Origin of the sequence: Micromonospora luteifusca (assembly GCF_016907275.1) — a bacterium.
Lineage (GTDB): Bacteria > Actinomycetota > Actinomycetes > Mycobacteriales > Micromonosporaceae > Micromonospora > Micromonospora luteifusca.
Genome location: NZ_JAFBBP010000001.1, coordinates 2,017,964 through 2,248,649 on the forward strand (window position 1 = coordinate 2,017,964; position 230,686 = coordinate 2,248,649).

The following is a 230,686-nucleotide window of genomic DNA, read 5'->3' on the forward strand; positions in this document are numbered from 1 at the left end:
GCGGCGGCCACGTCGTACCGCTCCCCCACCGCGCGGTCGAAGGTTCCCTCGCTGGTGCCGCGCAGGCTGCTGGTGCCCCGGGTGTTGAACCGCAGCACGGCCAGGTCGGCCAGCGCGGGCAGCCGCCAGGCCGCCTTACGGAAGACGTGGCTGTCCATCATTCCGCCGTGGGTGGGCAGCGGGTGCAGGCAGACCAGGGTGGCCACCGGCGGCCGGTCGGCCGGCAGGGCCAGCTCACCGACCAGCCGCAGACCATCGGCGGTGTGCAGCTCGATGTCCTCTCGGCGGCCGGGGAGGATCGACGACGCGCGGATCGCTGTGCTCACCGGACAAGTCTGTCGCGAAGTCACCGCCGCCGCCCGCCCAGGCACGAACAGGGTGACCCAGGTCGCTAAGCCATGGCACAAGGCAGGCTGCTCGGGAGGCTCAGTAGCGCGGGGTGCCGCGACCGCGCTGGACCGCCGGGCCACGCCGGTCGCGGGCCCGCCAGCAGCCGCTGTGCCAGTGCCGCCGGTCGGTCAGGTCACCCAGGCCGTCCGCCGGCCAGGCCACCAGGTGCGCCACCCCGGGGCGGATCTCCTGGTCACAGCCGGGGCAGCGGTACGTCTTGACCGACGCGCCCGCGCCGATCCCGCGTACCTGCCAGGCGCCGTCGGTCCACTGCTGCACCGAGGCGACGCCCTGCCGGACCCGGTCGGCGTCCAGGTTGGCGTTCTCGTCCCGGCGAGGGCGATTGCGACGGGGGCTCACAGTCACCAAGCGTACGGTCCGTCAGACGGGACAGCCTCGCGGCCAGCCCGCCCGACGACTGAGATCACTCCCAGCTCTCCGGCCGCGTCGGGTCCTCGACGACCCGCGCCCCCGCCAGAACGGTCGTCGCATCCGCCTCGGTGAAGCCGCTGGACGCGCCCGGCTCGACGCCGATCGGCCGTCTGCCTTCCCACTGCCATTCGAAGTTGGCACTCACCATCGTCTTGGGAATGCCGAGCAGATCCAGGGTCGTTTCGTCCGGTGAGAGGTACGCGGGCCGGCCAGCGACAGTCCGATTCCCTGCGGTACGGGTACCAGCCCCGCTCGCGTAGCGGTAGTTCACGAACATGACCTGGGTCGCCGCCCGCCCAATGGTGAAGTCCGAGGTGACCAGTCTCGGGTAGGAGCTGAGATCAACCGAGCAGCCGGTGAGCGACGCGCCTTCGGGCAGGGCGTCGAGCCGCAGCGGCACGGCGCAAGAGCGAGCCTCGTTCCAGCGCAGTGCCTCGACCGCCCGCTCCAGCCCGGCACGGTCCCCTCCCAGGATGACGGCACGGGCGTACAGACCTGGCGCGGGGTGCCACGACTTGACCATTGCACTTACGCCGCCGCTCGCCGGGTGGATCGTGCCGTCGAAGATCTGGGGCCCCGGTGCGGCCGCGTCAACCTCGACGCCGCCGAATGAGACGGTAATCGACAACTCCGGCGTACTGCTTACCTCGACATATACCGGTTGGTCATCCCGCACGCTGAGCCGTACCGATTCGGTGTGGCCCCGGACAACCGACCAGCCCAGATACCGGGCCCTGGCCGGGTCGAGGCCGAAGTGCAGCACGTTCGGATCGCTGCCGACCAACGCCGGGTCGGCGGCGGAACCAGGCACCCCGTCGACGCGGGGCGGCCCTGGTGTGGCCCCGGTCGACGTGGTGGCGGTCCAGGGCAAGCGGTCGGACAACCCGTCGAGGCCCGTCCCGGTCACTCCCACGACGCCGAGCGCCCCGATCAGAGACAACGCGGTCCCAGCGGCGACCCGGCGGTGGAGTTGGCGGCGGCGGCCGCGGGCGCGTGAAGCCCGCAACAGCCGGCCGGCGTCCACGGCACCCTCGGCACGGTCCCGCAGGGTTTGAACGATCTGGTCGTCGAAGTCGATCACGGCCGGCTCCCGTTCGTGGCCGGGGCACCGTAGCGCTCCCGCAGGTTGGCGAACGCCCGCATCGCGTGGGTGCGGACGGTGACCGGCGAGCAGTCCAGGATCTGGGCGATCGTCGCGTCGTCGAGATCCTCGTAGTAGCGCAGCACCAGCACTGCCCGCTGGCGGTCGGGCAGGCCGAGGATCAGCCGCCAGATCTCGTCCCGGTCGGCCACCTCGCCGCCGAGGTCGCCGCGCTGCGGCCGGTCGACGACGGTCTCGACGGCCAGCTCACGGCTTGACCGGCGGCGCCACCAGGAGTTGTTGGCGTTGACCAGCATCCGGCGCACGTACACGTCGGGTCGGTCGGCCCGGGAGATCCGGCGCCAGTGCACGTACGCCCGGGACAGCGTGTCCTGGGTGAGGTCCTCGGCCCGGTGCTCGTCGCCGGTCAGCAGCCGGGCGAGCCGGACCAGCGCCGGCCCCCGGCTGCTGACGTACTCCTCGAAGGTCACACCCTGCAGACGCCGTGGGCGCCCTCCGGCGTTGACCTGATCAGCGGTGCGAGTGGTCGCGGAAGCCGCGGCGGGTCTTGCGGCCCAGGTAGCCGGCGGTGACCAGGTGCTCCAGCAGCGGCGCGGGCGCGAACCCCGGCTCGCGCAACTCCAGGTACAGCTCGCGTTGAATCGCCAGCGCGACGTCCAACCCGACCACGTCGAGCAGCTCGAAGGGGCCCATCGGGTAGCCGCAGCCCAGCTTCATCGCGTGGTCGATGTCGTCGGCCGTCGAGTAGCTGGCTTCCAGCATCTTCACCGCGTCGTTCAGGTAGGGGAACAGCAACGCGTTGACGATGAACCCGGACCGGTCGCCGCAGACCACGGCGGTCTTGCCGAGCGCGGCGCAGACCGCGCGGGCGGTGGCGGTGGTCTCCGGGGAGGTGCGGATGGTGCGGACGACCTCGACCAGCGGCATGACCGGCGCCGGGTTGAAGAAGTGCAGCCCCACCACGTCGGCGGGCCGGTGGGTGGCCATCGCGACGTCGATCACCGGCAGCGAGGAGGTCGTGGTGGCCAGCACAACGCCGGGCTTGCAGATCTCGTCGAGGCTCGCGAAGAGCGCCTTCTTCACGCTCAGCTCCTCGACCACGGCCTCGACCACCAGGTCGACGTCGGCGAGATGGTCGAGCGTGGCCGACCAGGTGATCCGGCCGAGCGCGGCGTCCCGGTCGGTCTCGGCGAGCTTGCCGCGCACCACGCCCTTGTTCAGCGAGGTCTTCACCGCCTCGCAGACCGTCGCGGACTTCTCCATGCCCCGGGTCACCGAGACGACCTCGTAGCCGGCCTTCGCGAAGACCTCGATGATCCCGGTGGCCATCGTCCCGGAGCCGACCACGCCGACCTTCGCGATGGCGAGAGCCCCGTCGGCGAGCGCGGCCTCCGTGGCCGGCGGCGTCGCCTCATCCGGTACGACCACTGGCGAACCGGGCCGCTCGTAGGTGTAGAAGCCCCGTCCGGACTTCCGGCCGAGCAGCCCCGCGGTCACCATCTGCTTGAGCAGCGGCACCGGGGCGTGCCGGCGGTCCCGCCCGCCGCGCCGGTACATGGTGTCCAGGATCTCGTACGCGGTGTCCAGGCCGATCAGGTCCATCAACGCCAGTGGGCCCATCGGCAGGCCGCAGCCGAGCTTCATCGCGGCGTCGATGTCCTCCCGGGTCGCGTAGTGCGACTCGAACATGCCGACCGCGTGGTTGAGGTAGCCGAAGAGCAACGCGTTGGCGATGAAGCCGGCCCGGTCGTTGATGGTGACGTCGACCTTGCCGAGCCGGGCGCAGAGCGCCTCGACGTCGGCGACGACCTCGGGTGAGGTGACGACCGTGCGGACCACCTCGACCAGCTTCATCACGGGAGCCGGGTTGAAGAAGTGGATGCCGATCACCTGGTTGGGCCGGGTGGTGGCCACCGAGATCTCGGTGACGCTCAGCGACGAGGTGTTGGTGGCGAGGATGGTCTCCGGCCGGCAGACCCGGTCCAGCTCGGCGAAGATCCGCTGCTTGAGGTCCAGGTGCTCGGGCACCGCCTCGATGACCAGGTCGACGGAGTGCAGCGCGTCCAGCCCGGCGGCGAAGTGCACCCGCTCGTGCAGGGCGTCGCGGTCCGCGGCGGCGAGCTTGCCCTTGGCGACCGCCCGGTCGGTGGAGCGGGTGAGGGTGGCCCGACCGCGCTCCAGCGCCGGCTCGGAGATCTCGACCGCCACCACGTCGATGCCGTTGCGGGCGAAGACCTCGACGATGCCGGCACCCATGGTGCCCAGCCCCACCACACCCACGGTGCTGAACTCGCGCGCCACGACCGGCCTCCCCAGACACTCCGCCCGGCCCCTGAACGGCCGATAAGGTTATGCGCGCGAGTCTGCCACGTGACGTTCGGTTGTCGAGACGCCGTGGCTAATTTCACCCACGGCGCGCAGGGCCTCTAGGGGACGGGCACGGTGGTCAGTGCCAGCAACTCCGCGACGAACTCCGCCGGGCGCTCCAGGTGTGGGCTGTGACCGCAGCCAGGCAGCACGACCTCGTGGTACGCGCCGCCGGCCGCCGCGTACCGCTCCAGCACCGCGCGGGTCTGGCCGATCATCGGCTGCGGCGGGCAGGACTCCGCGCCTGGCCAGCCGGGCACGAGACCCAGGGAACCCAGGTACGCCAGGTCGAACAGCGAGGTGTCCGAGACGATGACGTCGGCGTCGCCGCGTACCCAGGCGACCGGGGGTTTGCCGGCGACGGCGACCAGCTCGTCGGCGAGCCGGAAGTGGGTCGGCGCAAGCGCGTTGAGCACCCCGCGCTCTCCCGGCGCGGTGCCCGGCCAGTTCTCCGAGGGCACCGCCGTGCCCGGGTAGTTGTCGTCCCCGGTGGCGGTGGAGAGCACGGTGTCCAGCAGCAGATCCTCGTCCGTGCCCAGCGAGGCGGGATCGGCCACATAGGTCGCTCGCAGGACGGCGCGTGGGCTGGCCGGGGTGTCCGCGCTCCGATCGCCGGCCGCGAGCCGGGCGACGAAGTCCGGGTTCGCCGTGCCGGCGCCGGTTCCGGCGAAGTCGGGGGTGGTCGGCGTGCCGGTCAGGTCGTGGGTGCCACCGAAGCCGTACGGGGAGACCGGCGCCGCGAGCAGCAACGCGTTGACCCGGTGCGGATGGTCGACCAGCAGTTGCATCGCCACTCCGCCGCCGAGGGAGTGCCCGACCACCACTGGGCGGACGTTGCTGGCGCCGAAGAGCGTCGGGTCGTCCAGCAGGGCGGCCACATCGTCGGCGAAGTCCCGCAAACCCCGGGTGGCGTTCACCGGAGCCGTCGCGGAGTCGCCGTACCCCCGCAGATCGGGGGCGACCACCCGCAGCGTCGGCGGCAGGCGCCGGACCAGCGGCTCCCAGAACAGCGCGGACGAGCAGTTGCCGTGGATCAGCAGCACCGGGGTGCCGTCCGGCGGGCCGGCCACCCGGACCGCCTGGGTGATGCCGTTCGCCGTCACGGTCCGCTGCTCGGTTTCCATCCGCGGCATGCTGCCACGGCCGCCTCCGCCGGTCCAGGTGCCGGACAGCCATCCCGGGCGCGGCTCAGGTGTGGGCCACGCCCGGGTCGGCGTGCGGTCGTGCAGAAGCGCCCTTGTTGTCGCAGGGCGACGACAAGGGCCCTTTCCACATTCAGCGGCGGACGCCGGGAGGCGCGGCCAACGGCAGCGGAAGTGTCGGTCGGACGTCCCGCCGGGACGGGCCGAAGCTGAGCCCCACCGGATCGGTGTGCGCCACCCCCGGGTCGAACAGGCGCAGTTCGGTACGGCCGAGGCGGATCACGTCTCCGTCGGAGAGACGTTCCAACTCGATGATTCGGCGATCGTTGAGCCAGGTGCCGTTGGTCGAGCCGAGGTCCCGCAGTGACGGGCCCTCCGGGGCCAGCCACACCTCCGCGTGGCGGCGGCTCAGATGCGGGTCACCGATGACAACATGGCCGGTCGGTGCCCGGCCGATCACTTGCGGTTCGACCCGAAGTCGAAAACTCGCCCCGCGCATCGGCCCGCCCGCGACCGTCAACAACGGTAAAAGCTCCGGATGTTCCTCCATGGACAGTCAGCCCTCCACCCCACACCATTACTCCGCGCGTCAGCCTGCCATCAGACGGTAATCACCAGAACCGACCGGCCGGTCAGCTCCTCGTGACCTCCCGACCATCCGCGGTTCGACGGTTCGGACGGGCCGTTCTGTCGTCGATGCCCTGAGCTGCACTGATCAACGATCGAGCGAGGCTGCGCGACTCCGGTTCCGCCGCCCGGGATCGGAGACCTACCGGCGAGTAATCCTCGGGTCTAGACTTCCGCCATGACGGCTGTGCATGTCCCGGGTCTCCCGGTCATCGAGGCGGATCAGCTGATCTCCACGAGCCCGGCCACCGGCGCTGAGGCCGGCCGCTTTCCGGTTGCCACCGAGGCCGACGTGCGGCGGGCCGTCGACCGCGCCCGCGCCGCCAGCGAGTGGTGGGCCGGGCTCGGCTTCACCGGCCGCCGCGAACGGATGCTGCGCTGGCGCGCCCTGCTGGCCAAGCGGATCGAGCAGTTGGCCGAGGTGGTGCACGTCGAGGGCGGCAAGCCGATCGCCGACGCCATCGTCGAGATCGTCACCGCGATCGAGCACATCGACTGGGCCGCCCGCAACGCCAGCCGCGTGCTCGGCCCGCGCCGGGTGCGGTCCCGGCTCATCCTCGCCGAGTTCTCCGGGCATCTGGAATACCAGCCGCACGGCGTGGTCGGCGTGATCGGGCCATGGAACTATCCGGTCTTCACGCCGATCGGTTCGGCCGCGTACGCGCTGGCCGCCGGTAACGGCGTGGTGCTCAAGCCGAGCGAGTACACGCCCACCGCCGGGCAGTGGCTGGTGGACAGCTTCGCCGAGGTGGTGCCCGAGCAGCCGGTGTTCACCGCCGTGCACGGGCTGGGCGAGGTGGGTGCGGCACTGTGCCGCTCCGGGGTCGACAAGGTGGCCTTCACCGGCTCGACCGCCACGGCCAGGAAGGTGATGGCCGCCTGCGCCGAGACACTGACCCCGGTGCTGATCGAGGGCGGCGGCAAGGACGCGATGATCGTCGACAGCGACGCCGACCTGGACGCCGCCGCCGAGGCGTGCGTCTGGGGCGGCATGACCAACGCGGGCCAGACCTGCATCGGCATCGAGCGGGTGTACGCCGTCGACTCGATCTTCGACGCCTTCGTCGACAAGGTAGTGGCCCGCGCCGGTCAGCTGACCGTCGGGGCGGAGGGCAGCGACATCGGCCCGATCACCATGCCCCGGCAGCTCGACGTGATCCGCGGGCACATCGACGCCGCTATCGCCTCCGGCGGGCGTGCGGTGCTGGGCGGCCCGAGTGCGGTGCGGCCGCCGTACGTCCATCCGACCGTGCTCGTGGACGTCGGAGAGGAGTCGGCCGCCGTCCGGGAGGAAACCTTCGGCCCGACGCTGACCATCAACCGGGTCCGCGACGCCGACGAGGCCGTTACCCGCGCCAACGCCCTGCCGTACGGCCTGGGCGGTTCGGTCTTCGGCCGACGACGCGCGGTGTCCATCGCGCGTCAGCTGCGCTCCGGCATGGCCTCGATCAACTCCACCCTGACCTTCGCCGGCATGTCCACCCTGCCGTTCGGCGGGGTCGGCGACTCCGGCTTCGGGCGGATCCACGGCGAGGACGGGCTGCGCGAGTTCGGCCGCGCGAAGGCGATCACCCGCCGTCGGGCCCGTTCGCTGCTGCCGTCGATGACCTTCGAACGGACCCCGACCGACGTGGCCCGGCTCGTCAAGGCCATCAAGGTGATGTACGGGAGGTAGGTGAACTCTTCGTCCACGGCGGCCGGGCGGCGAGCCGATCAGAAGAGCGTCAGCTCGTCCTTCTCGATGCCCCGCAGCCTGTCGTAGTTCACGACCACACACCGGATGCCCCGGTCGGTGGCGAGCACCCGGGCCTGCGGCTTGATCTCCTGGGCGGCGAAGACCCCGGCAACCGGGCTGAGTAGCGGGTCGCGGTTCATCAACTCGAGATAGCGGGTCAACTGCTCCACCCCGTCGATGTCGCCACGCCGCTTGATCTCGACGGCGACCGCACCGGAGTTGGCGTCCCGGCAGAGCAGGTCGACCGGGCCGATCGCCGTCATGTATTCACGGCGGACCAGCGTGAACCCCTCACCCAACACACCGGGGTTGGCGGCCAACAACTCCTGCAGGTGCGCCTCCACCCCGTCCTTGCGTAGGCCCGGATCCACACCCAACTCGTACGAGGTGTCCTGGAAGATCTCCTCCAGGGTGATCCGCAGCTCCTCGCCAGCCTTGTTGACCACCCGCCACACACCGGGGGCCTCCTCCAGCCGACACGGCGGGCTCATCCAGTTCAACGGCTTATACGCCCGGTCGTCGGCGTGAATCGACACCGACCCGTCCGCCTTCACCATCAGCAACCGGGTGGCCAGCGGCAGGTGAGCCGAGAGCCGTCCGACATAGTCCACCGAGCACTTCGCAATGACCAACCGCACCCGACGAGGGTAGCCGAGCACCCACCGGTCGCCAGCGAGCGGCACTGGCGCGTCGATGCGATGCTGAGATCGTGTTCGAAGTCCTCACCGGCACCGGTCTCGCCGCCTCAGCGGGGCTGAACGCCTACATACCCCTGCTCATCCTCGGTCTTCTCGGCCGCTACTCCGACCTGGTCGACCTCCCCAGCGGTTGGACCTGGCTCGGCAACGGCTGGGTGATCGTCATCCTGGCCGTGCTGCTCGCGGTGGAGGTGGTGGCCGACAAGGTGCCCGTGGTCGACCACGTCAACGATGTGGTGCAGACCGTCGTCCGGCCCACCGCGGGCGGCCTGGCCTTCGGCGCCGGGTCCTCGTCGGAGACGGTGACGGTCAGTGACCCGGGGAGCTTCTTCTCCTCGCACCAGTGGGTGCCGGTCGTCACCGGCGTGCTGCTGGCGCTGGGCGTGCACCTGCTCAAGTCGGCGGCACGCCCCGTCATCAACGCGACCACCGCCGGGTTCGGCGCCCCGGTCGCCAGCACCGCCGAGGACGCCACGAGCGTGGTGGTCTCCGTGGTGGCGATCATCCTGCCGGTGCTGGTGCTCGTCTTCCTGCTCGGTCTGGTGGCGTTCATCTACTGGTTCATCCGCCGACGCTCGGAACGCCGCCGGGAACGGGAAGCGGCGCGCGCCGCGGGCTTCCGCGTCTGAACCTCACGCCAGGACCTGCCCGCCGCCCGTGGGATCAGGGCAGGTCGTTGGCGTTGCGGATGACGGTCACCAGGTCGTCGATGATGCCGGTGAGGGCGAAGTCCCTCGGGGTGAAGACCCGGGCCACTCCGGCCGCCCGGAGCGTGTCCGCGTCACCGGCCGGGATGATGCCGCCCACGACCACCGGTAGGTCCGCCCGGCCGGCGGCACGCAGCCCGTCGAGCACCGCGGGCACGGCGGCCAGATGCGAACCGGAGAGCACCGACAGCCCGACCAGGTCGACGTCCTCCTCGACGGCGGCGGCGACGATCTGCCCCGCCGTCAGCCGGATGCCCTGGTAGACGACCTCGAATCCGGCGTCGCGGGCGCGTACCGCGATCTGCTCCGCGCCGTTGGAATGCCCGTCCAGGCCGGGTTTGCCGACCAGCAGACGCAGCCGGCCGCTGCCCAGCTCGCGGGCGGTGGCGGCGACCCGTTCGCGGACGGCGGCGAGGCCCGGGTCGCCGCCGCTGCCGGTGGCGCCGGCCAGGCCGGTCGGTGCCCGGTACTCGCCGAAGACCTGGCGCAGCGCGCCGGCCCACTCGCCGGTGGTCACCCGGGCCCGCACGCACGCCAGGGTGGCCGGCATCAGGTTGGTGGTGGTCGCGGCGTCCGCGCGCAGCCGGGCCAGTGCCGCGTCGACCACGGCCGCGTCCCGGTCGGCGCGCCACCGGCGTACGCCGTCCGCGGCGGCGGCCTCGACCGTGGGATCTACCTGTTCGACGGCTTCCGCACCGGCGGCGGTCAGCGGGGAGGGCTCGGTTTCGGTGTACCGGTTGACCCCGACCACCACGTCGGCGCCGGACTCCATCCGACGGCGGCGCTCGGCCAGCGAGCCGACGAGCGCGCTCTTGAGGTACCCGCTCTCCACGGCGGCGACCACACCGCCCAACTCCAGCACCTTGTCCAGCTCGACCCGGGCACCGGTGACGATCTCGTCGACCAGCGCGGTCATCACGTGCGAGCCTGCGAAGAGGTCGGGATATTCGAGCAGATCCGACTCGTACGCCAGGACCTGCTGCATCCGCAGCGACCATTGCTGATCCCAGGGGCGGGGCAGGCCGAGCGCCTCGTTCCAGGCCGGCAGCTGCACCGCGCGGGCCCGGGCATCGCGGGACATCGTCACCCCGAGCATCTCCAGCACGATGCGCTGGATGTTGTTCTCCGGCTGCGCCTCGGTGAGGCCGAGCGAGTTGACCTGTACGCCGTAGCGGAACCGTCGTTGCCGGGCCTCGGTGACCGCGTACCGGTCCCGGGTGATCTCGTCCCAGAGCACGCCGAACGCGCGCATCTTGGCGATCTCCTCGACGAAGCGCACGCCCGCGTTGACGAAGAACGAGATCCGCTGCACCACGTCACCCATCCGCTCGGCCGGCACCTGGCCGGAGTCGCGGACCGCGTCGAGCACCGCGACGGCGGTGGCCAGTGCGAAGCCGACCTCCTGCACAGGGGTGGCACCGGCCTCCTGGAGGTGGTACGAGCAGATGTTGACCGGGTTCCACCGGGGCATCGTCTTCAGCGTGTGGGCGATGACGTCGGCGGTGAGCCGCAGCGACGCGGCCGGCGGAAAGATGTACGTCCCCCGGGACAGGTACTCCTTGATGATGTCGTTCTGGGTGGTCCCGGAGAGCATGTCGACGGTCCAGCCCTGCTCCATGGCGACCGTGCCGTAGAGGGAGAGCAGCCACATCGCCGGGGCGTTGATCGTCATAGAGGTGTTCATCTCGGCGAGCGGGAGGCCGTCGAACAGCGCCCGCATGTCGCCGAGGTGGGCCACCGGCACGCCGACCCGGCCGACCTCACCGGCGGCCAACTCGTGGTCCGGGTCGTACCCGGTCTGGGTGGGCAGGTCGAAGGCGACCGAGAGGCCGGTCTGCCCCTTTGCCAGGTTGCGCCGGAAGAGGGCGTTGGTCGCGGTGGCCGACGAGTGGCCGGCGTAGGTGCGCATCACCCACGGGCGGTCCCGCTCGGGCAGACGCCCCGAAGATGCCGTCTCATCCATGGCTGGAGCTTAAGTTACCGTTCAGTAAAACGGGCTGTGGAAAACCACACAGGTCCATGTCGGGGACGCCCGGGCGCGAAGTGCCCGCAATGTTGCACACCGCCATGCCCCGGGGCACCAGGCGGCCTGGTCGGGGCGCACACTGGACGGCATGGATGACGAGCTGGCCATCTCCGTTCGAGGGCTGCGCAAGGCGTACGGCGACAACGTCGCGGTGGCGGGCGTGGATCTCGACGTCCACCGCGGTGAGGTGTTCGCCCTGCTCGGCCCGAACGGCGCCGGCAAGACCACCACCGTGGAGATCCTGGAGGGTTACCGGCGCCGGGACGCCGGCGAGGTCAGTGTGCTCGGCAGAGACCCGGCCCAGCCGGACAACGACTGGCGCTCCCGGGTCGGCATCGTGCTCCAGGGCACCGGCGAGTTCGACGAGCTGACCGTGGCCGAGGTGATCCGGCACTTCTCCGGCTTCTACCCCAACGCCGACGATCCGGACAAGGTGATCGAGCGGGTCGGGCTGGCCGGCAAGGCGAAGGCCCGGGCGCACACCCTCTCCGGCGGGCAGAAACGCCGCCTGGACGTGGCACTGGGCATCGTCGGTCGCCCCGAACTGCTCTTCCTCGACGAGCCGACCACCGGCTTCGACCCGGAGGCCCGCCGCGAGTTCTGGGAACTGATCCGCGACCTCGCCGCAGCCGGCACCACCATCGTGTTGACCACCCACTACCTGGACGAGGCCGAGGCACTCGCCGACCGGGTCGGTGTGATCGCCGGTGGCCGGCTGGTGGAGGTGGCCGCCCCGAACCGGCTGGGCAATCGGCAGGAGGCGCTCGCGACGGTTTCCTGGCGTACCCCGGACGGGACGCTGGAAAGTGCGCAGAGCGCGACGCCGACGGCCCTGGTGGCCGACCTGGCCGCGCGCTACGGCGGCGAGGTCCCCGGGCTCACCGTGACCCGGCCGACCCTGGAGGACGTCTACCTCACCATGATCGGACACGCACGATGACGACCACGACGAAGCCGGCGACGCCGGTCGCCGCGAGCCGCGGCCGCAGGCCGGCGGCAGGCGCACTCGCCCTGCGCCAGGGCCGGCTGGAGATCACCCAGTTCCTGCGCAGCCGGGAGTCCGTGGTCTTCACGATGGGTTTCCCCATCATCATGATCCTGATCTTCGCGTCGATCTTCGGCGGCACGATCGGTGGCGGGGTCAAGTTCACCCAATACTTCATCACCGGCATGATCGCGACCGGTCTGATGACGGTGAGCTTCCAGAACCTCGGCATCTGGATCCCGATCGAACGGGACCGGGGCGTGCTCAAACGCTACCGAGGCACGCCGATGCCGAAGTGGGTCTGGTTCGCCGGCAAGGTGATCATGGTGGTGGCGATCGGTATCGCCGAGACCGCGCTGCTGCTCGCCGTCGCGGTGGCGCTGTTCGACCTCGACCTGCCGGGTACGGCCGGGAAGTGGCTCACCTTCGGCTGGGTCGCCGTGCTCGGGGTGACCGCGTGCACGCTGTGCGGCATCGCGATCTCGTCATTGGCCCGCACCGCCCGCAGCGGCTCGGCGGTGGTCACCCCGGTCGCTCTGGTGCTCCAGTTCATCTCCGGGGTGTTCTTCGTCTTCACCGACCTGCCCACCTGGATGCAGCAGGTGGCGGCGTTGTTCCCGCTCAAGTGGATGTGCCAGGGGCTGCGGTCGGTGTTCCTGCCCGAGAGCTTCGGCGCTCAGGAGCCGGGCGGCTCGTTCGAGCTGGGCCGGGTCGCGCTGGTGCTGGGCCTGTGGTGCGTGATCGGTGTGGTGCTCTGCCTGACCACCTTCCGGTGGACCACCAAGCGCGACGGCTGAGCGGTCGACCGGGGCGGGCACCCACCCCGGTCGCCGTGACTCAGTACGTGTAGAAGCCCTTGCCGGTCTTGCGGCCCAGGTCGCCAGCGGTGACCATCCGCTGGAGCAGCTCCGGCGGGAAGAACTTCTCGTCGGCCGTGTCGGTGTAGATGTTCTTCGAGGCGTGCAGCAGCACGTCCACGCCGGTCAGGTCGGTGGTGGCCAGCGGCCCCATCGCGTGCCCGAAGCCCAGGCGGCAGGCCGTGTCCAGGTCCTCCGCAGACACCACGCCGGACTCCACCAGCTTGACCGCCTCCATCACCAGGGCGGAGATCAACCGGGTCGTGACGAAGCCGGCGATGTCCCGGTTGACCACCACCACCGTCTTGCCGATCTCCTCGGCGAAGGCCCGCGCGGTGTCCAGCGTGGCGTCGCTGGTCTTGTAACCACGAACCAGCTCGCAGAGCTGCATCATCGGCACCGGGGAGAAGAAGTGGGTGCCGACGACCGCCTCGGGCCGCTCGGTCACTGCGGCGATCTGGGTGACCGGGATGGCCGAGGTGTTGGTGGCGAGCACCGCGTCGGCCTTGCAGATCTTGTCCAGGGCGCGGAACACCTCGTGCTTGATCTCCAGCCGCTCGAAGACCGCCTCGACCACGATGTCCGCGTCCGCCGCCGCCTCCAGATCGGTGGTCGGGGTGATCCGGGCGAGGGTCGCCTCGACCTCCGACGCCTCGATCTTGCCCTTCTCGGCGAACTTCTCCAGTGACTTCCGGATGCCGCCGAGCCCTCGGGTGGTGGCCGCGTCGTCCAGGTCGCGCAGCGTCACCTGCCAGCCCGCCTGCGCCGCCACCTGGGCGATGCCGGAGCCCATCAACCCAGCCCCGACGACCGCGAGTCGACCCGCCATCTGCTTCTCCCTCGCTGCGATTGAGTGCCTCACTGCACCCTAGTCGGCGAGCCTGAACGATGACTAAGCGCTCCACACGAAAGGATGCTGGGCGCTTTCGGTGCACCTGGGAGGGGTGGGCAACCGGTGACAAATTCACGACTCCGCGCAGCGAACAAACTCCCTCGCGGGCGCATCGAACCCTACGACAACAACCCAGCGGAACTAGCCAGGAGTTCATGATGCGTGCCACGTCCTTGGTCGGAACCCTCACCTGCCTTCTGCTCGTCGCCGCGTGTTCGTCACCCGCGCACCAGAGCGGCGACGCCGCGCCGGCCGGCTCACCAGACCCCACGACCAGCGCGGCCACCACCGGGACGCCCACCTCGTCCACGCCGTCCGCGTCATCCACGCCGTCCGCGTCGTCTTCGCCGTCCGCGCGGCCGTCGAGCAAACCCGCCACCGATTCGCTCGTCCTGGGCCCGAACGGCATCGGCTCGCTGAAGCTCGGGATGACCCGTCAGCAGGCCACCGCGACAGGAATGCTGCGGCCGTTCGACACCACGGACCGCTGCGGCCACTCATTCCTGCGCGCCGCCCCGACCGAGGAGGGGCCCGTCACCCTCTCACCAACCCTGGGAATTGCCGCCATCAGCGCGTGGTCCGACATCAGGACGCCCGAAGGTCTGCGCATCGGCATGTCAAGCACCGAGATGCTTCGGATCTACCCGACGTGGAAGGCGGCCGACGGGGACGCGACCAACGGTCGCGGCTCCGCAAAGACCCCCGGCAACGACAAGGCAATCTACCGCATCGTGGCGAGGAACGGCAAGGTCATTGCACTGGACCTGCAGTTCAGGAACCAGGACTGCTACGAGTGAACGGAGCCGACCCGGCCGGCCTGCGGCGCCAGCGAGCTGGACATCCGCAGGCCGGCCAGGATCTCGTCGGTCAGGTCGGCGTCGCCCACCTGCTTGATCTGCAGGTAGACGCCATAGCTGCGCTGCGGCACGGTGAGCACCACCTCGCTGAACGAGACCGAGGCGCCACACGATGTCCACCGCCGTACCCGCGCCGGGTTGCCGCCCACGTCCACCGTCCGGTCGGGCTGCTGGACGCAGGAGTTGTGGCTGGGTAAGGCGGGCGCCGGGCCGCCGGCGAGCAGAGCCTTGCTCGCACCGACGAAAACACCGGATATCCGGCTCGCCGGATCCGGCCAGGCAGCAAGGTCCGGGGCGACCACGAGACCCGGCGCATGGCCAGCGGGAAGTCGCAGCACCGAAGGATCCCAACCGGCGTCCTTCACCTCGCCGGCCCAACTCGACGGCACGGCGATCGACAGAGCACCAGAGGCATCGGCTACGCGTACCCAGCCGGACCGTGCCTGCGGCGGGGAACTGGAACCCGCCGTCGCCAGCAGCGCGATCAGTGCGACCCCGACGCCGACGACCCGTGCCAACCGCCGCACGACCCGGCCACGGCCCGTGTCCCGTTCCATCGACGCGATGACCCGGTGCAGCTCGTCGAGCATGACCGCGGCGGACGCCCAGCGTTGCCGAGGGTCGTGATGCAGCGCACGTCGCACCAAATCGTCCACCGTGGACGGCACGCCGGGCCGCACCTGAGACGGCCTGGGCAACGACCGCCCGCCCCTGCCTGCGCGGCTGACCTGGTCGGGAGGGCTCCCGGTCAGCATGTGGTACAGGGTCGCGCCGATCGCGTACACATCGGCGCGGATGTCCAGGCCTCCGCCGGGGGTGGCCTGCTCGGGCGGCATGTAGCCGGGTGTGCCGGCGGCGATGGTGAAGCCGGACGCGTTCGCGAGCGCCTTGGCCAGGCCGAGGTCGGCGACGAGCACCCGATCCCGATCCGCGGCCGGCTGAAACAACACATTGGACGGCTTGAGGTCACGGTGCAGCACACCGGCCTCGTGCAGCACCGTGACGGCGCTGGCGATATCGGCCGCGACGAGCAGGGCCTCCCGTACCGGCATCGGCCCCGAGACGAGCCGATCCGCGAGGGTGCCACCGGCCGCGTACGGCATCACCAGATACGGCCGCCCGTCAGGCAGCTCACCTACGTCGAGCACACGCACGAGCAGGCTGGAATCCGCCCGCCGCATGATCCGTGCTTCCTGCTCGAAGCGCTCCCGCAGATCGGCGTGGTACGACCAGTTGTCTGCCAGCACCTTGATCGCGACGAACGCATCCAGCGCATCATCGGCGCCGAGCCACACCGTGGCGAACGCTCCGGAACCGATACGCCGCAGAACGCGATATCGGCCGATCTTGTCGGGTACTGACACGCCCGTATTATGGCCCGCAAGACGCTGAGGAACGGGGCCTGAGCATGTCAGACGATCTTGAAATCGAGGAGCTCGCCGGCCGCGCCGCCACGGGCGACGCTGCCGCTCTCGACGCGTTGCTGAGCAGGATCGGCCCGCGGGTTCTGCGCCAGTGTCTGCGCCTACTCCCGTGCAGGCAGGACGCCGAAGAGGCGTGCCAGGATGCCCTTCTGCAGGTCGCCCGCAAGATAGACAGCTTCGCGGGCCGGTCGAAGTTCTCCACCTGGCTGTACGTCGTCACGGCCAACTGCGCCCGGCAGACGTACCGAAGCCTCAAGCGCCGGGCCGACGAGCAAACCACGCCGTTGCTCCCACTCGATGCCCCCGACCCCCGCACCACGAGCGTGATCGCGGGTTCCCGCCTCGACCTGCTGGACGCGCTGGAACGACTGGAGGCTCACCGACCCGAACTGGTCGCCCCACTGGTAATGCGTGACCTGTGCCAGTTGACCTACGACGAGATCGCCGACCACCTCGCCATACCGATCGGCACCCTGAAGTCACGCATCCACGACGCGCGGCGGCACGTACGTGCCTCGTTGCAGGCCGCCTGACCTCCCGGGAGCCGCGAGCTGGCCTCAGATCTCCAGCGACGGCTCCTCCGGCGTGGTGCCACGCTCGACCGCCACCCCGAGTGCGCGCAGATCCGCCACGAAATCCGGGTAACCCCGGTCGACGTGATGCACGTGGGAGACCTCGGTGACCCCCTGAGCGCAGAGCCCGGCGATGATCAGCCCGGCACCGGCACGGATGTCGGTCGCCTGGACCGGGGCGCCGGACAGTCGATCCCGCCCACGGACCACCGCGTGGTGCCCGTCGGTCTTGATGTCCGCGCCGAGCCGCATCATCTCGTTGGCGAACATGAACCGGCCGTCGAAGATGTTCTCGGTGATCAGGGAAGCACCGTCACTGACCGCGGCCAGACCGATCGCCATCGGCAGCAGGTCGGTGGCGAAGCCGGGGTACGGCAACGTCACCACGTCCACCGCCCGCGGCCGGTCGTCCATCCGTACGCGAAAGCCGTCCCCCCGGGTCTCCACCAGGCCGCCGGCCGCCACCACCTTGTCCAGCGCCACCTCCAGGAACGCCGGATCCAACCCCGTCACCGTCACGTCGCCCCGGGTCATCGCCGCGCCGAACGCCCAGGTGCCGGCGACGATCCGGTCCCCCACCGTGGCGTGCCGCACCGGACGCAGACCGGGCACCCCGGTGATCCGCAGCGTGGACGTGCCCGCGCCGGAAATCCGTGCGCCCATCTGGTTGAGCATCGTGCAGATGTCGACGATCTCCGGCTCCCGGGCCGCGTTGTCGATCGTCGTGACACCCCGGGCCAGCACCGCCGCCATCACCAGGTTCTCGGTCGCGCCGACGCTGGGGAAGTCCAACACGATGTCCGCGCCGTGCAGCCCGTGCGGGGCAGAGGCGATGACGAAACCATGCTCACCGGAGATCTCCGCGCCCATCCGGGTCAGCCCGGAGACGTGCATGTCCAACCCACGTGACCCGATGGCGTCACCGCCCGGGTGCGCCACCCGCACGTACCCCCGGCGGGCCAACAGCGGGCCGAGCACACAGATCGAGGCACGCAACCGCCGGACCAGGTCGTAGTCGGCGTCCGCGCCGGGCTGCTCGGGCACGTCGATCGTCACCGAACGGGACCGGGCCACACCACCGCGGGCAACCATCGGGTCGACCGGGTCGTCCGCGTCGAACCGGACGTCGCAGCCCAGCCGGCGCAGCACCTCCCCCATGATCGCGATGTCGGTGATCCGCGGAACGTTCGTGATCACACTGCGGCCCGGTGCGAGCAGCGCCGCGGCCATCAGCTTCAACGCCGAGTTCTTGGCGCCGACCACGTGCACGGTGCCCGCCAGCCGGGCATCACCGTGGACCCGGATGACGTCGACATCGTTGACCGCCGGATCGCCGGCGTCGCCGGGGCCCACCACCACCGGCCAACTTGGGGTGCTGTCCGGGCGCGCCGGGATCGTCAGGTCGGGAATCCGTAGGCTGTGCGTCATGGCCGTCCACCTCACGCGCATCTACACCAAGGCCGGCGATGCCGGCATGACCAGGCTGAGCAACAACGAACAGGTACCGAAGACCGATCCACGAATCGCCGCGTACGCGGATGTCGACGAGTGCAATGCGGCGATCGGCGTCGCGCTCGCCCTGGGCGGGCTCGACGAGGAACTGCGGGGCGTGCTGGGGTCGGTGCAGAACGATCTGTTCGACGTCGGGGCCGACCTGTCCACTCCCGTCGAGCCCGAGCCGAAATACCCGCCGCTTCGGGTGACCGAGGAGTACGTCGAGCGCCTGGAGGGCTGGTGCGACGAGTACAACGCACGCCTGACCAAGCTCGACTCCTTCATCCTCCCCGGCGGCACCGCGGGCGCGGCACTGCTGCACGTGGCAAGGACCACTGCCCGGCGTGCGGAACGAGCGGCGTGGGCGCTGGTCAGCCACGATCCGGAACGAACCAGCCCGCTCCCGGCAAAGTATCTCAACCGGCTCTCCGATCTGCTCTTTATCCTGTCAAGAACGGCAAATCCGGCGGGAGATGTGCTATGGGTGCCGGGCGGCAACCGCTGACCGATCGGTGCTCTCCACCACGTCAAGGTGTGCGTTCCCGATCTGGCCGTAACCACGCGCAACAAGGTGCAGCCTCCTAGCCGGCAGGCGACGTGAGGCCGGCTACGTCCGGCCCCCGTGCGGGTCCGGTCCGGCGGCTCCGGCCCCCGTGCGGCCGGTCCAACCCAGCGCTTCCCCGGCGCGGTGCAACCCGGTCCGACGCGGCGCAACACGGTCCGGACCCGGTGCGACCCGGGCCAACGCGGTGCGCCCGGACCGACGCGGCGCCGCCCGGACCGAGGCGGCGCGACCCGGACCGACGCGGCGCGGTGCGGCGCGACCCGGTCCGGCGCGGTACGGCCGGTCCGGCGTGGTACGGCCGGTCCGGCGTGGCGCAGTGCAGTGCGGTCGGCGCGGTGCGGCCGGTCCGGCCCAGCGCTTCCCGGCGCGGTACGACCCGGTCCAACGCATGATCGACTTCATATCGCCGACATTGCGGTGTCCGGCCGCTCGGATACCGCAATGTCGCGGGAGTCGATCAGACTCGCTTGATGGGCGCGGGCCACACGCTCCACTTGAATGCGCTGGGGCCGCACGGTCCACGAGCCGGGCTGAACAACCCGGCCGGGCCGACCAGCCCCGTGAGCCACTCCAGGTCGGCGATGTTGGGGTATCCAACCCAGCGGAAACCCCAACATCGCCAACCCTGTGTCGATCAAGCCCGCCCACTCACCCGGCGAGGCAAACCAGCCCCACAAAGGCAAAACCGGCCCCACGGAAAGGCAAACCGGCCCGGAGAGGCAAACCGGCCTCGATCGAGGCACCAGCGACTGCGGAGAGGCAGAACCGACCGCAGGGCCACGACCGACCGCTGGAAGGCAGAACCGGCCGCAGAGGCAGAACCGACCGCGGAGAGGCACAACCGACCGCGGAGAGGCACAACCGAACCGCGAAGAGGCACAACCGAACCGCGGAAAGGCACAACCGACCGCGCAGAGGCACAACCCGCCAAACCCCGGTAACGGCAGCTGAGAATCCCCTCCCGCCGGACGGACGCAGAGTGCCCAACGAGGGTTTCCGGGGAGCCCGCCCGGCGCAGGGATCAAGCCTGACCGCCCGGAGCCGGGCGGGCTCCCCGGAAACCCAGACAGCGACCACGGACAGCTAGACAGGGACCACCGACACCTCAGACAGCGAACCAGAGACGACGACAGCTCAGGCGGCCGGCCAGTCCTGGGAGGCCATACGCGGCGAGACCGCCCCCGGAGGGGCGGCCTCGAGCCACGAGAGGAAACCGGTCACGGTCGACCGCGCCATGGCGATCTCCACCGGTGCATGGTGACTGGTACAGCGGAGGATCACCCAGTCGGCGGGCATGGAGAGCCGTTCCTGGCCCTCCGGCAACCGGCGACGTTCGACCGCGAGCCCCTTGCGGGAGAGCACCCGCTTGGGCCGGATTGCGAAGCTGAACATCCGGTACCAGCGCAGTTCGTCACCGGCGAACCGGCCGAAGCCGGGCGACCAGCCACGGCCGTCGAGCATGGTGGTGACTCGGACGCTGAGCCGGATGATGCCACCGCTGCGGGTGACGAGAGCTCGCCGGACGAAGAGGGTGAGGAGCGCGCCGAGGATGACGACGACGCCGATTCCGACTCCTTCGACGATCTCCATCCCCGGTGTGGCTCAGCGACTCTGCGCGGTGACCGGGGTCGCGCTCTCGGCCAGCACGATGACGCCGTCTGCGCTCACCGAGAGGAAGCCGCCGGCGACCTCGTAGGAGATCTGCTCTCCGCCGGCGAGCTTGATGCGGACCTGGCCGGGCTCTGCGAGCTGGCCGAGTAGCGGCGCGTGCCCCGGCAGGACACCAAGCTCGCCTTCGGTCGTCCGCGCGACGACCATTTCGGCGTCACCGGACCAGACCTTCTCCTCGACGGCGACGAGCTCGACGTGAAGCTGCTGTGCCACGCTGTCTCCTTGCTGCGGCGATGGATTGCCGAAAGTCTAGCCTGACGCGCACGCGCTCCCAACGCGGGTGGGGAGAACCGCGTCACGACTACTTCGTCTTGTTCACAAATTCCGGATGCTCGAGCAGGAACGCGTCGAGCTGCTCGTTGTGCAGGGCGGCGAAGAAGTCCGGGACCCCCACCTGGAACTGCTCTCCCAGGTATTTCTTGCCGTCGAAGACGCCACCACCGGGGAGCTTGATCATCTGGATGGTGTTCGGGCGGATGTCCTTCAGGGCGAGCCCGAAGTCGACCACGCTGCTGCCCCGACCGTTGAAGATCAGTGACTGCCCGGCGGCGCGGAGCACCTTGTCCAGCTTGAGCGGGTTGGCCACCACGTCGGCGCTGAACGCCTGGCCGACCATAGCCTTGACGAACTGCTGCTGGTGGCGCTGCCGGCCGTAGTCGGAGTCCGGAACACCGTTCTTCGGGTACCGCTGCCGGACGTAGTCCAGTGCCTGCCACCCGCTGAGGTGTTGGTTGCCCTTCTTGTAGATCGCCTGCGGGCCGACGTAGCCCTCACCGTAGGTCTTGCCGGGACGGGGCGTGCCGTCCGGCTGCTTGTGCTCCGACTTCACCTCCCGCTCGACGTACATGTCGACGCCACCCATAGCGTCGACGATCTTCTGGAAGCCGGTGAAGTTGATGATCGCGCCAGCGTCGAACCGCTTGATGCCGGTCACATTCTGCACGGTGGTCGCGAGCAACTCGAACCCGCGCGCCGCATCGGGGTTCTTGCCCGGCACCTGACTGCCTACAGACATGGCGGCGTTGATCTTCGCCTTCTCGCCGCTGAAGTTGGCCTTCCTGAACTCCGGGATGTCGACGTAGAGGTCGCGGGGCACCGAGAAGAGGTAGGCCCGGTCCATCGAGGCCGGTACGTGCAGCACCATGATCGAGTCGGCCAGCGGCGCCGCGGTCGGCGTACGCGGGTCGATGCCGACCAGCAGGATGTTGAGTGGGCCCTTGATGTCGCTCTTCTTCGGCTGGGCGCCCGCCGCCTGGTCGCCGAACAGGTCAGCCTTGCCGACCGCACCCTCGTAGCGGGCCATGAGTACCTCGGTGCCGACCAGCACCGCTCCGCTGAGCACGGTCAGCACGGTGCCGAACACCGTGCAGATCCTCGCCCAGCGCGGCACGCCCCGCCAGATGGAGGACTTGCGGCCACGCTTGCCGGCCTTACCCACGAGCAGCTCCGTTCGTTACGCCCACAGGGAGGAAGACGGGCGCACGTCGTCGAAAGGTTGCAAAGATCAACGCTCGTTCAGGTGAGCGCGCGAAACGACCGTATCTCGGGTGGCTCGGCACTGACGACCACGAGTAACGGACCGCGACGATGATAGGACGCGAAGATGAACAAAAGACTGCCCCGGCATTGCCGGGGCAGTCTCTTTGTTTCGGATCGAGTCAGTCCGTCAGGCCTTCATCAGCTCCTCGGCCTTGGCCTCCAGGTCCTCGAGACCGCCGCACATGAAGAACGCCTGCTCGGGGAAGTGATCGTACTCACCCTCGCTGATCTTGCGGAACGCCTCGATGGTCTCCTTGATCGGGACCGTCGAGCCCGCCACGCCGGTGAACTGCTCCGCCGCGTAGGTGTTCTGCGAGAGGAAGCGCTCGATCCGCCGGGCCCGGGCCACGGTGATCTTGTCTTCCTCGGAGAGCTCCTCGATACCAAGGATGGCGATGATGTCCTGCAGGTCCTTGTAGCGCTGCAGGATCCGCTTCACCTCGGTGGCGACCTGGAAGTGCTCCTGGCCGACGAACTCCGGGGCGAGGATCCGGGACGAGGACGCCAGCGGGTCCACGGCCGGGTAGATGCCCTTGTCGGAGATCGACCGCTCCAGGTTGGTGGTCGCGTCCAGGTGGGCGAACGTGGTGGCCGGGGCGGGGTCGGTGTAGTCGTCCGCCGGCACGTAGATCGCCTGCATCGACGTGATGGCCTGGCCCCGGACGGAGGTGATCCGCTCCTGGAGCTCGCCCATCTCGTCGGCCAGGGTCGGCTGGTAACCCACGGCGCTCGGCATACGGCCGAGCAGGGTGGACACCTCCGAACCGGCCTGCGTGAAGCGGAAGATGTTGTCGATGAAGAGCAGCACCTCCTGCTTCTTCACGTCCCGGAAGTACTCCGCCATGGTCAGCGCGGAGAGCGCCACCCGCAGCCGGGTGCCCGGTGGCTCGTCCATCTGGCCGTAGACCAGCGCGGTCTTGTCGATGACGCCGGACTCGGTCATCTCGGCGATGAGGTCGTTGCCCTCACGGGTGCGCTCACCCACGCCGGCGAACACCGAGGTACCACCGAAGTTACGGGCCACCCGGGTGATCATCTCCTGGATGAGCACCGTCTTGCCCACGCCCGCGCCGCCGAACAGGCCGATCTTGCCGCCCTTGACGTACGGGGCGAGCAGGTCGATGACCTTGATGCCGGTCTCCAGCATCTCGGTCTTCGGCTCCAGGTCCGCGAAGGCCGGGGCCTTGCGGTGGATGCCCCAGTGGTCGTCCGGGGTCAGGGTCTCGCCCTCTTTGAGGTTGAGCACCTCGCCGATCGCGTTGAACACGTGGCCCTTGACCGCGTCGCCCACCGGCACGGTGATCGGCTCGCCGCGGTCACGCACCTCCGCGCCGCGAACCAGGCCGTCCGTCGGCTGCATCGAGATGGCGCGGATCAGGTTGTCACCCAGGTGCTGGGCGACCTCCAGGGTCAGCGTCTTCTCACCGCCGGACAGGTTCACGTTGACGTTGAGCGCGTTGAACAGGGCCGGCATGGCGTCGCGCGGGAACTCGGCGTCGACGACCGGGCCGATGACCCGGACCACGCGACCCGTGGCCGTCTTGGTCTCTACTGGTGCAGTCATCACACTTCACTTCCCGACGCGGCCAGCGCGTTGGCGCCGCCGACGATCTCGCTGATCTCCTGGGTGATCCCGGCCTGCCGGGCCGAGTTCATCTCACGCGTGTACTTCTCGATCATCTCTTCGGCGTTGTCGGTGGCGCTCTTCATCGCCCGCCGACGTGCCGCCGACTCACTCGCCGCCGACTCGATCAACGCCGCGTAGATCCGCGTGTTGATGTACCTCGGCAGGAGCGCGTCGAGCAGCGCCTCCGCCTCCGGCTCGAACTCGTACGCCGGCAGCAGCCCCTCGGAGCGCGGCCGGTCCTCTACCTGCATCGGACCGATCACCTTGGTGACCGGGTTCTGCGTCATCAGCGAGTGGAACTCGGTGTAGACGATGTGCAACTCGTCGACGCCGAGCACCCCGTCGGCTCCGGCGCCGCCGTCCGCGTCGTCCGCACCGGCCGTGAACGCCTTGATCAGCGTCTCACCGACGGCACGGGCGTCCTCGAACGACGGCTGCTCGCTGAAGCCGGTCCAGTTCGCCTCGATCGGCCGATTGCGGAACCGGTAGAACCCGACGCCCTTACGCCCGATCACGTAGAGCACCGGCTCCTTGCCGTCCGCGTTGAGCCGCGCGATCAGCGACTCCGCCATCTTGATCGCGCTGGAGCTGTAGCCGCCGGCCAGACCACGGTCACTGGTCACCAACAGGACGCCCGCCCGCCGCACCCGCTCGCGCGGGGTGAGCAGCGGGTGGTCGATCCGCGCGTTGGACGCCAGCGCCGTGAGCACACCGGTGATGGCCTGGGCGTACGGCAGGGACGCCTGCACCCGGGCCTGAGCCTTGGCGATCCGGCTCGTCGCCACGAGCTCCATCGCCTTGGTGATCTTCTTCATCGACTTCGCCGAGCGGATCCGTTGACGAAGAACGCGTACCTGGGCGGCCATGGGATCAGCTCTCGGCCGGGCGGTCGGTCGCGCTGTCGCGGAAGCGGGTCACCGTCTCGCGGTTCTCGTCACCCTCCAGCGGCTCGGCCGGGGCGTCGTTGACCTGACGCTCGTCGGCCTTGCCGAGGAAGACCTGCTTGAACTCGGCGATCGCGGCGTCCAGGGAGCCGACGATGTCGTCGCCCCACTGGTTGTCGGCGATCCCGGCCAGCACGCCCTGGTGCTTGTGCCGCAGGTACTGGAGGAACTCCGCCTCGAAGCGACGAACGTCGCCCACCGGGATGTCGTCCAGCTTGCCCTCGACACCGGCCCAGACCGACACGACTTCCTGCTCTACCGGGAACGGCGAGTAGTTCGGCTGCTTGAGCAGCTCGACCAGGCGCACACCGCGGTCGAGCTGGGCCCGGGAGGCCCGGTCCAGGTCGGAGGCGAAGGCGGCGAACGCCTCCAGCTCGCGGTACTGCGCGAGGTTGAGCCGCAGCGAACCGGCGACCTTCCGCATCGGCTTCACCTGCGCGGCGCCACCGACCCGGGAGACCGAGGTGCCGACGTTGATCGCCGGACGGACGCCCTGGTTGAACAGGTCCGTCTCCAGGAAGATCTGGCCGTCGGTGATCGAGATGACGTTGGTCGGGATGAAGGCCGAGATGTCGTTGGCCTTCGTCTCGATGATCGGCAGACCGGTCATCGAGCCGCCACCCAGCTCGTCGGAGAGCTTCGCGCAACGCTCCAGCAGGCGGGAGTGCAGGTAGAAGACGTCACCCGGGTACGCCTCACGGCCCGGCGGGCGACGCAGCAGCAGCGACACGGCGCGGTACGCCTCGGCCTGCTTGCTCAGGTCGTCGAAGACGATCAGGACGTGCTTGCCGCCGTACATCCAGTGCTGCCCGATGGACGAGCCGGTGTACGGGGCCAGGTACTTGAAGCCGGCCGGGTCGGACGCCGGGGAGGCCACGATGGTCGTGTACTCCATCGCGCCGGCCTCTTCCAGCTGCCCCTTGATCGAGGCGATCGTGGAGGCCTTCTGGCCGATGGCGACGTAGATGCAGCGAACCTGCTTCTTCGGGTCGCCGGTGCGCCAGTTGTCCCGCTGGTTGAGGATCGCGTCCAGGGCGACAGTGGTCTTACCGGTCTTGCGGTCGCCGATGATCAGCTGCCGCTGGCCCCGACCGATCGGGGTCATCGCGTCGATGGCCTTGATGCCGGTCTGCAGCGGCTCGAACACCGACTGGCGGGACATCACGTTCGGAGCCTGCAGCTCCAGCTCGCGGAAGCCCTCGTTGGCGATGTCACCGAGCCCGTCGATCGGCTGGCCGAGCGCGTCGACCACGCGGCCGAGGAAGGCATCGCCGACCGGAACGGAGAGAACCCGCTCGGTGCGCTTGACGCGCTGCCCCTCCTCCAGCTTGGCGGAGTCACCGAGAACGACGACACCGATCTCCCGGACGTCGAGGTTCAACGCCACGCCGAGCGTGCCGTCCTCGAACTCCAGGAGCTCGTTGGTCATGGTCGAGGGCAGGCCCTCGACGTGGGCGATACCGTCACCGGTGTCGGCGACGGTGCCGACCTCCTCGCGGGAGACGTCGGACGAGTAGGAAGAGACGTAGCGCTCCAGGGCGCCGCGGATCTCCTCCGTCGAGATGGTCAGCTCGGCCATCCTCTGCTTCCTTAAAATTCAGGGGCCCGGGATACCTAGTACCGACCGGTCCGAATGGCGTCTGTCAATCCGGGCGCTGTGCGGCAGGGCCGCCCCGAGACTGGGCGGCGGAGCCGCTCAGCCGCTGGGCGGCGAAGCCGTTCAGCGCTTCGCGAGCGCGTTGCGGGTCTCGTTGAGGCGGCGCAGGATGGTGCCGTCGTACAGGTCGGAACCGACCCGCACGCTCACGCCACCCAGGACGTGGGGGTCCACCGTCTGCTTGACGGAGACCTCTCGACCGTATATCGCAGCGAGGCTCGCACCCAGCCGGCGCTCCTCCTCGTCACTCAACGGGGCCGCCACGGTGACGTACGCCACCTGACGGTCCCGCCGTTCGGCGGCGAGTTCCACGAGCCGGGTGAGCGATCCGCTGAAGGAACGCCCCCCGAAGCCGGACAGCGCCACCTCGATGAGGCGAACGGTGGCCAGGCGGGTCTTGCCGGCCAGCAGCTGGCCGACCAGGACCCCGCGCTGGTCCACCGGTGCCGCGGGGTTGGACAGCACCGCCGAAAGCTCGGGCTCGTTGGCGACGACCTGCCCGAAGCGGAACAGCTCGTCCTCGACCTCGCCCAGGTCACCGGCGGCCTCGGTGCTGGCCAGCACCGCTTCCACGCCGAGTCGCTCGACGGCGTCGAGCAACTCCGACGGCGCCGACCAACGGCCGGACACCAGCGCGGCGAGCAGCTCGAGCGCACCCTCGCCAACCTTGCCGCGCAGCATCCCGCCGAGCAGGTCGGCGCGGTCCGCGCCGGATCGGGCCGGGTCCGAGAGCGCTCGGCGCAGCCGCGGCTCCCGTCGCAGCAGCCCGCCGACGGCGAGCAGGTCGTTCGCGGTGTGTGCCACCGCGACCGCGTCATTGCCGCGGACGTACGCGTCGAGGTGCTCGGCCCCGACCTTGTACGACTCCCGGCTGGCGGCCTGCATCAGCGGGCCCCCGTGCTCTCGAGACCACTCAGGAACCGGTCGACGGTGCCCTTGCGTCGTGCCTCGTCGGCCAGCGACTCGCCAACGATCTTGCTGGCGAGGTCCACCGCGATCGTGCCGACCTCGGCGCGCAGCTCGCGCACGATGGTGGCCCGCTCGGCGGCGAGTGCGTCCTTGCCGGCCTGGATGACCCGGTCGGACTCTTCCCGTGCCTTGGCGAGGATGTCCTGTCGGATTCCCTCGGCGTCGGCCCGCGCGTCGTCACGGATCTTGGCGGCGTCGGTCCGGGCCTCAGCGAGCTGGGCACGGTACTGCTCGAGCAGCTGGTTCGCCTCGGCCTGGGCGGCCTCGGCGCGCTTGATGCCGCCCTCGATCGCGTCGACCCGAGCCTGGAACGTCTGCTCCATGCGCGGGAAGACGAACTTCATCAGCACGAAGCAGAGCACGATGAAGGCGACCGAACCAACCACGACCTCCTGCCAGAGCGGGATGATCGGGTTGTGCGCCTCACCACCCTCAGCGGCAAGGATGAACATGGTGACCTCCCGGTCGACGAGCGGGATCAGGAAAGCGTGCCCTGCCAGATGAAGCCGAAGGCGATGCCCAGCAGCGCCAGCGCCTCGATGACGGCGAAGCCGATCCAGACGTACGGCAGGGTCATCCGCGACGACTCCGGCTGACGGGCGGTCGACTGGATGTAGGCGGCGAAGACCAGGCCAACGCCGATGCCCGGGCCGATGGCCGCGAGGCCGTAGCCGATGGCGGCGGTGCTGCCAACGACACCTTCTGCGGCGGCGAGAACGCTAGCGTCCATTGGTGTGGTTCCTCCTGGGTATCACGCGTGTCTCTCACGCGGGACGACAACGGATGGTGCGGTGGATCAGTGCTCTTCGGCGAGCGCGCCCTGCACGTAACTGGCGGTGAGGACGGTGAAGACGTAGGCCTGCAGGACGATCACCAGGAACTCCAGGAAGGTGAGCGCGATGGTCATCACCCAGGAGAGCACCGAGACCGGCGCCAGCCAGGCAGTGGAGCTCAGCATCGCGAAGCCGCCGAGCGTGAAGACCAGCAGGAGCATGTGCCCCGCGAACATGTTCGCGAAGAGACGGACGGCCAGCGAGAACGGCCGGACGATGAAGGTCGAGAAGAGCTCGATCGGGATCAGCAGCGGCAGGATGAACCAGGGTGCCGGCGGAACCAGAGAGTTCTTGAAGTATTTGACGAAGCCGTGCTTCTTGATGCCGATGTAGTTGAACAGCACGTAGCTGATGATCGCGAGGAACGCCGGGAAGGCGATGTGCGAGTTCGGCGAGATCTGGAAGAACGGGATGATCGCGAACAGGTTCGTCAGCAGCACGAAGCAGAACAGCGTCGTGAAGTACGGAGCGAACCGCACCCCCGCGTGACCGATCATGTCGACCGCGATGTTGTTCCGCACGAAGCCGTAGATCGACTCGGCGAGCCACTGCTTCTTGGTCGGCACCAACTGCGGCTTCCGGTAGGTCGCCAGGAAGAAAATGATCAGGACGCCGACCGCGATCCAGACCATTGCCGTGATCTTGGTGAACCAGTACGAGTCGTGCGCACCCCAGGGCAGGATGCTGGGCAGGTAGAAGTCCTCCACACTGGGTGGGAATGCCGCCTGGCCCGCTGCCAGAACGTTCGCCTGTCCGAACACCGCGTCCCTTCCTAAGTAGGCGTGCCGAGTCGGCGGATGACCAGGATGATTCCCCCGGCCATACCGAGCACGACGCCGATCCCGGTGGCGACGCCGCCGGTGTCGAGCCACTGGTCAACAAGCCAGCCGATGAAACCCCACACGAGCATCCCTCCGATGAGGTAGCTGAGCGCGGTCCAGCCCTGACCGGCGCCGGACGGATAATCGTCCGGTTCACCGGCGGGACGGGGGGTTTGGTCACCAGCCATGACGGGGCGAACGATATCAGCCGGGAAGACGAGGCTGTGCCTCACCCCCCGCACAACCGTCGTTGTGTGGGCATCTCGTGGGCGCCGTCGTCTGTGGGCACGCTACTCCCCTTCCGCCCGTCGGAAAATGACCGGAGGCCGACACATTGCCGCGCGTCCGATAGTTGGGACGACCGGCCGATCGGCAGGTCAGCTGCGCGACCGACGAGCGTGCACCGTGGTCAGCCACCAGATGTGCACCGCAGTCCACACTGCCACCCCGGCGACGATGCCGAGGCAGAGCGGGATCAACCCGGGCCAGCCGGTCGACGCCACCGCCACCATCACCACCCCCAGCAGGGTGAACTTCAGCGTGTACAGACCCAGGCCCAGCGGCAGCAGCAGCTGGGGGTTGATCTGGTCGGCCCAGGCCAGCACCACCGTGGTCAGGGTGTAGCTGAGCACCGTGACGCCCACGCCGGCCGCCGCGCCGAACGCGGCCGTCGCGCCGCCGGTCGCCGCACCCACCACCGCGGCGACCGCGGCCAGCGCCACCGACGCCGCCAGCAACACCGGCAGGTGTCGCAACCGCCAACGCCGGTCGGCGCCGGGCTCGACCACCCCGGGCTCAGCCACGGGGGTACGCCGGAAACGCCGCGACCAGCTCAGCCACCTCGGCACCGATCCGGGTCAGCTCGTCGGCGCCGCCCGGTGCCCCGGGATCGGTGCGCACCGCGCGGGCGATCAGGGTGGCCACCTGCCGCAGCTCCCCCTCCCGCATGCCCTGGGTGGTGACGCTCGGGGTGCCCACCCGCAGACCGGAGGCCACCATCGGCGGCTGTGGGTCGTACGGGATGGCGTTCTTGTTCAGGGTGATCGACGCGGCGTCGCAGCGTCGTTCCGCCTCGGCACCGGTCACCCCCACCTCCCGCAGGTCGATCAGGGCAAGGTGGGTGTCGGTGCCACCGGACACTGGGCGCATCCCCTCGTCGGCCAGCCCGGCGGCGAGCGCCTGGGCGTTGCTGACCACCTGCCTGGCGTACGTCTGGAACTCGGGCTGGGCGGCCTCGCGCAGCGCGACCGCCTTGGCCGCGACCGCGTGCATGAGCGGGCCGCCCTGAGTGAACGGGAAGACCGCCTTGTCGATCCGCTGGGCCAACGACTCGCGGCAGAGGATCATGCCGCCGCGTGGGCCGCGCAGCACCTTGTGGGTGGTGGCGCAGACGACGTCGGCGTATGGCACCGGGGACGGGATCGCCCGGCCGGCGACCAGGCCGATGAAGTGCGCCGCGTCCACCATCAGGTACGCCCCGACCTCGTCGGCGATCTCCCGGAACCGGGCGAAGTCGATCAGACGGGGGTACGCGGTGGCGCCACAAATGATCAACTTGGGGCGGTGCGCCCGAGCCAGATCCCGTACCTCGTCGTAGTCGATCAGCTCGTTGTCCGGGCGGACCGGGTAGCCGACCGGGTGGAACCACTTGCCGGAGAAGTTCACCCGGCTGCCGTGGGTGAGGTGCCCACCGTGCGGCAGGTCCATCGCCAGCACCGTGTCCCCCGGCTGCACCAGCGCCGCGTACGCGGCCAGGTTGGCGCTCGCCCCGGAGTGTGGCTGAAGGTTGGCGTGCTCGGCCCCGAAGAGCTCCTTGGCCCGGGCGATGCCGATCTCCTCGGCCCGGTCCACCTCGGCACAGCCGCCGTAGTAACGCCGGCCCGGGTAGCCCTCGGCGTACTTGTTGGTCAGCGTCGAACCGAGCGCGGCCAGCACCGCGGGCGAGGTCAGGTTTTCGCTGGCGATGAGCTGCAGGCCGCCTCGCAACCGGTCCAGCTCGCCGAGGACCACCCCGGCGATTTCCGGGTCGGTGGCCCTGAGCTGCGCGAAATCCGGCCCCCAGAAGGTGCTCGTCTCGGTCTCCACAGCGAACGAGTCTAGGGGGCCGCAGACTGGGACCTGTGAGATGCCTCGTCACCGGAGCCACCGGTTACATCGGCGGGCGGCTGACTCCGCTGCTGCTCGCCGATGGTCACACCGTTCGCTGCCTGGCCCGCAAGGCGGTGCGACTGCGCGACGTGCCCTGGGCGTCGGCGGCCGAGATCGTCGAGGGGGACCTGAGCCGGCCGGAGACGCTGCCCGCCGCGTTCGCCGACGTGGACGTCGCGTACTTCCTGGTGCACTCGCTGGGCCGGCCCGACTTCGAGGCGGCCGACCGGACGGCGGCGACCAACTTCGCGGCGGCGGCCCGCGCCGCCGGGGTCCGTCGGATCGTCTATTTGGGCGGGCCGGAGCCGGCGTCCGACGAGGAGGTCCCGTCCGCGCACCTGCGGTCCCGAGCCGAGGTGGGACGGATCCTGCTGGGCAGCGGGGTGCCGACGGCGGTGCTCCGCGCGGCGGTGATCATCGGCTCCGGCTCGGCGTCGTTCGAGATGCTGCGCTATCTGACCGAGCGCCTGCCCGCCATGGTCACACCCCGCTGGGTCGGCAACCGGATCCAACCGATCGCGGTCCGCGACGTGCTTCGCTACCTGGCCGGCTGCGGCGAACTGCCGGCGGACGTCAACCGGGGCTTCGACATCGGCGGGCCAGACGTGCTCACCTTCCGCGACATGATGCAGCGCTACGCCCGGGTGGCGGGGCTGCGCCGACGGATCATCGTGCCGGTCCGCCCGCTCACCCCGTCGCTCTCCTCGCACTGGGTCGGTCTGGTCACCCCGGTGCCCAACGCCATCGCCCGCCCGCTGGTGGAGAGCCTGATCCACGAGGCCGTGGCCCACGAACACGACATCGCCCGGTACGTCCCCGACCCACCCGGCGGGCTGACCGGCTTCGACGACGCGGTGGCGCTGGCGCTCGCCAAGGTGCGCGACGCCCAGGTGGAGACCCGCTGGTCGACCGCGAGCGGCCCGGACAGCCCCGCGGAACCGCTGCCCAGCGACCCGGCCTGGTCCGGCGGTACCGCCTACACCGACGTTCGGGAGCGGGACGTGGACGCGTCACCCGCAGCGCTCTGGCGGGTCGTCGAGGGTGTCGGCGGCGAACACGGCTGGTACTCGTTCCCCCTCGCCTGGTCGGTCCGCGGCTGGCTGGACCGGCTGGTCGGTGGGGTCGGGCTGCGTCGGGGCCGACGCGACCCGCACCGCCTACAGGTCGGTGAGGCACTGGACTTCTGGCGGGTCGAGGAAATCATCCCGGGCGAGTTGCTGCGCCTGCGTGCCGAGATGCGGCTACCCGGCCGAGCCTGGCTGGAGATGCGGGTATTGCCGGGCAACGGCGGCCGCAGCCGCTACCAGCAACGCGCGGTCTTCCTGCCACGAGGGCTGAGCGGGCACGCCTACTGGGGGTCGGTGGCGCCCTTCCACGCGGTGGTCTTCGGCGGAATGGCCCGCAACATCGCCCGCAACGCAGAACAAACCCGCTGACCCACGCCCCGGCTCAGTTGCCGGTGCGGGCTCCGGTTTGCTGGAAGGCGGTTCGTTCGCTGGGCGGGACGAAGTCGCGTACCGGTTGGTCGCGCAGGGCGACGGCGAGCACCTCCCCGACCGCGTCCACCATCCGGGCCTGCACCGCCTGGCCGACCGCGTCCCGTGGATCGTCGGGGTTCGCCGCCATCGAGGCGACCGCGAGCTGCGGCGTGAACGCCACCACAGTCTCCGTCTCGTACCGTTCCGAACTGCCGGTCTTGCCCGCCACCGGACGGCCGAGCTTCGCCCGCAGCCCGGGTGCGGTGGCACCGTCACACCGCCCGTACATCGACTGGTCGCCGACCGGGCAGCGGGCGGCGTCGGTGGCTGCCCGCGCCACGTCGGCGTCGAGCACCTGTCGGCAGTCCGGCTTGGCGGCGTCGACCGGCCGGCCGCCCGCGTCGGTGATCGAGACCACCGGCAGTGGCGCGCACCAGGTCCCCTCGGCCGCCACCGTGGCGTACGCGGTGGCCAGGTCGAGCGGCGTGGTCGCGGCCACGCCCAGGGTGAACGGACCCCAGTTCTTCGCGCCGTAGCGGGCCAGCCGGGCGTCGGATTCGGCCCGCAGCACGATGCCGAGCCGCTCGGCGATCTCCACCACCCGGTCGGCGCCGACCTTCTCCGTGAGCCAGGCGAAGTACGTGTTCACCGACCGGCCGAACGCGCTCCACATGGTGCGGGGGCCATCCATCGACGACGGGCTGGCGTTCGCCGGACACCAGCGACCATCGCAGCTCGCCTCCCCGGTCACCGGGAAGCGGGTGAGCAACCGGGTGGGGGCCACGAAGTCGGTCGACAGCGGCAGGCCGGCCTCCAGCGCGGCCAGCATGGTGAAGAGCTTGAACGTCGAACCGCCCTGGTACCCCTCGATCGCACCGCCGCCGGCGATCAACTGGTTGACCGTGTTCGGGCGGTTCTTCTGCCCGACCGGGTTGTCCTGCACGCTGTAGTTGCGATTGACCGACATCGCCAGCACCCGCCCGGTGCCCGGTTGCACCACCGCGGTCGGCACCGCCTCGGCTTTCGTCGGCTGATAGATCTTCAGGACCTGCTCGGTGGTGGCCCGCTGCACCCCGGGGTCCAGCGACGACACGATGGAGAACCCGCCCCGGCGCAGCGTGCGCTGCCGCTCGTCGGCGGACGCACCGAACGCGGCCTGGTTGCTCCACCAACGGGTGAACCAGTCGCAGAAGAAGCCCCAGTCGTTGTGCGTTTCGGGCACCGCCGTGCAGTCGTTCGGGGTCTCGCTGGGCAGTAGCTGCAATGGTTCGGCCCGCGCAGCCGCCGCCGCGTCCGCCGGCACCTGCCCCGACTCCACCAGGCGCTCCAACACGTACGACCGCCGCAGCAGCGCGCTGTCGGCGTCGCCGTTGATCGGGTCGTCGCTGTCCGGTGACCGGACCAGGCCGGCCAGCAGCGCCGCCTGGGCCAGGGTCAGCTCGGCCGGTGCCCGGGAGAAGTAGCGCTTGCTGGCCGCCGCGATGCCGTACGCCCCGGCGCCGAAGTAGGCGATGTTGAGGTAGCGGGTGAGGATCTCCTCCTTGTCGAGCTCACGCTCCAACGCGAGCGCGTACCGCATCTCCTGGAGTTTGCGGGCGGTGCTGATCTCGGTGGCGGCCACGCGCTGCGCCTCGGTCAGCCGGGGGTCGCTGCTCAGCACGTTGCGGACGTACTGCATGGTCAGCGTGGAGGCGCCCTGCCGGGTCTGGCCGTCGCGCTTGTTGACGGTGAACGCGCGCACCACGCCCCGCAGGTCCACCCCACTGTGCTGGTAGAACCGGACGTCCTCGGCGGCCACGATCGCCTGGCGCATCACCGGGGCCACCTCGTGCAGCGGCACGTCCACCCGGTCCTCCTGGTAGAAGGAGGTGATCAGGGTGGTGCCGTCGTTGGCGTAGAGGTTGGAGCGCTGGGCGGTCGGCGGCGTGCGGAGTGTGTTCGGCAGCTCCGAGTACGGCGTGGACAGGGCGCTGAAGCCGATCCCGAAGACCAGGGCCACCGGCAGGGCGGCTGCGGCCAGCATCAGCCCGGCCAGCACTCCGGCGATCACCACGGTCAGCAGTTTGTCGAGATGGGCCCGCTTCATCAGCTCTCCCCGCAGGAGCCGGTCACGCTAGGACCCGTTCAGAATGACCCGGAACGCCCCTTTCGCCCCGGGTTTTCCCCAAACCCGGAGGAAACTCGCACCGCGCTCAGGGCAGCAGCGCGCCGGCCAGCGGGTGGACCGTCTCCTCGATCTCGTCAGCGACCCGGCCGAAGCACTGGTCACCGCGACCCCACGGGTCGTCCAGATCGTCGGTGGGCAGCGCCGAGGCGCCCAACCGGGCATCGTGAGCCGCCGCCACCAGAGCCACGCCCCGGGCGTACACGGCCTCCGGGGTGGCGTCGCCCGGCGGCAACGCGGCGGCGTCCACCGCGGCCAGCAGCCGGCCGAACTCACCCAGCACGAACGTGCGCGCCGCCGCGTCCGGCCGCAGGGCCACCACGTACTCCTGCTGATCGGCGGTGGCGGTCAGGACCAGGTCGGCGGCGTCGATGTGGTCCGAGCGCAGCTTGCGCGCGGCGAACCCCTCGACGTCCCCACCACGGCCGACAACCTGCCGCGCAGCCGGCGGGTTCATCTCCTCACCCGCGTGCCAACCACCCGTGCCGGCACTGTGGCTGTGCACCAACTCGTCGGCTCCGGCCGGGTCCTGCGCACGCCGCGTCAACCGCTCCCGCACCGCGAGGGCCAGCAACCGCTCCGCCATCGGCGAGCGGCAGATGTTGCCCATGCAGACGTGCAGGACCGTGAACGGGGGCACTCAGACTCCCCGACCGTCGACGAGATCCGGCACGACGTCACGCAGTTTCTCCAACGGGATCGCCCCGGCCCGCAGCAGCTGCGGCACCTCACCGGTCAGATCCACGATCGTGCTGGGCACCGGGTCCGGACAGGGCCCCGCCTCCAGGTAGGCCCGCACCGAGTAGCTGAGCTGGTCACGCGCCTCCTCGGCGGTCACCGCGGCAGGCTGGCCGGTCTTGTTGGCCGACGAGACCGCCATCGGGCCGGTCTCGCGCAGCACCTCCAGCGCCACCGGGTGCAGCGGCATCCGCACCGCCACCGTCCCCGTCTTGTCGCCCAGGTCCCACTGCAGGCTCGGCGAGTGCTCGACCACGATCGTCAGCGCACCCGGCCAGAACGCCTCCACCAGGTCCCGTGCGGCCGTGGGCAACGAGAAGACGAGGCCATCCAGCGTGTGTCGCGAACCGATCAACACCGGCGGCGGCATCTGCCGGCCCCGGCCCTTCGCATCCAGCAGCGCCTTGACCGCGTACGGGGTGAACGCGTCCGCGCCAATCCCATACACGGTGTCCGTCGGGAGGACGACCAGCTCGCCGTTCTTGACCGCCTCGATCGCCGCAGCGATGCCGCGGTCCCGATCGGCGGGCGACCGGCAGTCGTAGAGCATCACGAGGAGTCAGTCTGCCACGCCACCCCGATCGGGGCGTGCTGGCCGTCCGCCCGTCGGGACGCGGTGGCATAGCGGGGGCGTCCGGTGAGGTCCAGATGCTCCGTGACGGCGACGAACCCACCGTCCTCGGCGAGCAGCCCGGGCACCGCCGCACCGTGGGTGTCGTCGTGCTCGACCCCGAAGACGCCACCCGGGCGCAGCAGCACCGCCGCCCGGGTGACGACCGGCCGGATCACCGCCAGGCCGTCCGCGCCGCCGAAGACCGCCTCCGCCGGGTCGTGCCCCGCCACCTCCGGGGGGACCACCACATCGTCCGGCACGTACGGCGGGTTGCAGAGCAGCACGTCCACCGACCCCACCAGCTCCGCCAGCAGGTCCGGCGCGGTCACGTCGGCCTCGACCACCTCGATGGGCCGGTCCCCCGCCCCGGCCCGCTCCGCCGCGTTGCGCCGCAACCAGGCCAGCGCCTCCGGGGACCGCTCCACCGCGATCACCCGCGCTCCCGGCAGCTCCTGAGCCACCGCGAGCGCGATCGCGCCGGAGCCGCTGCAGAGGTCGACCACCACCGGGTCGGGTCGGCCCCGGGCCTGCTCGACGCCCCAGCCGGCCAGCAGTTCGGTCTCCGGCCGGGGCACGAAGACACCCGGGCCGACCGACAGCTCGAGGTACCGGAACCCGGCCCGACCGGTCAGATGCTGCAACGGCTCACGCGCGGCACGACGGCGGGTCAGGCCGTCGAGCCGCGCCAACTGCTCGTCGGTGAGGTCGTCGGCGAGCGCCAGCCGGCCCCGCGGCACCTCCAGCACGTACGCGGCCAACAACTCGGCCTCCACGCGGGCCGAACCGACCCCGGCGGCGGCGAGCACACGGGCCGCTCGGGCCACCGCGGCGGACGGGCGAGTGGGGCCTGTCCCTTCGGGGGGGTGTTGCGGCAGAGTGGTCACGCGATAATCATGATGCGTCGCGGGCTACGCGACTAACGGGTGCGCCGCGGCGCACACGACAGGAGGTTGGCGGGTGGGCTGGCTCGACCGGGTCGGTGACCAGGTTGATGCCCTGACGCACGCCCGTGCGTTGCAGGAGGCCAGTCGGTCAGCGGAGTCGTACGTCCTGCTGGAGCGTGTGATCCGCACCACCACCGACCCGGCGGCCCGAGCCGACGCGCTGGTGCAACGCCTCTCCGCGCTGATCAATCTCGGTCGGACCGCGGAGTTCACCCGGGCCATCGAGGAAGCGTCGGCGGCGGTCCGCGACCTCGCCGAGCCCTACCTGCACGGGCACCTCAACGCACTCGCCGCGCTCGCCGCCCACCACCAGGGCGCACTGGACCGCTGTGTCATGCATCTCGTCCGAGCCGCCCGGGCGCTGGGCGCCGTCGCCGATCCGGACCGGGACACCGCCTGGGGCTGGCACGACCTGGCCATGGCCTACAGCTACCTCAGCTTCCACGGGTACGCGCTGGGCGCCATCGAGCGTGCCCGGCAGCTCGGGCTCACCGCCGGCATCCCGGAGGAGACGTTCGCCGCGCCGGGCATCCGACTGCGCAACGCCGTGGCGCTGGACCACAACGGCGACAGCGACGGCTGCCTGCGGGTGCTCCGGGACGTGGCTGCCGACCTGGCCCGCTTCAAACGCACCGGGCGGGCCAGTCAGCTGCGCCCGAGCAGCCTCGCCGCGTACGGCTACGCGGCGGCCCGACAGGCCGCGCTCGGCGACCAGGTGGAAACCGACGGGGACACCGAACCGGGCCGCCTGATCAGCCACGGTGGGGACAGCGCCCGGGCCCGCGACCTGCGTCAGCTCGGGCAGGTGTGTCTCGCCGTCGCCGCCGGGCGGCCGATCGAGGCGGTCACCCGGTTGGACACCATCCACGTGTCCACCGAGACGCTCGGGGCGGCCGAGCCGGCCCGGCTGCGCAGCATCGCGCTGGCCCGTGCCGGTGACCACCCGGCCGCGCACCGGGCCGACCGGCTGGCGTTCCGGCTCGCGGCCCAGCGCAACGACCGGCTGCGTGACGTCTACATCGACGGCATCGCCGCCCGGATCGACCATGAGGAGATGCGCCGGGAGGCGGCGCGGTTCGAGGGTGAGGCGTTGACCGACCCGCTCACCGGGCTGCCCAACCGGCGTCGGCTGGAGCGCTACATCACCGCCGTGGTCACCCGAGGCGAGCGGGTGGTGATCGGCGTCTGCGACCTGGACGGCTTCAAGGCGGTCAACACCCGGCACGGGCACCACTCCGGCGACCTGGTGCTCCAGCGCATCGCCGGGGTGATCAACCGGGTGATGCGCCGGGGTGACTTCGTGGCCCGCTACGGCGGTGACGAGTTCGTGGTGGTGCTGCCGGACACCGGCATGTCCGAGGCCGCCGAGGTGGCCCGCCGGATCGAGGCCGCCGTCCGACTGGAGGACTGGGAGTCGCTGGTGCCGGGGACCCCGGTCGGGGTGAGCATCGGCTTCGCGGAGGTCTCCGGTGGCAGCGGACTGCGCGACGCGCTCAGCGTCGCCTTCGAACAGGCCGACCGGGAGATGCTCCGCGCCAAGTCCCGCCCCCGCGCGAGCTGATCGCCCCCGCGGCGTCGCGTCCGGCTGAAGGGCCGCGTCCCGGCGTCAGCGGCGGGTGAGCTCGGTGTCGCCAGCGAGCCGGGCGGCGCGGTCGGCCTCGGCGAGGGCGTCCAGCACCCCGTCCAGCTCACCGGCGAGCGCCAGGTCCAGGTTGTACGCGGTGTAACCGATCCGGTGGTCGGTGATCCGGTTCTGCGGGAAGTTGTAGGTGCGGATCCGTTCCGAGCGGTCCACCGTGCGCACCTGCGCCTTCCGGGCGTCCGAGGCGGCCGCGTCGGCCTGCTCCTGGGCGGCGGCGAGCAGCCGGGCCCGCAGGATCCGCATCGCCTGCTCCCGGTTCTGCAACTGGGACTTCTCGTTCTGGCAGGAGACGACGATGCCGGTTGGCAGGTGGGTGATCCGCACCGCCGAGTCGGTGGTGTTCACCGACTGGCCACCCGGGCCGGACGAGCGGAACACGTCGATGCGCAGGTCGTTCTGGTCGATGGTGACGTCGACGTCCTCGGCCTCGGGCAGCACCAGCACCCCCGCGGCGCTGGTGTGGATCCGGCCCTGCGACTCGGTGACCGGGACGCGCTGCACCCGGTGCACGCCGCCCTCCCACTTGAGTCGGGACCAGACGCCGTTGCCGCCTTCCGGCACACCCTTGGTCTTGATCGACAGCGAGACGTCCTTGACCCCGCCGAGGTCCGAATCCTGTGCGTCGATCACCTCGGTGACCCAGCCGTGCCGCTCGGCGTACCGGCTGTACATCCGCAGCAGGTCGCCCGCGAAGAGCGCGGACTCCTCGCCACCCTCGCCGGCCTTGATCTCGACGATCACGTCCTTCGCGTCGTGCGGGTCGCGCGGAATGAGCAGCTCCGCGAGGCGCTCCTCCAGCACCGGCACGGACACGGCGATGGACTCCGCCTCGCTCGCGAACGACGGGTCCTCGGCCGCCAGCTCCCGAGCCGCGGCCAGGTCGGCGCGGGCCTGCTCCAGCTCGTCGGCTGCCTTGTGCAGCGGCACCAGCTCGGCGTAGCGACGACCGACCCTGCGCGCGGTGGCCTGGTCGGCGTGGATGGCCGGATCGGCCAGCCGCTTCTCCAGCTCCGCGTACTCGTCGAGGAGCCCGGCCAGACGCTCGCTGCTCATGCTGCGGATGCTCCTTCGACGGTGCGGCACCGGCCGACCTCAGAACAGGCCGCCGGACGAAAACAGGGCGAAACGCGGACGGCGCCCGCGTCCGGTAAAAACCGGACGCGGGCGCCGAACAAGGAGTTACTTGGCCTTCTTGGCCTGAACCTTGGCGTACTTCTGCTGGAACTTCGCGACCCGGCCGGCGGTGTCGAGAACGCGCTGCTTACCGGTGTAGAACGGGTGGCAGGCGCTGCAGGTCTCGGCGTGGATCGCCCCGCCCTTGGCGGTGCTGCGGGTCGTGAACGTGTTGCCACAGGAGCAGCTGACCTCGGTGGTCACGTACTCCGGGTGGATGTTTGCCTTCATCTCGCCTCGGTCCTCTCGTTGGTGGTCGCCGGGTCGCCGTCATCGCTCGTCGCGCCGTACGCGACGGGCTCGGGCGTGAACCGGAACCGGTGGCCGATTGACCAGTGTGCCATGGGCCTGAGCCGACCCGGTAATCGGGCCGCACACCTCGTCCGGCATCGTCAACACGTGTCTCCCCGTCCGCATTCCCGCCGCCCAGCGGGGCATTCGCCCTTCCGCCGGCCCGTCACCGGGTGGCCCACCGGTGAGTGGCCCACCGGTGGTACGCCCGTCGAGCGAGAGGTGCGCCGATGACCCGCCTGATCGCCACCCGAGGACTGCCCGCCTCGGGTAAGACGACCTTCGCCCGCACCCTCCAGCCGTCCGTCGCCCGGGTCAACCGGGACGACCTGCGCCGGATGCTGCACGGCGAGCGGCTCTTCACCCAGTGGGCCGAGGCGCAGGTGACCGCCGTGCAACGGGCCCAGGTCGAGGCGTTGCTGAAGGCGAGGGCGGACGTCTGCGTGGACGACACCAACCTGCGCGCGCGGACACTGCGGGACTGGGCCGACCTGGCCGTCCGCCACGGCGCGGAGTTCGTGGTGCACGACTTCACCGATGTACCGCTGGCCGAGTGCCTGCGTCGCGACGCCGCTCGCCCGGCCGTCGACCAGGTCGGCGCGGACGCGATCCGCCGGCTGCACGAGCGGTACCTGGAGGGGCGGACACTGCCGTTGCCCGTGCCGCAGGCCCGCACCGGACGCCCCGCCGTCGTGCACCCGGCGTCGAGCGAGCCACCGGAGATCGTCCTGGTGGACATCGACGGCACCGTCGCGCTGGCCGTCTCCCGCAGCCCGTACGACATGACCCGGGTGGGCACGGACCAGCCGAACGCGCCGGTGATCGCGGCGGTCCGGGCGATGCACGCGGCCGGTTACGGGGTGGTCTTCTGCTCCGGGCGGGACGCCTCCGCCCGCACGGCCACCGAGGTGTGGTTGGCCCAGCACGTCGCGGTCCCCTACCTGGGCCTGCATCTACGCGCTGTCGGCGACACTCGTAAGGACTCGGTCGTCAAGCGGGAGATCTACGACCGGGAGATCCGGGACCGTTACCGGGTGGCCGGCGTCTTCGACGACCGCGTCCAGGTGGTCCAGATGTGGCGAGCCCTCGGCCTCACCGTCTTCCAGGTGGCCGACGGCGACTTCTGAGCCGTCAGGAAAGGGGCCCCGGTGGCCCGAGGCCCCTTCCTGACACTCAGCGGGTGAGGGTGATGGTGGCCTCGGCGCGGATGTTGTTGACGGTGACGGTGAGGCGTACGGGGGCACCGGGGCGTAGCGCGGTCAGCGTGCCGGTGGCCGGGTCGAAGCGGGCGGTATGCCACGGGCGCACCCCGGCTGCCGAGCCGATGTGCACGCCCGGCGAGGCGGACCAGTCGGCGCTCACCGGTGCGGCCACCGGGACCGTACGCCCGCCGGGCTGGGTCAGCGTGGCGGTCACCGACGCCGGGGTGCCGACCGCGACGCTGGCCGGCGCGGTCAGCGCGAGCCGGTCGGTGTGCGCGTGGAACTCCGCGTTCACCCAGTGTGGCCCCTCGGCGAGCGGGTCACGCCGAGCCCGATCGGCCTCCGCCGGCGTGACCGGGTCCACCCCGAACTCCGTCCAGCCGGTGAAGCCGCCCTGGTCGGCCGGGGTGGACGGCGTCTTGCCGGAGTTGCCGTTGATCACGTATGGCACCCCGTCCACCCGATCGGCGTTGAAGGTCCCGACGTGCCCGCCCACGAACAGCGCGCCCTTGCCGGTGCGGTGCTGGAAGTCGGCCAGCCACTGCTCCAGCAGCGCCGCCTCCTTGCGGTCACCGAGCTGGCTGGCCTGCGCCGGGCTGGGGTCGCGCGCCGGGTGGTGGTGCAGGACGACGACCGAGCCGACGCGGGGGTCGGTGGCCGCGGCATCCAGCGTCTCGCGCAGCATCCGCACCTGGTCGAAGCCGCCGCCGCGTAGCGTCCCGGTGGACGAGTTCAGGGTGACGAACCGGGTGCCCTCGTGGTCGAAGACCCGGGACGTGGCGCCGAAGGCGGTCGCGAAGTTGCTGATCGGGGCACCCATGATCTCGTGGTTGCCGGGGACGTAGTACCAGGGCAGCGCGTCGCCCAGCTCCTCGTCGAGGATCCGCCGGGCCAGCGCGAAGTCGGCCGGGTAGGCGGTGTCCACGAAGTCGCCGTTGATCAGGAGGAAGTCCGGGCGGGCCGCCTTCACCTCGCGCAGCGTCCGCCGGGCCTGGGCGACCAGGTCGCTGTCCGGGTCGGCGGCGACGAACTGGGCGTCGGAGAGCACCGCGAACCGCCAGGGCGTGCCGTCGACCGTGCCGTCGCGGACCACCACCCGATCGGTACGCGGGGCCACCGCCGGCACGTCCACCGTCGGCGGCACCATCGCCACCAGGTCATCGATGATCACCTCGCTGCTGTACTGCGCGGTGGCGTTCGTCTCGGCCACGTAGAACCGGCGCACCCGCACCGGGTACTGCACCCCGGCGGGCACCGCGAACTCCACGTACCGCCAGCCGGTCCAGGTGATCAGCGGGCCGCGCAGCACGTGCTGGGTGTCCTGGGCGTCGTGCAGGTGCAGGCTGGGCCACTCGCCGGTGCCGTTGCCGTGGATCCACATGCCGAACGCCTGCGGCTGGCCGGGCACCTCGATCCAGGCAGGCGGGTCGGCGTACGCGGCCCGCGTACCGGTGGACTGGCTGAAGTCGTACGACATTCGCAGGCCGGTGCCGGTGTGCCCCGGCGCCGACGCGACCGACCCGCTGGCCCGGGCCTGGCTGAACCGCCAGGACTGGGCGTCCTCGAAGCCGGCCACCGGCACGTCGGTCAGTCCGACGGTGACCGGGATGACGGTGCTGGTGCGTCCGACGCGGACCGACACCAGGCCGGAGCCGGTGTCGCGCAACGCGGTGACGGCGAGGTTGCCGTCCCCGGTCGGGGTGATCCGCAGCAGGTTCCGGTCGTAGTCGAGGGTCAGGTCGGCCGGTTCGATCGGCGCGGTGTTGCCTTCGGCGTCGTACCCGACCACGCCGACCAGGGCGTTGCCGTCCAGGCCGGTCAGCCCGACCCGCGGCACGGTGGGACCGATCCGGTCCAGCGGACCGAGCACGGTGAGATTCAGCGAGCCGGTGGCCCGGCCACGTGACGCGGTGACCGTGCTGGCCCCCGAAGTGCCGGCGTGGAACACCCCGTCGCGGTCGACGCGGCCACGTACCGCCGGGGTCGCCCGCCACGTGGGAACCCCGGAGGCCGGGCCGAACGTCTCGTCGTAGCCGGCGGCGGTGAGGGCGCGGGTCAGCCCGGGGAAGACGCGGTCGGGCCGGCCACCGCGGATCGGTGCGACACCGGGAGCGGCGGTGGGGTCGCTGGTCGTCTCGAGCCAGTAGCCGGTGAGCCGACCGCTGCCCTTCGGCGCGTAGATGGCCAGGCCGTTGGGCACGGCCCGTTCGCTGCCGTCGGAGGGGCCGTTCTCCACCTGCACGGCCGGCGCGCCCGGTTCCCGGGCCAGCAGCGTGGACGAGCCACCACCGTCCAGGTTGAGCGCGTGGTGGGCACCCAACTCGGCCATCATCCGACCCATCTCGGTCTGTGTCACGCCGCGGCTGTCGACCTGACGGCCGTCCACGGTCAGCATGATCATTTTGCGACCGTCGGCGCTGAAGCCGACCGCGGTGCGCGGAGCCAGCGTCGGGTCGGCGATGCTCTGGACGACACCGTCGCGGACCAGCACGTTGCCGCCCCCGACCGCCGCGCGCAGGGCGCTGCCGTCGGAAGGCTTCGGCCGCCAGGCCACCGTCACCGGATCACCGGCGTGCAGCCCCGCCAACGCGTCCGCGCCGGCGTCCCGGCCGAGCAGTACGGTGCTGCCGGCGACGATCGGACCGCTGCCGGCCACGTCCGTCACCGCGGCCACCCGACCGCCGGTCACGGTGACCTCGACCACCCGGGCCGCGCCCTCCACCGCCCGCTGCCGGGAGTACGACCCCCAGAGCTCGGTGAACGCGCCGATGCCGTCGACCTGCACCAGGTTGTTGAACTGGGTCAGCGCCACCGGCCCGGTGGGCAGGGTGGCGCTGCCGTCGAAGTTCACCTCGATCACCCGACCGAGACCGTTCGCGGTGACCGCCACCGCGTTGGAGTGACCGGCGACAGCGGACTGGATCAGCTCGCCGTCGCGGATGCCGACGCCCTGGGCGGCACCGGAGCTGTTGATGTCGAAGAAGTCGCCGTTGACTGCGGCGACCGCCCGCGAGGCGTCCACCGCGTCGCGCAGCGGCTCCGCCCGGCTCACCGCCCCCGAGTTGACGTAGTCGACGGTCGACCCACCGGCGAGGTCGGTGGTGAGCGCGTCGGCCCGCAACCAGCCATCGGCGTCGTACCGGTCGAAGGAGGTGAGCTGCACGCCCGGCGCGACCGGCCGCGTGGCCTTCGTGGTCTCCAGGCCGCCGGCCGGCTCCAGACCGCCGGCGGCGGCCGGGGCGGTCGCGGCGGCCGGGTCGGCAGCCAGACTGACCGAGCCGGCAGGCCGCGACGACGCAGCCGGCGCATCCTCGGCGACGGTGGGCGAGCCCGTGGACGGCGGGGCCACGGAGGACGGACCGCCGGTGAGCGGGGCCGGAGGCGCGGCGGTGGCCGGCAGTGGCGCGGCCAGGGCGAGCAGCGGTGTCAGCAGCAGGACGCCGGTGCGACGGACGGATCGTCTGCGGGTACGCATGGACGACAGTCAAGCCGATAGTGAATAGAACTTTCAAGACCGACCGACCAAACTGAAGAAAAACTCCACTTTCACCGGTGCTTGTCGCCGGTGCCTGTCGGCCTTGTCGCCGGTGCTTGAGGGGAGACATGACGGAGGGGCACGGCCACAGCGGCCGTGCCCCTCCGTCGTCGATCACCAGGGGTCGGTTACTCCCCCGGCGTCGACTTCGCGATCTGCATCAGGAACTCGATGTTGGTGCGGGACTGCTTGAGCCGGTCCAGCAGGAGATCCATTGCCGCCTGCGAGTCCAGCGAGTGCAGCACCTTCCGGAGCTTGTGGATGATGGCCAGCTCTTCGGGTGCGAGCAGGACCTCTTCCTTACGAGTACCGGACGGGTTGATGTCGATGGCCGGGAAGGTCCGCTTGTCGGCGATCTTCCGGTCCAGCTTCAGCTCCGCGTTACCGGTGCCCTTGAACTCCTCGAAGATGACCGTGTCCGCCATGGACCCGGTCTCCACCAGCGCGGTGGCGATGATGGTCAACGACCCGCCGTTCTCGATGTTGCGGGCCGCGCCGAGGAAGCGCTTCGGCGGGTAGAGCGCCGTGGAGTCGATACCACCCGACATGATCCGGCCACTGGCCGGTGCCGCCAGGTTGTACGACCGACCGAGCCGGGTCACCGAGTCGAGCAGCACGACCACGTCGTGTCCAAGCTCGACCAGACGCTTGGCCCGCTCGATGGCCAGCTCGGCCACCGTGGTGTGGTCCTGCGGCGGACGGTCGAACGTGGCCGCGATGACCTCGCCCTTGATCGACCGCTGCATGTCGGTGACCTCTTCGGGCCGCTCGTCCACCAGCACCACCATGAGGTGGCACTCCGGGTTGTTGCGGGTGATCGCGTTCGCGATCGCCTGCAGCACCATCGTCTTACCCGCCTTCGGCGGCGACTGGATGAGTGCCCGCTGGCCCTTGCCGATCGGCATGACCAGGTCGATGACCCGGGTGGTCAGGATGTGCGGCTCGGTCTCCAGCCGCAGGCGCTCCTGCGGGTAGAGCGGAGTGAGCTTGTAGAACTCCGGCCGGCGCCGCGCCTCCTCCGGCTCCATCCCGTTGATCGTGTCCAGCCGCATCAGCGGGTTGTACTTGTCGCGCCGCTGGTCGCCGCTGTTGCCACCCTCGCGGGCCGCCCGCACCGCACCGGTGATCGCGTCACCGCGCCGCAGGCCGTACTTCTTGATCTGGGACATCGAGACGTACACGTCGTTCGGGCCGGCCAGGTAACCGGTCGTCCGCACGAAGGCGTAGTTGTCGAGCACGTCGATGATGCCGGCCACCGGGACGAGAACGTCGTCCTCGCTGACCTGCGGCTCCCGCCCACCGGTTTCGGCACCGGTCTCGGTGCGCTCGCCGCGCCCGCGGCGACGGTCCCGGAAGCGGCTGCGCCGGCCGCGCCGGCCGCCGCCCTCGCCGTCATCGTCGTCGTTGTCCCGCTCCACACGCTCGGCACGCTGACCACGGTCGTTGCGGTCGTTGCGGTCGTTGCGCTCGGCCCGCTCGGTCCGCTCGCCTCGGTCGGCGCGCTCCGTGCGGTCGCCACGGTCGGCCCGCTCGCCACGGTCGGCCCGCTCGCCACGGTCGTTGCGCTCGGCACGCTCGCCCCGCTCGGCACGCTCGCCCCGGTCGTTGCGCTCGGCACGCTCGGGACGCTCGCCCCGCTCGGCACGGTCGCCCCGCTCGGCACGGTCGCCCCGCTCGGCACGGTCGCCCCGGTCGTTGCGCTCGGCACGCTCGGCGCGCTCCGGACGCTCGGCCCGGTCGCGGCGGTTCTCGCCACGGTCGGGACGCTCGCCGGCTTCGACCTCGTCGGTACGCGTCTCAGCGGCACGCGCCGTCTCAGCGGCACGCGGCGTCTCAGCGCCACGTGCTGTCTCGGCGGCACGCGGCGTCTCAGCGGCACGCGCCGTCTCAGCGGCACGCGGCGCCTCAGCGGCACGCGTCTCCGCCGCTGCGGTCCGGCTCCGCCGGGTGCGACCACGGCTCTCGGTCTCGGCGGCCGGCTCGGCCGGGGCCTGCTCGGCGCTGCGCCCTTCGGCTGCGGGCCGGTCGGCGGTCTCCCGCACCTCGGCACGCACCCCCTCACGGGTCGAGGCGGCCGCGGCCGCGACCTCGGCCCGCGGTCGAGGGGTCCCGGCGGCGTTGCCGCCCTGCCGCTCGGAGATCGCGGCGATCAGCTCGCCCTTGCGCATGCGAGCCGTGCCGGAGATGCCGAGCGACGCAGCCAGGCTCTGCAGCTCTGGCAGCAGCATCGCCGACAGACCGGTGCCGCTACGCCGCCGACGGGCGGGAGCGGCGGCGGTGGCATCGCCAGCGACGTTGGAAACATCCGACGTCACGTCGGTGGTGTCGCTCAATGGATTCCTTCCCTCGATAAAGGCCGGGACTGCCCGGAGTCGGAACTCAGGTGGCCGGGCGGCCTCGGTGCACCCGCCTCGCAAGGACGCGTCGCGGGAGTCTGTGACACAGCAGCCGGTCGGTATCCCGACTCACCAACGTCGGTGAGCAGGTCTCGCCGTCTGCGGCGACCTGTGGAATCTGCGGTGCGGCGTGGGCCTTTGGCAGGGGTGTGACGGGCTAACCGCCGAGAGCTTCGGGGGTGCGCCGCCCCGCAGGAGATCGCGTGCTTCGCGGCTGTGCTAGGTCTAGAGCGTAATCAACTCTTCCGACCTGCGGCAACAGGGTCCCGCTCGGCGTGTCCAAGTCTACCCCGAGCAACCCGCGCACCGCTGACGTCTATCGGTAACTGCCAGATCTGCCAGTCTGTTCCCACTGGAAAGCCCGCCGGAGGCTCGTCGAACGCCAGCACGGTCGGGCCCGCCCCACTGACCACAGCTGCCACACCCGCCAATCGCAACCCGCTGACCAGGGAAGACGTGCCCGGCATCCCGGCTGCCCGGTAATCCTGGTGGAGCCGGTCGGCGGTGGCCGGCAGCAGCAGCGTCGGGTCGGCCGTGAGCGCGTGCACCAGCAGTGCCGCCCTCCCTGCGGTGAACGCAGCGTCGCCGTGCGGCACGGTCGCCGGCAACGCGGCCCGTGCCGTCGCGGTAAAACCGCGCTCCGCCGGGACGAAAACTGTGGGCCGCACCCCCTCGGCGACCGGTAGGGACACCGCCTGAGCCCCGGTCGACTCGGACCAGGCCAACGTGAAACCGCCGAGCAGGCACGGCGCGACGTTGTCGGGGTGGCCCTCGATCTCGGCGGCCAGCCGGAGCGCGTCCGAGTCGTCCAACCGCTGCTCCCCGTCGGTGACCAGCGCGCGGGCCAGCAGCACCCCGGCGACGATCGCGGCGGACGAGGAGCCCAGCCCCCGCGCCTGAGGGATCCGGTTGACGCACTCCACGCTCAGCCCCGCGGGGTGGGCCCCGAGCACGTCGAACGCGGCCCGCATGGCCCGCACCACCAGGTGCCGGTCGTCGTCGGGCAACTCGCCGGCCCCCTGCCCGGTCACCGTGACCCGGACCCCGCCCGACGAGACCTCGGCGGCCACATCGTCGTAGAGCCCGAGGGCGAGACCCAGCGCGTCGAAGCCCGGACCCAGATTGGCGCTGGTCGCGGGGACCCGGACACGGACCGGCCCGGCGGTGAAATTCGTCGGCACGCGCCCATGCTAGGGCTCGGCACCGACGATCCGGTCCGGTGCCCGCAGCCTGGGATCGCCAGATTCAGGCGGCCGGGTCCGGAACCGGCTCCGCGACCGGGTCGGTGAGCGAGAGCCTGCGGGTGGCGATCCGCCAGCCGACCGCGTACACGAGGGTGATCAACCCGCAGCCGGCGAGCACCACCCGTTCGTCCACCGCGTCCACCACCAGGGCCACCGCCAACTGGCTCACCGAGATCGCCAGCGTCGCGAGCATCATGTCGGTGGCGAAGACACGCCCCCGCAGCCGGTCCGGGACCTCGCCCTGCAGGGCGAAGTTCGACATCACCCAGTTACTGCCCCCGGCGAAGTGCGCCACGAAGACCAGCAGCAGCACCAACGGAAACCACCGTACGACCGATGCGCCCAGGTAGGACAGGCCGTACAGCGACATCGACAGCGCGAGCCCGGGCAACAGCCACGCCCGGTTGGTGAGCACCCGACGCATCAGGATCGGCCCCACCAACGCCCCGGCGCCGCGCACCGCGAAGAGCAGGCCGGCACCGAGCGGGCCGACGCCGTACACGCCGGCCAACAGCGGGAACACGGTCAGCACGCCGTTGCCCAGGCCGACCGCCGACTTCACCGTGACCAGCGCGAGCACCCGGGGACGGTGACCGATGTAGCCGAGCGCCTCGCTCACGGCGGCCCAGGTCCGCTGGGGCGGTTGGTCGGTGTCCCGCGGTGCCTGCAACGGCCGGCGGATCCGCGTGGCGAGGCCCGCGGCCAACGCCAGGCCCACCGCCGCCACCCAGAAGCAGGCGTACGGGCCGGCAGCGGTGCTGAGTACACCGCCGAGCGAGGCGCCCACCACGGTCATGGTGCCCCAGGCCGAGCCGGCCACGGCGTTACCGGCGGCCAGTTCGTGGGGTTCTAGCACGTTGGGCAGCGCGGCCTGGGCGGCGGGCGAGTAGAACGCCTTGGCCACCGCGACCACTCCGATCGCGACCAGCGCCAGCCACGCCGTTCCGGCATCCCTTACGCCGAGCAGCAACAACACGCCGGCCAGTGCGGCCACGTTCGCGACGACCATGATCTTCCGACGGTCGAAGCGGTCGGCGATCGTGCCGGTGTACGGCAGCAGCAGCGCCACGATGCCGGTGTCCACCGCCAACACCAACGCGCCCCAGACCCCGCTGCCGGTCAGGTGCGGCAGCAGCACCAACAGCGGCACCATGACGAACCAGTCGGCGCCGAAGACCACCAGTTCGGCGAGGAAGAGATTGCGAAAACTCCGATTGCCGGTAAGGACCGAGAGGGTGGACGCCACGGACCGGGACCCTACCCGGTCGGTGTCGGGGTCACGCCTGCTCCCAGCAGCGCGGAGACGGTGACGAATGTGAAGCCACGGGCTGGGATGCCCATCGCGGTCCACTGTGGTGCGGGACCGTCGTCGAAGGTGAGCGCCAGCAGCCGTTGCCCGGTCGGCACCGACCAGACGACCGCCAGTGCCCCGGGTGTGCGGCTCCGCTGCTGGTTGGCGAGTGGAAGCCGGAACGCCCCCGGCGGAAGATGCCAGGGGCGTTCCGGGTGTCAGTCCGACCTACTCGGTCGGCTCCGACGGGGGCAGTGGCGAGGTACGGCTACGGGGCAACCGCAGCACCTCGAACTGGTCCGTGCCCTCCACCAGTGCGCCCGACGGGGCGGGTCGGTCGGCCGGCTGTGCGCTCCCGGCGGTCGCCGGGGCAGCTGCAGCGCTCGGTACTGCGACCTGGTTCGGCCGCGTCACCTCGTCGGTCTTCGCTGGCTCGCCGGAGCGTCGCCGGCTGCGCCGGTCCCGCAGCGATCCCTTGGTGTGCTCCACCATCGTGTACAGCGTCGGCACCAGGATCAGCGTGAGCAGCGTCGAGCTCAGCAGACCACCGATCACCACGACCGCCAGCGGCTGCGAGATGAAACCGCCCTCACCGGTCAACCCGAGCGCCATCGGCAGCAGCGCGAAGATGGTCGCCACCGCGGTCATCAGGATGGGGCGCAACCTGCGCCGTCCGCCCTCGACCACCGCCTGCTGGACGTCCATGCCCTGCGCCCGGTACTGGTTGATCAGGTCGAGCAACACGATCGCGTTCGTCACCACGATGCCGACCAGCATCAGCACACCGATCAACGCCGGTACGCCGAGCGGTGTGCCGGTGACCAGCAGCAGGCCGATCGCACCGGTCGAGGCGAACGGAATGGAGATCAGCAGGATCAGCGCCTGGGTCAGGCTGCGGAACGTGGCCACCATGATCAGGAAGACGATCGCGATCGCCACCAACACCGCCAGGCCCAGGTCACCGAAGGCATCCGCCTGATCCGCGCTGACGCCACCGATCGTGAAGCTCGCACCCGGCACATTGAGGGCGTCCAGCCGCTTCTGCAGCTCCTTGCTGGTCGCGCCCAGGTTCGAGCCGGTCGCCGCACCGGTCACCGACACGCTGCGCTCACCGTCGATGCGGGTGACCTGCTGCGGCCCCTCGCCCTGGGTGACGTCCGCGATGTCGTCCAGCTTGACCGGACCCACCGGTAGCGCCCGCAGCTCGTCCACCGTCATCGGTGGCTTCGAGCCCAACCGCAGCACCACGTGCTGCTGCTGACCGTCGAGCGCGACCTGACCCAGCGGTGCTCCCCGGAACGCCTGCGACACGAGCTGCCCCACGGCGGCCTCGGTGAGCCCGGCCCGGCCGGCGGCGACCCGGTCGACCGTCACGTCGACCCTCGGCACCCGGTCGGCCAGGCTGGTGGAGACGTCCTCGACGTCCGGGACACCAGCCATCGCGGCGCGGGCTTCCTCGGCGGCCCGGGTCAGCACCTCCGGCTCACTGGCCTGGACGATCACCTCGAGCTGGCTGGTCGACGCCTCCTGCCCACCACCGAAGCTGATCTCACCCACGCCGGCGCCGAGCTTGTCGAACTCCTTGCGCAGCACCTCACGCATCTGCTTCGCGTCGGTGTCACCATCGAGCGCCAGCGACCAGCTGGCGACGTTGTTGCCGCCGCCGCCCGCCCACGGGCCATCCCCACTACCCGCGGTCACCTGGTACGTCTCGACGCCCTTGGTGCCCGCCAGCACCGACTCGACCTGCTTGGCCGCGGCGTCGGTGGCCGCCAGGCCACTGCCGGCCGGCAGCTCCTGCCTCATGTTGAGGGTGTCCTGGCCGGAGTCGTCCAGGAAGTTGGTCTCCAACTTCTGGGACAGGCCGAAGGTGCCGAAGAGCACCAGCAGGCCGAGCCCCACGGTGATCCACCGGGTCGACCGCTTACGGGTGGCGAACCCGATCACCGGCAGGTAGGCCCGCTGCAACGGGCTGCGCAGCTCCTTCTCCTCCGCACCGCGCCGCACCGCCTCGTCGTCCGCGGTGCCGCCGCGCGGCTTGAGGAACCAGTACGCCAGCACCGGGATCACGGTCAGCGACACCAGCAGCGAGGCGAGCAGGGCCACCGTCACGGTGATCGCGAACGGCGCGAAGAGCTGACCCACGAACCCGCCGACCAGCGCGATCGGCGCGAACACCGCCACGGTGGTGAGGGTCGACGCGGTCACCGCACCGGCCACCTCGCGGACGGCGGTGACGATGGCGTGCCGCTTCTCCTCGCCGTACTCGAGATGTCGTTTGATGTTCTCCAACACCACGATCGAGTCGTCGACCACCCGGCCGACCGCGATGGTCAACGCGCCGAGGGTCAGCAGGTTGAGCGAGTAGTCGCCGATCCACAGGGCGATCAGCGCCACGAGCACCGAGAGTGGGATGGAGACCGCGGTCACCACCGTCGAGCGCACCGACAGCAGGAAGACCAGGATGACGATGACCGCCATCACCAGGCCCAGCAGGCCCTCGGTGGTCAACGACGCGATCGACTTCTCGACGAACGGAGCCTGGTCGAAGACCACGGTCAGCTCCGCGCCGGAGGCGTCCTTCAGGTCGGCGAGCCGGTCGCGGATCTCGTGCGAGATCTGCACGGCATTGCCGTCCGGCGCGGCGGTGACTGCGATGCCGAGGCTGTCCTTGCCGTTGGTCCGGGTGATCGCGGTGGCCGGAGCGCTCTGTTGCTCGACCGTCGCCACGTCACCGAGGCGGACGGGTGCCGCGCCCGGGGCGACCACGATGCCGCGCAGGTCCTCCAGGGTGGCGATCGGCGTACCGACCTGCACCGGGAGGGCCAGCGCGCCGTCGGTCACCGCGCCGGCCGGAACCGCCACGCCGTTCGTCTTCAGCGCCGCGCCGATCGCCGTCGGCTGGAGCTGCGCCGCAGCCAGCTTCGCCGGGTCCGGGGTGACCACCACGACGTCGTCGCGGGTGCCGGTCACCTCGACCGTGCGCACCCCCTCGATGCCCTCCAGCTCCGGCACCACCGTCGCGCGCAGCTTCTCAGCGACCGCCCGCTCGTCCGCCGTGCCGGCCGCGGCCAGCACCACCGCCGGCAGGTCGTCCGTGCTTCCCGCGATGACCTGGGGGTCGACGTTCTCCGGTAGCTGAGCGTTGATCCGGCTCAGCGCGGTCTGCATCTTGTTGACCACGTCGTCCAGGTCGGTACCGAACTCGTACGTCACCTGGACGGTGGTCGAACCCTCGCGGGTCGTGGAGGTGACCTTGTCCAAGCCCGGGATGCCCTGCAGGGCGTTCTCGATCGGCTCGGTCACCTGGGACTCGACGATCTCGGGGCCGGCACCGGGGTAGGCGGCCACGATGAACGCGGCCGGGAACTCGAGCGACGGCAGCAGTTGCTGCTTCAGCGACGGCACGGCGAACGCTCCGAACACCGTGGTCACCACCGCGATGAGGGCAATCAGCCCTCGGTTGGCGAGGCTGAATCTGGCGAGCAGCGACATCGGCCTGGTTCACTCCTGAACGAGAATGCGGGCGGGGATACCCGAAAGTGTGCCGGACTCGATCACCGGAACCCCCGCCGCCCCCACGCCGTCCCGCCGACCGCGTGCCCGCCGACCGGTCACCACCGGTCACCGCCGATGTCGGGCGTCGTGCCGCCCGGCCGCACGAATGGCGGTGACGTGCTCAGGCCAGGTCGAGGGCGCGGGCGGCGGCCATCGGGTCGTTGGCGATGGTCAATGGCGCCGGCGCGGTGGAGATCGCCCATTCCGGGTCTTTCAGCCCGTGACCGGTCACCGTGCACACCACCGTCGAACCGGGTGGTACCGCACCCGCTGCGGCCTGCTGAAGCAGACCAGCCACGCTGGCCGCGCTGCCCAACTCGACGAAGACCCCCACCTCGCGGGCGAGCAGCCGGTACGCGGAGAGGATCTCCCGGTCGGTCACCGCGGCGATGAGGCCACCGGAGGTGTCCCGAGCGTCCAACGCCTTGGTCCAGCTCGCCGGGTTGCCGATCCGGATCGCGGTGGCGATGGTCGACGGCTCCGGCACCACCTGCCCGGTCACGATCGGTGCCGCCCCGGCAGCCTGGAAGCCGTACATCTTCGGGGCCCGGGTCGTGGCGCCCGCGGCCTGCTCCTCCGCGTATCCCATCCAGTAGGCGGCGATGTTGCCGGCATTGCCGACCGGCAGGCAGTGGATGTCGGGCGCGTCACCGAGCGCCTCGACGATCTCGAAGGCGGCGGTCTTCTGGCCGTGCAACCGGTCGATGTTGACCGAGTTGACCAACGCGACCGGGTGATCCTGGGCCAGCTTCGCGGCGAGCGCCAGGCAGTCGTCGAAGTTGCCGTTGACCTGGAGCAGCTTCGCGCCGTGCACCAGCGCCTGGGCCAGCTTGCCCAACGCGATCTTGCCTTGCGGCACCAGCACCGCGCAGGTCAACCCGGCCCGAGCCGCGTACGCCGCGGCGGAGGCGCTGGTGTTGCCGGTGGAGGCGCAGATGATGGCCTTGTTGCCCGCCTCGACCGCCTTGGACACCGCGAGGGTCATCCCCCGGTCCTTGAACGAGCCGGTCGGGTTGGCGCCCTCCACCTTGAGGTGCACGTCGCAACCGAGCCGGGCGGACAGCACCGGCGCGGGCAGCAGCGGAGTGTTCCCCTCGTGCAGCGTGATGACCGGCGTGGCCGCGGTGACCGGCAGCCGATCCCGGTACGCCTCGATCAGACCCCGCCACATGTCGTTCTCCTCGCCTCTACCGCCGCGCCGACCCGAGCATCAGACCACCTTGAACCAGCCTGCGGCAGCGGTCGATGGCACACCCCGGCTTACCCACCTGGCGGGACGCGCGAGCCGTCCCACCGATGGTTCAACGACTCACGCGCCGCCCTCGACCCGCAGCACACTGGTCACCGACCGGACAATGTCCAGACCGCGCAGCTCGCCAACGGTCGCGGCGAGCGCGGCGTCCGGTGCCACGTGGGTGACGATGACCAGCTCGGCGTCGCCGTCACGACCGGGCGACCCACCCGCTGAGCCCTGCCGCACGGTCGCGATCGAGACGTCGTGCCGGGCGAACACGCTCGCCACCGAGGCCAGCACACCTGGACGGTCGGCCACGTCGAGGCTGACGTGGTAGCGGGTCAACGCCTCGCCCATCGGCCGGACCGCCAGGTCCGCGTACGCGCTCTCGCTGGCGGCGCGGACCCCGGCGAGCCGGTTGCGCGACACCGCGACCACGTCACCGAGCACGGCGCTGGCGGTCGGCGCACCCCCGGCGCCCCGACCGTAGAACATCAGCTGCCCGGCCGCGTCCGCCTCCACGAAGACCGCGTTGAACGCGTCGCCGACGCTGGCCAGCGGGTGGCTGCGCGGGATCATCGCCGGGTGCACCCGGACGCTGACCGTCTCCCGGCCGGTGGGGTCGACGCCGCGGGCCGCGATGCAGAGCAGCTTGATGGTGCAGCCCATCGCCTGGGCGCTGGCGACATCCGCGGCGGTCACCTCGGTGATGCCCTCACGGTGCACGTCGGCGGCGCCGACCCGGGTGTGGAACGCCAGCGAGGCGAGGATCGCCGCCTTGGCCGCCGCGTCGAAGCCCTCGACGTCGGCGGTCGGGTCGGCCTCCGCGTAACCCAGGGCGGTGGCCTCTTCGAGGGCCTCGGCGAAACCGGCGCCGGTCGCGTCCATCGCGGAGAGGATGAAGTTGGTGGTGCCGTTGACGATGCCGGTGACCCGGTTGATCCGGTCCCCGTGCAGCGACTCGCGCAGCGGGCGCAGCAGCGGGATGGCCCCGGCCACGGACGCCTCGTAGTAGAGGTCGCCGCCGCCCTCGGCCGCCGCCTCGTGCAGGGCCACGCCGTCCTCGGCGAGCAGCGCCTTGTTGGCGGTGACCACGCTCTTGCCGGCGCGCAACGCCTCGACCAGCCAGCCTCGGGCCGGCTCGATGCCGCCGACCACCTCGATCACGACGTCCACGTCGTCGGACTTGATCAGGCCGAGCGCGTCGGTGGTGAACAGGTCCGGATCGACCGGCAGGTCACCCCGGTCGCGGCCGAGCCGACGGACGGCGATGCCGGCGATCTCCAGCGGAGCGCCGATCCGCGCGGCCAGGTCGGCCGACTGCTCGTGCAGCAGTCGAACCACCTCCTGGCCGACCGTGCCACAGCCGAGCAGCGCCAAGCGCACAGGTGACGTCATCCAACATCCAATGCGAGCAGGTCCTCTTCGGTCTCCCGCCGGACGATCAGGCGCGCCTGGCCGTCGCGCACCGCGATCACCGGTGGCCGGGGCACATGGTTGTAGTTGCTGGCCATGCTCCGGCAGTACGCACCGGTGCCGGGCACGGCGACAAGATCTCCGGGCTGCACGTCGGCGGGCAGGAATTCATCCTTCACCACGATGTCCCCGGACTCACAGTGCTTTCCCACCACGCGGGCGAGCAACGGCTGCGCGTCCGAGGCCCGGGAGGCCAGCGTCGCCGAGTAGGAGGCGTCGTAGAGGGCCGTGCGGATGTTGTCGCTCATCCCGCCGTCGACACTGACGTACGTCCGGATGCCGTCGAGGTCCTTGACCGTGCCGACCTCGTAGAGGGTGAACACGGACGGGCCGACGATGGCCCGCCCCGGCTCGATCGACAGGTGCGGCACGGCCAGGTTCTCCGCCGCGCACTCCGAGTCGACGATCTTGCGCAGTCGCTTGGCCAGGTCCTGCGGTGTGGCCGGGTCGTCCTGGGTCGTGTACGCGATGCCGAAGCCGCCGCCCAGGTCCAGCTCGGGCAACTCCACCCCGCGCGCGTCGCGGATCTGCGACTGCAGGGCGAGCACCCGACGGGCCGAGACCTCGAAGCCGCTGGCGTCGAAGATCTGCGAGCCGATGTGCGAGTGCAGACCGCGCAGCTCCAGCACACCCTCGTCGAGGATCTTGAACGCGGCGTTCGCGGCCGCACCACCGGCCAGCGAGAAGCCGAACTTCTGGTCCTCGTGGGCGGTGGCGATGAACTCGTGGGTGTGCGCCTCGACGCCGACGGTGACCCGGACCAGCACGCGGGGCCGAACCCCCCGCTCGCGGGCCAGCGCGGTGAGCCGGTCGATCTCGGTGAACGAGTCGACGATGATCCGTCCCACCCCGGCGTCCAGCGCGCGGCCCAGCTCGGCGACCGACTTGTTGTTGCCGTGGAAGCCGATCCGCTCCGGCGGCATCCCGGCCGAGAGCGCGGTGGCCAGCTCACCTCCGGTGCAGACGTCCAGGTGCAGCCCCTCCTCGGCGATCATCCGGACCACCGCGCGGCAGAGGAACGCCTTGCCCGCGTAGTAGACGTCCTCGGTCGGGAAGGCCGCCCGGAAGTCGCGGCAGCGCGAGCGCAGGTCGGCCTCGTCGAGGACGTACACCGGGGTGCCGAACTCGGCCGCGATGTCGCGGACGCTGAGGCCCGCGACGGCGACCGCGCCGTCCGCGCCGCGCGTCACCGACCGCGGCCACAGCGCCGGCACGAGGGCGTTGACGTCCTGCGGGGTACGCAGCCAGGCCGGCCCCCGGTCGCTGATGTCCGCGTGCAGCGCACCAGCCTCATGAGCCCTCATGTCACATCCTCTCTGGGGCGGAGACGCCGAGCAGGCGCAGACCGTTCGCGATCACCGTGCGGGTGGCGTTGTTGAGCCAGAGCCGGGCGCGGTGCAGGTCGGTGACCTCCTCGTCACCCAACGGCAGAACCCGGCAGTTGTCGTAGAACCGGTGGTAGGAGGCCGCGACGCTCTCCTCCAGGTAGCGGGCCACCCGGTGCGGCTCACGCAGCTCGGCGGCGGTCGCCACCACCGCCGGGAACTCGGCGAGTGCCTTGAGCAGCTCGTTCTCCTTGTCGTGGTCGAGCAGCTCGGGTCGGAACGCGTCGGCGCCACCCGGGACCAGCCCCACCTCGGCGGCGTTGCGGGCGACACCCGCCGTCCGTGCGGCGACGTACTGCACGTAGTAGACCGGATTGTCGCGGGTTGCCCGGGTCCACAGCTCGATGTCGATGTCGATCGGGGAGTCGCTGGAGTAGCGGGCCAACGCGTACCGGGAGGCGTCCACGCCGATCGCCTCGACCAGGTCCTCCAACGTGATCACGGTGCCGGCCCGCTTGCTCATCCGCATCGGGGCACCGTCGCGCAGCAGGTTGACCAGCTGCCCGATGAGGATCTCCAGGTTGCGCTCCGGGTCGTCGCCGAAGCAGGCGGCCATCGCCTTCATCCGGCCGATGTAGCCGTGGTGGTCGGCGCCCAGCATGATCACGACCCGCTCGAAGCCGCGCTCCCGCTTGTCCAGGTAGTAGGCGCAGTCCGCGGCGAAGTACGTCCACTCGCCGTTGGACTTGCGCAGCACCCGGTCCTTGTCGTCACCGAAGTCGGTGGTGCGCAGCCAGGTCGCGCCCTCGGACTCGTAGAGGTGCCCCTGCTGACGCAGCCGGTTCAACGCCAGGTCCAACTCACCCCGGTCGTGCAGGTCCTTCTCGTTGAAGTAGGTGTCGAACTCCACCCCGAAGTCGCGCAGCGAGGAGCGGATCTCGTCGAACATCAGCGCGACGCCCTCGACCCGGAAGACCTCCTGGGCGGCGCCGTCGTCGAGCGAGCGCACCTCCGGCCGGCGGGACTGCACCTCGGCGGCGATCTCGGCGATGTACGCCCCGCCGTAGCCGTCCTCCGGCGCCGGCTCACCCTTGGCGGCGGCGAGCAGCGAACGGGCGAAACGGTCGATCTGCGAACCGGCGTCGTTGAAGTAGTACTCCGTGCCGACCTCGGCACCGGTGGCCCGCAGCAGGCGGCTCAACGCGTCGCCGACGGCCGCCCAGCGAACCCCGCCGATGTGCACGGGGCCGGTCGGGTTGGCCGAGACGAACTCCAGGTTGATCTTCTCGCCGGCGAGGCGGTCGCTGCGGCCGTACTCCGCGCCGGCCTCGACGATCACCCGGGCGAGCTGGCCGGCGGCGGCCGCGTCGAGCCGGATGTTCAGGAAGCCCGGCCCGGCGATTTCCACCGATTTGATGCCGGGTGCCCGACCCAGCTCGTCCGACAGGGCGGCGGCCAACTCCCGGGGCGGCACGCCTACCTTCTTGCTCAACTGCAGGGCGAGCGTGGAGGCGTAGTCGCCGTGCTCGGGGTTGCGCGGTCGCTCCACCACCGTGTGCTCCGGCAAGGCAGCGCGGTCCAGGCCACGCTCGGTGAAGACGGCGTGGGCGGCGGCAAGGACGACCGAGGCGAGTTCTGCAGGAGTCACCCAGCCATGTTATCGGGGGTAGACTCGGGCATTCGGCGGCTACCCTGCGCGTCATCCGGCCCGCCACTCCCCTGACCGACCGACTTGACGAGGCACGATGAGCATCAGCACCCCCGGTGGCCCTGAGCGCCGCCCGACCGTGGTCAGCACCGGCAAGAAGCCGGCCGCGGGCCGGCCGGCGTCCGGCGCCAAGGCCGGTTCCGGCAAGCCGGCAGGCTCCCCGCGGGCAGGTGGCAAGGGCCCGCGCAAGCCGGTCACCCCGGTCAAGGTGAGCCAGGGCCGCGCCTGGGGCCCGATCGCGCTCTTCGTCGCGGTGGGCATGCTCGCCGCCGGCATCATCGGGTACGGGGCGTGGGCCTCGTTCCAGGGCGCGAAGCCGTGGGACAAGCGGGCCAACGCCATCGACGGCATCGCCAACATCCGCAAGTCCGACCCGGACAGCCTGAAGTACGAGTCGCACAAGTCGGGCCCGCTGACCTGGAACTACTCGCCGCCGGTGGGTGGCGTGCACAACGCCGCCTGGCAGAACTGCATGGGCGACGTCTACGACGCCCCGATCGCCAACGAGCACGCGGTGCACAGCCTGGAGCACGGCGCGGTGTGGATCACCTACCGCCCGGACCTGCCGAAGGACCAGGTCGACAAGCTCGCCAGCAAGGTGCGCGGCGTCGAGAAGACGCTGATGAGCCCGTACGAGGGCCTGGACAAGCCGATCTCGCTCCAGGCGTGGGGCTACCAGCTCAAGCTCGACAACGCCGATGACTCGCGGATCGACGAGTTCATCAAGGACCTGCGGGTGAACGCCTCCGTCGAGGGCCCGACGGCGCTGTGCAACACGGGTATCACCGCCACCGGCACCACGCCGCGTGAGCTCCAGCAGCAGCCGCCCACTCAGTAAGGAACGCGATGACTGCCCCCACCACCACCGACAGCGATTACGACGAGGTCCAGGCCGCCCCGGACGAGGGCGGCCGGGCCCCGGCGCGACGCTACGGCGTGCTGGCGCTCGCCATCATGGTGGTGGTGGGCCTGCTCCTCGGTTACGCCAGCGGCCTGCTGACCCCGCGGCTCACCCGACCCGGTGACGCGTCGGTCGAGGCGGGCTTCGCGCGGGACATGACGACCCACCACGCCCAAGCGGTGGAGATGAGTCTGATCGCGTACCGGTCCGCGACGCTTCCCGAGGTGCGGCAGATCGCCGTCGACATCGCCACCGGGCAGCAGGGCGAGATCGGGGCCATGCAGACCTGGCTGCGCGAATGGGAGCTGAGCCCGACCGGGTCGAAGCCGCCGATGTCGTGGATGTCCGACGGTGCCAAGGTCAAGGACGGGCTGATGCCCGGGATGGCCACGCCGCAGCAGATGACCGCCCTGCGCGACGCTCAGGGCATCGAGGTCGACCGGCAGTTCCTGACCTTGATGTACAACCACCACCTGGGCGGCATCCACATGATCGACGCGGCTCTCGACGAGACCGACAACGCCGAGGTGGTGCGGGTGGCACAGGTCATGAAGTCCACCCAGCAGACCGAGCTGAACAATCTCCGGCACCTCCAGGATCAGGCAGCCAAGGGCTGATCGGCCGGACGGGCGTACCGGGCCCGCGTCACCGCCGTACACCGGCGGGACGCGGGCCCGCCTCATGTCACCCAGGCCCACCCAACGACACGGCCGTGCTCCACTCCAGGCCGGCGCGGTGATCGACTCCGGGTCGCCGATGTGGGGGCATCCGCACGCCGGGACACCGCCACATCGGCGAAACGGAGTGGATCACGGGCGTTGAGCGCCGTTTCCAGGGCAGGACGCGTGATCCACTGGGCCTCTGCGAGGACTTCTCGTGCGCTATTGTCCGCTGATGCCCGCTTGCGGGTGATTCGAGCGGTCCAACCGATTACGTTGCTTAGAGAGTTTTCTCCGCACATATCGTGACCAGTTGCGATTCGTGCTCGTTGCGCAAGACGTGGGGGTTGCACTCAGAGACGCACGGCGTTCGGTCACCAGTTGGTGCCGACGCCACACCATCGGCGGTGACGGGGCGGTGGCAGCCGTCCGTCGCGGACAGCGGCAGGGCGAGCCGGGAATGCTCAGCCGCGAACAGGAACTCGAACTGATCGACGCATTGCGGGGCGTCCACCCCGACGAGTTCGGCCTGGACGAGGAGCTGTGGACGCGGCAGAGCCTCACCACGCTCATCCAGCGCAGATTCGATCTGCCGTTGGATGCTGGCGCGGTCGGGGCGTACCTCCGGGCCTGGGGGTTGGGTCCGCGCGAGCCGCGCGAGCGGGCCTGCGGGCTGTGCGTCAGCGCGGTCGAGCGGTGGGTCCGCAGTGAGTACCCGGCGATCACACGGGCCGCCCAGGAGCACCTCGCGGAGGTCTACTGGATCGGCCGGGTCCGGCTGCGCGGCACCATGCCCGCCGCCGATGTGATCTCCGCGGTCTCGTCGCGCGGCCGGGTGCGCTTCATGATCACCACGCCGACGGTGGACCCGCCGCTCCCCCGCGACTTCGTGCTGCGGCTCAGCGGTGAGGAGCAGCGCACCGTGCACCTGATCGTGGACGGCTCCTGGCCGCGCAACGAGTGGCCCCGCCGGCTTCCCCGGCGAATCGTTCTGCACCCGCTACCGAGCTGCGGGCGGGCGGTCGCGGCCTGAGCACCGGGTGGGCCGGTTGTCGACACGATCGGCTCGCCCGATACCGATTCGGCGTACGGGGGGCGGGTTTGCTAGTCTTCTCCAGTCGCTGAGCCCCCGTAGCTCAGGGGATAGAGCACCGCCCTCCGGAGGCGGGGGCGCAGGTTCGAATCCTGCCGGGGGCACACTTGCTAGGAAAGATCCGACCAGCACGAAAAGGCCCCTGACCAGGAAAATTCCGGTCGGGGGCCTTAATCGTGCGTCCGGCCGTCTGGGCCATAGCCGAACAGCTCGACATGAGCGAGAGGCCGCCTGGCGCAGCACCAGCGGGACTGCCAGGTCGAGCAGTGCTCGTGCCGGTCGGCGCCGTGGTCGGGGCCGCAGCCGTTGACGAGCCCGCCTACGATGACGGTGGTCGATATATTGGCCGTCGGGCCCAGCTTTCAGGTCGGATGCCGCAGGGCCACCCTGGCGCGTCCCTCCGCTGTTTCGAAGGAGAAGCCTTGAGCAGCAGAATCCCCCGATCCCTCACTGTCGCCGCAGCGGCGCTCGCACTCGTCGCCGCAGGCGCGATCGCCGCCCCGTCACCCGCCTCGGCCCACTGGAGTTGTGGACGAGCGGCTCCGCCGGATATCGACACCACCGGTGGCCATCACACCGAAGTCGTCGTCAACCTGCGCGTCGGGTCCAGCCTCCGCTGTCTCGACGTCGGTGACGTGTCCCCCTCCGAGTCACTCGACTACCACTGCTACGCGCTGGACATCAACGGGCTCGACACGTGGACCTACGTGGTCAGCGTGCAGACGAAGGCCGGAGGCTGGATTCGCGACGATGGGCTGAACGACAACGGCTCCCGAAAGTGGTGTCCCAACCAGACCCAGGTCTGAGGCTGACGGCGACAAGCTCCGACTGATAACGGGACAACAGCGCGGGCCCGTCGGGCACCGACTCGATCGTCGGTGCCCGGCGGCCGATGCGCCTGCGGTGTCCGGCCCACGGTGCAACTACCCCGCGAAGGTCTGGCCCCGCACGAGATCAAGAATGTCGCCATGCTGTTTCTCGTGTTGCTCCTCGCCGCACTCGCCGGGGCCGCCACCGCGACGGTCCTCACCGTCCGCGGCATCAGAGCGGCGTTCCGGAGAGGCGAACGCGACCGGCCGGGTTGGCTGCGGACGGTAGCGCTCCTCGCCGGTGCCGGCACCGTCGCCATGTACGCGTGGGGTCTGCTCCACCTCGGCTACGCGGTGCTGCGGGCGGAGGACGGCGGAGCCGGCTCCTTCCCGATCGAACCCTGCCGAGAGGCCGGGCCGCAGCGGGCAAGCCAGGTCGACGGGTACGAGGTCAGCTACCTACCGATCCGCTTCGAGTGCCGCGTCAGCGGCGGTGGCACGTATGTCACCTCATCCGTGCCCGGGTACGTCAACCCGAGCGCGACCGCCCTCGGGCTGCTCACCGCCACGTGCGGCATCCTCGCCACCACGACGACACAGCGCGAGCCGTCGCCGCCGGTCGCCTAGACGTTCGACCGGCGGCGACGGTCGGTCAGGTGCCGACGTACGCCGCCAAATGCTCGCCGGTGAGAGTGGAGCGGGCGGCGACGAGGTCGGCGGGTGTGCCCTCGAAGACGATCCGACCACCGTCGTGGCCGGCGCCGGGGCCGAGGTCGATGATCCAGTCGGCGTGCGCCATGACCGCCTGGTGATGCTCGATGACGATCACCGACTTGCCGGCGTCCACGAGGCGGTCGAGCAGGCCGAGCAGCTGCTCGACGTCGGCCAGGTGCAGGCCGGTGGTCGGCTCGTCGAGGACGTAGGTGCCGCCCTTCTCGGCCATGTGGGTGGCCAGCTTGAGTCGCTGCCGCTCCCCTCCCGACAGGGTCGTGAGCGGTTGACCCAGGCTGAGGTAGCCGAGCCCGACGTCGGCGAGCCGGTCGAGGATGGCGTGTGCGGCCGGCGTACGCGCCTCGCCCGCGCCGAAGAACTTCTCGGCCTCCGTCACCGACATCGCGAGCACCTCGCTGATGTCGCGACCGCCGAAACGGTATTCCAGCACCGACGCCTGGAACCGCTTCCCCTCGCAGTCCTCGCAGGGTGCGGCGACACCGGCCATCATCCCCAGGTCGGTATAGATGACACCGGCGCCGTTGCAGCTCGGGCAGGCGCCCTCGGAGTTGGCGCTGAACAGCGCCGGCTTCACACCGTTGGCCTTCGCGAACGCCTTGCGGATCGGGTCGAGCAACCCGGTGTACGTGGCCGGGTTGCTCCGCCGCGAGCCACGGATCGCGCCCTGGTCGATCGAGACCACACCCGCGCCCGCGGGGATCGAGGAGCGCACGAGCGAACTCTTGCCGGAGCCCGCGACACCGGTCACGACGACGAGCACCCCGAGCGGTACGTCGACGTCGACGTCGTGCAGGTTGTTGGCCGTCGCGCCACGGATCTCCAGTTTGCCGGTGGGCGTACGCACCGTCTCCTTGAGAGCCGCCCGGTCGTCGAGGTGTCGACCGGTGATGGTGCCGCTGGCCCGCAGGCCCTCCAGGGTGCCCTCGTAGCAGACGGCACCGCCCTCCGTACCGGCTCCGGGCCCGAGATCGACGACGTGGTCGGCGATGGCGATGGCCTCCGGCTTGTGCTCCACGACCAGCACGGTGTTGCCCTTGTCGCGTAGCTGCAGCAGCAGCTCGTTCATCCGTTGGATGTCGTGCGGGTGCAGCCCGATCGTCGGCTCGTCGAAGACGTAGGTGACGTCGGTGAGCGAGGAGCCGAGGTGGCGGATCATCTTGGTGCGCTGCGCCTCGCCGCCCGAGAGGGTGCCCGACGGCCGGTCGAGCGAGAGGTAGCCCAACCCGATCTTCTCGAACGAGTCGAGGAGGTGTTGCAACCCCGCCAGCAGCGGGGTCACCGAGGGCTCCTCGATTTCCCGTACCCAGCCGGCGAGGTCGCTGATCTGCATCGCGCAGGCGTCGGCGATGTTCTTCCCCTTGATCTTCGACGACCGCGCTTCCTTGCTGAGCCGGGTGCCGTCGCAGTCGGGGCAGGTCGTGAAGGTCACCGCCCGCTCCACGAAGGCACGGATGTGCGGCTGCAGCGCGTCGATGTCCTTGGCGAGGAAGGACTTCTGGATCGACGGGATCAGGCCCGCGTACGTCAGGTTGATCCCGTCGACCTTGATCTTGGTTGGTTCCCGGTGGAGCAGATCGTCCAGCTCACGCTTGGTGTACTTGCTGATCGGCTTGTCCGGGTCGAAGTAGCCGCAGCCACGGAAGATCCGGCCGTACCAGCCCTCCATGCTGTAACCCGGGATCGTGATCGCGCCCTCGTTGAGCGACAGGCTGTCGTCGTAAAGCGCCGACAGGTCGATGTCGGTGACCGCGCCCATGCCCTCGCAACGCGGACACATACCGCCGAGACGGGTGAAGGTCGCCTTCTCGGTCTTCGTCCTGCCGGCACCACGCTCGACGGTGATCGCGCCGGTGGCCTTCACCGAGGGGACATTGAAGGAGTACGCGTTGGGCGAGCCGATGTGCGGCTGCCCGAGCCGGCTGAACAGGATGCGCAGCATCGCGTTGGCGTCGGTGGCCGTGCCGACGGTGGATCGCGAGTTCGCGCCCATCCGCTCCTGGTCCACGATGATCGCCGTCGTCAGACCATCCAGCAGGTCGACCTCGGGCCGCGCCAGCGTCGGCATGAAGCCCTGCACGAAGGCGCTGTAGGTCTCGTTGATCATCCGCTGCGACTCGGCGGCGATGGTGCCGAACACCAAGGAACTCTTGCCGGAGCCGGAGACGCCCGTGAACACCGTCAGCCGGCGCTTCGGGATCTCGACGCTGACGTCCTTGAGGTTGTTCACGCGCGCGCCCTGGACCCGGATCAGATCGTGGCTGTCGGCAACGTGCGGCGCGGACGGCTGGGTGGCCGTGCTCATCGTGTCTCCATCTGTCGTGCCAGGTGGTCAGCGCACTTCCTGGATGCGGACCATATTGCCCGCCGGGTCCCGGAAGGCACAGTCGCGTACGCCGTACGGCTGCTCGGTCGGCTCCTGGACGACCTCGGCGTCGCTGGCCTCCAGCTTGGCGAAGGTGGCGTCGAGGTCGGCGGTGGCCAGGTTGACGCCGAAGTAGCTGCCCTTGGCCACCAGTTCGAGGATGGTCTGGCGCTCGTCGTCGGTGATGCCGGGAGAGGCGGCCGGCGGGTGCAGGACGATCGACGTCGTGGGCTGGCCTGCGGGCCCGACCGTGATCCAGCGCATCCCGCCGTAGCCGACGTCGTTGCGAACCTCGAAACCGAGGGTGTCGCGGTAGAAGGCCAGGGAGGCATCGGGGTCGGTGTGCGGAAGGAAACTCGAGTGAATGGTGATGTCCATGGCCGTCACGCTAGTTGCGACTCCGTGACCTGCGCTTCTCGATTCCTGATCGGTCGGGTCACCTGCTTGGCCAGGCAGGACGGCATCCCCGCCGTGGCCTGCGCTGCCTGGCGGCGGTAGACGCTGGGCGGCACGCCGACCAGCTCGGTGAAGCGGGTGCTGAAGGTGCCCAACGACGAACAACCGACCGCGAAACAGACCTCGGTGACGCTCAGGTCGCCACGACGCAACAACGCCATCGCCCGCTCGATCCGGCGCGTCATGAGGTAGCTGTACGGAGATTCGCCATAGGCGAGCCGGAACTCGCGGCTGAGGTGCCCGGACGACATGTGCGCGCCCCGGGCGAGCGCCTCGACGTCCAGCGGTTGCGCGTACTCCCGGTCGATCCGGTCGCGGACCCGGCGCAGCCGCGCGAGGTCGCTGAGTCGCTGGGTCGCGTCGGGTTTGCTGGTCACCTGGAAAATCGTGCCACAACCCTCCGTCAATCGGCCTGCCGCCGGGCGCGGGCCCGGCGCTTCCCCTCGTGCATGGCCTGCACCCGGGCCACCGGGATGGTCCGACCCTCGGCCACCAGGTCGGCGGGGAGCGGCTGCGGCGCCGGCATCAGCGCGGCCCACGGATCACCGTCACCGAGCAGCGCCGGCGCGGTCCGGATGGTGAAGTCGGCGGGAGCCACCTCGGTCAGGTCGGCCCAGTCGACCGGAAAGGAGACCGGCGTCCCGGGTCGCAGCCGAGGGCTGTACGCGGCCGCCACGGTCGCCCCGCCGGCCCGGGTCGCGTCCACGAAGACCCGGCCACCCCGGTCCTCCTTGATGTACGCCGTGGTGGCCAGCGCCGGGTCGAGCCGCTCGGCGCGGACGGCGAGCGCCCGGGTGGCGGCGGCCAACTCCTCCGCCGTGGGATCGTCGGCCACCGGGACGAAGACGTGCACGCCCTTGGCGCCGCTGGTCTTGACCGCGCCGGCCAGGCCGGCATCGGCGAGTGCCTGACGGACCAGCAGGGCGGCGGCGACGGCCGCCCGGAAGCCGTCGCCCTCCGGTGGGTCCAGGTCGAGCACCAGATGGGTCGGGCGGTGCGGCTCCGCCGCGGTGGCCAGTGTCGGGTGGTACTCCACCGCCCGCTGGTTGGCGAACCAGAGCAGGGTGCGCCGGTCGTCGCAGAGGGCGTACGAGATTTCCCGGTGCGACGCCTCCGCCCAGACCGGCACCCGGCGGACCCAGTCCGGGGTGTAGCGGGGCAGGTTCTTCTGCATGAACGGCGGCTGGCCGGGGCGGACCCGGATCACCGACAGCGGCCGGCCCCGCAACTGCGGGAGGATCCGCTCACTGACCGCGTCGAGGTAGTCCACCAGGTCACGTTTGGTCGCGTCGTCGCGGTCGGACAGCGGCTGGTCCAGGTTGGTCAGGGCCACGCCGTCCCGGGTTTCGTCAGCCGCACTCATCCGACCACCCTCCCGGCCCCGGTGTCGTCGGTCAACCTGACGTGCCGATCGGTCCCGGCGGACCGGGCGCGAGGCAGCGTGCTCAGCGCCACCAGCAACGCGGCGACCACCAGGGCAGCGGCCACGGTGAACGCCGTCCCGTAGCCACCGGCCAGCGCGGCCGTCTCGGCCCAGCCGCCAGCCCGCAAGCCCGCACTGCGGGCGGCGGCCAGGGTGGCCAGCACGGCCAGGCCGACCGCACCACCGATCTGCTGGGTGGTGTTGGCCAGGCCGGAGGCGAGCCCGGCGTCCGCGTCGGTCGCGCCGGCCATGGCCAGGGTGGTGACGGCCGGCAGGGTCAGACCGCCGGCCACCCCGAAGACCAACATCGCGGGGAGTACGTCGGCGACGTAGGTGCCGTCGGCGGGCAGCCGGGCGATCAGCAGGAACCCGATGACTGCGAGGCCGAGCCCGGCCAGCAGCACGGTTCGGGCCCCCCATTGGGTGATCAGCCGACCGGCCAGGCCGAGCGAGACGACCGCGATCACGACCGGGGTGGGCAGAAAGGCCCAGCCGGTCGCCGCCGCGTCCAACCCGAGTACAAGTTGCAGCTCCACGGCGAGCAGGAACTGGAAACCGAAGTACGCGGAGACCATGAGGAGCTGCACGGCGTTCGCCGCCACCAGACCCGGGACGCGCAGCACTCGCGCCGGCAGCAGCGGGGTCGCCGCGACCCGTTGGCGTAGCGCGAACCCGCCGAGCAGCAGCGCCGCGAGGGCCATCGCGCCGAGGGTCCGGGGGCTGGTCCAACCGTGCTCGCCCGTTCCGACGATGCCGAGCACGGCGGCCATCAGCCCGGCGGTGGCGAGCAACGCGCCGGGCAGGTCCAGGCCGGCCCGCAGGCCGAGCCCCTGTTCGGTGGGGAGCCTGCGAACGGCCGCGAGCAGGATGGCCGCCCCGATCGGCAGGTTGACGAGGAAGATCGCCCGCCAGCCGGCCACCTCGGTGAGCACCCCGCCGGCGACGGTGCCGACCGACGCACCGGCCGCTCCGGTGAAGCTGAAGACGGCGATGGCGCGGGCACGCTCGGCCGGTTCGGGATAGAGCCGGACGATCATGCCGAGGCTGACCGCCATGGCCAGTGCCCCGCCGACGCCCTGGGCAAACCGCGCGCCCACCAGCAGGGCCGGCCCGGTGGCGACCGCGCAGGCCAGCGAGGCCAGAGTGAACAGCGTGACGCCAGCCAGGAAGACCCCCCGCCGGCCGAGCAGGTCGCCGAGTCGGCCGGCGAGCAGCAGCAGCCCGCCGAACGCGACCAGGTAGGCGTTGACCACCCACGCCAGGCCAGCGGCGGTGAAGCCCAGATCGCGTTGCACGGCGGGCAGCGCCACCGCCACGACGGTGCCGTCCAGGATGATCATCAGGCTGCCGGCACAGAGCACCAGCAGCGCCGGCCAGCGGGACGGAACGACGCGGTCCATGAAACCCCTCCTTGGTGCACGCTTTGTTACCGAGGTCATCGTCTGTGACCATGAAGCGGAGCGGAAGGAGGCACTTTGATGTCCCAGAGGAACAGCGATGTGCCCGCGCTGGTCGAAACCGAGCTGGCCTGCGCGGCCGAGAACGTGCCGTTCACCCCGGGTCAGGCTCGGGCGTGCACCGTCCGCGAGGTGCTCGACCGGGTCGGCGGCAAGTGGAGCATCGGCGTCCTGGTGGCCGCCTCCCACGGGCCGGTGCGCTTCACCGAGTTGGAGCGGCACATCGAGGGGATCAGCCGCCGAATGCTCACGTTGACGCTGCGCAACCTGGAACGGGACGGCCTGTTGCACCGCACGGTCTACCCGACCGTGCCGCCCAAGGTCGAGTACACCGCCACCCCCATGGCGCTGGAGCTGTACGAGTCACTGGTGGCGCTGACCACCTGGGCCGAACGCCACCGCCAGGCCATCGCCGAGGCGCGGACCAGGTACGACGCCGAGCACACCGGCTAGACCCGCCCCGGGTGTGGTGAACGCCACCGCTTCGGTCTGACCGATCGGTCAGGGTCTGACCGATCGGTCAGGCATGCTGGTCTGCGGGGGTGGACCGATGATGGCGAGAGCGGTGTCCGAAACGCACGGCGAGATCCTCGCCGCGGCGGCGCGACGATTCGCGGTGACCGGCTACCGGGGCACCTCCCTGCAGGACATCGCCCGCGAGGTCGGTTGCTCCAAGGCCACCGTGCTCTACCACTTCGCCAACAAGGAAGCCCTGCTCGCCGAGCTGATGGCACCGGCCATCGCCGTGCTGCAGGACCTCGACGACCAACTCACCGACCTGACCGGGGCGGCCGCCCAGGACGTCGCCGCAACCGGCTTCGTCGACCTCGCGGTCCGGTTCCGGCGGGAGATCGCGGTGCTGCGCGGCGAGTTCCCGGAGCTGCTGTGCCAGCCACCCTTCGCGCACATCCAGCAGATCTCCGAGCGGCTGCGGGACGCGTTGGCCGGGCACTCCGACCGGCCGGGAGCCCGGATCGCCGCGCTGGTGCTGCTCGCCGGCATCTCCGAGGCGTGCGCCGAGTTCGTCGACATCCCCGACGACGAGTTGCGCCCCGCCCTGCTCACCCTCGTCCGACGGGCCGTCGAACCCGTCGACGCACCCCTGCCCCAACCACCCACGACCGAGGACAAGGACTCCTGATGGCCACCCTGCTCTACCGGCTCGGCCGGGGCGCGTTGCGCCGGCGCCGGCTCGTCGTCGCGCTCTGGCTCGTCGTACTCGTCGTCGCCGGCCTGGCCGCGGCGACCCTGCGCGGCCCGACGGCGAGCAACTTCACCATGCCCGGCACCGAGAGCCAGCGCGCGCTCGACCTGCTGGCCGAGCAGTTCCCCGCGGCCAGCGGTGCCACCGGCACCATCACGGTCAAGGCACCGGCGGACGGCCAACTGGCCACCCCGCAGGGCCAAGCCGTGGTGCAGGAGCTCGTCCAGCAGGCCTCGACACTGCCCGGCGTGGTCGGCGCGGTCAATCCGTTCCAGGTCGGCGCAGTCACGCCCAACGGCCGGTACGCGCTGGTCCAGGTCCAGTTCGCGACTGGCGGGGACGACGTGACCGACGCGCAGCGCACCGCGTACGAGCAGGTTGGCGCCTCGGCCAAGGCACAGGGTTGGCAGGTCGCCCCGGGTGGCGAGGTGCTGGGCGGCGAACCGGAGATCGGCTCCACCGAGGCCCTCGGCGTACTCGTCGCCGCGATCGTCCTGATCATCACGTTCGGTTCACTCGTCGCCGCCGGAATGACCATGCTCAACGCGCTGATCGGCGTGGGCGCCGGGATGGCCGGGTTGTTCGCGCTGAGCGGCGCCGTCCAGCTCACCAGCACCGCCCCGATCCTGGCGCTGATGCTCGGCCTCGCGGTCGGCATCGACTACTCGCTGTTCATCACCTCCCGGCACCGGCAGAACCTGCTCGACGGACTGTCCCCGGAGGAGGCGGTCGGCCGGGCCGTGGGCACCGCCGGCTCCGCGGTGGTCTTCGCGGGCGCCACCGTGGTCATCGCACTGGCCGGGCTTGCCGTGGTGGACATTCCGTTCCTCACCGTGATGGGTCTCGCCGCCGCCGGCACCGTCACCGTCGCGGTACTCGTCGCGATCACCCTCCAGCCGGCACTGCTCGGCTTCGCCGGTCGCCGGGTACTCCCCCGCCGGCTGCGCGCGGTCGCCACCGACGACACGGTTGCCGCAGCCGGCCACCACACGAACGCCACCGACCGGCCCGTCGCCGAGACCGCCACGACCGAGGACCAGTCCCGTTTCGGGTTCCGCTGGGCGCGGCTGGTCACCCGGTTCCGCGTACCGGTAATCCTGGTCGGCCTGCTCGGCCTGGGCCTGCTCGCGCTGCCCACGCCGGACATGCGGCTGGCCCTGCCGGGCGCCGCGACGGCCGCCGTCGGCTCACCCGCCCGGGTGGCGAACGACCTGACCACCGAGGGTTTCGGAGCGGGCTTCACCGGCCGGCTCGCGGTGGTGGTCGCCGGTGACTCGCCACAGGCCACCTCGGCCGCCGTACCGCAGGTCACCGCGCTGCTGCAACGCACCGAGAACGTCCTCGCGGTGGCACCGGCCCAGCTCAGCCCGGACGGCCGGACCGCGCTGCTCGGCGTGATCCCGAAGACCGGCCCGACCGACGAGGCCACCGAAACCCTGGTCCACGACATCCGCGGCTCGATGGGTGGGATCCGCGACGCGGACGTACTGCTCACCGGTGTCACCGCCATCGGCATCGACGTCTCCGAGAAGCTCTCCGACGCGCTACCGATCTACCTGCTGCTGGTGGTCGGGCTGTCGGTGCTGCTGCTGATGCTGGTGTTCCGCTCGCTGCTGGTGCCGGTCAAGGCCGCGCTGGGCTTCCTGCTCACCGTCGCCGCCACGTTCGGCATCACGGTGGCGGTCTTCCAGCAGGGGCACCTCGCCGACCTGGTCGGTCTGGACACGCCCGGCCCGCTGATCAGCTTCCTGCCGATCCTGCTGATCGGCATCCTGTTCGGGCTCGCGATGGACTACGAGGTGTTCCTGGTGTCCCGGATGCGGGAGGATTTCGTACACGGCAAGTCCGCCCGGCAGGCCACCATCAGCGGCATGGGACACGGCGCGCGGGTGGTCACGGCAGCCGCGCTGATCATGATCTCGGTCTTCGGGGGCTTCGTCTTCCTGGAGGACCCGGTGATCAAGTCGATGGGCTTCGCGCTCGCCATCGGCGTCGCCATCGACGCGTTCGTGGTCCGGATGACCATCGTCCCGGCGGTGATGTCACTGCTCGGCGACCGCGCCTGGTGGCTGCCGAGCTGGCTCAACCGCGCTCTCCCGAACGTCGACATCGAAGGCGAAGGCCTCCGCACCCACCTGGAAGACCGCACCCCGACCCACGTCTGACCCACTCGACAGTGGAGGTGTGGTGCCCGAGGGTGCCACACCTCCACTGCGTCAGACGCCAGCCGGATACGTTTCCATCTCGCCGGGGGCCGCCGGGACGGGCAGCGGGTGCAGAGCGGTGGTCTCGTCGCACCAGATGAAGGCGTCGTACCGTTCGCCGAGCCGCGTCGGCACGTAGTTGCCCCAGGACTCGAAGGACGGGTCGTAGACGACCCCGATCGCCCGGTGGTCCGCGGTGTCGGTCACCCAGCCCGGCTGGTCACCGCCGAAAATCAGCACCGCTCGCTCCGGCATCAGCTCGTGCAGCCGCCGTTCGACCGATCCCTCCCGGGCCGGTGGCACCACCATCGACTCGGGAGGCGACCCCCACCGCGGAGCCGCGATCACCGTGCCCCGGTAGCTGCCGAAGCCGATCAGCGCCACCGCGTCGTCGCCGTGCCGCTCCCGGGCCAACTGACCAATGTTGACCATCCCGTCCGCGGCCATGTCGGTGGCACGGGCATCCCCGACGTGCGTGTTGTGCGCCCAGACGATGCCCCTCGCGTCCGGGCCGTATCGATCCAGCAGCCGATCCAGCGTGTCCTGCATGTGGGTGTCGCGGATGTTCCACGAGTCCGGCCCGCCGGCCACCATCGCCCGGTAGTACCGCTCCGCGCCGGCCACCACCTCGGCGTTCTGCCAGGCCGAGAAGCGATCTGGACCGTCGGAGAGGGCGTGTTCGCGGGTCCGGGCGAGCAGCCGGACGACCTCCTCCTCGCAACGGGCGGAGACGAACCGGCTGGCCGCGCCGTACTCCTCGACCCTCTTGCCGTACGGCTCGAAGCAGCGGTACGCGTCCTGCGCCGCCTCCAGCGACGTCGGGTCCTCCTCCCCCAGGTAGTCGAAGATCGCCTGCATCGACTCCCAGAGGCTGTACACGTCGAGGCCGTGGAACCCGGCTCGCTGATCCTCCGGACGCTCCACATTCCAGACCCGCAGCCAACTGGCGAACCGGGCCACCTCGGCGTTGGCCCACATCCAGGTCGGCCACCGCTCGAACTGTCCGAGCGCGAGCTGCGGCTCGAGTGCACCGCCGGGCGCGGCAGTCACCGAACGGTGCACCCGGTCACAGTCCGGCCAGTCGCCCTCAACGGCGACGAAAGAGAAGCCGCACTCCGCGATCAATCGGCGGGTGAGCTGCTCGCGCAGCCGGTAGTAGTCGTAACTGCCGTGGGTGGACTCGCCGATCATCACCACCCGGGAGTCCCGAACGCGCTCCAGCAACGGGTCGAAGTCGCTCGGCGCGCCGAGCCGCTGAACCAGCATGCCAGCGGCTACCCGACCGCCGCTGCGGCAAACCGTGGGTGCGTCGCGGCCCGACACGCCGGGCGCCGGGCCGTCGTGCGAGCCGACCGGGACGGTGTACGCCCACCGCGAGCGGGTAGCCGGCCGACATGACCGTCACCGGGGTTCAGTTGCAGGAGTACCTGGCCGGGCTCGACTACCCGGTCTCCCGGGAGGACCTGATCCGCTGGGGGCAGGAGAACGGGGCAAGCACGGCGATGTTGCAGATGTTGCAGGCGTTGCCGGTGGAGCACTTCGAGTCGCCGGACGAGCTGAACGCCGCGCTGACCACCCTCTCCTGACCTGGGCAGGGTCGTCTGCGGCGGGCACGTGGTCGCGCTCGACCCGACGATGCTGCTGCAGGAGCCGGGCCACTTCGGCGGGGCCCTGCTGGACTGGCTGGAGAAGGACCTGCGCTGGGTCCGGAAGAACACGCCCATCGTGATCTTCCAGCACCACCCGGTCGGGGACGCCTGGTACGGCCGCAAGCACTGGCGCGCCGCGATCGGCGGGTTCGCCGCCGGCCGTCTCCAGGAGCGCGGCGCGACGCTCCTCGTCGACGCGGTGAGCGGGGCGACCCGCTGGCAGGCCCAGCTGGGCTTTCCGGTCTTCAACTCCGGTGCGGTCGTCGACGGCGACGCCGCCTGGGGGCTGGGTGTCAACAGCCAGTTCGGCGCGTTGGACCTGAACACCGGCCGGCTGGACCGGCTGGTGAAGCTCGGCACCGGCTACAGCTTCTCCACGCCGGTGCTGGTCGGCGGTCAACTGGTGGCCGCCGACCAGAACGGCCGGGTACGCGGCGTCGACCTCGCCTGAGTGGCAGGGCGGGGCCCCGCGGAAAAAAGGGGCCCCGCCCTGTCGCCGTCAGGCAGGGAAGTTGACGGTGCGGGATTCGGTGCGGGCGGTTTCGGCGGCGGCGAGGATGCCGACGACCTCGCGGCCGAAGCGGACGTCGCAGCGGTGGTCCCGGGTACCGGCCCGCACCTGCTCGACGAGCTGGTCGATCGCGACGCCGAACGCGGTGGCTGCGTCGTTCTCGCCGAACGGGACGGTTTCGATGCCGTTCTCGCCGTAGAACACGAACTCCCGGGCCATCGACTCGGTCGGGGCGTCCAGGGAGAGCGAGGCGCTGCTGGTGGCGCCCCCCTCGTGGGTGAGCAGCAGGTGCACCATCCCGTTCGGCCCGTCCATCGCCGCCACCTGGGTCACCCGGCCCAGCACCGGCAGGAGGATGGAGAGCGCGTGCGGAGCGATGTCCCAGAGCGCGCCGTGCTCCCGGCGCCACAGCGAGCCGCCGTACGGGCTGCCGTCCTGGAAGATCGAGGCGAACGCGGTGGTCCGTCCGTGCTGCCAACCCCCGACGGCAGCGGTGGCGGCGAGGAAGGCGGTCACGTTCGGCTGGAACCGCTGGGTGAAGAAGACGACCGAGGCGACGCCGGACTCCTCGGCGGCGGCGACGACCCGGTCGGCGTCGGCCACGCTGAGCGCCAGCGGCTTGTCCAGCAGCAGGTGCCGGCCGGCGGCGGCCGCCCGGACCGCGATGTCGGCCTGGATGTCCGGAGGCAGGGCGACGGCGACCGCCTCGCACTGCTCGATCAGCGCGTCGACGTCGGCGAAGGCCGGTACCCCGTACAACTCGGCCAGCGCGGAGGCCCGCTCCGGGTTGCGCCCCCACACCCCGACCAACTCCGCGTCCGGATGTGCGTGCAACGCCTTTCCGTGCGTCTCGATCGCCCAGTGACCGGTGCCGAACAAGCCGAACCGCAGCACGTGTACCTCCACCTTTTCCCCCCGCCGCGGCAACGCCACGGACGTGATCCACGCTAGTCGCCGCACCAGGGGCACCGGCGGCGGGTCGACCAACCGGAGCAGCTCGCGTCCCGTGCCGCTCGGGCGCGACATGGTACGGCCAGTGCCTGTAGAGCTGCCCCAGATTTGGGGCACCACGCACGGTCCCCGACCCACCCCACTCACGGGAGGCCACGCACGATCCCCGAACCACCCCACTCAGAGAACGCCACGCGCGATCGCCGACCCACCCCACCCACAAAACGTCAAGCGCGCGGCCGCCGGCTCGCCCCACGCACGATCGTCGACCCGCCCCACCCACCGACCGGGCCTCACGCACGGTCCCCGACCCGCCCCACTCGTGGGGCAGCTCTACAGCGAGCGGCGGGGGCATGCGGCGGGAGGCGCGGCGGTGGCACGCGGCGCGGGTGCGAGGCGGTGGCACGCGGCGCGGGTGCGAGGCGGGGGCACGCGGCGCGGGTGCGAGGCGGGGGCAGTTGTTTACTACGACGGTTAGTAGGCTGTGCCGGTGACCGACGTGACGACCAGGTGGGGCCGATGACCAGCGCGGCGGCGGCCAACTCGCCGGTGGACGGGGCCCTGGCGACGGCATCGATCGTGCTGTCGCTGCTCGTCGCGGTGTGGGCGCTGGTGGCAGCGTTGCGTCAACGGCCGCCGGACCGGATGCAGTTCATCGGCCTGGGCATCCTCGAATTGGCGCTGCTCGTGTTGAGCGTGCTGGCCCTCGTCGCCGTCGGCGGTGGGGACCGGCCCGGTGAGCCCGGCGCCTTCTTCGGCTACCTGGTCACGCTGGTGTGCCTGCCGCCACTGGCCTGGGTGCTGGCCCGGATGGAGCCGACCCGCTGGGGTTCCGCGATCGTCTGTGCGGTCTGCCTGGTGGTCCCGGTGGTGGTGCTCCGGTTGCAGCAGACCTGGGAGGTGCTCGGTGGTTGAGACACGACCGGCGGGACGCGCCACGAACGCCGGCCCGGGCCGGTTGCTGATCGCGGTCTACCTGCTCTTCGCCATCGCGGCGACCAGCCGGGCTGGTCTGCAGATCGCCACCAAGTTGGGCGAGGCGCCGGTGGCGTACCTGCTCTCCGGGCTGGCCGCACTCATCTACATCGTGGCGGCGGTGGGGTTGGCCCGCGCCGGGCACACCGGCCGCCGGGTCGCGCTGGCCTGCTGCTCGGTGGAACTGGTCGGGGTGGTCGTGGTCGGCATCCTGAGCGTCGTCGACAAGGAACTCTTTCCGGACGAGACGGTGTGGTCGCAGTTCGGCAGCGGGTACGGCTATATCCCGCTGGTGCTGCCGGTGCTCGGCCTGATCTGGCTCTGGCGCACCCGCCGCTCCCCCGCCTGACCCGACGACGAGGGCGTTCCCCTGCACGAAGGAGCGCCCCCGTCGGTGTCCGGGTCAGTCCCGTGGGCCGCCGGCGACGTAGATGACCTGCCCGGAGACGAAACCGGCACCCTCGCTCGTCAGGAACGAGATGGTGTGCCCGACGTCCTCCGGCCGCCCCGGGCGACGGACCGGGATCTCGGCTGCGGCGTGCTTCTGGAAGTCGTCGAAGTCGACCTTCATCCGGGCTGCGGTGGCCGCCGTCATGTCGGTGACGATGAAGCCGGGCGCGACCGCGTTGACGGTCACCCCGAACGGCCCCAACTCGATGGCGAGCGTCTTGGTGAAGCCCTGCAGACCGGCCTTGGCGGCGGCGTAGTTCGCCTGACCGCGGTTGCCCAGGGCGGAGGTGCTGGAAAGGTTGACGATCCGCCCCCACTTACGGTCCACCATGTGCTTCTGAGCGGCCTGGCTGAACAGGAACGCGCCGCGCAGGTGCACCCCCATCACCGTGTCCCAGTCGGCGTTGGTCATCTTGAACAGCAGATTGTCGCGGAGCACACCTGCGTTGTTGACCAGCACGGTCGGCGCGCCCAGTTCGGCGGCGACACGGGCCACCGCCGCCTCGACCTGGTCCCGGTCGGAGACGTCGGCGCCCACACCGAGCGCCCGGCCGCCGGCGCCGGCGATGGCGTCCACCGTCTCCTTGGTCGCCGCCTCCTCGATGTCGACCACGGCGACGGCCATTCCGTCGGCGGCCAGCCGCCGGGCGGTGGCCGCACCGATACCGCGTGCGGCTCCGGTGACGATGGCGACGCGGGGCTCCTCCGACATGATTACCTCCCGGTAACTTGGGGTCGATCGAAGGAGCTTAACCTCCGTCGGCCGTCGGCGGCGATGGCCTGGTTTACACAATGGATCTATACGAGATGATCTTCCGGGCGTAGCGTCGCGAATCGCTGTCACCCCCGGCAGCGAACAGACGACGAGGCAAGGAACGACAACACGTGACGTTCTCGCGTACCCGTGGAGCCTGGCTCGCCGCCGTGGTCTCCACGGCCCTCGCGGCGACCGGTGGATCACCCGCCCTGGCCGCCGCCCCCGGAGCCCCGGCCGATCCCGGCGCCACCCCCGCCCCCGCGACAAGTCTCCCCACCCCACCCGGCACCCACTCGGTCACCCTGATCACCGGCGACACGGTCACCACCCGCCAGAGCGCCAACGGCGGCACCCTCGACGTACGGCGCCCAGACGGCGCCTCGACACCGGTGCGGGTGGTCGAGGCCGGTGACGACCTGTACGTCTACCCCCAGTCGGTACTGCCCTACGTGGCCGCGAACACCCTGGACAAGCGGCTGTTCAACGTCACTCGGTTGATCGCCGACGGGTACGACGACGAGCGGGTGGACCACCTTCCCCTGATCGTCTCGTACGACGCCGGGGCGGCCGGCCTGCGAGCCACCGCACCCGCCGGCGCGACCCGCACCCGTACGTTGAGCAGCATCTCGGGTGCCGCGCTCAGCGAGGACCGCGACAGGGCCGACGAGTTCTGGGCCGCGATCACGGCTGCCCCCACCGCGAAGGCGACCGCCGCGACCGACGACACGGGACGCTTCTCCGGTGGAATCGCCAAGATCTGGCTGGACGGGCGGGTACGCGCCGACCTCGCCGACACCACCGCGCAGATCGGCGCTCCCGCGGTCTGGGCCGGCGGCGACACCGGCACAGGCGTGCGGGTCGCCGTCCTGGACACCGGCATCGACGCGGCACACCCGGATCTGACCGACCGGATCAGCGCGTCCGCCGTGTTCGTGCCGGGCGAGGAGATCACCGACCGGGTCGGGCACGGCACGCACGTCGCCTCCACCATCGCCGGCACCGGCGCCGCCTCCGGTGGCCAGGAGAAGGGCGTTGCACCGGATGCCCGGCTCGCCATCGGCAAGGTGCTCAGCGACGACGGCCACGGGATGGACTCCTGGATCCTCGCCGGCATGGAGTGGGCGGCCCGGGAGGCCGACGCCAGTGTCATCAACATGAGCCTGGGCTCCAACCAGCCCAGCGACGGAACCGACCCGATGAGCCAGGCGGTCAACACGCTCAGTGCCGAGACCGGTGCCCTGTTCGTCATCTCCGCCGGCAACGCCGGCCTGCCCGGCAGCGTGGCCGCCCCGGGCGCGGCCGACGCGGCGTTGACCGTCGGCGCGGTCGACGGTGACGACCAGCTCGCCTACTTCTCCAGCCAAGGCCCGCGGATCAGCGACGAGGCCATCAAGCCGGAGCTGACCGCGCCCGGCGTCGGGGTGCTCGCGGCCCGCTCCCAGTACGCGCCCGGCGAGGGCTCGTACCAGACCATGGACGGCACCTCGATGGCCGCGCCGCACGTGGCCGGAGCCGCCGCCCTGCTCGCCGCGAAGCACCCGGACTGGACGGGTCAGCAGCTCAAGGACGCCCTGGTCAGCACGACCAAGGCCACCGCGCAGTACGACGCCTACCAGGCCGGCACCGGTCGGGTCGACGTCGCCGCCGCGGTCCGCGCCCCGGTCGTCGCCACCGGCACCGTCTCCACCAGCGTGGGTTCCGACACCGCGAAGGCGGGCGGCAGCACGCACCCGGTGACGTACACGAACACCACCGGCCAGCCCATCACCCTGGGCCTCTCGGTGGACGCGCCGAGCGCGCCGGCCGGGCTGTTCAGCCTGTCCGCGACGCAGGTGACCGTGCCCGCGAACGGCACCGCCACGGTCACGTTGACCACGGATACCTCCCGGGCCGGCACCGGCAGGCGGTACACCGGTCAGGTCGTCGCCGCTGGGCCGGACCGGGCCGCGCTGGCCCGCACCGCCATCGCGGTCGGCACGTTCACCCCGTACCACCACCTTCGGTTGGAGATGACCGACCGGGCCGGCAAGCCGGCCCGCGGGATCATCGAGCTGGGGCAGCCGGGCAGCTACGACATCAGCTTCGTCGAGACCGACCCGGATGGCACAGCCGAGCTCTACCTGCCCGAAGGCGTCTACTCGGCGATGAGCTTCCTGAACGTCACCGGCAGCCACGGCCCTAACTCGCTCGGCCTGGCGCTGCTCGGCAACCCCGACATCGACCTACGCACGGACACCACGGTTCGGCTGGACGGAAAGGCGGCCCGCCGGGTCGAATCGTCGGTGCCGCAGCAGACCGCCGACACCTTCACCCGGCTGGACTACCACCGGTCCCAGGGCGAGGGCCGGTGGCGCTCGTTCATCGCGGGCGGCGTGTTCTTCGACAGCTTCTGGGCGCAACCCACCAGCAGGGACGTGCGACACGGCGACTTCTACGTCGGTGCCCGCTGGCGCAAGGAACAGCCGGTGCTGACCGTGGGCACCACGACTGTGAACTTCGACGACGTGGTGCGCCAGCAGGGCACCACCCAATTGCCGAAGGGCAGCGGGACGCTGCCGACGGTCTTCGCCGGCAACGGCGCGGCGAGCGACTACGCCGGGCTGAACGCCCGGGGCGCGGTGGCCGTGGTCCGGCGCAACTGGGAGGTCAGCGACTCCGAGCAGGCCGCCGCGGCGACCGCCGCCGGGGCGAAGATGATGCTGGTGGTCAACGACTTCCCGTGGCGCGAGGTGCGCGACTACTCGGTCGACTTCTTCACACCCACCCCAATCGAGGTGGCGATGCTCAGCACCGACGAGGGCGAGGCGTTGATCCAGCAGATCCAGCGCGGGTCCACGAAGGTCGAGGTCGTCTCGCAGCCGGTCGCCGACTACGTGTACGACCTGGTCCAGGCGTACCACAACCAGATCCCGCGCGACCTGAGTCGGGCCGAGACCCCGAAGACGCTGGCCCGGATCGACGTCGGCTTCAACGTCCCGACGCCGCAGACCCGGGGTGGCGAGTTCCGGTACGACTGGCCGTCGTACAACAACTGGGGCATCGGCCAGACCAGCAACCGCCCGCTCGCCACGGTCCGTACCGACTGGGTGTCCACGGGCGACCTGTACACGTGGGGGCAGGAGGCGTACCTCGACTCCTCGACGTACCAGATCGACCCCCGGACCAGCTTCCGCTCCGGCAGCAGGAGCACCGAGCAGTTCTTCGAGCCGATCGAACGACCACACCTGAACAACAACTTCAAACTGCCGACCCGCTCCGGCGACGCTCTCAACCTCGACGTGCCCGGTTGGGGCGGTGCCGACCACGTCGGCATGGCGATGAGCGCCGCAGGGCAGACCAACAAGCTCTACCAGGACGGGACGCTGCTCGGCGAGAGCACCAGCACGTGGATCAGCGGCACGGCGCCGAGCGCGGCTGACCGGCCGTACCGACTGGTGGTGGGGACCACCCAGGATCCGACCGTCGGCCGGTACTCCACCAGCACCACGACCGAGTGGACGTTCCGGTCGAAGGCGCCGGCCGCCGGGGTGGAGTCGAGCGTGCTGCCGCTGCTCCAGCTCGACTACGGCGTCGACACCGACGCCGCCGGCACCGCGAAGGGCCGGACCGACCTGACCGTCTCCGCCGCGCATCTGCCCGGCGCCACCGGTTGCGGCAGCATCCGGCCGGTCAGCCTGGAGATCTCGTACGACGATGGCGCGCACTGGCAGAAGCAGTCGCTGAACCGTGCGAAGGACGGCTCCTGGACGGCGAAGCTGCGGGCACCGAAGGGCGCGACCTACGTGTCCCTGCGGGCCGGTGCCACCGACAGCTCCGGCAACTCGGTCAAGCAGACCGTGCTCCGCGCCTTCGGCGTGCGCTGATCGGCACACCGCGATGGGGGCGTGACTTCGTCCGGTGAGCACGCAGAGGGGGGACCGCGCCGATCGGCGCGGTCCCCCGGTCAGCTCAGAACCCGCGACCCCGGCAGAGCCGGATCCAGCGGTAGCCGTGGCCGGAAACCTTCACCGCGCCGAGCTTGCCCAGCTCTCCGTAGCCACGGTCGGCGAGCACGTCGATCGGCAGGTCGGCTTCCGGCTCGAGGGTGCTGAGGTCCACCTCGACGTCGTCGGTGCCCAGGTTGTGCAGGAAGACCATGGTGCCGGTCGGCCCGTCCGCCCGGTGTGCGAGCACGCCGGCCGGCATCGCCACGTCGATGTGGGTGGTCGAGCCGGAGCCGATCTCCGGGGCCTCGCGCAGCGTGCGGATCATGCGCTCGAACCAGGCGAGCAGCGACTTCGGGTCGCCGCGCTGGGCGGTGACGTTGACGGTCTGGTAGCCGAACTCACCCTTGTCGATCACCGGACGGACGAGCTTCTCCTCCTCCGCTGTGGAGAAGCCGGCATTCGGCTTGTACGACCATTGCATCGGGGTACGGATCGCCTCCCGGCCAGGCAGCGACAGGTCCTCACCCATCCCGATCTCCTCGCCGTAGCGCAGCACCGGCGTGCCGCGCATCGAGAACTGCAGGGCGTACGCCAGCTCGATGCGCCGCCGGTCGTTGCCGAGCATCGGGGCGAGCCTGCGCCGGATGCCCCGGTCGTAGATGCGCATGGTCTCGTCCGGGCCGAACTGCGCGTACACATCGTTGCGTTGTTCGGTGGTCAGCCGGGACAGGTCGATCTCGTCGTGGTTTCGCAGGAAGGTGGCCCACTGCCCGCCGACGGGCAGCTTCGGGGTGTCGCGCAACGCCTCGATCAACGACTCCGGGTCCTGCCGGGCCAGCGCGAGCATGAGCCGACCGTTGAGCATGAAGTCGAAGAGCATGTGGATCCGGTTGCCGGAGCCGCTGGCGTCGCCGAAGAACGTCGGTAGCTGGGCCGGCTCGACGTTCGCCTCGGCCAACAGGACCGCATCGCCGCGCCGCCACTGCACGTGCTGGCGCATCTCGGTGAGGAACTCGAAGTCCTTCGGTGAGTTCGGGTTGCCCGGCTCGGTCAACTCGATGATGAACGGCACCGCGTCCATCCGGAAGCCGGAGACGCCGAGCTGAAGCCAGAACGACATGACCTTCTTGATCTCCGCCCGGACCTGCGGGTTGGCGAAGTTGAGATCCGGCTGGAACTTGTAGAACCGGTGGTAGAACCACGCCTTGGCGGTTCGGTCATAGCTCCAGGTCTCGTTCTGCTCACCGGGGAAGACCATGCCCTGATGCCGGTCGTCCGGTTCGGAGTCGGACCAGACGTACCAGTCGCGGTACGGAGAGTCCGGCGAGGATCGGGCGGACTGGAACCACGGGTGCTCGTCGGAGGTGTGGTTGACCACCAGGTCGATGATCACGCGGATGCCCCGGTTCTCCGCCTGGTGCAGGAGCTCGGCGAAGTCGCCCAGGGTGCCGAAGCGCGGGTCCACGTTGTAGAAGTCGGTGGCGTCGTAACCGTCGTCACGGTTGGGCGACGGGTGGATCGGGTGCAGCCACAGGCAGGTCACCCCGAGCCGGGCGAGGTAGTCCAACCTCCCGATCAACCCACGGATGTCACCGACCCCGTCGCCGTCCGAGTCGGCGTACGTGTCGATGTCGAGGCAGTAGACGACGGCTTCGGAATACCAACGGTCACCCATGCGAAGGAAACTTCTCCGAACGATCACTACGGCAAACCCGTCCGGCGGCCGGCGACCTCGGTTGGTTACCGTGCCCGTCATGGAGACCGATCTCGTACCGCCGAGCGCACCGTTGGACTGGTCCGTGGGCAGTTGGCTGCACCCGCCAGTACGCGTCGAGGAGGGCCCGGCCGGTGAGCTGGTCGTCGAACCGGCAGCGGAGAGCGACTTCTGGCGGCAGACCAGCTACGGCTTCGTCCACGACAACGGCCCCGCTCTGCTGGCACCGCTGCCGCTCGGCACCGCCATGGAGGTGAGTTTCCGGCTCGACTTCTCGGCACAGTTCGACCAGGCCGGCGCGCTCGTCCGCGTCGACGAACGGACCTGGACCAAGGCCGGCGTCGAGATGAGCGACGGTGAGTCGCAGCTCGGCGCGGTGGTGACCCGGGAGTTCTCGGACTGGTCGGTGGCACCGGTGCCGCAGTGGGCGGGTCGGGAGGTGACCGTCCGGGTCAGCCGGGCCGGCGACGCGCTGACCGTCCGCGCCCGGGCCGACGACGAGCCCTGGCGACTGGTCCGGCTCACCCCGCTGGACCCGGCGGCCGTGGCGCTGGCCGGCCCGTTCTGCTGCGCGCCGTCTCGGGCCGGCCTGAGCGTGGTGTTCACCGGCTGGCGGCAGGGGCCGGCGGACACCGCACTGCACCCGGAGCACTGAACGGCAGGTGTGGGCGGGAAGCCAGTGGGTATGACCATCCGATCCCCGACAGCCGATCCGATGCGGAAGGACGACCATGGCGTACGCCCAGACTGGCGACCCGTCCGAGTTCACCGGGTTGACCGGTTGGGTGGCCTCGGTGATCGAGGTGATGGGCCCGGCCGGCGTGGCGCTGCTGGTGGCGCTGGAGAGCATCGTCCCGCCGATCCCCAGCGAGATCGTGCTGGCGCTCGCCGGCTTCCTGGCTCATGAGGGCCAGTTCAACGTGGTGGTCGTGGTGCTGGCCGCGACGGCCGGCTCGCTGGTCGGCGCGTTGGTGCTCTACTGGCTCGGTGCGGCGCTCGGCGAGGAACGGCTCAAGCGTTGGCTGGATCGCATCCCGTTGGTCGACAGCGACGACCTGGAGAAGGCCGACCGCTGGTTCGAGCGGCATGGCCGGTGGGCGGTGCTGATCGGCCGGGTGGTGCCGGTGGTCCGCAGTCTGGTCTCCGTCCCGGCCGGCGCCAACCGGATGCCGCTGGGTGAGTTCATCCTGCTCACCACCATCGGCAGCGGGGTGTGGAACGGTCTCATCGTCGGTGCCGGCTACGCGCTCGGCAACCAGTGGCAGGACGTGGCCCGCTACAGCGACTGGTTCAACTACGCGATCGTCGCGGTCTTCGTCGTCATGGCGGCCAGTTGGGTGATCCGTAAGATCCGCCGGCGCCGGGAGCGCGACGACCGGCGGTCGGTGACCGCCGGTCGCTGATCCGCTACCGGTCAGCCGGCGACGGAACCGCCTGCGGTCGCCGGAGGACCGCCTGCTCGATCGCCGACCACGTGCTCGTGGTCACCAGGTAGATCACAGCGGCGAGAGGCAGCACCAGCGCCACCAGCACCGTCGTGAACGGCAGCAGGGGCAGCAGCCGGCCGAGCACGGCCGCGCCCGGCCCTTCGGTGGGCGTACCGGCCACCGTGCCGACGGCCGCAGAAGCCCGGCGGGCCCGCCGCGACGACCACCAGGCCACCGCCAGCAGCACGGCCAGCAGCACGGCGAAGAGCGGACCGGCCGCCCCCGCCAACCCGTCGCTGAAGTGGTGGCCCAGCGGGACCCCGGCAAGCCGCTCGTCCAGCAGCCCGGTGCCGCCCTCACTCGTGCTGAACAGCCGGTACAGGACCAGCAGGAACGGCGCTTGGATCAGCAACGGCAGGCAGCCGGCGATCGGGTTGGCGCCAGCGGTCCGGTACAACGCGAACACCTCGCGCTGAAGCGTCGCCGGGTCGTCGGCGTACCGCTGCTGGAGGTCACGCACCTCTGGGGCGAGCGCCGCGCGGCGTCGCTCGCCGCGGACCTGCGCGACGGTGAGCGGCGAGATCAGCAGCCGGACGGCGATGGTGAAGAGCACGATGGCGGCGGCGGTCGCCATGCCGCCGGCCAATGGTTCGAGCAGGTCGGTGAGCCAGGACAGTGCGGTGCCGGCAGCGCCGACAGCGCCGTGCAGTGGTGCGAAGGCAAGCATGGAAAACCCCTCGGTCCGATTCCGGTGGGGTCCTCCCCCGGGCGACGTCCGCTCGACAGGGGGGACCGGTGACGGCGGGATCGGCCGCGTGGCGGCGTGGCGCTACGCGGCCGAGGGGTGCCCTGGGGCGCGGGGACGAGGTCGACCTGCGGCGTCCGGGTCGATCTGCCGGGGCATTCGCCGACCACGCGATCGGGCCCGCAACCCGGCCCAGCGCGGCCCGGCTCCGGGCCCACCCGAGCGGCTGAGCACCCGCGCCGCCAGCACCACGGCGAGCAGCACCAGGGCGGTCAGCGCAGCGCCCGCGAGTAGGTCGACCGGCCGGCCCGCGAGCAGGGTGAACTGGGCGAACGCGTAGATCCACGCGACCCCGAGAAAGCCCAGCGGCACCGGCACGGGCTCAGCATATGGCCCGGTGTCACGCCGCCCGGCCGAATCGACCGGCCCTACCTGGTCGGCACGCCGAGACGACGTGCCGCCACGTTTCCCGGCATCGCCACGTTGGGTAACCAGGCAGTGGACCGACGCGGACGGACCGCGAACGGCAGGAACGGACGGTGGTGTCATGACCGGCCAGGTGGCGGAGGCGCCCAGCGAGATGGCTGCGGCGACCGGTTTGCTCACCGTGGGTGTCGAGGAGGAGTTCCTGCTCGTCGACCCGCACACCGGGGCCGCGGTCCCGGCCGTCGACCTGGTCCTGGAGCAGGTGCCGGCCGAGTTGCGCGGGCAGGTGGAGCGGGAGTTCCAGACCAGCCAGATCGAGATCGGCAGCCCGCCCGGCCTGGAGCTCTCGTCGATCCGGCACTCCCTCGGCGTGCTTCGTCAGGCGCTCGCCGACGCCGCCGAGCGGGCCGGCGTACGCCTGCTCGCCATCGGCACCGGCCCGGTGGACGGCCCGGTGCCGCCGGTGGTGGACAAGCCACGCTTCGACCGGATGATCGAGCGGTTCCGGCTGCTCGTCCCCGGGCCCGGCAACAACGGCATGCACGTGCACGTGGGCATCCCCGATCCGGAGATCGGCGTGCAGGTGCTCAACCACGTACGGCCCTGGCTGCCGCTGCTGCACGCGGTGACGACCAATTCCCCGTTCGCCCGAGGTGAGGACACCGGCTATGCCAGTTGGCGCTCGGTGGAGTGGGAGCGCTGGCCCTCGGTGGCGCCGACGCCGTGGCTGGAGTCGCACGAGCACTACCAGCGGCTGATCCGTCAGTTGATCTCCAGCGGGGTGATGCTCGACGAGGGGATGCTCTACTGGTACGCCCGCCTGTCGGCGAAGTACCCGACGGTGGAGCTGCGCATCGGCGACGTCTGCCCCTCGGTGGACGACGCGGTGCTGGTCGCCGCGCTGGTCCGGGCCCTGGTGGCCACCGCCATGGCCGATGTCGAGGCCGGCCGGCCGGCGTTGCAGACCGACCACCACCTGCTGGTCGGCGCGCACTGGAGGGCCGCGCACGACGGCCTGGAAGGCGAAGCCGTCGACGTCACCACCGGCGAGCTGCGCCCGGCCTGGGAGCTGCTGGACCAGTTCGTGGATCGGCTGCGACCCGCGCTGGAGCAGCACGGCGACTGGGCCGAGGTGGCCGACCTGCTGGGCGGGTTGCGCCGGCACGGCAGTGGTGCGGCCCGGCAGCGCGCGGTGTACGCCCGCACCGGGCGGCTCACCGACGTGGTGCAGGACGTCGCGCGGCAGACCCGCGGCTGATCGCCCCGTGACAGGATGAACCCGTGGCGCAACGGCTGATCGTCATCGGCGGGGACGCCGCCGGCATGTCTACGGCGTCCCAGGCTCGACGCCGCCGCGACCGTGCCGACCTGGAAATCGTGGTCTTCGAGCGAGGTCACTTCACCTCCTACTCGGCGTGCGGCATCCCGTACTGGATCAGCGGTCTGGTGTCCGGTCCGGACGATCTGATCGCCCGGGATCCGGAGACGTTCCGCACGAAGCACGCGATGGACGTGCGGATGCGACACGAGGTCACGGCCATCGACCTGGACCGCCGCGAGGTGGTCGCCCGGGACCTGGACCGCGGCGGAGAGGTCCGCGAGCGGTTCGACGACCTGATGTACGCGGCTGGCGCGGTGCCGGTGAAGCCTTCCTGGGCGGACACGGACGCGAACGGCGTGTTCGGCATGCAGACCCTGGACGACGGGGCGGCGTTGCGCGACTGGCTGGAGACTGAGCCGCGGCCGCGCCGGGCGGTGGTGGTCGGTGGTGGGTACATCGGCGTCGAGATCGCCGAGGCACTGATCCAACGCGATCTCTCCGTGACCCTGGTCGAGGCGGGTAGCCAGCCCATGGCGACGGTGGACGGCGACATGGCCGAGCTGGTCGCCGACGCGATGCGCGGCCTGGGCATCAAGATCCGTACCGACCTGCCGGTGACCGGCTTGGAGCAGCGGGACAGCCGGGTGTCCGCGGTGGTCACGGCCGAGGGGCCGATTCCGACCGACGTCGTGGTCCTGGGTCTGGGAGTACGCCCGAACACCGCGCTCGCCGAGGCTGCCGGGTTCCCGATCGGGCCGACCGGCGGGATCCGGGTGGACCGCCGGATGCGGGTGGCCGAACTGCCCGGCGTCTGGGCGGCCGGCGACTGCGTGGAGACGCTGCACCGGGTCAGCGGGTTGCCGGTGCACGTGCCGCTCGGCACGCACGCCAACAAGCAGGGCCGCGCGGCTGGGATCAACATCGGCGGCGGCTACGCCACCTTCACCGGCGTGATCGGCACGGCCGTGACCAAGGTCTGTGACCTGGAGGTGGGTCGGACGGGCCTGCGGGAGCGGGAGGCCACCCGGGCCGGGTTCGACTTCATCTCGGTGGTCGCCCAGTCGACAAACCGGGCCGGCTACTACCCGGGTGCCCGGCCGATGACCGTCAAGTTGATCGCCGAGCGGCCCAGCGGCCGGTTGCTTGGTGCGCAGATCGTCGGTTGGTCCGAGGCGGCCAAACGCATCGACGCGCTTGCCGTGGCACTCTGGAACGGCATGACGGTGGACGATATGACGTCACTCGACCTGGGCTACGCTCCGCCGTACGCGCCGGTGTGGGACCCGGTGCTCGTCGCCGCCCGAAAAGCGGTCGACGCGCTCGCCGCCCTCGACCGCTGACCGGCGCCCGCCCTGGAGGACCACCCTGTGACGCAGACCCCGACCCGGCCGACGGTGCGTCGGCGCCCCACGATGGTCGACGTGGCCCGGCACGCCGGGGTCAGCTTGAAGACGGTTTCAAGGGTGGTCAACGACGAGCCGGTGGGGCAGGAGTTGGTCAGCCGGGTGCTGGCCGCCATCGCCGAGTTGGGCTTCCGGCGCAACGACATCGCCCGCAATCTGCGATCCCGGCAGCTCAATGCCACGGTCGGGCTGCTCATCGAGGAGATCGCCAACCCGTTCTACGCGACCATCGCGAGCGTCGCCGCCGAGATCGCGGCCGCCCACGGCACCATGCTGATCACCGCTTCGTCGGAGGAGGACCCGGAGCGGGAACGCGCCGTGCTCCAGGATTTCACCCAGCGCCGGGTCGACGGGCTGCTGGTGGTGCCGGCGGGCCTCGACCACTCGTTCCTGCGCCGCGAGGTCGAGCTGGGGATGCCGGTGGTGTTCCTGGACCGGCCGCCGCAGGGGCTGCTGGCCGACGCCGTGCTCTTGGACAACCGGGGTGGCAGCCATGCCGGGGTCAGCGCGCTGCTCGACCAGGGGCACCGACGGGTGGGTCTGCTGCTCGGCGCGCCGAGCGTGCCCACCATCCGCGAACGGCTGGCCGGGGCGCGGGCGGCACTGGCCGCGGCCGGGGTCGAGCCGGACGAATCGCTGGTGCGCGACCGGCTCATCGCCCCCGAGGAGGCCGGGCGGGCGGTCGCCGCGCTGCTCGACCTGCCCGACCCGCCCACCGCCTTCTTCTGCGCCAACAACCGGCTCACCGTCGGCGCGCTCCAGGAGTTGCACCGACGAGGCAGTGACGCCGCGCTTGTCGGTTTCGACGACTTCGAACTGGCCCACCTGATGCCCCGGCCGCTGACCGTCGTCGCCTACGACACCCGGGAGCTGGCGAGGGTCGCCACCGAGCGGCTGTTCCAGCGAATCGCCGGCGACGACGACTCCCCACCGTCAACCATCGTGCTCCCCACCAGCCTGCGCCCCCGAGGCCTGACCCCGCCCCCAACGCGCTAACCCCACGCCGCGCCCGCGCCCGCGCCCGCGCCCGCGATCTTGCACTTTGGGTTGCCAACTTGGCGTGAATTGCAACCTTTGCCGCAGCAGAAAGTGCAAGATCGCGTGGTGAGTTGGGTTGTGCGCGCTGGCCCGGCCCGGGACGGGTCGGGCCAGCGGGTCGGGGTTCAGCTTGCGGCGTTGAGCAGGGCGTCCAGTTCGGCACGGTGGGGCGGGTCGGCGCCCCGGCGGCCGCAGGTCAGCGCGGCCACCGTGGCGGCCTGCCGCAGCACCGCACGCCACTGCGGTTCGGTCACCGCGGCGAGCCGGGCGTCCGGCCGGTCACCGAGCGCGTCGAGGTCGGCCAGCGCGGCCAACAGGCCACCGGTGAACGAGTCACCGGCGCCGACGGTGTCGACCACCGTGGTGCGTACCGCCGGTTCCTCGTGCAGCGACCCGTCCGGGGCGAGCAGCCACGCGCCGTCCCCACCGCGGGTCACCACGGCGCAGGACACCCCGACCTCGTGCCATTCCGCCATCACCTCGGCCACCGACCGCTGCGGGTAGAGCCAGGCCAGATCCTCGTCGCTGGCCTTGACCAGGTGCGCGAGGGGCACTTGGCGGCGCACCCGCGCCTGCTCCGCCGCCCGGTCCGTGACGATGCTCGGACGCAGGTTGAGGTCGATCGAGATGGTGAGGCCGTCGCGGCGGCGTTCGCGGTCGAGCAGGTCCTCCAGCACCTGCGCGCCGGGGGCCAGCGCGAGCGCGAGGGACCCGGTGTGCAGGGCGGTCGCCGCAGTCCCGGCCAGCTCGGGCAGTTCAGGCGGCGTCCACTGCCAGTCCGCCGTGCCGGCGAGCCGGAACTCGTAGCTGGCCTGCCCGCTGGCGTTCAACGTGGCCACCGCCACCGAGGTCGGCTCCTCGGCGCGGACCGCCCACTCCAGGTCCACCCGGTTGGCGCTCAGGTACTCGGCGAGTTGCCGACCGTACTCGTCGGTGCCCAGCCGGGCCAGCAGCCGTACCGGCTGGTCGAGCCGGGCCAGGGTGACCGCCACGTTCGCCGGGGAGCCTCCCGGCACGGCCCGCTGCCCACCGGCCGTGACCACCAGGTCGATCAGCGCTTCACCCGCGACCACGATCATGCGGTCACCGTGCCCGGCGCGAGCGGGCCCGGGCCACCGAGCCCGTCGGCTGAACGGGACACCAGCACCGCCTGGTACGCGTGATAGACGTCCGGCCGGCCGTGCCAGACCGTGTCGGCGGGCAGGTTCCGCACGTCCAGCTCGTGCCGCCATCCGGTGGAGTCGATCAGGTAGCGGCGGGCGTACGCCCAGAAGACCCGGTACCAGTCGGCGTAGACCGCGTCCCCCGTGCGGCGGTGCAGGGTGACCGCCGCCCCGATGGCCTCGGCGAGCACCCAGTGCATCCGGGCGCGCACCACCGGCCGGTCGTCCCAGTCGATCGTGTAGACGAAGCCGTCGGCGCCGTCGACCGCCCAGCCGCGTCGCACGGCGGCGGCGAACAGGGAACGGGCGTCGGCGAGCAGCCAGCGTGGTGGCTGCGGCAGGACCGCCTCCAGTTCCAGCAGCAGCCGGGCCCACTCCAACCAGTGACCCATCGTCGAGCCGTACGGCCGGAACGGGTCCGCGGGCTGGTCCCGGTTGTAGTCGAGCAGTGGTATCCAGTCGGCCGTGTAGTGCTCGGGCAGCCGCCAGTCGTGCCGGGCCGCCTCGGTGTGCACGAGGTGGGTGGCGATCTGCAGGGCCCGGTCGGCCCAGCTCGCATCGCCCGTGGCGGCGCCAGCGGCGAGGAACGCCTCGACCATGTGCATGCTGCTGTTCGCGCCGCGGTAGTCCTCGGTGACCGTCCAGTCCCGGTTCCACGATTCGCGGACCGCGCCGACTTCGGCGTCCCAGAACCGCTCCCGCACCACGGCCTGCACATCGGCGAGCAACTGGTCCGCGCCGGGCCGCCCGGCTCGGGCAGCGCTGGACGCGGCAAGCAGCACGAACGCGTGGTCGTAGCCGGCCTTGCGGTCGTCGACGGGCGCGCCCTGCTGGTCCACGGCGCTGAACCAGCCGCCGTACCGGTCGTCGCGCAGCAGTGTGCTGAGCGCGGCGATTCCGTGGTCGACCAGGGCGGCGGCGTCCGGATCGCCGTTGCGGTGGGCGAGGGCGGCCACGTGGGTCATCCGGCAGGTGATCCAGGTGTGCACCGCCTCGCCCCGGTCCGGGGTGCGGTCGTCGGTCAGCCACCAGAAGCCGCCCTCGGGTCGGACCGAGCGGCGGGCCGTGTCGAGCAGTGTGTGGGTCTGGTCGGCGAGAAACTCGTTCAGATCGGGGAGATCGGGCGACCCAGCCGGGGCAGGGGTCGTTTCAGCGTCGGATCGGGGCACGTCGGTCATCTCAGCTGGTCACCGTTGGGTAGGGAAGGGACATACGGCCAGGATCGGTGCACGGAGCAGGTTCGCGCCGGAAAACCCGCCAACGGTACGCCGCGCGCCGACTGGCCGGGTCGGGTGTGCGACGGAGAGGATCATGGTTACGTTTCCTCCCTTTTGCCCGTTGACATCGTTGTCACTTCTCAACCCTGCTCTGGCAGCCGGTCAACTGTCAATTGCGGTTGCGTCACACCGGAGGCCCTGGACGGACGAGGCCGCTGCGAGGCCGGGCGGTGCCGCCCCCACGACAGCGCGGCGGATGCTCCAGGATGGACAGGTGGAACTGCCCGAGGGACTCGACTGGGTACGCGGGTCACCGGCCGGCCAGGGTTGGCTGGCCACACTCCCGACGTGGCTGGCCGAATGCACCGAGCGGTGGTCGCTGCGGCTCGGCCCGCCCTTCCGGTACGCGTACGCCTCGCTGGCGCTCCCCGCGGACCTGCCCGACGGTAGGGCCGCGGTGCTCAAGCTCCAGTACCCGGACGGGGAGAGCCAGCACGAGGCCGACGCGCTGGCCCACTGGGACGGCGTCGGGGCGATCCGGCTGCTCGCACACGACCCGCAACGGCGCGCCCTGCTGGTGGAGCGCTGCCAACCGGGCACTCCGTTGCACGAGATTCCGATGGACCGGGCGCTGGACGCGGTGATCGACCTGCTGCCCCGACTGTGGCGACCGGCCGGCGCGCCGTTCACCCCGTTGGCCGAGGAGGCCGCCGGCTGGATCGACCGGATGCCCCGCAAGTGGGAACGGGCCGGCCGGCCGTACGAGCGGCGGCTGCTCGACGAGGCGCTCGCCCTGCTCGACGGTCTGGCGTCGAGCCAGGGCGAGCAGGTGCTGGTCAACCAGGACCTGCACGCCGGCAACGTGCTCGCCGCCGACCGGGAACCGTGGCTGGCGATCGACCCGAAGCCGCTGACCGGTGAGCGGGAGTTCTCCGTCGTGCCGATGGTGCGCGGTCGGGAGCTGGGCCACTCGCCGGCCGCCGTCCGGCACCGGCTGGACCGGCTCAGCACCGAGCTGGGGTTGGACCGGGAGCGGGTCCGGGGCTGGACGATCGGGCACACGTTGGCCTGGAGCATCGCCGACGAGGTCGTCTTTCCGCACCAGATCGAGGTGGTCCACTGGTTGCTCGACGAGGGCTGACGCCCCCACTCGCTTGACGAGAGCTGACGCCCCAGTCGACGGAATCAGCCGACCTGGCAGGTACGGCACCAGTAGAGGTTGCGTCCGGCCAGCTCGCCGCGGCTGATCTCGGTGCCGCAGACGTGGCAGGGCACGCCGGGGCGGCGGTAGACGTACACCTCGCCACCGTGCCGGTCCACCCGCGCCGGCCGACCCATCGCCTCCGGCAGGTGCGCGTCGCGGACCGTGTCGATCCGTCCGTGCTCGACCGCGAGCCGCATCAGCCCGACCAGGTCGGCCCAGAGTGCGTCCCAGCCGGCCCGGGTCAGCCCTCGGCCCGGCATGGTCGGCGGCAGCCCGGCCCGGAACAGCGCCTCGGTCACGAAGATCAGCCCGCTGCCGGCCACCACCGACTGGTCCAGCAGCAGCGCGGCCAGGGGTGTGGGGCTGCGCGAAATCTTGCGGTACGCCCGCTCGGGGTCCGCGTCGGCGCGAAGCGGGTCCGGCCCGAGGCGATCCCGCAGCGCGGCCACCTCGGGTGGGGTGAGCAGCTCGCAGGCGGTGGGCCCGCGCAGGTCCAGCCAGTGCCGGTCGCTGGCCAGTCGCAGCCGCACCTGACCGACCGGCTCCGGCGGCTCCCCCGACCCGTCGGTGAACTTGCCGTAGAGCCCGAGGTGCACATGCAGCGTCAGTTCACCGGCGTAGTGGTGCAGCAGGTGCTTGCCGTACGCCTCGGTGCCGTCCAGCACGGTGCCGGAGAGCCTGGCGGCGCCCTCGGCGAAGCGGCCCTGCGGGCTGGCGGCGTGCACCTTCTCCCCGGCGAACAGTTCGGCGTGCCGGGCCGCCAGGCGGTGGATCGAATGTCCCTCTGGCACGGGTGCCAAGGATAGCCATCAGCGTCCGCAGGGCCGAGTTCCCTGCTGATCAGCGGCCGTCGCAAGGGGCCGAAGACGGCCGTACCCGGAATTGGTGTCAGGAAACGCCCAGCGGGGTACTTCAGGGCGGTACCGCGTGGGTGCCACCCGAACTGTCGGCCACCACGCATTAATCAGGAGGTGTGTAGTGGTCAAGATTCCTTCGCTGTCCCGTCGGTCCGAGCCGGCACCGACGCGGGACGAGAACCTCGACGGTCGCATTGACGGCCGCGACACCCCGGTAAGCGACCGGGAGAACACGATGGTGCTCGGAGGCCGGTCAAACGACGGCGAGCGCGACCGCCCGGTGGTCACCGACCGGGACACCGACCAGGCGACGTACCGCAACGCCGCCGCGCCCGCCGAGCAGACCGGCGGGACCGAGCGGAGCGGCGAGGCCGAGCGGCGGGCCGCCGAGCGGGCCGCCGTGGCCCGCGCCGCCACCGCCCGCCCGGTGGACAGCGAGGCCCGCGCCTCCGGCCCGGTGGAGACCGAGGCCCGGCCCGGCACCGACCCGACCACGGGGCGCATCGCCGAGCGGGACACAAACCTCGGCGGCACCACCCGACGGACCGACCCGACGGACCGGGTCGCGACCAGCCGCCCGACCGACCCGACACCCGACCACACCGAGCCGGAGCCGGCAGTGGTGCGCGGCCCCAAGCCGCGGGCCAGCCTGCTCGCCACCCTCGGTCTGATCGTGTCCGTCGCCGGTGCGCTGTTCGTGCTGACGGGCACCCTGGCCGGCTACGGCATCGGGCTCGGCGCGGCCGGCGCGGTGCTCGCGGTGCTCGGTCTGATGGCCACCCGCCGCCGGCACGTCGCCGGCAAGACCGACGCGCTGTTCGGAGTGCTGATCGGTCTGGCCGCCGTGGTGATCGGGGTGCTGGCGATGAGCGGCCAGTTCGACTGGCCCACCACCGACGGCGACTGGGTGCAGCGCTTCCGCGAGTGGCTTGACTCACAGTTTGTCGATCGTTTCTAGCGGGCACTGTTCCGCTCGCCGGTGGTGCACCGGCGAAAGCCGGCGGTTCGCCGGCAGCCCGAACTCTCCGGTGGTTCACCGGCCGGGCGACACCCTTTCAGGGGCGGCGGTTCGCCGCCCCTGAAGTGTTTCCGGGGTACGTCGAGCGCTGACGCAACGAATCGCGCCCCGCAGCCGCTCAGACGCAATGAATGTTCGGTCTGTGCAACTCTCATTGGTGGATCCTGCCGCTGAGGCCGCATAACGTTGAGCAACGGCGCCAGCCCGTGGGCCACGGTGGCCGGGCGCGCCCGACCCCTGGGAGCAGGACAATGACGATGGACGCCACCAGCCAGCGCCTGTTGATGTGCCGGCCGACGTACTTCGCCGTCGACTACGCGATCAACCCCTGGATGGACCCGAGCGCACCGGTCGACACCGCGCTGGCCGTCCGGCAGTGGGAGCAGTTGCGCCAGACGTACCGCGACCTGGGCCACACCGTCGAGGAGATCACTCCGGTGCCCGGCCTGCCCGACATGGTCTTCGCCGCCAACGGTGGCACCGTCATCGACGGCAAGGCGATGGCCGTGCAGTTCCGCGACCCGCAGCGGGCCGACGAGGCACCGGCCTACCGCGCCTGGTTCGAGGACGCCGGCTTCGAGATGTACGACCCGAAGCACGTCAACGAGGGCGAGGGCGACGTCCTGCTGGCCGGCGATTACCTGCTGGCCGGCACCGGCTTCCGCACGGCGCACTCGTCGCACGCCCAACTGCAGGAGGTCTTCGGTTACCCGGTGATCACCATGCAGTTGGTCGACCCGCGCTTCTACCACCTGGACACCGCGCTGACCGTGCTCGACGAGCGGACCGTGGCGTACCTGCCCGAGGCGTTCTCCCTCGGCAGCCAGGCCGTGCTGCGCCGGCTCTTCCCCGACGCGGTGCACGCCACCATGGCCGACGCCGAGGTGCTGGGGCTGAACGCGGTCAGCGACGGGCGGCACGTGGTGCTGCCCGCGCAGGCCACCGACCTGGCCGCCAAGCTGCGCGACCGGGGCTACGAAACCATCGGGGTCGACCTGTCCGAGCTACGTAAGGCCGGCGGCGGACCGAAGTGCTGCACGCTGCGACTCCGTCAGGGAAAGGCAAGCAAGTGATCGTGGATGACAAGCTGCGTACGCCGGGAGCGGTCCGGGACGCCGAGCGCTGGACTGCGCACAACTACCACCCGCTGCCGGTGGTGATCTCGTCCGCGGAGGGCGCCTGGCTCACCGACGTGGACGGCCGCCGCTACCTGGACTGCCTGGCCGGCTACTCCGCGCTGAACTTCGGTCACCGGCATCCGCAGTTGATCGCCGCCGCACACGCACAGTTGGATCGGCTCACGCTGACCAGCCGGGCGTTCATCCACGACCAGTTCGCCGACTTCTGTCGGGAGCTGGCCGAGCTGTGCGGCAAGGACCTGGTGCTGCCGATGAACACCGGCGCCGAGGCGGTGGAGACCGGGATCAAGGTAGCCCGCAAGTGGGGCTACCAGGTCAAGGGCGTGCCCGCCGGCCAGGCCAACATCGTGGTCGCCGAGGGTAACTTCCACGGCCGGACCACCACCATCGTGAGCTTCTCCACCGACGAGGACGCCCGCGCCGACTTCGGGCCGTACACCCCGGGGTTCACGGTCGTGCCGTACGGCGATCTGGACGCGCTGACCGCCGCGATCGACGAGAACACCGTTGCCGTGCTGCTGGAGCCGATCCAGGGCGAGCAGGGTGTGGTGGTGCCACCGGAGGGCTACCTGCCGGGCGTACGACAGGTCTGCACCGAACGCGACGTGCTCTTCATCGCCGACGAGATCCAGTCCGGCCTGGGGCGTACCGGCGCGACCTTCGCCTGTGACCACGAGGGCGTCGTGCCGGACATGTACCTGCTCGGCAAGGCGCTCGGCGGCGGCATCGTGCCGGTCTCCGCCGTGGCCGCGAACTCCGACGTGCTGGGCGTGCTCAAGCCCGGCCAGCACGGCTCCACCTTCGGCGGCAACCCGCTCGCCTGCGCGGTCGCGATCGAGGTGGTGCGGCTGCTGGCCACCGGCGAGTTCCAGCGCCGCTCGGCCGAGCTGGGTGAACGGCTGCGGGCCGGCCTGGAAGGGCTGCTCGGCAAGGGCCTGGTGGCGGTGCGCGTGCGCGGCCTGTGGGCCGGTCTGGACATCGACCCGGCGCTGATGAGCGGGCGGGAGGCGTGTGAACGGCTCGCCGACCGGGGCGTGCTCGCCAAGGACACCCACGGATCCACCATCCGGCTCGCCCCACCGCTGGTGATCACCGAGGAGGAGATCGACCTGGCGGTGGCCAAGCTCGCCGAGGTGCTGGCCAGCTGACGGACCTCGCGGGCCAAGATCTGCGCAACTACCGGGAAAGTGCTGCCTCGACACCATCCGAGGCAGCACTTTCCCTGTTCCTGTGCGGGTCCTCACCGGCTGCGGCGGCAGCGCGGCGGCAGCGCGGGGCGGGTCAGGGACGGGGTAGGCGCATGGCCATCGTCGGGGCTTCAGCCATCACCGAGGTCGGGGTGAACGGGGCACCGGCGGGCAGTTCCTCGGCCCGACCGATCTGCACGCCCGGGTAGAGCTCCACCATGTCGTTCTCACCCAACACCCGGGACTGCTGCGGTGCCAGGGGGATCCGCTCCGACTCGGTCATCGAACCGGCCGGACGGATGCCGGAGCCGTTGGTGCTGACGTCGGTCACGATGACCTCGCCAACCCGCAGCTCGAAGCGGACGTGGCCACGACTGATCCACCGCCGGGCCTCGTCGTTGAGCCACTGCCCGAGCATGATGCCGCCGTCCTGCTCGGGGGCCCGACCGGCCACCACCGGCTGCTCCTCGCTGAGCACGAACCGCCGCCGGACCAGGCCGCCGACGCGCACCGCGAGCACCTCCGTACGCGGCCGCGGGCCCCCGTCACCGAGCCGTGCGCCGTGCCGGGGGCAGGTCGGTACGCCATTGCGCAGCGCGGGCGGCGGCTGCGCGGCGGGGCTGCGGTCGGCACCCCCGGCCAGGTCGGCGAACGCGCCGCCCCCACCACCGCTGCCGAACAACGCGCAGCCCGATTCCGGGCAGCGCCACTGGCGGGCCAGCAACTTGGCCCCGGTCGGCGACCGCTTGCCGGTGACCGGCGCGTGTCCGCCACCGACGTGCGCGATGAACGCCGGCCCACCGGCTCCCGGCACCGGGGCGAGCACCCGACCGGGCTGCTCGACCAGCCACGGGAACCGTCCGCGCAGCCCGTCGAAGCGGACCCGACTGAGCACCGGCAGTCCGAGCAGGTCGGCGACCTCCAACATCCGGTCGCCCGGGTTGTCGAGCACCTCGACGAGCCCGTCGTCGGCCCAGCGGCGGACCACCATCCGCTCGTTGGAGGTCAGGTCGGCGTCGGAGAGCAGCGCCCGGTGCACCACCGCGTAGACCTGGACGCTGTCCTCCTCCAGCTCGCGGGAGAGCGCGTCGATGACCATGCCGAGCCGGAGCAGGCTGGCTGGCCGGCCACCGTCGATGTCCTGGTAGCGGATCACCTCGGCCAGGTCGAGCACTGCCCGGGCCAGCGACGGGTCCGTGCAGACCCGCCCCTCGATGGCGTCCAGAACCTTGCTGATCTCGAATCTCATGCCGCACTCCGGACGATGTCGTCGATCCGCCCGGCCAGCTCGATGTCCCGGTGGGTGACCCCACCGGCCGAGTGCGTGACACAGCGGAAGGTCAGGGTCCGCCATCGAATGTCGATGTCGGGATGGTGGTCGAGCTCCTCGGCGACGGCCGCCACCCGGTCGACCACGGCGATGACGTCGGGGAAACTGCCGAGCTGGACCGTGCGACCGATGCCGGTCGGGTCGCCCGACCAGTCGGTCAACCCGCCCAGCTCTTCTCGCACCGCGTCCGCGGTGAGCAGGTCTGCCATGACCAGACCCTACCGGTGGAGCATCGGGCGGGCCGGACACGCCACCACGCGACGGCTCAGCGGCCGGGCACGCCAGCCGGTCCGTCGACGCGGCAGCCGTTCGAGTCAGCCGCGCAGCGGCCGGCCCACGTCGTGCAGGTGACCGAGTGCCTGCCGGTACGACTCGATCAGCCCGGTCTCGGCGTACGGGATGCCCTGCTCGACGCAGTAGGCGCGCACGATCGGCTGGGCCCGGCGCAGGTTGGCGCGGGGCATGTTCGGGAAGAGGTGGTGTTCGATCTGGTAGTTGAGCCCGCCCAGCGTGGTGTCCACAAGTCGGCTGCCCCGTACGTTGCGCGAGGTCAGCACCTGCTTGCGCAGGAAGTCCAGCTCGTCTTCCGCGGTCGGCATCGGCATGCCCTTGTGGTTCGGTGCGAACGCGCAGCCCATGTAGAGGCCCCACAGCGCCTGGTGCACGACGGCGAAGAGCAGCGCCTTGACCGGCGACATGACCGCCAACAGCAGCGCCACGTAGCCGACGGTGTGCACGACGAGCAGCGCGGCCTCGACCGCCCGGTGCCGCATCGGGGTGGTGTACCGGCCGTCCGGCTCACGCCCGAGGATCGCCCGGATGCTCGCCACGTGCAGGCTCAGACCCTCCAGCAGGAGCATCGGAAAGAAGAGGTACGCCTGCCGCTTGGCCAGCCAACGGTTGATTCCCCGGGTCTCCAGCGCCTGCTCGGGCGTCCACACCAGGGCACCCGCGCCGACGTCCGGGTCCTCGTCCTCGTGGTTCGGGTTGGCGTGGTGCCGGTTGTGCTTGTCGACCCACCAGCCGTAGCTGATCCCCACCGCCACATTGCCGGCGAGCAGCCCCACCAGCTCGCTGGGGCCACGCCGTCGGAACATCTGACGGTGCCCGGCGTCGTGGCCGAGGAACGCGACCTGTGTGGTGGCCACCGCCATCAGGGCCGCGAGCGGCAGCTGCCACCAGGAGTCGCCGAGCAGGAACACGGCGACCCAGCCGGCCACGAAAGCGCCGAGGGTAAGCGCGATACGGGTGACGTACCAGCCGGGACGCCGCTCCAGCAGGCCCGCCTGGCTGATCCGTCGGGACAACTGTGCGTAATCACTGCCTCGCCGTCGTACCGGCGGTTCCGCCACCGCTCCGAGCGCCATTGCTGCTCCCGATCCGCTTGCGCCTGAACCGGGGTGGTTCGGGCTTAATGTCAAGTCTCCTGATCGCCGTAGCGCTGAGTAACCCCGACAACCCCCGGATGGGAGGTAGGGCAGGCCCTACCCCTACTGGTCCGGCTCAGCCCAGCCGGGCGACCGTTGCCCGCAACCGAGCCAGGTCACGCCGCCTCCGCTCGTAGGTGGCGGCGAGCCCGACCAGCGCCAACCCACCGGCACCCAGGTAGATCCACCGGGGCAGCAGGTCCCAACCTCGGGCCAGCTCGTGCAGGGCCAACAGCGCCAGCACCCAACCGCCGAGCAGCACCGGCGCCTGCCAACGGCGGGACGCGCCGGCCAGCACCGCGCCCAGCGCCGCCGCGCCGAGGAGCAGTCGCCGCCACGGCTGCGGGTCACTCCCGGCCAGCACCGACACGAGGCTCGGGAGCAACGCCGCGACCAGCCCCGGGCCGAGGGCCGGCCAGCTGGTCAGTCCAGGCCGGGTGCGCAGCGCCAGCAGACCCGCGCCGAGGGCGAGCGCCGAGGCCGGAACGGTGTACGCCTCCAGCACGGTCACGCCACCCGCGGCCAGCAGCACCCACGCCCCGAGCAGTTCGCTGCCGGCGGCGATCCCGGCGAACGCCCACCGTCGGCCGGCCCGCTCACCCCTGCGCAGCAGCCGCAGCGCGACGGCCGCGCCCCAGAGCACGCAGACGGTGGCGAGGTGCCGCGCGGCCTCGACGGCGAGCACCGCCGCCACCAACGCCACCGCCTGGGCGGCAGCGTCCAGCACCCGCCCGACCTGTGCCCGGGCCGGCGTCGCCGGGACCGACTGCGGCAGGGTGATCGCAGCGGCGACGGTCAACACCAGCGCCGCCACCGCCAGCAGCGGGTACGCCGCCGCCCGCAACGGCAGCCCACCGGCGAGCGGAGCGGTCACCGCCAGTGCGGTCGCCGCACCGACCGCAGCCAGGCAACCGGTGACACGCACCTCGACCATGCGGGCGCCGACGGCGACGGCAACCGCCACCACCAGCAGCACCCCCTCGGCGGCGAGCGTGCCGGCTCGGGTGGCCAGCAGACCCACCACACCGGATGCGACAAGCACTACGCCCACCGGTACGGCGATCGGCGCGAGCGCCGCGCGGGGCGCGACCAGAGCGGCGAGCAGCAGCGCGGCCGACCCGGCGAGCAGGACGGTTGCCGGGAGCACCGGCCACGGCGCACCGACCGCGATGAGCAGCACCGGCAGGGCCGCCGCGACGAACGGTAGTGCGGGCAGCACCGGAGGACGGATCCGCCGGCCGGCCAGCACGGCGGCCACCGCCAGCACGGCCAGCGCCAACCCGGCGGGAAGCGCCGTCGGATCGGCGACGACCGGGGGAACCCCCGCCCATACCCGCCCCGGACTGCCGTACGGCGACACGAGGGCGGTCAGCACCGCAGGCAGGGCCGCCAGGACAGCGACCGCCCCCAGCGCGCCGCCCGCCGCCAGCAGGCCCGGCCGGGTCGATTCGTGGTCGCCGGCCGCCGACCGGTCCCACCTCGCGACGAGCGCGACGCCCAGCGCTGCCAGCGCGGCGTACAGCGCAAGGGGTTCATTCCCCGCCGCGACCAGCGGCGCGAGTCCGGGCACGGTCACCGCGACCACGGCGCCAGTCACCGCGTACCCGGTCAGCTCCACCCGGTGACGACGCGCCGCGAGCACCGCGACCAGCGGCAGCCCGGCGGCGACCAGCGCGAGCCGCGCCTGCCACCAGGGCGGCGCGCCCCCCGCGAACAGCGCCACCGCCGCCACCCCGGGCAGCGCGAGCTGCGCGACCAGCAGACCCACGCCGGCCACCTGCCGGTACGGCCCGACGCCCCGACGTACGGCCAGCGCCAGCCCGACCACGGCGATGGTGCCGAGCGCCACCAGGACACCGGTCGCAGTGGCCAGCGCGACCAGCAGCCCGTGCCCGAGCAGGACGGCCGCACCGAGCGCGCGGGTACGCAGGGAGGCCGGGCGGACCGCCGGGCGGGCCAGCACGGCGAGCAGCAGCACCACTCCGCCGACCAGGTCGACGGCCACCACCTGAGGCCAGGAAGCCGTCCAGCTGGCGGGCAGCGCGAGCAGCACCGCCACCGCGCCGGCCGTGGCGAGCACCGCCCGCGCTGCCCGGGGCATCAGCAGCACCGTCGCGCCGAGCGCCAACGCCAACGCGGGCGCCAGCTGCCAGCCCCAGCCCAGGTCCGGTCCCGTCCCGGCCCCACGCCACGGCGGCATCGACCGGCCGACGGCGGCGACCGCGAGCGCTGCGGCGATCAACGCGGCCACCTGCGCCGTGCCAGCCGCGACCAGCAGCGCACCGGCGCGCGCGCCGGCGCGCGCGCCGGTCCGCCAACCGCCGGCACCGGCCAGCCCCGACCCAACCACCGCCGGCGCAACCGGCCCGGTCGCGTCCGGCAGCAGTCGCACCGCCGCAGCCAGCACGAGGGCCACCGTCGCCGCCGCGATCAGCAGCAGTGACGGCCGCTGCTCGGCCACCGGGCGCAGCAGGGCGGCGGCGAGCACCGACACCAGCAATCCCGCAGCCACCGCCCGCAGCGCCCGTCCGCCGACCAGCCAGGCCGCACCGAACCCGGCCAGCGCGACCAGCAACAGCGGCAACCCGGCCAGCAGTGGCGAACCCGCCGCCCGCCCGAGGAGCAGCGGCACCAGGGCACAGCTTGCGGCACCAACGAGCGCGGCGACGTGACCGATGCCCGCCAGCACCCGGCCGACGAGCTGCGCCACGCCTCCCCGGCCGCGCAGCCCGACCAGCACGGCCAGGTTCAGCAGCGCCACCGCCAGCAGGACCACCGCCCAACCGGCCGCACCGGTCTCGGCCTCGACGGCGAGCAGCGGCAACACCGGCTGAGCGGCCAGCAGGGCGGCGAACCAGGGCCCGGTCAACCTGCTCCACCGGCCGTACACCACGGCGACCGCCGCGCTGGCCCCCCCGACCAGCGCGGCGTACCGGCTGCCTGGCCAGCCGGCCACACCGGCCAGGTCCACCGACCAGGCCGCGTAACCGTCCAGCACCACCGACAGCAACCCGACCGCGGCGAACGTCTCCGCCGTGCCCCGCAGCCCCCGGCGGACCAGCAGCAAAGGTACGGCCAGCGCGAGCGCGGTGAACGCGGCCAGGATCAAGGCCCGCCCGCCGACCCCCACCGCCGCCCAGGCGACCGCGGTGAACACCACCGCCGCGGTACCCAGCAGGAGTCCACCAAGGACGAACAGCAGACCCTGGACGGTCCGGGTCGAGGTCTCCGCCGCACCCGGCACCGAATCGGCCGTGACACCCGCAGCAGTGGGCGGCACCGGCCCGACGAGAACCGCGGGACGCGCCACCACGGAGGCGGCCACCCCCGCGCGGACGACCGCCGCCAACTCGGCCCGCCGCCGCGACATGGCCGACAGACGTCCAGCCAACTCGGTGTACGTGCGACGAGCCCGCTCCACCTCCGGCTCGAGCTGGGCGACCTCCCGGCCCAGCCGGCACACCTCAGCGGCGATCGGGTCGGGTGCGCGCCGGCAGCCGGTGCAACCAGTGCTCAGGTCGGCCGGCGCACCACAGGCCGGGCAGGGATAGCGGGTGTCATCCACCCGGTCATCATCGAGAGCCGACCCGACCGCGGCCCAGAGTGCGCGTACTCAGAGGCGGGTGTGCTCGTGCACCCAGACGGCGTAGGCGGGATCGCCGCACTCCACCCTCGACACCAGGATCTCCGGCACCTCGTAGGGGTGGCTGAGCCGGATCTGGTCCACCAACGCGGACAACCGGTCCGGTGCGGTCTTGAACTGCACCGACCATTCGGTGCTGGTCTCCACTCCAGACCGCCACCAGTACGTGCTGTCGACCTGACCACCTACTTGTGCGCAGGCGGCGAGCCGGCCGGCAACGGCTGCGGCCGCCAGCACGTCGGCGACCGAACGCGCATCCACCACCGTCGTCACCACGCAGATCTGCTCCACGCTCGCACCCTACGCGGCACCATCACGATTAGCCGCCTTTCGCTCGCGACTGCGGGGCTCCGCTGCGCTGCACTCCTCGCGCTCACCGCGCCGAATTTCGCTCGCGACTGCGGGGCTCCGCTGCGCTGCACTCCTCGCGCTCACCGGTTAGCCGCGATCCAGGTGTCGATCTGCGCCCACCAGTCGAACAACCAGTCGATGCGTTGCTGCCGTCCGGCCGGTACCTCCTCCGGCGGCACCGACCAGAACCGCATCACGATCCGCTTGTCCATCGGTAGTTCCCGCCACACGTCGGCGACGGTGAGCATCCGGTCCAGCCCGGTGTGGGCGACGAAGATGACCCCGGCGTCCGGGGCGGCGTCCAGCGCGGCGAGCACCCCGCCGGGCTGCGGGGCGAGCACGTGGCGCATCCGCTCGGCGCGCAGGGCCATCCGTTCCAGACCGAGGGACCGTAGCCGGGCGATGGCGCGCAGCCGCCGTTTGGGGGTGAAGTTGCCGCCCTCGGGGAAGATGACGAACGCGTCGTTGTCGTCCAGATCGCTGGCCAGGTGCCCGACCGAACGGACCGTCTCCTCGGCGCGCTCCGGTGTCGGAGCGATGAACCGGTTGGGTAACCGGTTGAGCAGCACGTCGATCGCCGGGTCCCACTGGAGGCTGTCCTTGAGGACGATCCGTGGCTCCCGGTTGAACCAGTTGACCAGGCCGTGGATCAGGATGAACGAGTCGCCCGGCCCGGCGTGCCGGCAGAGCACCAACTCGGGCCGACCCGGCAGCGCAGTGTCCGGGTCGGTGCCCACCACGTCGATGTGCAAGCGCAGTGTCCATCGGGCCTGCCAGAACAGCACCCGCAGGAACCAGCCGGCCAGCACGTAGTGTGCGCGCTGGAAAACCGGGGACCGGGCCCGCCAGCCGAAGCCGGAGGCGACCCACAGCACGAAGAGCGCGAGCAGCGCGGCGGCGTCCCAGACCAGGTAGACGCAGCCGATCCAGAGCAGCCGCAGCGGGCGCAACCGGCCCGGGACCAGCGGGGAGGCGGCCGCGGCGAGTAGCGCCCAGACCGGCAACGTGGTGACCACGACGAACGCGAGCACCACCACGGCGGGGGCGATCAGCAGCCGACGCAGCCACCTGGGGGGCAGCGGCATCACTGTTCCAGGTGGGTGGCGAGGTAGCGCCGGGAAGCGGTGTAAGCCCGGCTGATCCGCCGCCCCACCGCCGCCATGTCCCGGTACGCCCACGGGGTGTCGTCGCGCGGGTTCAACCCTCCGGTCGGCAGGACGTACACCTCCACCCCCTCGGGCAGCGCCGCCATCTCCCGGAAGAAGCGGTGCCGGCGGGAAATCTCGAAGGCGACCTGCGCGATCTCCCACGGCCGTCGGGGCGGGGTCAGGTCCCGTTCGATCCGACCTACCTGGAGGACGTAGATCCGGCGGGCGCCGACGGCCACCGCCTCGCCGATCGGGATGGAGTTGACGATGCCGCCGTCCACGTAGTGCGCGCCGTCGATCTCCATGGGCGGGAGCAGGCCCGGCACCGAGGCCGACGCCAGCACCGCCGGCACCACCGGGCCGCTGTCGAACCAGTGCTCGGCGGCCCGCTCGATGTGCGCGGCGCAGCAGCGGAACGGCACCCGCAGCTCGGCGAAGGTGGTGTCCACCCCCAGCTCGGTCTCGAGCAGGCGGCGCAGCGGCCGAGGTGAGTGCAGATGGGTGCGGGCAGCGAAGCGGCGCAGCTGCCGGGCGACCGAGTCGCCGTACACCTCGCTCGCCTCCGGCGAGGCCCAGAGCCGGACCAGCCGATCGGTCACCGCCTCCGACGGGTCGGCGGCGACCAGCGCGCCGTTCACCGCGCCGATCGAGGTGCCGATCACCATGTCGGGTTGGATGCCGGCGCGGAACAGCGCTCGCAACATGCCGACCTCGACCGCGCCGAGCACTCCCCCGCCGCCGAGCACGAACGCCACCGGTCCCCCCGCCATGCCCCTCATCCTGGCACGGGCCCGCAGCCGTCCGGCCGGCCACCGTCGCCGGGCGGTCGGCGCACGCCAGGCACCGCCCGCCGACAGGCTGCGGCGACGGCGTTGACAGCCAGGACACATTCGCGCAACCTGATACCGCTCCCACCCCTGAGGCAGGTGCGATCGGTGAAGGCAGCACTGCATCCGGGCCGATTGCTGGCCCGCAGATACCGACTTCTCGACCAGATCGGCGCCGGCGGCATGTCCGTGATCTGGCGTGCCCGGGATGAGGTGCTGGACCGGGTCGTCGCGCTCAAGGTGCTCGCACCGTCGCTGGCCGCCGACGCGCGATTCCGGGGCATGGTGCGCGAGGAGGCCCGGGCCGCCGCCCAGTTGGTGCATCCGCATGTGACCTCGGTGCACGACTACGGCGAGACGGTCGCCCCGGACGGCTCGATCACCTCGTTCGTGGTGATGGAGCTGCTCAGCGGCGAGGAGCTGGAGCTGCGACTCACCGAAGGGCCGTTGCCGTGGGCCGAGGCGGTCCAGGTGGGCGCGCAGGTCGCGGACGCGCTGGCCGCCGCGCACCGACTCGGCATCGTGCACCGGGACATCACCCCCGCCAACGTGATGATGACCCGGACGGGGGTCAAGGTGCTCGACTTCGGCATCGCCACCCGGATCGGCGCCCCCGACGAGGACGAGGACGGGGAGACCTTCGGAACCCCGGCGTACGTCGCCCCGGAACGGCTCGACGGTGCGCCGGCCCAACCGTCCACCGACGTGTACTCACTCGGCGTCCTGCTGCACGAGGCGCTCACCGGCCGGGTCCCGTACCCGGCGGACACCTGGGAGGAGCTCAGCGCCGCGCTGGCCTCCGGCCCGTCGCCGACGCTGGCCGAGCTTCCGGAGCTGCCCCCGCCGGTGGCACGGATCTGCCTGCGCAGCCTCGCCCGGGACCCGGCCGACCGGCCGACCGCCCGGCAGGTCGCCACCGTGCTACTCGATCAGTTGTTGCCGGCCGACCCCGCACCCGCACCCGCGACCGTCCGGGCGCCCACCCGGCCCCTGCCGCCGGAGCCACTCACCGTCCCGGCGGCGGACGAACGGACGGCTACCGAGTCGGGCTGGTCGCGACGGCGGCTGGCGCTGCTGCTGGTCCCGGTGATCCTGGCGGTCGGGGCGGCGCTGGCCGGTGTGGCCCTGCTGCCCGATCAGCAGCCGGCACGTCAGGCGCAGCCCACGGTTGGTCCGGAGCCGACCCCGTCGACCGACCCGCCGGTCTCCGCGCCGTCCGAGCCGACCGCGGCACCGTCGGTGCAGCCGAGCACCGGCTCGCCGACCTCGGATCCGGGCACGCTGATCGAGGCCGCCAGCCGGGTCGACAAGCTGATCGGCGCCGGGCTGAGCGCCGGGGAGATTCGCAGCGACGTGGGCCTCGACCTGCGCAACGAGCTGCGCAACCTGACCACCGCGGTCAGCTCCGGCCGCAACGAGCTGGCACCACCGGTGGCCCGGCTGCGCCAGAAGGTCGCGGTCCGCCTCGGCGAGGGTGGCATCAGCCCGGCGTACGCGGAGCAACTCGACGCCGCCATCGCCAACCTGGGCGCGGCGAGGGTCTGACCGCACGGCAGCACCGGGGCGGGCGGGGTCAGCGGGCCGACACCCGGGCCGATTCCAGGAGGTCGCGGCGGTTGGCAGCGAAGCGCCGGTAGACCTCCGCATAGCCGTACGCCATCCGTTCGACCGAGAAGTTCTCCGCGACGTGCGCCACGCAGTCGTCCGGGTCGAGTCGCTCGGCTGCGAGCAACGCCGCGGGTAGCTCCTCCGGGCCCGCGCAGACCAGCCCGGTCATCCCGGGCCGGACCAACTCCGGCACCGCACCCCGGTTGAGCGCGACCACCGGCGTCCCGGTCGCCATCGCCTCCAGCATGACCATGCCGAACGGCTCGTCCCACTGAATCGGCATGATCAGACAGCGGGCGTCGACGAGCATCCGCAGCGTCTCCGCGCGGTCGGCGTTGAGCACGACTGTCACATTCTCGTCGACCAGCGGCACGACGACCTGCTCGTAATAACGGCGCTCGGCCGGCTCGTTGCACTTACCGGCCAGCAGGAGGGGCAACCCGGCCTCCCGGCACGCCTGGATGGCGACGTCCGGGCCCTTGTCCGGGCTGAACCGCGCCAGCCACAGCACCGGGCCCCGGCCCGGTTCGGTCTTGCGCGGAAGGCCGCGGATGTCCAGCGCGTTGTGCACCGTCCCGGCCCAGGGCAGGCTGGGGTTCAGCAGGCGCTGGGCGTGTGAGATCGCCACCAGGGCGACATCCGAGTCGATCTCGCTGAGCACATCGCCGTACTCCCCCACGGGGTTGCCGTGCACGGTCGCGACCGTCGGTACGGCCCGGCGGCCGGCGAGCAGCGGCCCGATCGTGGTGTGGTCGTGGATCACGTCGAATTCGGCGGCCGTGATCAGCCGATTCACCCGGGCCAAATGGGCCAGCTCGGGCAGCGACTCACCGAGCCGCTCGTACTGGACCTCGGGGACGGTGGAGACGAAGCCTTCGGCGTCGGTGCCGTGGTGGTTGCCGGCGCCGAACAGGGTCACCACGTGCCCATGCCTGGTCAACGCGTCCACCAGGGCCGCGACGACCTGCTCAAGGCCGCCGTAGCCGGGCGGCGGCACGGACAACCATGGTGGAACCACCATCGCGATGCGCAACGACCGCTCTGGAGGGCGGCCCGCAGGCGGATGGTTCACGGCCACGAGTCCTCCCCCGTTGGTTCCCGGTGCGGCGTCACCGCCGGCACGGGCGTGGTCGGCGGCGGGTTCCCTGTGACGCCCCGGGTAAACCGGACAAGGCGGACGCTCACCCGCCGACGAGGAGCTGGTCGTGCACCACCCGCACCCCCGGCGCGCACCAGGCGACCCGCTCGACCTGGTCGCGTTCCCACCAGGACCGGACCACCCCGGCGAGGACCAGCGTGTCGCCGTCCACCTCGACGGTCACCCGCTCGGCACCCATCGTGCGTACCAGCGCCCGCTGGACGTCCCGACGCAGCCGATCGGCGACCGGTGGGGCCGACGGTCGTACCTCGATCAGGTTGGTGATCCCCCGGAGTCCGTCGAGCCGGCGCAACTCCCCCTCGGCAGCGCGGCGCTGCCATCCGAACTCGACCTCGCCGCGCAGCATCAACCAGCCGTTGGCGACGGTCACGTCCAGCCGTTCGGCGGGGACGAAGCTGTCCCACTCCAGCGCGCGGGACGCGGCGAGGGCGATCTCGGCGTCGGTACGCCCCGGTGTGCCGGGCAGCCGCACCTCGATCTCGTCGGCCACCGCCCGTACGCCCCGCACCCGCTGTGCACACCGGGTCGCGGCCCACCTGCGAGCGGCACCGTCCACGAATCCGGTCAGGGTGACCACGCCCTGGTCGACGGTCACGCCGATCTCATTCGGTCGCAGCCGGGCGTCCCAGGCCAACTCCGCCAGGACGTCGCGTTGGATCCGCTGGTCGTCGCGGACATCCACCACCTCGGTCATGGCCCCCACCCCCGGTTCGATTGCCGAGACTCGCCCACCGAACCTGCCGGTCACACGGGTGACGGCGGTTCACCCGATCCGGGTGAACCGCCGTCCGGGCGGAAAAGAGCGGCGGGTGACGGAGCCGACCCCCTCGGCCCCGCCACCCGCCGCCGGAGGGAGGAGGCAGGTTCAGATATCGGTTAGGACGTCTCGGCGAGCGTCACGGTTGCCGACTTCTCGACACCGTTCCGCTTGAACTGCACCTCGACCCGGTCGCCGACCTTGCCGGCCTGCACCGCGCCGACCAGGTCATCCGAATCGTTGACCAGCTTGTCGCCGAATCGGGTGACGACGTCGCCACGCTGGAGGCCGGCCTTCTCGGCCGGGCTGCCCTGGGTGACCGACGCGACGAGTGCCCCACCGCCCTCGGCCTGGTTGACGCCCACCCCGAGCGACGGGTGGCTGACCTTCTCGCCGCGCTGAAGCTTGCCCGCGACGTCCTTGGCCTTGTTGCTGGGGATGGCGAACCCGACGCCGATGTTGCCGGTGCTCTGCCCGGAGGTCGCGATGGCGGTGTTGACGCCGATCACCTCACCCCGGGTGTTGACCAGCGCGCCGCCGGAGTTGCCCGGGTTGATCGGTGCGTCGGTCTGGAGCAGACCGGAGATCGAGCTGACGGGCTGGCTCTGCTGGGTCGGGTCCTGCTGCTGCCCCTCGCCGGCCCGGATGGTGCGGTCCCGGGCGCTGAGGATGCCCGAGGTCACCGAGCCCTGCAGGCCGAGCGGGCTGCCCAGGGCGAGCACCTGGTCGCCGACCTGCATGGCGTCGCTGTCGCCGAACTTGGCCGGCTTGAGGTCGGTGACCCCGTTGGCCTTGACCACGGCCAGGTCGGTCTTCGGGTCGGTGCCGATGATCTTCGCCTGCGCGGTCTTGCCGTCGGCGAAGACCACCTGGACGGTGTCACCGCTGGCGGAGGCGACCACGTGGTTGTTGGTGAGCACGTAGCCGTCGGCGGTGAGCACCACCCCGGAACCCTCGCCGCTGTCGGTGGCGATGGAGACGACGCTGTCCTGCACGGACGCGGCGATCTTCGGCAGGTCGGCGCTGTTGAGCACCGGTGCCGCGGAGTACGTGCGGGTGACGCCGCCGCTGTCGCCGTCCAGGGCGAGGGCGAGTGCCCCACCGGCCACGCCGGAGCCGAGCATCAGGGCGAACACCGCGACGCCGGCACCGGCGAACTTGGCGATCCGGCCCGGCCGGGGGCCGCTGCCGGGCGGCGCGACCTGCGGGCCCCACGGCGGGACCGGCTGACCCGGGTGCTGCGGCTGACCGGGGTGCTGGGCGTGCTGCCCTGGGTGCTGGGCGTGCTGACCCGGGTGCTGGGCGTGCTGCTGGTGCGGCGGGTACGCCATGCCCGGCTGCCCCCCGCCGGCCCAGCCGGACTGCTGGCTCGCGTACCAGGGTGCACCGGGGTACTGGCCGGCCGTCGGCTGCGGGTAGCCGGGCTGGCCAGGTGCCGAGTGCCCGGAGACCGGGTACGGCGGCGCGGACGGGGTGCTGGTCGGCGCCTCGTATCCGGTCGGCTGCGCGGGCGCAGACGGCTCGTACCCGGTTGGCTGCGCGACGGTCGGCGGCTCGTACCCCGTTGGCTGGCCCGGGTGTGCGGCCGTCGCGTCGGTCGCGGCGGGCGTGACGACGGTGGCCTCGGTGTCACCGGCGGTCGAAGCGACCGGGGAGTCACCGGCGGTCGAGACGACCGCGACGGGAGTGGTCGGGGAGTCGGACTGCGCGCGCTCGTCGCGCGGCAGCTCGGCGGTGGGATGCGACGGCTCGGCGTCGGTGGGGGCCGGCCGGCGCTGCGGGTCGGACTCGAACTCGGTCATGCCACTACCTTCTCCCTGGGCACTGCAATCAAGCTGGAACCGTCCTGGAAGTTGGCTGAAAGTCACTCGCCCGCTTCCTCGCCCTGTGGCAGCAGCGGCAGCCGGACCCGGAAGGTGGCTCCACCGCCGGGTGTCTCGGCCACCTCGACCGAGCCGTGGTGCGCGGCGACAAGCGCCGCCACGATGGCCAGGCCGAGGCCGGTGCCGGTGTTGCCGTCGGCCCGCCGCGTACGCGCCGCGTCGGCCCGGTAGAACCGCTCGAAGACCCGCTCCGCCTGCTCCGCCGAGAGACCGGGGCCGGTGTCGGCCACCTCCACGACGGCGAGGTCCCCCGCTTCGGCACGCAACCGCACGCGGATCTCGGCGTCCGGCGGGGTGTGGGTCAGCGCGTTGGTGACCAGGTTGCCGATCACCTGACGCAGTCGTGCGTCGTCGGCGGAGACGACGAGCGGACCCGATCCGGGCTCGATCTCCAACTCGATCCGACGATCCGGGGCCATCACCCGGGCGGCCTGCACCGCGTCGGAGGCGAGCACCGGCAACTCCACCGGGGTCAGCGAGAGCGGCCGTTCCCGGTCCAGCCGGGCGAGCAGCAGCAGGTCCTCCACCAGCAGCCCCATCCGGGACGCCTCGTCCTCGATGCGGCGCAGCAGACCCGCGGTCTGCTCCGGCTCCCGGGCTGCGCCCTGCCGGTACAGCTCGGCGAAGCCGCGAATGGTGGTCAGCGGGGTCCGCAGCTCGTGCGAGGCGTCCGCGACGAACTGCCGCATCCGCTCTTCCGAGCGAATGGCCCGCGACTCGGACGCCTGGGCGGCGACGGCCGCATCCCGTGCGGCGCTCTCCGCCCAGCGCGCCGCGGTCTCCGAGGCGGCTCTGGCGGTGAATGCCGCCTCGATCTGCGTGAGCATCGCGTTCAGCGCACGGGACAGCCGGCCCAGTTCCGAGGTCGGATGCTCCTGCCCCTGCTCCGGGTCGGGCACCCGCTGGGTCAGGTCACCACCGGCGATGGCGGCGGCGGTGCGTTCGATCTCCACCAGGGGTTTGAGGCTGGTCCGGACGATCGCCGCGCCGACCGAGGCCAACATGATCAGCACTGCGCCGCCGACCAGGAGGTCTATCCAGACGAGCTGCTTCACCGCCCGGTCCACGTCGGTCAGCGGCTGACCCACTGCCAGCACCGAGCCGTCCGGCTGGGCCGCGTAGTAGAGCCGCCACCGGGTGAGGCCGTCCTGCGAAATTACCGTCCGCGGCTCCCCCTCCAGATCCTCGAAGCCGTCGCGGCTCGTCGCGAAGGTGGGCAGCTGCTCGGGATCGAGACTGACTTTGTCGTAGACCGGCTTGTAGACCTGCTGCTCGTCGGCCAGGCGCAGGACATAGTCACTGGGCAGCATCGCGTTGACCTCACCGCTGCGCAGCTTCGGGAGCAGCTGGCCGAGACCCTGGGCGGTCGACCTGATCTGCCCGTCGACCTGGCCCTCCAGGTAGTTGCGGAGGAGGTAGGCGGTCAATGAGCTGATCACCAGTAGCGCGACGGCGACCAGCGCCAGCACCGAGGTGACCAGCTTGACCCGCAGCGGGATGCCCCGCACCCGCCCCTTCGCCTGCTGGACCGCCTTCACGCCGCCGGCTTGCGCAGCACGTACCCGACGCCACGAAGCGTGTGGATCAGTCGGGGCTGGGTGGTGTCGACCTTGCGCCGCAGGTAGGAGATGTAGGACTCGACGATGTTGTCGTCACCGCGGAAGTCGTAGTTCCAGACGTGGTCGAGGATCTGCGCCTTGGACAGCACCCGGTTGGCGTTGAGCATCAGGTAGCGCAGCAGCTTGAACTCGGTCGGCGAGAGCTGCACGCGCTGGCCGGCCCGGTGCACCTCGTGGGTCTCCTCGTCCAACTCCAGATCGGCGAAGGTGAGCCGGGACGGGGTCTGCTCGCCGGTCGTGGTGCGGCGCAGCACGGCGCGGATCCGGGCGGTCAACTCCTCCAGGCTGAACGGCTTGGTGACGTAGTCGTCACCGCCCAGGGTCAGCCCACGGATCTTGTCATCGGTGGCGTCCCGAGCGGTCAGGAAGACCACCGGGGTACGGGTGCCGCCCTCGCGCAGCATCCGGATGACCTCGAAGCCGTCCAGGTCCGGCAGCATCACGTCGAGCACCACCAGGTCGGGCCGGTGGTCCTTGGCGGCGTTGAGCGCCGCGCTCCCACTGGTCGCGGTGGCCACGTCGAAGCCCGCGAACCGCAGGCTCGCGGAGAGCAGTTCGAGGATGTTGGGGTCGTCCTCGACGACGAGCAGTCGCGCCTCGGTCTGGGTAGCGGGCATGGGCCCATCATCGGTGACGTCACTGCGGCGGCGCTGGACGGTTGCTGCAAAAAAGCTGTGAGTCGGCGGCCGCGCCCCGGGTCGGCGACGGCGTCGGTCAGCGCAGCAGGCGGCGCAGCCCGTCCAGCGCGCCGTCGAGCAGCCGGATCGCGGTGCGCAACTGGGTGTCGCTGAACTGCCGGGCGCGCACCAGCCGACCCACCTCGGTGGTGAACGCGGCCAGCCGCTTGTCGAACTCGTCGAGCAGTACGTCGTGCGGCCCGCCGGCCGGCGTCGGCCGAGGCGGCGGCGCCTGAGTCTCCCACCGGGTACGTCGGGTCTGCCGGGTGGCTTCGCTCAGCTCCCGCTTGAGGTCGCGAACCGAGCCGCGTACCTCGCTGCGGATCTCGCCGGCCAGGGTGGAGAGGTCGGCCACCGAGGCCGCGATGTCCGCCTCCAGCGCGGTCAACTCGCCGGCCCGTTGGCGCAGCTCGGCACGGCCGGCGTCGGTGATGTCGTAGGTCTTGCGACCGCCGGCGGCGGTGTGGCTGACCAGACCCTCGGCCTCCAACCGTTGCAGCCGGGGGTAGATGGTGCCGGCGCTGGGCGCGTAGAGCCCGAGGAACCGGTCCTCCAGCAGGCGGATCAGCTCGTAGCCGTGCTTCGGGCCGTCGTCGAGCAGCTTGAGCAGGTAGAGCCGGAGCCGCCCGTGGCTGAACACGGCGGTCACGGCAGCTCCTCCCCCTCGTCGTCGACCGCTCGGGCGAGCAGGGCGATGCTCCCCGAGGTCGCGGAAGCCCAGAGCTTACCTTCGCCGGCACCGAGCACTCCCGCGCTGCTGGGCAGGGGGAACGTCGAGGTGCGGATCTGCGGGAAGCCACTGGTGATCCGGCCCGAGGCGGTGTGCAGTTGGACGGCGAGGTCGCTGTCCGCACGGACCCGGACGGTGATGCTGCCCGAGATGGTGCTCAGCCGGATCTCGCTGCGCCGAGGACCGTCCAGATCACAGGTGATCGCGCCCGAGACGGTCTGCGCCCGCACCCGCTCGGCGGCGCTGTCGGCGATGATCACCTCCCCGGAGACTGTCTCCAGAGTGAGTTCGCCGCGTACACCGAGCGCTTCGACCGGGCCGGAGGTGATCTTCGCGGAGGTGTTGCCGCGCAGGCCCATCAGGGTGATCTGACCGGCGGTGACGTGGACCGTCGTCTGCCGGCGCAACCCGGAGGCGACCACCGAGCCGGCGACCAGGCCCAGGTCGGCGAGGACATCGGCGGGCACGGCGACGGAGACGTCCACCCGCGGATAGCGGTGGATCATCCGGAACCAGCGCAGGACGTCCGACCAGCCCCGGCCGCGTTCCTGGCGGATGCTGAGCCGGCCGTCGGAGTGCTCGATCAGGACCGGCCGGCGACCGACCTGGGTGACGTCGACCCGGGTCGGGCCATCGGTCGCGACCACGTTGAGCCGTCCGCTGACCAGGCGGACGTCCAGCCGGGTGACCGGGCCGTCCATGGTGAGCCGCTGCGGGCTCTCGACCGTCCATCCGGTCATGGCTGTCCTCCTCTCGACGACGCGCCGAAGCGCGTCTGACGAGAGGAGAGTAACGCGATACATCGCGATACTACAAGAGCGGTCGGCCGCCCCTCCCCGATCGTCGGGCCGGTCAGGCCGCGAGGTCCAGTTCGCTGCCGGTGGCGGCCGGCGTCCGCACCGTAACGGCGGCCAGGGGCGCCGTGGGCACCGAACGCTGCCGGGCTCGCGCCACGGCACCCGCCGTGGGCAGCAGACGTACGGCCGACTCGGCGGCCCGGGCCAGCATCCGCCGGTCGGCGTCACGGGCCGGGTGCAGCGCGGCGGCGATCGTCACCGACACCACCAGATCCCGCGCCGTGACCACCCGGGCCACCGACCGCAGCAGGGTGTCCGCACCGAGGAAGGCGGCAGCTGTGGTGGTCGTTCCCGTGGACGCACTGCGGTAGGTGAGTCGTAGCGGCACCACCGGGCTGCCCGCGTCGATGGCCGCCTGGAAGATCGCGGGCCGGAAACCACCGCCGGGGCGACAGTCGGCGGCACCGACACCGGCACACCACGTCGTTCCCTCCGGAAAGACCGCCACCGACCGTCCGGCGCGTAGCGTGTCCGCGACCCGGCCGACGGTGGTCGGCAGCGCCCGCGGCCGGGACCGGTCCACGAAGACCGTGCCCGCCGCCGCGGCCAGTAGGCCGACCAGCGGCCAGGAACGGATCTCCCGCTTCGCGACCATCCGGGTGGGCGCGACCGCCAGCACCGCGAGGATGTCCAGCCACGAGACGTGGTTGGCGACCAGCAGCGCCCGCCGCCGGGGCAGCCGACCCCGGATCACCAGCCGTACGCCGAGGGCTCGGGCGGTGGCCCGGGCCCAGCCGCGCACCGCCGCCTGCCGCTCCCGGGTCGGGAGCACGGGCAGCAGCACCACGAGGCCGACCCCGGCCAGCAGCATGCCGGTCACCGCGACCAGCCGGAGCACCCGGCGGGCCACCGGCACCGTGGGCACCTCGCCGGCCGCCGGCAGACAGTCGTCGTCGCAACCCGACAGGGGCCGCCACAGGTCGTGCGGCACGGCGGTCACCGCTGCGCCTCCGCACCCAGGAAGTGCCGCAGGTAGCGCGGGTTCATCCGGTCCAGGGAGAAGAGCACGTAGAAGTCCGCGCACCCAAAGTCGGGGTCGTACGACGGCTCACCGCAGATCCACGCGCCGAGCCGGAGGTAACCGCGCAGCAGCGGCGGCACCGCGGCGCGCCCGGCCGCGTCGGCTGCCAACGGGGCAGCGGCGGTGAGAGCGGCGGTCGGGTCGGCGAACCAGGGCCGCAGCGGGCGGACCCGCAGTGGCGGCGGCGACAGGTGCCGGGTCAGGGCCTGGTTCCACACCTCGGCGACCGTCCGCCCGCCGTCGGCCACCGGCACCGAGGCGCAGCCGCCGAGCCAGCGGGAGCCACGCAGATGCAGGTACCGGATGATGCCGGCCCACATCAGGTTGATCACCGCGCCGGTGCGGTGGTCCGGGTGCACACAGGATCGGCCCGCCTCGACCAGGTCGTCGCGGAGCGGGTCGAGCGCGGTGAGGTCGAACTCGTCCTCGGCGTACCGCCGGTGGGTGCGGCCAGGCGGCAGCAGCCGGTACGTGCCGACCACCTCGCCGGTGCTGTCCTCGCGGACGATCAGGTGGTCGCAGTACGCGTCGAAGGGGTCCACGTCCAACCCGGCCGCACCGGGGAGGAGAGTGGCGCCGAGCTCAATGGCGAACACCTCGTGACGCAGGCGTTGCGCGGCCGCGACCTGGGTGGGGTCGTCGGCGATCAGCAGGGTGTATCCGCTGGTCGTCAGGGGTGCGCCAGCGGCATGCAGAACGGCCATGGGATCTGTCTAGGTGCCCGGGTTGCCATCCATGGGGACCACTGGTGTCGATCGGATGAACGCCGGCAGGCGAGACCGCGAGCCGCACCCGGCGGTGGGCGTGCGAGGCTGCCGGGGCGGACCGGCGAACGCGCCGGCGCGCCCCCACCGGAGGTCGACGATGCGCATCGAGTCCCGCTACAACGGGCCCGCCGGATCCGGCAACGGCGGCTGGAGCGCGGGAGTGTTCGCCGCCGCGGCTGGCGGCACCGGCCCGGTCGAGGTGACGTTGCGCCGGCCACCGCCGTTGGAGACCGAGCTGAGCCTGGTCGACGGCGAGGTCCGTGACCCGTCCGGCGACCTGGTGGCCGAGGTGCGCCCGGCCGGGACGGTCGACGCCGTCGTACCCCCGGTCGACCTGGACACCGCGGTGGCCGCGGCGGCCCGCTACCCCGGCCTCGTCGAGCATCCGTTCCCCAGCTGTTATGTCTGTGGGCCGCAGCGGACCGACGGGCTGCGGATCTTCCCCGGTCCGCTGCCGGATGGCCGGACCGCCGCGCCGTTCCGGGCCCCCGAACAGGTCAGCGCGGCCACGGTCTGGGCGGCGCTGGACTGCCCCGGCGGTTGGGCTGTGCTCGCGCCGGGCCGCCCGTACCTGCTGGGTCGGATCGCCGCCGTGGTCGCGGCGCTGCCGGGGCCGGGCGACGAATGCGTGGTGACCGGGGCGTTGCTCGGCGTCGATGGGCGCAAGGCGCTCGTGCACACCAGCCTGTACGGCCCGGACGGCGCGCTGCTCGGCGCCGCCCGGGCGACCTGGATCGCCCGCTGAGCCCGGCCGTAGTCCCCAGGGAGGAGTCACCTCCACCCTGCGGCGGACCAGAAGGTACGGACCGAGCCTGATTGACCTCGTTGCCCCGGGCCGTCACGCTGTGCCACGGCGTACCTCGACGCCACACACGGGAGGAGAACGATGACTGACGGGCAGCGAAGCCCCACCAGCGACGGTCAGATCGTGGTGTCCGGTCTGACGAAGCAGTACAAGAACGTGCGGGCGGTGAACAACCTGTCCTTCACCGTGGCGCCGGGGCGGGTGACCGGCTTCCTCGGCCCGAACGGCGCAGGCAAGACCACCACGTTGCGCATGCTGCTGAACCTGGTCACCCCGACTGCCGGCACGGCCAGCATCAGCGGCCATCGGTACACCGACCTCACGAACCCGCTGCGGCACGTCGGCGCGGTGCTGGAGGCATCCAGCGCGCACAAGGGCCGCACCGGCATCAACCACCTGCGGGTCATCTGCGCGGCGGCCGGGCTGCCCAAGGAGCGGGCCGACGAGGCGCTGGCCCTGGTCGGGCTGACCCCGGCGGCGAAGCGCAAGTTCAAGGGTTACTCGCTGGGCATGAAGCAGCGGCTCGGCATCGCCGCCGCGATGCTCGGCGACCCCCGGGTGCTGATCCTCGATGAGCCGGCCAACGGGCTCGACCCGGAGGGCATCCGGTGGATGCGTGGGTTCCTCAAGAACCTCGCCCACGAGGGCCGGACCGTGCTGGTCTCCAGCCACCTGCTGTCGGAGATGCAGCTGCTCGCCGACGACGTGGTGATCATCGCGGCCGGGCAGCTGGTCCGGCAGGGGCCGGTCGACCAGGTTCTCGGCTCGATGGCGCAGAGCGCCCGGGTCCGGGTCCGCACTCCGCAGGCCGAGGCGCTGATCGCCGCCCTGAAGGCGCAGTCGGCGACCGTCGACACCGACGAGCACGGCACCCTGCTGGTTGCCGGGGTGGACGCCCCGACGATCGGCCGGACCGCCCTGGCCACCGGCGTCGAGCTGCACGAACTGACCACCGAACGGCCCGACCTGGAACGGGTCTTCCTGGAGCTGACGGCCGGAAAGGCGGGCATCCGATGAACCTGGTCCGAGCCGAACTGCTCAAGATCCGCACGACCAGCACCTGGTGGTGGCTGGCTCTCGGCGCGTTCGTGTCGATCGTCCTGGCCTTCGCGTTCAACGCCTGGTATGCCGTCACCGTCCTCGGCGGCGACGGCGGAGAATTCGGTGCCAGCCCAGAGCAGTCGACCCCGGCGGCGCAGGCAGCGAACATCTACACCTCGGGCCAGTATCTCGGGCTGATGTTCGTGATGCTCATCGGCATCCTGATGGTCACCAACGAGTTCTTCCACCAGACGGCGACCACGACGTTCCTGACCACGCCGCGGCGCACCTCGGTCATCGTCGGCAAGCTCGTCGCCGCCAGCCTGCTCGGCTTCCTCTTCTGGCTGGCGACCACGCTGATCGACCTGGCCGCCGGCTCGATCTTCCTGTCCCTCAACGACTACGGCGCTCAGCTCGGCGAGTGGCCGGTGCAGCGGGCGCTGCTGTTCAACCTGCTCGCGTACGCCATCTGGACGATCCTCGGCGTGGGTATCGGCACGCTGATCACCAACCAACTCGGTGCGGTGATCACGGCTGCGGTGCTCTACCTGGTCGGTACCCAGGTGGTGGGTCTGCTGTTCCTGCTCCTGTCGAACCTCCTCGACAGCGAGGCGGTGCTCAAGTGGCAGGTGGTCTGGCCCGCGGTCGCCTCCCAGGTCATGATCACCGAAGGCCAGTCCGAGTTCGTGCCGGCCTGGTGGGTCGGTGCCCTGGTGCTGATCGGCTACGCGGTGGTCAGCGGGGTCGTCGGAGTCCTGCTCACTCGGCGGCGCGACATCGCCTGACGGCGGTCTTCCGACCCCGGGGCGGCGGCGACAAGCTGGCCGCCCCGGGGTCGTCGTCGTTGCCGCAGGGTCGGGACGGGGCGGATTCCGGCGTGTTACCAGCCCTCGACCATCGGCGCAGCGGTTGCCGAACTTCTGGCATCTTCTGTGAAACCGGCCACGGGACCGAGGCGGAAATGCCTGCGCGATCGGTACGGCGTAGCCTGGGACCCGTCCGTCCCGTGCTCCTAATCGGGCGCGAGGGACACACCGCGTGCCACACAAACCCGCGTGAAAGAGGCGATTACCGGCCGTGTCGACCCAGCAGACTTCGCAGGAGAACCCACTGGCGGGTTTCGGCCCGAATGAGTGGATCGTCGAGGAGATGTACCAGCGGTACCTCGCCGACCCAACGAGCGTCGATTCGGCCTGGCACGACTTCTTCGCCGACTACCGGCCGGCACCCGGAGCGGCCACGCCGCGCGGGGCCGAGTCGTCGTCGGAGAAGCCGGCCACCGCCCCCGAGCCGGACGGCCAGCCGGAGGCAGCCGCCACGGTCACCCAGCCGAGCGCCGCCGCGCGGCCGGCGACCGCCCCGAAGCCGACCGCCGCGCAGTCGGCACCGACCAAGCCCGCCCCCGCTCCGGCCACCCCCAAGGCCGCACCGGAGAAGGCCGCACCGGCGAAGCCGGCCGCCAAGGCCGCCGCGCCGACCGCCGACGGCCCGCAGACCACGCCACTGCGTGGCGTCGCCGCGAAGATCGTCCAGAACATGGACGCCTCGCTCAGCGTGCCCACCGCGACCAGCGTGCGCGCGGTCCCGGCCAAGCTGCTGGTCGACAACCGCATCGTGATCAACAACCACCTCGCCCGCGGGCGCGGTGGCAAGGTCAGCTTCACCCACCTGGTCGGCTACGCGCTGGTCCGGGCGCTGGTCCAGCACCCCGAGATGAACAACTCCTTCGCCGAGGCCAACGGCAAGCCTGCGGTGGTCCGCCCGCAGCACGTCAACCTCGGCATCGCGATCGACCTGGCCAAGCCGGACGGCAGCCGCAACCTGGTGGTCCCCTCCATCAAGGGCTGCGAGCAGATGGACTTCCGGCAGTTCTGGCAGGCGTACGAGGACGTGGTCCGGCGGGCGCGGCGCAATGAGCTGACCATGGAGGACTACTCCGGCACCACGATCTCGCTGACCAACCCGGGCGGCATCGGCACCGTGCACTCGATGCCGCGGCTGATGCAGGGGCAGAGCGCCATCATCGGCGTCGGCGCGATGGAGTACCCGGCCCCCTACCAGGGCATGTCCGAGACCACCCTGGCCGAGCTGGCCGTCAGCAAGATCATCACGCTGACCAGCACGTACGACCACCGGATCATCCAGGGCGCGCAGTCCGGCGAGTTCCTCAAGGTGATGCACGAGCTGATCCTGGGCGAGCACGGCTTCTACGACCAGATCTTCACCTCGCTGCGCATCCCGTACGAGCCGGTGCGCTGGATGCGCGACGTGGCGGTCAACTCCGAGGGTCAGATCAACAAGACCGCCCGGGTGCACGAGCTGATCCACGCGTACCGGGTGCGCGGTCACCTGATGGCCGACACCGACCCACTGGAATTCAAGATCCGCAAGCACCCCGACCTGGACGTCCTCCAGCACGGGCTCACCCTGTGGGACCTGGACCGCGAGTTCCCGGTCAACGGCTTCGCCGGCCGGCAGCGGATGAAGCTGCGCGAGATCCTCGGCGTGCTGCGCGACTCGTACTGCCGCCGGGTCGGCATCGAGTACATGCACATCCAGGACCCGGAGGAGCGCCGCTGGGTCCAGGAACGGATCGAGCGCAAGTACGAGAAGCCGCCCGCCGACGAGCAGAAGCACGTCCTCAACCGGCTCAACGCCGCCGAGGCGTTCGAAACCTTCCTGCAGACCAAGTACGTCGGCCAGAAGCGCTTCTCGCTGGAGGGCGGCGAGTCGCTGATTCCGCTGCTCGGTGAGGTGCTGGAGTCCTCCGCCGAAAACGGGCTGGACGAGGTCGTCATCGGCATGGCCCACCGGGGTCGCCTCAACGTGCTGGCCAACATCGTCGGCAAGCCGTACGAGAAGATCTTCTCGGAGTTCGAGGGCCACCTGGACCCGCGCTCGACGCAGGGTTCCGGCGACGTGAAATACCACCTGGGCCAGAACGGCAAGTTCACCACTCCCGGTGGCGAGCACTCCGTCAAGGTGTCGGTGGTGGCCAACCCGTCGCACCTGGAGGCCGTCGACCCGGTGCTGGAAGGCATCGTCCGGGCCAAGCAGGACCGGATCGACCTCAAGCTCGAGGGTTACACCGTGCTGCCGCTCGCGGTGCACGGTGACGCGGCGTTCGCCGGGCAGGGTGTGGTCGCCGAGACGCTCAACCTGTCGCAGCTGCGTGGCTACCGCACCGGCGGCACCGTGCACGTGGTGGTCAACAACCAGGTCGGCTTCACCACCGCCCCGGAGTACAGCCGGTCCAGCCTCTACAGCACCGACGTGGCCCGGATGATCCAGGCGCCGATCTTCCACGTCAACGGGGACGACCCGGAGGCCGTGGTCCGAGTGGCGCGGCTGGCCTTCGAATACCGGCAGACGTTCAACAAGGACGTCGTGATCGACATGGTCTGCTACCGCCGGCGCGGGCACAACGAGGGCGACGACCCGTCGATGTCCAACCCGCAGATGTACAAGATCATTGATTCGAAGCGCTCGGTCCGCAAGCTGTACACCGAGGAGCTGATCGGTCGCGGCGACATCACCGTGGAGGACGCGGAAGAGCTGCTGCGGGACTACCAGGCGCAGTTGGAGAAGGTCTTCAAGGCCACTCGGGACGCCGCCTCGGCCCCGCGCCAGCTCAACCGGCCGCGCCGCGAGGTCGAGCCGGAGCCGCAGGTCGACACCGCCACCGACGCGTCCGTGGTGAAGGCGATCGGCGAGGCGCACATCAACCTCCCGGAGGGCTTCACCCCGCACAAGCGGATCCAGCAACTGCTGGACCGGCGGGCCAAGATGTCCGTCGAGGGCAACATCGACTGGGGCTTCGGCGAGATCATCGCGCTCGGGGCGTTGCTGCACGACGGGGTCACCGTCCGGCTGGCCGGGCAGGATTCGCGTCGCGGCACGTTCGTCCAGCGGCACGCCTCGGTGGTCGACTCCCGCACCGGCGACGACTACCTGCCGCTGAAGTCGCTCACCGGCGACGGTGAACGCTCCCGGTTCTTCGTGCACGACTCGCTGCTCAGCGAGTACGCGGCGATGGGCTTCGAGTACGGCTACTCGGTGGAGAACATCAACGCGCTGGTCGCCTGGGAGGCCCAGTTCGGTGACTTCGTCAACGGCGCCCAGTCGGTGATCGACGAGTTCATCTCGTCCGGCGAGGTGAAGTGGGGCCAGCGCTCCGCCGTCACCCTGCTGCTGCCGCACGGCCACGAGGGCCAGGGCCCGGACCACACCTCCGGCCGGCCGGAGCGGTTCCTGCAGATGTGCGCCGAGGACAACATGCGGGTGTCCATCCCGACCACCCCGGCGAACTACTTCCACCTGCTGCGCCGCCAGGCCCTGTCGCCCAAGCGCAAGCCGCTGGTGGTGTTCACGCCGAAGTCGCTGCTGCGGCACAAGCTCTGCGTCTCCTCGGTGGAGGACTTCACCACCGGCACCTTCCAGCCGGTGCTGCGCGACACGGCAGCCCCGGCACCGGAGGCGGTGAAGCGGGTCCTGCTCTGCTCGGGCAAGGTCTACTACGACCTGTTCCAGGCCCGTCAGGAGCGCGGCGTCACCGACACCGCGATCCTCCGGATCGAGCAGCTGTACCCGCTGCCGGTGGAGGAGATCCGGGCGGCCCTCGCGCAGTACCCGAACGCGGAGGACTTCGCCTGGGTGCAGGAGGAGCCGGCCAACCAGGGCGCCTGGTCGTTCGTCGCGCTCAACCTGCTGGAGCACCTCGCGGACGTTCGGCTTCGGCGGATCTCCCGCCCGGCCGCGGCCGCCCCGGCGGTCGGCTCGGCCAAGACCCACGAGGTCGAGCAGACCGCGCTGATCGAGGCGGCTCTCCCCCGCCCGTGACCTGACCGCACCACGAGAGCCGGGGCAGGGCCGTTCACCACGGTCCTGCCCCGGCTCCGTCGGTCCATCCGCAAACCCACCCGGCCCGCGCCGGGCCGAGCATGAGGACGTACGCATGTACTTCACGGACCGTGGCATCGAGGAACTGGTCGAACGCCGAGGCGACGAGCAGGTGACCCTGGAGTGGCTCGGCGAGCGCCTGCGCGACTTCGTCGACCTCAACCCCGACTTCGAAACCCCCATCGAACGCCTGGCAACCTACCTGGCCCGCCTAGACGACCCCGACGACAACGACGCCTAACAGCCCCCCACCCCCACCCCTGGCCCACCCCCACCCCTGGCCCACCGCCCACCGCCCACCGCCGTTGGCCCACACCGGTGATCATGAAGTTATGCGCGCGTGTCGTCGGCGTGTCGACCCATAGCCTCATGATCACCGGGGACAGGGCGGGGGCCGGGCGGGGGCCGGGGGCCGGGCGGGGGCCGGGGACAGGGCGGGGGCCGGGAGGGTGCCGGGAGGGCAGCGCGCGGGGGTGGGGCGGGTGGAGGGGTTGGGTGGGGGTCTTGCGATCTAGGGTGGGGTTGTGGCTCGCAGTGTGTATCTGACCAGCGTCGGTTCGGGCGGGGGCAAGTCGACCATCGCCCTCGGGCTGGCGGAGTTGCTGTCCCGTCAGGTCGGGCGGATCGGCGTGTTCCGGCCACTGGTCGCCGACACCGGTCCGGACCCGATCCTCGCCCTGCTCAGTGAGCGTTACCGGGTCGAATTGCCGCTGGCCGAGCTGGCCGGGGCGACCTACGCGGAGGCTACCGCCCTGGTAGCCGACGGCCGACGCGCGGAGCTGATCTCCGCCGTCGTCGAGCGGTACCGGGCGGTGGAGCGGCAGTGCCCGGCGGTGGTCGTGGTGGGCAGCGACTTCGACGAACCAGGCGACCCGGCCCATCCCCGCGAGTTGGCTTTCAATGCCCGGCTCGCCACCGAGTTCGGCAGCGTGGTGGTGCCGGTGGTGGATGGCTTCGAGCAGGAGCCGGAGGCCATCGCGGCGGCGGTTCGCGGGGCGTACCACGATTTGGCCGACCTGGGCGCGACGGTGCTCGCGGTGATCGCCAACCGCGTGCCCGGGCCGATGACGCTGCCCGACCTGCCGGTCCCCGCGTACGCCATCCCGGAGGTGCCGAGCGTGTCGGCGCCGACGGTGGCCGAGGTGGCAGCGGCGCTCGGCGCCACCCTGCTGGCCGGGGACGACGCCGCGCTCGGGCGGGACGTGTTGGATTTCGTGGTCGGCGCGGCGCATGTGCCGACCCTGCTCAGCCACCTCACCGAGGGCGCCTTGGTGATCACTCCTGGGGACCGGGCCGACCTGCTCGTCGCCGCGAGCGCCGCGCACGTGGCCGGGCAGGTGTCGGTGGCCGGGCTGGTGCTCACCCTGGGCGTTCAGCCCGACCCGAGGGTCATGCGGCTGGTGGAGGGGCTGAACACGGGGCTGGCGGTGCTGTCCGTGCGCAGCGACAGCTACGACACGGTGGCCGCGTCCAGTCGCATCGAGGGTCGGCCCAGTGCGGCGAATCCCCGCAAGGTGGAGGCCGCGCTCGGCGCGTTCGAGCGGTGCGTGGACACTGACGACCTGGCCCGCCGGTTGCGGGTCAGCCGGTCGACGCGGGTCACCCCGCTGATGTTCGAGAACGAGCTGATCGACCGGGCCCGCTCGCGGCCCCGGCACCTGGTGCTGCCGGAGGGCAGTGAGGAGCGGATCCTGCGTGCGTCGGAGATCCTGCTGCGTCGTGGGGTGGCCGAGCTGACGCTGCTCGGCCGACCGGACGACATCGCGCGGCGGACCCGCGAGCTGGGCATCGACCTCGGTGACGCGAACGTGGTCGACCCGGTCAGCAGCGAATGGCGGGACGATTTCGCGGCCGAGTACGCCCGGCTACGCGCCCACCGGGGCGTCACCGCTGAGTTGGCGCACGACATCGTGGCCCAGCCCAACTACTTCGGCACGCTGATGGTGGCGACCGGACGAGCCGACGGCATGGTCTCGGGTGCCACGCACACCACCGCCGCGACCATCCGACCGGCGTTCGAGATCATCCGTACCGTGCCGGACGTGTCGGTTGCCTCCAGCGTCTTCTTCATGCTGCTCGCCGACCGGGTGCTGGTCTACGGGGACTGCGCGGTCAACCGCGACCCGGATGCCGCCCAACTCGCCGACATCGCGATCTCGTCGGCCGACACCGCCGCCCGGTTCGGCATCGAACCCCGGGTGGCCATGCTGTCGTACTCCACCGGCAGCTCCGGTGCCGGCGCGGACGTGGAGAAGGTCGCCTCGGCCACCGCGCTGGTCCGGGAACGCCGGCCCGACCTGCTGGTCGAGGGGCCGATCCAGTACGACGCGGCGATCGACCCGGCGGTGGCGGCGACGAAGTTGCCGGGCAGCCCGGTCGCCGGCCAGGCCACGGTCTTCATCTTTCCGGACCTGAACACCGGCAACAACACGTACAAGGCGGTGCAGCGCTCCGCCGGGGCGGTCGCGGTCGGCCCGGTGATGCAGGGCCTACGCCGGCCGGTGAACGACCTGTCCCGTGGCGCTACCGTGCCGGACATCGTCAACACGGTGGCGATCACCGCCATCCAGGCGGCCACCGAGGAGGCCTCGTGAGTCGGGTACTGGTGCTCAACTGCGGGTCGTCGTCGGTGAAGTGGCGCCACTACGACGGTGACCGGACGCTCGACCACGGCACCGTCGAGCGGGTCGGTGAGCCCGGCGGCGGCCCGGCGGACCACGCCGGTGCGGTCCGCCAGATCCTGGACGGGCTGGACCTGACCGGGCTGGCGGCGGTGGGGCACCGAGTGGTGCACGGCGGCCGGAAATTCAGCACGCCGGTCCTGGTCGACGACGCGGTGCTGGCCGCGATCAAGGATCTGGTGCCGCTCGCCCCGCTGCACAACCCGGCGAACCTGGCCGGCATCGAGGTGGCCCGCGCGGCGCTGCCGGACGTTCCGCAGGTCGCCGTCTTCGACACCGCGTTCCACCACACCCTGCCGGAGGCCGCCGCGACCTACGCGATCGACCGGGACACCGCCGAGCGGTACGACATCCGCCGGTACGGCTTCCACGGCACCTCGCACGCGTACGTGTCCCGCCGTACCGCCGAACTGCTGGGCCGCCCGTACGAGCAGCTCAACACGATCACCCTGCATCTGGGCAACGGGGCCAGCGCCTGCGCGGTGGCGAACGGTCGCAGCGTCGCCACCTCGATGGGCATGTCCCCGTTGGAGGGGCTGGTGATGGGCACTCGCAGCGGCGACCTGGACCCGGCGGTGATCTTCCACCTGCGCCGGGAGGGTGGGCTGTCGGTGGACGACATCGACGACCTGCTCAACCACCGCAGCGGCCTGCTCGGGCTGAGCGGCGCCAACGACATGCGCGAGGTGCTGCAGCGCCGGGCGGCCGGGGACAGTGCGGCGGAGTTGGCGTTCGACGTCTACTGCCGGCGGATCACCGGCTACGTCGGGGCGTACTACGCGCTGCTCGGTCGCGTCGATGCCATCGCCTTCACCGCCGGGGTCGGCGAGAACGCCGCGCCCGTCCGGGCTGCCGCGCTGACTGGCCTGGACCGGCTCGGCATCGCCGTGGACGATGCCCGTAACGACGGCGACGGCGACCGGGTGATCTCGCCCGGCGGCGCGGAGGTGAGCGTCTGCGTCATCCGCACCGACGAGGAACGGGAGATCGCCCGGCAGGCCCGGGACGTGGTCGCGGGCCGCTGAGGAAGCTCCGGTCAGCGCAACGCGAGCCAGGCGACGACAGCCACCACCAGCACCACGACCACCGCACCGACGATCAGGGGGATGCGGGACGGGGTCGGCGTCGGCGCTGCCGCTTCCGGCGTCTCGCTGAAGGCGCGGAAGGCCGCGGTGTTGCCGCTGGGGTCGGTGTAGTTCTCAGGCATGCCGGTGACCCTAGCGAAACGGGTCACGCGGCACCGCCCCCGGCCCACGTCGTCCCAGGTTGGACCCGGCCGGAGGAAACGACCCGACCGGGTGGCGGGTGCAGGCGGGCCGGACGGCGGGGCCGTTACGCCCACCCGGGCACCTACCGTGGAACGATGGGGGCGGGACGACTGATCGCTGTGCTGATGACAACACTGCTGGTTGGTTGCGCGCCGACCACGGCCGGCACCGACGGGTCGCCGTCGGCGCGTCGGGCGCCCGAGGGGTCGTACGCCGTCGGCGTGCGTACGCTCACCCTCGATCCGCGCTCGTCGCGCCCCCTGCCGGTGACGATCTGGTTTCCGGCCGCGGCCGACGGGGTGGCCGACGGGCGGTTCCCGGTGGTGATCTACAGCCACGGGCTGCACAGCCGGCCCGACCTGCACGCTGGCCTGACGACCCGCTGGGTGGCGGCCGGTTTCGTGGTGGCCGCTCCCGCGTTCCCGCACACCCGGCAGGGTGCCGCCCAGTTCAACCGGGACGACGTACGCAACCAGCCCGCCGATGGTTGGCGGCTGATCCGACACCTGAGCCGCCTCGACCGAAACCGTGCGGATCCCCTCGCCGGCCACCTGGATCTGTCGTCGATTGCCGCCGCCGGACACTCGGCGGGCGGCTTCACCACGTCCGGCATGTTCAGTCAAGGGCACTCGGCCCGGCTGCGCTCCGGGATCGTGATCGCCGGCGGTGGGTTGCCCGGCAGCTTCGCCGGGCCGGCCGCACCGGTGCTCTTCGTGCACGGCACGGCCGACGCGGTGGTGCCGGTGACGGTCGGCCGGGCGGCGTACCGGCGTACTCCCGGGCCGGCCTCGTTCCTCAGCGTGTTGGGGCAGGACCACGGCGCATACCTCACGCCCGGCAACCCGGGGTTCGCCCCGGTTCTCGCCACCACCACCGATTTCCTCCGCTGGACCCTCTACGGCGACCAGTCGGCCGGCACCCGCCTCGCCGCCGACGCCCACACGCCGATGACCAGCTACGAGTCCCGACCGGCCAGCTGATCGGGCCGCGCCGCTACGGTGGTCCGGTGGACGAGCACGCGCGCCGCCAGTTGGCGAGCATCGCCGAGGTGCTCACGGTGGCCGGGGCAGACGGCATCCCGGTATGGCTGCGCGGCGGCTGGGCGATGGACTTCCACCTCGGCGCGGTGACCCGCCCCCACGTCGACGTCGACTGGTACTGCTGGTCGGAGGACGCGGACCTGCTCGCCACGGTGCTGCTGGCCCGAGGTTGGCGTCCCGACCCTCGGATGCCGGCGGAGTTGCAACTCGACGTGTTCGCGGGCGACGTCGAGGTCAGCTTCGCGTACCTGGGTCGGGACGACGCCGGCCGGCCGACGGTGGGTGCCGGGCCATGGGCCGGGACTCCGCTGCCGGCCGGGATGCTGGACGCGCCACCCGGGCGGATCGGCGCGCTCAGCGCGCCGATCATCTCCGTGCCGGCGCAGATCGAGTTCAAGCAGATGTACCCGGTGTGGATGCCGGAGCGTCCGCGCCGGCCGAAGGACGCCGACGACCTGATCCGGCTGCGTGCCAGCCCTGGCCCGGGACGAACCGGTACAACCCCAACGCCGCCTTCCCGCCGCGCTCCCTGACCGACCCTGCACGACGGCGGCGCCAACTCGCCGAACGCGCCGCGGCCGGACACCAGGTGTGCAGGGGCGGACACCGTGCGCCGAACTTCGCCGGTCGTGCCGACCAGACAGGGCACAATCGGATTCATGTCGCGTCGCGTCACCCCCGCCCTGCTGGCCAGCGCCGTACTCCTGGCCGGGCTCGCCGGCTGCTCGGCGGACACCCCACCGGGCGAGCGCTGGCACGCGCCGGTCGAGCCACCGACGGCCGCCGCCACGCCGACGCCGCAGGTCCCGGCCGGGACCGCCCCCAAGCGCGCCTTCGCAGTCGGCGTACGCCAACTGAAGCTGGACCGGGACGGCCGTGCGCTGCCGGTGACGCTCTGGTATCCGGCGGCCGGGGAGGCCGGCGGCGCGGCGAAGCAGTTGGCGTCGGCCGCGAACGGCCGCTTTCCCGTGGTGATGTTCAGCCACGGCCTGGGCGGGCGGCCGGACGACTACGCCACCCTGCTGACCCGGTGGGCGGCGGCGGGTTTCGTGGTGGCCGCGCCGGCCTTCCCGCACACCTCCCGAGGCGGCGACGGCAACGTTCTCGACGTGCTCAACCAGCCGGCCGACGTGTCGTACGCGCTGACCCAGGTGCTCGCGCTGAACGCCAAGCCCGACGAGGAGTTGCACGGCCGGTTGGACGCCGAGCGAGTGGCCGCGGCCGGGCACTCGGCTGGCGGGGTGACCACGATCGGCCTCTTCACCGCCAGCCGGGACGAGCGGCTGGACGCGGGCGTGGTCTTCGCCGGCACGGCGCTCGGCGTGGGCACCGCGTTCGCCGGCGCGTCCGCGCCGCAACTGTTCGTGCACGGAGAACTGGACGAGGTGGTCGACTACGCGGCGGGCAAGGCCGCCTACGACAAGGTGCCCTGGCCAAAGGCGATGCTGAGCCTGCCGAAGGGCGACCACGGGCGGGCGCTGCTCAGTGACGGCGCGACACTGCGAGTGGTCTCGGACACGTCCGTCGAGTTCCTCCGCTGGTCACTCTACGGCGACGCGGCGGCCAGGAAGCGCATCCCCACCGATGCGACGCGCGGCGACATCGCCACCTTCGACGATCATCTCTGAGTCCCGCGCGTCGGCCGCCTCCAGATCCGCACAACATCCAGGAAACAGTGGTATCCCGCGACGCTGAGGCCACTGTTTCCATGATGTTGTGCGGATCTTGCGGGCGGGGCGTCGGGCGCGGCGTCAGGGCGGGGCGGCGGGGCAGGGCGTCGGGGCGCCCCGCAGATCAGGCCGTGTGGTCGATGACGACCTTGCCGAAGGCGTCGCCGGAGTGCAGGCGGGCGAAGGCGTCCTCGACACGGCTGAACGGAACGACGGAGTCCACCACCGGGCGCACCTCGTTGTCGGAGCAGAACGCCAGCAACTCGTACAGCTCGCCGGGGGTGCCCATCGAGGTACCCAGGATCTCCAACTGCATCGCGAAGACCCGGCGCAGGTTGATCGCCGGCTCGTGCCCGGCGGTCGCGCCGGAGACCACGATCCGGGCCATCGGCGCGGCCGACTTCAGCGAGTGGTCGAAGGTGGCCGCGCCAACCGTCTCGATCACCACGTCGACCCGTTCCGGCAGCCGGGCACCGGGTTCCACGGCGGTAGCGCCGAGGGCCGAGATCCGCTCCCGCTTGCCGGCGTCACGGCTGGTGGCGTACACCCGCTTGCCCATCGCGACGGCGAGCGCGACGGCCGCGGTCGCGACGCCACCGCCCGCGCCCTGGACCAGCACGCTGTCGGCGTCCGCGACACGGCCCTTGGTGGTCAGCATCCGCCACGCGGTCAGCCAGGCCGTGGGCAGGCACGCCGCGTCGGTCGCCGTCATGCCGTCGGGCAGCGGGATCAGGTTCGATCGGGGTACGGCGACCCGCTCGGCGAGGGTCCCCGCGAAGTGCTCGGAGAGGATGGAGACCCCGCGTGGGTCACCCCGAGTGACCACCACCGGGTACACGACCACCGGGTGACCCTCCGGGTCGGCACCGACCGCGTCGCAGCCGAGGATCATCGGCAGTTGGGCCTCGGTGAGCCCCACCCCGCGCAATGACCAGAGGTCATGGTGGTTGAGCGAGGTGGCCCGCAACTGCACGGTCACCCAGTCGTCGGCCGGGTGGGTCGGCTCGGGCCGCTCACCGACGGTGAGGGCGGCGAGCGGATCGGCGTCGTCGAAGCTGGAGGCGAAGGCGGCACGCATGATCGGCACGGTAACAAGCTGAGCGCCCGTTAAGAAGGTGCCCGTCCGTGTGGGCCTTGTGTCGGGCGCTAGCGGCGGGCGACGCCGTCGCGTCGGGCGGCTTCGGCGACCGCCTCGGCGACGGCCGGCGCGACGCGCGGGTCGAGCGGCGAGGGGACGATCGCGTCGACGGTCAACGACTCGGCGACCACCCCGGCGATGGCGTCCGCGGCGGCGACCTTCATCGCCTCGGTGATCCGGGTGGCGCCGGCATCCAACGCACCACGGAACACCCCCGGGAACGCCAGCACGTTGTTGATCTGGTTGGGGTAGTCGCTGCGACCGGTGGCGACCACCGCGACGTGCCGCGCGGCGACCTCAGGGTGCACCTCCGGCGTCGGGTTGGCCAGCGCGAACACGATCCCGCCGGGTGCCATTCCGGCCACCGCGGTCTCGGGGATCTGCCCGCCGGAGACCCCGATTAGGACGTCCGCGTCACGCAGCGCCTCGGTGATGTCGCCGCGGCGGCCGTCCGCGTTGGTGAGCTCCGCCAGCTCGGCCTTGGTGCCGGTCAACTCGGTCCGGTGCCGGCCGATGATGCCCTTGGAATCGCAGACCACCACCTGGTCGGGATTGACACCCCCGGCGATCAGCATCTTCGTCACCGCCACCCCGGCTGCGCCCGCTCCGCTCACCGCCACCCTCAGGTCACCGAGCTTGCGGTTGAGCAGGGTCGCGGCGTTGCGCAGCGCGGCGAGCACCACGATCGCGGTGCCGTGCTGGTCGTCGTGGAAGACCGGAATGTCCAGCGCCTCGTCGAGCCGTCTCTCCACCTCGAAGCAGCGCGGCGCGCTGATGTCCTCCAGGTTGATCCCGCCGAACGAGGGGGCCAGCGCCCGCACCACGGCGACGATCTCGTCGACGTCCTGGGTGTCCAGGCAGACCGGCACAGCGTCCACCCCGGCGAACTGCTTGAACAGCACCGCCTTGCCCTCCATCACCGGCAGCGCGGCGCGTGGGCCGATGTTGCCGAGCCCGAGCACCGCCGAGCCGTCGGTGACCACCGCGACCGTGTGCGACACCCAGGTGTATTCGTCCACCAGGGCGGGATCGGCGGCGATCGCCTCGCACACCCGAGCCACCCCCGGCGTGTACGCCAGGGAGAGATCTTCCCGGCTGGTGAGCGGCACGGTCGAGGCGACGGCCATCTTGCCGCCCCGGTGCAGCAGGAAGACGGGATCGGCGGGGTCCACGGTGGACGAAGACATGGTGGTGACTCCAGGATCTGTCGAGCAGACGGGGCGGCCGGCCCTACCGCGGAGTGGGCGGCGAGCGGTGGCACGCGGTGCAGGGGGTCACCCGGGCACTTCCGAGCATAGTGTCGACACTGCCACTCGGATGTGAGCGGGGTCATAACAGTCGACGACGAACCCGGCCGGGGCGCGGCCAGTAGCGGGCCACGACCCTTGCCCGCACGTCGGCCACCCCGTACGCCCGGGAGTCATCGGTGATCAGGTCGTTGTCCCCGCGCAGCCACCAGCCGCCGTCCTGTTGCCGGACCGCCCGCTTCACCACCAGCAATTCGGGGCGGGTGCGGAAGACCGCGACCACCACGTCCCCGGGTCGAATCGGGCGGCCATTAGGACGCACCAGCACCGCGTCACCGTGCCGCAGCGTCGGCGCCATGGACGGACCGGTCACCAGAACCGCGGTCAGCGGCCTCCGCAACCGCGGCACCTCAGCCGGGTGATCGGTTCCCACTGGTTTCACCTCCACCCGGCCTGGGGAGCATTCCCAGGAGTAATGTCGCCTTTGATCATCGCAAACTTCCCATGGAGGATCCTGATGCGATTTCCGCGCATCCTTGCGCCCCGCGTCATCGCGAGCGCTCACTGCGACCTGCCGTGCGGTGTCTACGACCCGGCTCAGGCCCGGATCGAGGCCGAATCGGTCAAAATGATCTGCGAGAAGTACCAGGCAAACACCGACCCGGAGTTCCGCACCCGCGCCGTCATCATCAAGGAACAGCGCGCCGAGCTGGTCAAGCACCACCTGTGGGTGCTCTGGACCGACTACTTCAAGGCCACGCACTTCGAGAAGTACCCGCAGCTGCACCAGCTGTTCAACGAGGCCACCAAGCTCGCCGGCGCCGGTGGCGTCAAGGGCAGCCTCGACCCGGCCACCGCCGACAAGCTGCTCGCGAAGATCGACGAGATCTCGAAGATCTTCTGGGAGACCAAGAAGGCGTGACCTCACCGGTCATACCGACGATCCGGCCGGCGCGTCCCGAGGACGTGCCGGCCATCGTCGCCATGGTGCACGAGCTGGCGGAGTACGAACGCGCCTCCGACCAGTGCCATCTGACCGCCGAGCAGTTGACCTCGGCCCTGTTTCCCACTGTCCCAGGTCGCGGCGCGGCGGCGGACGCGCCGAGCCCTACGGCCGCTCCGGCGCTCTTCGGTCACGTCGCGGTCGACGAGCACGACGAGCCGATCGGCTTCGCGCTGTGGTTCCTCAACTTCTCCACCTGGGCCGGCGTACACGGCATCTACCTGGAGGACCTCTACGTCTCCCCGGCCGCCCGCGGCACCGGGGCGGGTCGGCTGCTGCTCGCCACCCTGGCCGACATCTGCGTACGACGCGGCTACCGGCGGCTGGAGTGGTGGATGATCAACTGGAACCCGGCCGCCGGGTTCTACGCCTCGATCGGCGCGGAGCAGATGAGCGAGTGGATCCCCTATCGGCTCAGCGGCGACGCGCTGCGCCAACTGGCCAATCAGGCCACCGCCGCCGGCACGCGTACCGACGACCGACCGGGTAGAGTCCCCGACCGGGGGGATGAGGCGTGACTCAACTGACTGGCCAGCCAGTGACCGACGACGTGGTGCACCTCACGGTGCCTGCCGACGGCGGTTATCTTGGCGTGCTCCGTACCGCCACCGCAGGTCTCGCGGCCCGGTTGCAGTTCGCGCTCGACGAGATCGAGGATCTGCGGATCGCGGTCGACGAGGCGTGCGCCATGCTGCTCGCCATCGCCACCCGTGACGCCGAGTTGGAGTGCCGTTTCGCGGTCACCGAGGACGCGTTGACCGTCGAGGTGACCGTGCCGACCGTGCGTGGTGCCACGCTGCCCGCCGAGTCGTCCTTCGCCTGGAAGGTGCTCACCGCGCTGACCACCTCGGCATCCGCCACGGCCGCCGACGGTCGGGCCACGATCGCGCTGCTCACCCGACGCTCCGGCGGCTACTGACCGGCCCAGCACACGCCGGCAGGGTCACTCGAAGCCGAGGGCCCGGGTCGTCGGTGGGCTGACCAACAGCCAGCTGACGCCCAGGCCGAGGGCCATCAACGGCACACCCAGCCAGCCGAGCCCAGCCTGGATCATGAACCACCCGATCGGCAGCAGCATCAGCTGAAGCACGATCGCGGGGGCCCGTGCGCCCGCCTTGCGGCGCAGCAGCGCACGGCCCAGCGCCCAGAGCACGACCGCGGCCCCGGCGGCGAAGGCGGTCACCAGCAACGCCGACGTCAGGTCGGTGGTGGTGGCCGTGAGGTCGGCCCAGACCAGCCAGGCCGCGAGCAGCCCGACGACGGCCGCTTCCGCCCACAGCAGCCGGACCGCCCAGCGGAGCGTGACGGGAAACGGGGCCGAGTCGATGGTCACGCGCGCCACGATACCCGGGCTACCGGAAGGTACAGTGCCGCCCATGCGGGCCGTCCTGGTGGTCAATCCAAAGGCCACCACCACCAGCGAACGCAGCCGGGACGTGCTCGTCCGGGCGCTGCGCAGCGAAGTCGACCTCAGCGTGCGCTACACCCGTCGGCGCGGGCACGCCATGGCGTTGGCCCGGGAGGCCGCTGCGGAGGGCGTCGACCTGGTCGTCACCCTGGGTGGCGACGGCACCGTGAACGAGGTGGTGAACGGTCTGATGACGGCCGAACCCCCGCTGGGCGCCGACGATGCAACGATGGCCGAGCGGCTGCCCGCGCTGGCGACCGTGCCGGGCGGGTCGACCAACGTGTTCGCCCGTGCGTTGGGCCTGCCCCGGGAGTGGCCGGAGGCGACCAGCATGATCCTCGAAGGGTTGCGCCTGGGCCGGAGCCGAACGGTTGGGCTGGGCCGCGCGGACGACCGCTACTTCACCTTCTGCGCGGGGTTCGGCCTGGACGCGGCCGTGATCCACCGGGTGGAGCAGGCCCGGCGGAAGGGTCGGGTGTCCACGCCGTCGCTCTATCTGCGCTCGATCATGAACCAGTACTTCTTCGCCTCGGACCGACGGCATCCGGCGATCGTCCTGGAGCGTCCGGGCGAGCCGGCGGAGGCTGAGCTCGCCACCGTCATCATCCAGAACACGGCGCCGTGGACGTACCTGGGCGACCGGGAGGTCAACCCGAACCCGGCGGCGTCGTTCGACCTCGGGCTGGATGTGCTGGCGTTGCGTCAGCTCCGGGTGGCTAGCACAACACGGACAGTGACGCAGTTCCTGTCCCGGCAACCCGATCCGCGCGGTCGGCAGGTGTTACGACTCCATGACTCGGCGGAGTTCACGCTGCTCTCCAGCCGTCCACAGGCGTTCCAGCTGGACGGCGACTATCTCGGCGAGCGGGAGAAAGTCAGATTCACCTCCGTTCCCGCCGCACTGAGAGTAATCTGCTAGGTCTCGGGTACTGCCCTTGGTCGACACGGTGACCGCGACCGCATCGGCCGGCCACCGCCACACCGAGGGGCAGGTGCCGGAAATGTCAGCAATGTCACGCGGACTGTACTATATTGATCCTCGGCTGTGGCACGGCGGGTAACCAGGAAAGCACTGGAACCCGGACAAATGGGTTGTGGGCTTGCTCACCGCCCGGAGTTTTTCCGAGCGTCACCCTTGACATCGCGACTGTTCGTGAAAGTATTCACAAGCGAACTTGAGTTACCGGGACATTGCCTGGATATGCTCGTCAGGTTGAGCTGTTCCAGCAGGTCCCCGGGCGCTAACCGCCTGCTCACGCACTGCCGAATGGACGAGCGCTAACTGTCACCGTCGGCACTGCGGATGCATATAGGAAAAGCACGACCAAGCAATTGTTGCCACCCATCCAGAATGAGGAGTGTTGCCGCCATGGACTGGCGTCACCATGCTGTCTGCCGCGACGAGGACCCGGAACTGTTCTTCCCGATTGGGACGTCCGGACCGGCTCTCCTGCAGGTCGAGCAGGCCAAGGCCGTCTGCAGGCGCTGCTCCGTGACCGACCAGTGCCTGCAGTGGGCACTCGAGTCGGGTCAGGACGCCGGCGTCTGGGGCGGAATGAGCGAGGAGGAGCGGCGCGCTGTCAAGCGGCGCGGCGGCCTCCGGGTGCTGCGCGCTCACTCCGCCTGATCCCCAACGACACAGCTGCACGCCCCGGTGGGTTCGCCCGCCGGGGCGTTCCGCTGCCCGGCACAAGAACTTTCGCGCCGTCACCCTGACGGTGTCACTCCGCGCCCGTCGGGCTGGTCATCGACCCGGCGCAGCACCAACCCGACCAACTCCGGTGCGTCGGTCAACGGCGCGGCGACCGCCACCGCGCCGGCCCTGCGGGCAGCCTCGGTCACCGCATCGTGGAACAGACCCGGCGCCAGGAAGTACGCGGACACCGCGACCCGGCGTGCGCCGGCCGCCCGCAGCCGGGACACCGCCACGCCGGCCGCCGGTGGAGCCGCCGAGGCGTACGCCACCCGGCAGGGCACCCCGAACTCCTCGCCGAGAGCATCCGCAACCCGGCCCACCGAACGGCGCGCCCGCGCGTCCCTGGTGCCCGCAGCGGCCAACACCAGTGCGTCGAACCGGCCCGGCTGCGCCTCACCGAGTCGACGGCGCAGCCCGGCCAGCAGCCCAGGGTCGACCGTCCCGTCCGCCGGGCCGAGCACGTCGGTCACCCGTACCGCCAGCGGTGGCCCGGCCTGCGCCGCCGCGGCGACCGCCGCCGGAATGTCCACCCGATGGTGGTACGCGGCGGTCAGCAGCAGCGGCACCAGCACCGCCCGGCGGTGGCCGGCCACCGCCAGGTCGCGCAGCACCTCGGTCGGCCCCGGCTCGGTGTGGTCCAGCCAGCTCGCCCACACCGGGGTGCCCGGCCGGGCGGCCGACACGGCCTGGGCCAGCGCCCGGGTGGCGTCGGCCGCTCGTGGATCACGGCTGCCGTGCGCGACCAGCACCACCGGGTCGGCCCCGCCGACCGCCGAGGGGCCGGTGGGGGTCGTCGCCGGGGAGGTCAGACGTGCAGCCCGCACTCGGTCTTCTCGAACATGGCCCAACGGCCGGCCCGCGCGTCCTCGCCCGCCTTGGTCCGGCGCGTGCACGGCCAGCAGCCGATCGACCCGTAGCCCTGCTTGAACAGCTCGTTGACCGGCACGTTGAAGCGGGCGATGTAGGCGTCCACGTCCCCCTGGGACCACGCCGCGATCGGGTTGACCTTGACCTTGGCGCGCCGCGCGTCGAAGGTCACCACCGGTGTGTTGGCCCGGGTCGGCGACTCGTCCCGACGCAGGCCCGCGGCCCAGGCGTCGTACCCGGTCAGTGCCCGCTCCAGCGGCTCCACCTTGCGCAACTGACAGCAGTCGTCCGGTGACTTGTTGAACAGCCGGGGGCCGTACTGGCCGTCCTGCTGGCCGACGGTGAGCCGGGGCCGGATCGACCGGACGTTCACCGGGAGCGTGCGGGCGACCTCGTCGCGCACCCGTAGCGTCTCGGGGAAGTGCAGGCCGGTGTCGAGGAAGACCACGTCCACCCCCGGGGCCACCCGGGACACCAGGTGGGCCAGCACGGCATCGGCCATCGAACTGGTGACGCAGAACCTGTCCCCGAAGGTCTGCGCCGCCCAGCGGGCGATCTCCAGCGCCGGGGCGCCCTCCAGGTCCCGAGCCGCCTGCTCGGCCAGCGACCGCAGCTCGTCCGGATTGCGCCGGGCCGGATCGGCCGGCGTCGGACCACCCGGACCGACCAGGCGCAGGCCGGTGGCGGAGACGAGGCTCATCGGGTCACCGCCCGCGAGAGCAGCCCGGTGAACTTCACCGAGAAGACCCGGGTGCAGGCGTGGCACTCCCAGGCGCCGTGCCCCGCCTCGTGCGGCCGCAGGTCTTCCTCGCCGCAGTACGGGCAGTACAGAGGTGCCGCTCGGTTCTCGCTGCTCACCGCAGTTCCTCCTCGTCGACTCTGATCACCCAGTTGGCGAAAGTCTCGCCCTCGCTCCGGCCGGCCAGGTAACGGCGGGCCAGCCGTTCCACGTACTCCGGAAGCTCCTCGGCGGTGGTCTTCAGGCCGCGTAGCTTGCGGCCGAAGCCGGCGGTCTGCCCCTGGGCCATGCCCAGCCCGCCGCCCAGGTGCACCTGGAAACCCTCCACCTGCCGACCGTCCGGGCCGACCACCAACTGGCCCTTGAGCCCGATGTCGGCCACCTGGGTACGCGCGCACGCGTTCGGGCAGCCGTTGATGTGGATGGAGATGTCGGCGTCGAAGTCGCGCAGCCGCTGCTCCAGCCGGGCCACCAACTCCTCACCGCGGGCCTTCGTCTCGACGATGGCCAACTTGCAGTACTCGATGCCGGTGCAGGCCATCGTGCCGCGCCGCCACGCCGACGGCCGGGCCTCCAAGCCGATGCCGCGCAGCGCGTCGACCAGCGACTCCGTCCGATCCGTCGGCACGTCGAGCACCAGCAGCTTCTGGTACGGGGTGAGTCGTACCCGGTCGCTGCCGTGCGCCTCGACCACGTCGGCCAGTTGGGCGAGCTGCTTGCCGGAGACCCGCCCGACGACCGGGGCGGCGCCCACGTAGTGCCGCCCGTCGGCCTGCTCGTGCACGCCCACGTGGTCGACCGGCTTCGACGGCAGGGTCGGTGCCGGGCCGTCGAGCAACGTCCGGCCGAGGTAGTCCTTCTCCAGGACCTCGCGGAAGCGCTCCACACCCCAGTCGGCCACCAGGAACTTCAGCCGGGCCCGGTTGCGCAGCCGGCGGTAGCCGTAGTCGCGGAAGATCCCGACCACCCCGGCCCATACGTCGGGTACCTCGGCCAGCGGCACCCAGACGCCGAGCCGCTGGGCGAGCATCGGGTTGGTGGAGAGACCCCCGCCGACCCAGACGTCGAAGCCGGGACCGTGCTCGGGGTGGTCGACGCCCAGGAAGGCGATGTCGTTCGACTCGTACGGGGTGTCCACCAGCCAGGAGATCGACGTCTTGAACTTGCGGGGGAGGTTGGAGAACTGCTTGTCCCCGACGTACCGGGCGACGATCTCGTCGACCGCCGGGGTCGGGTCGAGCATCTCGTCGCGGGCCACCCCGGCGACCGGGCTGCCCAGCACGATCCGCGGGCAGTCGCCACACGCCTCGGTGGTTTGCAGGCCGACCGACTCCAGCCGGCGCCAGATCTCCGGCATGTCCTCGACCCGGATCCAGTGGAACTGGATGTTCTGCCGGTCGGTGATGTCGGCGGTGTCCCGCGCGAACTGCCGGGAGATGTCCGCGATCACCCGCAACTGGGCCAGGCTGAGTTGGCCGCCGTCGATGCGGACCCGGAGCATGAAGAACTCGTCCTCCAGCTCGTGCGGCTCCAGCACGGCCGTGCGCCCGCCGTCGATGCCCGCTTTGCGCTGGGTGTAGAGGCCCCACCAGCGGAACCGGCCGCGCAGGTCCTGCGGGTCGATGGAGGCGAAGCCGCGGTGGGCGTAGATGGTCTCGATTCGGGCCCGGACGTTCAGCGGGTCGTCGTCCTTCTTGATCCGCTCGTTGGGGTTGAGCGGCTCGCGGTGGCCGAGCGCCCACTGACCCTCACCCCGTGGGCGGCGCGGGGCCCGCGCCGGGCGGGCCGTCGGGCCCTCGGGACGGGCCGGGGTGCTGCTGACCGCCATCGCGGCGTCCTCCGTTGTCTGCTGTGCCTCGGGCGTGCGCGGGGCGCGGCGGCCGGCCCGGCGAAGCGGGCGGGACAACGGTGTCTTCAGACAGCCGGCGCGGAGCGCGCCCGAGACGGATTGGTCGGGCGTCGTCAGTCGGCCGGACAGATCGCGCTGAACACGCGGCCGTAATCGACGTGGCGACGGGCCACGAAGCGGCGGACGACAGCGGCGGTCATGGGGCCATGCTGCCACACCGCATGGGGGCCGGCCAATGTCCACGTGCCAGATCCCACATCACGGGCCGGGGGCTAGCCGACCAGCTGGTCACCGAGGACAGTTCGGGCATAGCGGACCACCCGTCCCTGCCGTACGCCGGCGATCAGGCCGTTGTCCCGCAGCGTGGTGAGGTGGTGCGACGCGGTCGCCGGCGCGAGGCTCAACATCGCGGCCAGCTCGCCGGTGCTCAGCGGAGCGTCGAGTACGGACAGCGCCGCCGCCCGCGTACTGCCGAGCAGCGCGCCCAGCGCGGCGCTGGGCGGCGGCGACGTCCACAGCCCGCCCAGCCCTCCGGGTGGATAGCAGAGCGCCGGCCCGGCGTCACCCTCCATGATCGCGTGCACCGTCGGCCCGGCGAAGGAGGTGGGCAGCAGCGTCCACGGGCGCCCGTTCTGATCGGCCGGCCGGGTCGTGCCGACGGCGACCTGCAGCGCCGCGCCGTCCCAGCGGATCAACGGGTGCAGCTCGCGGAGCAGCGTCCGCCCGCCCTGCTCGGCGGCGAGCAGAGTCCGCCGCCGGATGTCCGCCAGCGCGAGCGCTCGCAGCCGGGGCCAGTCCGGCGCGATCAGCAGCGTGAAGTAGCGACGGAGCTGCGCGACCAGCTCGTCCGGGGCCAGCCGGGGTGCACCGGCCCGGTCCAGTTGCCGCCGCACCTGGGTCGGGCCGGTGCTGGCGACCGCCCGCAGCTCGGCCGCCAGATTCGGCGCCACCCCGATCGGGGTGAGGAAGTCCGGCACGTATCCGTTGGACGACTTGAGCACCGCCAACAGCGGCTCCAGGCCGGCACCCGGCAGCAGCCGCTCGGCACGCTCCCGCCACGGACGGTGCATCCAGTACTTCGCCGGCTTCCGCAAGGCCCAGGTGCTGGCCACCAGCTCAGCCAGCGGCGAGTGCACGAACCGGACCCGACTCAGGTCGTCGGGCGTGAAGTGGACCTCGATCACCGACAGATTCGACCACGTTCGAACGGTTCGGCGACAGCGCGCGACCGCTGGACGATCCTCGGATGGAATACAGGCAACTGGGCCGGTCGGGCCTGCGCGTGAGCGCGGTCGCGTACGGCAACTGGGTCACCCACGGCAGCCAGCTCGACGACAGGGCGGCGGCTGCCTGCGTGGCCGTCGCCCTGGACGCGGGCATCACCACCTTCGACACTGCGGACCGGTACGCCCAGGGACGGGCCGAGGAGGCGCTGGGCAAGGCGTTGAGCGGCGTCCGACGCAGCTCGATCGAGCTGTGCACGAAGGTCTACCTTCCGGTCGGCCCAGGGCCGAACGACGCCGGCCTGTCCCGCAAGCACATCATCGAGGGCTGCCACGCCTCGCTGCGCCGGCTGGGCACCGACTACGTCGACCTCTACCAGGCACACCGGTACGACGACACCGTGCCGCTGGAGGAGACGATGACCGCCTTCGCCGATCTGGTCCGCCAGGGCAAGGTGCTCTACATCGGCGCCTCCGAGTGGACCGCCGCGCAACTGCGTGCGGGCCTGCGGCTCGCCGCCGACCTGAACGTCCCGTTCATCGCCAACCAGCCGCAGTACTCGATGCTGTGGCGGGTGGTGGAGGCCGAGGTGGTGCCCGCCAGCGCCGAGCTCGGCCTGGGTCAGCTCGCCTGGTCGCCGCTCGCGATGGGCGTGCTGACCGGCAAGTACGAGCCCGGCCATCGTCCGCCCGCCGGCTCCCGGGCCACCGACGGCTTCGGCGGGTCGTTCATCGCCCGCTACTCCTCGGATCTGCTGCTCTCCCGGGTACGCCAGCTCCGGTCGATCGCCGAGGCCGCCGACTGCACGATGGCCCAGTTGGCGGTGGCGTGGGTGTTACGCCGTCCAACGGTGGCCAGTGCGATCGTCGGCGCGTCGCGACCCGACCAGCTCGCCGAAACGGCCGCGGCCACCACGGTCCGACTGGACGACGAGCTGATGGCACGGATCGACGCCGTGCTCGGCGATCTCGTCGAGCGTGATCCGGCGAAGACCGCCCGACCGAACGACGTGATGCCCGCCTGGCGTCCACCGCCTGCCGCCAGCTGATACCCGCGACCGGGATGGCCGTGGCAGGCTCGGACCGTGGGCACATTGTCCGAGAAGTCGACCGGCGCGGCGTGGGGCGACCTGCGCCGCGTGCCGGTCTGGCTTGCCCCGGCGCTGCTGACCCTGGCGGTGACCCTGACCGGGCTGGGCTCCGCCCAGCTCTGGCGCGACGAGTTGGCGACCTGGAGCGCGGCCACCCGGTCGCCGCACGACCTGGCCCGGCTGGCCGGCACCATCGACGCCGCGACCGGGCCGTACTACCTGCTGATGCACGGCTGGACCGCGATCGTCGGCGACTCCACGATCGCCCTACGCGTACCGGCCGTGCTGGCGATGACCGTGGCCGCCGGGTTGCTGGCGGTGCTCGGCGCGCGGCTCGTCGATCGACGAACCGGCCTCTTCGCCGGGCTGCTGTTCGCGGTGCTCCCCGGCACGTCGCGCTATGGGCAGGAGGCTCGCCCGTACGCGTTGGCCACCATGCTCGCGGTGCTCGCCACACTGCTGCTGGTGAGCGCTCTACGCCGGCCGAGCTGGGCCCGTTGGGCCGGGTACGCGGCCGCCGTCGCCGCTCTCGGACTCATCCACCTGATCGCACTCACCCTGCTCGCCGCGCACGCGCTGGTCGTCCTGCTCGCCTGGTGGCGCGGCCCGGTCGCGGCCGGCATCGCCGCCCCGGGCGACCGCAGCGCTGAGCGGGACCGGCGGGTGTGGCGGTGGGTGGTCGCCGTGGTGCCGGTCGTGCTGCTGGTCAGCCCACTGTTGCTCAAGGCGCGGACCCAGCGGTCTCGGCAGCTGAACTGGGTCGACCTGGCTCGACTGGACGACCTCACCGCCCTGCCCGGCGGCGTGACCCAGAGCAGCGTGGTGGGCGGCCTGCTGGTCGGGGTCGCCGCACTGGGCGCGGCCCGGCTCGGGCGGCGCGCCCTGCTGCCGGTGAGCGCGGTTCTGCTGCCCGTGCTGCTGCTCTTCGCCGCCGGCACGGTCGTGGCGCTGTGGGTACCCCGGTATCTGGTCTTCGTGGTGCCCTTCGTCTGCCTGCTGGCGGGCGCGGCGCTGGCCGCGGTGGCCGCGCCGGCCGCGCTCGTCGTGGTGGTCCTGGCCGGGCTGCTCGGCCTGCCCGACCAGACCGCGCTGCGGCGGACCCACGAATGGCCGCGCAACGCGCCGGTGGACTACGCGGGCGCGGCGCGGGTGATCGCAGACGGTCAGCGGCCGGGTGACGCGGTGGTCTACTCACCCCGGCAGAGCTGGCTCTTCCTCGACCTCGGCGTCGAGTACCACCTCGACGATCCACCGAGGGACGTGCTGGTCACCGAGGACGAGGTGCGCCGGGGTGACCTGTGGGCCGCCGAGTGCCCCCAACCGGCGCAGTGCCTGGCTGGTACGACACGGGTGTGGCTGGTCATCTCCGGCCGGCACGCCGAGCCGTTGGCCGCCGTGACCGGGACCAAGGGCGACGCGTTACGCGCGGACTTCACCGTCGCCCAGACCTGGCAGTTCCCTGGCCTGACCGTCGCGCTGCTGACCAGCCGCCCCGACCGCTGACCGACCGTGCCCCGGTCTGCCGCCCCGGTCGAACCCCGTGCCCTGCCGGCCGCGGGCCTCAGGCCTGCGAGCGGCCCTCGTGGGTGCTGCGGGCCAGCGGGACGACCAGCATCGCCTCGGTGCCACCGTTGGCGCCGGCCCGCAGCTCGATGGTGCCGCGCAGCTCCCCGGTGACCAGTGCGCGGACAATCTGCAGGCCGAGGCGGCTGCCGCGTTCGGCGTCGAATTCGGGCGGCAACCCACGTCCGTTGTCCGTCACCGAGACATGCAGCATCTTGCGGAACCGGTGCGCCGACACCACCACCTCCGGTCGGACCGACGGATCGGCCTCCGGAACGACGGCCGGTACGAAATCAGGGCCGGCCACGGCGGGGGCGTGTTCGTCGTCGGCCTCGTCGGCCGGCGGGAAGCCGTGCTCGACGGCGTTGAGCAGCAACTCGTTGAGGACCATCACCAGCGAGGTCGCGATCTCCGCCGGCAGCACACCGAAGCTGCCCCGCCGGCGCATGCCGACGCTCACCTCGGTCGCGGCCACCTCGGTCGCGGCGCTGGCCACCCTGTCGACGATGCCGTCGAACTCGACCGCCTCGTCGCTGGACATGGAGAGCGTCTCGTGCACCAGTGCGATCGAAGCGACCCGGCGGACCGATTCCTCCAGGGCGACCCTGGCCTCCGGCATGGCCACCCGGCGGGCCTGCAACCGCAGCAACGCGGCCACGGTCTGGAGGTTGTTCTTCACCCGGTGGTGGATCTCCCGGATCGTGGCGTCCTTGGTGATCAGTGCCCGGTCGCGGCGGCGGACCTCGGTGATGTCCCGCACCAGCACGAGCGCGCCGATCGGCACCCCGGCGGGCATCAGTGGCAGCGCCCGGGTGAGCATCGTCGCGCCACGTGCGTCGATCTCCCGTCGGGGCGGCGCCTCACCGCGCAGCGCGGCCAGGATGCCGTTCGCCGCTTCGGTGCCGTCCAGCGGGTCGCCGGCGAGCCGGCGGTGCAGCGCGGCCAGGTCTTCGCCCACCAGGTGGGAGGCGTAACCCAACCGCCGGTACGCCGACTGCGCGTTCGGGCTCGCGTAGGTGACCTTGCCCCCGGCGTCCAGCCGCACCAGGCCGTCACCGACCCGGGGCGCGGAGGTGGTCTCACCCGGGTGCCGGGGTGGCGGGAAGGTGCCGTCCGCGATCATCTGGGCCAGGTCGTCGGCCGTGGTCAGGTAGTTGAGTTCCAGCTGGCTGGGGGTACGCGCGGTGGAGAGGTTGGTGTCCCGGCCCACCACGGCGATGACCTCACCGGCCTCACCCTCGGCGGTGCGCAGACGGACCGGAATCGCCTCGTGCCGGGCGGGTACGTCGCCGTACCAGACCGGGTCGCCCTCTCGCCAGATCCGGCCCTGCGAGTACGCCACTCCCAGGTGAGCCACCTCCGGCCCCCCGACGATCCGCCCCACCTGGTCGTCCTGGTAGGCGGTGGGTGCGGTGGTCGGGCGGACCTGGGCGACGCAGAGAAACGTGCCGTCGGCGTCGACCGGCACCCAGAGCAGCAGGTCAGCGAAGGACAGATCGGAGAGCAACTGCCAGTCGCCGGCGATCCGGTGCAGGTGGTCGATGTCGGCCGGACGGAGATGGGTGTGCTCCTCGGCGAGGTCGCGCAGCGTGGACACGGTGACCAGGGTGCCACGCCGGGCCTCACATCGTCGCGGTGACCTTCTTCAACCCGCGCGGCGCGTCCGGGTCCTCACCTCGGGTGAGCGCCAGGGCCAGCGCCAACCGCTGCAACGGCAGGATGTCCAGCAGCGGGGCGTACCGCTCGTCGACCTCCGGAACGGCCAGCCGGGTGGCGCCCGGCACGTCGGCGGAGCCGACCACCACGACGTCGGCGCGGCGTTCGCCGAGGCGGGGCAGCACCTCCCCCATCGACCGTCCACCTGGGCCGGAGCCGACCAGGGCGAGCACCGGGACCTCCGGGTCGGTCATCGCGAGCGGGCCGTGCAGCAGGTCGGCGCCGGAGAAGGCGAGCGCCGGCAGGTACGAGGTTTCCATCAGCTTCAACGCGGCCTCCCGGGCGGTCGGGTAGGCGTACCCCCGGCCGGTGGTTACCAGTTGGCGGGCGAACCGGTAGCGCGGCGCGAGCTGGGCCGGGGTGCCGTCGGTCAAGGTGCGGGCGGCCAGCTCGGGCAGGGCGTCGAGCGCCTCGCGTTCGGCCGCCGGGAGCACGCCGTCGCCGGCCCGGATGCCCTCCACCAACATCAGCAGGGCGAGCAGTTCCGCGGTGTACGTCTTGGTGGCGGCCACCGCCCGTTCGTGCCCGGCGGCGATGTCGATGCTCAGCTCGGCCACGTCGACCAGGGGTGAGCCTGGCGCGTTGGTCACCGCGAGGGTCAGCGCCCCGGAGGCGCGGGCAGCGCGCAGCACCTCGGCCAGGTCGGGCGACCCGCCGCTCTGGCTGACCCCGACGACCAGCGCGTCGGACAGGTCGGGGCGGGCGCCGAACAGGGTGACCGCGCTGGGCGAGGCGAGGCCGGCGGGCAGGCCGAGCCGGATCTCGGTCAGGTACGCCCCGTAGAGCGCCGCGTGATCGGAGGTGCCCCGGGCGGTGAAGACCACGTGCCGTGGCCGACGTTCCGCGATGACCGCCGCCACCCGGGCGATCTCGGCGGCGTTGGCAGCGGAGAGCAGGCGCGCGTAGCCCGCCGGCTGCTCGTCGATGTCGGCGGCCATTCCAGCCCCTGCACGTGTCACGGAAACCCCTCCCCCTGCGCGATTGCCGCGCGGTTCTTGCTCAGTCTTGCACTTTTAAGCGTATCTCAGCAATCGAACGAGCAGGACTGCGCAGGTGATCACCAGTTGATCTCAACATCAACTAAGCTTTACCCGCTGCACCCGGTCTAGCTGCCACGAGAGGACGACGTGCCCGAGGGAACGGACGATCCCGCGCTCTCCGCGACGGAGGAGCTGGCGCTGGCCCGGCTGGCACTCGACGAGGGCGACCTGCACCACGCCGCCGGCCACCTCGCCAGCGCGTTGGCACAGGCCCCCACCCTCCCGGAGGTGCACGAGACTCTGGCGCGGCTCGCCACGGCGAGCGGCGGTGGCCTCGACCTCTTCCCGATCAACCACCACACCTTCGTGGGCGCGGTCGTCGCCCGCGCCCATCTGCTCGCCGCCGCCGGCCGCCCCGCCGAAGGGTTGGAGCTGCTGGCCGCGGCAACCGCGTACGCGCCGGGCACCCAGTGGGCCGGCGTTCCGTGGGTCACCGCGCCGGAGTTGGCCGAACGGCTGACCCCGGAGCACATCGCCCGCATCCTCATGCAGGTCTGCACCGCGCTGCCCGACCCGGTGCCGCGGGCCGGCCAGGCCGCCCTCACGCCGTACCTCACGCTGGCCCACAACGCGGTCACCGTCCACCCCGAGCACGGTCTGCTGCTGGGCGCGGCGTCCGCGCTGGCCCGGCGTCTCGGCGAAGTCGCGCTGGCGGTCCGCTGGGCCACCCGAGGGGTACGCGCACAACCATCGAAGATGGGCGAGGTCTGGCTCGGGTACGCGTACCGCAGCGCGGGCCGGACGCGCGACGGCCTCGCAGCCCTCGGTCGGGCCGTGGAGCTGGACCCCGACGACCTGGCGATCTACGCGGACATCGCCGGCACCCTGGCCGAGATCGGCCGGTTGGACGAGGCGCTGGAGTGGACCGAGCGGGCGCTGGCGCGCGACCCGTCGTTCGACTGCGCGGTGCACACCGCCCACCGCCTGCGGCACCTGCGCGACGGCGACCTGGCCCATCTGGTCGCGCTCGCCGACTTCGTCCGCGACCACCCTGACGACAGCCATGAGCACGGTGACCTGGCCCAGTGCTGCCGGGGCCGACCCTGGCTCGGCCAACTGACCCCGGCCGGCGGTCCACTTGTCGACGCGATGCGCCAGGCGGTGGCCGACGACGACAACGGTCTCGGCAGCGCCGTACGCCTACCCGCCGCCGCCCCGCCGAGCGCCGTCCGGACGGCGACGTCCACCGCCCCCGGGCTGCGGATCGACGTCGTCGGAACGCCGGCGCCGGACCCCCGCGAGCCGCGCCGCCCGTCCGCCCAGCGGTTGTGGCACTACGCGGACAACGTCCCCACGCCCGCACTGCCGGCGCCCTCGGCGACGGCGGTCGAACGGATCGGGCAGATCGCTCACCCGGCGTGGCCGCACCCACCGGCGGCGTACGACGCAGCGGTGGGCCTGGCTGGCCTCGACGTTGCCGACCTGCTCGGCCTGCTGGTGCACCCACCGGCGGCGCCAGCCAACGCGGTGGGTCGGCTGCTGGCCGCCCACGACCCGTCGGTCTGGGTCCGTGGTGTGCAGGTGTGGGCCTGCCTGGGGCTGCTGCACCATCGCACCGACGAGCCGTGGGAGGGGTCGACCCGACGCCGTGTGCTGCTCGACCTGATCTGGGACGTGGAGGACTGGGTCACCGAGGCAGCGCTGTTCGCTCTGATCACCGCCGCCTGGGTGGATCCCTCGGTACGACCGGACGTGGCGCGGGTGGTGGCGGACCGGCTCGCCGACGCGGCCGCCGTGGCGCGGGTCCGACCGGTCCCGATCGCCGTCTCACTGGCTCACCTGGCGCTTGCCGCCCCGGAGCTGGACCCGGCCACCGCGGCGCTCGCCACCGAACTGCTCAACGCGCGGTCCTCCCAACTTCCCCGCCCCCGCAACCCCCTCCGTCGCCTCTGGCAACGCCTAACCCGCCACCCCTGACCCCCGCCCCATCCCGCACCCCCGCGCCGCGCCCCGTCGATCTTGCACTTGCTGTCGTCGGTTTGTCGGAAACAGGGCTTATATCGGGGCAGGAAGTGCAAGATCGCGGGGAAAGCAGCGCGCCGCGCCGGCCCTGACGGGCTGGCGCGGCGCGGAGGAAGGGTGCAGGTCAGGCGACGGGGGCCTTGCCGAGGGCGATCTCGGCTTGCTCCTCCGGAGTGGCCTGCGGCGGCGCCTCGTTGGCGGTACGCAGCGGGATCTCCTTGATGAACCAGGCGAGCACCGGGATCACGATGGTGAACAGCACCGCCCAGAGGAAGACGTGCGAGATCGCGTCGGAGAGACCGCCGAGCACCGCCTCGCGCGCCTGGGCGGGCAGGTCCTTGAGCTTCTCCAGGTCCATCCCGGCGCCGGCGTCGCCGCCACCGAATGCCCGGCCACCCTCGGAGCTGGCCAACCGGTTGGCGAAGATCGCGCCGAACAGCGAGATGCCGAACGAGCCGCCGATCGACCGGAAGAACGTCGCCGCGCCACTGGCCGCGCCAAGGTCCTTCTGCTCCACGCTGTTCTGCGCGACCAGCATCGACGTCTGCATGAGGAAGCCCATGCCGACGCCGAGCACGACCATGTACAGCGAGGACATCAGCTTGCTGGTGTCGGTGTCGAGCATGGACAGCAGTGCCATGCCCCCGGTCATCACCACACCACCGATGATCGGGTACGCCCGGTACTTGCCGTTCCTGGTGATCGCCCGGCCGATGACCAGCGAGACGACCAACATGCCGAACATCAGGGGCAGCAGCAGCAGACCACTGTTGGTCGCCGACGCTCCCTGCACGGTCTGCTGGTAGAGCGGCAGGAAGTTCATCGCGCCGAACATCGCGAAGCCGAGCAGGAAGCCGATCACCGAGATCAGCGCGAAGTTGCGGTTGGCGAAGAGCGCCAACGGGAGGATCGGCTCCTGGACCCGGCGCTCCACCAGGCCGAAGGCCACCAACGCGAGCGCGGCCAGCACGGCCAGGCCGAGGATCTGCGGTGACGTCCAGTCGTACTCGTTGCCACCCCAGGTGGTGATGAGCACGATCGCGGTGATGCCGACCGAGAGCAGCCCGGCGCCGAGCCAGTCGATCCGGTGCTCGGTGCGGTACTTCGGCAAGTGCATGGTGCTGATCAGCACGAGCAGCGCGACCCCACCCAGCGGCAGGTTCACGTAGAACGCCCAGCGCCAGGAGAGGTGATCGGTGATGAAGCCACCGGCCAGCGGGCCGGCGACCATGGCGATGGCCATGATGCCGGCGATCATGCCCTGGTAGCGCCCACGCTCGCGGGGCGGGACCAGGTCACCGATGATCGCCATCACGCCGACCATGAGCCCACCGGCACCGAGGCCCTGCACGGCGCGGAAGGCGATGAGCTGAACCATGCCGTCCTGCGGGCCGCCGAGCATCGCGGAGCCGGCCATGCCACAGAGGGCCGAGCCGACGATGAAGATCACGACCGAGGTGAGGAAGACCGACTTGCGGCCGTAGAGGTCACCGAGCTTGCCCCAGATCGGGGTAGAGACGGTGGTGCCCAGAACGTACGCGGTAACCACCCAGGTGAAGTGGTTGAGGCCGCCGAATTCGCCGACGATCCGCGGTAGCGCGGTGCTGACGATCATGTTGTCGAGCATCGCGAGCATCATCGCGATCATCAGACCGAACAGCACGACCCGTATGTTGTTGGGTCGTACGCCGGTCTGGGTTGCCTGAGTCATGGGTAAGCTCCCCCCGAGAATTGCCACACTTACTTGCCGCCCGGCTAGTCACCTTACTAGCCGCACGGTAAGTTGGGTAGCAAGCGGCGGTCAAGCTGATTAGGGGGCGTGAGTGAGGGAGAGCACAGGCGGGACGCGGGAGCGGATCAAGGCCGTCGCGCTCGAACTCTTCACCGAGCAGGGGTACGAGAAGACCTCGCTCCGGGAAATCGCCGAGCGCCTCAATGTCACCAAGGCGGCGCTCTACTACCACTTCAAGAGCAAGGACGACATCGTCGCCAGCTTCGTCGAGGACCGGCTGGAGGGGATGGACGCACTGATCGCCTGGGGCGCTACGCAGCCCGCCACCCTGGCCACCCGGCGCGAGCTGATCTCCCGGTACGCCGACACGATGTTCGACGGGACCCAGCCGTCGGTGATGCGCTTCTTCGAGCAGAACCAGACCGCGCTCAAGAGCCTCTCCTCCGGCCAGAAGATGCGCGGTCGGATGTTGGAGCTGGCCGACGCGCTCTGCCGGGGCGACGACTCCCCCGCCGCGCAACTTCGCGCCGCGCTGTCGATCTTTGCGGTGCACACCAGCTGGTTCGCAGTGCGCGCACCGCACATCAGCGACGACGAACGCCGCAAGCTCGCCCTGGAGGTGGCCGACGAGTTGTTGGCCGCCATCGGCTCGGAGCCCGCGGAGCACAACTAGCTCGCGGAGCCCGACCGGGGCGCGAGCCCGACCAACCTGGGCTGATCGCCTCGACGGCGGGTCAGCCGCGCGTCAGGTCCAGTCGCAGGCCGAGCAGGTCGACGTCCGCCGCCGGCGACCAATCCTTCTCCGGCGCACGGACGAAACCGAGCCGCGAGTAGAGCCGGTGCGCCGACTCGGCCATCCCGGCCCGGACGCAGATCACGACCGCCGTGCAGCCCAGCTCGGCCGCGCGTTCGACACAGGCCTTGGCCAGCGCAGCACCGACACCCCGCCCCTGAGCCCCCGGGTCGACCGCGAGCATCCGGAACTCCGCCTCGCCAGGCCCGGACAACTCGGCGAACGGGGTGCCCGGCAGCACGAAGGTCACCGAGCCGAGCACCGCGTCGGTCACCTCGTCGACCGCGACCAGCACCTCGCCGCTGACGGCCCGGGTCGACACGTCGGCCAGCACCGTGCCGTACCCGTGTTCGCCCTTGAGCTGGCCGTCCGCCTCGTAGGCGGCCACGGTCAGCCGGGCCACCGCCGGGAAGTCGGCCGGCTCGGCAGGACGAACCCGTAGCCCACTCAAGCGATCACCGCAATGAGGTCGCCGTCCTGCACGACGTCGCCCTCGTGCACGGCGAGCTGCTGGATCACACCATCGGACTCGGCGATGACCGGGATCTCCATCTTCATCGACTCGAGGATCACCAGGGTGTCGCCCTCGGTCACGGTGTCCCCTGCCGTGGCGACGACCTTCCAGACGTTCGCCACCATCTCGGCGCGGATCTCCTCGGCCATGTCCAGGCCCTCCCTTTTCGCGATGTGCCTGCCGACGTATCCAATCATGCGGCTGCCGCCGGTGGGCGCGCAGCGGCACGGCCGGGATAGCGCGCCCGCCCTGGGGAAGGCGGCGGGTGTCGACCGCACTACCATCAGCGGGTCGGACCCGATGCCGGACCGCCGGTGGGCACACCGGCGCCGAGGTCGTCCGCAGAACGGATCCGACCCATCACGAGGAGGTCAGCATGGCGAAGAAGTCCCGCAAGAAGAAGGCCCGTAAGAAGAGCGCCGCGAACCACGGCAAGCGTCCCAACTCCTGAACGGGTCGGCGGGCCGGCGGCCCGTCACCGATCAGCCCGACCCGGCCAACGCCGGATACACCGGTGGCCCGGGTCGACATCGACCCGGGCCACCGGTCTTGGTCCGTCAGACAGGACCGACGCTCAGTCGGCCAGCTCGCGGGAATCACTGGTCTCGAAGACCACCAACTCGGTGAGCTTGACCCGCAGTCGCTCACGCAGCTCGTCCGGCGCGGTCTCGTTGCCGCAGCAACGAGCCACCAGCGCCCGCACCTCCTGCTCCAACCCGTACTCGCGCAGGCAGGGCCCGCACTCGTCCAGGTGGTGCCGGATCAGCGAGCGCCGCTCGTCGGCGCACTCCAGATCCAGGTAGAGGTAGACCTCCGCGAGCACTTCGCGGCAATCCGTCTCGTGCGGCTCCCCACAGCTCACGTCACACCTCCCGGCCGGCAGCGGCGGCGTTCGAACCCTTCGACGAGCGGGCCGCACTGAAGCCCCGCTCCCCGGCGTAGCGCTCGAGCAGCTTGCGCAGATTACGACGGCCCCGGTGCAGACGCGACATCACGGTGCCGATCGGCGTGCCCATGATGTCCGCGACCTCCTTGTACGAGAAGCCCTCGACATCGGTGAGGTAGACGGCCAGGCGGAACTCCTCCGGCAACTGCTGGAGGGCCTCCTTGACGTCGCTGTCCGGCAGCCGGTCCAGCGCCTCGGTCTCGGCGGAGCGCAGCCCACTGGAGGTGTGCGACTCGGCCTCGGCGAGCTGCCAGTCGGTGATCTCCTCGGTGGGCGCCTGGATCGGCTGGCGCTGCCGCTTGCGGTAGGAGTTGATGTAGGTGTTGGTCAGGATCCGGTAGAGCCAGGCCTTCAGGTTCGTGCCCTGCTCAAACTGGTGGAAGGCTGCGTACGCCTTCAGGTAGGTCTCCTGGACCAGGTCCTCGGCATCCGCCGGGTTGCGTGTCATCCGCAGCCCAGCAGCGTAGAGCTGATCGACGAATGGCATCGCGTCCCGCTCGAATCGGGCCCTGCGCTCGTCCGTCTTCTCGGTGGTCAACCGCACATCCCCTCGCGTCGGATGCTTCCCCGCCGAGGATACGCGCACGGACCTACCCGTAGATTCACTTCCGGTCGGTGTGCCCGTGCTCACGGCACCCACTCCGCCCGGTCCCGCCGTCGCGGGCCAATCCGGGCCAGCCAACAGCCGCTTCAGCTGCCGGGCGTCCCGCTCGTCCCGTTCCAGGCTCCGTGTCTCGGTTGGCACCGTGCACCCCCCTCGCAGAAAAGTCGTCCGGGGGTTGTAACGCGAGATGACCACTGGGGCATTCCGGCCCGCCCTCCCCGTTCCTGGCCCCGGCCCCGACGGCGGCCGGCGCTGGGACCAGGAAGGGCCTGGGAGGACTGGTATCGCCTGTCCGGTTCGGGCCGACGGCACCAACGGATGCAACGACCCGCGCCCGGCACCGGAAACGGTCGCCCGGGCGAGCCGGGGTCGGCCGGCCGCCGGTCGCCTGGGCGAGCCGGGGTCGGCCGGCCGCGTCGTGCCGAATCAGTCGGCGGCGGCCCAGCCCTGGGCGCGCAGCCAGTCCCGCACGAGGGCAGCGGTGCCGACCGGGTCCCGCCGCAGGTCGTGCGTCTCCCCCGGACGGCTCAGCACCTGCACGGCCGGCCCCGGCTGCGGCATCCCGAACGGGTCCCGGTCGCCGTTGACGACAAGCGTCGGCAGGCCAGTGGCCAGTTCGGCGGCGCGTGAGCGCTCCGGCCGCCCGGGCGGGTGCAGCGGGAAGGCCAACGCGACCACGCCGACCGCGCCCACCGCACGGGCCGTCCGGCAGGCCACCCGCGCACCACTGGACCGACCACCGACCAGCACCGTCGGCATGTCGGCGTGCCGGTCACGCAGCACGGCGAGCACCGCCGTCCAGGCCTCGTCGAGATGACCCGCCGGTGCCGGCGCACGTCGCCCGGCGACCCGGTAGGGCTGGGTCACCCGGACCACCGCCAGGCCGGCCGCGACCGACGCGTCCCGGACCGCGAGCAGGTCGGGGGCTTCGACGCTGCCGCCCGCGCCGTGCCCGAGCACGAGCAGCGCGGTGGCGGGGCGGGCCGGCAGATCGGTGTCGATCCGCGCCGGGCCACGCGGGGTGGTGATCTCGTCGCTGGGCAGCACCGACCCATTCTGCGCCGCCTGGCGGGCGACGGGTGCGGACCGGGCCGCTGATCAGCTCAGCGGGACCAGGGTGAGCAGGCGATCCCGCACCGGTGGGCCGGCGTCGTCGACGGCGTCCGGGTCCGGTTCGACCTCGCCGCGCCAGGCGACCAGCATCGCCCGCCGCTCGCGGGGCGTAGTGGCACCCCAGACGCCATGGCAGTCACCGACGTCGAGGGCCCAGGCCAGGCAGGACCCCTGCACGTCACAACTGCGGCACAGCGCGACGGCGGCGTCCGCCGGCTCGTTCGGTGCCGGAAAGAATGTCTCCGGATCGACCGCCTGGCAGGTGCCTCTGGTGCGCCATGCGTCGTCCTGTCGTCGTTCCCGCACGGCCCGCAGCAATCGCGGATCTCGCCGCGCCGCAGCCACCTCGTGCGGGCGGGGCATACGCGCCCGTGTCATCCACCCACCTCCCCCGTGGGACCGGCAAGATCTGTGGACGTCGTCCGCCCCGTGCGAATCGACAGCCACCACCGGCGCTGTGTTCTATCGCACTTCGCAACACCGGGACAAGGGTCTGCCGGGAACATGACTGAACAGCCAGGAGACGAATCGAGCGCAACCCTGGCAAATCGGCACCCGACGATGCGCCCGGCCTCAGAACAGGGTCAACTCCTGCGGAGTCACCGCCGGCACCCGGGCGGTCAGGTGCGGCCCGTCGTTGCGAACGTCACCCACCGCCGCCCCCACCGGGCGGATCTCCAAGCCGGAGAGCAGCTCCGCCGGCGCCGGCATGAGCAGACGCTCCGGCTCGTCGGTCGGCACCAGCCACGACGACCAGCGCTCGGGCGGCAGCAGCACCGGCATCCGGTCGTGCACCTCGGCCAGATCACCCAGCGCCGCGGTGGTCAGCACGCTGAAGGTGAGCCGGGTGTCGCCCTCGGGCCCCCAGACCGACCAGATGCCGGCCAGGGCGAGCACCGAGCCGTCGCGGGGAGTCATGAAGTAGGCCTGCCGCCCGCCGTCGGGCCGACGGACCCACTCGTACCAGCCGTCGGCCGGGACCAGGCAGCGGCGACGGGAGAACGACCCGGCGTACGCCCGGCTGGTGGCCACCGTCTCCGCCCGCGCGTTGATCATGCGGGCGGCCCCGGCGGCGGAACGGGACCAGTGCGGCAGCAGGCCCCAGCGACCGACGCAGAGACTGCGATGCCCCTCCGGGCTGACCCGGACCAGCGGCACGGGGTCGGTGGGCGCGACGTTGTGATCCGGCCCGAGCAGGCCGCCCGTGTCGTCGGACGACTCGAACAGCGCGCTCAGCTCGCCGGAACTCCGGGTCGTCGCGTACCTGCCGCACATGAGCCACACGCTAACGCGTCGGGGGGCCGGTCGGCTGTCCCGCCAACCGGGAGTACGACCGCCGGTTGCCGCCGTCCACCGGCCGACACGGCAGAATGTAACCGTGGGGAACCTGACCGCGACCCGGCCGCCGCAGCCGTGGACCGCACCGACCGCATCCGACCCGGTGGCGGCGACGCTGCGTCTGCCCGGTTCCAAATCGATGACCGCGCGGGCCCTGGTGCTCAGCGCGCTGGCCGCCGGCCCGTCCACGCTGGCCGGGCCGCTGCGCGCCCGGGACACCGAGTTGATGGCCTCCGGCCTGCGGGCGATGGGCGCGCACGTGTCGATCAGTGACGACGAGCGCTGGCTGGTCCGGCCCCACCCGCTGGCCGGTCCCGCGCACGTCGACGTGGGCCTGGCCGGCACCGTGATGCGGTTCGTGCCGCCGGTGGCCGGGCTGGCCGACGGTCAGGTCACCTTCGACGGCGACCCCCACGCCCGCACCCGACCCCTCGGCCCGCTGGTCGGGGCGCTGCGCTCGCTGGGCGTCCGGATCGACGTCACCGGCGCGGGCAGCCTGCCGCTGACCGTGTTCGGCACCGGCCGGGTCACCGGGGGCGAGGTGGTGATCGACGCGTCCGCCTCCAGCCAGCTCGTCTCCGGGTTGCTGCTGGCCGCCCCGCGCTTCGACCGCGGCGTCGTGGTGCGGCACGTCGGCCCGCCGGTGCCGTCCGCGCCACACCTTCGGATGACGGTGCAGATGTTGCGTGCCGCCGGGGCGGCCGTCGACGACACCACCCCGGACGTGTGGACCGTCGAGCCCGGCCCGCTCACCGGACGCGGCTGGGACATCGAACCAGACCTCTCCGGCGCGGTGCCGTTCTTCGCCGCCGCCCTGGTCACCGGCGGCGAGGTGACCCTGCAGGGTTGGCCACACAGCAGCGCGCAGCCGGTCGAGCAGCTCCGCTCGTTGCTGCAACGGATGGGCGGCGAGGTCACCCTCTCCACCAGTGGGCTGACCGTCCGGGGCACCGGCGTGGTGCACGGCCTGACCGCCGACCTCTCCGACGTCAGCGAGCTGACCCCGGCGCTGACCGCACTGGCCATGCTGGCCGACTCTCCGTCGGTCTTCACCGGCATCGGGCACATCCGTGGCCACGAGACGGATCGGCTGACCGCGCTCGCGCACGAGTTCACCGCGCTCGGGGCGGACGTCACCGAGGCGCCGGACGGGCTGGAGATCCGGCCCCGGCCGCTGCGCGGCGGGGTGTTCCGCACCTACCAGGATCACCGGATGGCGCACTCCGCCGCAGTGGCCGGGCTCGCCGTTCCCGGCATCGAGGTGGACGACGTGGGGTGTACCTCCAAGACCATGCCCGAGTTCCCGGCACTATGGTCAGCGATGGTGACCGGCAAGAGCTGACGCGAGAAGAGGACAGGTCCTGGCGACCAAACGGCGGGAGTACGACGAGGACGACGTACGGGTCCGACCCGGGAAGTCGTCGCGGCCGCGTACGCGCACCCGACCTCAGCACGCCGACGCCGTGGACGGCTTTGTCATCGCCGTCGACCGGGGGCGCTACCAGTGCGTGCTGGCCGGTGCCGAACACGGCGTGGTGGGGGCCGAGCTACCCACCGTCACCGCGATGCGGGCCCGTGAGCTGGGCCGCAAGTCGGTGGTGGTCGGCGACCGGGTCAGCCTGGTCGGGGACACGTCCGGGGCGGAGGGCGCCCTCGCCCGCATTGTCCGCATCGCCGAGCGCCGCTCGGTGCTGCGCCGCACCGCCGACGACGACGAGACCACCGCCGAGGGCCGGCTGGAACGGGTGGTGGTGGCCAACGCCGACCAGTTGGTGATCGTCAGCGCGCTGGCCGACCCGCCGCCGCGCACCGGGTTCATCGACCGCTGCCTGGTGGCCGCGTACGACGCGGACGTCGAGCCGCTGCTCTGCCTCACCAAGGCCGACCTGGCCGGCCCGGAGGAGGTGCTGGGCTACTACACCGAACTGGAGCTGCCGTACGTGCTCAACCGCCCCGATTCCGACCTGGGCGCACTGCGTGCGCTGCTCGGCGGGCGGGTGTCGGTGCTGGTCGGGCACTCCGGGGTGGGCAAGTCGACCCTGGTCAACCGCCTCGTACCGGACGCCCTGCGCGCGGTCGGCGTGGTCAGCGCGATCGGCCGTGGACGGCACACCTCCACCAGCGCGGTGGCGCTGCGGTTGCCACCGGTGCCCGGCGTCGACACCGACCCGGGCTGGATCATCGACACCCCCGGGATCCGCAGCTTCGGGCTGGCGCACGTCTCGGCCGACAGCCTGCTGCACGGCTTCCCGGATCTGGTCGAGGGCACCGTCGACTGCCCGCCCAACTGTCAGCACACGGCCGATGAGGCCGCCTGCGGGCTCGATGCCTGGGTGGCCGCCGGCAAGGCCGACCCGCGCCGGCTGGCCTCGTACCGTCGATTGCTCGCCTCGCGGGCCGGCGAGGGTGACTCGCGCGGCGAGAGCGACCAGCGCGGGCCCGGCGAGGGCGACCGACGCGGGCCCGACGAGTGAGCCGACGGGCGTCGGCTAGGTTGCCGGCATGACCGGGTACGCCGACGATCTCGCCCTCGCCCACCTGCTCGCCGACCGGGCCGACGCCATCGCCACGGCCCGGTTCCGCGCGCTCGACCTGCGGGTCGAGGCGAAGCCCGACCTGACCCCGGTCTCCGACGCGGACACCGCCGTGGAGCGGGAGATCCGCGCCCTGTTGGCCGAACACCGGCCGGCCGACGGGCTGCTCGGCGAGGAGTACGGGGCGCAGCCGGCCAGCGACCCGAACGGCCGTCGTTGGATCATCGACCCGATCGACGGCACCAAGAACTTCGTCCGTGGGGTGCCGGTCTGGGCCACTCTGATCGCGCTCTACGACGGCGACCGGCCGGCGGTCGGCGTGGTGTCCGCACCGGCGCTGGGCCGGCGCTGGTGGGCGAGCGCGGGCGCGGGCGCGTACGCCGGGACGGGCCCTGCCGACGGTGCGCGGATCGGGGTTTCCGCCGTGCAGCGGATCCCGGACGCCAGCTTCTGCTACTCGTCATTGGGCGGGTGGGAGCGGGCGGGGCGGCTCGACGCGATGCTCGACCTCATGCGCACCAGTTGGCGCAGCCGGGCGTACGGCGACTTCTACGGTTACATGCTGCTCGCCGAGGGCGCACTGGACGTGATGGTCGAGCCGGAGTTGTCACTGTGGGACGTGGCGGCGCTGGTGCCGATCATCACCGAGGCGGGTGGCACGGTCACGGATCTGTCCGGTCGGCCGGCCCCGGCCGGGGTCCCTGGCACCGAGAGCAGCGTGGTCGCCACCAACGGTGTGCTGCACGCCGACATCCTCACCCGGCTCGATCGTCCAGCCGAGCGCTGACTGTCGGCAACCTCTATCCTCGCCAGGTGGTCTCCTCCGGCTGGTGCTTCCTCGCGGCGATGATCGTCGCGTACGGCTTCGCCAACCTTCTCCAGTCGGTGGCCGCGGCTCGCACCACGGTCCACCACACCTTCGATCCGGGCCTGCTGCTGCGCCTCGCCGGGCACCGGACGTACCTGGTCGGCCTGGGCTGCCAGATCGGCGGTTTCGTGCTCGCCTTCCTGGCCCGCCGGGACCTGCCGCTGTTCCTCGTGCAGGCGAGCGTCGCGGCCGGGCTCGGGGTGACCGCCATCCTCGGCGTGCTGGTGCTGAAGTGGCGGTTACCGGTGGCGGAGGTGGTGCTGCTGGCCCTGCTCTTCGCCGGGATCACCGCGCTGGTGCTGTCCGCCCGTCCGGCCCCGTCGCGACAGCTCGGCACCGGTGGCGCGATCGCCCTGCTGGTGGCGCTCGGCGTCATCGCGGTGCTCGGTGTCTTCGCCGTCCGGTTGCGCGGGGCACCCGGTTCGGTGGCCCTCGGCTCGCTGGCCGGGTTGGCGTTCAGCTCGGCGGCGGTCGCCGCTCGCCCACTGGCGTCCGCGCCGTCCGCCGAGGCGTTCCTCGCCGACCCGCTGTTCTACCTGCTGATCGCCCACTCGATCGTCGGTCAGCTGCTGCTCGGGCTGGCCATGCAGCGTGGCTCGACGACCGCCGCGGTCGCCGCGATGGACGCCGCCGGTGCGGTGCCGGCCGCGATCGTCGGTCTGCTGCTGCTCAACGACAAGATCTGGCCGGGGCGGGAATGGTTGGCCGCGGCCGGTTTCCTGGTCACCCTGGCGGCGGTGATCGGGCTGACCCGGTACGCCGAGCCGCAGCAGCAACGTTCGGTGGCGCGCCGCCGCGACCAGGCGATGGTCGCCGTCGGCCGGACAGGCTGACGGGCCACGCCGCCCGGCGAGAAACGCCGCCGCGATTTCGGTAAACCATCGTGCGGGGGGCCTTTTCGCTGCTCTACGCCTCGACGGGCTTGCGGCGGCTCACCACCCGCTCGTAGAGGCGCTCCAACGCGCCGGCGGTGCGCTCCCAGGTGTAGCTGCTGCGCACCCGGTCCACCGCGGCGTGCCCGTAGGCGAACCGGCCGGCGTTGTCGGCGAGCAGCCGGCGCAGCGACACTCCGAGTGCGCGTACGTCGCCGGGGGGCACCAGGCGGCCGGTGACCTCGTCGACGACGGCGTCTGCCAGACCGCCCATCGCGTAGCCGATCACCGGCACCCCGCAGGCCATCGCTTCCAGCGAGACCCGCCCCGCCGAGGAGTAGTGCGGGGTGCAGGCGACCACGTCCGCCGAGCGGTACCAGGTGGCCATCTGGTCGTGCGGCACCGCCCCGACGAGCCGCACCTGGTCGACGACGCCGATCTGTTCGGCAAGCTCGCGCAGCCGTCGCGCCTCCGCGTGGTTGGCCAACTGGTCGGCCGGCGGCCCACCGGCGATCACCAGCTCGGCGTCACCGACCAACCGCATCGCCCGGACCAGGTCCTCCTGGCCGTGCCCGGCGGCGAGTGAGCCCACCGAGAGGATGCGGGGCCGCTGTTCGCGCGGTGCGGCCTCGCCGTCGGGATGGAACAGCTCGATGTCGACGCCGGCCGGCACCAACGCGACCGAGCTGCGTTGCAGACCCATCCGGGTCAGCTCGTCGACCTCGTCGTTGGACTGGGCCACGGCGATGTCGACCGCCCGGGTCAGGGCGCGTTCCAGCGTGATCCGCTGTCCCGGCCCGTCGTAGTGGCCGCCCAGGTGCCGCAGCTGCTCGATGCCGAGCGAGTGGAAGGTCTGCACCACCGGTATGTCGGTCTCCCGAACGGCGTGTGCAGCGGCCAGGCCACCGACCCAGTAGTGCCCGTGCACCACCTCGGGTCGCCAGGCACCCGACCACTCGTCGGCCAGCCAGCGGCCGACCTCCGTCACGTACGGGATCAGCTCGGCGGTGGGTAGTGGGGTGGGCGGGCCGGCGGGCACCTGGTGCACCTGGTAGCCGTCGACGTTCATCGTCGCCGGAAGCGTCGGGTCGTCCCGGCGGTCGTAGAGGCGGACGTCATGGCCCCGCTCGGCCAGCTCGGCGGCGACCCGCGCAATGTGCTGCCGGGTGCCGACCGGCGGGCCGTCGGCGTGGCGGTAGGAACTGGCGTGCGCGCAGACGAGGCCGACGCGCATGGGTCACCTCCCTGCGATCATTCCTCGGCGGTGGTCCTCCCGTTCAGAGCGTCCCATTAACCTCCGAACCCGGAGTCGAAACCTGGCAGATCGGGAACAGTCCCCGCAGGTGCCACCGACGCTTGCGCCACAGCAACCACAAAGGCCACATGTCAGGCCGTTTTCCCCGGTGATCAACAATCGGTACCTGGTATGACCAGGCCCGCGCGGGGGTACCGATCAGGAATGCCGCTGACCCGCAGCCTTGACGATTCGACCGTGGTGATCACCGGCGCGTCCAGCGGGATCGGCACGGCGACCGCGTACGCGTTGGCCAGGCGCGGTGCCGCCGTCGTGCTGGCCGCCCGCAGCGAGCCGGCTCTCCGACAGGTCGCCCAGCGCTGTTGGGAGTTGGGCGGACGGGCACTGGTCGTGCCGACCGACGTGACCGACCTGGAGTCGGTGCAACGGCTGGCCGATCGGGCGGCGGCCGAGTTCGGGCGGATCGACGGTTGGGTGAACAACGCCGCGGTGAGCGCGGTGGGGCTGTTCGACGAGATTCCGGTCGCCGAGTTCCGCCGGGTGCTGGAGGTCAACCTGCTCGGGGCGGTGCACGGCATCAAGGCGGCACTGCCGTACCTCAGCTCGGCCGGTGGCGGTGTGCTGATCAACAACGCCTCGGTGCTGGCCGAGGTGGCCATGCCGTACCAGTCGGCGTACAACGCCACCAAGCACGGCATCCGAGGGCTGGCCGACACGGTCCGGCAGGAGCTGCGGGTCACCGGTCGCGGTCAGATCTCCGTCTGCACCGTGCTGCCAGCCACCATCGACACCCCCTTCTTCCGGCACACGGCCAACCACACCGGCCGTGAGCTGTTGCCACCGCCCCCGATCTATCCGCCGGAGGTGGTCGCCGAAACCATCGTCCGGCTGCTGCGCCGGCCCCGCCGCGAGGCGTACGCCGGTGGCGCGGCCCGGCTGCTCGGTCTGCAGTGGCGGCTGGCGCCCGCGCTGGTGGAGCGCACCCTCGGCTGGTACGCCCACCGCACCCAGTTCGGTCCGGGTGCTCGGCTGGACAGCACCGGCAACGTGTTCCACCCCGACGGCCAGGCCCAGCGGGACGGCGGCTGGCACGGCCGACGGCGTCAGTTGGTGCGGATGACCGCCGCGTTCGGCCTCGCCGCCGCCGGCACCGCGGTCGGCACGTTGGCGGCGATCAACCGCCGGACCCGGTTGGACGGCCGATGACCGGCATCGAGCGCCCGAATGCGCGAACTGTCACCGACGCGCACAATGGGGCGATCATGTCGAACTGCCGCGTGGACATCGACGATTCGTCAGTGGTGGTCCGGCTCACCGGGGTGCTCGACGCCGCCGGAACCCGGGCCGTACGGGACGCGCTGCTGGCCCGACTCAGCGACCGACCAGGCCCGGTGGTGGCCGACGTGACCGGGCTGCGGGTCCTCGACCCGGCTGGGTGGGGTGTCTTCGCCGAGGTTTGCCGGGAGGTCGCCGACTGGCCCGCCGCGGATCTGCTGCTGTGCGACGCGACGGTGGACGGGCCCGACCACGCGGACGCTCCGCTGGCCGGTGTGCCGGCCTGGCCGACTCTGGACGGCGCGCTGGCCGCGGCGGCGCCGCTGGCGGCGGTGCTCACCGCCGAACTGGCCCCGACGGTGGGAGCGGCCCGGCAGGCCCGCGAGCTGGTCACCGCCGGTTGCGAACGCTGGGGCATGCCGACGCTCATCGACCCGGCCTGCATCGCGATCACCGAAATGGTCAACAACGTGGTGGCGCACGCCCGAACTCCGATGGCGGTCCGGCTGGCTCCCCAGGACAGCACCCTTCACCTGGCGGTCCGCGATCACTCCCCGCGTCGGCCGACGTTCGCCGGGCTGTCCCCGCCGAACCGGGTCGGCGGCCGGGGGCTGTTGCTGATCGACACCGTGGCCCGTCGCTGGGGCAGCAGCGCCGTACCGGACGGGAAGGTCGTCTGGTGCGTGCTGCACCCGGAAGACGAGGCCGCGGCACCCGAGTGACGGGGCTTTTCGCCTCCGCTGCCGGATTCGCCACGGCATGGCCGGCGGTGCTCCGGTTATGGCGGCAGGGCAGCGGGTAGTGATCAGACATGCGCGACAACGAGTACCCGACCCCCGTGTCCGACACCGAGGCGCAAGGGCTTCCCGACACCGCCGATGACGACTCGACCGCCAACGACGACGTGCTCACCGGGCGCGAGGCGGACGGCCCGGACCCGGCCCAACTGCCCGGCGACCGAACGCCGGTGGCGGTGGACCGGTTCGGTACGACCGCCGAGGAGCAGCTCGACGGTGAGTCGTTGGACTACAAGCTCGACCGGGAGGTCTACGAGCGTCCGGCGGACGACCCGCTGGCCGGGACGATCGATCCGAAGATCGCCTTCGAGGCCGACAACCTGGAAGCCGCGGCGGAGGCCCAGTTGGACGCCGACGTGATGGATCCGGGGCCCACCTCGGATCCGAACTCGCCGGTCTCCCTCTACGACCACGGCCAGCTCGGCACGGTGGCCGACGCCACGGTGGGCCGGCTGGTGGAACCGGACGAGGGGTCGCACACCGACCAGGAGACCGACTCGGTGGCGTACGACGCCGGTTCCGCTGGCGGCGGGGCGAGCGCCGAGGAGTTGGCCATCCACGAGACGGAGCCGCCGCGCTCGGTCTGACCCGGGTCAGTCGTCCAGGCCGCGTTCGATGGCGTACCGGGTCAGCTCGACGCGGTTGTGCAGTTGCAGCTTGCCCAGGGTGTTCTGCACGTGGTTCTGCACAGTGCGGTGCGACAGCCCGAGCCGCTGGGCGATCTGCTTGTAGGACACGCCCTTCGCCACCAGCCGCAGCACCTCCGTCTCCCGATCGGTGAGCTGGGGCGTTGCGGGCCCCGCGCTGCCGGCCGGGTTGTTCCCCCGCCCCGGTCCGGCGGCCAGCCGGCGGTACTCGCCGAGGACGAGCCCGGCCAGGCCGGGGGTGAAGACCGCGTTGCCGGCCGCGGTGCGGCGGACCGCGTCGAGGAACTCGGCGGGCGCGGTCGACTTCGTCAGGTAGCCGGTGGCGCCCGCCTTGACCGCGTCCAGCACGCTCTGCTGTTCGCCGCTGGCGCTGAGCATCAGCACCCGCACCTCAGGCAGTGCCGCGCGCAGCCCAAGGATCACCTCGACGCCGGAGATGTCCGGTAGTTGCAGGTCGAGGACGACCACGTCGGGCCGGGCGGCGCCGGCCACCCGGATGGCCTGTCGACCCTCCCCGCTGGTCGCCACCACCAGGAATCCGGCCTCGGTCAGGTCCCGGGCCACCCCCTCGCGCCACATCGGATGGTCGTCGACCACCATCACCCGTGTCGGGCTCACCGCTGCGGCCTCGGCACGGTCAGCTCGATCTCGGTGCCAGCCTCGGGGGCCGACACGATCCGCACCGTCCCGCCCAGGTCGGCCACCCGGCCCCGGATCGACTGGGTCACACCGAGCCGCCCCTGGGCGGCCGCCTCGGTCAGCCGGCCGTCCGGGATGCCCGGCCCCTCGTCGCGGATCGACACTGTCACCGTCGCCCCCTCGTCCTCGATCAGCACCCAGGCCCGCCCACCGGCATGCCGCCCCACGTTGTCGAGCGCCGCGCCGGTCGCGGCGGCCAACTCTCCGGCCACCCGTCGAGGCAGCGGCACCGGGGTGGCTGGTGCCGAAAGCGCCACCGCCGACGAGGCGTACCGGCCGAGGAGAGTCCGCAGGTCCACCGCGGCGGCCTCGGGACCGTCCGGGTTCACGGCGGCGGACGGGCCGGCACCGGCGATCAGCGCCCGCAACGCGGCCTCCTGCTCGCCGGCCAGCCGGGCCAGCTCGCCGGCCTCGCCGGGCAGGTCAGCGCCACGCCGCTGCACCAGCGCCAGCACCTGGAGCACCGAGTCGTGGATGCCGCGGGCCAGCCGCTCCCGCTCCCGGGTGGCGGCCTCCAGTTCCACCGCGCGTTGCAGCCGTTCCTCGGCGCTCGCCGCGAGCCGGGCCACGTGTCCGACCACCACTCCGGCGAGCAGCATCAGGATCACCCCGGTGAACGAGGACTGGCCGATCCGCTCCCGGGTGGCCAGGTCCGCGCCGGCGACCAGCAACGCCGCGATCGTGCCTCGCCGTCGACCGCCCGAGACGGCCCAGGCCAGCACCGGGCCGGCCATCCAGGCAACCCCCATGGTGGGTACGCCGGTGGAGAGCGCCGCCCGGCCGACCACCCACGGGGTGGCCAGCACGACGGCCAGCACCACCCCGAGGTCGGCCAGCAGCAGTGGCCAGCGCCGCCAGGCCGGTCGGGCGTAGCCGAGCGCGGTCACCCCGGTCCAGGTGATCATCACCAGGAGCAGGGCGCCGACGGCGTACGGGTGGGCGTACCGGTCGGAGTCGCGGATCGCGAGCACGCAGACGTACGCCAGGGACGCCAGCCTGAAGACCGTGAGCGCACGCCACAGCGGCACCTCGAGTCCACCCGGCGGCGACGGCATGGCGGTCAGGATGCCACAACCGGGCCAGTGGCACGGCGAGCAGTGAGTGCGGTTCGGGAAACCCTGACGTACGGTGGAAAAGCCGCGAAGCACTCCAAGATCCGCCGCCAGGACGGGCCCATGACGAACGCAGATCCGCACGCACCGCGTACGGTTGTGCCCATCGAACCTGCCCTCCTGATCGCCGATGCCTTCGACCAGGCCCAGGTGACCGAGATTCGACACTCGGTCACCTCCTGCGCGCATGCCTCCGGGCTCACCGGTCAACGGCTGGACGACTTCGTGCTCGCGATCAACGAGTTGATCACCAACGCGGTGCGGCACGGCGGCGGGCTCGGCTGGCTGCGGCTCTGGCACGAGTCGAGCCTGCTGGTGTGCGAGGTGGCTGACCACGGGCACGGGATCAGCCCGCAGCGGTTGGGCGACCGCACTCGGCCGGCTGCGGACACCGCCGGCGGCTGGGGCCTCTGGCTGGCCCGGGAGCTGACCGACGGCATGGAGGTCGTCACCAGCACCGCCGGCACCACCGTCCGCGTCACCACCGGTCTCGTCAGCCACGACCGCACCCCCAGCTGATCTCCCGGGGGCAGCGGCCTGCGGCTGTGCGGTTCAGGCGAACAGCGCCGAGACGGATTCCCCGTTGTGGATCCGGCGCATGGCTTCGGCCAGGGCAGGGGCCACCGACAGGACCTGCAGTTTGGGGACCCGCTTGGCGGCCGGGATGGGCACCGTGTTGGTGCAGACGATCTCCAGGACACCGTCCTGGTCGCTGAGCCGCTGCAACGCGTCACCGGAGAAGAGCCCGTGCGTGCAGGCGAGCCGGATCGAGCGGACCTTCAGGCCGCGCAGATGCTCCATCAGCTCGACCACCGTGCTGCCCTTGGCGATCTCGTCGTCCAGCACGATGACGTCCCGGTCGGTCACCTCGCCGATCACCGCGCTGATCTTGACCAGGTCGTCGCTGAACCGCTGCTTCGCCCCGGCCGCGACCGGCGTGCCGAGCAGTCGGGCGAAGGCCGCCGCCTCCTTGGCATTGCCCAGGTCGGGTGAGACCACCACGGTGTTGCTCAGGTCGTAGCGACGGAAGTGGGTGGCCAACTCCCGCAGCGCGTGCAGGTGATCCACCGGAACGCTGAAGAAGCCGTGCACCTGCGGCGAGTGCAGGGTCATCGCGAGCACCCGGTCCGCCCCGGCCGACGTGAGCAGGTCGGCGACGAGCCGGGCTCCGATCGAGATCCGCGGCGCGTCCTTCTTGTCCGAGCGGGCGTACGCGTAGTGCGGCAACACCACGGTGATCCGGCCGGCGGACGCACCCCGAGCGGCATCGATCATCAGCAGCAGCTCGACCAGGTGCTCCTGCACCGGCGGCACCAACGGCTGGATCAGGAAGACGTCACGCTCCCGGCAGTTGGCCTGCAACTGCACTTCCAGACAGTCGTTCGCGAACCGGGACACCCGCACCGGAAGCAGTGGCACCCCCAGGTGGGTGCAGATCTCGGCAGCAAGGTCAGGATGGGCAGTTCCACTGAAAACGGCGATGTCGCGCACGTTCGCACATCGTAGGCGAAGCGGTCGGCGACGGGCGGCGGCGGGCCACACCCCACCGTGACGCCTGTCGCACGCGCCGCCGGTCCGGGTACGGTGCTGCGGTGACCCCCCAGTACGTCGCCGCCATCGACCAGGGCACCACCTCCTCGCGGTGCATCGTCTTCGACCGGGCCGGGGAGATCGTCGCCGTGGCCCAGCGCGAACACCGGCAGATCTTTCCCCAGCCCGGCTGGGTCGAGCACGACGCCGAGGAGATCTGGGACAACGTCCAGCAGGTGATCGCCGAGGCGCTGCGGGCCGCCGGCACCGACGCGGCCGGGCTGGCCGCCGTCGGCATCACCAACCAGCGGGAGACCACCGTCGTCTGGGACCGGGCCACCGGCCGTCCGGTGGCCAACGCCATCGTCTGGCAGGACACCCGGACCGGGCCGCTGCTGCGCGAGCTGGCTTCGGCGTACGGCGAGGAGCGGTTCCGCACCCGCACCGGTCTGCCGTTGGCCACCTACTTCGCCGGACCGAAGCTGCGCTGGCTGCTCGACGAGGTCGACGGCCTGCGCGAGCGTGCCGAGCGCGGCGAGGTGCTCTTCGGCACCATGGACAGCTGGCTGATCTGGAAGCTGACCGGTGCGCACGTCACCGACGTGACCAACGCCAGCCGGACCATGCTCATGGACCTCACCACCCTCGACTGGGCCCCGGACCTGCTGGACGCGATGGGCGTCCCGCCGGCGATGCTGCCGGAGATCCGCTGCTCCGCCGAGGTGTACGGCCAGGCCAGCGGCGTGCTCGCCGGAGTGCCGGTGGCCAGCGCACTCGGCGATCAGCAGGCCGCCCTGTTCGGGCAGACCTGCTTCCAGCCGGGCGAGGCGAAGTGCACCTACGGCACCGGCAGCTTCCTGCTGCTCAACACCGGTGCCAGCCCGGTCCCGTCCACGCACGGCCTGCTCACCACGGTCGCCTACCGGATCAAGGGCCAACCACCGGCGTACGCCCTGGAGGGCGCGATCGCGGTCACCGGCTCGCTGGTGCAGTGGTTGCGGGACAACCTCGGGTTGATCTCCACTGCCGCGGAGGTGGAGGAGCTGGCACGCACGGTCGACGACAACGGCGGCTGCTACGTCGTGCCGGCGTTCTCCGGGCTGTTCGCCCCGCACTGGCGCAGTGACGCGCGTGGCGTGATCGCCGGCCTGACCGGCTACATCACCAAGGGGCACCTGGCGCGGGCGGTGCTGGAGGCGTCGGCATGGCAGACCCGCGAGGTGGTCGACGCGATGGACGCCGACTCGGACGTGGCGCTGCGCCGCCTCCGGGTGGACGGTGGGATGACCGCCAACGGGCTGCTCATGCAGTTCCTCGCGGACGTGCTCGACGTGCCGGTGGTGCGTTCCCGGATCACCGAGACCACCTGTCTGGGCGCCGCGTACGCGGCCGGTCTGGCGGTCGGCTTCTGGCCCGATCTGGCAACCCTGCGGGCCCAGTGGCGCTCCGACGCGCAGTGGGAGTCGACCATGGCTCCGGAGCTGCGCGAGGAGGAGCTGCACAACTGGCGCAAGGCCGTGCAGCGCACCCTCGACTGGGTGGAGTGACCGCCAGCCCGGCGGTCACTCCCAGCGGTTGCCGGTCAGCTTCTCGTAGACGTCGACGTAGCGCGCCCGGGTCGCCTCGACCACCTCGGCCGGCATGTCCGGGGCCGGGCCCTGCTTGTCCCAGCCGCTACCGGTGGCCCAGTCCCGCACGTACTGCTTGTCGTAGGAGAACTGCACCCGGCCCGGCTGGTACGACTCGGCCGGCCAGAACCGCGACGAGTCGGAGGTGAGCAGCTCGTCGGCGAGGACCAGCGTGCCGTCCGGCGCCCAGCCCAGCTCGAGCTTGGTGTCGGCGACCAGGATGCCCCGGTCGGCGGCCAGCTCCGCGCCGCGCCGGTAGACGTCGAGGGTGATCTGCCGCAGTCGCTCGGCGGTCGCCTGGCCCACCTTGTCCACCACGTCGTCGTACGTGATGGGTTCGTCGTGCTCGCCCATCGGCGCCTTGCTCGACGGCGTGAAGATCGGCTCGGGCAGGATCGACGCCTCGCCCAGCCCTCGCGGCAGTGGTACGCCGGAGACGGCGCCGGTCCGCTCGTACTCCCGCAGGCCGCCACCGGTGAGGTAGCCGCGGGCGACGCACTCGACCGGGAGCATGTCCAGCCGCTGGCAGCGGATCGCCCGCCCGGCGAACTCGGCGGGCACGTCGGTGGCGGAGATGACGTGGTTTGGCACCAGGTCGGCGAGTTGCTCGAACCACCAGAGCGAGAGGGCGGTGAGCAGGCGACCCTTGTCCGGGATCGGCGTCGGCAGCGCAACGTCGTAGATCGAGATGCGGTCCGAGGCGACCAGGATCAGGTCGTCGCCATCGGCGTAGACGTCCCGAACCTTGCCCGAGTGCAGAAGTTCCACGCGCCCTAGTACACCATGTGCCATCGGAGGACCCGAGTCGACCACCCCCACCGGGAGGTGACCGGACGGACGTTGACACCTTCGTGCGCCGCCTGCGTGAATGGTCCGACCGACGACCCCGCAGGTCCAGGAGAGCCCCGTGCCCGTTGTTCGACCCCCGATCGATCGCCTCGGCGCCGACCCGGGCCGGCGCCGACTGCTCACCGCGCTGCTCGGTGCGCCCCTGCTCGCGTCCGGCGGGCTGGCCGGATGCAGTGACGGCGCCGCCACGTCGACCCAGGACGGGCCGGTCGAGCTGTCGGTCTTCTGGTGGGGTGGCGCCAAGCGGGCCGAGCTCACCGAGAAGGCGCTGCGGCTCTACTCGGTGCGGAACCCCCGGGTCACCTTCCGGGTCACCTGGCAGGGTGCCGACGGCTACTACGACCGACTGGCCACACAGGCGGCCGGTGGGAACGTCCCGGACCTGATCCAGATCGACGACGCGATGCTGACCGAGTACACGCAACGCAAGATCATTCTCGACCTAACCGACCAGGTCGCCGATCACCGACTGGATCTGCGGGGCCTGTCGGAGGGCCTGATCCGCTACGGCACGGTGGAGGGGCGGACGATGGCGGTGGCCGGCGGGCAGACCCACGCCGCCGTGGTCTTCAACCGGGACCTGCTGCGGGAGCTGCGCGTGCCGGAGCCACGCGGTGGAATGACCTGGGCCGAGTACGTCTCCTGGGCCGAACAGGTCACCGAGGCCAGCGACGGCCAGGTGGCCGGCACCATGGACGCCTCCGGCGACTACCGGGCGCTCTGGCTCTGGCTGCGCTCGCAGGGCGGCGAGTTCTACCGGGGCAACCAGCTCGGTTTCGGCGCGGACGAGTTGATCGCGTGGTTCGAGCTGTGGCAGCGGGCCCGCAGAGGACGGGCCACACCGGGCGCGGCGCTGGTCGAGCAGGCCGACAGCGGAGAGCCGGCCCGGCAGCTGGTGGTGACCGGGTTGACCGCCGCGTCCTTCGCCTGGTCGCACCAACTGCCGGAGCTCCAACGACTGACCAAGTCCGAGTTGGGCATCGTCGGCCTCCCCGGCCCGCCGGGCGCTCAGTGGGCACGGGCGTCCATGTACTGGGCGGCGTTCCGGGGCACCCGCCACCCGGCCGCCGTCACCGACGTGATCAATTTCTTGACCACGAACGGTGAGGCCGGCACTGTCCTCGGCCACGAGCGTGGGCTGAACGCCAGCCTTCCCGTCCGCCGCTACGCCGAGGGCAGCATCACCGACCCGGCCCAGAAGCGTGTCGCCGCGTTCGGCGCCAGCATCGACGACCTGCTCGGGCCGGCGCCGGCGCCACCGCCCAAGGGGCACCCCAAGGTGCGCACCCTGCTGGTCACCGCCGCCGAGCGCATCCGCGTCAAGCGCGACGGCACCCGCGAGGCCACCGCGCGCTTCCTGTCCCAAGCCATCGCGGCCCTCGCGGTGTGAGCACCGGCGGCCGGCTTGGGGCCGGCCGCTGGTGACCTGCCGGTGCCTTCGGCCCGGTCAGCGGGGCGGGCCGCCCCGGCGGTTGCGGGTCAGACGCAGCACCAGGAACACGATGATCGCGACGACCACCAGGCAGCAGAGCAATCCGAGGAAACCGAAGCCGCCGCCGCCGCCGCGTCGCCGCCGGACGGCTTCCACCACCAACTCGCCGGTGCCCGTCGATGCCCATGCCGCGACGGGCACGAAGACCGCGAGTACGACCGCACCGAGGACGGCGCTCAGCCGGCCCCACCACTTACCAAAAGAAGACATGTGCCCATCCTCGCCGAAGGGCGCAACCTGGGCACGTCGGTCCACACCGAAATCATGGGATAGGGCGCTCAATGCCGGCGAGCCGGTCCGCCGGGCTCGGACGAGGAGCTCGCGGCCCGGAAAGGGATCAAGGCCCCGTCCCATGATCGGGACGAGGCCTTGATCCTTACTTCCTTCGTAGCGGGGACAGGATTTGAACCTGCGACCTCTGGGTTATGAGCCCAGCGAGCTACCGAGCTGCTCCACCCCGCGTCGACTGGTTAACCTTAACCCACCCGTTCCGGCGATGATCAGCGGGGGTCCCAAGGCGTCCCCACCGCTGCGGAACCCGTGCCGAACAATGTCGAAAGCCCGCCTCCGGTAATCCGGAGACGGGCTTCGAACTGGTGTTTCTCTCGTAGCGGGGACAGGATTTGAACCTGCGACCTCTGGGTTATGAGCCCAGCGAGCTACCGAGCTGCTCCACCCCGCGTCGGCTCAGTAACCGTAGCGCACCACCCCCGGCCCCCGCAAAACGACAACCGAATCCGCCGGATCGCGGTCCGGCACACGCAGGTCAGCCGAGCCACGCCTCGATGGCGGCGACCGCTCGGCGACTGTCCGTGTCGACCTGTGTCCGCGGGCTGGACCCGGTCTCCCAGCCGATCTCCCAGAGGACGGTCACGACGTCGCCGACCCGGATCACCCGAACCAGCCGGACCTCGTCACCGCCGGTCGGGTCGCCGTTGATGTCCAGATTCGGCTTCCGCGTCTCGAACAGCACCGACTCGTCGCCGTACCCGTCGCTGCTCAGCAGCCGCTGCCTGCTCACCACCGACGCGTCGCCTGCCGGCTTCTCCTGCTCCGGGCAGTCGCGCACCGCCCGGCGCAGCTCGTCCAGCGCGTCGTCGGCACGCCCTTCCCGGTAGATGGTGATGGTGTTCCTGTAGGTGCCATCCTCGCCGACGCTGCCATCCGCTGCGTTCCTCCCCGGAGTTTTCGCCAGCTTGTAGACCAGGGACCGGGTCCGACGCTGCACGATCGCCGACTCGCTCGGGTAGCGGGCGTCGCACAGTCCCGGCAGCACGTCCCCATTGAGGAACCTCGGCTTGATGCTGGTCTGGTTCGCCGACGCGAGAGCGAAGAACGCCCGATCCGGGATGCTGACCGGAGTGTGTGGAGGCGCCGCGCTGGTGCCACGCGGAGACGCGGGGGTCGTACCCGGGGGTCGGCCGGGCGTGGACGGCGGGGCGGACGGCGACGGCGAACCGGCAGTCGCACTTGGAGCGGGGATCGTCGGTGTGTCAGCCGGCAAGGGCCCGGTCCCGGGCGGCGGCATGGCAACCACCTGGGTACCGATCACGACGCCACCCACCACCAGCGCCACGGCCAGGATGCCTCCGGCTGCACGGAGCCGCGCCGTCCGGTCGGCCCGCCGCCGCAACACGCTGGGGACGCCCAGGTCGCAAGCGTCAGCGTCGACGGCGAGGCGCTGATACATCTCAGAAAGTTCACGCGACATCAGTGGCCTCCAGTTCCACGTTGGCGAGATCGGGCAGCAACGCGGCGAGCCGGGACCGGCCGCGGGAAAGCCAGGACTTCACCGTGCCGACGGGTACGCCGACCTCAGTGGCGATCTCGTCCACCGACTTGTCGAACAGGTAGTGCAGAGCCAACGCCTGCCGCTGGTTCGCCGGCACCTGGCGCAGAGCCTGAAGCAGCAGCACGCTGTCCTCACTGGGCGGTCCGACCGTCGGTGGCGGCCCCGCCAACCGCAGCGCCCCGCGCAAGGTGCGCAACCGACGCCAGCGATCTGTCGCCAACCGCGTCACCACCAGCCGCAACCACGCCTCCGGCGCAGGGTGCGCCGACAGCCGCCCCCAGTGCCGCCAGGCCCGGGTGTACGCCTCCTGCACCAGGTCCTGCGCCTCACCGTGGTCACCGGCCACCGCATAGCCGTACCTCGCCATCCGCCGCGAAGTGCTGCGGTAGAACTCATCGAAGCTCTGCGCGTCCCGCACGAATGTCTCCCTCGTTCCCACCCCGTTGACTTGAGGACGGGCGACCGGTGTCACAGGTTGCGGGTCGGCCGGACCTTTCGGCGAGGCACATGAGGGGGCACAAGTCCGGACACGGCGGAGCCCCCGCCGTCAGGACCGGATGTGGTCCGACGACGAGGGCTCCGAGACGAACTCCCGGCGGTGGAGGGTCAGCCGCCGACGCTCGGGCTGACGCTCGGCGACGGGCCTCCGCTGGGCGTACCGGACGTGTTGCCGGCCTGCTGCGCCTGTTGGAACGCGGTGAGCGCCTCGTCCAGCGCCTTGAGCGCGCGGCCGTACCGCTCGAAGTCGCCGGACGTCTGCGCGGCCCGGACCTCGGTGATCGCGGTCTGCACCCGGTCCGCGGCGACGGCCAGGTCACCGGTCGGCGGCGGGTTGCCGGTGCCGGCGCTCGGCGTCGCCGTCGGAGTGGGAGTCGGAGTGGCCGGGGTCGTCGGATTGCCCCCGGTGGTCGGGGGCGGCGACGTGCCCTGCCCGGCCTTCTTGCCCTGCTCGACCAACTGCTTGATGCCGTCGTTGATGTTGTCGGCGAGCGCCACGAAGGAGCCACCGTCACCGTAGGAGAGCAGCACCTTCTGCAGCAGCGGGTACGCGTCCTGCTGGTTGCTCTTCACATAGACCGGCTCGACGTAGAGCATCCCGTCGGCGAACGGCAGCGAGAGCAGGTTGCCGTACTGCACCTGCGCCTGGTTGCTGGAGAGCAGGTTGAGCTGCTGACGGATGTTGGCGTTGTTGGTCATCTGCTGGTGCACCTGCACCGGGCCGGAGATCCGGGTCTGATCCGGCAACTCCAGCACCTCCAGCCGTGGCTTCCCCTCGACGTACGACCCGGAGATCAGCGCGGCGAGGTTCTGCCGGCCGTTCGGGGTGACCGCCGAGGTGAGCTGGAACCGCGGGCTCTCCTGCCCCGGGAACTGGGTGAAGAGGTAGTACGGGGGCTGCTTCTGGCCGCTGTCCGGAGCGTCCGGCACATTGGGCACCTGCCAGAAGTCCTGCGCGGAGTAGAAGTCGCCCGGGTTGGTCACGTGGAACTTGGTGAGCAGGTTGCGCTGCACCTTGAACATATCCGCCGGGTAGCGCAGATGCTCGGTCAGCTCGACCGGGATGTCCGCCTTCGGCAGCACCAGGTCACCACCGAACGCCTTGTTCCAGGCCTTGAGCACCGGGTCGGTGTCGTCGTACTCGTAGAGCTTCACGGTGCCGTCGTACGCGTCGACGGTGGCCTTCACCGAGTTCCGCATGTAGTTGACGTTCTCCCGGGCCAGCTGGAAAGTGCCCCGGTTGGTCAACTCGTCGGTGGTCTCGGTCTGCAGGTTGACCCGCTCGGCGTACGGGTAGGTGGCCGCCGTGGTGTAGCCGTCGACGATCCACTGCACCCGACCGGCGACAACTGCCGGGTACGGGTCGCCGTCCAGGGTGAGGAACGGCGCGACCTTCTCCACCCGGTCCCGCGGGTTACGCACGTAGAGGAGCCGGGAGTCCTTGTTGACCGCCTCGGAGAGCAGGAAGTTCGACTCCTGCTCCTTGATGGCGTACAGCAGCCGTCGGGTGAAGGAACCGATCTTGACGCCGCCCTCACCGGTGTAGGTGTAGGACTCGCCGCCACCCTCACCGACCGGCCGGTCGAACTCGGCCTTCTTGTTCGGGTCGGCCTGACCGACGATCGCGTAGTCGTCGGCCGCCATCCGCTCGCCGTAGTAGATGCGCGGCTGCTTGGCCGGGATCTGCTCGGTCTGCGAGGAGCACGCTTCCTGGGTCTTCTCCCCCAGGAAACCGGAGACGAAGAACGGTTGCCCGCCGCAGACCACCTGGTTGGCCGGCGCGGCCACCAGCCCGTACCCGTGGGTGTAGACGGTGTGCCGGTTGATCCAGGTGTTCTGCTGGTCGGTCAGCTCGCCGTAGTTGATTTCCCGGACGCCGACCACGTAGTCGGAGACCGTCCCGTTCACCCCGTAGCGGTCGATGTCCAGCTTGGGGCCGAAGTCGTAGAAGCCACGCACCTGCTGAAGCTGGGTGTACGTCTCGCTGACCAGCTGCGGATCGAGCAGCCGCACATTCGACACCACCGAGGTGTCGGTGGCCAGGTTCCCCGGTGGGGTGAGGTTGCTCGCCGCGTACGGGGTCGTCTCGGTGGCTCCCAACCCGAACGCCGCCCGCGTCGCCTCGATGCTGCGCTGGATGTACGGCGCTTCCTTGTCCTTGGCGCTCGGCTTGACCTCGAAGGTCTGCACCGCCCAGGGGTAGATGCCGCCGATGGCCACCGCGGACACGCCGAGCAGTGCCAGCGAGATCCCCGGCCAGACCAGGTTCCGCATCCAGGCGTTGGAGAAGACGACGATCGCGATCGCCACCACGATCGAGATGTAGGCCAGGATCTCCTTCGCCGGCAGCAGCGCGTTGACGTCGGCGTAGCCGGCGCCGTACAACTTGGCGCCCTCGTTGTACTCCAGCAACATCGCTCGCCGGTCCAGCACGTACGCGATGGCCTTCAACAGCACGAAGACCGCGATCAGGCTGCTCAGGTGCGCGCGAGCCGCGTTGCTCATCCGGTCCCCGACGCCCTGCAGGCGGACCCCGCCGAAGAGGTAGTGCACCGCCAGCGCACCGATCACGGCCAGCACCACCGCGGTGAAGGCCACTCCGAGCAGGTACCGCCAGAACGGCAGTTGGAAGACGTAGAAGCCGATGTCCACCCCGAACTCCGGGTCCTTGATCCCGAAGTCACCGCCGTTGCGGAAGAGCAGCCACTGGTTCCACCGGTTCTGCGCGGAGAGACCAGCGAAGAGCCCAACCACCGCGGCGGTCAACAGGATCCAGGTGCCGAGTCGCGGGCTGAGCGCGATCCGATAGCGCTCCAGCGTCGCCTGCTCCACGGAGTGCGGACGCAGTCGCGGGCGCAGACGGTGGGCCAGCCACAGGTTGCCACCGACGACCACCGCCATGCCGAGACCGATGGCGAGGAAGAGCAACAGCCGGGTGAGCAGGACACCGGTGAAGACCTCGGTGTAGCGGACCTCGTCGAACCAGAGCCAGTCGGTCCACGCCTGGACACCCCAGCCCAGCAGGGTGAAGAGCACGAACACCCCGACCAGGACAGCGATGGTGACGCGCCCGCGCCGGCTCATCCTCGGAAGGGGGCTGCTGCTACGCATGACCACTGTTGGCTCCGCACGCTCGATGTGATCGGCTCCGACCAGGCACCCAGAGTACGGGGTGTTCCTGAGCGTGTCGGGGCACGGTCACACCGGTCAACAGCGGGTCGGCTGACCCCCTGAGCGCAACGCTTCAAGGGCGGTCATCGCCTCGTCCAACGAACCCACCCGGAGCAGCGGCAGACCGGGCTGCGGATTGCGGACCGCCTCGGCGCAGTTGTCCGCCGGCACCAGGAAGACCTTGGCCCCGGCGCGCTTCGCGCCGACCAACTTCTGCGCGATTCCGCCGATCGGACCGACGGTGCCCTCGTCGTCGATGGTGCCCGTGCCGGCGATGACCTGGCCTCCGGTGAGGTCGGCCGGGGTCAGCTTGTCCACGATTCCCAGGGCGAACATCAGACCGGCGCTCGGCCCGCCGATGTCACCCAGGTCGATGCCGAGGGTGAACGGGTGCGGCTGCTGCTGATCGATCTCGACGCCGATCCGCGGTCGACCGTCCTGCTCACGACTGGTCACCGTCGCCGTGGCCGGCGCACCGTCACGGGTGTAGGCGATCGTCAACGCCGTGCCGGCCGGCTTGGCCCGGACCAGTTCGGTGACCTTCGAGGCCACCGGCACCGGCTGACCGTCGACCGCGGTGATCACATCGCCGACCTTCAGCAACCCGGCGGCCGGGCCATCACCGGACACCGTCTTGATCACCACCTGCACCGGAAAGCCCAACTCCCGCAGCGCGGCAGTCTCCGCGCTGGTCTGCGAGGCCTTGAAGTCCTCGGCGTTGCGCTGCTCGACCTGCTCGGTCGACTCCCCCGGCGGGTAGACCAGCTCACGCGGCACCACCGCCTCGTCGTCGGAGAACCAGCCCGCGATCGCCCCACGCAGCCGCACCGTGGGCTGCACCCCCACCGTGGTCAGCCGCAACTGGCCAACGGAGGTCGAGGTTTCCCGCCCGGAGACCTGGATGACCTCCTTACCGTCGGCCGTACCCAGGGTGTTGACCGTCGGGCCCGGGCCAAGCACCACGTACGGGATCGGCACCCGGAGCACCCCGATACTCAGCAGGGCGGTGAACAGGGCACCGAGCAGGACCGTCAGGCCACGACGTCTCATGCCGCAGAGCGTACCGACCAGCTGGGCGCCGTCTGCCGGATGCGTCGTTCGACTTCGCCCTCAGCGCAACGCCAGCGGCGGCGACCAGGGGCGCGGCCCGCGTACCGTAGACGTCGTGCCTGATATTCCGTTCGGTTTCGCGCTCCCGGGTGGGCAACCACCAGACCCCAACGATCCCGCGCAGATGCAGCAGTTCATGTCGCAGTTGCAGCACCTGCTCTCCGCGCCGGGCAGCGGTCCGGTCAACTGGGACCTGGCCCGGCAGGTAGCGGCCAGCCAGCTCGCGGCCGCCGGCGACCCGGCGGTGTCACCGTATGAGCGCAACGCGGTCGAGGAAGCGCTGCGCCTGGCCGATCTGTGGTTGGAGCCGGCCTCGGCATGGCCGTCGGGCATCCAGTCCCCGGTCGCCTGGAACCGCAATGAGTGGATCTTCAAGACGCTGGACGTGTGGCGCAAACTCTGCGACCCGGTCGCGAGCCGGATGGTCGGCGCGATGGGCGACCTCGTGCCACCGGAGGCACGCGACCAGCTCGGCCCGATGCAGTCGATGGTCGCCACCCTCGGTGGCGCGCTCTTCGGCGGCCAGCTGGGCCAGGCCCTCGGTTCGCTCGCCGCGGAGGTGCTCTCCGCCGGCGACATCGGGCTGCCGCTCGGCCCGGCCGGCACGGCCGCGCTGATCCCGGCCAACATCCGGGCGTACGGCGAGGGCCTGGAGCTTCCCGAAGATGAGGTACGCCTCTACGTGGCGCTGCGTGAGGCCGCCCACCAGCGGCTGTTCCAGCACGTCCCGTGGCTGCGTGGGCATGTGCTCAGCGCGGTCGAGATGTACGCCTCGGGCATCCGGGTCAATCGGGAGGCGATCGAGGAGGCGATGGGTCGGGTCGACCCGACCGACCCGGAGTCGATGCAGGCGATCGCCCTGGAGGGCATCTTCACCCCGGAGGACAGCCCGGCGCAGAAGGCCTCACTGGCCCGACTGGAGACGGCCCTCGCCCTCGTCGAGGGCTGGGTGTGCCACGTCGTGGACAACGCCGCCAGCGACCGGCTGCCCAACGTCGTCCGGTTGGGCGAGGCGTTCCGCCGTCGCCGGGCCGCCGGCGGGCCGGCCGAGCAGACCTTCGCCGCACTGGTCGGCCTGGAGCTGCGCCCGCGTCGACTGCGCGAGGCCGCGGCGCTCTGGGCCGCGCTCACCCAGCACCGCGGCATCGAAGGCCGGGACGCCGTCTGGGGCCACCCGGACCTGCTCCCCTCGGACGACGACTTCGCCGACCCGGTCGCCTTCGCGATGAACGACATGGACCTGAGCGAGCTGGACAGCTTCGACTTCACCGCTCCCGGTGGCGCGGAGGAGAAGGCCCCGGGCCAGCCCGACGAGACCGACGGCGAGGGCGACGTCAAGCCCTGATGCCAGTGCCCTGACGCCAGTGCCCGAGTGCCCGCTCCGATCTGCGGCGGGCACTCGGCGTACAGGTGGGTTCTGCCTCGGGTCCGCCGTGACTCAGACCTGGCCCGACAGGTGCGGGCCGGCCGTCGCTCCGACCCTGACCCAACGCGTAGCCGGCACCCGAGACCCGGACCAGCGCATGGCGGCACCCGGGGACCCTGACCGGCGCGTAGCCGACGCCCGGAGACCCGGATCAGCGCCGAGTTGGCGCCGACGACCCGGACCTGGCGAGTGGCCGCGCCGGGGTATGACGCCGGTTAGGCGGGTCGGCTGCTCAAGTGGGTCGACCCGAGCCCGAGAGAAGGGCGCGGGTCGCATCCCAGCCCTCGAAGGCTGGGTCCAGCGTGGCCAGGTCAGCCGGGCCGCGCAGCCGTCGCCAGCCGGCGGTGACCGCCACGTCCCCAGGTCGAGGGGCACCGGAACGCACGTCGGCTGGGTTCGCCGTGTCCAGATCCAGCGGGGGCAGCCAGCCCGGCACGGGCAGTCGCACCGCCACCCCGAGCAGGCCTGGGCCGCCCCCCTCGACCGGGGCCACCGCAACCGGTCGGGTGGTGAGCGGACGCAGCAGCTTGCCGACGGTGAGTGCGGGCAGGTCGGGCACGTCGCCAGCGAGCACCGCCGCCTGGTCGTAGCCCTCCAGTGCGGCGAAAACGGCGTTCGGCGTCGGCTCGGTCACCTCGTACACGGCCGTGCCGGGCCAGACCAGCGCGTCGGCCAGCGCACGATCGGCCGGGGTCACCGCGACCGCGACTTCCACCTCGTTGAGGGTGGCGAGCAGGTCGATGACATCTTCTGCGAGAGCCGCTCGCCATTGCGCCCGGTCGACGCCGGGCGGCGACCAGCGGACCGGTCCGAGCAACGCCACCACCACTCGTCGTGCCACCTCCCGACCCTAGCGCCCGACCCGGCCTGGCCCTGACCCCGCCCATCCAGCCCGACTCCGGCGACCCGCCCAGACCCGATCCACCCCGGCCCGGCCCGTGAGCCCGCCGAGGCTGACCTAGCCGTCCGGGCCCAGCCCCTGACCTCGCCGGACTGACCTGACCGGTCCCGGCCCGACCCGGCCCGTCACTCCGCCGGGCCCGACCTGACCGGGCCCGACCGGGCCTGTGACCCCGCCGGCCCGTCCCTCCTGAGCCCCATCCGTTCTGATCGCTTTGTCCTGTGTTGATCCGACTCACCTGACCTCATCTGGCCAGGTTTGGCTGCCGCCACCCAGGCCCGAGGTGTGATCGACTCCGTTTCGGCGATGTGGGGCCATCCCAGCGCGCGGATACCCCCACATCGGGGATATGGAGTCGATCAAGAAGGTTTCGCCGCAACCGCCCCAGCAGCATCGCCCGCTCAGGCCGACTTGTCCGGATATGAGCTACAACGAAGATCCGCGCGTGCCGCCAAGTCGCTCGGCACTACGAGCACGCGGACAAGCGGGCGGTCGAACCCACGGGCACGCGGGCACACTGGACACACCGGGCACAGCGACACGCCGGGCACGCGGACGCGGGCACAGCGACACGCCGGGCACGCGGACGCGGGCACAGCGACACGCCGGGCACGCGGACGCGGGCACAGCGACACGCCGGGCACGCGGACGCGGGCACACCGACACGCCGGCACACCGGGCACGCGGACACGCGGGTACACCGGGCGCGGACACGCGGACCGGCGGGCGCGCAGGCGGGCGAGGATCGGTCAGGTCGTGACCGGGGCGCAGGAGGCAGCGGCAACGCCCTCCAGGTAGCCGCGGGCGCGTTCCGCTCTGGGGTAGCGGCCGACCAACGCCCAGAACCGGGCGTTGTGGCTGGGCACGATCAGGTGCGCCAGCTCGTGCAGCAGCACGTAGTCGATCACCCAGTCGGGCATTTCCTGGACGCGGTGCGAGATCCGGATGCTGCGGTCGGCAGGGGTGCAGGAGCCCCACCGGCCGTTCTGGTTGGTGACCCAGCGGACGCTGGCTGGCACCGCCTTCGTGGCGTACTCGGGGAGGTGGAGGTCGATGAGCCGGGTGGCTCGGGCCAGCAGCTCGGCGTCGGAGCGGGCCAGGCGCCCTTCCCGGGCGGCGAGCCGGGCGAGCATCCGGTCGACCCACTCGCTCTCCTCGGCACGGGAGAACTGGTCCGGGATGAGGACGACGACCCGCTCACCATCACGGTACGCAGACACCGTGCGTCGTCGGCGCTGGCTGCGCCGCACCTCGACGACCGGCTTGCGCGTCCCCGCCATCACTGGCCCGCGCAGCCTCTGCTACGTGTCACGAAGGAAAGCTAATGCGTACTGACCAGGGGTCCGCAAGAGTCAACCGCACGACACGCGCCCAGAAAATGGTGATTGGTCGCCAGGCGTCCCGAAAATTTCTTGACCGCGGCACCCCCGCGCCATCTCGTCACCCTTCGTGAACACCGAATGGGCGCCGATACGCGGCACCTCTCCACCGTAGGTGATCACCGCCCCGGATGCTGTCGCGGGGGCACCCGCACGGGTGGCTGTGAGGGTTTGGTCGGCGTGTCCCCGCCAAACTGACTTATCCGACCTATTTCGCCATGCACACTCTCGACGTCGACTTGCTCACAGTGTCGATGCACAGCTGACATGGAACTGCCCAGACCTGGGTAGGGTCCGCGGACCAGCGGTCATGAAGGTGGCCGTGGAGTGAGACCCAGCGCCGGCGCCCCGTGTGGCCCGCCGCCGGGCACCCCGCCGGGACGGCATCGACCGGCGGACGAGACGAGGAGGGCACCGTGGCCGACCAGGCCCAGACGACCTACAACGGTTACTGCGTGAAGTGCAAGGAGAAGCGGGACTTCGAGGGGCACGTCGAGGTCTCGAAGACCGGAATGAACATGGCCAAGGGCAAGTGTCCGGTATGCGGAACAACAGTGAACCGCATCCTGGGCAAGGCCAAGGTCTGATCCGTACGGGTGGCGGGGGTGGGGTGGCCGGTGGCCACCCCACCCCGTTGCCGTTTCGGGCTGGCGGCGCTCCCACGGGTCGTCGACGGCCTGTCGGGTGACCGACACCTCCGTCGGCGGGCTGTGGAAAACCCGCCGAATCCTGTGGACAACGCAGGACAGGGGCTTGGCCGCCTGTGGACAACGATCGACCTAACGCGAGGATGTGGTCACCATTCGTGACCATGAGCCGCACCGCACTGCCCCGCCCCACGCTGCTGCCCGGGCTCAACCGGCTCTGGCGAGACCGACACACCCTCCAGCTCGGCGTCGGCCCCGGGCCCGCTGTGCTGCTGGAGCTGGCCAACCCCCGCGCCGCCCACCTGCTCGACCTGCTCGACGGCACCCGCAGCGAGCGCGCCGTGCTGGCCGAGGCGGCCACCGCGCGGGTCACCGCCGACGACGCGCGTACCCTGCTCGACGCCCTGCGGGCGGCCGGTCTGCTGGTGTCCGCGCACAGCCTGCTCCCCCGTGACCTGGCCGGCGCGGTCCGTGCCCGGCTCACGGCGGAGGCCTGCGCGCTGGCCCTGACCGCCGCTCGACTGCCCGGTACCCCTGCTCAGGTCCTCCGTCGGCGGCGGGCCGCCCGAGTCGTGCTCACCGGCGCCGGGGCGCTCGGCGGGCCGCTGACGGTGGCACTGGCCCAGTCGGGCGTCGGGCAGGTGATCCCGCTGCTCACCGGCCCGGTACGCCCCGTCGACCTGGTCGGCACGGGCATCCCCGCCACCGAGCTCGGCCACCCGCTGGCACCGGCGGTGCGGGCCGCGGTCGACCGCCTCGCGCCAGGCACCGGAACCCGGCCGGGCCGGACCGGCCGGGTGGACCTGGTGATCCAACTCGGCACCGACCGGCCGACCGCGCTGCTCGCCGCCGGTCTCGCCCAGCGCCGGCAGCCACACCTGCTGGTCACCCTGCGCGAGGGCGTACCGGTCGTCGGGCCGCTGGTCCGCCCACCCGCCGGGCCCTGCCTGCACTGCGTCGAGCTGCACCGGGCCGACCGCGACCCGGACTGGCCGCGGCTCGCCGCCCAACTCGCCGCCGCCGACCCGGTGGCCGCCGGCGCGACCGGCACGCTGCTCGCGGCCATCGGGTACGCGCTGGCCGAGGCGCTGACGCAGCTCGACGGCGGGCAGCCGGAGACACTGGGTGGGGCCATGGAGATCACCGGTGCCGGCCGTTTCCGTCGCCGGGGCTGGCCGCCACACCCGGCATGTGGGTGCTCGCAGGGACGAGTGTCCGCACCAGCCCGGCCGCAGAGCAGCAGCGGGGCCCTCCGGTCGGTAACAATGACCGGGTGACCGACATCCCGCGCCGCGCCGTGTCCCGCACCGCCAAGCTCGCCGCCCTGCCGCTCGGCTTCGCCGGCCGGACCGTTCTCGGCATGGGAAAGCGCGTCACCGGGCTCGCCTCCGACGTGATCTCCGCGGAGATCCAGCAGCGCACCGCCGAACAACTGTTCAGCGTGCTCGGCCAGCTCAAGGGCGGGGCGATGAAGTTCGGCCAAGCGCTGTCGGTCTTCGAGGCGGCACTGCCGGAGGAGATCGCCGCGCCCTACCGTCAGGCGCTCACGAAGCTTCAGGAGGCGGCACCGCCGCTGCCGGTCGCCAGCGTGCACAAGGTGCTGACCGAGCAGCTCGGCCCGGACTGGCGGGACCGGTTCGTCGAGTTCAACGACGTCCCGGCCGCCGCCGCCAGCATCGGCCAGGTCCACCGGGCACGGTGGCGGGAGCCGGGGTTCGACGAGTCGGGCGCGCCGAACAGCCGCGACGTGGCTGTCAAGATCCAGTATCCGGGCGCCGGGGAGGCGCTGCTCGCCGACCTGAAACAGCTCTCCCGCCTGGCCGGGATGTTCCGGGCCATCCAGCCCGGTCTGGACGTCAAGCCGCTCCTGGTCGAGCTGCGCGAGCGGATCACCGAGGAACTGGACTACGAGCTGGAGGCCGAGTCGCAGCGCACCTTCGCGGCCGCGTACGCCGACGACCCGGAGATCTACATCCCGAAGGTGGTCCACGCGGCGCCTCGTGTGCTGGTCACCGAGTGGGTGACCGGCACTCCGCTGGCTGACATCATCCGCGAGGGCACCGAGGAGGATCGGGACGAGGCCGGCCGGTTGATGGCCACCCTGCACCTCTCCGCGCCACAGCGGGCTGGGCTGCTGCACGCCGACCCGCACCCGGGAAACTTCCGGCTGCTGCCCGACGGCCGACTCGGGGTGATCGACTTCGGCGCGGTGGCCCGGATGCCGGAGGGCACGCCGGAGCCGATCGGTCGCATCGCCGCGCTGGCCCTGAGTGGGGATGCCGACGGGGTGGTGGCGGGGCTCCGGTCAGAGGGCTTCATCGGCTCTGCGGAGGAGATCGACGCCGAGGGGGTGCTCGACTTCATCCGTCCGATGCTGGAGCCCATCGCGGCGGACGGGTTCCGGTTCACCCGGGCCTGGCTGCGGGGCGAGGCGGGCCGACTGGCGAGTCCCCGCTCCCCCACGTACCAGCTGAGCAGGCAGCTCAACCTGCCGCCGTCGTACCTGCTGATCCACCGGGTGACGCTCGGATCGATCGGGGTGCTCTGCCAACTGGAGGCAAAGGCCCCGTACCGCAGCATCCTGGAGCGCTGGCTGCCCGGCTTCGCCCCGGTCGCCTGAAGACGTCACGAAGGGCGGGTGCCGGTCGGCACCCGCCCTTCTGCGTGGGGTGGTACTAGAGAACGCCCAGGTCGCGCGCCGTCTGGTTGCGGCTGTTCATGGCGACGGTACGGGCGGATCGGGTTGCCTCAGTGCTCGTGGTGGTACGACCGGCCTGAGGCCGGCGCATTCGAGCCCGGGACAACGCTTCGTTGAGTAGTTGCATCTCGAAGGCTCCAGTCGGGAGGTTGAACATCGTCTTCTCTCTCACTGCCGGTGTGACACCGGCGTAGTTGGTACGGGTCGGGAACATGTCAGGCTGCCAGTCGGACCGCGCCACGCACCTCGGACAGCCCAGTGGCCGCCAGGCGCGCCTCGGCCTCGACCCGAAGTGCGGCGTCACGGGCGACGTCCTCCTTACGCGGACGGCCACGGGGCCGCTTACGCGGGACAACCGCGCCACGCTCGAAGATCTCGCCGCCCCAGACGCCCCACGGCTCGGCCCGCTCCACCGCCCCGGCCAGGCACTCGACGCGCAGCGGGCAGTCCCCGCAGAGCGACTTGGCCAGCTCGAGCTCGGCAGGCGAGTCGGAGAACCACAGGTCGGGGTCGAACTTCCGGCAGGGCAGGTTCGCCTCCATTTCGACGCTCACGTCGAGGGGGGCCAACGCCAGACTCATCTCCCGGTCACCTCTCTCTCACTTCGATCTCGTGGATCGCATTCCGACGTACTTACGGCGGGCAAAAACAAAGGCCGCGGATCCCGGTAAGCGGGTTCCGCGGCCTCGAGGTGAGCCGGTGTCTGATGGTCAGACCGGTTTACCTCGAGGTGGAACGCCGCGGACATCCATGCGCTTCTTGGCGACCTGGATGCCATTGCCCGTGAAGCCACTGGTCCCCTCGACTCCGGCGGGCGCGACGGTCAGGATCAGCTCGGCCTGAACCTGGTGCACCTGCGGAACCGACGGTCGTGCAGCCGTGAGGGCCACTCGGACAGCCGACAGCGGAGCGAGGACAGACGGCATCGCCGTCAGACGCTCATAGGTGAAGATCTTCACGGGTGCCACCTCCCTCACGTTCCTCGAATCGACCGGACCAACCCCGATGAGCAGCCGGAATGGCGCCGCTCGCGTGGTGTGTCCTGAGGCTATTCCTCGCGCTGGGGCGAGGGCAAACGAATTTAGGACGAGATTTCGAAAGTTTTCTCCGGGCAGACGTCGTCCACCCCCGCGCCGCCCACCAACGCCAGCACCGACTCCCCGTAGAGGCCCAGCTTGCGGGGGCCGATACCAGCGATGGCGATCAAATCCTCCGACCGGCCAGGTCGCCGCTCGGCCAGCGCGACAAGCGTCGCGTCGGTGAAGACCACGTACGCCGGGACCTTCTGCGCCCCGGCGACCCGTTGCCGCCACTCGCGCAGCCGTTCGTGCAGCTCGTCGTCGATGTCGGACGGGCAGGTGGGGCAGCGGCCGAGCTTGCGGTCGGGGCCGGCGAGCAGCGTGGCGCCGCAGATCCGGCAGGAGACGATCTGGGTTCGACGCCGCTCGGTGCGTTTGGCCGCCGGACCGGCGCCGCTGACGGCCCGTTCGGTGCCGCCGGAGCGGTCGAGCTGGGGCAGGAACCGCGACGGCCGCCGGGCTCGTCCGCCCGGTGAGCGCGCGACGGCGTACGACAACCAGAGCCACTGTCGTGCACGGGTGATCCCGACGTAGAGCAGTCGGCGTTCCTCCTCGACCTGCTCGACGGTCTTGGCGTACGTGGTCGGCAGGGTGCCCTCGGCGAGACCGACCAGGAAGACCGCGTCCCACTCCAGCCCCTTGGCCGAGTGCAGCGAGGCGAGGGTCACCCCGTCCACCGTCGGTACGTGCTGCTGGGCAGCCCGGCGGGCCAGCTCCTCGGTGAAGTTGGAGAGGGTGACGGGGCGTTCCACCGACGCGGCCTCACCGATCGGCACGACCTCGGGGGTGGCCGCGTACTCCTCGGCGAGCTGGACCAGCGCGGACAGCGCCTCCCAGCGTTCGCGGGCGGCGCCACCGGCCGGGGGCGCGTCGGGGGCCCAACCGACCGCGGTGAGCGCCTCGACGACGGCGGTCGGCAGCGGGGTCTCCCCGGGGATCGATCGGGTGGCGGCGCGCAACGCGACCATCGCCTGGCGCACCTCGGCCCGCTCGAAGAACCGTTCGGCGCCCTGCACGACGTACGGCACCGCGGCCTCGGTGAGCGCCTTCTCGTACGCCTCGGACTGCGCGTTGATCCGGAACAGCACGGCGATCTCCTTCGCCGGCGTGCCCGCGTCGATCAGCGACCGGCAGCGTGCGGCCACCGCGTTCGCCTCGGCCGGCTCGTCGGTGAAGATCCGCAGATCCGGCTCGGGGCCGGGTGGGCGTTGCCCGCTCAGCTCCAGCCGCAGCCGTGCCTCGGTGCCCCGGGCCTGGGAGATCACCGCGTTGGCGAGCCCGACCACCTGCGGCGTGGAGCGGTAGTCGCGGACCAGCCGGACCACGGTGGCGCCCCGGTGCCGGCGGGGGAAGTCGACCAGGTACGCCGAGGTCGCCCCGGTGAACGAGTAGATCGTCTGGCTGGCGTCACCGACCACGGTCAGGTCGTTGCGTCCGCCCAGCCAGGCGTCCAGCAACCGCTGCTGGAGCGGGTTGACGTCCTGGTACTCGTCGACCACGAAGTGCCGGTACTGGCCACGGACCTGCTCGCCGACATCCGGGTGCTCCTCGATGCCCCACACCGCGGCGCGCAGCATGTCCTCGAAATCGATCACGCCGTTCGAGCGTTTGAGCTGCTCGTACGCGGTGAACACCTCGGCCACCTTGGCCGGCTCGTGCGGTGTGTCGCGCAGTGCCCGGGCCGCGGAGACCACGTAGTCCGTCGGCTCGACCAACGACGACTTGGCCCACTCGATCTCGCCGGCCAGGTCGCGCGCCGCGGCCCGGTCGGTGCGCAGGCCGACCCGGGCCGCGGCGAGGGTGACCAGCCGTACCTTGCTGTCCAGCAGTTCGGGCATGGCGCGGCCGGCCAGCAGGCGGGGCGCGAAGTACCGCACCTGGCGCAACGCCGCCGCGTGGAACGTGCGGGCCTGAACGCCCTTCACCCCGAGTTGGGCGATTCGGTGTCGCATCTCGGCGGCGGCGCGGGCGGTGAAGGTGACCGCGAGCACATGCCGAGGGGAGATCTCACCGGAAAGAGCACGATGGGCGATCCGGGAGGTGATCGCCCGGGTTTTGCCGGTGCCCGCGCCGGCCAGGATGCAGACCGGCCCGGCGGGTGCGGTCACGGCGGAGCGTTGCTCCGGGTCCAGCCCGGCGAGCACCTGTTCCGACGCTGAGTGAACCACCACAACCAGGAATCATCTCAGCTCCTCCGAGCGTTGCAGCGAACAGCCTCGGCTTGATCCGCAAGCCGCGGCCGGAGGAGTTGGAGGATCCGACCATGCTGACGATGTATTCCACCCCCTGGTGCGGCTACTGCCACCGGCTCAAGTCGCAGCTCGACCGGGAAGGCATCGGGTACGAGGTGGTCGACATCGAGCAGGACCCGGAGGCCGCGGAGTTCGTGATGAGCGTCAACGGCGGCAACCAGACGGTGCCGACGCTGCGCTTCACCGACGGCAGCGCCCTGACGAATCCCTCGATCACTCAGGTCAAGCAACACCTGGAGACCCTCAACGCCTGACCGGCCGGGTCATTCTCGACGAGCGGTCGCCCCAGTCGGGGCGACCGCTCGTCGTGTCCGCTGTCCGTCACTCTGGCGGGCGGCCGGTGGGTGCTGGTCGTCACAGACCGGTCGGCGTCCTCGGCCGGTCCGCGGCCTCGGCCGGTCGCCGGGGCGACGGGAGCGTCGGGCGGGTCGACGGCGTGGGCGGGCGGGTGCCGGGCGGCGCGCTCAGGTGCCGGCCCCGCCAGAGGTAGCTGCCGGCGGCCAGCGTGGCCACCCCGACCAGCATGAACAGCACCCGATAGTCCAGGAAACCGACCAGCAGGGCACCTGCCCCGATGGAGAGCGCCTGCGGCCCGCTGACCACGGCCTGGGTGGCTGCGGCGACCCGGCCGACCAGCGCAGGCGGGGTCCGGCGCTGGATCAGCGTGTGCAGCCCCACCATCGTCAGTGGGAGCGAGACGCCGGCCAGCAGCACCGCCGCGAAAGCGAGCCGGAGATCGGGGTACGCGAGCGCGAGCGCGGCCGGTGAGAAGAAGGCCACCCCGGCGGCCAGGGTGCCGACCTCCCCGAGTCGGCGGACCAGCGCCGGTGAGCAGAGCCCGCCGAGCAGACCGCCCACACCCTGCACGGTGACCAGTACGCCCACGAACGCGGCGTCGCGGTTCAGCCCGTGGTCGACGTAGGCGAAGATGAGCGACTCGCTGAAGCCCATCACCAGCGACCCGAGCCCGTAGCCGAGCAGGGCCCGACGCAGGGCCGCCTCGCCAGCCAGGTGCCGCAGACCGGCGCCCAACTCGGCCGGCCAGCGCAACCGCACGGTCGGCGGCACCTGTTGCGGGGTGGGTAACGCGGTCACCACCACCGCCGCGGTCAGAAATCCGACCATGCCGATCCCGGCCAGCGCCCACCCGCCGAGGGCCGCGTAGAGCGCCGCGCCGGCCAGCGGGCCGATCAGCCGCATCCCCTGGCGTACGGTCTGCAGCACGCCGTTCGCCTCGGCCAGCAGTTCGACCGGCACCAACTCCCGGATGAGCCCACTGAGCGCCGCGCCGAGCGTGATGGACGACAGTCCATACAGGGCCGCCACCAGGTAGACGACCCAGACGTCCCCCGCGTCTGCGACGGTGAACAGCGGGGTGAGCAGCGCCGCGGTGACCACGTTCGCGGCGACGAAGAACGGCCGGCGTGGGCAGCGGTCGACGAACCAGCCGATCAGCGGCGCCAGCGTCATCGGGGCGACGACGGCGAAGATGGTGCCGCCGGCGAGCCCGTTGGAGCCGGTCAGGTCCTTGACCCAGATGGCGAGCGCGAGCAGCAGGATCGACTCGGCGGTCATGCTGGCCAGCAGGCCGCCGAAGAGCAGGCGGAAGTCGGGTCGGCGCAGGACGGTGCGCATGGGGTCCCTCCGGCGGGATGGCGTGCCCGGGTGGGCGTGGTCGACGGGGCTGCGACCGCAGGTCCGTCGTCATCCGGCGTACCCGTGGTCCATTTTTCGCAAGACACGCCCCCGCCGGAACCTCCGACGCCGGTCGCGCCGTCCATACTGACTGTGGGGGGCGAATTTCATACAGTTACCGTCGCGTCTGCGGCGGTCGACGGGAAAGAGGACACTGTGCCTCCTGCCGCACCCAGCCCGATCATGCGTCGCCGACGGTTGGGCCTAGAGCTGCGCCGCCTGCGCGAGGCCGCGGGCCTCACCGGCGACCAGGTCATCGAAAGAATCGGTTGGGCGTCCGCGTCCAAACTGTCCCGGTTGGAAAACGGCCGCAGCCGGCCGGACCCGCAGGACGTCGGCGTCCTGCTGGCCCTCTACGGTGCCGACGAGGCACTGCACGAGGAGTTGCTCGGAATCGCCGGCGAGGCCGGCGACATGCGGGGCTGGTTGAAGAACTTCCCGGTGATGACGCAGCAGCAGCGCAGCTGGGCCGAGTTGGAGGCGGGCTGCGCGGAGATCTCCGAGTACAACCCGGTGTTGGTGCCGGGCCTGTTGCAGACCCCCGGGTACGCGCAGGTCCGGATCGTCTCGGCCCGCGAGGTGGACGCGAGCGCCGGTGAGCCGGAGCCTGGCGACGAGCCCGCGACCGAAGTGAAGGCGCGGATGGCCCGGCAGTCGCTGCTCACCCGGGAGCCTCATGCGCCGCGTTACACCGCGGTCCTGGAGGAGGCGGCTCTCGGCCGCCGGGCCGGGCCGCCCGAGGTGCTGCACGAGCAACTGGTCCAGCTCTGCGAGCTGGCCCTACTACCCAACGTGACGTTGCATGTGCTGCCGCGGGACGCCCAGGTGGGCAATTGGTACCTTCCGCCGACAGCGTTTTCCGTCTACCGGTTCGCCGATCCGCTCGATCCGGAGACATTGGCCATCGAAGGGGGGTTCACCGACGTCATGTCGACCGAGGTAATCACGCTAAATAGATATAAAGTGGTGTTCGAGTGGCTATGCACGGCGGCACTTGACGAATCGGACACCCTCTCCTGGCTGATCGAGGCGACGGGACGGCTGACCGAGGCGGTGCCCCCATCCACAGTGGCGTTCGGGCCGGCAACGGCGCCGACCCAACGCCGTCGGGATTCGGGGCGGCTGACGGACCGGTAATCCACGGGGGACCCCTCCGTCGGGACGTGCGGCACCACTCGTCCCATCGGATCGGTTCACACCAGGAGCAGAACCATGAATGACATCCGCACAACGCCGTCCGTCTCCGCCCACTCGTTGGCGGACGCCCCGTGGCGTACCAGCACACGCAGCCAGACCTCCAACTGCGTGGAGGTCGCCCCACTGGCCACCGGTCCGTCCGCCGTCGCGCTGCGCGACAGCAAGGACCGAGGCGGCCCGGTGCTGTTGTTCAACCGGGCAGGGTGGCTCGGCTTCATCACCGGAGCGAAGGGCGGTCAGTTCGATCTGAGCTGACCCGGTGACCGAGACGGGGCCGTCGGCGTACTGCCGGCGGCCCCGTCTCGTTGCCCGCCAAGCCCGCTGAGCAGCCATCGGATGATCGGACGAGGCTCAAAACCGATAGGCGCGTTTGCGTTGCTGGAATGAACACGCGGCGTAACATGGCCCTCGGATACGTGGAACTTCCACACTGGCTCATCCGTCGCGGTTCATCCGGAGACCCTCATGCGGTTCCTGATCGTTCGCACCGACATCCGCGCCGTCGCCGACGGGGACATCGCCGCCGCCTGGGCGGACGGCCACCGACTTCGTGACGAGACGACCACGCCCGAGCCGCGACGGCAGATCGTGCACGCCGAGGACCGGGACGCTGCACTGCTGCTGGCCCGCGCCCTGGCCACGGTCGGCGCGGTCCGCGCCGGCAAGCAACGGGTCAAGGTCGTGCCGCTGAGCGAGCCCCGACCCGCCTTCCGAAACAGACCAGGCCGCACCGGCCCCTGATTGCACCAGACGTCCGTCGTGGTTGGACCGGCTCCCCCGCCGCGTTACTCGCACCCGCCGACCACGACGGCCCGTGTTCCCGGCCCGTGACCGCCGCGGCAACGGCGGCCACGGGCCGGGACCGTGCTCACTGTCCGGCGTCCACCCAGCCGTCCAGCCAACGGTGGATGAGGAACAGCGCGATCGACGACGGTGGCGGAAGGAGCAACCCGGCCCCATCGCCCACGTCCACCGTCTGCCCGGCCAGCGCCGCACCGATCTCCCGGCGTGAGAACCACCGGGCGTAGGCGATCTCGGACGGGTCGACCTGCACCGGAACGGTCGGGTCCGCGGTGGCCAGGAAGCCGAGCATCAGCGAGCCGGGGAAAGGCCATGCCTGGCTGCCCACATACCCGACGCGCTCCACGGTGATGCCCACCTCCTCGCGGACCTCGCGCAGCACGGCGGCCTCCGCCGACTCGCCCGGCTCGACATAGCCGGCCAGGCAGGAGTAGCGCCGACCGCCCGGGGTGCCCGGCCAGCTGGCGTTGTTGCCCAGCAGACAGTGCCCGTCCGGGCCGTCCACGCCGTCGTGCACCAGCACGATCATCGCCGGATCGGTACGCGGCCAGATCCGCCCACCGTTACGGTCCACCCGGGACCAACCGGCCTCGTCCATCGCGGTCGGTGCCCCGCTGCTCGTCGAGTAGCCGTGCCGGGTGTGCCAGTTGACCAGCGCCAACGCGGTGGTGAAGATGCCGGCCTCCCGGTCGGCGAGCAGGTGGCCCACCTCGCGCAGGTTGACCGCCCGGGTCCCCGGTAGCGCCGGAAGCGGCGCGTCGACCGCGAAGACCGGCACCCCGTCCGGCTCGACACCGAGGAACATCGCCGTCGACTCGGACCCGGCGGGCACGTCGGCCGAACCGAACAGCACCAGCGCCGGAGGCGACGTGCCCGTACGGGCCAGCGTCCGCCCCTGGTCGGTCGAGTCGAGCACCAGCACCCGGGCACGCAGCCACGCCTCGGTCAACCACTGCGCGTCACCCCGCCGGTGTGCCGCCCGATCCAGCGTGGAGCGGGCCAACGGCGGTGCCACCTCCCCGCTCACGACACAGGCTCGGTGTGGACCGTGGTCAGCGCGGCCAGGCCCGGCGTGACCCGCTCTGCGTCGCCGAGCACCACGATCGCCGCCCGGGCCGGCGCAAGGTACCGGGCCGCCGCCTGCGCGACGTCGTCGATGCTCGCCTTCGCCAACCTCGCCGCGTACTCGGCGAGGAAGTCCAGGCGCAGCCCGTTGCCCGCGTACGCGCTGGTCAGCGCCGCCAACCCGGCCTGGGTGGACATGCCGAGCTGAAGGGTTCCCAGGGCGTACTGACGGGCCTGCTCCAACTCCTCGGGCTTCGGTGGCAGCGACGCCAGCCGACCCAGCTCGTACGTCGTCTCGAGCAACGCCGGGCCGGTCACCTCGGTGGCCACCTCGGCGGCGGCGACCAGCACCGACCCGGCGACCGAGTGCTCGATCCCCGAGTGCGGGCCGTACGTGTAGCCCTTGTCCTCGCGGATGTTCTCCACCCAACGGGAGGAGAAGTAGCCACCGAAGATCAGGTTGGCGAGTTGCAGCGGAGCGTGGTCGGGGTCCGTGCGGGACACGGCCGGGAGCGCGATCCGCAGTGAGGACTGCACCGAGCCGGGCCGGTCGACCAGCAGCAGCGGCCCCGGCTCCAGCGGCGGGATCGCCGGCAGGTCGGCGGTACGCCCGGCGCCCGCCCAACCGCCCAGGGCCCGCTCGGCCGCGTCCAGGGCCTTCTCCGGCTGCACGTCGCCGACCAGCACCAACTGCGCGCCGACCGGGTGAACACGCTCCGCGTGCAGGGTGCGCAACGCCGCCGGTCGGACGGCGCGGATCTGGCCCGGCTCCGGGGTCTGCGTCGCGTACGGGTGCCGGCCGTAGACCCGCTTCAGCAGCGCCTCCCGGGCCAGGTGCGCCGGTTGGCTCTGCGCCACCTGGATCCGGTCGACCAGTCGGTCCCGTTCGGTGGCCACCTCGTCGCTGGGATAGCTGGCGCTGGTCAGCACCTCGGCCAACAGCTCCAGCATCCGGTCCAGGCCGGTGACCAGCCCCGCGCCGGAGAGCATCAGCCGGTCCGGGTCGACGCCCGCGGAGAGCCCGCCACCCACCTTCTGCAACTCGGCGGCGATCTGCACGCTGGTCATCGAGTCGGTGCCGGACAGCATGGTCTGCGAGAGCATCGCGCCGCGGGCCAGGTGTACCCGACCGAACGGGACCCAGAGCCGCAGCTCGACCAGCGGCACGGCAGGCCGGCGTACGGCGATCACGGTGAGGCCGTTGCGCAGCGTGCGCTCGGCCTGCTTGGGCACCTTGAGCTTGCGGGTCGGGCCGAGCGGCGGCAACGTACGCGGCCCGACGGAAGCGATGGTCGTACCAGTCACTGTGTCACCTTCGTTCGCGACTGCGGGGCTCGCAAAACCGGCTCACTCCTCGCGCTCACCTAACGCCTCCGGCAATGACCTCGATCGCGGCCCGACGCTCCGGGCGGAGGGTGGCCGCGGCGGCCCGGACCTGCTCCTCGGTGACCTCGCCGACCAGCCGGGGCAGCTCGTTGAGCAGGCCCGGTTCGCCGCGTTGCTGCTCCAGGACCGCCATGCGCAGCGCCCGGCCGAGCACCGCGTCGGTGTCGCGCAGCAGGTGGGTCGCCATCCGGGCCTGGGTGCGGGCCAGCTCACCGTCGGTCAGCCCGTCGCTGGCCAGCCGGTCCAGTTCCTCGTCGATGGTGCGCAGCACCTTGTCCACGTCTCCCCCGGGTGGCAGGTGCGCCTGCAACAGCAGTGCGGTGGGATCGCGTACGTCGAAGGGGTCGCCCATGAAGCCGAGGTAACCGCCGAGGCTGGTCACCGTGCGGTCGCGCTGCACCAGGCGCTCGACCAGCCGCGACGCGTCGCCGTCGGTGAGCACCTCGGCCAGCACCACGTACGGCAGGTAGCCGGCGAAGTCGGTGACCGGGTCCGGCACCCGCCAGGCGCCGGCCACCGCCGGCAGCGGTGCCAGGGCATCGGTGTACGCGGTGCGCCGCTCGGCGGTCAGGTCGGGTTCGGTGAAGTCGGGCCGCTCCGGAGCCGGCCGGGCTGGTACGTCACCGAAGTGGCGGTTGACCAGCTCGGTTGCCTCGGCCACGTCGATGTCGCCGCTGACGGCAAGGACCGCGTTGCCGCTGGCGTAGTAGCGGCGGAAGAAGTCGGCGGCGTCGGCGACGGTCGCCGACTCCAGATCGTCGAAGGAGCCGTAGCCGTCGTGCGCGTTCGGGAAGGTGTCGAACATGACCGGCGGCAGGGTCAGCCAGGGGAAGCCGCCGTACGGCCGGTTGAGGACGTTGACCCGGATCTCCTCCTTGACCACGTCGACCTGGTTGCGCAGGTTCTCCTCGGTCAGCCGAGGGCCGCGCATCCGGTCCGCCTCCAGGAACAGCGCGCGTTCCAGTGCGTTGCTCGGCAGCGTCTCGAAGTAGTCGGTGTAGTCCAGGTGGGTGGAGCCGTTGAAGGTGCCGCCGGCGCCCTGCACATGCCGGAAGTGGGCCAGCTTCTCCAGGTTTTCCGAGCCCTGGAACATCAGGTGCTCGAAGAGATGGGCGAAGCCGGTGCGACCTTCCGGCTCGGAGCGGATGCCGACGTCGTAGACGACTGCCACTCCGATCACCGGTGCACTGCGATCGGGGGTGAGCACCACCCGCAGGCCGTTGTCGAGGGTGAACCGCTCGACCGGATACTTCGTCGCTGGAATTCTGGATCTCCGCGCCGTCACGGGGTCGACCCTAGCGCGTCGGCACCCCCGCCACCGGCGACCTCCCCGGAGCCGCCGCCACCGGGGCAGTGACCAGAGGCAGCACCTCGGCGCCCACCCGCTCGGCCTCCTGCCGGTGCGGCCACCCGGAGAGGACGAATTCGTCGATGCCGAGCGGGGCGTACTCGTCGATCCGGGCCGCGACCTCGGCGTAGCTGCCGACCAGCGCGGTGCCGGTGCCCTCGCCAGCGACGATTACCCTAGCAAGCTGGTAGGAAATACCGACATATTCGAGACGTGCGATCCCGGCATCTGGACGGGTCTTGACGCTGCCCACCACCTGACCCACTCTTCCTACCAACTAAGTAGGAATACTGCGGATTGGATGGACGATGAGACGGCTCCCCCTGCGCCGGTTGGTCACCCTGGCCACCCTCACCGCCCTCGGCGCGGCGACCCTCGGCAGCACCGCCGCGTGCGGCGGCGACAGCGACGGCACGGGTGGCAGCTCCGGCCCGGTGACGCTACGTCTCGGCTACTTCCCCAACATCACCCACGCGCCGGCGGTCGTCGGCGTCGAGAAGGGCATCTTCGCCGAGAAGCTCGGTGCCGACGTCACGCTGGACCCGAAGACCTTCAACGCCGGCCCGGCCGCCATCGAGGCCGTCTTCTCCGGCGCGCTGGACGCCACCTACATCGGTCCGAACCCGACGGTGAACGCCTTCTCCAAGTCCAAGGGCGAGGCCGTCCGGGTCATCTCCGGCGCGGCCTCCGGCGGCGTGGCGCTGGTCGTCAAGCCCGGCATCACCGGGGCGCAGGACCTGAAGGGCAGGAAGATCGCCACCCCGCAGTTGGGCAACACCCAGGACGTGGCGATCCGTTACTGGCTCAAGCAGCAGGGCCTCACCACCACCAAGGAGGGTGGTGGTGACGTCAAGATCGTGCCGCAGGAGAACGCCCAGACCGTCGAGACGTTCAACAGCGGTGCGATCGACGGCGCCTGGGTGCCCGAGCCGTTCGTCTCCCGCCTGGTCAACGCCGGCGGCAAGGTGCTGGTCGACGAGCGCGACCTGTGGCCGGACAAGAAGTTCGTCATCACCAACCTGCTGGTCAGCACGAAGTTCCTCAAGGCGCACCCGGACGTGGTGCAGAAGCTGGTCGACGGCCAGGTCGCCGCCAACGATTTCGTCAACACCAAGCCCGACGAGGCCCAGCAGGCGATCTCCGACGCGATCGGCAAGATCACCGGCAAGCCGCTCGACCTGAAGCTGATCAAGCAGGCGTGGCCGACGTTGGAATTCACCAACGACCCGATCTCCTCCTCCCTCAAGGCTGGGCTCGACCACGCCGTCGAGGTGAAGCTGACCGACCCGGTCGACCTCAAGGGCCTGTACGACCTGACGTACCTCAACAACGCGCTCAAGGCGCAGGGCAAGCCCGAGGTCGTCCAGCCATGACGTCGACCACGACGACACCGGGAAGCGCGACCACCGCGGTCGCGCTCTCCGGCGTGACCAAGGTGTACGGGCGCGGGGCGAACGCCGTCCTGGCCCTGGACGGTGTGTCCCTGGACGTCGCGCCCGGCGAGTTCGTCTGCCTGGTCGGCGCCTCCGGCTGCGGCAAGAGCACGCTGCTCAACCTGGTCGCCGGGCTGGACCGGGTCAGTGGTGGGCAGATCACCCTGGCCGGCGACGCCAACCCGGGTCTGATGTTCCAGGAGCCGGCGCTCTTTCCCTGGCTGACCGTCGACGCCAACGTGGAGGTGCCGCTGAAGCTACGCCGGCTGCCCCGGGCCGAGCGCCGGGAACGGGTCGCCGAGCTGCTGCGCACCGTGCACCTGGCCGACTTCGGCCGCAAGCGCCCGCACGAGCTCTCCGGCGGAATGCGTCAACGGGTCGCACTGGCCCGCACCCTGGCCCTGGATACCCCGGTGCTGCTCATGGACGAACCGTTCGGCGCGCTGGACGCGATGACCCGCGACATCCTGCACGACGAGCTGGAACGCATCTGGTCGGAACGCCCGCTCTCGGTGCTCTTCGTCACGCACAACGTCCGTGAGGCCGCCCGACTGGCCGACCGGATCATCCTGCTCTCCAGCCGCCCCGGCCGGATCATCTACTCCACCGAGGTGGACATCCCGCGCCCACGGCGGATCGACTCCCCCGAGGTCGCCGCCATCGCCGCCGAGGTCACCGAGCGGCTCCGTACGGAGGTGGGCCGCCATGGCCAGTGACACCCTCACCAGTTCGGCGCGTACCGACGCGGAGATCTCCGGCCTGGACGCGTTGGAGATCGCCGGCCGGGACAAGGAGGTCACCCGGGGCGCCCGCATCTGGGCGGCCACCTGGCCCAAGCTGGCGGCGCTGACCATCGCCATCGCGGCCTGGCAGTTCGTGGTCTGGTCGGGCTGGAAGCCGCCGTACTCCCTGCCGGGGCCGCTGGAGGTCGGCCGTGAGCTGATCGCCCAGGCCCAGGGCCCGCAGCTCTGGGACGGCCTGCTCACCACGCTGCGGCGAGCCGCCGTCGGGTACGTCTTCTCGGTAGCCGTCGGCCTGCTGCTCGGCTTGGCGGTGGCCCGGTCCACGGTGCTGCGCGCCGCCCTCGGCTCGATGATCACGGCGTTGCAGACCATGCCGTCGATCGCCTGGTTCCCGCTGGCCATCCTGCTCTTCGAGCTGAGCGAGAAGGCGATCTTCTTCGTGGTGGTGCTCGGCGCGGCGCCGTCCATTGCCAACGGCGTGATCTCCGGTGTGGACTACGTGCCGCCGCTGCTGCTGCGGGCCGGCCGCAACCTGGGCGCTCGCGGGCTCAACCTCTACCGGTACGTCACCGCACCCGCCGCACTGCCCGCGATCGTCGCCGGGCTGAAGCAGGGGTGGGCGTTCTCCTGGCGCAGTCTGATGGCCGGTGAACTGCTCGTGGTCGGCATCTCGCAGACCTCGCTCGGCGCCCAGCTGACCTACTCCCGCGAGCTGTCCGACGCACCCTGGCTGCTCTCCACCATGATCGTCATCCTGGTACTCGGCCTGGTCGTCGACGCCGCGTTCGGTGCGGCCGACAAGGCGATCCGACGGCGCTGGGGTGTACTCGACCAGGCGGGCAACTGATCCCGTGTACGTCTCCGCGCGCAGCGACTACGCGCTCCGGGCGATGCTCGCCGTCGCCGCAGATAGCGGCGGCGGCAGTGACGTCGGCGGTGGCGGTGGCCGTGGCGGTGGCGGTGGCGGTGGCGGTGGCGGTGGTGAGACTGACGGCGGGTACGCGCTGACCCGTCCACCCGACGAGATCACCGTCGGAGACGCGATGTGGTCGGGTCGGTGCCCCGCCGACCCGACCACACCTCGTACCGATCCTGACCGGGCCTGCCCCTTCCCGGCACCGGTCGGCCGGCCGCTGCTCAGCCCACGTGTACGACAACCGGGCCGGAGCTCGGGTCGCCAGGGCTGTGCAGCTCCACCAGACTCGCGGGAGCGTTACCCGCAGAGGTGGCGTGCCAGGGTGCGAAGGCTGCGGCCATGGCGAGCAACAGACCGGCGAGCGCCACCGCGACCACCAGGATCAGTTCGCGCAGTGCACCCGAGCCGGCTTCGCCCGCCATGGTCACCCCTCCCACGCCGGGCCCCCCGGCCCGACTTCCCCCCGCCGATCAGCTTCGACCACGGGCAGCCGGGACACAGTCGGCCAGCCGACCCATTAGAGGCTGATTACCGATTCAACCGAACGGTCACATGACCGGACCACGACGGCGGCGGCCAGTATGGCGGCGGCGGAACAGGCCGAAGGCGAAACCGACCCGCCCGGCCGAAGCGGGGCGGGTCGGAGACGGTGCGACGAAGATCAGACGGTACGCGGGCGACGCGGGCGGCGGGACCGACCCGACGCGCGGTGCGCCGACCGGGCGGCGCCGTCGGCGACCGGGCCGCCAGCGGTGCGTACCCGGCCAGCGGGTGCCGGCGGAGCAACGATGGTCACCGGCACACCGGACGGCTCGCGAGCACCGGTCACCCGGGCCAGCGCCTCGCCATCGGAACGCACCTGGACCGACTCGGGCCGGATACCGGCGGTGGCCATCAGCCGGGACACGTCCCGGCGCTGCTCCGGCAGGACCAGGGTGACCACGGAACCGGACTCGCCGGCCCGGGCGGTCCGGCCGCCCCGGTGCAGGTAGTCCTTCGCCTCGGTCGGCGGGTCCACGTTGACCACCATGTCCAGGCCATCCACGTGGATGCCCCGGGCCGCAACGTCGGTGGCGACCAGAGCGGTCACCTGGCCGTTGCGGAACTGCTCCAGGATGCGGGTGCGCTGCGGCTGGGACTTGCCGCCGTGCAGCGCGGCCGCGCGTACCCCCTTGGAGAGCAACTGGCGGGCGAGCCGGTCGGCGCGGTGCTTGGTGCCCATGAACAGGATGGTGCGGCCCTCACGGGCGGCGATCCGGGTCAGCGCGTCGGGCTTGTCCGCGGCCTCGACGTGCAGCACGTGGTGGGTCATCGCGGTGACAGTGGCGGTGCCCGGGTCGACCGAGTGGGTGACCGGGTTGCTCAGGAAACGGCGGACCAACCGGTCCACGCCGCCGTCCAGGGTGGCGGAGAAGAGCATCCGCTGCCCCTGCGGCGCAACCTGCTCCAGCAGCTTGGTGACCTGCGGCAGGAAGCCCATGTCGGCCATCTGGTCGGCCTCGTCCAGCACGGTGATCTCGACCTGGTCCAGCCGGGCGTCGCCGCGGTTGATCAGGTCGTGCAGCCGACCGGGGGTGGCGACAACCACCTCGGCGCCGGCCCGCAGAGCGTCGGCCTGCCGCTGCAACGACAGCCCGCCGACGACGGTGGTGCAGCGCAGCCCGACAGCGCGGGCGTACGGGGCGAGCGCGGTGGTGACCTGCTGGGCCAGCTCACGGGTCGGCACCAGCACCAGGGCCAGCGGGCGACCCGGCCGGGCCTTACGGCCGGCGGTGCGGGACAGCAGCGCAAGCCCGAAGGCGAGGGTCTTGCCGGAGCCGGTACGACCCCGGCCCAGCACGTCCCGGCCGGCGAGCGAGTCGGGCAGCGTCGCCGACTGGATCGGGAACGGCTCGTTGATGCCCTGCGCGGTCAACGCGGTGAGCAGAGCCGGTGCCAGCCCGGTATGAGCGAAAGAAGGAATAACTGTGGTCATGCGGAAGCCTTCCTCGACGCGGCACGTGTCGAGGGAGGGCGCCGAAGTCGGCGCTGTCACCGGCGGCAAAAAGGCAGCCAGGACTCACAAGCACGAACCGATTGGAGTACGGGCCGGCCCGCCACCGGGCCGCCACCTGCGGAGGCAGGCGGCGGCGAGGCGGGCCGGTCCCGTCACCGTCACACCCGGAGGGCGCGACAGGTAATGCAGACCGATCCGAAGATCAGAGCGGGCGGATGTTCTCCGCCTGCGGGCCCTTCTGGCCCTGGGTCACCTCGAACTCGACCCGCTGGTTCTCGTCCAGGCTCCGGTAGCCGGAGGACTGGATCGCCGAGAAGTGGGCGAAGACGTCAGCGCCGCCGCCGTCCGGGGTGATGAAGCCGAAGCCCTTGTCAGCGTTGAACCACTTCACGGTGCCAATAGCCATGTGTTTCGTCTCCTTGACGGAACGTCGGACTCGCACTTGTTGCGTGCCCGAAGAGGAGCGCTCCGCGCGGGGATGCGCGAATCGCCTGTCGCTTCTGGTCGCCCCGCCCGGAGAACTCCGGACACAACAAAGAGCGCCTGGGGCCACAATCCCGCCAGGCGCACACAGAGTCTCTGGTAACCAAAACTGCAACCCGGTCAACCTACCACGGATTTCCCCGCCTAGGTCAATGTTGGGCGGAATCCTCGGGCAACTGGGCGATCATGGCTGTGAGACCCGTCACGTCCAGCAGGTCGGCAGGCCGGACAGTCACCCCGCGCCGGACGTAGTGAAACGCCGCGCCCACCCGGTCGACCGGCACGCCGGCCAGGTCCGCCCAGGCCAGCCGGTACACGGCCAACTGCACGGCGGCCACCTCCGCCGCCGGCCCGGTGGGTTGCGCGCCGGTCTTCCAGTCGACCACGTCGAACCGTCCACCCGGCCGGGCGAAGACCGCGTCCATCCGCCCTCGCACCACCACCTGAGCGATCACCGTGGCGAACGGGACCTCCACCTCCACCGGTGACCGGTCGGCCCACTCGCTGGCCAGGAACCGCTCCTGGAGCTCGGCCAGCGCCTCGTCGGGCGCGGCATCCGCGTCGGCCGCACCGGGCAGCTCGTCCAGGTCCAGGAGTCGGTCCGCGCCGAAGCGCTGCTCCAACCAGGCGTGGAACGCGGTGCCTCGGCGGGCGTACGGGTTGGGCTCGGCCGGAACCGGGCGGCGCAGCGTACGGGCCAGCGCCGCCGGATCACGTCGCAACGCGACCAGCTGAGTGACGCTCAACTGCCCGGGCAGGGCCACCTCGACCGCACCGGAGAGCCGAGTCAGCTCGGCCCGCTCGGCCAGCAGCAGGTCCGCCTCGCGCTGCCAGCGCGCCACCTCCGGGTCCACCTCCGGCTCGACCGACACCATCGGCCCGGCGACCACCGACCCCACCGGCTCGGCGACCACCGAAGTCGGGCCATCGGTCATCAGACGGCGCACCAGCCCGGCCGCCTCGGCCAACGCCGGCCGACGGCCGCCCAGTGGATCGGCCGGCCACTCCGCGCGGAGCACCACCTCGGCCGTGGGGTTCGTCGCATCCGGGGTCGGCTCCGGCGCCCACGCGTCGATCAGGTGCCCCGGCCCGCCGTCGAGGCAGGCGTCGTAGATCTCGCGCAGGAAGACCGACGGACCTCGCGGTCGCTTCGTGCCCTCACCCCACCAGTAGCCCGAGCAGAGCAGCAGCCGGCGGGGTCGGGTGACCGCCACATACGTCAGCCGGCGTTCCTCCCGCTCGTCGTGGGCCCGCCACGCGTCGGTGAAGTCGGTCACCGCCCGGGCCACCGCCCGCTGGTCCGCCGCCTCGTCGAGCGCCAACTCGGGCAACCCGTCGGCGTCGCCACGCAGCGGGAACGGCAACACGCCCAGCCCGCCCAACCAGTGGTCGGAGTTGCGTACCGGCCCCGGCCACAACCCGCGGCTCAGCCCTGCCACCGCCACCACGTCCCACTCCAGGCCCTTCGCGGCGTGCGCCGTGACCACCTGCACCGCGCCCTCCACCACCTCGACCTCACCCGGCGCCAGACCGCGCTCCTCGTCCTCCGCGGCGGCCAGGTAGGACAGGAAGCCGGACAGGGTCGCGCCCGGCGTCTCCCCACTGAAGCGGGCCGCCACGTCACCGAGCGCGTCCAGGTGCCCCCGGGCCAAGCCGGCGTCGCCGGCGCCGTCCCGGCCGGCCCGCACCGCGACCTCCACGTCCAGGCCGATGGTCCGCTCGATGTCCGCGATCAGATCCGGCAGGGCCTGGTCCAGCCGGTAACGCAACAGCGCCAGTTCCATGCCGTACGCGCGCAGCCGCGCGAAGCCCTCCGCCGAGTACGCCTGCGCCGGCCCGAGATCGGCCAGCGCCTCCACCAGGGTCGCCTCGTCCAGCAGGTCGGGGGTGATCTCCGAGGTGTCGTCGGCGGCCACCTGCCGCCGGGCCTTGGCGATGGCCCGAGCCCGTCGGTGCAACGCCACCAGGTCACGCGGCCCGATCCGCCAACGGGCACCGGTCAGCAACCGCAGCAGCGCGGCACCGTCGGTCGGGTCGGCCAGCACCCGCAGCGTGCAGACCACGTCACGCACCTCGGGGGTGTCCAGCAGGCCGCCCAGCCCGACCACCTCCACCGGAAGGCCGCGCTCACGCAGCGCCGATTCGATCGCCGGAATCTGGCTGCGGACCCGGACCAGCACGGCAGTCGTCGGACGCTGCGCCACCGGGATGTGCTCGGGGGCCGCGCCCGGCATCCGGGCCGCACCACGCCAGGCGGCGAGCACACTGTCGGCGATCCAGTCCGCCTCGTCGGCGTACGTCGTCAGCATCGCGCAGTGCACCGTGCCGCCCGCGGCCCCGCCGGGGCTGCGATGCGGGATCGGGTCCCGGACGGTCAGCGCGGAGCGCAGCTCCGGCACCCGGGCACCCGCCGCGCGCAACGGCGTCGACAGCGCGTTCGCCACCCGCAGGATCTCCGGGCGGTTGCGCCAGCTCGTGGTGAGGCCCAGCGCCCGGGCCGGCTGACCGTCGGCGCGGGCGAACTCGGTGGGGAACCGGTCCAGTGTGCCGGCGCTGGCACCCCGCCAACCGTAGATCGACTGGCACGGGTCACCCACCGCGGTCACCGGGTGCCCGCCGCCGAACAACGCGTTGAGCAGCACCACCTGGGCGTGGCTGGTGTCCTGGTACTCGTCGAGCAACACCACCCGGAAACGATCCCGTTCGATCTCGCCGACCGCCGGGTGATCCCGGGCCACCCGAGCCGCCCGCGCGAGCTGGTCGGCGAAGTCCATCGCCTCGAAGTCCTGCTTGCGCCGGGCATACGCCCGCACCAGCGGCAGCAGTCGCAGCCGGGTCTGCTGCAGGGCGAGCGCCTTGCGCACGTCGGCGTACACCCGGCCCGGCCGGGACTGCACCTCGGCGAAGAACCGACCGGTCCAGGCTGCCAACTGGTCCGGCGCGACCAGGTGCTCGTCCAGCTCCCCGGCGAGCGCCAGCACCGCGTCGGTGATGGTGCTCGGCATCCGGTCCACCTCGGACATGTCGCCGTCGTAGTTGCGCACCAGCAGGTCGACCAACTGCCACCGGGACGCCTCGGTGAGCAGCCGGGTGGACGGCTCGTAGCCGGCCCGCAGCCCGTGCTCGGAGACGATCCGCCCCGCGTACGAGTGGTACGTGGAGACGGTGGGCTCACCGGCGAGCGGATCGTCCAGCGGGTCACGACCCTGCCGGCCAACTCTGCGGATCAGCTGATCGAGTCGGGTGCGGACCCGGTGGGCCAGCTCGCCGGCCGCCTTACGGGTGAAGGTCAGCCCGAGGATCTGCTCTGGGCGCACGTACGAGTTGGCCACCAGCCAGACCACCCGCGCGGCCATCGTCTCGGTTTTGCCCGAGCCGGCCCCCGCGACGACCAGCAGCGGCTCCACCGGGGCGGCGATGATCGCGGCCTGCTCCCGGGTGGGTGCCGGCAACCGCAGCAGCTTGGCCAGCTCCACCGGCGTGTACCGGGGGCCGGAGTCCGCCAGCCGCGGCGCCGGCGCGGGACCGGTGCCGAACAGGGTGGGCTGGCTCATGGGTTCTCCGGACGTCGGACGGTCGGCGGCTCGACCACCTGGCGCCCCTGCCCGGAGACCGGGCAGCTGGTGCGTACCGGGCAGACCCGGCACTTCGAGTTGGCCACCGCGGCGAACGTGGCGGCTGCCATCGTATCGGCGGTGCGCCGGACCAGCGCGGTCGCCCAACCGGCCGCGGGCCCTTCACCTGCCGCCGGCTGGTTCTGTTCCCTGGCGTCCTTGGCGGAAGTGCCGAGCTGCACCAGCGCCGCACCCCCGGACTCGTCACCGAACTCGGCGAACGCCCCCGCCTCCACCGCAGCCTGGTACGCGCCGAGCTGCGGGTGCTCGGCCAGCTCGGTGCCGGTGACAGCTGTGGACTTGCCGGTCTTCAGGTCGATCACCACGAGCCGCCCGGCCTCGTCGACCTCCAGCCGGTCGACCCGACCGGTCAGGTCGACCGGGCGGTTCGGGTCGTCCAGGCGGACCGCGAACTCGTGCTCGATGGCGAGCAGCCGACGCGGGTTGGTGGCCAGCCAGCGCAGCAACTTGTCGACCATCGCCTCGGCTCGCTCCCGCTCCGGCCCGGCCATCCACCGGGCCGCCAGCTCGATCGCGTCGAACCGGGCGGCCACGTAGTCGAGCAGAGCGCCCCGGTCGGCGCTGGCGTCCTCGGCGAGCATCGCGGCGGCGTGGACCAGGTTGCCCACCCCCTGCGCCGTGCTGGTCGGGCCGCTGCCGCCGTGCCGTTCCAGCAGCCACCGCAGGCTGCACCGCAGCGCGCTCTCCATCGCCGACGGGGTGACCCGCACCGGATCCCCCTCGTCGACGAGCGGCCGGTCGTCGGAGAGCCCACGCAACCCCCACCAGTCGTCGGGGTGTGCACCGGAAACCCCGGCGGCGGCGAGCCGGGCCAGCTCGGCCGCCGCGGCGCGCCGCCGGCCCGCCGGGGCGGCCGGGTCGGTGATGGCGGTACGCAGCTCGGCCACCAGCGCCGGCAGTGTGAGCGCCCGGGGTGGGCGGGTCACCGGCAGCGCCCCGGGACGGTCCGGCTCGTCGTCGCCCCCGGTCGCGCCGTTGGCCCCGCTGCTGGCCGCGCCGCCGGTCGGGCCGCCGGTCGGGCCGTTGGTCGCGCTGTCGCCGGAGGTCGGGGCGCTCGGTGGGCTACCGCCGTGATCCCCCGTCTGCGGGCCGGTACGTGGACCCGGCGGCGCGGTCGGGTCGACCGGCCCGGCACCGCTCGGCGGTGTGGGCGGCGTGGTGGGGACCAGCTCGTGCAGGAACCGGCTCGGCTGTTCCTCGTGGTCGTCACCGCCGACGGCGGCCGATGCCACGGCACTGACGAGCAGCCGGTGCCGGGCCCGGCTGATGGCGACGTGGAAGAGTCGGCGTTCCTCGTCCAGCAACGCCGACGTCTGGCCCACCACGTTCGCCGCGGCAGCACCGTCGACAGACCGGCCGGCCAGCACGTCGACCAGCCGCTCGGAGCCGAGCAGACTGCCACGCAGCCGCAGGTCCGGCCAGATGCCCTCCTGCACGCCGGCCACCGCGACCAGGTCCCATTCCAGGCCCTTCGCGGCGTGCGCGGTGAGCAGCCGTACCGCCGCGCCCCGGTCGGCCGTCGGCGCGATGGTGTCGGCCGGCAGGTCCTGGGCGAGCACATGGTCGAGGAAGACCTCGGTGCGGGCACCGGGCAGCCGGTCGGTGAACCGGGCCGCCGCGTCGAAGAGCACCAGCACGGCGTCCAGGTCACGGTCGGCCGCCTCGGCCCGTCGCCTCCGGGCCAGGTCCCCCTCGCCGGCCGCCGGGCGCCCCTGGTTGATCGCGCCCGCCCAACGCTCGGCGAGACCACTGGCGTGCCAGACCGCCCAGAGCACGTCCTCGGCGGTCGACCCCGGCCGGGCGGCGGCTTCGCGAGCGATGGCCAGCAGCCCGGCCACCGCCTGCGCCGGCTCCGCCCACCGCCGGTCGATGCCGGCCAGCTCCTCCGGATCGAGTAACGCCTCGACGATCAGCTCCCCGGAGGGACGTCGGTCACCGCCGGCCAGCGCGAGCGCACGCAGGCCCTGGCGCAGCCGCCGCTCGGCCAGCGGGTCGGCGCCGCCGAGCGGCGAGTGCAGCAGCGCGACCGCCGCCTCCTCGTCGAGCCGCTCCGGCTCCAGCGCGCAGCGCAGCAGGAGCAGCAGCGGTGCGACCGCCGGTTGCAGGTGCAGGGGCAGATCCTCCCCGTGCACCACGGTGGGTACGCCGGCAGCGTGCAGTGCCCGTCGCAGGGTGGGCAGTTGCAACGCGGTGGACCGCACCAGCACCGCCATCCGCGACCAGGGCACGCCGTCGAGCAGATGGGCCGAGCGCAGCGCGTGGGCCAGCCAGGCGGCCTCGCTGGTCGCCGAGCGGAACGTGTGCACCTCGACCACCCCGGGTGGCGCGTCCGGCAGCGGGTGCAGCCGGCGGTGCGCTGCCGGGCCACGCAGCCGGCGACCCAGCCGGGCGATCGCGGCGAGCAGACCCGGCCCGGCCCGGTACGACGTGGTCAGCAGCACCTGCGCGGCCGGCGCTCCGGAGGCGGTCCGGAAGCGGTGCGGGAACGCGGTCACCCCGGCCGGGTCGGCGCCCCGGAAGGCGTACGTGGAGGAATCCGGATCGGCGAACGCGACAAGCGGCTTGCCTCCGCCTGCGATCACCGAGAGCAGCTCCAGCTGGGCGGGGTCGGTGTCGGCCAACTCGTCGAGGTACACGTGGGCGAGCCGGCGACGCTCGGCGGTCAGCAACTCCTCGTCGTCGCGCAGCAGACCGGTGGCCGCCCGGACCAGCTCGGCCGGGTCGTACGCGATGGAGCCCCGGTTGCTGACGTCGCGCAGCGCGAGCACGGCGACGTACTCCCGCAGGAAGCGGGCGGCGGCCGGCCAGTCGGCGCGGCCGAGCTTCTCGCCCAGCCGGGCCAGGTCGACCGGGCCTACGCCGCGCTCGGCGGCGCGCATCAGCAGGTCGCGCAGCTGACCGGCGAAGGCCCGGGTCCGGAGGGCGGGGCGCAGGTCGGTCGGCCAGCCGACCGGGTCGTCCTCGGGCTCCTCGCCCACCACGTCCAGCAGCTCGCGGATGATCAGATCCTGCTCGGGGCCGGTGAGCAGCCGGGGCGAAGGCTCGCCTCGTTCGGCGGCGGCGCGGCGGAGCAACCCGAAGGCGTACGCCGGGAAGGTGCGCACCAGCGGCTCGCGGAGCACCCGGTGGCCGTCCCGGGTGACGCGGGCCTCGATGCGCTGGCGTAGCGCGGTGGCGCCTCGACGGCCGAAGGTCAGCACCAGGATCCGTTCGGGGTCGACCCCCTCGGCCACCCGGGCGGCGACCGCCTCGACCAGCGTGCTGGTCTTGCCGGTGCCCGGGCCGCCGAGCACGAGCATCGGCCCGTCGGTGTGCCCGACCACCTCCGCCTGCACGGCGTCGACCCGCAGGCCCGTCCCGTCGGTAGGCAGGACAGCACCCACGGACGCGCCACCACCGACGACCGCGCCACCACCGACGACCGCGCCACCACCGACGACCGCGCCGTGACCGACGGCCGCGGTGCCCTTGTCGGCCACGGTGCCATCGCCCGGCCCGCCCCCCGGCGCCGACCCCCCGGACCGCCGCACCAACCGGTACGCCTGCATCAGCTCATCCCATCACGCCCATACGACACCAACCCACCCCCGCCAACCCCAACCCACTCCCCCAACCCACTCCCCCAACCCCACCCCATCCACCTCCGTCGATCATGGAGTTAGCGTCACGACACGCCGACAGCGGTGACGCTAACTTCATGATCGACGGGCTGAAGGGGGCCCGGCGGGCCCGGGAGGCCCGGAGGGGTGGGGGTGGGGGTGGGGGTGGGTCAGGTTAGGTGGGACTCCAGGGCGTCCAGGGCCTTGGGGACCGAGGGTGCCACCGTCAGGAGGCTGCGGCCGGCGGGCTTGAGGAAGCGTTGGTCGGCCAGCTTGTCGAGCCAGTCCAAGAGTGGGCGGTAGAACCCGTCGGTGTCGATCAGCACCATCGGCTTGGAGTGCAGGGCGAGGGTGGCGGTGGTCCAGACCTCGAACAACTCGTCCAGGGTGCCCAGCCCGCCGGGCAGAGTGAGGAACGCATCCGACTTGTCGATCATGAGGGTCTTGCGGTTGGCCATCGAGTCGGTCACCAGCAGCTCATCCGAGGCCAGGTCGGCGACCTCCAGATCGACCAGCGACTGTGGGATCACCCCCAGGGTCCGCCCGCCGGCGGATCGGGCGCCGTCCGCCAGCGCGCCCATCATGCCGACGCAGCCACCACCGCTGACCAGCGTGTGCCCGCGCCGGGCCAGCTCCGCACCGGTCTCAGCGGCCAGGTCCAACCAGCGCTGATCGAGGGTACGGGAGGAGGCGCAGAAGACGCAGATCGCCGCCATCAGCTGTCCCTCGGCTGGTCGGCGGCCTGTTCGGCGGCGGCCTGCTGGTCAGCGCCGGTACGGGCGACGGCCTCGTCGCGGACCGCCTCCTGCTCGACGGAGAGCGCGGCCTCGGCCTCGACGATGTACCGGACCGCTGCGTTGACGTCGTCGGTCAGGCAGATCAGCTCCAGGTCGACCGGCCCGATCTTGCCGTCGACGGCCATCGTGTCGCGCATCCAGTCGAGCAGGCCCTGCCAGTAGGCGACCCCCATGAGCACCACCGGGAACCGGGTGACCTTGCCGGTCTGCACCAGGGTGAGCGCCTCGAACAGCTCGTCCATGGTGCCGAACCCACCGGGCAGCACGACGAACGCCTGGGCGTACTTGACGAACATCGTCTTGCGGGCGAAGAAGTAGCGGAAGTCGATGGCCAGGTCGACCCACTCGTTGATGCCCTGCTCGAACGGAAGCTCGATGCCGAGCCCGACGGAGAGCCCGCCCGCCTCACTGGCGCCACGGTTGGCGGCCTCCATCACTCCCGGCCCACCCCCGGTGATCACCGCGTAACCGGCCCGAGCCAATGCACCGCCCACCTGCTCGGCCAGCCGGCACTCCGCGCTGTCCGGTCCGCTGCGTGCGGAACCGAACACGCTGACCGCTGGCGGCAGGTCGGCGAGGGTGTCGAAACCTTCGACGAACTCGGAGAGGATGCGCAGCGCGCGCCAGGCGTCCCTGGTCTTCCAGTCGTCCCGCCCGCGCGAATCCAGCAACCGCTGGTCGGCGGTGCTGCTCGGAATCGCCCCTCTGCGCAGCGTTACCGCGCCCCGGTGCCGCTCCCGTCCCGCACCGCGACCGGCCTCCCGCCCGTTGCTCTGGCTCATGGAGCAACCGTAGTGGAGTGACACCTGCCGGGTGCGCGGGGCGCGGACGCCGAGAAATTGTTCGGGATCATGGGCAACTATTCGACTCCCCCGTACGTCTTACTATTCACATACCGGGTATGCCCGGCCGCGCGCCTTCGGGGGAGGAGACAGCGTGATCAGCAACAACGAGATGATCCGGATCCGTCGCCAGATGCAGCGACGGATCCGAGACGTGGTGGCCGAACGCCGCCGCACCCGTCAACAAGATCCAGCCCCCCTCACCTCCACCCCCTCCGGAGCTGATCAAGAGGTTTGCGTCGCCGACAACGGGCCAGGCTGACGCAAACCTCTTGATCATCCGCGCGAACCGGGGTGGGCGGGGTCAGGCTGGGGCTAGCCAGCGGTGCAGGGTTGCCGCGCCGTCGCGGATCTTGCTGATCTCGACGTGCTCGTCCTTGTGGTGGGCGAGGTTGGGGTCGCCCGGGCCGAAGTTCAGCGCGGGGATACCCATCGCCGCGAACCGCGCCACGTCCGTCCAACCCAGCTTGCCGATCGGCGCCGCACCCACCGCGGCCAGGAACTCCCTCGCCGGAGCCGCGTCGAGCCCGGGGGCCGCACCGGCCGCCGCGTCGGTCACCGTCACCTCGAAGCCGGCGAACACCTCCCGCAGGTGTACCTCCGCCGCCGCCGGGTCACGATCCGGCGCGTACCGGTAGTTGACCTCGATCTCGCAGCGATCGGGGATCACGTTGCCGGCGACACCACCGTTGATCCCTACCGCGTTCATGCCCTCGCGGAAGTCACACCCCTCGATCGTGACCCGACGAGCCTCGTACGTCTGGAGACGCCGCAGCACCTCACCGGCCGCGTGGATGGCGTTCACCCCGTGCCAGGAGCGCGCCGCGTGCGCCCGCTCACCCGTCGTCGTCACGATCGCCCGCATGGTGCCCTGGCAGCCCGCCTCGACGATGCCGTACGTCGGCTCCAGCAGCACCGCGAAGTCCGCCTCCAGCCACTCCGGAAACGCCTGGGCGACGAGGTTGAGTCCGTTGTACCGCGACTCGATCTCCTCGGCCTCGTAGAAGAAGTACGTCACGTCGTAGCGCGGGTCGGGCAGCGTCACCGCCAGGTGCAGCGCGTACGCGGTGCCGGACTTCATGTCGGACGTGCCGCAGCCGTACATGAGGTCGCCACGCATGGTCGACGGAAAGTTGTTGTTCAACGGCACCGTGTCGAGGTGCCCGGCAAGCACGACACGCTGCGACCGACCGAGGTCGGTGCGGGCCATCACGGTGTTGCCGTGCCGGTGGGTGGTCAGGTGCGGTACGCCCCGCAGCACCTCTTCGACACAGTCGGCGATCGCCTTCTCGTTGAGGGACACGGACTCTATGTCGACCAGAGCGCGGGTCAGCTGCACCGGATCGGCGAGGACCTCGGGGGTCAGCGGGTTCTCCATGGTTCGCACGGTACCTTCAGGTCTGTCAGCGCGAGGAGTGAGCCGAGGCCAGCCCGGCTGCGACCGAGAGGTGTAACAGTGACGTCCGCAGATTCCGCCTGGGGCATCGGCCTGGCCACGGTCACCGCCGACGAGCAGGTGCTCGACACCTGGTACCCGACCGGCAAGCTGGGCCTGGGCGAGCTGCCGCTGGTCGCCGGCGAGGACAAGTCGGACGTGCTCGACCTGCCGCCGGCCGCACTCGGGGACCGGTCCCTGCCCGGTCTGCGTACCGTCCAGGTGGTCACCGTGATCGGCTCGCTGGACGACCCGATCAAGGACGCCCCCGACGCGTACCTCCGGTTGCACCTGCTCTCCCACCGCCTGGTCCAACCCAACCAGCTCAACCTCGACGGCATCTTCGGCAAGCTGGCCAACGTGGCCTGGACGTCCGCCGGGCCGTGCCCCCCGGAGCGGGTGGACGAGCTGCGGGTGATCGAGCGGGCAGCCGGCCGCCACCTGGCGGTGTACGGGGTGGACAAGTTCCCCCGGATGACCGACTACGTGGTGCCCGCCGGAGTGCGGATCGCCGACGCCGACCGGGTCCGCCTGGGCGCGCACCTGGCCGCCGGCACCACCGTGATGCACGAGGGCTTCTGCAACTTCAACGCCGGCACGCTCGGCACCTCCATGGTCGAGGGGCGGATCGTGCAGGGCGTGGTGGTCGGCGACGGCTCCGACGTGGGCGCGGGCGCCTCGATCATGGGCACCCTCTCCGGCGGCGGCACCGACAAGGTGAGCATCGGCGAGCGGAGCCTGGTCGGCGCGAACGCCGGCATCGGCATCTCGCTCGGTGACGACTGCGTGGTCGAGGCGGGTTGCTACGTCACGGCCGGCTCGAAGATCACCCTGCCGGACGGCCGGGTGGTCAAGGCCCGGGAGCTGTCCGGCGTCGACGGCCTGCTGTTCTGGCGCAACTCGGTGACCGGCGCGCTGGAGGCCCGGCCGCGTACCGGCCGGGGCATCGAGCTGAACGCCGCCCTGCACGCCAACGACTGACGGACCCGCCGGGTCCGCGGCGCTCGGCCGCGGACCCGGACGGGGTACGCCTCAGCGCAACCGGTACGCCTGGATGATCCGTTGCGTCACCGTGTTACCGGCGGTGTCGCGGGCGGTGGCCCGCAGCGACACGTGGCCGGTGCCGGCGGGATGGCGCAACAGAGCCGACCAGCCGTCGGCGGAGGTACGGACCAGCTTCGCCTTGGCCCAGGTCTTCCCGCCGTCGTACGAGACGTCGACAGCGAGCTTCTGCACCCGGGCGGCCGGCGAGCCGGGCTGCCGCTGCACCCGCACCGGGACGACGAAGTCCTGACCGGCCGGCGCGCTGTTGTCGACCCGCAACGGCGGTGCGAAGCGCACCGCCGACAGGGGCAGTCGGGCCGGCGTGTCACCGGCGACGTGCCCCGACCGGAAGGCCCAGGTGGATTCCACCTCGGTGCTCAGGTCGGTGAGGCTTCGCTTCGACGACGTGACGAGTCGGTAGTCCGCCCTGCCCGGCGGCACGGTGAACTCTCCGTAGCCGGCGTACTCGCTCTCGTCGACCAGCTTGCCGTCGCGCCAGAGTTGAGTTCGCTCGCTGTCGCTCAGCGACCCGCCCGGGTGCCCGGCCGCGTCGCTGAACATCGGCACGTCGACCAGGATGGTGTCGCCGACCCGGGTAACGCTCTGGTGCGGCCAGCGCGGGGTCGGGAAGGACGGCGCGAACGGGGCCTGGTTCCAGTTCTCCTGCACCGTCCGCCCGGCGCGGTACGCGGTGGGGGTGGAGAAGAGCACCGCCTGCGCGTTCAACCAACCGACCTCGTCCCGCGTTCCGAAGTAGATGTCGGATTCCCACTTCACACCCTTGGTGTTGTAGTACTCGACCCGTTGGCCGGGCACGACGGTGGGCAGGACCAGGGCGGAACCGCCGACGTTGTACTCCAGCACCGGGTACACGGTCCGCTCGGCCTCCATGCCCGGGTAGCCACCACGGAACCGGTGCACGACGGTGGCCAGGTCCCGTCGGGGGTAGTCGCGAACGAACCCCGTGGGCATCTGACCAGGGATCGCTTCGGCCAGCGCGTACAGGTACGGACTGTTGGCCGTGTCCGGCTTGATCCATTGGCTGCTGATGGTGGCGACGAACCGGTCGGCGGAGACCGTCTTGCCGAGTTGACCGCTGGTCAGGCCGGTGAATGTTTCCGCCCAGACCCCGATGCCGTACCCGCTGCCGTCGTCGGCCGTGAAGTTGCCGCCGACGTCGATCAGCACCGGGGCGGCGGTCCGGTCCGGAACGGTCACCCGTACCGGCTTGGTCCGGCGGGCGTCCACGACGATCCGGGTGTCCCGGTCGATGGTCAGTTCGGGCTGCGCCAACAGGGACATCCCGCCCTGCTCACCCTCCGGTGCGGGCTCGAAGACGACGCCATTCAGGCCGTAGTGCCCCTTGGGCACCCGCACGGTGGCCACCCCGTCCGAGCTGACGAGGTCCCAGTAGGCAAAGGTGTCCATCCCGACCAGGGTGGTCCAGTGGTCCGCGGTGCGCTCGGCGGAGCGGTTCAGGTGCTCCACGGTCAGCGTGTAGCTCTCCACCTCCCGGTTCACGGCCAGCGGGGTGACCGCGACCGTCGCCCCGGAGCGGGCCACGATCCGCCCGGTCCAGTAACCGTCGGCGTTGCCGAGGCGGGTGTCCGTGGTGACCGTGGTGCCGGCGGTGCCACCGGCCGGCACGGTGACCTGGCCGGCCGCGAGGGTGAACATGCCGGCGGGGGCCTGCTGCCCACCGGGGCCGGTCACTTCGAGGGTCAGGTCCAGGGTGATCGGATCCGGGCCGTCGTTCCGCCAGCCGACCTCGCGGGCGACCGGGGTGTCGTCGTCGTGCGGCCAGGCCGGTTGCCCGAAGGAGACGCTGACCGGATCGCTGACGACCCGCTGAGTGATCGCCCTGGCCACGTCGACCCGGCCGGCACCCTGCTGGAACGCGGTCTGCTCCGGGTGCGGTTTCGCCGAGGCCATCAGGGTGGCCTTGAGCTGGGCCCCCGCCCAACCGGTGTGCTGCTGGGCGAGCAGCGCCACCGCGCCGGTGACGTGCGGCGCGGCCATCGAGGTGCCGGAGAGCGAGACGTACGCCTCTCCCACCGGCGCGCCGAGTTGGGTGCCGTCGCCGCGGGCGGCGACGATCTCCACCCCGGGAGCGGTGATGTCCGGCTTCAGCCCGCCGTCGCCGACGCGGGGGCCACGGCTGGAAAAGTCGGCCAGCGCGTCGTCGCGGTCCACCGCGCCCACCGCCAACGCGGAGTCCGCGGTGCCCGGCGAGCCGACCGAGCCGTCCGAGCCGTCGTTGCCGGCGGAGATCACGAAGAGCGCGCCGGTCTGCGCGGTCAGCGACTCGATCGCCGCCTCCAGCGGGTCGACGTCGGGCGTGTCCGGCCCGGTCAGGCTCATGTTGATCACGTCGGCGTGCTGGTCGACGGCAGCCCACTGCATGCCGGCCAGGATCGCCGAATCCGAGCAGCCCTGGTCTTCGCACACCTTGCCGGAGAGCAGCGTGGCGTCCGGGGCGACGCCCCGGTACTTGCCGCCCGAGGCGGCACCGCTGCCCGCGATGATCGAGGCGACGTGGGTGCCGTGACCGACCGTGTCACCGGCCTCGGTGACCTCGGTGAAATTCCGCGATTCCGCGACCCGGCCGCTCAGGTCGGGGTGGTCGGCGTCGACACCGGTGTCCAGCACCGCGACGCGGACGCCCTGGCCGGTGAACCCGGCCTGGTGCGCGGCTGGCGCGCCGATCTGCGGCACGCTGTGGTCCAGGGTGACGTGTCGGCGGCCGTCGAGCCAGATTCGGTCGGCACCCCCCGCCGTGCCGACCCGGGCGCCGGCGCTGGTGCCGGTGAGCGTCGCCCAGATCGCCGCGGCCCGCTCCTTGTCCGCCGTCGCGGCGACACCGTCGATCGCGGGCAACTGCGCGGTGACGGTCAGCCCGGCGGGTGCCGCGGCGGCGCGCTGCCCCGCGCCAGCGTCACCGGTGACCAGCAGCGGCAGGTCGTCGCGGCGGGCGTCGTCGTAACCGGCGGCGATCAGCCCGGTCACGTCGAACAGTCGCCGGTCGACCCGGCCGGAGCGGACCAGCGGCAGGGCGTCCTGCGGCAGCACGGTGAGCTGGCCGCGGTCGCGGGTGGTGAGGAAGCGCAGATGAGTACGACCGGGGCCGGGATGGACGGCGGCGGTCCCGGACGCGGTGACCGTGATGCGGTCGCCGGTCAGCAGGGTGACGGTCTTCGTGGTGGCGGCGCCGATCGCGGTACGCGGAGCGGCGTCGGGGGCGGCGTTGGTGGGTGGGCTGGCCACGGCGGTCGCCGGAGTGCCCAGGACGAGGGCTGCTACGGCGGTAACTGCGGTGGTCATCCTGCTGCGTCGATGCAACGGATCCTCCTCGTTGGAGCGTTGATACCCATGAGAGGTGCATTGACCGCCGTCATTATTACATACCCGGTATGCAAATAAGGCGTCGAAAATATGACGAACCTGCCAACCAATGACAGTCCCGGCGGGCATCATCGACCGGGTGACCTCCATGAAGGACCGGATGCTCGCCGGCGAGCCCTACCTCGCTGACGATCCAGAGATCATCGCGGACCTGGACCGCGCGGCCCGGCTGATGGAACGCTTCAACACCAGTGCCGCAGCCGACCCGCAGGCCCGCCTCGCGGCATTACGCGACCTCCTCGGCGAGCTGGGCGAGGGCACCTGGATCCGCCCACCGTTCTACTGTGACTACGGCTGGCAGACCCGCATCGGGCCACGCAGCTTCGTCAACTACCACGCGGTCTTCCTCGACGTCGCACCGATCACCATCGGCGCCGACGTGCAGATCGGACCCAACGTGCAGCTGCTCACACCGACCCACCCGGTGGAGCCCGGTCCGCGCCGCGACAAGTGGGAGGCCGCCAAGCCGATCACCATCGGCGACAACGCCTGGCTCGGCGGCGGGGCCATCGTGCTGGCCGGAGTGTCGATCGGCGCGAACACCGTCGTCGGCGCGGGCGCGGTGGTAACCCGGGACCTACCTGCCGACGTGGTCGCCGTCGGCAACCCCGCCCGGCCGGTCCGCGAACTGGACTGACCACGCCGGCCTCGACGGGCCGATCAGGCCGCCGGCGGGTCGGACAGGCGGACCACCAGGTCGGCCTGATCGGCGGTGGGAGTGATCATGGCCGCGTTGGCCTCGTCACTGCCCAACGCCCACTCGCGCGCCTGCTCCGGCGAGCGCCCGAAGGCCTCGTGTCGGGCAGTCAGCCGACGCTGACGCAGCTCGGCGTCCAGATCGAGGAACCACGCCTCGTGCAGCAGCGTCCGCACCTCCTGCCACGGAAAGTCCGGCAGTAGCAGGTAGTTGCCCTCCGTCACCACCAACCGGACCGACGGCGGCACTTCGATCGAGCCGGCCACCGGCTCCTCCAACTCCCGGCGAAACTCCGGCGCGTACACCGAGGTCGGCTCCAGCCGGCGCAACCGGCGCAGCAGCGAGACGTACCCGTTGGCGTCGAAGGTGTCCTTCGCGCCCTTACGGTCCGCGCGGCCCAACCGGACCAGCTGGGACTGCGCCAGGTGGAAACCGTCCATCGGCACCAGCCGGGCCGTCGCCCCGACGGCGGCCACGACCTGCTCGGCCAGCGTGGACTTCCCCGCACCCGGCGCACCGGCGATGCCCAACAGTTGTCGCGGGCCCGCCTCGGCCAGCGCCAACGCCCGCTGCACCAGGTCGTCGACGGACAGCACCTGAGCCGGTGGCATCAGTCGAGGACCGGCGTGCTGATCGTGAACCGCGCCTGCACGGCCGCCTGCACGGTCTGCGGTTGTGGGTCCAGCTCAAGCTCCGGCGGGCCACCACCCGAGCCGCCGCCCCCGGCGAACGCCGCACGGGCGAACATCGGCCGGTCAGCAGGCCCGACATCGCTCAGCTCAAGCAAGGAGGTGACCTGGGCACCGAGCGCCTCGGCGTACTCCCGGGCCCGCACCAACGCGTCGCCGATCGCGGCCTGTCGGGCATCGCGGTGCGCGGGGCTGTCCGGGCGAAGCTCCCACCAGGGCCCGGCCACCTCGACCTGATCCTGGTCGGCCAACCGGAGCATCAGCTCGCCGAGGGCGGTGAAGTCGGTGACGGTAACCGTGGTGGTCACGCTGCCGTGCCAGGCGACCACCCGCTCGCCCGAGCGCCGGGTCTCCGGTCGCACCCGCAGGTCGCCGGTCTCCCGCCGCGCCACCGTCGGCCCGGAACCGTCCAGCAGCACCCGGATGGCGGCGGCACGCTCGGCCAGCCGGGTCAGGGTGGTCTCCCGGTCCCGATCGCGCGCTGTCGCGGTGACCGCGAAACGGGCCAGCTCGGGCGGCACCTCTCGGTACGCCTCGCCGCGCACCTGCACCACCGGACCGTCCACCGCCATACCCCTCAGCCTAGTCAGCGACGGGGAGCCACGCGGTGTAGGAAACGACGTCCGGACCGATCCGGCACCCGGTCAGGTGCCCGCCGACGTCGCCCAGACCGCGCAACCAGGCGACCTCGGAGTCATGGTCGCCGCCGGCCGGGAACTCCCGAGCCTGACCGGCGAACCGCCGGTCCAGCAGCGCCAACCGGGCCGTCCGGGCTTCGGTGTACCGCGCGATGAGCGCGGGTCCGTCGTCGGCCCGCAGCTCGGCGGCCAGCCCGTCCAGAAACGCACGGACCTCGTCCAGCTCGTGCAGCACGCGGTCGCGGTTGCCGAGCAGCATGTTCGCGGTCCGCTCCGCTGGTGTGCCGGCGACCCGCGTGCCGTCGGAGAAGCTGCCCGCGGCCAGCGCCAGCACCGCGTCGCGCAGCGGCGCCCGCTGTGTCGCTCCGGCCAACGCGCCGGCCAGCAGGTGCGGCACGTGCGAGGCGAGCGCGGCCGCCGAGTCGTGCGCCGGCGCGGACATCGGCACGACCCGCGCACCGAACAACTCCACCAGCAGCCCGGTCAGCCAGCGGAAGGCGTCCGTCGCGGCGCCCCCCGCCGGGCAGAGCACCCAGGCGGCGCCGGCCAGCAGGGTCGGCGAGGCGGCAGTCAGGCCGGCCGACTCCGCGCCGGCCATCGGATGCCCCGGGACGAACCGGTCGATCAGCCCGAGCCGGTCGGCCGTCTCGGCCACCTCGACCTTGGTGCTGCCGACATCGGTGAGCACGCAGCCGGGCGCGGTCAGCTCGGCCACCCGGGCCAGGGTCTCCGGGAGGGTGGGCAGCGGGCCGCAGAGGAAGACCAGGTCCCGATCGGCCACGGTCTGCTCGATCGTGGCCGGGGCGACCACCCCCCGGCCCTGGGCTCGATCACGAGTCGCCGGGTCCGGATCCCATCCCGCCACGTCCAGGCCCGCATCGGCCAGCCGCAGCAGAACGGATCCACCGATCAGGCCGGTGCCGATCACGGCCACCCGCACCCGCGTACCGGGCCTGTCCACCATCCGCGCGCCTCGACCTTCCTGCTGGGTGCGGGACCGACGCGGCCCCGACCAGGTCCGCGGCCGAGGATATCGCCCGGGCCGAGCCGCCCCCGGGTCAGTCCTCGGCGGCCATCGCCTCGTCGCGGCACGCGACGAACGGGATCACCGGGTTGCGGTTGCTGTACTGCCAGGGCCAGGCGGTCACCTGATCGCCGATCACCTCGAACCGGCCGGCGGCGGATCGTAGGTCACCGACCTTCGAGCGAGGTGCTGGAGAAGCAGAGCCGGGACACGCTGCTGAAGGTCTTCCGCCGGATCACCGACTGACGCCGCCCGGGCGGTCGGCTCGCAGGGGCCGACCGCCCGGACCGCGATCGATCAGGCGTCAGCGAGGCGGCCGGCGACCGCTGCGACGTGCTCGTCGGTCTCGGTCAGCGCAACCCGGACGTACTGGCCGGCGCTGGGGCCGTAGAAGACGCCGGCCGCGACCAGGATGCCGCGCCGAGCCAGCCAGTCGACGGTCTGCCAGCAGTCCTCACCACGCGTCAACCAGAGGTAAAGACCCGCCTCCGAGTGCTCGACGGTGAAGCCGGCACCGGTGAACGCGGCCGTCAACACCTCGCGCCGGGCACGGTAGCGCTCCCGCTGCTCGTCGGCGTGTCGCTCGTCCTGCAGTGCCGCCACCATCGCCGCCTGCACCGGCGCCGGCACGATCATGCCGGCGTGCTTGCGGACCTTCAGCAGCTCGGCGACGAGCGCCGGGTCACCGGCGACGAACCCGGCCCGGTAGCCGGCGAGGTTGGAACGCTTGGACAGCGAGTGCAGGGCCAGCACACCGTCGTAGCTGCCACCGCTGACCTGCGGAGACAGCACCGACACCGGCTCGGCCGACCAGCCGAGTGGCAGATAGCACTCGTCGCTGGCGACCACCGCGCCGCGTTCCCGGGCCCAGTCGACCACCTTCCGCAGGTGCGCCGCGGGCAGCACCCGGCCAGTGGGGTTGCCGGGCGAGTTGACCCAGACCAGGCGGACCCGCGAGGTCGGCCCGACCGACGTGAGCGAGTCGGTGCGGACGACGGTCGCACCGGCCAGCCGGGCGCCGTCCTCGTAGGTCGGGTACGCGATCGACGGCACCACCACCACGTCGCCCGGCCCGATGCCGAGCAGGGTGGGCAGCCAGGCGACCAGCTCCTTCGAGCCGATGGTCGGCAGTACGCCGAGACCGTCGACCCCGGCACCACAAGCCCGGGACACCCACGCCGCGATCGCGGCCCGCAACGCCGGGGTACCGGCGGTCAGCGGATAACCGGGAGCGTCGGACGCGTCAGCGAGCGCCTGGCGGATCACCTCGGGCACCGGGTCGACCGGCGTACCCATGGAGAGGTTGATCAGGCCCTCCGGATGCGCCGCGGCCAGGGTGGCCGCGGCGTCCAGAGTGTCCCAGGTGAACTCGGGCAGTCGCGACGAGACCGGCGCGGACCGGGTCAGTGGCCCTCGCCGCGCGGCGCCTGCGCGGCGACGAAGGTGGCGTCCTTCTCCACCTTGCCGATCTTCGAGGCGCCACCGGGCGAGCCCAGGTCCTCGAAGAACTCGTAGTTGGCGCCGGTGTAGTCCTTCCACTGCTCCGGGACGTCGTCCTCGTAGAAGATCGCCTCCACGGGGCAGACGGGCTCGCAGGCACCACAGTCGACGCACTCGTCGGGGTGGATGTAGAGCATCCGGTTGCCCTCGTAAATGCAGTCGACCGGGCACTCCTCGATACATGCCTTGTCGAGCACATCCACGCACGGCTCGGCGATGATGTAGGTCACCGGTCTTCTCCTCCGCAAGACGCGCCGCGATCTCCCGCGACAGTAAGAGCCTAGTATCTCGCCGGGGAGGGGGTCGATCGTGCTCCGACAGCAGGATGTGGGACACCGGATCGTAGTCCGCCGGATTGTGGGGATTCGCGAAGGGCGCCCGCTCTTTTCCGATGCCCTCGGCGAGCTGGTCGAGCTGAGCGAGACTCATCTCACGCTCTCCACCGCACGCGGCCAGCTACGGGTCCCGGTGGCACAGGTCCATCGCGCCAAGCGGGTGCCGCCGACCCGCCGGCCGACCGCCGCGGCGGTCGTGGCGCTTGAGCGGGCCGCCGACGAGGCCTGGCCGGCACCGACGCGGGGCCGGCTCGGCGAGTGGCTGCTCCGCTCCGCCGACGGCTGGACCGGCCGGGCCAACTCCGCCCTGCCGATCGGCGACCCGGACCGACCGCTGCCCGCCGCCGTGGACGCGGTCGAGCGCTGGTACGCCGAGCAGGGCCAACCACCGATGATCAACACACCGCTGCCACTCGCCGCCCCGGTCGGTGCCGAGTTGGACGCCCGCGGCTGGGGCGTCCGCCCGCCGACCCTGGTGCAGACCGCTCCGCTCCCCCTGCTGACGACGGCGTCCGCCGAAGCCCCGCCCGCGCTGACCGTGTCGGCCAACCCACCGACGGCCGACGTACCGGCAGCCGGCCTACCGGACGGTGACGGGCACGTCACTGTCTCCGCCGACCAGACCAGCCCCACTGACGGCCACACCGCCACCGACCAGGCCCGCGCCGGTGACGGGCACGGCGACGCGGTCGCCGACCAGGCTGGCGCCGCTGGCAGGCACGGCGACGCGGGGAGCGACGCGGTCGTCGAGCTGGCCAGCGCGCCGAGTGAGGCGTGGCTGGCCGTCGCCGCCGGCCGCAAGGGTGGCCTACCGGACGCCGCCCGGCACGTGCTCACCGCCGTGGACCAGGTCCGTTTCGCCCACGTGTACGCCGACGGCAGCCTGGTGGCGATCGGCCGGGGCACGGTGACCGGCCAGGGGCGCTGGTTGGGCCTCAGCCTGATCGAGGTGCTGCCGGTGGCCCGCCGCCAGGGGCTGGCCCGCCGGCTGATCCACGAGTTGGCCGCTTGGGGCGTGTCCGCCGACGCGACGCATGCCTTCCTTCAGGTCGAGCAGCGCAACACTGCGGCCGTCGCGCTCTACCAGCGGCTCGGCTTCACCACCCACCACACCTATTTGACCCGGTTCGCCCCAAACTCACAACGCTGACCGGCCCCACGAACCGCCTTCCGGGCGATGATCCACTCCACTTCCCCGACATGGGGGTATCAGACGCCCAGGACACCCCCACATCGGCGATACGGAGTTGATCAAGCCCGCTCCCGACGGCCCAGCACCGCCAAAGGGGGCCAACACCGCCAGCGGCGACCAGCACCGCCAGCCGGGGCCACCGTCGCAAGTGGCGACCAACGCCGACAAGGGCGAGCACCGACAGCGGGGGCCAGCACCGACAGCGGGGTCAGCGGCGGACGACGCGGCGGGGTTTGGCGGCCTTGACCTCGGCGTACCGCTTGAGCTGCCAGGAGCGGTAGTCACGCCCGAGCGCGGTGAGCACCAGGTAGCCGATCAGCACCCCGGCACCGGAGGCGAGCACGTAGAGCCAGATCTGGGCGAAGAACGTCGGCGCACCGCCAGCGAACGGGTTGTGGCCGATCAGCAGGGGCCCGACCAGCACGGTCAGCACCATCGCCACCAGCACCACGAGGGACATGTCGGCCGCCCAGTCCGCCAGCGGTCGGCCACGCCCCCAGCGGAAGGCGACCACGGCCAGGATCAGCCCGATCACCGCGAACATCGTCAACGACACCCGGTCGGCGGTGGTGTCGTCACCCTCGAAACCGAACCGGATGATCAGCCGGGCCACCACGTTGACCGCGAACAGTGCTGCCACGAGCACTCCGACATCACGCCACCGTTTGTCCACCGCTGGACCTCCTGCCGTACGCCCCGTCGCGGGGCTCGCATCCCTGGCTGGAATATCTACCACCCCTACCTGGGTGGCGTCATCAGCCTGAGCGGGGACGGCTGCGCGAGGATCTGCCGGAAGCCCATCACCGCGAAGGTCATCGCGCCGGCCACGATCATGGCGAGGCCGACCCAGTTGTCTCCGGCCAGCAGCAGGTCGCCCTCGCTGGTCCGGACGGCAGCCACCGCCATCAGCGCGAACCACGGCACCGCGGGCAGCGCCACCGCCCACCTGCGGCCGACCACCTCGTACGCGAACCAGCTCAGCGCGATGTTGGCGCCGACGGCGAGGAGTGCCGACACGCCGATCAGTTGGCCGCCGACGCGGACCGTGGCCAGCAGCAGCTCCAGCACCCCGGTCAGCACTCCGGCGACCACCACGACGATCGCGCCGGCCAGCCGCAGGCCCAGGTCCAGCAGTCGCGGCGGTGGCCCCGCCGGGGGCGGGGCATCCTGGTCGTCCAGAACCGTCATCGACGCGGGCAGGGTCACCGGAGACCCGCCGCCGCGACCGAAGACCGGTCCGGCGCGGTCCCGACCGAAGACCGGTCCGACGCGGTCCCGACCGACGACCGGTCCGACGCCGCCCCGACCGAAGACCGGTCCGACGCCGCCTCGACCGAAGACCGGTCCGACGCCGCCCCGACCGAAGACCGGTCCGACACGGTCCGGTCCGGGGTGGTCTCCTCGGGGAGCCCGGCGAAGAGGTCGTCCTCCCAGCCGTACGGCCCGGCACCTGGGCCCTTCTCGCCGACCGCGAGGGTGAAGAACTCCACGCCCATGAACTCGCCGCCGAAGTTGCCGGCGATCGAGTAGAGCCAGGAGGTGGCCGGGATCTGGGTGGCGTGCGCCCGCATCGCGGCCTCCTTGGCCGTGTGCTGGTCGGTGCCGTCGATCCGGGCGGCGATCTGGGCGTCCGGGGTGCCGAAGGGCAGGTCGGCGATGTCCTTGATGCCGGCGAACGGGTTGTCGGAGGACTCGGCGAAGTGCGTCATGCCAGCCTCCAGCACGCTGAGCGGCATGGCCGTCCAGTAGACCTTCAGCGGGGCGCAGCCCTCGGCGGCGGCCAGCTCGACAGCGCGCATCGCCACCCGGTGTGCCTGGATGTGGTCGGGGTGGCCGTAGAAGCCGTTCGGGTCGTACGTGATCAGAACCTGCGGGCGGACCTCCCGCATGATCTCCACCAGGTGCCCGGCGGCCTCGTCGAGGTCGGCCTGCCAGAAGGCGCGGGGGTGCTCGTTGGTCGCGAGCCCCATCATCCCCGAGTCGCGGTAGCGGCCGGCGCCGCCGAGGAAGCGGTGGTCGCTGACGCCGAGCGCCGCGCACGCGGCGGCCAGCTCGGTGATCCGGTACCCGCCGAGCTGGTCGGCCTCGGCGGCGGCGAGCTGGGCCAGCGCGGGTTCGTGGATCTCGCCCTCCTCGCCGAGGGTGCAGGTCACCAGCGTGACGTGCGCGCCGTCCGCGGCGTAGTGGGCCATCGTCGAGCCGGTGCCGATCGACTCGTCGTCGGGGTGCGCGTGGACCAGCAGCAGGCGGCGGTCGGGCAGCGTCGTCACGACCGTCACTCTAACTGGCGGTTACGGCCGGCTGGCACTGACGCGTCCGCCCAGGTCGGCCACATCACCTCCCGTACCGCTCTACGATTTGGCGTGTGGACTTTCCGGAGCTGGCCGCCCGCACCCGCCGGTTCAGCCACGGCGCGCCACGCGCTGTCTCCGTGGCCGAGGACGGCGCTCGGGTGATTTTCCTGCGCTCTGCCGGCCCCGAGGATCCGGCGGACGCGCTCTGGTTGCTGGACGTGGCCACCGCCGAGGAGCGTCTGGTCGCCGATCCGGCGATCCTGCTGGGCGAGGGCGGGGATGTCAGGTCCCTCTCCCCCGGTGAACGCGCGCTGCGCGAGCGGCTACGGCTCAGCGCCGCCGGCATCGGCTCGTACGCGTTGGACGCCGCCGGTCGGGTTGCGGTGTTCGCGCTGGCCGGGCGGTTGTTCCGGGCCGATCTGGTGCACGGCGACGTGGTCGAGGTGGCCGCTGTCGGCCCGGTGCTGGACCCACGTCCGGACCCGACGGGGCAGCGGCTGGCGTACGTGACCGACGCGGCCGAGGGTGTGCGCCGGGGCGAGCTGCGGGTGATCGACGCCGACGGCACCGACAGTCTGCTGGCCGGCGAGGACGCCGGGGTGAGCTGGGGGTTGGCCGAGCACATCGCGGCTGAGGAGTTCGGCCGGTTCCGGGGCTACTGGTGGGCGCCGGATGGCCGCATGGTGCTCGCCGCCCGGGTCGACGAGTCCCGCCTGGAACGCTGGCACCTGCACGATCCGGCCGAGCCGGCCAGCCCGCCGACCGCTGTCGCGTACCCCCGGGCTGGTGGGCCGAACGCGGAGGTCAGCCTGCACCTGTTGGACCTCGACGACGGCTGGGTCGACGTGCACTGGGACCGGGAGACCTACCCGTACCTGACCGCGGTCAGCTGGGTGGAGGGCAGCCCTCTGATCACCGTGCTGCGTCGTTCTCAGCAGCACGGGCTGGTGCTGGCGGTGGACCCGCGCACGGGTGAGACGCAGGTGCACGCCGAGTTGGCCGACCCGCGATGGGTCGAGCCGATCGCCGGCACACCGGCGCACCTGCCGGACGGCCGGGTGCTGGTCGGCGGGGAGTTGGCACACGACGGGTACGACGCACGCTGCCTTTTCGCCGACGGCACGCTGCTCACCCCGCCGTCGCTGTACGTGCGGCGGGTGGTGGGTCGGTTGCCGGCCGCCAGCGGCCCGGCCGACCTGCTGGTGGAGGCGAGCGACGGCGAGCCGAGCGAGCGGCACCTGTTCCGGGTCCGCACCACCATCGGCGGTGGGGTGGACGCACGCCGGATCACCACCGACTCTGGTTGGTACACCGCCGCCGTGGGCGGTGACGTGCTGGCCGTCGGGGTCGCGTCGCTGGACCATGCCGGGGTGCGGTGGACGGTCCGTCGCGGCGATCAGGAGGTCGCCGAGCTGCGGTCCTTCGCGGCGACCCCGCCCTACTCTCCGCTGCCGCTGTTGGAGCGCGTGACCGATCGGCGGCTGCCGGCTGCGGTGCTCTACCCCGACAACCACGTGACGGGTCGGCGGCTGCCGGTGCTGCTGGACATCTACGGCGGGCCGGGGCACCAGGAGGTCGTGGCGGCGCGGGCCGCGTGGCTGGAACGGCAGTGGTGGGCCGACGCCGGGTTCGCGGTGGTCACCATCGACAACCGGGGTACGCCGGGGGTGGCCCCGTCGTTCGAGAAGGCGATCCACCGACGGGTGGCCGACGTGATCCTCGCCGACCAGATCGACGCCCTGACCGCGCTCGCAGGCAAGCACCCCGACCTGGATCTGGGTCGGGTGGGAGTGCGCGGCTGGTCGTTCGGCGGGTGGCTGGCCGGGTTGGCGGTGCTGCGTCACCCGGAGCTGTTCCGGTGTGGGATCGCGGGCGCTCCGGTGACCGACTGGGCGCTGTACGACACCGCGTACACCGAGCGTTATCTGGGGTTGCCGGAGGACGGCATGGACGTCTACGCGCACCACTCGCTCGTCGAGATGGCCGCCGAGGCGGTCACCGGGCCGGACCAGGCCCGCCCGTTGCTGTTGGTGCACGGTATGGCCGACGACAACGTCGTGGCCGCGCACACGCTGCGGCTCTCCGCGGCCCTGCTGAGCACGGGCCGCCCGCACGCCGTGCTCCCGCTGACCGGCGCCACCCACCTGGCCGCGAACGGCACCGCCGAGCGGCTGCTCCCGCTGGAGCTCGATTTCCTACGTACGCACCTGTGAGGTCGAGTCCGCCTCAGCGCGGTCGTCGCCTCAGGCACTCAACTGCTGGCTGAGGAACAGGGCGGCGCGGTCCAGCGCATGGTCCGCCTCGTCAAGTTGACCGATGAAGGACTGGAACACGTGCGGTACCCCGGCCGTGATGTCGAGGATGACGTCGACCTCGGCGTCGCGGGCGCGTTCGGCGAGCCGTACCGAATCGTCGAGCAGCAGTTCGTTGGTTCCGACCTGCAGCAGCAGCGGCGGGAAGCCGGTCAGGTCGGCCAGGACTGCCGGGGCGAGCAGTTCCTGGTTCGGATCCTGCCCGCCGAGGTACAGCTCGCCCGTGTGAGCCATGCCCTCGGTGGTGAAGAAGGGGTCGACACCGGCTTTGGTCTCCATGCTCGCGCCCGTCCGGGTGTGGTCGAGGCCGGGTGAGAACGCGACGATGGCGCCGGGCATCGGCAGTCCGGCCCTCCTCGCGGCGAGCGTGGTCGTGACGGTCAGGCCGCCACCGGCCGAGTCGCCGACGAGGGCGATGGACTCGGGGTTCACCCCGGCGTCCAGCAGCGCCCGGTACGCGGCGAGACAGTCCTCGATCGCGGCGGGGAACGGGTGTTCCGGCGCGAGCCGGTAGTCCAGTGACAGCGCGCGGAACCCGGTCCGGGTGACCAGGCTGGCGGTCAGCCCCATCGCCGTCTGCGGGGAGCCGACGGCGAATGCGCCGCCGTGGAAATACAGGATGGTGCCCGGACGTGTCTCGCCCTCCGGTTCGACGAGCACCGCGGTCCGTTCGCCGAGCGTCGTGTCGGACGTGCGCACCTTCGGGACCGGGAACATCGCCATCAGCGCCACGAAGTTGCTTCGCATCTGCTCGATCGGCAGCGGGGTGAAGCCCTGAGAGCCGCGCCGCAGCATGGCGTCGATGGTTGCGCGCTGTGCCTTGCTCATGGTGGTACTCCTTCGAAACCGTGCCGTAATCTGCATGCCGTGGAAGATAATTTACATGCCACGGCATGCAATGACCCTGCGGCGGCGGCGAATGTGACTTTCTTCAGCGATCTGGTCCGGTGTGAGACACGCCTGTACAACATGCTGAACGACCTGCAGCGCAGCCGACACGGGATCGCCGCATCCCAGTTCGAGTTCCTGCTCCATCTACGCGGACACCCGGGCGCACGCGTCGCCGACCTGGCCGAGTTCTTCGCCATCGGCGTCGGCGCGACCAGCAAAGGTATCGACCGCCTCGAGGGACGGGGGTGGGTCAGGCGCATCCCCAACCCCGCAGACCGACGCTCCTCGCTGCTGGAACTCACCGACGCCGGCCGCGCCCTCGTCGACGACGCGGAGACCACCTTCGCGGCCATCACCGAACTCATCCAGGCAGCACTCGAACCCGCACAGTTCGACGCCGCGGCGGACGCGCTGCGGACGCTGCGGACCGCTCTCGAACGCGACAAGATCGGCAACCCCGTCGGCTGACCGTCTGCGGCTTCTGGGCGCAGGCGCTCGGCTGGGACCGCCACCCACCTCGGCCGCCCATCACGCGGAACTGGTCACGCGCCTGAAGGATCTCGGCGCGGGCCCGTCACGCTGGCTCGATGGGCAGCCACAGTTCGCAGGTCGCGGTGCTGAAGTCGTCCGCGCGTTCGAGGATCGCGACCATCGAGGGACCCGGCCGCAGTCGCCACGGGTTGGAGGGGAACCACTCGCCCGCGGTCGCGGCCCAGGTCTTCTGCAGGGCCTGCGGGTGAGGTCCGGCGGTGCGGAAGACCGCCCACTGCCCGGCCGGCACCTCGATGGCGTCCAGGTCGTCCGGGACCGGCGTGTCGCGGGACACTGCGACCCCGTGCAGGTAGGTCAGTTCGCTGCCCTCGGTGGCCTCGGCGTCGAGGTCGTCGCTGACCTGTAGCAGCCCGCCGGGTTCGGTGTCGCTGAGTGCCTTGAGCCGGAGATGCTCCTGCGGTGGCAGTCCGGTGATGTGCTGCTGGATGTGCGGGTTGATGCCGTGGTGGATGAGCGGGACCCGGGCCGCGTGTCCGACGAGCCGGAACGCGGGGCGGTCGGCGATACGGGTGTCCATGGGGATGCTCCCTTCGACGGTCAGGCGGAACCTGAGCTGCGGTTGTGTGCGAAGGGGGCCTCCGTCGCGACGTACGTCACCGGGGTTGGCACCGTGGACCGCCCGGAACGCACGGCCGAACGCCTCGGTCGAGCCGTATCCGTGCCGGACGGCGATGCTCAGCAGATCGCCCTCACCCCGAACGACGTCGGCAGCGGCGACGGTCAGACGCCGTCGACGCACGTACTCGGACAGCGGCATGCCGGCCAACGACGAGAACATCCGGCGCAGGTGGTATTCCGTCGTGCCGAGCGCCCTGGCCACTCCGTTGACGTCGAACTCCTCGGTGAGGTGCTCTTCGACCAGGTCGACAAGCTGGTTGAGTGCCGCGATCACGAGGCCTCCCTTCGACGTCAAGCCTGTCCGAAGGACCCCCGCCCACGCCCGACCGTAGCGGTCCGATCCGATCAGGTGCCCGGACTCTTGAACGACGACAGGGTCCCCTCCCGACCGCGCTGTCGGGAGGGGACCCTGTCTGTCTGCGGTGTGACTTACGGCTTGACGTACGCGTTCACGAACGACGCGTAGCCGAAGACGCTGGAGATGAAGACCCCCCCGGCCTTGGATCCGTGCACGTTGTAGGCCACGTCGACGAAGAGCGGCACCACCGGCGCGTACTCCTTCATGATCCGCTCGTCGAGCTTGGCCCACTCGGGGCCCTGCTCGGCCGCGGACATCGCCTGGATGCGGTCCATCTCGGCGTTGATCGTCGGGTCGTTGAAGTAGGACTGGTTGCTGTTGCCCTCGGCCTTGATGGTGCGGCCGTCGTAGAGCACCGGCAGGATCGACGCCCCGCTGGGCCAGTCCGCCGCCCAGTTACCGATGTACAGGTCCCAGGGGTTGTCCTTCTTCTTGATCTCGTCGAGCTTCGCGTCGTCCGAGATGTTCCGCAGCGTGATCTTGAAGCCGGCCCGCTCCAGGTTGGCCTTGAGCTGGGCGCCCTGCTGCTGCTCGGTCGAGTTGTCGGCGACACCGAGGACCAGCTCCGGCGTCTTTCCGCCGAGCAGCTCCTTGGCCTTGTCGACGTTGCCGTTGGCACCCGCCGGGTACGCGTCGTACGCCTTGTAGCCGATGGTGGCCGGCGGCATCAGCGTGGTCAGCGGCGCGGCGACGGTCTGCCCGCCCATCGCCTTGATCAGACCCTCACGGTCGATGGCGTAGTTGAGCGCCTGACGGACCTTCAGATCCTTGACCCGCTGGTTGTTGATGACCAGCTGGTTGGCGCTCGGCGTCGGCGAGAGGATCGTCCGCGACTTGAGTGCGGCATCCCCGGCGACCTTGGCGACCAGCGAGGCGGGCACGGCGTTGAACGCGAGCGCGCTCTGGTCGGCACCGTTGTCGGCGATCACCCGGTTGTTGGCGGCGTCCGCGGTCGGGCCGAAGGTCCAGACGAACTGGTCCGGGTACTGGTGCCGGA

The 230,686-nt window shown here is 71.5% G+C and carries 209 protein-coding genes, 3 tRNA genes and 1 pseudogene (2 of these 213 cut by a window edge); 80 read left to right on the forward strand and 133 right to left on the reverse strand.

Features of this window, described 5'->3' with window-relative positions; genetic code table 11:
• The 7 genes from JOD64_RS08715 to JOD64_RS08745 form a co-directional block, all read right to left on the reverse strand.
• On the reverse strand, positions 1-326 hold the beginning of the coding sequence (locus JOD64_RS08715; protein WP_204941771.1) for an alpha/beta hydrolase. It extends 484 nt beyond the left edge of the window; the window shows 326 of its 810 coding nt (coding positions 1-326); the start codon lies at positions 324-326; its stop codon lies off the left edge, out of view.
• 100 nt (positions 327-426) lie between these two features.
• Positions 427-750: an Rv1322 family protein gene (locus tag JOD64_RS08720; protein ID WP_244236068.1), complete on the reverse strand. Its 324-nt coding sequence runs from the start codon at positions 748-750 to the stop codon at positions 427-429.
• A gap of 64 nt (positions 751-814) precedes the next feature.
• Positions 815-1,903, reverse strand: coding sequence for a hypothetical protein (locus JOD64_RS08725; RefSeq protein ID WP_204941772.1), 1,089 nt, complete (start codon positions 1,901-1,903; stop codon positions 815-817).
• On the reverse strand, positions 1,900-2,394 hold the full coding sequence (locus tag JOD64_RS08730) for a SigE family RNA polymerase sigma factor (protein WP_204941773.1): 495 nt from the start codon (positions 2,392-2,394) through the stop codon (positions 1,900-1,902). The genes JOD64_RS08725 and JOD64_RS08730 overlap by 4 nt, the downstream gene beginning before the upstream one ends.
• A gap of 40 nt (positions 2,395-2,434) precedes the next feature.
• The gene (locus JOD64_RS08735; RefSeq protein WP_204941774.1) at positions 2,435-4,225 is read right to left on the reverse strand and encodes a 3-hydroxyacyl-CoA dehydrogenase family protein; all 1,791 of its coding nucleotides are present in this window, start codon (positions 4,223-4,225) and stop codon (positions 2,435-2,437) included.
• 125 nt (positions 4,226-4,350) lie between these two features.
• Positions 4,351-5,424 carry an alpha/beta hydrolase gene (locus tag JOD64_RS08740; RefSeq protein ID WP_372434104.1) on the reverse strand — a complete coding sequence of 358 codons (1,074 nt, stop codon included), beginning with the start codon at positions 5,422-5,424 and terminating at the stop codon, positions 4,351-4,353.
• 142 nt (positions 5,425-5,566) lie between these two features.
• Positions 5,567-5,983, reverse strand: coding sequence for an FHA domain-containing protein (locus tag JOD64_RS08745; RefSeq protein WP_204941776.1), 417 nt, complete (start codon positions 5,981-5,983; stop codon positions 5,567-5,569).
• 255 nt (positions 5,984-6,238) lie between these two features.
• Between JOD64_RS08745 and JOD64_RS08750 the strand changes: the two genes are divergently transcribed.
• Positions 6,239-7,735 carry an aldehyde dehydrogenase family protein gene (locus tag JOD64_RS08750; protein WP_204941777.1) on the forward strand — a complete coding sequence of 499 codons (1,497 nt, stop codon included), beginning with the start codon at positions 6,239-6,241 and terminating at the stop codon, positions 7,733-7,735.
• Positions 7,736-7,773: 38 nt separating this feature from the next.
• Here the strand turns inward: JOD64_RS08750 and nucS are convergent, their stop codons facing one another.
• Positions 7,774-8,433: an endonuclease NucS gene (gene nucS / locus JOD64_RS08755; protein ID WP_204941778.1), complete on the reverse strand. Its 660-nt coding sequence runs from the start codon at positions 8,431-8,433 to the stop codon at positions 7,774-7,776.
• 71 nt (positions 8,434-8,504) lie between these two features.
• Here nucS and JOD64_RS08760 point away from each other — a divergent pair, with 71 nt between their 5' ends.
• Positions 8,505-9,122: a DUF4126 domain-containing protein gene (locus JOD64_RS08760; protein WP_204941779.1), complete on the forward strand. Its 618-nt coding sequence runs from the start codon at positions 8,505-8,507 to the stop codon at positions 9,120-9,122.
• 34 nt (positions 9,123-9,156) lie between these two features.
• Here JOD64_RS08760 and JOD64_RS08765 read toward each other — a convergent pair whose 3' ends face one another.
• Positions 9,157-11,163, reverse strand: coding sequence for an ethylmalonyl-CoA mutase (locus JOD64_RS08765; RefSeq protein WP_204941780.1), 2,007 nt, complete (start codon positions 11,161-11,163; stop codon positions 9,157-9,159).
• A gap of 151 nt (positions 11,164-11,314) precedes the next feature.
• Between JOD64_RS08765 and JOD64_RS08770 the strand changes: the two genes are divergently transcribed.
• Together JOD64_RS08770 and JOD64_RS08775 are read left to right on the forward strand one after the other, a co-directional pair.
• Positions 11,315-12,166, forward strand: coding sequence for an ABC transporter ATP-binding protein (locus tag JOD64_RS08770; RefSeq protein ID WP_204941781.1), 852 nt, complete (start codon positions 11,315-11,317; stop codon positions 12,164-12,166).
• Positions 12,163-13,008 carry an ABC transporter permease gene (locus JOD64_RS08775; protein WP_204941782.1) on the forward strand — a complete coding sequence of 282 codons (846 nt, stop codon included), beginning with the start codon at positions 12,163-12,165 and terminating at the stop codon, positions 13,006-13,008. The genes JOD64_RS08770 and JOD64_RS08775 overlap by 4 nt, the downstream gene beginning before the upstream one ends.
• A 40-nt stretch (positions 13,009-13,048) precedes the next feature.
• On the opposite strand, the gene JOD64_RS08780 is transcribed toward JOD64_RS08775, so the two are convergent.
• The gene (locus JOD64_RS08780; protein ID WP_204941783.1) at positions 13,049-13,897 is read right to left on the reverse strand and encodes a 3-hydroxyacyl-CoA dehydrogenase family protein; all 849 of its coding nucleotides are present in this window, start codon (positions 13,895-13,897) and stop codon (positions 13,049-13,051) included.
• Between the two features lie 218 nt (positions 13,898-14,115).
• Between JOD64_RS08780 and JOD64_RS08785 the strand changes: the two genes are divergently transcribed.
• A complete protein-coding gene (locus JOD64_RS08785; RefSeq protein WP_204941784.1) occupies positions 14,116-14,757 on the forward strand; it encodes a hypothetical protein in 642 nt (213 codons plus the stop codon).
• Here JOD64_RS08785 and JOD64_RS08790 read toward each other — a convergent pair.
• The gene (locus tag JOD64_RS08790) at positions 14,748-16,181 is read right to left on the reverse strand and encodes a serine/threonine-protein kinase (RefSeq protein WP_204941785.1); all 1,434 of its coding nucleotides are present in this window, start codon (positions 16,179-16,181) and stop codon (positions 14,748-14,750) included. The two genes, JOD64_RS08785 and JOD64_RS08790, sit on opposite strands and share 10 nt — an antisense overlap.
• A gap of 44 nt (positions 16,182-16,225) precedes the next feature.
• On the opposite strand from JOD64_RS08790, the gene JOD64_RS08795 reads away from it, so the two are divergent.
• On the forward strand, positions 16,226-16,774 hold the full coding sequence (locus JOD64_RS08795) for an RNA polymerase sigma factor (RefSeq protein WP_204941786.1): 549 nt from the start codon (positions 16,226-16,228) through the stop codon (positions 16,772-16,774).
• 24 nt (positions 16,775-16,798) lie between these two features.
• On the opposite strand, the gene murA is transcribed toward JOD64_RS08795, so the two are convergent.
• Positions 16,799-18,241 carry a UDP-N-acetylglucosamine 1-carboxyvinyltransferase gene (gene murA / locus JOD64_RS08800; protein ID WP_204941787.1) on the reverse strand — a complete coding sequence of 481 codons (1,443 nt, stop codon included), beginning with the start codon at positions 18,239-18,241 and terminating at the stop codon, positions 16,799-16,801.
• Between murA and JOD64_RS08805 the strand changes: the two genes are divergently transcribed.
• A complete protein-coding gene (locus tag JOD64_RS08805) occupies positions 18,240-18,812 on the forward strand; it encodes a cob(I)yrinic acid a,c-diamide adenosyltransferase (RefSeq protein ID WP_204941788.1) in 573 nt (190 codons plus the stop codon). The two genes, murA and JOD64_RS08805, sit on opposite strands and share 2 nt — an antisense overlap.
• A gap of 1,194 nt (positions 18,813-20,006) precedes the next feature.
• Here JOD64_RS08805 and JOD64_RS08810 read toward each other — a convergent pair.
• The 13 genes from JOD64_RS08810 to glyA all read right to left on the reverse strand — a co-directional run bounded on the left by JOD64_RS08810 (position 20,007) and on the right by glyA (position 31,018).
• Positions 20,007-20,462, reverse strand: a complete 456-nt coding sequence (locus JOD64_RS08810; protein ID WP_204941789.1) for a DUF2550 domain-containing protein — start codon at positions 20,460-20,462, stop codon at positions 20,007-20,009.
• 12 nt (positions 20,463-20,474) lie between these two features.
• Complete coding sequence (locus JOD64_RS08815) at positions 20,475-20,756, reverse strand: F0F1 ATP synthase subunit epsilon (RefSeq protein WP_204941790.1); 282 nt, start codon at positions 20,754-20,756, stop codon at positions 20,475-20,477.
• Positions 20,757-20,844: 88 nt separating this feature from the next.
• On the reverse strand, positions 20,845-21,987 hold the full coding sequence (locus JOD64_RS08820) for an LCP family protein (protein ID WP_204945978.1): 1,143 nt from the start codon (positions 21,985-21,987) through the stop codon (positions 20,845-20,847).
• A gap of 222 nt (positions 21,988-22,209) precedes the next feature.
• Entirely contained in the window at positions 22,210-23,646 is a 1,437-nt protein-coding gene (gene atpD / locus JOD64_RS08825) for a F0F1 ATP synthase subunit beta (protein WP_204941791.1), read from the reverse strand.
• A complete protein-coding gene (locus JOD64_RS08830; protein WP_204941792.1) occupies positions 23,646-24,575 on the reverse strand; it encodes a F0F1 ATP synthase subunit gamma in 930 nt (309 codons plus the stop codon). The genes atpD and JOD64_RS08830 overlap by 1 nt, the downstream gene beginning before the upstream one ends.
• Before the next feature lie 4 nt (positions 24,576-24,579).
• On the reverse strand, positions 24,580-26,232 hold the full coding sequence (gene atpA, locus JOD64_RS08835; RefSeq protein ID WP_204941793.1) for a F0F1 ATP synthase subunit alpha: 1,653 nt from the start codon (positions 26,230-26,232) through the stop codon (positions 24,580-24,582).
• Between the two features lie 141 nt (positions 26,233-26,373).
• The gene (locus tag JOD64_RS08840) at positions 26,374-27,195 is read right to left on the reverse strand and encodes a F0F1 ATP synthase subunit delta (protein WP_204941794.1); all 822 of its coding nucleotides are present in this window, start codon (positions 27,193-27,195) and stop codon (positions 26,374-26,376) included.
• Positions 27,195-27,731 carry a F0F1 ATP synthase subunit B gene (locus tag JOD64_RS08845; RefSeq protein WP_204941795.1) on the reverse strand — a complete coding sequence of 179 codons (537 nt, stop codon included), beginning with the start codon at positions 27,729-27,731 and terminating at the stop codon, positions 27,195-27,197. Before JOD64_RS08845 ends, JOD64_RS08840 begins: the two co-directional genes overlap by 1 nt.
• Before the next feature lie 26 nt (positions 27,732-27,757).
• Positions 27,758-28,009 carry an ATP synthase subunit C-like protein gene (locus tag JOD64_RS08850; protein ID WP_204941796.1) on the reverse strand — a complete coding sequence of 84 codons (252 nt, stop codon included), beginning with the start codon at positions 28,007-28,009 and terminating at the stop codon, positions 27,758-27,760.
• 66 nt (positions 28,010-28,075) lie between these two features.
• Positions 28,076-28,873 (reverse strand): F0F1 ATP synthase subunit A, encoded by a 798-nt coding sequence (gene atpB, locus JOD64_RS08855; RefSeq protein WP_204941797.1) that lies wholly within the window; start codon positions 28,871-28,873, stop codon positions 28,076-28,078.
• Positions 28,874-28,884: 11 nt separating this feature from the next.
• A complete protein-coding gene (locus JOD64_RS08860) occupies positions 28,885-29,121 on the reverse strand; it encodes an AtpZ/AtpI family protein (RefSeq protein ID WP_196929737.1) in 237 nt (78 codons plus the stop codon).
• Positions 29,122-29,310: 189 nt separating this feature from the next.
• A complete protein-coding gene (locus tag JOD64_RS08865) occupies positions 29,311-29,736 on the reverse strand; it encodes a hypothetical protein (RefSeq protein ID WP_204941798.1) in 426 nt (141 codons plus the stop codon).
• A complete protein-coding gene (gene glyA / locus JOD64_RS08870; protein WP_204941799.1) occupies positions 29,729-31,018 on the reverse strand; it encodes a serine hydroxymethyltransferase in 1,290 nt (429 codons plus the stop codon). The genes JOD64_RS08865 and glyA overlap by 8 nt, the downstream gene beginning before the upstream one ends.
• A gap of 35 nt (positions 31,019-31,053) precedes the next feature.
• Between glyA and JOD64_RS08875 the strand changes: the two genes are divergently transcribed.
• A complete protein-coding gene (locus JOD64_RS08875; RefSeq protein WP_204941800.1) occupies positions 31,054-32,517 on the forward strand; it encodes an SDR family oxidoreductase in 1,464 nt (487 codons plus the stop codon).
• Between the two features lie 13 nt (positions 32,518-32,530).
• On the opposite strand, the gene JOD64_RS08880 is transcribed toward JOD64_RS08875, so the two are convergent.
• The 4 genes from JOD64_RS08880 to prmC form a co-directional block, all read right to left on the reverse strand.
• Positions 32,531-34,645 carry a transglycosylase domain-containing protein gene (locus JOD64_RS08880; protein WP_204941801.1) on the reverse strand — a complete coding sequence of 705 codons (2,115 nt, stop codon included), beginning with the start codon at positions 34,643-34,645 and terminating at the stop codon, positions 32,531-32,533.
• A 106-nt stretch (positions 34,646-34,751) separates the two neighbouring features.
• Entirely contained in the window at positions 34,752-35,363 is a 612-nt protein-coding gene (locus JOD64_RS08885; RefSeq protein ID WP_204941802.1) for an arsenate reductase/protein-tyrosine-phosphatase family protein, read from the reverse strand.
• The gene (locus tag JOD64_RS08890) at positions 35,364-36,011 is read right to left on the reverse strand and encodes an L-threonylcarbamoyladenylate synthase (protein WP_204945979.1); all 648 of its coding nucleotides are present in this window, start codon (positions 36,009-36,011) and stop codon (positions 35,364-35,366) included.
• Positions 36,011-36,958 carry a peptide chain release factor N(5)-glutamine methyltransferase gene (gene prmC, locus JOD64_RS08895; RefSeq protein ID WP_204941803.1) on the reverse strand — a complete coding sequence of 316 codons (948 nt, stop codon included), beginning with the start codon at positions 36,956-36,958 and terminating at the stop codon, positions 36,011-36,013. Before prmC ends, JOD64_RS08890 begins: the two co-directional genes overlap by 1 nt.
• A gap of 73 nt (positions 36,959-37,031) precedes the next feature.
• On the opposite strand from prmC, the gene JOD64_RS08900 reads away from it, so the two are divergent.
• Positions 37,032-38,579, forward strand: a complete 1,548-nt coding sequence (locus JOD64_RS08900) for a GGDEF domain-containing protein (protein ID WP_204941804.1) — start codon at positions 37,032-37,034, stop codon at positions 38,577-38,579.
• A 45-nt stretch (positions 38,580-38,624) separates the two neighbouring features.
• On the opposite strand, the gene prfA is transcribed toward JOD64_RS08900, so the two are convergent.
• Positions 38,625-39,713 carry a peptide chain release factor 1 gene (gene prfA, locus JOD64_RS08905; protein ID WP_204941805.1) on the reverse strand — a complete coding sequence of 363 codons (1,089 nt, stop codon included), beginning with the start codon at positions 39,711-39,713 and terminating at the stop codon, positions 38,625-38,627.
• 126 nt (positions 39,714-39,839) lie between these two features.
• Positions 39,840-40,064 (reverse strand): 50S ribosomal protein L31, encoded by a 225-nt coding sequence (rpmE, locus tag JOD64_RS08910; protein ID WP_030333150.1) that lies wholly within the window; start codon positions 40,062-40,064, stop codon positions 39,840-39,842.
• Positions 40,065-40,354: 290 nt separating this feature from the next.
• On the opposite strand from rpmE, the gene JOD64_RS08915 reads away from it, so the two are divergent.
• The gene (locus JOD64_RS08915) at positions 40,355-41,251 is read left to right on the forward strand and encodes a phosphatase domain-containing protein (RefSeq protein WP_204941806.1); all 897 of its coding nucleotides are present in this window, start codon (positions 40,355-40,357) and stop codon (positions 41,249-41,251) included.
• A 46-nt stretch (positions 41,252-41,297) separates the two neighbouring features.
• Here the strand turns inward: JOD64_RS08915 and JOD64_RS08920 are convergent, their stop codons facing one another.
• From JOD64_RS08920 to argS, 10 genes are all read right to left on the reverse strand, one after another.
• On the reverse strand, positions 41,298-44,801 hold the full coding sequence (locus JOD64_RS08920; protein WP_204941807.1) for a phosphodiester glycosidase family protein: 3,504 nt from the start codon (positions 44,799-44,801) through the stop codon (positions 41,298-41,300).
• A 188-nt stretch (positions 44,802-44,989) separates the two neighbouring features.
• Positions 44,990-47,194: a transcription termination factor Rho gene (rho, locus tag JOD64_RS08925; protein WP_204941808.1), complete on the reverse strand. Its 2,205-nt coding sequence runs from the start codon at positions 47,192-47,194 to the stop codon at positions 44,990-44,992.
• Between the two features lie 299 nt (positions 47,195-47,493).
• Positions 47,494-48,438: a homoserine kinase gene (thrB, locus tag JOD64_RS08930; protein ID WP_204941809.1), complete on the reverse strand. Its 945-nt coding sequence runs from the start codon at positions 48,436-48,438 to the stop codon at positions 47,494-47,496.
• A gap of 64 nt (positions 48,439-48,502) precedes the next feature.
• Positions 48,503-49,747 carry an MFS transporter gene (locus JOD64_RS08935; protein ID WP_204941810.1) on the reverse strand — a complete coding sequence of 415 codons (1,245 nt, stop codon included), beginning with the start codon at positions 49,745-49,747 and terminating at the stop codon, positions 48,503-48,505.
• An 11-nt stretch (positions 49,748-49,758) separates the two neighbouring features.
• Positions 49,759-49,908 (reverse strand): hypothetical protein, encoded by a 150-nt coding sequence (locus JOD64_RS08940; protein WP_204941811.1) that lies wholly within the window; start codon positions 49,906-49,908, stop codon positions 49,759-49,761.
• A 112-nt stretch (positions 49,909-50,020) separates the two neighbouring features.
• A complete protein-coding gene (locus JOD64_RS08945; protein ID WP_204941812.1) occupies positions 50,021-53,287 on the reverse strand; it encodes an efflux RND transporter permease subunit in 3,267 nt (1,088 codons plus the stop codon).
• Between the two features lie 184 nt (positions 53,288-53,471).
• Entirely contained in the window at positions 53,472-54,521 is a 1,050-nt protein-coding gene (gene thrC, locus JOD64_RS08950; RefSeq protein WP_204941813.1) for a threonine synthase, read from the reverse strand.
• A gap of 138 nt (positions 54,522-54,659) precedes the next feature.
• A complete protein-coding gene (locus tag JOD64_RS08955) occupies positions 54,660-55,970 on the reverse strand; it encodes a homoserine dehydrogenase (protein WP_204945980.1) in 1,311 nt (436 codons plus the stop codon).
• 8 nt (positions 55,971-55,978) lie between these two features.
• Positions 55,979-57,364 carry a diaminopimelate decarboxylase gene (lysA, locus tag JOD64_RS08960; RefSeq protein WP_204941814.1) on the reverse strand — a complete coding sequence of 462 codons (1,386 nt, stop codon included), beginning with the start codon at positions 57,362-57,364 and terminating at the stop codon, positions 55,979-55,981.
• A 1-nt stretch (position 57,365) separates the two neighbouring features.
• Positions 57,366-59,033, reverse strand: coding sequence for an arginine--tRNA ligase (argS, locus tag JOD64_RS08965; protein ID WP_204941815.1), 1,668 nt, complete (start codon positions 59,031-59,033; stop codon positions 57,366-57,368).
• Between the two features lie 97 nt (positions 59,034-59,130).
• On the opposite strand from argS, the gene JOD64_RS08970 reads away from it, so the two are divergent.
• The 6 genes from JOD64_RS08970 to JOD64_RS08995 all read left to right on the forward strand — a co-directional run bounded on the left by JOD64_RS08970 (position 59,131) and on the right by JOD64_RS08995 (position 63,182).
• Positions 59,131-59,931 (forward strand): thioredoxin-like domain-containing protein, encoded by an 801-nt coding sequence (locus tag JOD64_RS08970; RefSeq protein ID WP_204941816.1) that lies wholly within the window; start codon positions 59,131-59,133, stop codon positions 59,929-59,931.
• Positions 59,932-59,939: 8 nt separating this feature from the next.
• Positions 59,940-60,611 carry a DUF305 domain-containing protein gene (locus JOD64_RS08975; protein WP_204941817.1) on the forward strand — a complete coding sequence of 224 codons (672 nt, stop codon included), beginning with the start codon at positions 59,940-59,942 and terminating at the stop codon, positions 60,609-60,611.
• Between the two features lie 382 nt (positions 60,612-60,993).
• Positions 60,994-61,686, forward strand: coding sequence for a winged helix-turn-helix domain-containing protein (locus JOD64_RS08980; RefSeq protein ID WP_204945981.1), 693 nt, complete (start codon positions 60,994-60,996; stop codon positions 61,684-61,686).
• Positions 61,687-61,778: 92 nt separating this feature from the next.
• Positions 61,779-61,850, forward strand: a tRNA-Arg gene (locus JOD64_RS08985).
• A 318-nt stretch (positions 61,851-62,168) separates the two neighbouring features.
• Entirely contained in the window at positions 62,169-62,552 is a 384-nt protein-coding gene (locus JOD64_RS08990; RefSeq protein ID WP_204941818.1) for a hypothetical protein, read from the forward strand.
• A 162-nt stretch (positions 62,553-62,714) separates the two neighbouring features.
• A complete protein-coding gene (locus tag JOD64_RS08995) occupies positions 62,715-63,182 on the forward strand; it encodes a hypothetical protein (RefSeq protein WP_204941819.1) in 468 nt (155 codons plus the stop codon).
• A gap of 25 nt (positions 63,183-63,207) precedes the next feature.
• Here JOD64_RS08995 and JOD64_RS09000 read toward each other — a convergent pair whose 3' ends face one another.
• Genes JOD64_RS09000 through JOD64_RS09020 form a run of 5 tightly spaced genes read right to left on the reverse strand, consistent with a single transcriptional unit; the run spans position 63,208 to position 68,928 of the window.
• Positions 63,208-65,589, reverse strand: coding sequence for an ATP-binding cassette domain-containing protein (locus JOD64_RS09000; RefSeq protein ID WP_204941820.1), 2,382 nt, complete (start codon positions 65,587-65,589; stop codon positions 63,208-63,210).
• Between the two features lie 27 nt (positions 65,590-65,616).
• Positions 65,617-66,027: a VOC family protein gene (locus tag JOD64_RS09005; RefSeq protein WP_204941821.1), complete on the reverse strand. Its 411-nt coding sequence runs from the start codon at positions 66,025-66,027 to the stop codon at positions 65,617-65,619.
• Positions 66,028-66,032: 5 nt separating this feature from the next.
• Entirely contained in the window at positions 66,033-66,482 is a 450-nt protein-coding gene (locus JOD64_RS09010) for a helix-turn-helix transcriptional regulator (RefSeq protein WP_204941822.1), read from the reverse strand.
• A gap of 26 nt (positions 66,483-66,508) precedes the next feature.
• Complete coding sequence (locus tag JOD64_RS09015) at positions 66,509-67,468, reverse strand: DNA polymerase domain-containing protein (RefSeq protein ID WP_204941823.1); 960 nt, start codon at positions 67,466-67,468, stop codon at positions 66,509-66,511.
• The gene (locus JOD64_RS09020) at positions 67,465-68,928 is read right to left on the reverse strand and encodes an MFS transporter (RefSeq protein ID WP_204941824.1); all 1,464 of its coding nucleotides are present in this window, start codon (positions 68,926-68,928) and stop codon (positions 67,465-67,467) included. The genes JOD64_RS09015 and JOD64_RS09020 overlap by 4 nt, the downstream gene beginning before the upstream one ends.
• Before the next feature lie 75 nt (positions 68,929-69,003).
• Here JOD64_RS09020 and JOD64_RS09025 point away from each other — a divergent pair, with 75 nt between their 5' ends.
• The 3 genes from JOD64_RS09025 to JOD64_RS09035 all read left to right on the forward strand — a co-directional run bounded on the left by JOD64_RS09025 (position 69,004) and on the right by JOD64_RS09035 (position 72,354).
• Entirely contained in the window at positions 69,004-69,438 is a 435-nt protein-coding gene (locus JOD64_RS09025; protein WP_239559463.1) for a winged helix-turn-helix transcriptional regulator, read from the forward strand.
• Between the two features lie 100 nt (positions 69,439-69,538).
• Complete coding sequence (locus JOD64_RS09030; RefSeq protein ID WP_204945983.1) at positions 69,539-70,126, forward strand: TetR/AcrR family transcriptional regulator; 588 nt, start codon at positions 69,539-69,541, stop codon at positions 70,124-70,126.
• On the forward strand, positions 70,126-72,354 hold the full coding sequence (locus JOD64_RS09035) for an MMPL family transporter (RefSeq protein ID WP_204941825.1): 2,229 nt from the start codon (positions 70,126-70,128) through the stop codon (positions 72,352-72,354). The genes JOD64_RS09030 and JOD64_RS09035 overlap by 1 nt, the downstream gene beginning before the upstream one ends.
• 51 nt (positions 72,355-72,405) lie before the next feature.
• Here JOD64_RS09035 and JOD64_RS09040 read toward each other — a convergent pair whose 3' ends face one another.
• Positions 72,406-73,659 (reverse strand): erythromycin esterase family protein, encoded by a 1,254-nt coding sequence (locus tag JOD64_RS09040; RefSeq protein WP_204941826.1) that lies wholly within the window; start codon positions 73,657-73,659, stop codon positions 72,406-72,408.
• A gap of 128 nt (positions 73,660-73,787) precedes the next feature.
• Here JOD64_RS09040 and JOD64_RS09045 point away from each other — a divergent pair, with 128 nt between their 5' ends.
• Together JOD64_RS09045 and JOD64_RS09050 are read left to right on the forward strand one after the other, a co-directional pair.
• Positions 73,788-73,979 (forward strand): DUF2795 domain-containing protein, encoded by a 192-nt coding sequence (locus JOD64_RS09045; protein WP_204941827.1) that lies wholly within the window; start codon positions 73,788-73,790, stop codon positions 73,977-73,979.
• A 28-nt stretch (positions 73,980-74,007) separates the two neighbouring features.
• Entirely contained in the window at positions 74,008-74,493 is a 486-nt protein-coding gene (locus tag JOD64_RS09050) for a PQQ-binding-like beta-propeller repeat protein (protein ID WP_204941828.1), read from the forward strand.
• A 48-nt stretch (positions 74,494-74,541) separates the two neighbouring features.
• Here JOD64_RS09050 and JOD64_RS09055 read toward each other — a convergent pair whose 3' ends face one another.
• Positions 74,542-75,444 carry a Gfo/Idh/MocA family protein gene (locus JOD64_RS09055; RefSeq protein WP_204945984.1) on the reverse strand — a complete coding sequence of 301 codons (903 nt, stop codon included), beginning with the start codon at positions 75,442-75,444 and terminating at the stop codon, positions 74,542-74,544.
• A gap of 579 nt (positions 75,445-76,023) precedes the next feature.
• Here JOD64_RS09055 and JOD64_RS09060 point away from each other — a divergent pair.
• Both JOD64_RS09060 and JOD64_RS09065 read left to right on the forward strand, forming a co-directional pair.
• A complete protein-coding gene (locus JOD64_RS09060; protein WP_204941829.1) occupies positions 76,024-76,419 on the forward strand; it encodes a hypothetical protein in 396 nt (131 codons plus the stop codon).
• Positions 76,412-76,910 (forward strand): annotated as a pseudogene (locus tag JOD64_RS09065) (hypothetical protein). The gene JOD64_RS09060 and the pseudogene JOD64_RS09065 overlap by 8 nt, the downstream one beginning before the upstream one ends.
• Here the strand turns inward: JOD64_RS09065 and fabG are convergent.
• Positions 76,883-77,641, reverse strand: a complete 759-nt coding sequence (gene fabG, locus JOD64_RS09070) for a 3-oxoacyl-ACP reductase FabG (protein ID WP_204941831.1) — start codon at positions 77,639-77,641, stop codon at positions 76,883-76,885. The pseudogene JOD64_RS09065 and the gene fabG sit on opposite strands and share 28 nt — an antisense overlap.
• Positions 77,642-77,814: 173 nt before the next feature.
• Here fabG and JOD64_RS09075 point away from each other — a divergent pair, with 173 nt between their 5' ends.
• Positions 77,815-81,549, forward strand: coding sequence for a S8 family serine peptidase (locus JOD64_RS09075; RefSeq protein ID WP_204941832.1), 3,735 nt, complete (start codon positions 77,815-77,817; stop codon positions 81,547-81,549).
• Between the two features lie 85 nt (positions 81,550-81,634).
• On the opposite strand, the gene JOD64_RS09080 is transcribed toward JOD64_RS09075, so the two are convergent.
• Entirely contained in the window at positions 81,635-83,287 is a 1,653-nt protein-coding gene (locus JOD64_RS09080) for an alpha-amylase family protein (protein WP_204941833.1), read from the reverse strand.
• 79 nt (positions 83,288-83,366) lie between these two features.
• Here JOD64_RS09080 and JOD64_RS09085 point away from each other — a divergent pair, with 79 nt between their 5' ends.
• Positions 83,367-83,981, forward strand: a complete 615-nt coding sequence (locus JOD64_RS09085; protein WP_204941834.1) for a DUF1349 domain-containing protein — start codon at positions 83,367-83,369, stop codon at positions 83,979-83,981.
• A 76-nt stretch (positions 83,982-84,057) separates the two neighbouring features.
• Complete coding sequence (locus tag JOD64_RS09090; RefSeq protein ID WP_204941835.1) at positions 84,058-84,729, forward strand: DedA family protein; 672 nt, start codon at positions 84,058-84,060, stop codon at positions 84,727-84,729.
• Between the two features lie 4 nt (positions 84,730-84,733).
• Here the strand turns inward: JOD64_RS09090 and JOD64_RS09095 are convergent, their stop codons facing one another.
• Together JOD64_RS09095 and JOD64_RS09100 are read right to left on the reverse strand one after the other, a co-directional pair.
• Entirely contained in the window at positions 84,734-85,480 is a 747-nt protein-coding gene (locus JOD64_RS09095; RefSeq protein ID WP_204941836.1) for a YidC/Oxa1 family membrane protein insertase, read from the reverse strand.
• A gap of 102 nt (positions 85,481-85,582) precedes the next feature.
• Entirely contained in the window at positions 85,583-85,876 is a 294-nt protein-coding gene (locus JOD64_RS09100) for a DUF6412 domain-containing protein (RefSeq protein WP_307813303.1), read from the reverse strand.
• Positions 85,877-86,045: 169 nt separating this feature from the next.
• On the opposite strand from JOD64_RS09100, the gene JOD64_RS09105 reads away from it, so the two are divergent.
• The 3 genes from JOD64_RS09105 to JOD64_RS09115 all read left to right on the forward strand — a co-directional run bounded on the left by JOD64_RS09105 (position 86,046) and on the right by JOD64_RS09115 (position 89,644).
• Positions 86,046-87,182, forward strand: coding sequence for a carboxylate-amine ligase (locus JOD64_RS09105; protein ID WP_204941837.1), 1,137 nt, complete (start codon positions 86,046-86,048; stop codon positions 87,180-87,182).
• 23 nt (positions 87,183-87,205) lie between these two features.
• Entirely contained in the window at positions 87,206-88,585 is a 1,380-nt protein-coding gene (locus tag JOD64_RS09110) for an FAD-dependent oxidoreductase (RefSeq protein ID WP_204941838.1), read from the forward strand.
• A 72-nt stretch (positions 88,586-88,657) separates the two neighbouring features.
• Positions 88,658-89,644, forward strand: coding sequence for a LacI family DNA-binding transcriptional regulator (locus JOD64_RS09115; RefSeq protein WP_204945986.1), 987 nt, complete (start codon positions 88,658-88,660; stop codon positions 89,642-89,644).
• A 167-nt stretch (positions 89,645-89,811) separates the two neighbouring features.
• Here the strand turns inward: JOD64_RS09115 and JOD64_RS09120 are convergent, their stop codons facing one another.
• Together JOD64_RS09120 and JOD64_RS09125 are read right to left on the reverse strand one after the other, a co-directional pair.
• A complete protein-coding gene (locus JOD64_RS09120; RefSeq protein WP_204941839.1) occupies positions 89,812-90,765 on the reverse strand; it encodes a carbohydrate kinase family protein in 954 nt (317 codons plus the stop codon).
• On the reverse strand, positions 90,762-92,027 hold the full coding sequence (locus JOD64_RS09125; RefSeq protein WP_204941840.1) for an AGE family epimerase/isomerase: 1,266 nt from the start codon (positions 92,025-92,027) through the stop codon (positions 90,762-90,764). The genes JOD64_RS09120 and JOD64_RS09125 overlap by 4 nt, the downstream gene beginning before the upstream one ends.
• A gap of 295 nt (positions 92,028-92,322) precedes the next feature.
• Between JOD64_RS09125 and JOD64_RS09130 the strand changes: the two genes are divergently transcribed.
• Positions 92,323-93,207 carry an aminoglycoside phosphotransferase family protein gene (locus JOD64_RS09130; protein WP_204941841.1) on the forward strand — a complete coding sequence of 295 codons (885 nt, stop codon included), beginning with the start codon at positions 92,323-92,325 and terminating at the stop codon, positions 93,205-93,207.
• Positions 93,208-93,251: 44 nt separating this feature from the next.
• Here JOD64_RS09130 and JOD64_RS09135 read toward each other — a convergent pair whose 3' ends face one another.
• Entirely contained in the window at positions 93,252-94,061 is an 810-nt protein-coding gene (locus JOD64_RS09135; RefSeq protein ID WP_204941842.1) for an Fpg/Nei family DNA glycosylase, read from the reverse strand.
• Between the two features lie 187 nt (positions 94,062-94,248).
• On the opposite strand from JOD64_RS09135, the gene JOD64_RS09140 reads away from it, so the two are divergent.
• The 3 genes from JOD64_RS09140 (at position 94,249) to rocD (ending at position 97,432) form a co-directional block, all read left to right on the forward strand.
• Positions 94,249-95,085, forward strand: coding sequence for a DMT family transporter (locus JOD64_RS09140; RefSeq protein ID WP_307813306.1), 837 nt, complete (start codon positions 94,249-94,251; stop codon positions 95,083-95,085).
• Between the two features lie 317 nt (positions 95,086-95,402).
• Entirely contained in the window at positions 95,403-96,218 is an 816-nt protein-coding gene (ddaH, locus tag JOD64_RS09145) for a dimethylargininase (RefSeq protein WP_204945988.1), read from the forward strand.
• Positions 96,218-97,432 carry an ornithine--oxo-acid transaminase gene (rocD, locus tag JOD64_RS09150; protein ID WP_204945989.1) on the forward strand — a complete coding sequence of 405 codons (1,215 nt, stop codon included), beginning with the start codon at positions 96,218-96,220 and terminating at the stop codon, positions 97,430-97,432. The genes ddaH and rocD overlap by 1 nt, the downstream gene beginning before the upstream one ends.
• Before the next feature lie 133 nt (positions 97,433-97,565).
• On the opposite strand, the gene JOD64_RS09155 is transcribed toward rocD, so the two are convergent.
• The 7 genes from JOD64_RS09155 to JOD64_RS09185 form a co-directional block, all read right to left on the reverse strand.
• Positions 97,566-98,720 (reverse strand): FHA domain-containing protein, encoded by a 1,155-nt coding sequence (locus tag JOD64_RS09155; protein WP_204941843.1) that lies wholly within the window; start codon positions 98,718-98,720, stop codon positions 97,566-97,568.
• On the reverse strand, positions 98,717-99,010 hold the full coding sequence (locus JOD64_RS09160) for a 4a-hydroxytetrahydrobiopterin dehydratase (RefSeq protein WP_204941844.1): 294 nt from the start codon (positions 99,008-99,010) through the stop codon (positions 98,717-98,719). The genes JOD64_RS09155 and JOD64_RS09160 overlap by 4 nt, the downstream gene beginning before the upstream one ends.
• 105 nt (positions 99,011-99,115) lie before the next feature.
• Complete coding sequence (locus tag JOD64_RS09165) at positions 99,116-100,168, reverse strand: fatty acid desaturase family protein (protein WP_204941845.1); 1,053 nt, start codon at positions 100,166-100,168, stop codon at positions 99,116-99,118.
• A gap of 136 nt (positions 100,169-100,304) precedes the next feature.
• Complete coding sequence (locus JOD64_RS09170; protein ID WP_204941846.1) at positions 100,305-103,793, reverse strand: SCO7613 C-terminal domain-containing membrane protein; 3,489 nt, start codon at positions 103,791-103,793, stop codon at positions 100,305-100,307.
• A gap of 48 nt (positions 103,794-103,841) precedes the next feature.
• Positions 103,842-104,162, reverse strand: a complete 321-nt coding sequence (gene cutA, locus JOD64_RS09175) for a divalent-cation tolerance protein CutA (RefSeq protein ID WP_204941847.1) — start codon at positions 104,160-104,162, stop codon at positions 103,842-103,844.
• A gap of 140 nt (positions 104,163-104,302) precedes the next feature.
• The gene (locus JOD64_RS09180; RefSeq protein ID WP_204941848.1) at positions 104,303-105,307 is read right to left on the reverse strand and encodes a 1-acyl-sn-glycerol-3-phosphate acyltransferase; all 1,005 of its coding nucleotides are present in this window, start codon (positions 105,305-105,307) and stop codon (positions 104,303-104,305) included.
• On the reverse strand, positions 105,307-106,140 hold the full coding sequence (locus JOD64_RS09185) for a patatin-like phospholipase family protein (protein ID WP_204941849.1): 834 nt from the start codon (positions 106,138-106,140) through the stop codon (positions 105,307-105,309). The genes JOD64_RS09180 and JOD64_RS09185 overlap by 1 nt, the downstream gene beginning before the upstream one ends.
• Positions 106,141-106,305: 165 nt before the next feature.
• Here JOD64_RS09185 and JOD64_RS09190 point away from each other — a divergent pair, with 165 nt between their 5' ends.
• On the forward strand, positions 106,306-107,742 hold the full coding sequence (locus JOD64_RS09190; RefSeq protein ID WP_204941850.1) for a serine/threonine-protein kinase: 1,437 nt from the start codon (positions 106,306-106,308) through the stop codon (positions 107,740-107,742).
• Between the two features lie 28 nt (positions 107,743-107,770).
• On the opposite strand, the gene JOD64_RS09195 is transcribed toward JOD64_RS09190, so the two are convergent.
• The 9 genes from JOD64_RS09195 to JOD64_RS09235 form a co-directional block, all read right to left on the reverse strand.
• Positions 107,771-108,826, reverse strand: coding sequence for a glycosyltransferase family 4 protein (locus JOD64_RS09195; protein WP_204941851.1), 1,056 nt, complete (start codon positions 108,824-108,826; stop codon positions 107,771-107,773).
• Positions 108,827-108,986: 160 nt separating this feature from the next.
• Complete coding sequence (locus JOD64_RS09200; RefSeq protein ID WP_204941852.1) at positions 108,987-109,658, reverse strand: BON domain-containing protein; 672 nt, start codon at positions 109,656-109,658, stop codon at positions 108,987-108,989.
• Between the two features lie 182 nt (positions 109,659-109,840).
• Positions 109,841-111,523, reverse strand: coding sequence for a S1C family serine protease (locus tag JOD64_RS09205; RefSeq protein WP_204941853.1), 1,683 nt, complete (start codon positions 111,521-111,523; stop codon positions 109,841-109,843).
• 62 nt (positions 111,524-111,585) lie between these two features.
• Complete coding sequence (locus tag JOD64_RS09210; protein WP_204941854.1) at positions 111,586-113,142, reverse strand: sensor histidine kinase; 1,557 nt, start codon at positions 113,140-113,142, stop codon at positions 111,586-111,588.
• A complete protein-coding gene (locus JOD64_RS09215; RefSeq protein ID WP_184178241.1) occupies positions 113,139-113,840 on the reverse strand; it encodes a response regulator transcription factor in 702 nt (233 codons plus the stop codon). Before JOD64_RS09215 ends, JOD64_RS09210 begins: the two co-directional genes overlap by 4 nt.
• Before the next feature lie 97 nt (positions 113,841-113,937).
• Complete coding sequence (locus JOD64_RS09220) at positions 113,938-114,549, reverse strand: PadR family transcriptional regulator (RefSeq protein ID WP_204941855.1); 612 nt, start codon at positions 114,547-114,549, stop codon at positions 113,938-113,940.
• A complete protein-coding gene (locus JOD64_RS09225) occupies positions 114,546-115,370 on the reverse strand; it encodes a DUF4097 family beta strand repeat-containing protein (RefSeq protein ID WP_204941856.1) in 825 nt (274 codons plus the stop codon). Before JOD64_RS09225 ends, JOD64_RS09220 begins: the two co-directional genes overlap by 4 nt.
• A 112-nt stretch (positions 115,371-115,482) precedes the next feature.
• The gene (locus tag JOD64_RS09230; RefSeq protein WP_204941857.1) at positions 115,483-116,427 is read right to left on the reverse strand and encodes a lysophospholipid acyltransferase family protein; all 945 of its coding nucleotides are present in this window, start codon (positions 116,425-116,427) and stop codon (positions 115,483-115,485) included.
• Positions 116,424-117,212 (reverse strand): GNAT family N-acetyltransferase, encoded by a 789-nt coding sequence (locus JOD64_RS09235; RefSeq protein WP_204941858.1) that lies wholly within the window; start codon positions 117,210-117,212, stop codon positions 116,424-116,426. The genes JOD64_RS09230 and JOD64_RS09235 overlap by 4 nt, the downstream gene beginning before the upstream one ends.
• 160 nt (positions 117,213-117,372) lie before the next feature.
• On the opposite strand from JOD64_RS09235, the gene JOD64_RS09240 reads away from it, so the two are divergent.
• The 7 genes from JOD64_RS09240 (at position 117,373) to JOD64_RS09270 (ending at position 127,726) form a co-directional block, all read left to right on the forward strand.
• On the forward strand, positions 117,373-118,020 hold the full coding sequence (locus JOD64_RS09240) for a hypothetical protein (RefSeq protein ID WP_204941859.1): 648 nt from the start codon (positions 117,373-117,375) through the stop codon (positions 118,018-118,020).
• A 141-nt stretch (positions 118,021-118,161) separates the two neighbouring features.
• Complete coding sequence (locus JOD64_RS09245) at positions 118,162-119,097, forward strand: ABC transporter ATP-binding protein (RefSeq protein WP_204941860.1); 936 nt, start codon at positions 118,162-118,164, stop codon at positions 119,095-119,097.
• Entirely contained in the window at positions 119,094-119,906 is an 813-nt protein-coding gene (locus JOD64_RS09250) for an ABC transporter permease (RefSeq protein ID WP_204941861.1), read from the forward strand. The genes JOD64_RS09245 and JOD64_RS09250 overlap by 4 nt, the downstream gene beginning before the upstream one ends.
• A gap of 292 nt (positions 119,907-120,198) precedes the next feature.
• Positions 120,199-123,960, forward strand: a complete 3,762-nt coding sequence (locus JOD64_RS09255) for a multifunctional oxoglutarate decarboxylase/oxoglutarate dehydrogenase thiamine pyrophosphate-binding subunit/dihydrolipoyllysine-residue succinyltransferase subunit (RefSeq protein ID WP_204941862.1) — start codon at positions 120,199-120,201, stop codon at positions 123,958-123,960.
• Positions 123,961-124,075: 115 nt separating this feature from the next.
• The gene (locus JOD64_RS09260; protein WP_204941863.1) at positions 124,076-124,261 is read left to right on the forward strand and encodes a DUF6104 family protein; all 186 of its coding nucleotides are present in this window, start codon (positions 124,076-124,078) and stop codon (positions 124,259-124,261) included.
• A gap of 283 nt (positions 124,262-124,544) precedes the next feature.
• On the forward strand, positions 124,545-126,614 hold the full coding sequence (pta, locus tag JOD64_RS09265) for a phosphate acetyltransferase (protein WP_204941864.1): 2,070 nt from the start codon (positions 124,545-124,547) through the stop codon (positions 126,612-126,614).
• Entirely contained in the window at positions 126,611-127,726 is a 1,116-nt protein-coding gene (locus tag JOD64_RS09270; protein ID WP_204941865.1) for an acetate/propionate family kinase, read from the forward strand. Before pta ends, JOD64_RS09270 begins: the two co-directional genes overlap by 4 nt.
• 11 nt (positions 127,727-127,737) lie before the next feature.
• Here JOD64_RS09270 and JOD64_RS09275 read toward each other — a convergent pair whose 3' ends face one another.
• Positions 127,738-127,908 carry a hypothetical protein gene (locus JOD64_RS09275; protein ID WP_204941866.1) on the reverse strand — a complete coding sequence of 57 codons (171 nt, stop codon included), beginning with the start codon at positions 127,906-127,908 and terminating at the stop codon, positions 127,738-127,740.
• A gap of 156 nt (positions 127,909-128,064) precedes the next feature.
• Between JOD64_RS09275 and JOD64_RS09280 the strand changes: the two genes are divergently transcribed.
• The 3 genes from JOD64_RS09280 (at position 128,065) to JOD64_RS09290 (ending at position 130,637) form a co-directional block, all read left to right on the forward strand.
• Positions 128,065-128,949 carry an alpha/beta hydrolase family protein gene (locus JOD64_RS09280; protein ID WP_204941867.1) on the forward strand — a complete coding sequence of 295 codons (885 nt, stop codon included), beginning with the start codon at positions 128,065-128,067 and terminating at the stop codon, positions 128,947-128,949.
• Positions 128,950-128,975: 26 nt separating this feature from the next.
• On the forward strand, positions 128,976-129,542 hold the full coding sequence (locus tag JOD64_RS09285; protein WP_204941868.1) for a nucleotidyltransferase domain-containing protein: 567 nt from the start codon (positions 128,976-128,978) through the stop codon (positions 129,540-129,542).
• A gap of 126 nt (positions 129,543-129,668) precedes the next feature.
• The gene (locus tag JOD64_RS09290; RefSeq protein ID WP_204941869.1) at positions 129,669-130,637 is read left to right on the forward strand and encodes an alpha/beta hydrolase family protein; all 969 of its coding nucleotides are present in this window, start codon (positions 129,669-129,671) and stop codon (positions 130,635-130,637) included.
• Between the two features lie 166 nt (positions 130,638-130,803).
• On the opposite strand, the gene JOD64_RS09295 is transcribed toward JOD64_RS09290, so the two are convergent.
• The 3 genes from JOD64_RS09295 to JOD64_RS09305 all read right to left on the reverse strand — a co-directional run bounded on the left by JOD64_RS09295 (position 130,804) and on the right by JOD64_RS09305 (position 133,497).
• On the reverse strand, positions 130,804-131,766 hold the full coding sequence (locus tag JOD64_RS09295) for a zinc-binding dehydrogenase (RefSeq protein ID WP_204941870.1): 963 nt from the start codon (positions 131,764-131,766) through the stop codon (positions 130,804-130,806).
• 59 nt (positions 131,767-131,825) lie between these two features.
• Positions 131,826-133,004: an NAD(P)-dependent malic enzyme gene (locus JOD64_RS09300; RefSeq protein WP_204941871.1), complete on the reverse strand. Its 1,179-nt coding sequence runs from the start codon at positions 133,002-133,004 to the stop codon at positions 131,826-131,828.
• Between the two features lie 142 nt (positions 133,005-133,146).
• Positions 133,147-133,497 carry a S24/S26 family peptidase gene (locus JOD64_RS09305; protein WP_307813308.1) on the reverse strand — a complete coding sequence of 117 codons (351 nt, stop codon included), beginning with the start codon at positions 133,495-133,497 and terminating at the stop codon, positions 133,147-133,149.
• 84 nt (positions 133,498-133,581) lie between these two features.
• Here JOD64_RS09305 and sodN point away from each other — a divergent pair, with 84 nt between their 5' ends.
• Genes sodN through JOD64_RS09320 form a run of 3 tightly spaced genes read left to right on the forward strand, consistent with a single transcriptional unit; the run spans position 133,582 to position 134,986 of the window.
• Positions 133,582-133,986: a superoxide dismutase, Ni gene (gene sodN, locus JOD64_RS09310; protein WP_204941872.1), complete on the forward strand. Its 405-nt coding sequence runs from the start codon at positions 133,582-133,584 to the stop codon at positions 133,984-133,986.
• Positions 133,983-134,585 (forward strand): GNAT family N-acetyltransferase, encoded by a 603-nt coding sequence (locus JOD64_RS09315; protein ID WP_204941873.1) that lies wholly within the window; start codon positions 133,983-133,985, stop codon positions 134,583-134,585. Before sodN ends, JOD64_RS09315 begins: the two co-directional genes overlap by 4 nt.
• On the forward strand, positions 134,582-134,986 hold the full coding sequence (locus JOD64_RS09320; protein WP_204941874.1) for an ATP-binding protein: 405 nt from the start codon (positions 134,582-134,584) through the stop codon (positions 134,984-134,986). Before JOD64_RS09315 ends, JOD64_RS09320 begins: the two co-directional genes overlap by 4 nt.
• Positions 134,987-135,010: 24 nt before the next feature.
• Here the strand turns inward: JOD64_RS09320 and JOD64_RS09325 are convergent, their stop codons facing one another.
• Positions 135,011-135,445 (reverse strand): hypothetical protein, encoded by a 435-nt coding sequence (locus tag JOD64_RS09325; RefSeq protein WP_239559466.1) that lies wholly within the window; start codon positions 135,443-135,445, stop codon positions 135,011-135,013.
• Between JOD64_RS09325 and JOD64_RS09330 the strand changes: the two genes are divergently transcribed.
• On the forward strand, positions 135,444-136,394 hold the full coding sequence (locus JOD64_RS09330; protein ID WP_204941876.1) for a diacylglycerol/lipid kinase family protein: 951 nt from the start codon (positions 135,444-135,446) through the stop codon (positions 136,392-136,394). The genes JOD64_RS09325 and JOD64_RS09330 overlap by 2 nt on opposite strands.
• A gap of 450 nt (positions 136,395-136,844) precedes the next feature.
• A complete protein-coding gene (locus JOD64_RS09335; RefSeq protein ID WP_007072794.1) occupies positions 136,845-137,102 on the forward strand; it encodes a WhiB family transcriptional regulator in 258 nt (85 codons plus the stop codon).
• Positions 137,103-137,182: 80 nt separating this feature from the next.
• On the opposite strand, the gene JOD64_RS09340 is transcribed toward JOD64_RS09335, so the two are convergent.
• From JOD64_RS09340 to JOD64_RS33750, 5 genes are all read right to left on the reverse strand, one after another.
• Positions 137,183-137,995: a sirohydrochlorin chelatase gene (locus JOD64_RS09340; protein ID WP_372434109.1), complete on the reverse strand. Its 813-nt coding sequence runs from the start codon at positions 137,993-137,995 to the stop codon at positions 137,183-137,185.
• Entirely contained in the window at positions 137,977-138,738 is a 762-nt protein-coding gene (locus JOD64_RS09345; RefSeq protein ID WP_204941877.1) for a phosphoadenylyl-sulfate reductase, read from the reverse strand. Before JOD64_RS09345 ends, JOD64_RS09340 begins: the two co-directional genes overlap by 19 nt.
• Positions 138,735-138,896 (reverse strand): hypothetical protein, encoded by a 162-nt coding sequence (locus JOD64_RS09350; protein ID WP_167393614.1) that lies wholly within the window; start codon positions 138,894-138,896, stop codon positions 138,735-138,737. The genes JOD64_RS09345 and JOD64_RS09350 overlap by 4 nt, the downstream gene beginning before the upstream one ends.
• Positions 138,893-140,605 carry a nitrite/sulfite reductase gene (locus JOD64_RS09355; protein WP_204941878.1) on the reverse strand — a complete coding sequence of 571 codons (1,713 nt, stop codon included), beginning with the start codon at positions 140,603-140,605 and terminating at the stop codon, positions 138,893-138,895. The genes JOD64_RS09350 and JOD64_RS09355 overlap by 4 nt, the downstream gene beginning before the upstream one ends.
• A 293-nt stretch (positions 140,606-140,898) precedes the next feature.
• Positions 140,899-141,810, reverse strand: a complete 912-nt coding sequence (locus tag JOD64_RS33750; RefSeq protein ID WP_204941879.1) for an ArsR/SmtB family transcription factor — start codon at positions 141,808-141,810, stop codon at positions 140,899-140,901.
• 62 nt (positions 141,811-141,872) lie between these two features.
• On the opposite strand from JOD64_RS33750, the gene JOD64_RS09365 reads away from it, so the two are divergent.
• Entirely contained in the window at positions 141,873-142,898 is a 1,026-nt protein-coding gene (locus JOD64_RS09365; RefSeq protein ID WP_204941880.1) for an aldo/keto reductase family protein, read from the forward strand.
• A gap of 36 nt (positions 142,899-142,934) precedes the next feature.
• Positions 142,935-144,443, forward strand: coding sequence for a glycosyltransferase family 39 protein (locus tag JOD64_RS09370; protein ID WP_204941881.1), 1,509 nt, complete (start codon positions 142,935-142,937; stop codon positions 144,441-144,443).
• 58 nt (positions 144,444-144,501) lie between these two features.
• On the opposite strand, the gene JOD64_RS09375 is transcribed toward JOD64_RS09370, so the two are convergent.
• Both JOD64_RS09375 and JOD64_RS09380 read right to left on the reverse strand, forming a co-directional pair.
• Entirely contained in the window at positions 144,502-146,100 is a 1,599-nt protein-coding gene (locus JOD64_RS09375) for a PAS domain-containing sensor histidine kinase (protein ID WP_204941882.1), read from the reverse strand.
• Between the two features lie 25 nt (positions 146,101-146,125).
• Positions 146,126-147,157: an SIS domain-containing protein gene (locus JOD64_RS09380; RefSeq protein WP_204945992.1), complete on the reverse strand. Its 1,032-nt coding sequence runs from the start codon at positions 147,155-147,157 to the stop codon at positions 146,126-146,128.
• 189 nt (positions 147,158-147,346) lie between these two features.
• On the opposite strand from JOD64_RS09380, the gene JOD64_RS09385 reads away from it, so the two are divergent.
• Positions 147,347-149,176 carry a tetratricopeptide repeat protein gene (locus JOD64_RS09385; RefSeq protein ID WP_204941883.1) on the forward strand — a complete coding sequence of 610 codons (1,830 nt, stop codon included), beginning with the start codon at positions 147,347-147,349 and terminating at the stop codon, positions 149,174-149,176.
• 169 nt (positions 149,177-149,345) lie between these two features.
• On the opposite strand, the gene JOD64_RS09390 is transcribed toward JOD64_RS09385, so the two are convergent.
• Positions 149,346-150,932, reverse strand: a complete 1,587-nt coding sequence (locus tag JOD64_RS09390) for an MDR family MFS transporter (RefSeq protein WP_204941884.1) — start codon at positions 150,930-150,932, stop codon at positions 149,346-149,348.
• A gap of 112 nt (positions 150,933-151,044) precedes the next feature.
• On the opposite strand from JOD64_RS09390, the gene JOD64_RS09395 reads away from it, so the two are divergent.
• Complete coding sequence (locus tag JOD64_RS09395; protein ID WP_204941885.1) at positions 151,045-151,626, forward strand: TetR/AcrR family transcriptional regulator; 582 nt, start codon at positions 151,045-151,047, stop codon at positions 151,624-151,626.
• Positions 151,627-151,687: 61 nt separating this feature from the next.
• Here JOD64_RS09395 and JOD64_RS09400 read toward each other — a convergent pair whose 3' ends face one another.
• Together JOD64_RS09400 and JOD64_RS09405 are read right to left on the reverse strand one after the other, a co-directional pair.
• Positions 151,688-152,197 carry a GNAT family N-acetyltransferase gene (locus JOD64_RS09400; RefSeq protein ID WP_204941886.1) on the reverse strand — a complete coding sequence of 170 codons (510 nt, stop codon included), beginning with the start codon at positions 152,195-152,197 and terminating at the stop codon, positions 151,688-151,690.
• The gene (locus JOD64_RS09405) at positions 152,194-152,415 is read right to left on the reverse strand and encodes a biotin/lipoyl-binding carrier protein (protein ID WP_184188239.1); all 222 of its coding nucleotides are present in this window, start codon (positions 152,413-152,415) and stop codon (positions 152,194-152,196) included. The genes JOD64_RS09400 and JOD64_RS09405 overlap by 4 nt, the downstream gene beginning before the upstream one ends.
• A gap of 221 nt (positions 152,416-152,636) precedes the next feature.
• Here JOD64_RS09405 and JOD64_RS33915 point away from each other — a divergent pair, with 221 nt between their 5' ends.
• Positions 152,637-152,711, forward strand: a complete 75-nt coding sequence (locus JOD64_RS33915) for a 50S ribosomal protein bL37 (RefSeq protein WP_369814844.1) — start codon at positions 152,637-152,639, stop codon at positions 152,709-152,711.
• Positions 152,712-152,834: 123 nt separating this feature from the next.
• On the opposite strand, the gene rsrA is transcribed toward JOD64_RS33915, so the two are convergent.
• The 5 genes from rsrA to JOD64_RS09435 form a co-directional block, all read right to left on the reverse strand.
• Positions 152,835-153,122 carry a mycothiol system anti-sigma-R factor gene (rsrA, locus tag JOD64_RS09415; RefSeq protein ID WP_030336658.1) on the reverse strand — a complete coding sequence of 96 codons (288 nt, stop codon included), beginning with the start codon at positions 153,120-153,122 and terminating at the stop codon, positions 152,835-152,837.
• A 1-nt stretch (position 153,123) separates the two neighbouring features.
• Positions 153,124-153,951, reverse strand: coding sequence for a sigma-70 family RNA polymerase sigma factor (locus JOD64_RS09420; protein WP_204941888.1), 828 nt, complete (start codon positions 153,949-153,951; stop codon positions 153,124-153,126).
• Between the two features lie 285 nt (positions 153,952-154,236).
• Positions 154,237-154,857, reverse strand: a complete 621-nt coding sequence (locus JOD64_RS09425) for an alpha/beta hydrolase family protein (protein WP_204941889.1) — start codon at positions 154,855-154,857, stop codon at positions 154,237-154,239.
• Between the two features lie 51 nt (positions 154,858-154,908).
• A complete protein-coding gene (locus tag JOD64_RS09430) occupies positions 154,909-155,301 on the reverse strand; it encodes a WhiB family transcriptional regulator (RefSeq protein WP_204941890.1) in 393 nt (130 codons plus the stop codon).
• 195 nt (positions 155,302-155,496) lie between these two features.
• The gene (locus JOD64_RS09435; protein ID WP_204941891.1) at positions 155,497-156,198 is read right to left on the reverse strand and encodes an SOS response-associated peptidase; all 702 of its coding nucleotides are present in this window, start codon (positions 156,196-156,198) and stop codon (positions 155,497-155,499) included.
• A 103-nt stretch (positions 156,199-156,301) separates the two neighbouring features.
• Between JOD64_RS09435 and aroA the strand changes: the two genes are divergently transcribed.
• The 4 genes from aroA to JOD64_RS09455 all read left to right on the forward strand — a co-directional run bounded on the left by aroA (position 156,302) and on the right by JOD64_RS09455 (position 160,496).
• Positions 156,302-157,603, forward strand: a complete 1,302-nt coding sequence (gene aroA / locus JOD64_RS09440; RefSeq protein WP_204941892.1) for a 3-phosphoshikimate 1-carboxyvinyltransferase — start codon at positions 156,302-156,304, stop codon at positions 157,601-157,603.
• 121 nt (positions 157,604-157,724) lie between these two features.
• Positions 157,725-158,735, forward strand: coding sequence for a ribosome small subunit-dependent GTPase A (gene rsgA / locus JOD64_RS09445; protein ID WP_204941893.1), 1,011 nt, complete (start codon positions 157,725-157,727; stop codon positions 158,733-158,735).
• A gap of 28 nt (positions 158,736-158,763) precedes the next feature.
• Complete coding sequence (gene hisN / locus JOD64_RS09450; protein ID WP_204941894.1) at positions 158,764-159,582, forward strand: histidinol-phosphatase; 819 nt, start codon at positions 158,764-158,766, stop codon at positions 159,580-159,582.
• A gap of 59 nt (positions 159,583-159,641) precedes the next feature.
• Entirely contained in the window at positions 159,642-160,496 is an 855-nt protein-coding gene (locus tag JOD64_RS09455) for a DMT family transporter (protein ID WP_239560405.1), read from the forward strand.
• 73 nt (positions 160,497-160,569) lie between these two features.
• Here JOD64_RS09455 and JOD64_RS09460 read toward each other — a convergent pair whose 3' ends face one another.
• A complete protein-coding gene (locus tag JOD64_RS09460) occupies positions 160,570-161,769 on the reverse strand; it encodes a glycosyltransferase (RefSeq protein WP_204941896.1) in 1,200 nt (399 codons plus the stop codon).
• 225 nt (positions 161,770-161,994) lie between these two features.
• Between JOD64_RS09460 and JOD64_RS09465 the strand changes: the two genes are divergently transcribed.
• The 3 genes from JOD64_RS09465 (at position 161,995) to JOD64_RS09475 (ending at position 164,449) form a co-directional block, all read left to right on the forward strand.
• Positions 161,995-162,996, forward strand: a complete 1,002-nt coding sequence (locus JOD64_RS09465; protein ID WP_204941897.1) for an SDR family oxidoreductase — start codon at positions 161,995-161,997, stop codon at positions 162,994-162,996.
• Complete coding sequence (locus JOD64_RS09470) at positions 162,993-163,787, forward strand: ATP-binding protein (RefSeq protein WP_204941898.1); 795 nt, start codon at positions 162,993-162,995, stop codon at positions 163,785-163,787. The genes JOD64_RS09465 and JOD64_RS09470 overlap by 4 nt, the downstream gene beginning before the upstream one ends.
• An 89-nt stretch (positions 163,788-163,876) precedes the next feature.
• Positions 163,877-164,449, forward strand: coding sequence for a DUF5709 domain-containing protein (locus tag JOD64_RS09475; RefSeq protein WP_204941899.1), 573 nt, complete (start codon positions 163,877-163,879; stop codon positions 164,447-164,449).
• Positions 164,450-164,455: 6 nt separating this feature from the next.
• Here the strand turns inward: JOD64_RS09475 and JOD64_RS09480 are convergent, their stop codons facing one another.
• Both JOD64_RS09480 and macS read right to left on the reverse strand, forming a co-directional pair.
• Positions 164,456-165,109, reverse strand: coding sequence for a response regulator (locus JOD64_RS09480; protein ID WP_204945993.1), 654 nt, complete (start codon positions 165,107-165,109; stop codon positions 164,456-164,458).
• Between the two features lie 14 nt (positions 165,110-165,123).
• Positions 165,124-166,263 (reverse strand): MacS family sensor histidine kinase, encoded by a 1,140-nt coding sequence (macS, locus tag JOD64_RS09485; RefSeq protein ID WP_204941900.1) that lies wholly within the window; start codon positions 166,261-166,263, stop codon positions 165,124-165,126.
• A gap of 120 nt (positions 166,264-166,383) precedes the next feature.
• Between macS and JOD64_RS09490 the strand changes: the two genes are divergently transcribed.
• Positions 166,384-166,839, forward strand: coding sequence for an ATP-binding protein (locus JOD64_RS09490; protein ID WP_204941901.1), 456 nt, complete (start codon positions 166,384-166,386; stop codon positions 166,837-166,839).
• Positions 166,840-166,872: 33 nt separating this feature from the next.
• On the opposite strand, the gene JOD64_RS09495 is transcribed toward JOD64_RS09490, so the two are convergent.
• Positions 166,873-167,811, reverse strand: coding sequence for a ribose-phosphate diphosphokinase (locus JOD64_RS09495; protein WP_204941902.1), 939 nt, complete (start codon positions 167,809-167,811; stop codon positions 166,873-166,875).
• Between the two features lie 101 nt (positions 167,812-167,912).
• Here JOD64_RS09495 and glpK point away from each other — a divergent pair, with 101 nt between their 5' ends.
• On the forward strand, positions 167,913-169,397 hold the full coding sequence (gene glpK, locus JOD64_RS09500; RefSeq protein WP_204941903.1) for a glycerol kinase GlpK: 1,485 nt from the start codon (positions 167,913-167,915) through the stop codon (positions 169,395-169,397).
• 15 nt (positions 169,398-169,412) lie between these two features.
• Here the strand turns inward: glpK and JOD64_RS09505 are convergent, their stop codons facing one another.
• Complete coding sequence (locus tag JOD64_RS09505; protein WP_204941904.1) at positions 169,413-170,246, reverse strand: phosphoribosylaminoimidazolesuccinocarboxamide synthase; 834 nt, start codon at positions 170,244-170,246, stop codon at positions 169,413-169,415.
• 139 nt (positions 170,247-170,385) lie between these two features.
• Between JOD64_RS09505 and JOD64_RS09510 the strand changes: the two genes are divergently transcribed.
• Entirely contained in the window at positions 170,386-171,717 is a 1,332-nt protein-coding gene (locus tag JOD64_RS09510; protein WP_307813311.1) for an ABC transporter substrate-binding protein, read from the forward strand.
• 57 nt (positions 171,718-171,774) lie between these two features.
• Here JOD64_RS09510 and JOD64_RS09515 read toward each other — a convergent pair whose 3' ends face one another.
• The 7 genes from JOD64_RS09515 to JOD64_RS09545 form a co-directional block, all read right to left on the reverse strand.
• The gene (locus JOD64_RS09515; protein WP_204941906.1) at positions 171,775-172,029 is read right to left on the reverse strand and encodes a hypothetical protein; all 255 of its coding nucleotides are present in this window, start codon (positions 172,027-172,029) and stop codon (positions 171,775-171,777) included.
• A gap of 178 nt (positions 172,030-172,207) precedes the next feature.
• Positions 172,208-172,281, reverse strand: a tRNA-Met gene (locus tag JOD64_RS09520).
• A gap of 146 nt (positions 172,282-172,427) precedes the next feature.
• A tRNA-Met gene (locus JOD64_RS09525) sits at positions 172,428-172,501 on the reverse strand.
• An 84-nt stretch (positions 172,502-172,585) separates the two neighbouring features.
• The gene (locus JOD64_RS09530) at positions 172,586-173,509 is read right to left on the reverse strand and encodes a hypothetical protein (RefSeq protein WP_239559468.1); all 924 of its coding nucleotides are present in this window, start codon (positions 173,507-173,509) and stop codon (positions 172,586-172,588) included.
• Between the two features lie 10 nt (positions 173,510-173,519).
• Complete coding sequence (locus JOD64_RS09535; RefSeq protein ID WP_204941908.1) at positions 173,520-174,029, reverse strand: SigE family RNA polymerase sigma factor; 510 nt, start codon at positions 174,027-174,029, stop codon at positions 173,520-173,522.
• A 188-nt stretch (positions 174,030-174,217) separates the two neighbouring features.
• A complete protein-coding gene (locus tag JOD64_RS09540) occupies positions 174,218-177,220 on the reverse strand; it encodes a UPF0182 family membrane protein (RefSeq protein WP_204941909.1) in 3,003 nt (1,000 codons plus the stop codon).
• 96 nt (positions 177,221-177,316) lie between these two features.
• Positions 177,317-178,330, reverse strand: coding sequence for a YlbL family protein (locus JOD64_RS09545; protein WP_204941910.1), 1,014 nt, complete (start codon positions 178,328-178,330; stop codon positions 177,317-177,319).
• Positions 178,331-178,514: 184 nt separating this feature from the next.
• On the opposite strand from JOD64_RS09545, the gene JOD64_RS09550 reads away from it, so the two are divergent.
• Positions 178,515-179,735 carry a zinc-dependent metalloprotease gene (locus tag JOD64_RS09550; protein WP_204945994.1) on the forward strand — a complete coding sequence of 407 codons (1,221 nt, stop codon included), beginning with the start codon at positions 178,515-178,517 and terminating at the stop codon, positions 179,733-179,735.
• Between the two features lie 313 nt (positions 179,736-180,048).
• Here the strand turns inward: JOD64_RS09550 and JOD64_RS09555 are convergent, their stop codons facing one another.
• Together JOD64_RS09555 and JOD64_RS09560 are read right to left on the reverse strand one after the other, a co-directional pair.
• Complete coding sequence (locus tag JOD64_RS09555; RefSeq protein ID WP_204941911.1) at positions 180,049-180,657, reverse strand: glycosyltransferase family protein; 609 nt, start codon at positions 180,655-180,657, stop codon at positions 180,049-180,051.
• 809 nt (positions 180,658-181,466) lie between these two features.
• On the reverse strand, positions 181,467-181,997 hold the full coding sequence (locus tag JOD64_RS09560; protein ID WP_204941912.1) for a M48 metallopeptidase family protein: 531 nt from the start codon (positions 181,995-181,997) through the stop codon (positions 181,467-181,469).
• Between the two features lie 515 nt (positions 181,998-182,512).
• Between JOD64_RS09560 and JOD64_RS09565 the strand changes: the two genes are divergently transcribed.
• From JOD64_RS09565 to JOD64_RS09575, 3 genes are all read left to right on the forward strand, one after another.
• Positions 182,513-182,683, forward strand: a complete 171-nt coding sequence (locus JOD64_RS09565; RefSeq protein ID WP_167457767.1) for a DUF5679 domain-containing protein — start codon at positions 182,513-182,515, stop codon at positions 182,681-182,683.
• A 224-nt stretch (positions 182,684-182,907) separates the two neighbouring features.
• The gene (locus JOD64_RS09570) at positions 182,908-184,020 is read left to right on the forward strand and encodes a TOMM precursor leader peptide-binding protein (protein ID WP_204941913.1); all 1,113 of its coding nucleotides are present in this window, start codon (positions 182,908-182,910) and stop codon (positions 184,018-184,020) included.
• Entirely contained in the window at positions 184,017-185,363 is a 1,347-nt protein-coding gene (locus JOD64_RS09575; protein ID WP_204941914.1) for an ABC1 kinase family protein, read from the forward strand. The genes JOD64_RS09570 and JOD64_RS09575 overlap by 4 nt, the downstream gene beginning before the upstream one ends.
• A gap of 293 nt (positions 185,364-185,656) precedes the next feature.
• Here JOD64_RS09575 and JOD64_RS09580 read toward each other — a convergent pair whose 3' ends face one another.
• The 3 genes from JOD64_RS09580 to JOD64_RS09590 all read right to left on the reverse strand — a co-directional run bounded on the left by JOD64_RS09580 (position 185,657) and on the right by JOD64_RS09590 (position 188,691).
• Positions 185,657-186,022 (reverse strand): WhiB family transcriptional regulator, encoded by a 366-nt coding sequence (locus JOD64_RS09580; RefSeq protein ID WP_110563491.1) that lies wholly within the window; start codon positions 186,020-186,022, stop codon positions 185,657-185,659.
• A 129-nt stretch (positions 186,023-186,151) separates the two neighbouring features.
• Positions 186,152-186,367 (reverse strand): hypothetical protein, encoded by a 216-nt coding sequence (locus tag JOD64_RS09585; RefSeq protein WP_204945995.1) that lies wholly within the window; start codon positions 186,365-186,367, stop codon positions 186,152-186,154.
• A gap of 155 nt (positions 186,368-186,522) precedes the next feature.
• Positions 186,523-188,691, reverse strand: a complete 2,169-nt coding sequence (locus JOD64_RS09590) for an ATP-dependent DNA helicase UvrD2 (RefSeq protein WP_204941915.1) — start codon at positions 188,689-188,691, stop codon at positions 186,523-186,525.
• A 92-nt stretch (positions 188,692-188,783) separates the two neighbouring features.
• On the opposite strand from JOD64_RS09590, the gene JOD64_RS09595 reads away from it, so the two are divergent.
• Complete coding sequence (locus JOD64_RS09595) at positions 188,784-189,026, forward strand: mycoredoxin (RefSeq protein ID WP_204945996.1); 243 nt, start codon at positions 188,784-188,786, stop codon at positions 189,024-189,026.
• A 100-nt stretch (positions 189,027-189,126) separates the two neighbouring features.
• On the opposite strand, the gene JOD64_RS09600 is transcribed toward JOD64_RS09595, so the two are convergent.
• The gene (locus JOD64_RS09600; RefSeq protein ID WP_204941916.1) at positions 189,127-190,407 is read right to left on the reverse strand and encodes an MFS transporter; all 1,281 of its coding nucleotides are present in this window, start codon (positions 190,405-190,407) and stop codon (positions 189,127-189,129) included.
• Positions 190,408-190,623: 216 nt separating this feature from the next.
• On the opposite strand from JOD64_RS09600, the gene JOD64_RS09605 reads away from it, so the two are divergent.
• The 3 genes from JOD64_RS09605 to JOD64_RS09615 all read left to right on the forward strand — a co-directional run bounded on the left by JOD64_RS09605 (position 190,624) and on the right by JOD64_RS09615 (position 192,405).
• The gene (locus JOD64_RS09605; RefSeq protein ID WP_204941917.1) at positions 190,624-191,604 is read left to right on the forward strand and encodes a helix-turn-helix domain-containing protein; all 981 of its coding nucleotides are present in this window, start codon (positions 190,624-190,626) and stop codon (positions 191,602-191,604) included.
• A 75-nt stretch (positions 191,605-191,679) separates the two neighbouring features.
• Positions 191,680-191,919, forward strand: a complete 240-nt coding sequence (locus JOD64_RS09610; protein WP_204941918.1) for a DUF397 domain-containing protein — start codon at positions 191,680-191,682, stop codon at positions 191,917-191,919.
• A gap of 210 nt (positions 191,920-192,129) precedes the next feature.
• The gene (locus JOD64_RS09615) at positions 192,130-192,405 is read left to right on the forward strand and encodes a hypothetical protein (protein WP_204941919.1); all 276 of its coding nucleotides are present in this window, start codon (positions 192,130-192,132) and stop codon (positions 192,403-192,405) included.
• 127 nt (positions 192,406-192,532) lie between these two features.
• On the opposite strand, the gene nudC is transcribed toward JOD64_RS09615, so the two are convergent.
• The 4 genes from nudC to JOD64_RS09635 are packed head-to-tail and all read right to left on the reverse strand — an operon-like array spanning position 192,533 to position 196,520.
• Positions 192,533-193,492 (reverse strand): NAD(+) diphosphatase, encoded by a 960-nt coding sequence (nudC, locus tag JOD64_RS09620; protein WP_204941920.1) that lies wholly within the window; start codon positions 193,490-193,492, stop codon positions 192,533-192,535.
• Positions 193,489-194,835 carry a M16 family metallopeptidase gene (locus JOD64_RS09625; RefSeq protein ID WP_204941921.1) on the reverse strand — a complete coding sequence of 449 codons (1,347 nt, stop codon included), beginning with the start codon at positions 194,833-194,835 and terminating at the stop codon, positions 193,489-193,491. The genes nudC and JOD64_RS09625 overlap by 4 nt, the downstream gene beginning before the upstream one ends.
• A gap of 55 nt (positions 194,836-194,890) precedes the next feature.
• On the reverse strand, positions 194,891-196,201 hold the full coding sequence (locus tag JOD64_RS09630; protein WP_204941922.1) for a M16 family metallopeptidase: 1,311 nt from the start codon (positions 196,199-196,201) through the stop codon (positions 194,891-194,893).
• 10 nt (positions 196,202-196,211) lie between these two features.
• Positions 196,212-196,520: a hypothetical protein gene (locus tag JOD64_RS09635; RefSeq protein WP_372434111.1), complete on the reverse strand. Its 309-nt coding sequence runs from the start codon at positions 196,518-196,520 to the stop codon at positions 196,212-196,214.
• A 52-nt stretch (positions 196,521-196,572) separates the two neighbouring features.
• Here JOD64_RS09635 and JOD64_RS09640 point away from each other — a divergent pair, with 52 nt between their 5' ends.
• The 3 genes from JOD64_RS09640 to JOD64_RS09650 are packed head-to-tail and all read left to right on the forward strand — an operon-like array spanning position 196,573 to position 199,287.
• Complete coding sequence (locus JOD64_RS09640) at positions 196,573-197,637, forward strand: ABC transporter substrate-binding protein (protein ID WP_204941923.1); 1,065 nt, start codon at positions 196,573-196,575, stop codon at positions 197,635-197,637.
• The gene (locus JOD64_RS09645) at positions 197,634-198,413 is read left to right on the forward strand and encodes an ABC transporter ATP-binding protein (RefSeq protein ID WP_204941924.1); all 780 of its coding nucleotides are present in this window, start codon (positions 197,634-197,636) and stop codon (positions 198,411-198,413) included. The genes JOD64_RS09640 and JOD64_RS09645 overlap by 4 nt, the downstream gene beginning before the upstream one ends.
• Positions 198,403-199,287 (forward strand): ABC transporter permease, encoded by an 885-nt coding sequence (locus JOD64_RS09650; RefSeq protein WP_204941925.1) that lies wholly within the window; start codon positions 198,403-198,405, stop codon positions 199,285-199,287. The genes JOD64_RS09645 and JOD64_RS09650 overlap by 11 nt, the downstream gene beginning before the upstream one ends.
• Before the next feature lie 290 nt (positions 199,288-199,577).
• Here the strand turns inward: JOD64_RS09650 and JOD64_RS09655 are convergent, their stop codons facing one another.
• From JOD64_RS09655 to dapE, 8 genes are all read right to left on the reverse strand, one after another.
• Positions 199,578-199,778 (reverse strand): hypothetical protein, encoded by a 201-nt coding sequence (locus JOD64_RS09655; RefSeq protein WP_204941926.1) that lies wholly within the window; start codon positions 199,776-199,778, stop codon positions 199,578-199,580.
• Positions 199,779-200,017: 239 nt separating this feature from the next.
• Complete coding sequence (locus JOD64_RS09660; RefSeq protein ID WP_204941927.1) at positions 200,018-201,331, reverse strand: DEAD/DEAH box helicase; 1,314 nt, start codon at positions 201,329-201,331, stop codon at positions 200,018-200,020.
• A gap of 223 nt (positions 201,332-201,554) precedes the next feature.
• The gene (cspE, locus tag JOD64_RS09665) at positions 201,555-201,758 is read right to left on the reverse strand and encodes a transcription antiterminator/RNA stability regulator CspE (RefSeq protein WP_007464836.1); all 204 of its coding nucleotides are present in this window, start codon (positions 201,756-201,758) and stop codon (positions 201,555-201,557) included.
• Positions 201,759-201,984: 226 nt separating this feature from the next.
• A complete protein-coding gene (locus JOD64_RS09670; RefSeq protein ID WP_204941928.1) occupies positions 201,985-205,389 on the reverse strand; it encodes an ATP-dependent helicase in 3,405 nt (1,134 codons plus the stop codon).
• Positions 205,386-209,018, reverse strand: a complete 3,633-nt coding sequence (locus JOD64_RS09675) for an ATP-dependent helicase (RefSeq protein WP_204941929.1) — start codon at positions 209,016-209,018, stop codon at positions 205,386-205,388. Before JOD64_RS09675 ends, JOD64_RS09670 begins: the two co-directional genes overlap by 4 nt.
• Before the next feature lie 221 nt (positions 209,019-209,239).
• Positions 209,240-209,785 (reverse strand): LOG family protein, encoded by a 546-nt coding sequence (locus JOD64_RS09680; RefSeq protein ID WP_204941930.1) that lies wholly within the window; start codon positions 209,783-209,785, stop codon positions 209,240-209,242.
• Positions 209,785-210,648 (reverse strand): LOG family protein, encoded by an 864-nt coding sequence (locus JOD64_RS09685; RefSeq protein WP_204941931.1) that lies wholly within the window; start codon positions 210,646-210,648, stop codon positions 209,785-209,787. Before JOD64_RS09685 ends, JOD64_RS09680 begins: the two co-directional genes overlap by 1 nt.
• A 364-nt stretch (positions 210,649-211,012) precedes the next feature.
• A complete protein-coding gene (dapE, locus tag JOD64_RS09690; RefSeq protein WP_204941932.1) occupies positions 211,013-212,086 on the reverse strand; it encodes a succinyl-diaminopimelate desuccinylase in 1,074 nt (357 codons plus the stop codon).
• A gap of 78 nt (positions 212,087-212,164) precedes the next feature.
• Between dapE and dapD the strand changes: the two genes are divergently transcribed.
• The gene (gene dapD / locus JOD64_RS09695; protein ID WP_204941933.1) at positions 212,165-213,124 is read left to right on the forward strand and encodes a 2,3,4,5-tetrahydropyridine-2,6-dicarboxylate N-succinyltransferase; all 960 of its coding nucleotides are present in this window, start codon (positions 212,165-212,167) and stop codon (positions 213,122-213,124) included.
• 51 nt (positions 213,125-213,175) lie between these two features.
• Here dapD and JOD64_RS09700 read toward each other — a convergent pair whose 3' ends face one another.
• Complete coding sequence (locus JOD64_RS09700; protein ID WP_204941934.1) at positions 213,176-216,508, reverse strand: S8 family serine peptidase; 3,333 nt, start codon at positions 216,506-216,508, stop codon at positions 213,176-213,178.
• 130 nt (positions 216,509-216,638) lie between these two features.
• Between JOD64_RS09700 and JOD64_RS09705 the strand changes: the two genes are divergently transcribed.
• Complete coding sequence (locus tag JOD64_RS09705; RefSeq protein WP_239559469.1) at positions 216,639-217,226, forward strand: sugar O-acetyltransferase; 588 nt, start codon at positions 216,639-216,641, stop codon at positions 217,224-217,226.
• A gap of 23 nt (positions 217,227-217,249) precedes the next feature.
• Here JOD64_RS09705 and JOD64_RS09710 read toward each other — a convergent pair whose 3' ends face one another.
• The 5 genes from JOD64_RS09710 to fdxA form a co-directional block, all read right to left on the reverse strand.
• Entirely contained in the window at positions 217,250-217,897 is a 648-nt protein-coding gene (locus JOD64_RS09710) for a nucleoside/nucleotide kinase family protein (RefSeq protein ID WP_204941935.1), read from the reverse strand.
• The gene (locus tag JOD64_RS09715; protein WP_204941936.1) at positions 217,897-218,547 is read right to left on the reverse strand and encodes an SIMPL domain-containing protein; all 651 of its coding nucleotides are present in this window, start codon (positions 218,545-218,547) and stop codon (positions 217,897-217,899) included. Before JOD64_RS09715 ends, JOD64_RS09710 begins: the two co-directional genes overlap by 1 nt.
• Positions 218,548-218,557: 10 nt before the next feature.
• Positions 218,558-219,577, reverse strand: a complete 1,020-nt coding sequence (locus tag JOD64_RS09720; RefSeq protein WP_204941937.1) for a prephenate dehydrogenase — start codon at positions 219,575-219,577, stop codon at positions 218,558-218,560.
• A gap of 357 nt (positions 219,578-219,934) precedes the next feature.
• On the reverse strand, positions 219,935-221,044 hold the full coding sequence (dapC, locus tag JOD64_RS09725; protein ID WP_275581701.1) for a succinyldiaminopimelate transaminase: 1,110 nt from the start codon (positions 221,042-221,044) through the stop codon (positions 219,935-219,937).
• Complete coding sequence (gene fdxA / locus JOD64_RS09730; RefSeq protein ID WP_204941938.1) at positions 221,041-221,367, reverse strand: ferredoxin; 327 nt, start codon at positions 221,365-221,367, stop codon at positions 221,041-221,043. The genes dapC and fdxA overlap by 4 nt, the downstream gene beginning before the upstream one ends.
• 79 nt (positions 221,368-221,446) lie before the next feature.
• Here fdxA and JOD64_RS09735 point away from each other — a divergent pair, with 79 nt between their 5' ends.
• Complete coding sequence (locus JOD64_RS09735) at positions 221,447-222,622, forward strand: GNAT family N-acetyltransferase (protein ID WP_307813313.1); 1,176 nt, start codon at positions 221,447-221,449, stop codon at positions 222,620-222,622.
• A gap of 250 nt (positions 222,623-222,872) precedes the next feature.
• Here the strand turns inward: JOD64_RS09735 and JOD64_RS09740 are convergent, their stop codons facing one another.
• The 3 genes from JOD64_RS09740 to mshB all read right to left on the reverse strand — a co-directional run bounded on the left by JOD64_RS09740 (position 222,873) and on the right by mshB (position 224,943).
• A complete protein-coding gene (locus JOD64_RS09740; protein WP_204941940.1) occupies positions 222,873-223,337 on the reverse strand; it encodes a hypothetical protein in 465 nt (154 codons plus the stop codon).
• Between the two features lie 65 nt (positions 223,338-223,402).
• Complete coding sequence (locus JOD64_RS09745) at positions 223,403-223,852, reverse strand: hypothetical protein (RefSeq protein WP_239559470.1); 450 nt, start codon at positions 223,850-223,852, stop codon at positions 223,403-223,405.
• A 14-nt stretch (positions 223,853-223,866) separates the two neighbouring features.
• The gene (gene mshB / locus JOD64_RS09750) at positions 223,867-224,943 is read right to left on the reverse strand and encodes an N-acetyl-1-D-myo-inositol-2-amino-2-deoxy-alpha-D-glucopyranoside deacetylase (RefSeq protein WP_204941941.1); all 1,077 of its coding nucleotides are present in this window, start codon (positions 224,941-224,943) and stop codon (positions 223,867-223,869) included.
• Positions 224,944-225,029: 86 nt separating this feature from the next.
• On the opposite strand from mshB, the gene JOD64_RS09755 reads away from it, so the two are divergent.
• Entirely contained in the window at positions 225,030-227,171 is a 2,142-nt protein-coding gene (locus JOD64_RS09755) for a S9 family peptidase (RefSeq protein ID WP_204941942.1), read from the forward strand.
• Between the two features lie 30 nt (positions 227,172-227,201).
• On the opposite strand, the gene JOD64_RS09760 is transcribed toward JOD64_RS09755, so the two are convergent.
• Complete coding sequence (locus JOD64_RS09760) at positions 227,202-228,098, reverse strand: alpha/beta hydrolase (protein WP_204941943.1); 897 nt, start codon at positions 228,096-228,098, stop codon at positions 227,202-227,204.
• 141 nt (positions 228,099-228,239) lie between these two features.
• Here JOD64_RS09760 and JOD64_RS09765 point away from each other — a divergent pair, with 141 nt between their 5' ends.
• Positions 228,240-228,629 (forward strand): MarR family winged helix-turn-helix transcriptional regulator, encoded by a 390-nt coding sequence (locus JOD64_RS09765; protein ID WP_204941944.1) that lies wholly within the window; start codon positions 228,240-228,242, stop codon positions 228,627-228,629.
• A 106-nt stretch (positions 228,630-228,735) separates the two neighbouring features.
• On the opposite strand, the gene JOD64_RS09770 is transcribed toward JOD64_RS09765, so the two are convergent.
• Together JOD64_RS09770 and JOD64_RS09775 are read right to left on the reverse strand one after the other, a co-directional pair.
• A complete protein-coding gene (locus JOD64_RS09770; RefSeq protein ID WP_204941945.1) occupies positions 228,736-229,605 on the reverse strand; it encodes an AraC family transcriptional regulator in 870 nt (289 codons plus the stop codon).
• A gap of 155 nt (positions 229,606-229,760) precedes the next feature.
• A protein-coding gene (locus tag JOD64_RS09775) for an ABC transporter substrate-binding protein (protein ID WP_204941946.1) crosses the window boundary here: on the reverse strand, positions 229,761-230,686 show its 3' portion. It continues 817 nt past the right edge of the window; only the last 926 of its 1,743 coding nucleotides appear in the window; its start codon lies off the right edge, out of view; its stop codon occupies positions 229,761-229,763.

Coding starts and splice junctions, on each gene's coding strand:
- JOD64_RS08740 (WP_372434104.1), bottom strand. CDS start 5,424: ATGCCGCGGATGGAAACCGAGCAGCGGACCGTGACGGCGAACGGCATC.
- JOD64_RS08745 (WP_204941776.1), bottom strand. CDS start 5,983: ATGGAGGAACATCCGGAGCTTTTACCGTTGTTGACGGTCGCGGGCGGG.
- JOD64_RS08750 (WP_204941777.1), top strand. CDS start 6,239: ATGACGGCTGTGCATGTCCCGGGTCTCCCGGTCATCGAGGCGGATCAG.
- JOD64_RS08765 (WP_204941780.1), bottom strand. CDS start 11,163: ATGGATGAGACGGCATCTTCGGGGCGTCTGCCCGAGCGGGACCGCCCG.
- JOD64_RS08770 (WP_204941781.1), top strand. CDS start 11,315: ATGGATGACGAGCTGGCCATCTCCGTTCGAGGGCTGCGCAAGGCGTAC.
- JOD64_RS08775 (WP_204941782.1), top strand. CDS start 12,163: ATGACGACCACGACGAAGCCGGCGACGCCGGTCGCCGCGAGCCGCGGC.
- JOD64_RS08780 (WP_204941783.1), bottom strand. CDS start 13,897: ATGGCGGGTCGACTCGCGGTCGTCGGGGCTGGGTTGATGGGCTCCGGC.
- JOD64_RS08785 (WP_204941784.1), top strand. CDS start 14,116: ATGATGCGTGCCACGTCCTTGGTCGGAACCCTCACCTGCCTTCTGCTC.
- JOD64_RS08795 (WP_204941786.1), top strand. CDS start 16,226: ATGTCAGACGATCTTGAAATCGAGGAGCTCGCCGGCCGCGCCGCCACG.
- JOD64_RS08805 (WP_204941788.1), top strand. CDS start 18,240: ATGGCCGTCCACCTCACGCGCATCTACACCAAGGCCGGCGATGCCGGC.
- murA (WP_204941787.1), bottom strand. CDS start 18,241: ATGACGCACAGCCTACGGATTCCCGACCTGACGATCCCGGCGCGCCCG.
- JOD64_RS08810 (WP_204941789.1), bottom strand. CDS start 20,462: ATGGAGATCGTCGAAGGAGTCGGAATCGGCGTCGTCGTCATCCTCGGC.
- atpD (WP_204941791.1), bottom strand. CDS start 23,646: ATGACTGCACCAGTAGAGACCAAGACGGCCACGGGTCGCGTGGTCCGG.
- JOD64_RS08830 (WP_204941792.1), bottom strand. CDS start 24,575: ATGGCCGCCCAGGTACGCGTTCTTCGTCAACGGATCCGCTCGGCGAAG.
- atpA (WP_204941793.1), bottom strand. CDS start 26,232: ATGGCCGAGCTGACCATCTCGACGGAGGAGATCCGCGGCGCCCTGGAG.
- JOD64_RS08840 (WP_204941794.1), bottom strand. CDS start 27,195: ATGCAGGCCGCCAGCCGGGAGTCGTACAAGGTCGGGGCCGAGCACCTC.
- JOD64_RS08845 (WP_204941795.1), bottom strand. CDS start 27,731: ATGTTCATCCTTGCCGCTGAGGGTGGTGAGGCGCACAACCCGATCATC.
- JOD64_RS08850 (WP_204941796.1), bottom strand. CDS start 28,009: ATGGACGCTAGCGTTCTCGCCGCCGCAGAAGGTGTCGTTGGCAGCACC.
- JOD64_RS08860 (WP_196929737.1), bottom strand. CDS start 29,121: ATGGCTGGTGACCAAACCCCCCGTCCCGCCGGTGAACCGGACGATTAT.
- JOD64_RS08880 (WP_204941801.1), bottom strand. CDS start 34,645: ATGAAGCGGGCCCATCTCGACAAACTGCTGACCGTGGTGATCGCCGGA.
- JOD64_RS08890 (WP_204945979.1), bottom strand. CDS start 36,011: ATGCTCTACGACTGCCGGTCGCCCGCCGATCGGGACCGCGGCATCGCT.
- prfA (WP_204941805.1), bottom strand. CDS start 39,713: ATGAGCAGCGAGCGTCTGGCCGGGCTCCTCGACGAGTACGCGGAGCTG.
- rpmE (WP_030333150.1), bottom strand. CDS start 40,064: ATGAAGGCAAACATCCACCCGGAGTACGTGACCACCGAGGTCAGCTGC.
- JOD64_RS08915 (WP_204941806.1), top strand. CDS start 40,355: ATGACCCGCCTGATCGCCACCCGAGGACTGCCCGCCTCGGGTAAGACG.
- JOD64_RS08920 (WP_204941807.1), bottom strand. CDS start 44,801: ATGCGTACCCGCAGACGATCCGTCCGTCGCACCGGCGTCCTGCTGCTG.
- JOD64_RS08945 (WP_204941812.1), bottom strand. CDS start 53,287: ATGTCGCTGCTCGCCAGATTCAGCCTCGCCAACCGAGGGCTGATTGCC.
- thrC (WP_204941813.1), bottom strand. CDS start 54,521: ATGTGGCGGGGTCTGATCGAGGCGTACCGGGATCGGCTGCCGGTCACC.
- lysA (WP_204941814.1), bottom strand. CDS start 57,364: ATGAGGGCTCATGAGGCTGGTGCGCTGCACGCGGACATCAGCGACCGG.
- JOD64_RS08970 (WP_204941816.1), top strand. CDS start 59,131: ATGAGCATCAGCACCCCCGGTGGCCCTGAGCGCCGCCCGACCGTGGTC.
- JOD64_RS08975 (WP_204941817.1), top strand. CDS start 59,940: ATGACTGCCCCCACCACCACCGACAGCGATTACGACGAGGTCCAGGCC.
- JOD64_RS08995 (WP_204941819.1), top strand. CDS start 62,715: ATGCTGTTTCTCGTGTTGCTCCTCGCCGCACTCGCCGGGGCCGCCACC.
- JOD64_RS09000 (WP_204941820.1), bottom strand. CDS start 65,589: ATGAGCACGGCCACCCAGCCGTCCGCGCCGCACGTTGCCGACAGCCAC.
- JOD64_RS09005 (WP_204941821.1), bottom strand. CDS start 66,027: ATGGACATCACCATTCACTCGAGTTTCCTTCCGCACACCGACCCCGAT.
- JOD64_RS09015 (WP_204941823.1), bottom strand. CDS start 67,468: ATGAGTGCGGCTGACGAAACCCGGGACGGCGTGGCCCTGACCAACCTG.
- JOD64_RS09020 (WP_204941824.1), bottom strand. CDS start 68,928: ATGGACCGCGTCGTTCCGTCCCGCTGGCCGGCGCTGCTGGTGCTCTGT.
- JOD64_RS09030 (WP_204945983.1), top strand. CDS start 69,539: ATGGCGAGAGCGGTGTCCGAAACGCACGGCGAGATCCTCGCCGCGGCG.
- JOD64_RS09035 (WP_204941825.1), top strand. CDS start 70,126: ATGGCCACCCTGCTCTACCGGCTCGGCCGGGGCGCGTTGCGCCGGCGC.
- JOD64_RS09040 (WP_204941826.1), bottom strand. CDS start 73,659: ATGCTGGTTCAGCGGCTCGGCGCGCCGAGCGACTTCGACCCGTTGCTG.
- JOD64_RS09045 (WP_204941827.1), top strand. CDS start 73,788: ATGACCGTCACCGGGGTTCAGTTGCAGGAGTACCTGGCCGGGCTCGAC.
- JOD64_RS09060 (WP_204941829.1), top strand. CDS start 76,024: ATGACCAGCGCGGCGGCGGCCAACTCGCCGGTGGACGGGGCCCTGGCG.
- fabG (WP_204941831.1), bottom strand. CDS start 77,641: ATGTCGGAGGAGCCCCGCGTCGCCATCGTCACCGGAGCCGCACGCGGT.
- JOD64_RS09080 (WP_204941833.1), bottom strand. CDS start 83,287: ATGGGTGACCGTTGGTATTCCGAAGCCGTCGTCTACTGCCTCGACATC.
- JOD64_RS09085 (WP_204941834.1), top strand. CDS start 83,367: ATGGAGACCGATCTCGTACCGCCGAGCGCACCGTTGGACTGGTCCGTG.
- JOD64_RS09090 (WP_204941835.1), top strand. CDS start 84,058: ATGGCGTACGCCCAGACTGGCGACCCGTCCGAGTTCACCGGGTTGACC.
- JOD64_RS09095 (WP_204941836.1), bottom strand. CDS start 85,480: ATGCTTGCCTTCGCACCACTGCACGGCGCTGTCGGCGCTGCCGGCACC.
- JOD64_RS09105 (WP_204941837.1), top strand. CDS start 86,046: ATGACCGGCCAGGTGGCGGAGGCGCCCAGCGAGATGGCTGCGGCGACC.
- JOD64_RS09115 (WP_204945986.1), top strand. CDS start 88,658: ATGGTCGACGTGGCCCGGCACGCCGGGGTCAGCTTGAAGACGGTTTCA.
- JOD64_RS09120 (WP_204941839.1), bottom strand. CDS start 90,765: ATGATCGTGGTCGCGGGTGAAGCGCTGATCGACCTGGTGGTCACGGCC.
- JOD64_RS09125 (WP_204941840.1), bottom strand. CDS start 92,027: ATGACCGACGTGCCCCGATCCGACGCTGAAACGACCCCTGCCCCGGCT.
- JOD64_RS09130 (WP_204941841.1), top strand. CDS start 92,323: ATGCTCCAGGATGGACAGGTGGAACTGCCCGAGGGACTCGACTGGGTA.
- ddaH (WP_204945988.1), top strand. CDS start 95,403: ATGGACGCCACCAGCCAGCGCCTGTTGATGTGCCGGCCGACGTACTTC.
- JOD64_RS09155 (WP_204941843.1), bottom strand. CDS start 98,720: ATGAGATTCGAGATCAGCAAGGTTCTGGACGCCATCGAGGGGCGGGTC.
- JOD64_RS09160 (WP_204941844.1), bottom strand. CDS start 99,010: ATGGCAGACCTGCTCACCGCGGACGCGGTGCGAGAAGAGCTGGGCGGG.
- JOD64_RS09165 (WP_204941845.1), bottom strand. CDS start 100,168: ATGGCGCTCGGAGCGGTGGCGGAACCGCCGGTACGACGGCGAGGCAGT.
- JOD64_RS09180 (WP_204941848.1), bottom strand. CDS start 105,307: ATGCCGCTGCCCCCCAGGTGGCTGCGTCGGCTGCTGATCGCCCCCGCC.
- JOD64_RS09185 (WP_204941849.1), bottom strand. CDS start 106,140: ATGGCGGGGGGACCGGTGGCGTTCGTGCTCGGCGGCGGGGGAGTGCTC.
- JOD64_RS09195 (WP_204941851.1), bottom strand. CDS start 108,826: ATGGTGGTTCCACCATGGTTGTCCGTGCCGCCGCCCGGCTACGGCGGC.
- JOD64_RS09200 (WP_204941852.1), bottom strand. CDS start 109,658: ATGACCGAGGTGGTGGATGTCCGCGACGACCAGCGGATCCAACGCGAC.
- JOD64_RS09205 (WP_204941853.1), bottom strand. CDS start 111,523: ATGACCGAGTTCGAGTCCGACCCGCAGCGCCGGCCGGCCCCCACCGAC.
- JOD64_RS09215 (WP_184178241.1), bottom strand. CDS start 113,840: ATGCCCGCTACCCAGACCGAGGCGCGACTGCTCGTCGTCGAGGACGAC.
- JOD64_RS09225 (WP_204941856.1), bottom strand. CDS start 115,370: ATGACCGGATGGACGGTCGAGAGCCCGCAGCGGCTCACCATGGACGGC.
- JOD64_RS09235 (WP_204941858.1), bottom strand. CDS start 117,212: ATGGCCGTTCTGCATGCCGCTGGCGCACCCCTGACGACCAGCGGATAC.
- JOD64_RS09240 (WP_204941859.1), top strand. CDS start 117,373: ATGCGCATCGAGTCCCGCTACAACGGGCCCGCCGGATCCGGCAACGGC.
- JOD64_RS09245 (WP_204941860.1), top strand. CDS start 118,162: ATGACTGACGGGCAGCGAAGCCCCACCAGCGACGGTCAGATCGTGGTG.
- JOD64_RS09250 (WP_204941861.1), top strand. CDS start 119,094: ATGAACCTGGTCCGAGCCGAACTGCTCAAGATCCGCACGACCAGCACC.
- JOD64_RS09260 (WP_204941863.1), top strand. CDS start 124,076: ATGTACTTCACGGACCGTGGCATCGAGGAACTGGTCGAACGCCGAGGC.
- JOD64_RS09275 (WP_204941866.1), bottom strand. CDS start 127,908: ATGCCTGAGAACTACACCGACCCCAGCGGCAACACCGCGGCCTTCCGC.
- JOD64_RS09280 (WP_204941867.1), top strand. CDS start 128,065: ATGGGGGCGGGACGACTGATCGCTGTGCTGATGACAACACTGCTGGTT.
- JOD64_RS09290 (WP_204941869.1), top strand. CDS start 129,669: ATGTCGCGTCGCGTCACCCCCGCCCTGCTGGCCAGCGCCGTACTCCTG.
- JOD64_RS09300 (WP_204941871.1), bottom strand. CDS start 133,004: ATGTCTTCGTCCACCGTGGACCCCGCCGATCCCGTCTTCCTGCTGCAC.
- sodN (WP_204941872.1), top strand. CDS start 133,582: ATGCGATTTCCGCGCATCCTTGCGCCCCGCGTCATCGCGAGCGCTCAC.
- JOD64_RS09330 (WP_204941876.1), top strand. CDS start 135,444: ATGCGGGCCGTCCTGGTGGTCAATCCAAAGGCCACCACCACCAGCGAA.
- JOD64_RS09325 (WP_239559466.1), bottom strand. CDS start 135,445: ATGGGCGGCACTGTACCTTCCGGTAGCCCGGGTATCGTGGCGCGCGTG.
- JOD64_RS09335 (WP_007072794.1), top strand. CDS start 136,845: ATGGACTGGCGTCACCATGCTGTCTGCCGCGACGAGGACCCGGAACTG.
- JOD64_RS09345 (WP_204941877.1), bottom strand. CDS start 138,738: ATGAGCCTCGTCTCCGCCACCGGCCTGCGCCTGGTCGGTCCGGGTGGT.
- JOD64_RS09355 (WP_204941878.1), bottom strand. CDS start 140,605: ATGGCGGTCAGCAGCACCCCGGCCCGTCCCGAGGGCCCGACGGCCCGC.
- JOD64_RS09365 (WP_204941880.1), top strand. CDS start 141,873: ATGGAATACAGGCAACTGGGCCGGTCGGGCCTGCGCGTGAGCGCGGTC.
- JOD64_RS09380 (WP_204945992.1), bottom strand. CDS start 147,157: ATGGCCGCCGACATCGACGAGCAGCCGGCGGGCTACGCGCGCCTGCTC.
- JOD64_RS09390 (WP_204941884.1), bottom strand. CDS start 150,932: ATGACTCAGGCAACCCAGACCGGCGTACGACCCAACAACATACGGGTC.
- JOD64_RS09430 (WP_204941890.1), bottom strand. CDS start 155,301: ATGACACGGGCGCGTATGCCCCGCCCGCACGAGGTGGCTGCGGCGCGG.
- JOD64_RS09435 (WP_204941891.1), bottom strand. CDS start 156,198: ATGTGCGGCAGGTACGCGACGACCCGGAGTTCCGGCGAGCTGAGCGCG.
- hisN (WP_204941894.1), top strand. CDS start 158,764: ATGACCGGGTACGCCGACGATCTCGCCCTCGCCCACCTGCTCGCCGAC.
- JOD64_RS09455 (WP_239560405.1), top strand. CDS start 159,642: ATGATCGTCGCGTACGGCTTCGCCAACCTTCTCCAGTCGGTGGCCGCG.
- JOD64_RS09460 (WP_204941896.1), bottom strand. CDS start 161,769: ATGCGCGTCGGCCTCGTCTGCGCGCACGCCAGTTCCTACCGCCACGCC.
- JOD64_RS09465 (WP_204941897.1), top strand. CDS start 161,995: ATGCCGCTGACCCGCAGCCTTGACGATTCGACCGTGGTGATCACCGGC.
- JOD64_RS09470 (WP_204941898.1), top strand. CDS start 162,993: ATGACCGGCATCGAGCGCCCGAATGCGCGAACTGTCACCGACGCGCAC.
- JOD64_RS09475 (WP_204941899.1), top strand. CDS start 163,877: ATGCGCGACAACGAGTACCCGACCCCCGTGTCCGACACCGAGGCGCAA.
- JOD64_RS09480 (WP_204945993.1), bottom strand. CDS start 165,109: ATGGTGGTCGACGACCATCCGATGTGGCGCGAGGGGGTGGCCCGGGAC.
- macS (WP_204941900.1), bottom strand. CDS start 166,263: ATGCCGTCGCCGCCGGGTGGACTCGAGGTGCCGCTGTGGCGTGCGCTC.
- JOD64_RS09490 (WP_204941901.1), top strand. CDS start 166,384: ATGACGAACGCAGATCCGCACGCACCGCGTACGGTTGTGCCCATCGAA.
- JOD64_RS09515 (WP_204941906.1), bottom strand. CDS start 172,029: ATGTCTTCTTTTGGTAAGTGGTGGGGCCGGCTGAGCGCCGTCCTCGGT.
- JOD64_RS09530 (WP_239559468.1), bottom strand. CDS start 173,509: ATGTATCAGCGCCTCGCCGTCGACGCTGACGCTTGCGACCTGGGCGTC.
- JOD64_RS09540 (WP_204941909.1), bottom strand. CDS start 177,220: ATGCGTAGCAGCAGCCCCCTTCCGAGGATGAGCCGGCGCGGGCGCGTC.
- JOD64_RS09545 (WP_204941910.1), bottom strand. CDS start 178,330: ATGAGACGTCGTGGCCTGACGGTCCTGCTCGGTGCCCTGTTCACCGCC.
- JOD64_RS09550 (WP_204945994.1), top strand. CDS start 178,515: ATGCAGCAGTTCATGTCGCAGTTGCAGCACCTGCTCTCCGCGCCGGGC.
- JOD64_RS09560 (WP_204941912.1), bottom strand. CDS start 181,997: ATGGCGGGGACGCGCAAGCCGGTCGTCGAGGTGCGGCGCAGCCAGCGC.
- JOD64_RS09570 (WP_204941913.1), top strand. CDS start 182,908: ATGAGCCGCACCGCACTGCCCCGCCCCACGCTGCTGCCCGGGCTCAAC.
- JOD64_RS09580 (WP_110563491.1), bottom strand. CDS start 186,022: ATGAGTCTGGCGTTGGCCCCCCTCGACGTGAGCGTCGAAATGGAGGCG.
- JOD64_RS09585 (WP_204945995.1), bottom strand. CDS start 186,367: ATGCCGTCTGTCCTCGCTCCGCTGTCGGCTGTCCGAGTGGCCCTCACG.
- JOD64_RS09595 (WP_204945996.1), top strand. CDS start 188,784: ATGCTGACGATGTATTCCACCCCCTGGTGCGGCTACTGCCACCGGCTC.
- JOD64_RS09600 (WP_204941916.1), bottom strand. CDS start 190,407: ATGCGCACCGTCCTGCGCCGACCCGACTTCCGCCTGCTCTTCGGCGGC.
- JOD64_RS09610 (WP_204941918.1), top strand. CDS start 191,680: ATGAATGACATCCGCACAACGCCGTCCGTCTCCGCCCACTCGTTGGCG.
- JOD64_RS09615 (WP_204941919.1), top strand. CDS start 192,130: ATGCGGTTCCTGATCGTTCGCACCGACATCCGCGCCGTCGCCGACGGG.
- JOD64_RS09640 (WP_204941923.1), top strand. CDS start 196,573: ATGAGACGGCTCCCCCTGCGCCGGTTGGTCACCCTGGCCACCCTCACC.
- JOD64_RS09645 (WP_204941924.1), top strand. CDS start 197,634: ATGACGTCGACCACGACGACACCGGGAAGCGCGACCACCGCGGTCGCG.
- JOD64_RS09650 (WP_204941925.1), top strand. CDS start 198,403: ATGGCCAGTGACACCCTCACCAGTTCGGCGCGTACCGACGCGGAGATC.
- JOD64_RS09655 (WP_204941926.1), bottom strand. CDS start 199,778: ATGGCGGGCGAAGCCGGCTCGGGTGCACTGCGCGAACTGATCCTGGTG.
- JOD64_RS09660 (WP_204941927.1), bottom strand. CDS start 201,331: ATGACCACAGTTATTCCTTCTTTCGCTCATACCGGGCTGGCACCGGCT.
- cspE (WP_007464836.1), bottom strand. CDS start 201,758: ATGGCTATTGGCACCGTGAAGTGGTTCAACGCTGACAAGGGCTTCGGC.
- JOD64_RS09670 (WP_204941928.1), bottom strand. CDS start 205,389: ATGAGCCAGCCCACCCTGTTCGGCACCGGTCCCGCGCCGGCGCCGCGG.
- JOD64_RS09675 (WP_204941929.1), bottom strand. CDS start 209,018: ATGCAGGCGTACCGGTTGGTGCGGCGGTCCGGGGGGTCGGCGCCGGGG.
- JOD64_RS09680 (WP_204941930.1), bottom strand. CDS start 209,785: ATGGCGGCGATCTGCGTCTTCTGCGCCTCCTCCCGTACCCTCGATCAG.
- JOD64_RS09685 (WP_204941931.1), bottom strand. CDS start 210,648: ATGAGCCAGAGCAACGGGCGGGAGGCCGGTCGCGGTGCGGGACGGGAG.
- dapE (WP_204941932.1), bottom strand. CDS start 212,086: ATGGAGAACCCGCTGACCCCCGAGGTCCTCGCCGATCCGGTGCAGCTG.
- JOD64_RS09700 (WP_204941934.1), bottom strand. CDS start 216,508: ATGACCACCGCAGTTACCGCCGTAGCAGCCCTCGTCCTGGGCACTCCG.
- JOD64_RS09705 (WP_239559469.1), top strand. CDS start 216,639: ATGACAGTCCCGGCGGGCATCATCGACCGGGTGACCTCCATGAAGGAC.
- JOD64_RS09710 (WP_204941935.1), bottom strand. CDS start 217,897: ATGCCACCGGCTCAGGTGCTGTCCGTCGACGACCTGGTGCAGCGGGCG.
- JOD64_RS09715 (WP_204941936.1), bottom strand. CDS start 218,547: ATGGCGGTGGACGGTCCGGTGGTGCAGGTGCGCGGCGAGGCGTACCGA.
- JOD64_RS09720 (WP_204941937.1), bottom strand. CDS start 219,577: ATGGTGGACAGGCCCGGTACGCGGGTGCGGGTGGCCGTGATCGGCACC.
- JOD64_RS09745 (WP_239559470.1), bottom strand. CDS start 223,852: ATGACGGTTCTGGACGACCAGGATGCCCCGCCCCCGGCGGGGCCACCG.
- JOD64_RS09760 (WP_204941943.1), bottom strand. CDS start 228,098: ATGAGCAAGGCACAGCGCGCAACCATCGACGCCATGCTGCGGCGCGGC.
- JOD64_RS09765 (WP_204941944.1), top strand. CDS start 228,240: ATGCTGAACGACCTGCAGCGCAGCCGACACGGGATCGCCGCATCCCAG.